The organism is Shewanella psychrophila, assembly GCF_002005305.1.
In the GTDB taxonomy this organism is placed as follows: domain Bacteria; phylum Pseudomonadota; class Gammaproteobacteria; order Enterobacterales; family Shewanellaceae; genus Shewanella; species Shewanella psychrophila.
In genome coordinates, this window is sequence record NZ_CP014782.1 from 922,746 (window position 1) to 1,153,431 (window position 230,686).

Genomic DNA, 230,686 nt, shown 5'->3' on the forward strand with positions numbered 1-230,686 from the left:
GAATATGCTAATTTCCTCTCAGCTCAAGAATCACTCAATCTCGCAGCAATCAGCTTAATAAGTGATGTGGCCAGCCGCTATTATGAGTGGTTGGATATAGAGCAGAGGTATGAAATCTCCTTAAATACGGTGGACCTACGTAAAAAGGAGCGTGATCTTGCGCGCTTACGTAAACAAAACGGCGTCATTTCCGGACTGGAGGTACGCCAGGCTGAAGTCGAATACCAAAGTGCGAAAGTCACACTGCCAGATTTAGATTTTGAGCGACAGGAAAAAGCCAACCAACTGCGGATATTGCTCGGTAAATTTAGCTATCCTTTAACAGTTAAAACGGAAACTCAACTTAAAGCCGAGGGGAAATTGTTTCCAGATAAGTTTGCTGTGGGGGTGCCGTCACAGATGTTATCTCAGCGCCCCGATGTCAAGGCCGCGGAGCAAGCCGTGATTGCGGCGAATGCCAATGTAGGTGTCGCCAAAACAGCTTTCTTTCCCTCGTTTACCATTACAGGTAGCTATGGCACGGAAACTGATGACTTGAGCAGCATCTTTGACAGCCAAGGTGTAACCTGGTCTCTGTTGGGGGGGATCACTGCCCCCATTTTTAATGCCGGTAGCATATCTGCCCAATACGATATCGCACAAGAAGGATCTAAACAGGCATTGCTGGGATATCGCAGTACAGTGCTAAGAGCTTACTTCGAGGTGAATGATGCCATGAATAGCTTTAGACGTTCAGAGCTGGCCATAGAGGCGCAACAGGAACTGGTTGCTGCATCGACCGAATATAATCGTTTGGCGACGCTCAGGTACCGTAATGGCGTTTCGAGCTCCCTGGATCTTATGGATGCCCAGCGGAGCCTGTTTAGTGCCGAGCTCAGCTTGAGTCTGGTAAAACGAGACAGGTTGTTGTCGATGATCACCTTATACCGCGCTCTCGGCGGGGGCATTTTAAGTAAAGAAGACTTGAATTAATCATCACATCTGATGCACTGGAACATCATAACCCCTCAGAAGATCTATTATCTGCTGAGGGGGACTTGTATTTAACCAAGGGGGATTATCCTGATAACCTTGTTCATTCTTACCGACATGTGTTAATTTTATTGGGTAAATAAAGATATTCATGGAGTAGTAGATGGCCTTAAGACCTAAACTTAAATTAGATGAAACCTCGTTATTTCCCGCGATGTCTTTAACTGCCGTTCTTGTCATATGTGCATTATTGAGTCCTTCATCTCAAACATGGGACTCTGAACAACAAGATGCCAAAATGCTTGCTTCATTGACTACTAGCCTACATGTTCAATTCAGTTTCAATCGATATCAGGCGGGATTTGCTTGCCGTGAAAATGGTTGGGAGTTTTGTCAAAAATGGGCGTACCCTAGAGGGCTTTTGGCCTAACTTATCGCGACCCTTATGTCATTGAACAGGGTAACGGCTCTCTTACAAAAGCTTCCAATATTGTTTGCCCCTCCCGAGTATCGAGTATATTAAGTTTCGACTCTTTCAGTTAGACTCAATACCATTATTAAGTATGCTCTGATGGAGACATGTGATCGGCTAACTCTTGATGTTTTAATCGAGCTTTCATCTTCCCTAGATGAAAAATCGTGCTATATAAGCTAAATGAAAAGTTAGATATTATTGTACAGCCTGATTCTGTCTTTTTATCTTTAGCTCACTTCTAGCGTGAGGTTTTTACAACTTGGTTAGAAGGCATAAAACCCTCATAAAAAGCTTTATTTGGCTACTTAGTGTATATCTTTTCAATGGTTTTGATCTATTGACCCCCTTCTAGGCATTTCAATTCTAAATCCGGAACTAACTTGCCAATGTCCCGGGTATCAAGAATGTTTTACACTCGTATGTTAGATAATTTAACAATTAACGATGATTTGAAGACTAGGGGAAATATATGGTTGATGAACAAGTGACCGGACTATATTTTGTCGGAAAACTCCATCGTATGTGGATCGTTTATACCGAAATGCATCCAGAACGTATTGATGGCATCAATAAAGATGAGTACTTGGACCTTTTAGAAAATATAAGCAAAACCAATGGAACACGATATGAGCTCTACAGCTTACTGCTACACAAGCGCTAAAGATAGTCATGTGTTCTCTATCTTTTTAAAAAATACTCGACAACATAATGAGCTTTCTCAAGAGCAATTCTGTTTGCATTTAAGAGAGCAGAGCAGTCTCTTTTATAACCTTGATACGATCACAGTCAGTCGGTGGGAGAGGGGAGTGAATATACCTTCACTGGCCAAACAGGCTGAAATTGTTGAGCTATATAATCACGAATTAGTCGATATATATGGCAAAGATAATGAGTTTCTTAATGAGTGCACTAAGCTATTGGCATTACCGATTAACAAGCGTAAATCAACTCATCCTTACTATCGTAACGATGAGTATCGTATTGAAGAAATAGACAATAAGCACCCTTGTTTTCATTTAATCTTGGGAATGATTCTTCAATATGAAGGCAACCCTTGCTTGAGTCTCGATGAGATAGACAGCCAGAGAAGACAACTCGGCGAGCTTAAAATTAGTGTGGCCACGGCTTTTGGTGGCCAGATAATCGGCCATTGTCTCTTTATGGAAACACGATCTCATACCATTCTCGAGTTGTTAAATTTCAAGGTTAATCTACAAGATATCTCCCGACTCAATGTTAAGGGACAAACTAATGCAGTCTTGGTCTTATCCTCAGCGGGAGCGACGACTCAGGTTGAGAACAGCCTGATGTCCGTTTATATGAACTTTTTTGCCAGTCAAAAGCATCTCACTTACCTGAGTTTCAGTGTGTGTGACGACAGCTTAATTAAAAAGCTCAATGGCGTTAAATTATCGCCTTTCAAGATTAAATCTGTAACTAAGGGTAAGAATAAAATCGATATTACATCATTTCTTGTGAGTCGTTCAGAAGTGATGGCAAATCGATTTTTGTTAAAGTTGGCGGTCATATCTCCTTCGAATCTAAACCAGATTATCGATCTAGGCGTTAAAGGGAAACAAGCAAGATGAACATTCTGATAGTGGATGATCAACGTTTTATTCGCGAATCGATAAAAGCGGACTTTGAAAAGTTGGTTGAAAAGCAACCCATGCAATTCTATGAGGCAGATAGCGGCAATCAGGCGATAGACTTACTTAAAAACAATGAGCTGCCAGCCTTTGAGCAATTTGACTTGGTGATTGCCGATCTTAAGATGGATAATGGCGATGGCCTGTCCATCATCAATCATATGGCCACATGTCGTGACTGTCATGGATTGCCGTTGGCGGTGGTGAGCAGCTCAGATATTCGAACCTTAGAACTCATCAGCAATATTACCGAAAGTTTCAATCTGAATTTAGTAGGAGTATTTCAAAAACCAGTGGATATTGGGCACCTGTTTACCTTACTGACAGCCCTTAAATATAAGGCTCCTAAACAGGAGCCTAAATTAGTCGAGACTATTCATGGCATTACTAGTGAACATATTGGCTCCTTGCTCAATCAAGACAATCTAATCCTCTGTTATCAGCCAAAAGTCGATATTAGTAGTCAATCTATAGTGGGATTCGAAGCGCTCTCAAGGTTATGCATACAAGGTGATGGTTTCATCTATCCCGACCGTTTTATTCCTTTAATAAACAAAGCTGGATTGAACTGCCAGTTTTCACAACTGGTGTTAGATCAGGCAATGACTCAATGGGAGTTATGCCCACAACTGCAGAAATTCTCACTCTCGGTCAACATCAGTGCAGAAGACTTACTCTCTGAGGATTTCATCAACTACGTCATTGATAAGAAAAGTCAGCAGCCTAATATTCATCTCATCTTGGAGCTAACTGAGTCTCAGCAAACCATAGATCAAGATATGGCATTGAGATCTATAGCCAAGTTGATTATCAACGATATCACTATCTCTTTAGATGATTTTGGTAAAAGCTATTCAACCTTCGACCGCCTCGATAATATTCCATTTGATGAAATTAAGATCGATAAAGATTTCATCTCAGATCTGGATATCAACCCTAAACACTTGGCCATCGTCGAGTCGACTATCGCCTTAGCCAAGAAACTAAAGGTAAAAGTGGTGGCCGAAGGGGTAGAAACATTGAGTGTGTTGAATTTATTAAAAGGCTTAGGGTGTGAAATTGCCCAAGGTTATTATTTTAGTCCGCCGATAGAAGGTCGTTACGTGACGTCTTGGGTAGACAGCTACAGCCAACAGTAGGGAGAGCTTATGAATAGTCGTAATAACTCTATTTATCATAAAATACTCGCATTTTTCGTTCACCAGCATGAAGAAAAAAGGTTACATCTGCTTGATGTGCTCAGTGAAGAGTTAGACAGTTTATTTTCTCAGGCACAGAGGCTAGATGCCTCAGAGCTTTTACAGCTCTCATCTCTAGCCCATAAATTGAAGGGGATCTGTAGCTATTTAATGATTCAAAATGAAGCTGTTTTTTTCGATCCACAGAGTAAACAGGAACTCATGTTTACTATTTTAATGCTTCAAAATGAAATTAAGGTCGTTAAGTGTGAAATCTAGAGCCTCGTCACTTCTTTGTATCATCATAGGGTTGCTGGCGACCTTACTGGTCAATATATTACTCTTACACCACTCCTATAAAGAGTTCGAAGATGACTATCAGCAAAAAGCAGATCTGTTGTTTAATTCGACTCATGATATGTTGCTGCAACATAAGATCATACTCAATGCATTGCGCTCACTTTTTAATGCCTCAGCCATAGTGACAAAGGAAGAATTCAATATTTTCTCCGAGGAGCTGTTAAAGATAAAATCAGCCGTTGCTTTTACTCTTGACGATGATCACCGAGTGAAATACATATCAGATCCGGATTTTCAGGCTGAAATATTAGCTGGCAAAGTGCAAGTGGGTGCAGATGGTAAACTGGAATATCTGATGGAAGGTTTTTCCAGCCTGATAGTGAACATAGATGAGCATAATATGCCGTTTCTGGTGTATGCCATTTCTCATCAAAGAGTACAACAAAGGTTGGAGCAACATAAGGGGATCTGTGCTCAGCTAACTCTGGATGACACACATTTTAGCAATGAGTACTGTAATAAAGAAGATGCCAACTGGCTGAGCTCATTTTTTAAGTATCAAGGTACCGACTCTGTCGACTTGCCTGAATATAATAGGAAATACAGTATATCGGCCTGGTCTATTGCACCATCAGGCCAAACATATGAACTGTATTTGCTGGTGTTGTTTATTACGGCAATGGGGATGAGTCTATCAGTACTCCTGTACCTTAAAATCCGCAACCATATGCGTATCACTCAGATGACCATAGAGACCAAGTCCAAGTTTGCCTTGCTGTCCAGCATCAACCATGAGATCCGCACGCCTATCAATGCAGTCTTAGGCTACAGCCAGATGCTCAAAAACAGTAATTACTGCGATGTCTCCGGACGAAGCACCTTAGATAAAATCATCTGGTCGGCAAACCTGCTTAATAGCGTCGCTGAAAATACCCTGAACTTTTCGAAAGCCGAGGCGGGACACCTGAGTTTAGATTATCGGAATGTTAATTTCCTCGATGAACTCAATGCGATAAATGATTACTATAACGCCTTTAGTCAAACCCACGATAAGCGTCTGGTCATGAGGGTACAAGCCAATATGCCGAAGTATATTGGCCTAGACAGCACTAAGTTTTTCCAACTGACGACTAACTTCATCAATAACGCGTTTAAATACAGCAGTGGCAGAGAAGTCGTCTTCGATATCAGCTTAAAGTCTGTGGCAGGGCAAGATTTTGTGCGTGTGGCGGTCAAAGATACCGGTAAAGGCATGTCGGCAGGCTCGATAAAAGCCCTCACTCATCCTTTCAATACCGATCCCAATGTCACACCTACCAGTCAGTCTGGCATAGGTATAGGCTTATATACCTGCAAAAAAGTGATTGAAGACGTTGGCGGTTATATACGCATACGTAGTCAGGAAAATAGAGGCACATTAGTGCTGTTTCGCTTCCCATATCGAAGGGCTTCTTCAGTAAACAATCACAATGTGAAACAGCTAAACACTCTTGATAATCCGGGTAGTGCTAGGGCTGACAAGATCACACAGCTAAATTGCATAACCAATGAATATAAAGCCCAAGGCTCAAGTCTAGGGGCTGAATTGAGTTCGAACGCAGCAAGTGACATCGCAAGTTCTTCTGCGCAGCTAACACCTGCCAATGTTAGTCAGATCACCAGAAAAAAATATGCAGATGTCTCTTTGTTACTTGTGGATGATAATCGATTTAATTTAGAGGTGTGCGGCAGCATATTGGAGACTGGTGGGTTTATTGTCAGTTCATTTCAAGATGAAGATGAGGCATTTGATGCCTTTAAAGCATCCGAGCCTCAGATTGTGGTCATGGATTACCGCCTTGCTAAAGTCGACGGGATTAGCTTAATAGGCGAGATGCGCCAGAGTCAAACTCACAAGGTTCATTACTTTATCTTATCGGCTAACGACAAGAGCGAGATACCTAATGCCGATGCGTATCCCGACATTAGCTTTCTACAAAAGCCGCTGAATTTAGCCATCTTTCTACAACTGTTGGATATCAAAGTTAAATTGGCCTAATACCATTAAGTTTAATTAGGTCTCTTGTAATAAAAGTAAGCTCGGCATCTATGCCGGGCTTACTTTTATCAGCTGCTGACTAAACGCTTAACTTAAGCAAAATCATCGAAGGCAATGTGACTTTCATCCACTTGCTTGGATTTAAGCAGCTCTATGGTCGAACTCATCATGGCTGATGGGCCACAGAGATAAAACTCGGCTTTATCTAATGATGATTCAAATTCAGTGTCCAGATCCCTTGCCAAATGATCTTGTACATATCCTTTCGCCCCATCCCAGGTATTATCTTCAGCCGATGTTGTACGAGACAGTACGGGAATGTAGCTGAAGTTAGGGAAAGTGGCTGCAAGTTGCTTGAAAGTGTCCCTGTAAATAAGATCGGCTTGAGTACGGGCACCGAAGTAAAAATGTATCGGCCGTAGACTATTTAATTTTATCAACTGCTCCTCTATCAAGGCTTTCAGTGGCGCCATGCCTGAGCCTGCTCCTATTAGCACCATGGGCGAGGTTGAGTCTTTATTATCAGATCCCATAGCGAAGAACTCCTCAAATGGACCTACAGCTTCTATGGTTTTCCCCAGAGCCAGATTGCAGATGTAGCTCGAGCCAATTCCAGGTTTAAACTTAGCGTGCGGTGGAGTCTGAATTTTTACGGTGAACACCAGCTCATCAGTCTGGCCATCGCCATTAGCCAGAGAGTAGTTACGACTGCAGGCTAAGTGTTCATAGTCCATTCTTAATACTTCTTGCCAATGATGTTGTAACGCTGCCGGCAAGTCCACGGGAATAGAGCTACCTTGGGCAGCAGGAATGAAGAAGCGCATAAAGGCGCCGGCCTTAAATTTAAGGCGCTCACCGCCGACAGATTTAAAGCGCAATTCCTTGATGTAAGGACTGATAAACTCACTGCTTATTAACTGTAATTTGTGGCTCGCAGCCTTAGTCACATCAACTAAAGTCAATTGCTCAAGCTCGTCACTATTATGCTGACAGGCTAACCGATAACCTTGTTCAAGTTCTTGCTCGGTCAACTGACTCTTATCCGCCGAGGTCATCTTAACTTTGGATGTCACTTTTATCTTACATCGACCACATGTTCCACCTCCGCCACAAGTCGAGGGCAGGGCAATATCATGATTGATCAAGCTATCGAGCAGGTTCTCATGGCTGGACATGGCCAGTTTGCCTAAACTCTTAGCGTGTTTGTCATAAATTTTTATCTTCTTGGCTTTAGCGAAACGTCCGCCAAACAGTGATGCCAAGGTATATTTTCCATTAAAACCAAGCTCTACGGTCCATATCAGGCCGGTAAAGGCAAAGAACAGAGTGAATACGGCGAATACGATAATTTGAACATTGTTGAAACTACGCTCCTCGGCGTAATCCATAAAGTGCAGCATAAATGCGATGTCGACGATACGTCTGTCATCGTTAGTGTGTGCCGCAAGTCGGCCTGAGCCTGCATCGAGATACACTCGAGTATTAATTTCATCGTCAAAATCGATACGCCAGAGAATATTTTTCTCTTTTAGTCTATCGTCGAAGGGTGGCCCTTGTTTCACGGCACTGACAATTTCCCCAGGTCCCTTGTATGATGCGCTCGCCAGAGATTTTGCCATCGTTTCATCGACTACTGTTTGTTTACCCGTTACTGCATCGACCAAGGTGTAGTCATTGTCAAAGTATGGGTAGAGTGCTTTTTTCTGAGTAAGCAGATAGTAAGGTTTGGCGAGTAATGATATCTGCGTCAATGAAACAGCACCTTTAAAATCTTGCAATACTTGCTTGGGCTCAATTAATTTAGATAATTCAGCCTTGGGCTCAGTAACCGATACGCGATATTGATTACCCGAGGCCGCTAGGGGATCCATGGCATTGAAATACAAGCCAGTACCTAGCCAAATAAGCAGCTGTAGGCCGACTAAAAGTGATAACCATTTATGAATTTTCTTAATTAACAACATTAGCTTGCCTCCTTATTGAAAGCAGCTTTGCCTGATCTCTTATTTTCGCCTGAGTCTTTATCTAAGCGCATGCCGTCATCGGGCTCAGCCGAGCCTCCCTCATCCGCCCCAGATTTAAAGATTCTATAATAAGTTAAGATAAGCCCGAGAATAGAAGCCGTTAGAGAGAACAACAAAAACCAGAATAATAACCAGTTACTGGGGTCTTCATCTTCATAATCCATCACATGTAAACTGAACATAAGATCGAAGGTGCGCCAGAACTCATGACGTTTAGCCACCAGCTTGCCTGTCTCGGCCGAGACATAAATAGAAGGGCTGCCGAAGTCATCGAAATTAACCCGCCATGCGGGTAATACTCGGCGGCTGAGCTCGAAAGGTGGGTTTTGAGTGATTAACTCGACCTCTGCTACCTCACCGTTACCACTGTAATAGTGTTTAGCGGCTTTGACTGCCATGGTTTTGTCGAGGGGAGATAATAGCAGGCCAGTATGAGCATCGAGTAAAAAATTCTGTTCACCTTGCTTGAAGCGGTACACCTCTTTACCTAGAAAAACGCCCATTTCTAAACGCTCGGCTTCCGGATAAGCCTGAATAAGCTTGGCTAATGGATAGTCGATGCTATCCGGGTTGAGCTTGTCCTGATGATCCTCCACTAAGCTGTCGCCGTGAATATAATCGATATCGAAGATCACCATATAAGCCCCAGAAACGGACCAAATGACAAATTGCACACCCACAAATAGCATTAACCATCTATGGTATTTACGACTTATTTTCAATAAGTTCATTCTTGTTTTCCCTTGTAAACTTTACCGCACCAGTCATAGCCAGTGCCTTGGTTATTATAATGTCCTAACGAGTTATTAGTAGCTGTTAATAGCCAGGCCGAGATTAACTTACTCGTTAACGACTTGCTAGAAATCCTTAGTTATGAGCCAAAGAGGAACAAGTCTCAAATAATGAAGCTGACGGGAGCCAGTTTTTGTCTTGAAGTCGTAAACAATAGATTCCGGCCAACAATCATACCGGAATGACGCTAGTTGAACACGCAGGTATGACAATAGATAAGCATCCCGACGGTGGGTTTCGTGGCTAAAAGTAGGCCTTAGTTGTTAACTCGTAGCTAGAAGCTCGTAACTCGAGACAGCTCTTCCTCAGCTTCCCCGTCCTAGCTTTGTTCAAAAAGCTCCTTAATCGTCTCTTTGAGCCAGCGCAGTTTAGGGTTATGAGAATTGCGCTTATGCCACATTAAGGTAATGGGGATCTCTATCTGTTTACAGGCTTCAGCACTGATGGGTAAAGGTCTGGTAACTAAGTTGGGATGATATCGTTTAATGTAGTCTCGGCAATAGCTAGGGGCAGTAGTGAACATGGTTTGATTTGACTGGGCCGCCATAAACAGGGACTGCTCAAAGGTTGATAACGACAGGGCAATATTACGACTTAACCTAGCTTCAGCTAAAATTTCATCCAATGCCCAGGTCTCACTCTTTTCCCAGAGGATGTTGATATGGCGGTATTTTAAAAAGGTGTCCATATTCCAGACTTCATCCAGCGCTGGATGATCTTCTCTGAGATACACCACAGGCAAGTCAGTAAACAGCACCTCATAATCGATAAAGTAGGGCAGTAAGTCGAGGGTTTCAGATGAACGTGGGTGGCTTTCCCGTCCACATAAACCGATATCGGCCTCACCATTGGTAATGGCTGCTAACGAGTCATACTCCCAGTTACGAATTTTAATATTGGCATCTGGATATTGTTGATTGATACGTTGGGGTAACTCACCAAGCTTAAGCATATGGAGTGGCGATTCCATCATCAGCTGAAAGCTGACGCCCTTAGGCGTCTCACTACTGCGTTTAGCTGCGATTTGAGTGGCAACTTGAAACCATTCAGAAAGCTCGCCTTCCATACTTAAAGCCAGCGGCGTGGCTTGCAATCCTTGTGGCGTACGCACAAACAAGGGGTCATCAAACCAATCTCTGAGTTTTGTCAGCGATTTACTCACAGCCGATGGCGTAACCGAAAGCTTTTTAGCGGTCTTAGTCACGCTGCGTTCGTTTAAGAGTAACTGCATGGTAAACAGCAGGTTCAAATCAAGACGATGCAGGGACTTTGTCATTACTGTTTAGCTCCGAAACCTTGTGAGTTAACTTGTCACTTGATACTGTCTTACTGGGGGCTACAAGCAGGAGTATGATGCTTGTTGTCCCAGCTAGCAGCAACAAGAATATCAACATATTCAGTGCACTCGTGCCTAGCGAGCCCATCAAGGTAATATAAATTGCCGAGCAAGCTATCTGGCAAATTCCCAGCACTGAACTCGCCATGCCCGCTCTACGTTTAAAAGGTGATAGCGCCTGACTCATGGCCGAACCAAATCCGAGTGAAAAGCCGGCGCAAATCAAACTTATCCCGAGTAGGTTCACACTGTTATCGAGCTTAAATTGATAACCCGCCATAAGCACAACTGCAGACCCTATAAATAGACATTGAGAAGCTAACATTATCCTGTGTTGGCCGAATCGTGTGAGTAACTTAGGGGCTAAAAATGACGTTGTCATACTAACTGCCGCTAAGCCTGCCATAGCCGCCGAGTACTCACCGGTTGAATAGCGCATCTGTTCCATCAATAACATAGGAGAGATGTTTACATAGGTCAGAATCGTGGTGACGGCTAAGGACGTCATAATCAAACGACTGATAAAAAGCCGGGAGACGAGCGACTCATTGATACTTGCCTTGTCCAAGTTTTTACTTAAGCCGTTGAAATTGTGAGCACTCTCAATGTTCTTAGGTTTGGTTTCTTTTAATATCAACAAACAAAGCTGAAAGATCAGCGTGGCCATTATCGCCATAGAAATAAACAGACTGTACCATTCGAACCGGATTAAAATCACATGACCTATAACCGGGGCCAAAACAGGTACGATACAGGTAATACCATTGATCATGGTCAGTATCTTAGCCCGCTTATCATCATCTAAAGTGTCACGCAAAATAGCGAAAGTCACCACATAACAAAAGCCAGCGCCAATACCTTGGCCGAAGCGGGCAAACAAGAAGTAATCGACAGTGACTGAGTTTGCTGCATACCAGGAGGCAATGGCAAATATAGCAGCACCCATCAAGGCAACAGGTTTTCGACCGATATGATCAGCTAACCATCCGGCTAACAACATGGTCGATGCCATACCCGCCAGATAAATCGAAAAGGCCACGTGCAAGTCAGACTGTGAAGCATTTAAATCTCGCGCGATATCAGGCAAGCCGACTAAATACAGGTCTATGCCTAAGGGATACACAAGCACTAAAGCGAAACTACACAAAAGGTAACGAAACATAATCAGTTAAGGTCTTGGTTGATATACAGTAATGACCGAGAGACTAAAGTGTTATGAAGTGAAGGGCTAGTTGCCATAACGACAACAGGTATTTCCCAAATGGAAATATGCTTTTTACTTGGTTCTTAAGAATGGATTCCGGCCTAAAAGAGTACCGGAATGACGATAGGTAAGTATATATTCTGTCATCCCGGACTTGTTCCGGGATCCAGCAGTTGTCTTTATGTGCTAAGCAATGGATTCCGGCCAAGGAGCATGCCGGAAAGACAATAGATCAAAGCTGTCCTCTTAGTCTTTAATTTTACTTATACTCTGCGACCGAAACTCGTTACTCGCAGCTTCTGTTAAACTTTTTCTTTATCGCTTTCCAGCACTGGGAATAATTTGGCTGTCGTGTCTTACCTTCTAATGCAAACTTAGTCGGCTGTATGATGTAACGCGACTCGAACATAAACGCTAGGGTGTTTTCATAGCGCTGAGGAGCGAGTTCAGCATTCGATGCCTTCTCGAATACTTCGGCTTCGGGGCCATGGGGCGACATGCAATTGTGTAGGCTTGAACCTCCGGGTATGAAACCGTGTTCCTTGGCATCATATACACCTTCAATCAAACCCATAAATTCACTCATCATGTTGCGATGATAATAAGGCGGCCTAAAGGTATTCTCGGCAACCATCCAACGAGGTGGAAATACCACAAAGTCGATATTGGCAACGCCCGGTGTACCTGATGGGGATGTCAGCACGGTAAATATAGAAGGGTCGGGATGATCGAAGCTTACGGTATTGATCACATTAAAGCGTGAAAGGTCGTACTTGTATGGCGCGCTATTACCGGTCCAGGCAACGACATCGAAAGGTGAGTGGCCGATGTCACAGCGAAACAGGTTGCCGCCAAACTTTGTCACTAATTCGAAATCACCTTCTTTATCTTCAAAACAGGCAATTGGATACTCAAAGTCTCGATCGTTGGCATAACCATTGGCGCCAACAGGCCCGCGTTCGGCAAGAACATAAGGATGGCCATAGTTTTCACAGATATAACCGCGAGCAGAGTCAGTGAGTAACTCGACAGAGAATTTAATACCACGGGGAATGACCGCAATTTCACCGGCTTTAATGGCAAGCTTGCCACATTCAGTATGCAAGATGATCTCGCCAAGCTCGGGCACAAACAAAAGCTCGCCGTCGGCATTGCAAAAATAACGGCCTTCCATCGAACTATTGGCCACATAGATATGAATACCAATACCAGCCTGACCGTTAACACTACCATTGGCCGCCATAGTGACTAAGCCATCGATGAAGTCCGTTTTTTCAGTCGGTAATTCGACGGGATCCCAACGTAACATAGTGGGTGGGGTTATAACTTCGGTGATAGGTGCACTGCGAACCAATGCGTTGTCTATGGCTTCATATTCACCTTGAACAACTGATGGGCGTATCCGGTAGAACCAGTTGCGACGATTATCACAGCGAGGCGCGGTAAAGGCGGTGACATTAAATTGCTCAGCATACAGATCATACTTTACTTTCTGCGGGCTAAACTGGCCGATAGGGAGGGCACCTGGCAGGGCTTCTGTCTCAAACTCGTTACCAAAACCTGTCATGTATTCTAGTTCAATAGTCATGTTTACTTGTCCTCTATGGCACCCAAGTGCACACTCAGATGATTTGGTACTTATATTGTTATTTCGTTCTATTAGATTGAAACTACTCTCAAGTGAGACTAGTTTCAATCTTTGTGCTATAAATAGTCACAAGGATCACTGTCAACTTTGACTGGGTTTTGTAAATGAAACGGTACAAAGAGGTAAAGCCAGCTAAGAGGTTGTAGTTTGTAAGTCGCTATTCTAGTGTCATAAAGCTTATCAATAACTGGATTCTGTTCTTAAGCTTCATCAGAAACGGTAGACTCAAAAATTCGTGAATGGCGTTAAACCAAATTTGTAATAAACTAATCTCATATGAGAATAAGTTGGTCGCCGATCTCTCTAAAATAAGCGCACAGTACTAAATAAAGTACTAAACAAAGAGCTAAATAAAGAGCTAAATAAAGAGCCAAACAATGAAAGAGAATGCTATGCCTGAATCACTCGAGTCCAGTCTCATATTAAAACACTTCCTTCCCTACAGGTTAGTGAACTTAGCCCAAAATGTGAGTGAAAAGTTTGCCGAAGTCTATCAAGATAAATTTAACCTGACGGTGCCCGAGTGGCGAATACTAGTACACCTTTTCGAACAAGCTAGTGTTGTTGAACAAGTAAAGGAAGCCGAGCAGAGCAATGCAACAAATAAAGAAGGTAAAGATAATGTAGAGGGAAAGGCTGGTGGCATTAGCGCCAAAGACCTCACCGTACTGGCATCAATGGACAAGTCTACCGTTTCACGTGCGGTTAAGATCATGCTTGATAAAGGCTATCTGGTAAAACACACGAATGAAAATGATAAACGTGCCTCTCTATTAAAGTTAACCCAAGAGGGTAAAAAACTCTACCTAGCTATCGCCCCAGAGGCACTGAAATGGGAAGCAAGCCTACTCGATGTGCTCAGTGCGTCAGAGTACCGTGACCTGATGCGAATAATAGATAAGCTGGATAATAGATTAGCTGGAGTTTGAAGTTCTCTATCCCCAGATTATTCAAAGTTTAGAGCTCACTTAAAAGACGAAGAATGGATTCCGGCCAAAAGAATACCGGAAAGACGATAGGTCAAGTATCTCGGAATTATCTACTATTTTGTCTTTGACCTACAGGGACGTAGGAAATGTCGATTCGTGGTGACTATAAGGATATAGGAGGTACGAGTCCATTATCGACCCGGACTTGATTCTTTTGCAGTCTTCCCGGACTTGTTCCGGGATCCAGCTTTTGTCTTTAAGTTCTAAACAGTGGATTCCGGCCTAAAAGCATGCCGGAAAGACGATAGGTCAAGTATCTCGGAGTTATCTACTATTTTGTCTTCTGACCTACAGGGACGTAGGAAATGTCGGTTCGTGGTGACTATAAGGATATAGGAGGTACGAGTCCATTATCGACCCGGACTTGTTCCGGGATCCAGCTTTTGTCTTTAAGTTCTAAACAGTGGATTCCGGCCTAAAAGCATGCCGGAAAGACGGTAGAGACAGACCTACATGGGTCATTGATACTCCTGATATCATTCAGACATTTCCCATATTCCTATGGGTCAAGGTGGAAATGTCGATAATGCACGACTATATGGATATAGGAGGTAGGAGTCCATGGATGGACAAAGGTAGAATAATGCAGGAGCTATTATCGAGAGTGAAGCAGGGCGAAAATCATGATTGAGCGAGAGACATGGAATAGAACTGGCCTTTTAACAAGGATGTTATCGTCAGAACCGAGAGAAATTATCGACCTGGTTTTTTTGTTCCGAGATCCAGTTTTTAATGTCGATTATAAAGAAGTTCAGCTCTGAATCTCATTCCATAAGTCATGCCATTCAGGATTCTGGTTTTCAATAAGATTGACTTTCCATTGTCTACGCCACTTTTTAAGCTTCTTTTCACGAGATATTGCCGAATACATAGAGTCCGTCACTTCATAGTAAACCAGCTGGGTAACATGGTATCTATCAGTAAATCCAGTTACTAGGTGCTCTCTATGCTCCCAAATGCGTTTAATAAGGTCACTAGTGACCCCCCACATATAAGGTCCCATTCTTCTTACTGGCTAATATGTACACACAAGGCTGCATGATCTTCGTCCATGAAGTTAATAGAATCTAATTTTAGACTAGTGGGTCATAAGGATCAGAGATAAAGCAGACAAAAATGGATTCCGGCCTAAAAGAGTACCGGAATGACAATAGGTAAGTATCCCGGAGCTATCAACTATTCTGTCATCCCGGACTCGTTCCGGGATCTAGCTGTTGGTTTGACGTTTCTAAACATAGATTCCGGTCTAAAAGAGTACCGGAATGACGATAGGTTAAGTATCCCGGAGCTATCAACTATTCTGTCATCCCGGGCTTGTTCCGGGATCCAGCTTTTGGTTTCTGATTAGAATTCTAGAGAATGGATTCCGGCCTAAAAGAGTGCCGGAATGACGGTAGTAAAATCGTCCGGAAAGAAGGTAGTTAAACAGTTTAAATATGTCGATTTAACGAGGCTGAAACCTAGCTAACAGTTATTCTTGAAGCCTTTCTATAGCAATTCAATTCCTGCCGTAGATGCGTGGGCGGGTGTAACGGTAAAAGCCGTTTTGTTCTTCTTTTGATAGGGTAGTTGCATCTTGTTCGAAGTACTTTTCTCTTAGGCTGTTGAGTGCGGTCTGTAATGCTTGTTGCTGATTTAAGTCAGCAGCCGATTCAGCTTCTGACCCAAGTGCTAAATCAAGCTGCGATCCTGTGTACGTCGCAATTATAGCTTGTCGCTCTGTCATGTATGTGTAGCCGATTTGCCAGTTAACTTCTTTGATTTGGTCTTGTTCTGCCAAATAGGTTATCTGGTCTTCATCGTATAACAGATCTCGCCTAATGCTGTCGATTTGCGCTTGTCTGTCTTGTACGTCCATGGCAGCGAGATCTCGCTGTACACTGCCAAATCTGAAGAATATGTCGGCTATCATGCCCTTGTTGATGAGTAGGTTTTGTATCTCGCCGCCATAGTTATCTTCCAGGGCACTTTGTAATATCGCCAGACGTTCGTTGATCTCGGTATCATCAGCAGCATCGAGTAAAATTATGGTCCGCTGCATGTTAGCTTCACGTGCGGCGATACGATCTAATTCATCTGACCAAATCAATTTGGCATTGTCGCCAAACAGCTGATTACGCTTGTCCCAGAGTCGACCATTTCTTTCTAAAAAAGGGAGCGTATTGAGCTCTGCCATGGTGTCGAGTAACCATGAGTTATAGTTATCCATGGTGGCGATGGCGCTTAAAGTTTCTTGTGCCCATAAGGGAAACACTGAGGTGATCACCTCGTTGAAGATGCTTGCACCTTTATCATGGTAAGTTTCGATGACATAGGCGCGTACTTCGAGTAATGATAACTGCTTGACGATACCGGCCATGCCATTCGGGTACTCTTGATTTAGGTTTGCTGACAGCACTTGCTTGAATTGGATGAGCTCTTTATTGGCCTCAGGCATAGATCCACCTGAGTTGGTCACAGGTTTAAAGGCTTGTTCTAACTTAGGTGCAGACTTAATCTCTGTATTGTGACTTAAAGATGTAACACTTGAACTATTGGTTTGTGGTGCTTGTAAATGCCACATGTACCCAGCTAGAGCTATGAGTATTAACACAGCTAGGCTAAGTAAAAATTTAATTAGCTTAGATTGTTGAAAGGGACTATCTATCGATACTGTCATAAGCTAAATATCCTATCAATGAAAGTGCTGAGCGGGTTTATTATTGTGTGAGCTGCTTTGTTATTCTGTAAATGCACTGAAAATTGCAGTGAGTAAAGCGCTTAGAATGACTTGTAGAAAATTACGGATGAAAACAGCGCCTTGGTCCAGTCGACTTTCATCCTAATGTTCAGGCGCTTTCTATAGCAGAGGTTCTAATAAGGGCCAGATAAGAGCGGCCATCTTTTGTGAACCAGAAGTGGTTGGATGGATATTATCGGAGATCACATCACTGGGGACGATAACCGAGCGTGGGTCGATAAAACTACAATCAACCGTAGTATTGCTACAAGCTTCAGACAAACGTGTGTTGCCATAATCAACAGCTTTTATCAGACTAGTGAGGTTACCTGTGGTGTGGTAATAACCTAGGTAGAGTACGTTTGATACGCTTTCGGTTTCCATTTGATTGAGCAAGGTCACCGCGTCAACATACACATCATCAATTAAAGAGATGCAAGAGTTGGTTAAATTTGGACGGTACCATTTAGTTTTACAACGATAGGGGTCGAATAACATGGCAGGAATGAGGATATCGTTACCACCACCGTTCATGACTATGGTTTCTATGGTTGAATTATCAGACTTAGCATCGGCGTATTGCGTAATGACTGAGGTAGCTAATGAGCCACCAGCCAGTTCGGCACCACTTTGGGTATAATCTCTGAATGTCTCACCGGCATCTTGTTCCAGGAATAACTGGATCTCACCGGACAGATCATAGATCGAATCACCTAAGGTGATAATCTCGTTTCTTTCGGCATTCGACACATAAGGATTGCCGCTACAGCCTACAACACTGACCATGAATAGTAATCCTGCCGTCAGTTTAGCGAATCGTAGTGAATTTTTTAATACGCTATTACTCTGTATCTTGTTCATCATTCTTCTCCATTGAATTTATTCTAAACATTCATTAGTTGAATCGTTATCTGTTTTTATTTGATAACAATTGCACAACCTAGAGCAGAGTTTTAAATCGGTCAAATAGTAAAAATAGGGATTAAACCAATTTACAACGGTTATTTTTGTCTTTTCAAACATAACCACGAAAAAGATATTTTTTAAGAAAATAACGAAACTAAAGCCGACAATTAACTGTCACTACAACGGTATTTAGGTGCGTAAGCCCTTGACTCTTGGTGGGTGAGCTGGATGGAATATCATATAACCTATTTATCAATCAGTTAGTTTTAAGTTGTTGTTTTATTATGTTGAACTCAATTGTAGATTAAATGTTATTGGCAGTTTTGGGGATAATGTATCGTTGTGAATATAGATATAAACTGTCAGATTTAAACTGGTCGATACAACGTGAATGTGAATATTAATTTAAAAATTAATATTCACAAAAACACTGGTCAAACCACCATTAGAGTGATTACTTAAAACGCGGTGCAAACAAATGCTACTGATGAAAATAATTATAAATAAATTAACAAAAAATTAAAATTCATTCATTTTTTGATGAATGAACAAGAGTTGAGTGCTTATAATCCAAAGCAGAGAAAGAACAAAGATCCTAATAGATCGCAGCATCTCATTACTCAGTTTCTCATTTGCTGGCACCAGATCGCCATGGAGCAGGGATATTCCCAATTGGCGTTATTTATTGTCATCCCGGAATTATCTACTATTGCGCCTTCTGACCAACAGGGACGTAGGAAATGTCGATAATGTATGGAGCCATTATCGACCCGGACTTGTTCCGGGATCCAGTTTTGTCTTTAGCTTCTAAGCAGCACAGTTCGTCATTCGGAATTTTATAGTCGTTGTCGTTAATTAGCTGGCCTTCATTGCACTAGCAGCATAGAATTTGGCAACGACCTTTTAGGTTGTCAGCATTTATTCTTACCTAGGAATAGTATAGGAATGGCAAATGAGTAAGAAGCCAGATAGACAGACAGCCATGTTACTTTTGATTGAGCAGGTAAAAGATGGCTTGCCCCTGTATGAACCCGACACCTTCATCTGTGGCCCGGACGGTAGCTGTGAAGGTTGCCCAAAGAAACTCTTGGAACTGGTCGATACCGAATTGACCTATTGGGAGTCGGCCATCGAGCGTGGTGTTATCCCTAACTTTGATGAGATCTCCCGCTTCGGCAAGCTCTGCAAAAATGTGCGCAGGGGGCTAGTGCGCAACAATATCTTGAGTGCCTAACCAAGAATTCGTAGAGCCTATCCCTAAATACATAGATAACCTCGATTTATAATTTAGTGCACCACATCAACTGACATGAGCAGAGATCGAGGCCAGTTATCAGTGTCATATATTGATTGATACATCATTGAGCTATCTGGCAGTGATTAGAAGTGGCCATCTCCCTTAGAAGTTGAATGGATTCCGGCCAATAAGAGTGCCGGAATGACGGTTTAAAAGGCACCGCCATCATCTTTGGTCTATTCCGATTTTCATTGTTAACCCGCAGCCCGCTACTCGTAACGCTTTTTAGTTTATTCCGTCATCCCGGACTTGTTCCAGGATCCATCTTTTGTTTTTATGTTCTAAGCAGTGAGTTCCGGCCTAAAAGAGTGCCGGAATGACTAATGTAAGGGCGATGGGTAAGCTTATTGGTGTCTTCTTAAGTCTTAGTTTTAACTCGCAGCTCGAGACTCGCCACGTTTTGTTTTTTATTGCGCCTTCTGACCAACAGGGACGTAGGAAATGTCGATAATGTATGGAGCAATTAGCGACCCGGACTCGTTCTGGGATCCAGCTTTTGTTTGTAGTTAATAAGCAGTAGATTCCGGCCAACGAGCATGCCGGAATGACAGTAGGTAAGCATACCGGAATGACTGGGTCACAAGTCTTCCACCATTTGCAACAAACAGGTAACCTGTAGCTTATCTCAATGGATTGCACTTTCTAAATAGATGCTAAATAGAAGGTCGAAATGGATACTAGATGGAAACTCGATTAAGCCGTTACCTATTACTCATACTGTTAATGTTAGTTATCGGGTTAGTCGTTGAAGAATACGGCAAAGACGGAATAAGGATGACCACTAAAGACAAGGTCATCGAACATTTCTTGGCTAACCGTTATAAAGCTGGGGTTGTCTGCCGTGACAAAGGTTGGCAGTTTTGTCAAAACTGGACTGAGTTACCAAGAAGCCGGTTCAACCTCGGCGTTCCGGATTCAAATAAAGGATCAAACCAAAGCCCATACTTAAACACTAGTTCCCATAAGCAAACTCCTGCCTTAACAGCGTCTCAAAGCAGCGCTGAATCAATAGTTAGAAACGGAACAAAAATAGAACAAGAAAATCGCGCCGAACAACACCAAAATCAGTTTAACGATCCTGACTCAGCACTATTTACCCGTATTCCTGGTTGTGCCACATCAACCCTGAATGAAGCTAAGCAGGCCCAAAGAAAACAAAACAGAAAGCGCATCTATAGCTGGACCGATGAAAATGGACAAACCCACTTCACCGATGATGACAGAGAACATGTTCAACACGGTATGGCGTTAACCCAATATCAGGAGCCTGAATACTCATTCGAACTCAAAGTTAACTCGACTGGTGGCAAACTGCCTCTGTACTACAAAGACAGAGTTACGGCATCAATCAAAAAAGTCAGCGATATCTATCAAGACTATTTGCCTAAATCTGGTGTCGCACCAGTTGAAGTAAACCTCACTTTAGCTAAATCACTTGCCAGCTATAAAAGTTTGTTGGCTAAATACGCACCTAACCTTGGACCAAGCCAAGGATTCTATGTCGCCAGACAAAATATGGCCGTAGTACATCATAGAAATGACCGCCAAGCCCATCAAACCTCAGTCCATGAATCTGTACACGTACTCAATGCTGGCCTATTTGGCCCTATACCGCGTTGGTTTAATGAAGGTATGGCTGAATATTTTGAAAGTATCGAAATGTCAGGATACTCAGCCAAAATTCCAGCGAGAGACTGGAAACGAATGCTTGCAGGTAAAAAGTTGAGTGTAAACGCGCTACTCAGCGCAAAGCGTCAAACCTGGGCAGGAAGCCAGCAAACTAGCATGTATGCTCAGTCACACTCGCTTATTCATTTCCTAATGAGCAGTAAGCAGGGCAAGCAGACCATAACAAAGCTATTAGCTCACATGGTACAAACCAGATGTGAGCCATCAAATCCTAAAAGCGTACTCAGCCGATATCCTGGTGGTTTGAACACACTTCAGAATGACTGGATAGATTGGATGAATAACCGTCGATACCGCGCGCACACGTTTTAATACGTAACCACTCCTAAAAGCTGGGCCATTTATTGCCCGCTGGGCAACTTCTTGCTCAACTCTGGGCCACATATTGCCCAGCACAGGCTTATTAAACACAGAAACCTAGATAAACACTGACTTTACAATTTTGGTGTGATTTTTGCTGTATGCGGAGAGATTTATACCTAACTCTTTAAATGCAGTAACAGCCAACTCACCAATAATGCTGTAATAGGAAGTCACGCAGAATGTCGATACGTTTAGCCACACTTGATTCATTAATGCTCCACGATGCAGTGCTCATTGAGTCTGATTTATCTAGTCTTAGTGACAGAGATTGGCAAGCCATTATACCGTCTGGCCGTTCATTGGATAAAGTGAAAACAAAATTGGAACAGGGTGAGCTAGTGGTGCTTACCGATACACCAAAATCACCTCTGTTCACCATGGAGCAGGGCAAGCCAACCGCAAACTCTGGATACGGAAATGGCATCAGCACACAAACCCTGACCCAGTTAACCCGACGATTCGAGTCAGGGGGCAGCAGCTCACTCTATAGTTTTGGTAGTGCTAGCTCTTCTAGCAACAGCAACGATAATCTGGATCCCGCACCGCCGCTGGATTATGTCGCTGACACATCTCGAGTCAGAGTGGCCGAAAACAAACCTAAACCAGCGTTAATCAGTGACGATTTTGGTAAGCCACCACCTAAGCTAGAGCTGGAACTCTGTTACGACGACAGCGAAAAAACCTACGCCAGTAACGTACCCTATAGCGTGATCTTCAGTGATCCGGCTAATACCGTCATTAAGGGCGTACTTAATGATAAAGGCTGGGCCATGATCGAAGGCGGCCCCAATTATCCTGCCCAAGTGATATTTGGCGATGAAACCGAAAAAGCCGAAGCTGAAAAGGTGCTAGAGTCACAATACCAGCAGTTCGACCAAGCACTTAATGACGTTGCTATACAAATTGCACAGCAAACACTTGATGCCAAAGAGGTCGCCAAGGAGAAAAATCTTTTTGAAGTGACTGAGTCATTTAAAAGTGCAGTAGATAGCAAAATTGCAGAGCTAAACGCCCAGAGCGAAGAGTTTGATAACCTGTCGTACTTATCGCAGTCATGGGAGCTAGCCAAATCCGCAAAAGAGGGTGCATCTAACGGGTTCACCGAATATCTACCGGATTTAGGTGATTTTGGTGATTTAATGGACGCCGCCGATATCGACATCACCATGCTTATCGAAGCCATAAGTACAGGTGACATCGACGACTTAGAAGGCAAACTAAAAGCATGGAAAGATAGAGGCGGCCAAGGTTTAACGCAAGCCCGTAAAACCATGGAAACGCTCATTCTGCTATTAAGCGACCCAACTAGCCGTGAGATGTTAGCCAGTGTACCTAAACGCATCCTAGCAGCGCTTCCTGAGGACCAAATTGCAGAGCTAACTGCTTATCAAATGACTCAAATGGGAATGGATACCACAGTGGTCGTTGGCGGTACTGCTGTCGGTACACTCGCCGGAGGTGTTGGTGGTCCTGTTGCTGCGGGAATACTCTTCACCGCGACCACAGCCCGAAAAGGCGGCAAAGCTCTCGAAAGTACCATTAATATCGTCTCCGATATTTCTACATCACTGAAAAAAGTCAATAATCAGCATGACATTAAGCCTTATAAGAAAGAAAACACATTACCACTTGCCGCTGCCGGTAACAGTAAAAGCTCTAACAAGGCGAACGAAGATGAGGAAGAAACATACAAATGTGCTTGGAATAACTGCAAAGGCGGGCATAAGGAAAAAATCAAATATCCTAATAATGGTCAGATCCAAAAAAGTGGCAACTACGCAAAAAAATGGGTTGATGCAGGGCTAGAGCCTTGGGAGGTATATGGTCCAGGAGAAGATAGCCACGCCACTTTGGAAGACTATAAGGCTGAAAGTAATGCTAATTACGTAGCAAAAGCGGCAGCGATGCTATATCCGCAGTACCATACGCAAAAGCACCATTTGATTCCTATAGCAATATTTAATGGTTTTACTGAATTAAAGCAAAATGCAAAACTAGTTGATTATGATATAAACCATAAGCAAAATGGTATGTGTTTACCTAGTTTTACTGTTGATATTGCTCAACATGACTTGCAATGTCATCGTGGCTCACATCCAAACAATCATTATGGTGACAAGCTAAAAGCTATTTTACGTAACACTGAACGTAAATCTTTAAAATTGTGTCAGGAAGGTAATCAAAAGAAAATTATTGCTGAGTTGAATAAAATCTCATTAAGAGTAAGTACGGGAATAAAGTCTTGGAAATTACTATTGAGAAGTACTGCTCTCTCAGAAAGAAAGAAATAGCGGAGAAATAAAATGTATTGGATTATGGCTAATGAAAGAAGTAGTGAGAATGAGCTCTCTATCGATGATACCCCAACTATAATCGAAGAGAATGGATGGGAGTTTGATTTAGGGAAATACGTTACAGCTGAGGTCACATTAATAAGTCATGGATATAGGTTAGAGCCTAAGCAATTCATGACTGACTATATAGTTGCCTATGGGTTTAAGGGCCTATTATTTAGTAAACAACTCCACTCAGTCTTTGAAAAACTAGAAATTACAAACCTTCAATGTTATCCAGTTGAGTTGATTAATATCGATACTAATCAGAAGAGTCAGTATGTTTTAGTTAATGTAATTGGTTATTTTGATATTGTGGATTATGACAAATCTGAAGTTACATTAGATGAAGAAGGTGACATTCAATTTATAGACTCTTTGACCTTTACTGACACCAGCGAGATGAAGCTTCCGCCCATTTTTAGACTCTCTAGCTTCTTACCTTTAGTCATCGTAAATGACGAGATAAAACAGGCTTTCGAAGAAAACAATATTACTGGATTTAAGTTCTACAAGCCTGAAGACTTCTACCTTTAGATGAATCATTATTGTCCGTCTTTCCGGACTCGTTCCGGGATCTAGCCCTTGCCTTTAAAGTTCTAGCAGTGGATTCCGGCCAGTAAGAGTGCCGGAAAGACGGTTGGTTTCATGGCTAACAGCTTAGAGATCCCCTCATTTTTCAATTTTAAATAATCCCGAAAATTGAACGGTAAATAGGCTGGTTTTTAAGGTAACGATAAAAATTATCCATTAGAGGTTCTGCCCACTCTTCTCGCATCGTGGGTAACAGTTCATAGTAAATACAACCTTGGCGAAACAGAGAGTATGAGCGAGTTTTACTGGTATTTGCCTTTATTGTCTTTTCCAAGTCAGCATCCTCGCCCGCTTTTCCTAGTAGCGTCAGCAAGCCTATCGCCAAGGCGCTTAGCAAAAACAACCGGTCTCTACGTACCGGGGAACGCGTGTAGGTGGCACTCATCCCCATGCCAAAACGATAGTCTTTAATGTCACGAAAAGTCGTCTCTATCCCCCAACGTTTCCCATATAAAGTCAACATCTTGCTACTCACTAGGTCACGTCGACTTGATGCTAAATACCAAGCTTCTTTCATGCCTTTTTTCTTGGTGCAAATGACCCGAGCGACTGCTTGCTTATTACCCGTTATTTGAACGTCCTTAAGGGTTCTTGTTATGCCGCTGGGTAATAGCCAGTCCTTTACTGGAAACAGCTCTCCTACCGCATCGGTGACTTTGATATTAGCCTTAATTCTAATGATGAAGTCAAAACCCAGCTCATGTTCAATGAAGTTAAATAGTGCCGTATCACTAAAGCCTCTATCAGCAACAATTGTCACTTTAACATCCTCTGCAACGATCGACCTTAACTTAACCAACAACTCATCTTCATGGTTGTTTCTATTACCTTTTAAAGCATGTTTACGATGGGTTTTCCATAGCAGTGGCGTGTTACGTCCATGGGTTGTTTGCATACTCAGTACGATGGTTGAATGGTCGTCTGAATCAAATTCAGTCCAATCGAGAGAGACCACTATCTCTTTGCGTGCACCGATAATATAAGGCCCCCAGGAGTCCAGTAATTGCCAGACGTTTAACTTTGTATTACTGAGTAATCGGTCTACTTGTTTAATAGCAGACTTACGCTTAAGTTTATTGGCTTGGGCTAAGCCAGCGCCAATGGCATGAATAGCGAGTGACCCCTTTTCAATCACTCCGTGAGCGGCATTAGCAAGTGAGGTGACCCTTTTAGCATGCATGTCATGGCCAAAGAGTTCATCGATGTGATTATGAATAAGGGCTTTATTTATCATGTTATAAATTTTAGAACATAGAGTGATTTGGCTTATTATACTCTGGAAGCCTTGCTGCCTCTGGTTATTATGAGGGGATGCTTAAGGGCTAACAGTAACCTTTAGCCTTTTAACCCGCAGCTCGATACTCGCCACTGCTTTATTGCTCTCTTATTAATAGTCGCTAATTATCTGGCCTTCATCGCTCTAGCAGCATAGAATTCGGCCACGACCTTTTAGGTTGTCAGCATTTATTCTTACCTTGGAATAGTATAGGAATGGCAAATGAGTAAGAAGCCAGATAGACAGACAGCCATGTTACTTTTGATTGAGTAGGTAAAGGATGGCTTGCCCCTGTATGAACCCGACACCTTCATCTGCGGTCCGGACGGCAGCTGCGAAGGTTGCCCCAAGAAACTCTTGGAACTGGTCGATACCGAATTGACCTATTGGGAATCGGCCATCGAGCGTGGTGCTATCCCTAATTTCGATGAGATCTCCCGCTTCGGCAAGCTCTGCAAGAATGTGCGCCGGGGCCTGGTTCGCAACAATATCTTAAGCGCCTAACTAAGCATTGAGGCGGTTTTCAATATAGTTGACCAGACTTAGAAGAGATTAGTCAGTAATAGACTTTAAATTTAACGAGAAGCCCTTTTTATCATTGCGTGTCTAAGTTATAAAATCTTCAAAAAGTGAAAGTTATTGAGTATCTGTCATTTCTAGCTGATTTAGGCGAGAAGGCTGTCATGGCTGATATCGTTGCTATGTCGAATGCATTACATCAATAAAACTGGATTCCGGTCAATGAGCATACCGGAATGACAGTGAGCTTATAGCCAGTTACAGATGACTATTTCCCGTCTTCCCGGGCTTGTTCCGGGAGCCAGCTTTAGTTGTTAAGTTTCAAGCGTGGATTCCGGCCTAAATGATGAAGGTGGTCACATCATCGCTTCAATATTTAATGGCTCAGGGGGCCTTGTTTCCTAAATCGATTGAACCTTTTGCAGCTTATGTGATCTGATCTTCCAATGTGGTTATTGGAAACATCAAGATGGGTAAAGCTAAGCGTAAAATGACCAATTGGTCTCAGTACAACAAGGCATTGATTAATCGAGGGTCCTTGACCTTTTGGATTGATGAGCACGCCATTAGCTCTTGGTGTTGCTCTGAACATCACGGCCGCCGTGGCCGTGGGTATATTTACTCTGATGTTGCTATTGAAACTGCATTGGTTGTTAAAGGTGTATTCAACTTATCACTGAGAGCACTAGAAGGTTTCACTACCTCGGTTTTCCAGCTTATGGATGTGCCACTAACCTCACCAAGCTATAGCTGCATTAGCAAACGTGCCAAGACCGTAAATATCAAATATCGCTCACCGAGTCGTGGCTCTGTGGCACATGTAGTGATTGATTCAACGGGCCTCAAAGTTTACGGCGAGGGAGAATGGAAGACTCGAAAGCATGGTAAAGAAAAGCGTCGTACCTGGCGTAAGTTACACCTCGCAGTAGATGCGAATACGCATGAAGTCGTAGCAGCAGAAGTCACTCTGGTTAACGTTGCTGATAATGAAGTGTTACCCACATTAATCAAGCCGTTAAGAAGACAGATTAAACAAGTTTCTGCTGATGGAGCATACGACACCAAAGCGTGTCACAAACTACTTCAGCGTAAAGGTTGCAAACCCACTATCCCACCAAGAAGCAGTGCTGGGTTTTGGGAGGATGGGCATCCTCGAAACGAGGCAGTGAGAGCCCTCAAAAATAATGAGTTAGCGCAATGGAAGAAGGAAAATGACTATCACTTACGGTCACTATCTGAAACAGCAATGTACCGATATAAGCAACTAATTAGTCCGAAACTTAGCCTACGAGATTATAATGCTCAAGTAGGTGAAGCGCTGGCAGGTGTAAAGGCAATGAACAAAGTCATAAGACTAGGAATGCCAGTTAGGAAACAGGCTGCCTAGTTAGCTCAAACCCTTGGAGTAGCTGCATCTATAGCGAGGATTTGATCAACAACGCCGGCTCAGGGGAGCAGATAAATTATGCAGCCATGGATGGAAATCTAAATAAAGGTGCTTGAAAGCGGATGGAAAACAAGTGGGCTGATGCATTGAAAGGCGATCCACCTAAGAAAGTTAACGTCAGTATAGATGCTATATATGATAAAAACAGCAATAGACCTGAAGCTTTTGATGTTACATACCTTATTGATGGAAAAAAGAAATCAGTAACATTAATAAATCAACCTAGAGGATAAACCTTGAGAACAATTGATTCGATATACACTTGCTATTGCCGAACATATGATTAATCAAATTGATGAAGAATGGATTGATTGCAAAATAGCAGTTGAATTTTTTGAAAGCGCTGCTGAATTTGATACAACTTACACTTCAAAAAGTGCTATTGAACATGATTTGAAAGGTGGCTATCCACTTTTTAAACTATTCAAAGAGCTACACGAGTTAACTAATGAAAGCCCAGAAAACAATTGGAATAGAGCCAAGTTCACTCAATGTGATGCCTTGATTCTATAAGTCTAACCTATCGTAACTCCTCCACTCTTGTGCCTATAAGCCGTAAAGCTGACACAGATACCAAGTTGAATTTAGACCTACATCGATGTAAATAAAAAGGTGTTAGTAAATGAACAAATTTTTTGATAACTTTTACAATTTCGCTGGTTTTGGCCCAGCAATTAAATCTAAACAGCCAACAGTTGAAGCGCTTAATTTTTTTGAGAGTAAGCTACCTGCACACTTATCAGAGTACTGGCAGGAATATGGTTTTTGCGGTTGGGGAAAGGGTATCTTCTGGACTGTTAACCCCGATGACTACAAAGATATTTTAACGCAGTGGTTGTCAGGTACTTCATTTGAGCAAAGAGAATTAGACGGAATTGATAAGTATTATGTCATAGGGCGTAGTGCATTTGGTCGGCTTTTTATCTGGGGAGAAACATCGGGGCAGAGTATAAAAATAGATACAAATTTCGGAATGCTCCTCCCTGCTGATGAAACAAAAAAGTTAAAAGAAAGAGGCCAAGAAAGGACTATTGACTTATTTTTCGCTGTTAAAACAAAAGATGACATGGAAGAAGAGGATCTAGATGAAAACCCTCTTTTCGACCGTGCTATGGCCAAACTTGGTCCATTAGAAGCTGATGAAATGTACGGCTTTGTTCCTGCACTTGCACTAGGTGGCGCACCTCAGCTAGAAAACCTTCAGAAAGTTAAGGTGATCGAACACCTCTCATTCCTAGCTGATTTAGGCGAGAAGACTGTCATGGCCGATATCGTCGCTATGTCGAATGCACTGCATAAATAAAACTGGATTCCGGTCAATGAGCATACCGGAATGACAAGTAGGTAAGGACGCCGGAATGACGTAATCATTAGGCAGCCACACTTGACGCTTTTGCCGTCTTCCCGGGCTTGTTCCGGGAGCCAGCTCTTGTCTTTAAGTTCTAAACAGTAGATTTGGGCCAATGAGCATGGCGGAAAGGCAGTGTTCATATATTTATCCATACCTGAGTGCTAGTAGATAGGCTTAATGGGAAAGTTTAGTCCTTAGCTTTTTATCACTCGCAGCTCGATACTCGCGACCTCACTTATTCGTCATCTGACCGCCATATGTTCTAGGTCAAGTAAACTGGGCATTTCACTATTCTTTTCCCTGCGTCTCTATGGTAACGTCACTGACTAAATTGATTGTCATATCAATCAAGTAACTATCAATTATCTAATCAAAAAACGCAGAGGGAAACGCGGCCGTGACAACTGAGTTCTATTACAGCACTAACATCAGTTTCTATAATGAACATGCCGATGACTTGGCTGCGCAGTATCTGTCTAAGTCTTTCGAAGAGGTTCATGCGTCTTGGTTGCCTCATCTCAACAGTATCCTCAATCCATCATCAGTTAAGCCTGCCTTAGCATCCCATAGGTTACCCGAAGCTTCGCTACTCGCTAATAAGCTAAGTGAACAGAATGCTAAGTTGCGTTTCTTAGATATCGGCGCCGGTGTAGGTCGTGATGTTAAGTATCTGGCAGAGCTGGACACAGAAAAACAAGCAGTTGAAGTGTACGCTGTCGAGCCTGCACAAGGCTTGGCTGCTTTAGGCCAAAAGTTCACTCAAGATCTCAATGTCACTTGGCTTGATGATGCGCTACCGGCTTTAGTTAAAGTCACAAGTTTAGACTCCAGATTCGATCTTACTTTACTTAGCGCCATCTGGATGCACATTCCAATACAAGAACGAGCAGATTCGATACGAACACTGGCTAAGTTACTCGCTCCAAATGGAAAACTGGTGATCACGCTTCGTCATGGCCCGTGCAATGATGAGCGTCAGATGTTTCAAGTAAGCGACAAAGAACTTGAGTGTCTTGCTGAAAGTGTGGGGCTAACTGTTATCGATACCACTGCAAACGAAACCGACAAGCTAGGAAGGGCGGAAGTCTATTGGCAAACCTTAGTGCTAGTACACGCAAGTGTTTCAACTGCAAGCATGAGGTCACTGGGTGAATAATGCATTCTTAAAAGACTCATCCTTGAAAGAGGTCGATGCCACAAAGCAGGTCGAATTTATCGCTTACTTACAGCGTTTGCTTATTGAGGGGGATTTTGTCGCCACCTATAAGTTTGCACTGCTTCATGCGCTGGCTGATATTTGTATCGAAAAGGCTCATTACACACGCCCAAATACTGGCTCAAATAAAAGCTCGAATACAGATTCAAATACAAGTTTGAATATAAGCCATGAAGCTGACAGCATCATTACCATAGATGAAATCGTCGAGAAGTTTATCGAACTCTACTGGCAACACTCGCTGCCATTTAGCGCTACAGATGCCGAACCTTTTCTGCTGTTACAAAATTCAGGTAAGCAATCAGCGTTAATCAATAATCTAAGTACTTTTCGTAGCCAAGGGGTAAGAAACTTGTCGCAACTTAAAGCCCATAGTGGCTGGCGTAAGTTATGCAACGAGACTCGTAAAACACTCAAAGAAGGCCCGCTGTGGCGATTACAGTTATTGGCTGGTAACCCTGAGTGTTTTTACTATCCCCATGACAAGAGTAAAAAACACATTCAGTTAAACTCAGGTATCGCATTCTGTTTCAGGCGTTTCCATGACTTAGTCGTATCACTGGCCCGTAGTCACTGGACGCAAAAGGTATGTGACTTTGCTTCTAATCAAAATGTAATTGGTGGTCAAGGCAATCTGTCTGACTTTCTGTTCGGCAGTGATCGCAAAGCCATCATCCAGGCGAGGCCATTATTGCTGCAGATACAGCATGGCAACTGCTTCTATTGTAAGAAACCGTTGAAAGAACAAGGCGAAGTCGATCACTTTATCCCCTGGGCTCGTTATCCGTCCGATCTTGGCCATAACTTCGTTCTTGCACACAGCAAGTGTAATAACGCCAAACGTGATCACTTAGCCGCAGAAAAACATAAAGATCGCTGGTTTGAACAAAACATCATAAAACATGAAAAGATTATTACCTCAGAGCTAAATAGCTACTTTGTTTGTGAGAGTCAGCGCTCTGAAGCAATAGCTACTTGGGCATACCAGCTCGCGGCACAGAACAGTTCTCCGCTTTGGCTAAAGGGAAAAGAGTTTAAGGAGTTATTGGTGTAATAGAACAAGTGCAAATGCAAAAATGATGTAACTCCTGAGCAGCCAAGTCTTTAACTTGAGATTTAGTATATGGCTTTGCAAGTCTTTCTTACGTCAAAAGCTGTTGGCCAATCCACAGTTGCACTGCCTGTTTTAGTTTTTCCAGCTTGGTAAGTTACAACTCAAACAAAGCCTCCATTTTCGATTAGTAATCATAAGCAATTGGTCGGTACCATCCCGAAATTAAACCGTATTACCTATAACCAAGATCAGATTAACGCTATTGCTTATCAAGTCGCTCAGCGATGTGTCCAAGGAAGTTCAGTTTGACTGCTAATGAGTTAGTAGATGCAAGTCAGGGAAGCTAAGAAGGGATCTCGGAACAAGCCCGGGATGACACACAGAGGAGTGGCATGTGGCTGCAAGTGAAATCGCAACGATAACAATCAGAGTAGGGCAATGATAAAGCCTACATCTACACGTCTTTCCGGCATTCTTGTTGGCCGGAATCTACTTTTTAGAACCTAAAGACAAGAGCTGGATCCCGGAACGAGTCCGGCATGACAACCAAAGAAGAGTAAATAGTATCATCTATACCTACTGTCTTTCCGGCACTCTCGTTGGCCGGAATCCATTCTTTTAACTTAAAGCAAAAGCTGGATACCGGAACGAGTCCGGCATGACAGCTAAAAAAGAGTAAATAGTGCCATCTATACCTACTGTCTTTCCGGCAGGCTTGTTGGCCGGAATCTATTTTTGAACTTAAAGACAAGATCTGGATCCCGGAACAAGTCCGGGATGACAACCAAAGAAGAGTAAATAGTATCATCTATACCTACAGTCTTTCCGGCAGGCTTGTTGGCCGGAATCCATTTTTAGGACTTAAAGACAAGAGCTGGATCCCGGAACAAGTCCGGGATGACGGCATAATAAGAAGCTAGGTCGATAATAGCTCTCGGTTCTGGCATCCTGCTTCGCCCTCGTCTTTCCAGCAAGCTTATTGGCCGGAATCCATTAACAAGTCCGGGATGACGGCATAATAAGAAGCTAGGTCGATAATAGCTCTCGGTTCTGGCATCCTGCTTCGCCCTCGTCTTTCCAGCAAGCTTATTGGCCGGAATCCATTCTTTGAACTTAAAGGCAAAAGCTGGATACCGGAACAAGTCCGGCATGACAACCAAAGAAGAGTAAATAGTATCATCTATACCTACAGTCTTTCCGGCAGGCTTGTTGGCCGGAATCCATTCTTTGAACTTAAAGACAAGAGCTGGATCCCGGAACAAGTCCGGGATGACGGCATAATAAGAAGCCAGGTCGATAATTGCTCTCGGTTCTGGCATCCATGCTTCACTCTCGATAATAGCTCCTGCATTATTCTACCTTTGTCCTTCCATGGACTCGTACCTCCTATATCCTTATAGTCACCACGAATCGACATTTCCGCCTTGACCCATAGAGATATGGGGATATGAGGATATGGGGAATGATATCGGGAATATCACAGACCTTGGCGGTCGATGACTGAAGCAGGAGATCGGGATGACGAAATGGTCAGATGACAGCTTCAATTGGGACTGCATAATAAGACAACGTCTGCGCGGGTTTAAATGTCCAAGCGGTGGTGTTTGCCAATGGTAGTTTGAAAGTGCGTAAAGACCCCAGCCTCTTTGGCGAAGTAGTTCCACTTTGAAACGGAGTCGACTACTTGTTCTATCACGAGACTGGCTTCTTTTTGGAACAATTTGCCGATGATCATCAGATCATTGATATTAAAGTCATCACGCTTGCCATTAAGCGTCAGCTGGCTCTGACTGACCCAATACGAATCTGGTCTGTACGAATAAGCGATGTCAAAAGCGGGTGCTATGATCCAATCATTGTCGTGGTTGAGCATAAAGCCAAAGTTTTTGGTGTGATCATCGTTATTGCGACTCACGATGTTAAATACCATCCGTCTAAACATTTGCACAGCCTGAGACCGAGGAAGAGCCAACTGTCGCATCAACGAAAAAAGTTGTTCATAGCTATAGCCTCCCGGTATTTTGTAATCTGCATGTGCCATTGCACAGAGGGATTGATAGTGAAATTTCTTATTATGATCACGGTCAAATCGTTTGGTCATGAAATGAGCGCGATCACCGTCATGCAATAATTCACAGGGTTGCATCTCAATTCCGGCATCGAGAGCCATCAAGTAATAAGCGTATTCCATTCTCCCATATCCTTTGGGATCCCCGAATGTTTCTTTACTAGACAGGGACTCACTCACGCCATCGAATTTCAACAGCCAATGCTCAAAACCTTGGGGTAGGGCCACTTGGCCACTCCTGATCTCTGTTCTATTTTGGTTAATGCCGATGACGGCTTTAGCGCGAGCGCCGCCCGCTGAAGTGCCGACTTGCATCATTTCAGTTAATGCGGCTTCTTTGTCCTGCTCGAATGCAAGCTCGATACCTGCCCGTTGATCCAGCACGGTTTGCGCCATCTCCATTAATGATTGGATCTCTAACGGTGTTGATAGTTTACCCTTGTCAGTGCCATAACCGGGGGCGTACTCTAAGGCCCCCATGCCTCGATTACCAGTGTAGAGCAGACGGTCCAACGCCGTAAAATTTTCTTTGGTACGACCTTGTCGCGCCAACCAAGCATCAATCACGGCGTTACCAAAATCATCCGGTAATGTATCAGCAAATGCGCCAGGAAGTCCTTTGTAAGTCTCTGTATTAAGCCGTGGAAAGGAATAGATCTTGTCGTTTAAAGGTAAGTGAATTGGGGATATTTCGATGCCCTTATTGAGCCAACCATCAGCGTATTGAAAAGAGCATATGCCCTTATCGATAGAGAGTGCGCCAACAAGCTCACCGGCAATGTTGACTCGTGCAACGCTAGGACTCTTGTTCACCATTTATCTTCTTCCTTAATGGGACTGTGTCGGGTTAAGTGTGTGTTGGTCACGTCTGTAGTGGCACTGCGGTTTGATGCTGAGGCTCTTTTACGCTTTTTTCCCTGCTGCTTAAGTAACGCCATCGGGCTATATGTTTTTTCTGGGATGAATTCATCAACAAGCTGAAGTTGTTTTAACGCTCGAAGTACCGCGATCACCCACTGGAACTTCCCATTGCCATTGATTAGGTTCCTATAGGTTTTTCGGGTGATCCCCACCTCTTCAGCGAGTTTCTCTTGGCTGATGTTCGCTTCAAGGCGCATCTGTTCAATTCGCGAACCAAGCTCTTGGGCGATGCCTTCGTCGGTCATCGCATAAATATTGTTAATGGGCATAAAAGTAACCTTTAATGACAATTATGACTTTATAGGGTAATTATATACTCATTAATTGAAATCGCCTAAATTTAAGGTAGTGGGTATTAAGTTACCCGTTAATGGTAAATATTAGTGTTAAGGGTAAATATTTACCCATTGACAAGAGTTTATACAAAGGGGAGAGGGAAGCTTTATTGCTAACGGGCTAGTGTCGGGGAAGCTAAGAATGGATCCCGGAACGAGTCCGGCATGACAGAAACAGGATGATGGAATAAATTCGGGAAGACAATCAGAGGAGCGGCAGGTGACTGCAATTGAAGTCGCGCCTATGACATATCCCCTTGTCTTTCCGGCACTCTCGTTGGCCGGAATCCATTCTTTGAACTTAAAGACAAAAGCTGGATCCCGGAACGAGTCCGGGATGACAACTAAAGAAGAGTAAATAGTGCCATCTATACCTACTGTCTTTCTGGCAGGCTTGTTGGCCGGAATCCATTCTTTGAATTTAAAGCAAAAGCTGGATACCGGAACGAGTCCGGCATGACAACTAAAGAAGAGTAAATAGTGCCATCTATACCTACTGTCTTTCCGGCAGGCTTGTTGGCCGGAATCCACTCTTTGAACTTAAAGGCAAAAGCTGGATCCCGGAACGAGTCCGGGATGACAGAAGCAGGATGACGGGACAAGTTCGGCATGACGAGATGGTCAATCAATTGGGACAGCAGCTAACTTGGGCTGTTTATTTCGCTTTTAGCATATCGAGGGCCACGGCTTCAGCAATTTTTATTCCGTCGATACCAGCTGATAAAATGCCTCCTGCATAACCTGCGCCTTCGCCGGCTGGGTATAATCCTTTGGTATTGATGCTCTGATAACCTGCATTACGTTTGATTTGAACCGGTGATGAAGTGCGTGTTTCTACGCCAGTGAGCATGGCATCATCTTGGGCAAAACCGGGGATCTTCTTATTGAACGCGGGTAAGGCTTCACGGATTGATTCAATGGCAAAATCAGGCAGGCTAGTGCTGAGATCTGTCATGGTGACTTCTGGTTTATATGATGGTTCAACGTCGCCGTATGGCTTGGCTTCAACCCCTTTCAAGAAATCGCCCACTCGTTGTGCTGGAGCTTGGTAAGTACTTCCGCCTAAGATATAGGCATTACGCTCTAACTCGCGCTGTAGTGCGATACCTTGCAGCGGATCGTTATTGAAATCGCTCGGTGAAACACCCACTACAATGGCGCTGTTGGCATTACGCTCGCTGCGTGAATATTGGCTCATACCATTAGTGACCACGGCTTCGGTTTCTGATGTGGCTGCCACGACAACGCCGCCTGGGCACATACAGAAGCTATATACCGAACGACCACTTTTACAGTGATGCACTAATTTGTAATCTGCAGCACCTAAAATCGGATGACCCGCATTGCTACCAAAGCGCGCTTGGTCAATCAGTTGCTGTTTGTGCTCAATGCGAAAACCTACCGAGAAAGACTGCGCTTCAAGGTAAACGCCTTTATCATGCAACATTTGCACTGTGTCACGTGCGCTGTGTCCAATTGCCAAGGTGACATGTTTCGAATTGATGACTTCGCCGCCATTGAGTGTCACACCAGTTACTTGATTGTCGACGATATTGATCTCTTCAACCCGGGTTTCAAAACGAATTTCACCGCCAAGCTCGATGATCTTGCTGCGCATACGTTCAACCATAGTGACTAGCTTGAATGTACCGATATGAGGCTTGCTGACATAGATAATTTCAGCTGGTGCACCAGCGGCTACGAATTCTTGTTTTACTTTTAAGCCGAGGAAGTTGGGATCTTTTACTTGGCTGTATAATTTACCGTCAGAAAATGTCCCGGCACCACCTTCACCAAACTGTACGTTTGACTCGGTATTCAATTCACCTTTACGCCAGAAACGGAAGGTATCTTTTGCGCGTTCATGTACGGATTTACCACGCTCTAAAATGATAGGCTTGAAGCCCATTTGAGCCAGAATTAAACCGGTAAAAAGACCACATGGACCCATACCAATAACAACGGGGCGTTCTTCTAAATCCGTAGGCGCTTGAGCGACATACTTATAACTTGTGTCAGGTGATTTTCTTACTAGTTGATCATCTTCAAATCGTGCTAACACTTGATCTTCATCAACATTGTCAAACGTCAAATCAAGGGTATAAATCAAGGTGATTTTATTACGTTTACGCGCATCATAACCCCGTTTAAAGATATGGATGTCGACAAGCTGCTCTGTCGTGATCGACAGTTTATCAAGCACAAAATTGCGCAATGCATCATCGTCATGATCTAACGGTAATTTGACTTCGTTTAGACGTATCATCGGGTGGTTACCTAACAGGGGATATGGTTCATAATCTATGGCGCGCAGTTTACGTGATCTAGTTAAAAAATGAAATTAAAAAGGCAGCGACTATCAGTCAGATGCATTCTCTAAAGCTTATGAAGGGCAAGGGGTACGGTGGTAATTCATTCAGTCACTGAGGTCTTGCCCGAGGGGGATTTAGCATAAGCGAGTTTGAGCTCAGTATGGCGATGCGTTGTAGAAACAAAGACGGTGAGTAAAACAGATATTAAACGCACCTCGTCATTCCAGCATGCTTACCTACTGTCTTTCCGGCATTCCTGTTAGCCGGAATCCATTGTTTGAAAAATAAAGGCTGGAACCCTGAACAAGTCCGGGAAGACAATAAAAAGAAGATGTGATGACATCTACCCCTATCTAGTTATTCCCGTAATCTTACCACCGTCATTTCGGTATGCTTACCTATTGTCATTCCGGCACTCTTGTTGGCCGGAATCCATATTTTAGAATCTATATCCAAGGCTGGATCCCGGAACAAGTCCGGGAAGACAGTAATAAAGAAGATGTGATGACATCTACACTTACCTAGTCATTCCCGTAATCTTACCAACCGTCTTTCCGGTATGCTTACCAATTGTCATTCCGGCACTCTTGTTGGCCGGAATCCATGTTTTAGAATCAACATCACAAGCTGGATACCGGAACCAGTCCGGTATGACTAGGCTGCCAAGAGTGGCTGATGATTTTGAGAGAGTAACAATCAAAGCCTCTACAGTCTTTACTATTGCCACATGCGTTTAGTTGTTAATATGCTCGGGAATTTTGTATTTCTGAGGTTGTAAATGGAGCTTAGGCGACATGAGGTTGAATTTGGTTTTCTGCAAGGGCTGTTTTTTGGTAAAACGGCGCGCTTGTGTGAGCAAGGCTTAACCATTGACGGTAAATTATTCACTTACCCCAGCATTGAACAACCGGTTGAGGTGAGGGCGGGTTGGTTTACTCAGACTTTGGTGTGGGGGAGCAATAAGTTTACCTTTTTCAGGCTTATTCCGAGCAAGCCTCTGTTTAAATTCGCTAAGCACAACAGACTTATGTTTTGTAAGCCTGCTTTACTGGAAACTTATGAGAACTTGCTGGCCGATATTAGCAACTTTAATAAAGACTTTGGCCTGCATCAACGTTATTTACGCCATTCAGATCGAGCCCGTTTACACCAAAGTTACAGTGGGAGCTTGGCCTCGTTTAAGCAAACCACGCATTTCAAAACTTTAGGTTTTGATGTCACTAAGCTCAATTGCCGACTGGCTAAGTTTATTAAACAACCAGAGCAGTTTACTGCTAAATACAATCAATGGTGGCAGGGTAAGCAGCTAGAGGCTTATCAGGCTCTGTTTGATTCGTTAGAAGATAACCCCCTAACACCACTGCAGCGTCAGGCGTGTGTTATCGATGAAAATAATACCTTAGTGATCGCAGGTGCCGGTACAGGAAAAACCAGCACCATGGCGGCTAAAGCTGCATATCTGGTTAAGCAAGGGTTGGCCAAACCCGAAGAAATTTTAATGTTGGCCTATGGTAAAGATGCCATGGTTGAACTTAAAGAACGGGTTTATGCTACAGCTGGCCTTAATTCAGTAAAAGTCAGTACTTTCCACGGTTTAGGTAAAGAGATTATTCAATCTTACTTAGGCAATTCAACTCAAGTGTCTGTGCTTGCCAGTGATACTAAAAAGTTTACGCAATTTGTCGATCAACAGATTGACGCCATTGTCGCCGATCCTAAAATGGCCGATCCTGTTGCCGAATATTTTGGCCGTTATCTGTATCCCCAAGTCAATGAGCTGGACTTTCAAACCCAGGGCCAATATCGCTCATACCTTAAAAATAATGAGATAAGGGCCCTTTCCGGTGACTTGGTGAAGAGTTTTCAAGAGCTCACGATCTGTAATTACCTGTTTACTCACGGCATACAGTTTCAGTATGAATCTAAGTATCAGCCTGAAAATGGTGTTTTAGTGAGTGAGCCGGGTAAAAGTGTATATCAGCCTGACTTTTATATTCCGGCTCTCGATGCGTATCTGGAGCATTTTGGCATCGACAAAAACGGTAATACCCGTGCTGATATAGATAAAGTTGCCTATAACCTTAGCCGTGAATGGAAAATTGACACTCATAAACACCACAACACCTGTTTATTGCAGACGTTTAGTTGGCAAGCCGACTTGGGCGAACTGGAGCAACGTCTAGAGGCTCTGTTATGTGAGCGATGTGAGCAGGTAGGGCTGGCACAAAACCAGCTGTTTAAGCCTATATCGCCTGAAGAGGTGTTTGCCCAGGTAAAAGCTTTGGGTGTTTACCGTAATGTCAGTCGGCTAATGTCGAGTTTTCTGTCTCTTTTTAAAGCTTCGAGCTTCTCTTTAGCCGATCTTGAGCTGATTAAGGTGATGCCAGTTAGTAATAATAAGGATAAGGCTGATAAAAAAAGTACCCTTTATAATCAAGTCAGATGGAAGGCTTTTTTGCACCTGTTTAGGTGGGTGATAGCCAAGTATGAGTCGCACCTAAGCTCGCTTAAGACTTTAGATTTTTCAGATATGATCAGTCAAAGTATTGAGATGACTCAAGCCAGTGATTTTCATCAGAAGACCCAAGGTCAATTTCGTTTTAAATACATCATGGTCGATGAGTTTCAGGATATTTCTGCAGAGCGCGCTAAATTGGTGACTCAGTTGCGGGATTCAAGCCCAGGCTGTGCGCTATTTTGTGTGGGCGATGATTGGCAGGCTATTTATCGCTTTACCGGCAGCGACCTTAAGTTAACCACCGAATTTAAGCAGGTGTTTGGCGAGACTCGAGTTGTCACCTTAGACAAGACTTTTAGATTTAACGATAGGATTGAGAAGGTCGCCTCAAGTTTTATTCAGGCTAATCCGGCACAGCTTAAGAAAACCCTGACTACTCACGCTGTCAGTGATAATCCGGAAGTCTGTTTATTGATTAGCTCAAAAGAGACAGGCTTAGAGCAGGCTTTTAATAGCATTGTCGAAGCTATTAGCTCTAAGTCAACTGCTGACACTGAATCTACAAGTGTCATGGTGATCAGTCGTTTTAAATCTTCATTAAAGGATTTAAGTGTTTGGCAGAAGCGTTATTCACAGTTACAGATATCTGGTTTTTCTGCCCATGGCTCAAAAGGTAAGCAGGCCGACTTTGTTATCGTGCTCGATGTGAATGATGACAAGTATGGTTTTCCGAGCAAGATAGCTAGCGATCCTATTTTAGAAGCTCTGCTGCCAAAACTAGATACTTATGCCTATACCGAAGAGCGCCGCTTGTTTTATGTCGCCTTATCTCGTGCTAAGAAGACGGTATTTGTTCAAGCTGAACTTGGTAAAGAGTCTGTTTTTGTGAAAGAGCTACGTACTTTTAATAACGATGTTCGCTGTTATCTCAGCGATCTTGCGCCTATGTATATTGAGTCTTTATCTTGCCCCGACTGTAAGGAAGGCAAACTTATTCCCACACAAGGGCGCTACGGCCTTTATTACACTTGCTCATTAGGCAAACATTACTGTGACACTAAGTTAGACGCGTGCACATCCTGTAAAAGCGCCCCTATGTTACGTAATGAAACCCATCACATTTGCGCATCTGCCCAATGTGACCACCAGCTACAAGTTTGCCCTGAATGTGTTTCTGGCAAGCTTGTCAAGCGCACCAACAGTAAAAGCGGTAAGGAGTTTTTAGCTTGTAGCCTGCACCGAATGAAAGATGCGAATAGCTGTCAATATACGAGTAGTTTGGTGGGTTAAAATAGTTGAGATGACACACACTTCGTCATTCCGGTATGCTTCTGGCCGGAATCTAGCTTTTAAATCAACATAAGAGCTAAAAATGGATACCGGAACAAGTCCGGTATGACAGTAAATGATGACATCCTTACTCACCTTGTCATTCCGGCACGCTTGTTGGCCGGAATCTATTCTCTGCCTCAAGATATAAGCTAAAATGGATACCGGAACAGGTCTGGTATGACGGTAAATGATGACATCCACACCCACCTCGTCATTCCGGTATGCTGCTGGCCGGAATCTATTCTCTGCCTCAAGATATAAGCTAAAATGGATACCGGAACAGGTCCGGTATGACGGTAAATGATGATATCTACACTCACCTTGTCATTCCGGCATGCTTATTGGCCGGAATCTACTCTCTGCCTCAAGATATAAGCTAAAAAAATGGATACCGGAACAGGTCCGGTATGACGGTAAATGATGACATCCACCTTGTCATTCCGGCACGCTTGTTGGCCGTAATCTACTCTCTGCCTCAAGATATAAGCTAAAAATAGATACTGGAACAAGTCCGGTATGACACATTATTTGTACTTTTGATAAATAGGTTAAAGATTACTGTGACAATACTCTATGTACAGTCTTTAAATTACCCTCTAATCCTTTTTAGAACACGTCGGTAGATGAAGTAAGCTCCAATCGTGACAATGATGAAAGGGACGACAGTTACTGCAATATTGAACATTAGTTTAGTCACCGGAATGATGATGAGAGTTGCTAGGATTAATACGGCTAAGGTGACTAATGCGATAAGGGTAATTTGATTCATGACTTTCCTGATTTGATTTTAACTTACAGCGATTACAGCCTATTTACTTTGTGTGCAGCTACTCATTTCACCTGTCTGTTGATTCTTTATGACAGAAAGATTATTAAACCAAGCTTACTGCACGAAACAAGGTCTAACAGATTGATATTATTATCACAGGCTTATCTTATTTATCCCTTAATTTAGTTTAAAAAATGATACTAAACTGAGAAGCTAGGATAATACTTCGTTAATGGAGCAGAGACGGTGGTCAAGCAAGGACTATGCTGTTGCTGGAAGTGTAATAATGACCATTCGTTTGAGATCTAAACTGGTACTTGCCGTATGAGCTGTTAAAGCAAAATGGTGTCTCGGGAGTGTTCCTCTTTCGTCTCTCTGGTATTCTTACCTACAGTCATTCTGGCAGGCTCGTTGGCCGGAATCCATGTTTCTATATCGAGAGTAAAGCTGATCCCGGAATGATTAGACTGTGCCTTATTACGATTTCGATAAGCGTTTTTTTAAGTGCTCTATGAGTAAGCTTGTTCGTTTGGGGAGGTGCTTTCTTTTTGGATACAGGATATACAGGGGCAGTACGCCTGTGGTTGTCCATTCTGGCAGTAATCTTATTATCGAGCTTCTTTCATCCTCTGTGAGTTTATCCAAGGCAAAGTCTGCAAGCATGGCGACACCGCAGCCGGCTAACATGGCTTCAACCATAGATGGAAGCATGTTAGTTTTAAAGTTTCCTGTGAGTTTGGCATTAAAAATTTCATTGGTTTTTGTTTGCACAAACTGCCAGCTATCCAGGTTTAATATTTCACTCTTATAGATGATGTGGTTATACGCCGCTAATTCACTCGGGTGCAGAATATAGCCATTGGCCTTGATGTAATTCTCGTGAGCGTAGGCTGCACAGATGATTGATTTGAGCTTATGTCCGACATAGCCATCTGCAGGTGTGTCGGTTAGGTATACGGCTAGGTCAAAACCTGCTTCAATCAAGTCTATTGGCTGCTCAGTGAATGAGATTTCCAGCTCAATCTGTGGATGTTGTTTACTAAACTCAGTGAGAATAGCCGAGAGCCTACTAGCACCGAATGAAGCAGAAGCTGAAATCTTAACCTTGCCTCTCGTCGCTTCACTATCAAATATTTTGCTGTCTATCTCTTCGGCATGCTCCATCAAAGCTTTGGCGTTCCTGTAAAACTCCTGTCCGTCTGCAGTCACAACAAATTGGCGTGTGGTCCTGTGGATCAATTGCTTATTCAGTAAGGTTTCAAGTTTTACTAACTGGCGACTCACATGAGCGGTCGAGCAGTCCAAGCGTTTGGCGGTTGCCGCAATGCTGCGTTCTTCACATAGCTGAATGTAGAGGGGGAGGTAACCTAGCCAGTTTATTTCCATATGGTAATTCTGATTATCCATTTACTCACTTCTGGTAAGAATAGTGATTCGTTAGACTCTTTACAACGAAGGTTTCAATAAAAACGCAATCTAAAAGCACTAAAGCATTTTACTTAGTGTGCTTGATAGTGAAGCTGTCTAGTTAATCTGAGGATATAAAATAGGAAATGGTCATGAATGAATTTACTAGCTGGTTAGAGTCTAGAACGCTTAAAGAGCAGATCACTAACCCAAATATAGAGGTGGGTGATCACACTTACTATTCAGGCTTTTATCACGGTAAGTCTTTCGAGGATCAGGCCGTGCGTTATTTACTCGGCGATGGCTCTACCAGTGAGGTATGGGAAGCTGGTATATACGGTGAGGTCGATAAACTCATCATTGGTAAGTTTTGCTCTATCGCTTCAGGCGCTTGTTTTATGTTGGCGGGAAATCAAGGCCATCGACTAGATTGGATCTCTACTTTTCCATTTGCGACAGACACATTTGGTGATGGGGTTAACAGTGGCTTTGAGCGTGCAGGAAATACAGTCATAGGGAACGATGTATGGATAGGCAGCGAAGCCATGATAATGCCTGGCGTGCAAATTGGTGACGGCGCAGTGATAGGTGCTCGAGCAGTGATCACAAAAGATGTCGAGCCTTATAGCCTAGTAGTAGCCAACAATAGAGTGATAAAGAAGCGATTCAATGAGCAGGTAATTGCCCAGTTACTCGAGATGAAGTGGTGGGATTGGCCCATGGATAAACTACAAGCTGCTATGCCTATTCTGTGTAGCGGGGATATTGAAGGTTTTATAAGGCTAAAATGATGCTCACTTCATGAGCAGAAAGAGCTGGGAGGTAGGGTAAAGCTGAGATGACGCTGCGCTGTAGAAACAGAGAAGACATTGCATTGGTAAGGCAAAGACGATGCAGCAGGAAGTGCTAAGAGGGGCTCATAGTATGAACTGAGAGTCGTCCAGTCATGTCTAGCTACTGTCATTTCGGTACGCTTGTTGGCCGGAACCTAGTCTTTGAATCAAGCCTAAAGCTAGGTACCGGAACCAGTCCGGTATGACGTATATGTAGGGTAAAGTTGAAGTTTACACCTATTGTCATTCCGGTGTTCTTGTTGGCCGGAATCTAGTCTTCGAATCAAGCTCTAAAGCTAGATACCGGAACAAGTCCGGTATGACGTATATGTAGTTGGAACCCGGAACGAGAAAGACCGGGTCGATAATTGCTTCTCGGTTCTGGTAATAACATCCTTGTTAAAAGGCCAGTTCGACCTCGCTTCACTCTACTATCTAAGGATCATCTGCTCACGTTCTGGGCCTACTGATACCATTTTGATTGGTACACCCATTAACGCTTCGATGCGAAGTACATAAGATTGTGCGGCTTGGGGGAGGCTGGCAAATGTACGGCAACCTGTGATGTCTTCACTCCAACCTTGCATATCCTCATAGATAGGCGTTAGGGCAGCAGTTTGTGGCCAGATTGGGTTTTGTGTGTGCTCACCAGTGTAAGATACACAGATTTTTAGATCTTTCATGCCAGTTAAGCAGTCAATCTTAGTCAATGCGATTTCGGTAGCGGCTTGTAACTCGACACCATTACGGGTTGCGACAGCATCAAAGTAACCCATATCACGAGGACGACCTGTTACTGCTCCGTATTCATTAGATGCTTCACGGAAGTTATCTTGCTCTTCCATTGCTGTTACTAATGTTCCAGTGCCTACAGAAGAGCTGAATGATTTCGCCACGGCAATGATGCGTTCCGGGCGTAGTGCTGGTAATCCACTGCCAATACCTGCATAAGCTGCGGTTACATTTGAAGAAGTTGTCCATGGGTATTCACCATAAACCAAGTCGCGGCCTGCACCGAGTTGCGCTTCAAACAGTAAGTTGGCTTGCTTGCTTTGCATGACTTTTAGCGGCTCAGTCACGTTACAGATAAATTCACGCCAAGGCGCCGTGACTTCTAATAACCATGCTGTCATCTCTTCAGCGCTTTGGCTAAAGTCGCAACTTGGGTATAGGGCTTTTAATTGTGGCATTTTCCAATCGAGCATAAATTGAATACGTTCAAGCAACACTTCAGGTTGCATTAACCAGCCCACAAGAATGCCTTTTTTCATGACACGATCGCCATAGGCGGGTGCTATACCTTGACGAGTAGAACCGTAAGCACCATCGCCTAGACGCTCTTCTTCCAGAGTATCTTCGAGTGCGTGTAGAGGCAGACATAAAGTGGCGCGATCTGAAATGTGTAACTTTACACTGACACCAGCGGCTTTCACCTCGGCAATTTCTTCGCTTAATGCCGCAGGGCTGATGACCATGCCTGGACCGAGTACTGCCGTACAGTCTGGGTTGAATATGCCACTCGGAAGCTGGTGTAATTTAAAGGAACCAAAGTCATTGACGACGGTATGGCCCGCATTATTACCACCTTGAAAACGAATGCTTGCAGAGGCATCTGCCGCAAGAAAATCAACGATACGGCCTTTTCCTTCATCGCCCCAATTAGCACCCACAACAACAATAGACGGCATAACTCACACTCCTGAATAATTAAGTGACTATGCTAATTCAATAATTAGGATATGGAAAATTAATAATAATTATCATTTTGATAAGCAACTCATATATCATGGCGAGAGAAATGATTTAAATAACCAGGTAAAAGCTATGTTTGAGCTCAATTGGCTTAGAACGTTTGTCACCTTAGCGCAGCACCAACACTTTGGTAAGGCAGCTGCTGCGCTGCACATGACCCAACCTAATGTCAGTTTACATATCAAGCAATTAGAGAAAATGACGCGAGTTAAGCTCATTGAACGCAATCCGTTTCACTTAACCCAAGCGGGTGTTCGATTACTGCATACCAGCCAAAAAACGTTAATGGAGTTACAGGTCTGCCAGTCAGATCTCAACGCGATTAATGATCTTAGCCAAGGAACGCTCACGATTGCGGCCAGTGACATAATTTCTCGGTTACTCTTGATCTCACCATTTCAGTTGTTTAAAGCTGAATTTCCTGGGATCGATTTTTCGCTGTTAAATACCACCTCTTCACAAGCATCTGAACTGGTTAAAAATGCACAAGCGGATTTGGGTTTTGTGATCGCCCAAAAAGAGAGTCAACCGCTACATTTCACCCAGTTACAACAGATACGCTGGTGTGCACTTGGAGATAACCTAGCGCTATGGCAACGGGCGAAACTACAGCCAGAGATAGCTTTAGAGAGAGAACCTACCTTGATTTTATTGGGTCACGATACCCGCACCCGAGACTTACTCGATTTAGCGCTGCCGTCATTGAATTTACCCAAGTACCGAATTATGGAAGTGGGCAGTGTTGATGCACAAATAGACTGGGCAGAAGCAGGGTTCGGTGTGGCGATAGTGCCCGAGTTTTCAATTTTTACTAAGGGAAACTTAAAGACCCAAGTGACGCCGTTACCCGAATTTCCCACTACAAGTCTTGGTTATATTGTGCGTCAAAACCAGATCCTCTCAAAAGCCATCAAGCAGCTATTAAAATGGGTCGATGAAGAGATCATTCGCTTGCAGGATAGGTAGAACATAGACGATGCTCACTGTGTGAACGGGTGGAGCTAAGAAGACGCTAGCGCTGGTAAAGCAAAGCCGGTAATAGCTTCGAGCACAAAGAGGGGCTTCACAACTGCCTCGTCAATCCGTCGTGTTTACCTCTGTCATTCCGGCATGTTTGTTGGCCGGAATCCATTCTTTAGAACTTAAAGACAAAAAGCTGGATCCCGGAACGAGTCCGGGAAGACAGCTAAAGAAGTGGTGACCATTAAATTTTCGCCCTGACCGATAGGGATATCGGAATATAACAGACCCTGTAGGTCAGAATACGATAAAAGAGGAGTGGCAGATGATGCTTATTTTGTCATTCCGTCATGTTTACCTCTGTCATTCCGGCATGTTTGTTGGCCGGAATCTATTCTTTAGAACTAAAAGGTAAAAGCTGGCTCCCAGAACAAGTCCGGGATGACAAAAATGTAGAGACTTATTTGATCTTGTATATCTATAGCTGCATCTTTGCATTATCACGCTAGATGCTGTTATAGATCAGAGCTGCTTTAATATTATATTGCTAATCTCTGTTTTCTACTCTCTAGTAATATTTCAAATAGACATTTTGCTGCTGGACCTGTTTTAGCACCTTTTGGCAAGGTCAGGTGAATAGGGACCTGGTACATGTCAGCATTTTCTATTTTCAACACTGTGATCTTGCTTGAATCTCGGCTTTTTAACAGATGCTCAGGCATACGGCAAAAACCTACGCCTTGTTCGACGGCTTCCCATGCGTGATCGAAAGTATCTAGCGTAATACGCTGCTGAGCTTTAAGCCAACCTACATCTTGCTTTGAGTTACGGCCAAGATCTCTTACTACAATTTGGCAGTTAGTGGTGAAATCTGCTAAGGATAAAGCCTGTTTATCTGCCAATGGATGGTTCTTGGCTACCACCGGTAGCATGGTGATTATGCCGAACGCTTCCGAAGGGTAGTTTGTTATGGGTAAGGTGATGATAGAAATATCAGCTTGTTGGCTTGTGACCATGTCAGATGTTTTTGATAGCGAAGTTTCGACGACTTGAATCGAGGTATTTCTATTGTCTTTTAAAAATTCTGCAATTGGTTGATACAACCAACTACGGTCACAAAGATGATCTATGGCGACGGTGATTTCAGACTCAATTCCTTTGGCCAACTGTGTACTCATTTCCTCAAGCTCACGGGCTTGCTCTAACATAGAGTCTGCCCGGCGAAGTAGAGATTTCCCATCATCAGTGAGTACGGCTCTGCGGGCTTTCACTTCGACTAAGTCAACGCCTAGCTGCTGCTCCAGCTTTCTAACCGCATAGATAAGCGTGGTATGGCTCTTGTTTAATTGTGTCGCTGCGGCCTGAATGCTGCCAGCACGATCAATCTCATACAAGGTTAGCCATTGATCCAGAGTTGTTTTTAGTCTCATTGGTCAGTTTTATCCACATTAAGGCGCAATATTATGAACTTTTCTGTTCAATTCATGAAGGTATTATGACACCTAAGCTTGAGAGGCACTAGCAGCTCTCAATTTACAATGAACTTAGTTATTAGGTGGAAAGTAAAATGAAGAAATTACTACAAGTCGATTTTGGTTTTAGTGGCCCATTCGGCGATGAAATGGCGAGCCAGATGCTCGAGTTGGCTGGGTCAATTAATCATGAGCCTGGAATGATCTGGAAAATTTGGACAGAAAATGAAGTCTCACAACTCGGTGGCGGTCTTTATCTGTTTGAAGACGAGCCCAGTGCTCAAGCGTACTTGAAAATGCACAGCGCTCGTTTAAAGAAGATGGGGATATCAAACATCAGAGGCATAATTTTTGATGTGAACACTCGATTATCACAAATTAATCAGGCTCCTCTATTAGATTAGTGAGTCAGTAAGCCTATTTGCTAAGTCAGCAGAGATTTAAGTAGTTGTAAATCAGTAAGTAACGATAAGTAGGATAATATTATGAACAACAGAACTTTTTTAACGGTCCATGGTGGTATATACACGGTTTTTGCATTGGCTCTATTTTTTGTCCCTACCTTGATGTGGCCCATGTATGGAGTCGAGATTAATGATCAGTACGCTTATTTTCTTTCACAGCATACTTCGATATTTCTAGGGGGTATTGCTGCCGTCAGCTTATTACTCCGTGATATAGAAGTGGGCGCGATTGCGAAGAGGTTATTTCTAGCCTTAATGATCTCAAATCTCCTGGGCGTAATTATCACTACTTATGCGGGACTCACTGGAATATTTGTCGGTTTAGGCTGGAGCGACCCCGCTTTCTTTACTCTACTGTCTGTGATGTGTTTTTTGCAGTTAAAGAAGCAAAAAGTATAGGGCTGAAACGATGTTTACTGCGCGGGTGGGAAGGGCTTAGAGGTAGGGAAAACTATGGAACATCTACATGGTCGTTCCTGCATGCTTGTTGGCCGGAATCTATTGTTTAAACCAATCCTATAATCCAGATAATAGGTTAGAACCTCTCTATGTTTCTTCGCTGTTTTTTAATCATAAATTTACATAAACAATCAATACTCTAGACCATACCTAACCTGCTATTTACACTTTTATCCTGTAAAATGCTTAGGTGTAACATTTATGGGCTCACGCTTGTGCTTGTTACACCAAATTGAATATTCAAAACAACATATAAGTAGAGATTATGTTTTTTTATATTACAGGCTTGAGTGTGCTCATTATTATCTTGTGCGCGGCACTTTATGTTATTTATCGCAATATACATAAAGGCCGGATCAGCAAATCTAAAGAATATAATGTGTTATTTGATGAAGATACGATAGTGGATGAGTTAATCACCCAGCTTATTGAAAAGAATCAAAATCAAGAAAACCAAGATAAAACATCACAAAGTAAACAAGACATTTTGGCGACCTTTATACAGTTGCATAGGTCTGGTAGTTTTTGTGCTCAGTTAACAGAGCAAGAAATTGTCTACTTTGTCAAAAAGAAGTTAAATATGGAGACCAACAAACATGGATAGTAATGTTCAATCTGCTCAGCGAGTCACAAAGAGTTCTTTATTAGCCCGACTTGGACGTCGCAACATGATTTTAATTGCTGCATTTATCACTGTGTTGGTGGTCATCGCGACGTTAATCTCACAAATGGTCGCCTGGAATGAGGCGGACGAGCGTCTGGTTCACCAATCGGCATTCACTGGAAACCTTACGGTTATCAGTCAAGCTGGACCTTATTTTAAAGCCTTTGGTACAGTATCAGCCTATAAAAAAGTGATTTCGATTAATTTTACCGGTGATGACGCCGCAACGGCCAGTGCCTTGGTGCCATTAATCCCTATACGATTCCTTGATACGACAACGGGTGATGCCAGAGGCGTTGCGCGTTTTAGATTACCAGGTAATGTTTCTGCCAGTGAATCTGGTTCATTACGGGGATTACTCAAAATCCACGAAGAATTTGGTTCTCAAGAAACGTTAATCTCAAATCTATTGATGCGTGCGACAACTGAAAATGTGAAGGCCTCTGCTAGAATGATGTCAGTAGAACAGCATTACTCTGGTGGGAACGGACAACTCAGCCAAGATTTTTCTGATCAATTGGTTAATGGGATTTTTGTTACTGAGCAAATTTTCGGTTCCGGAAGCCGTACTAAAACTGGCGAGTTTAATAACTTAAGTAAACAACAACGTGTCACCATCAAGGTAAAAGAGAATGAAAGAGGTGAGCCATTGCGTAACTCGGCTATCTTGGGTGCCTATGGGATCACGGTAGTCGATGCGAGTATTATCGATATTGATTACGAGAGTAAAGTGAACGCTAGGCTTGAAGCACAAAAGCAGGCCGCTGCCGATGAAGCTCTTGCAAGACAAAACCTTAAGAAAGCTGAGCAACAAGCTCGTACCGAAGTCGCTTTAGGTGAACAAGCTATTGCTAAGCAAAGAGCTGAATCTGAAAAGTTAAAAATTAAAGAGCAAATTGACGCCGAGAGGGTTAAAGCTAATGCGATTATTTCTGCGCAGCAACGTGTGGCCGTAAAAGCTGAGCTCGCTAAAGAACAAGCAGAAATTTTAAAACAGCAACGCTTAGAGGCGCAAGGCATGGATGTACTAGCCGAAGCTCGTCAAAGGGCTAAGTCTGCAGCACTTGATCCTAAGTATGTTTTCGATGAAACATTAAAGGCGGAAGTAAAAATCCAAACAGCTTTATTCAACAGCTTAGGTAACAGTCGTCTTGTGCCTGAAATTGTGATCGGAGGCGGACAAAATGGGCAGGACAATGGCTCTGAATTTATGCGTTTGTTAGCTGCCGATGCTGCACTTAATCTTAAGAAACGTTTAGACGGTAAGCAGTAGGTATTTCGGATAATCCCGATGCCAGCTATTTGGGCTTAGGGATTGTCGATAGCGAGTTTTAGCGCTTCCGATACGGCGTTAACGAGCTTAAACGTAGAATAACTATGTTCCTCACTCGTTGCCTTGCCTCTGAAGCACTAAACTCTCGCTGAGTGACCACACCTTTATATCGATTGGTATAAATAAAATGAACACAAACAAAAACGCCAGACTAAAGTCTGGCGCGTTTTTTATGCAAGCTATTTATAAGCAAAGCTACTGAGTCAGGTTAAGCGACTTTTCTGGCTTCGGCTTCAGCCTTACTGGCTAGGTATTCATCGAAGGTGCCGTGGAAGTTGACTAATGTCTTGTCTTTCACGTCTATGATGTGTGTGGCCAATGATGATACGAACTCACGGTCATGGCTGACGAAGATAAGAGTGCCTTCGAATAATTTAAGCGCATTGTTTAATGCTTCGATGGCTTCCATATCCATGTGGTTAGTTGGCTCATCCATGATTAGCACGTTGATGTCTTGCATCATCAGCTTGCCGAATAATAGACGGTTTTTCTCTCCACCGGAGCAGTTCTTTGCTTTCTTGTTGGCATCGTCTTCGGTAAACAATAGACGACCTAACATGCCACGGACCATAAGATCGTTGTGCTTAGGTGTGCGCCACTGTGACATCCAGTCAAATAACGTCAGGTCATTATCGAAATCAGCAGTGCTATCTTGTGGGCAGTAACCGATTGCGGCATTTTCTGACCATTTAATTATGCCATGATTGTTTGCTAATTCGTTGACTAGGCAGCGAAGTAGGGTGGTCTTACCGACACCGTTTTCACCGATAACGGCTAACTTGGCGCCAGCTTCGAGGATCAGCTCGCCGCCTTCAAATAAGGTTTCATCGTCGAAGCCATGTCCAAGCTCTTCGATAACGAGTGCTTGGCGGTGCATTTTCTTACTTTCATCGAAACGCAAAGACGGTGTCATACGGCTAGAAGATTTGACTTCATCCAAGCTGATTTTATCAAGTTTCTTGGCACGAGAACTGGCTTGTTTAGCTTTAGATGCGTTGGCACCGAAGCGGTTAACAAAGTCCTGTAATTCGGCCATCTCGGCGCTCTTCTTAGCGTTACCGGCTAATAGTTGCTCCTGGATAAGGCCAGATGCTTCAAGGAAATATTCGTAGTTACCTGGGTAGATACGTAGTTCGCCGTAATCGATATCAGCCATATGGGTACAGACAGAGTTAAGGAAATGTCTGTCGTGAGAGATGATGATCATGGTGCATTTACGTTTATTAAGCTCCACTGCTAACCAAGAAATGGTATGGATATCCAAGTTGTTGGTAGGCTCATCGAGTAGCAAGATGTCTGGGTTAGCAAATAATGCCTGTGCCAGAAGCACACGTAATTTCCAACCTGGAGCAACTTGCTGCATTAAACCAAAGTGAAAATCTTCTTCAATACCCGCTTCTAGCAAGATTTCCCCGGCACGAGACTCGGCGCTATAACCGTCCATCTCGGCAAACTCACTCTCGAGTTCGGCGACCTTCATGCCGTCTTCTTCGCTCATTTCCGGTAGCGAGTAGATGCGGTCACGTTCTTGCTTTACTTCCCAAAGTTTCGCATCACCCATGATCACGGTATCGACAACACTGTATTGCTCAAACGCAAACTGATCTTGGCTCAATGTACCGACTTTAAGGCCCGGTGTGATAGAGACATTGCCTGAGCTTGGTGCTAAAGCGCCACTGAGGATTTTCATGAATGTGGATTTACCACAGCCGTTCGCGCCAATAAGGCCGTAACGGTTGCCGTGTCCAAATTTCGCTGAAATGTTTTCAAACAAAGGCTCAGCGCCAAACTGCATGGTGATGTTCGCGGTGGATATCAAAGAAATGTTCCTAGGTGTACAGGCAGGTTTTGAATTGACTCGCTTTTTAAAACTCAGGCCAAAATAACAACGTGCATTAATATGAATAAATTAGGTCGCGAATTATACAGAGTTTGAGTGGATTGGGCTAGCTAAGATGCACTTTAAGGGTCACTTCGTTGAAAAACTAAGACGTTACTGGGTTTTAAGGGTTAAGAAGGCGCTGCGTAGGTTGAGCGAAGAGGGCACTTTGTTGGAAGAGCTAAGGCGGTGCTCACTATGTGGGCTGTTAGAGCTGAATCGACATTTCCATCGTCCATGACGGTCAGGGACATCAAGTAAAGTACTGATGACATCTACACTCAACTTGTCATTCCGGCATGCTTGTTATTTTCTATGTTCAATATAACAAGCCGAGGGTGGATCCCGGAACAAGTCCGGGACGACAATCTAAGAAGAGGAAAAGTGATATCTACTCCCTTGTCATTCCGGCATGCTCGTTGGCCGGAATCCATTTTCTAGAATCAACAATAAGGCGAAGGCCGTCTTAGTATGACAAGTCTCGGCCATCTTGTTTGCTTGAAACAAAAGTCTCTTTCATCAACGCTAATACGTCTTGTGTAGAGCCAGTTTCTGACATGCGAGGAAATATAAAATTGACACTATTGTGGTGCACGTCCAGATTAAAATCTGTCATCGCATCAGTGGGTAAGGTGATGTTGTAACCGAGTTCCCATGCTTGGCGAGCCGTTGATTCTACTCCTATACTGGTTGCTATGCCTGTAATCACGACCTGAGTGACACCTTTTGATTTTAAATATTCATCTAAGCCTGTGTCGGTAAACGCTCCCCAAGTTCTCTTAGTGATCAGATGCGCCTTTGATTCTGGCTGCAACACTTCCGTTAACTGGCTCCAATTAGTAGGGCGTTCGCCATTAGACGGTATCTGCTCGGTTCTTCCTGCCGCAACACCTGCTACATTCACTAGTACTATGGGTAATTGAAGGTTTCGAAACTGCTCAAGCAGTTGGCAAGTGTTGTCGACAACGGACAGTGTCGGGTGACAGGTGTCTAGTGCTAAAATGCCTACTTGTAGATCTACCACTATTAATGCTGTGTGAGGGTCGAGAGAAGTGATCGCCATAATAACTCCAGTAACTAACTCGGAATGGATAAGTACCAATCCATACTCATGGTTTTCTTTTCGCTTTTCCAGCATGAACGGATTAATTTATGTTTAAGATTTAATTCAATTCAAGTAAGTTGTTCATTAGTGAACGATTAAAAATCATAAACTGTGCAAGGAGGCCTAATGTTAGATGTTGTCGATTCTAGTCCGAGCGATTGCCCATCCCCGAGCTTTTCATGTCCTTTATCAATGAGCGAATTTTCAGGCCCGATAGATACGCCTTTGGCGTCTCAAACCATAGGAACCTATTTTGATGGTATCGCGAGCCGTTATCCAGAGAACTTGGCAGTTGTTGTAAAGCATCAAAATGTGCGTTGGACTTATAAGCAATATCAGCAGCATATTGATGAATTGGCTATTGGCTTGCTTGAACTGGGAATTAATCCTGGAGATAGAGTAGGGATCTGGTCTCCCAATAATATCGAGTGGTGCCTGACTCAGTTTGCTACTGCCAAGATTGGCGCCATCATGGTGTGTATTAACCCAGCTTACCGCCCCGAAGAACTGTATTATGCACTTACGAATGTAGGCTGTATTGCTATTATCTGCGCCGAGAAATTTAAAACCAGCCACTATATAGAGATGCTTTATGAGCTAGCCCCTGAGCTATTAACCAATGAGCCAGGTCAGTTAACATGTTCCGCACTGCCCGAGCTAAAATCTGTGATCCGCATGGGTGATGACTTGTCGCCAGGCATGTTTAACTTCAATCAGATAAAACGCCCCTTAGTCGATAATGACCATGCAAGGCTAAATTCTCTTGCTGCTAGCCAAACTGCCAGTGATGCCATCAATATTCAATTCACGTCAGGGACGACTGGCAACCCTAAAGGGGCGACACTGAGTCATCATAATATCCTCAATAATGGCTTGTTAGTCGCCGAGGCCATGAAGCTCACTAGTGAAGATAAATTGTGTATTCCTGTACCGCTATATCATTGTTTCGGCATGGTACTCGGCAACTTGGTGTGTATAGCCAAAGGCGCGGCTGCGGTATTTCCTAGTGAGTCATTCGAGCCTCAGGCTACGTTATCCGCCGTTGAAAGTGAACAGTGCACCGGACTTCATGGGGTGCCGACCATGTTTATTGCCATGTTAGAGCACGATTGCTTTAAGCAATTCGATTTAAGCTCGTTGCGTACCGGTATCATGGCTGGGGCGACATGTCCCGAGGAAGTAATGCTCCGGGTACAAGATTTAATGTACATGAAACAGGTGTTGATTGGTTATGGCCAGACAGAAACCAGCCCTATTAATCATATTACTGAAATTGATGCACCGCTCTCCAAGCGTGTCACTACTGTTGGCCGCGCCATGGCCCATACCCAAGTTAAAATTATCGATGAGTCGGGTCAAACAGTGGCAATTAATCAGGCGGGGGAAGTATGTGCAAGAGGGTATTGCGTGATGGATGGCTATTGGAATGATGTAGAGAAGACTCAGGTAACTATCGATAATCAAGGCTGGCTACACTCGGGTGATATCGGTGAGATGGATGACGAAGGCTACGTTAAAATCGTCGGCCGTATCAAAGATATGATCATTCGCGGCGGTGAGAACATTTATCCTAGAGAGATTGAAGAAAAGCTCTATACCCATGGCGACGTACAAGATGCCGCCGTATTTGGTGTACAGAGTGACAAGTATGGCGAAGAGGTATGCGCCTGGATCAAGCTACGTCCTGGCTGCGTGGAAATAGAAGATGAGATCCGTCACTTCCTCACTGAAAAAATCGCTTACTTTAAGGTGCCGCGTTACATCAAGTTTGTCACTGAATACCCGATGACAGTAACTGGCAAGATTCAAAAGTTTAAGATGAGAGATCTGATGTATGAAGAGTTGCATAAAGACTTAAATAGCTGATAGGTGAAAGAGACAGTGGGTTGATGGGGCTAAGTTGACGATCACAGGGTGATCTCTTTGGGTAAGATAAAGCTGGATCCTGGAACAAGTCCGGGATGACAGCTTCTTTGCTTTTAACGTCAATCTGACACTCGATTTCTGCCACTGTTTTTGGCGCGATAAAGAGCTTCGTCGGCTCGTCTCACTATAGACTCAGTATCATCATCTGCTGCAATCTCAGCAACACCTATGCTAACGGTAAAGGTGACTGCTTCATGGTTTTCACTCAATACCATTTGCTGGGATATACAAACTCGAATACGATTGGCGACCTCTTTAGCTGCTTCAATTTTAGTATTAGGTAGCAGTGCAATAAACTCCTCACCGCCAAATCTGGCTAATATATCGACCTCCCTTAATACATCTTGTGCTTTTTTAGCAAACTCTTGTAATACCTTGTCACCAATAAGATGACCGTAGGTATCGTTCACGACTTTGAATCTATCTAGGTCGATCATTAGTACAGAGAAATTATGGCCAAAACGTTTATATTGATGATGGGTGTCATTGAGTTGTCCCTCAAAACGATTTCGATTATTGAGTCCGGTTAAATTATCTGTATTCACCTGATGTTGTAGCTTTTCGATAAAGGCAATTCGATTTGATATATCTCTTATAATTGCGGTGAACTCAAGATTCCCATTAATTGATATTTTGGATATGGTTATCTCAACTGGAAATTCACTGTTATCTTTTCTTACTGCCGATATCATGACTCGAGATAACATGTCTCTTGACTGAATATCAGAGTCTGTAAATTGTTTTATATAATCAGCATGACTTGCCCTAAACTTTTTTTTCATGAGCTTAGCGATACTCTGGCCTATTATTTCTTCGGCGCTGTAGCCAAAAATCTTTTCCGCCGCATGATTAAATAGTTGGATATTTTGCTTATCGTCCATTGTGATAATGCCATCGAAGGCGGCATCTATGACTGAGCTGAATCTGGCGCTCGCATTATTCACCTCACTCTGTAACTCCTGTTTATCACTCATATGAATACCTATGATCATCACCCTTTGGAGTTGATTAGGCATACTTTCCATCGGGTTTAAAAATAGTCGCCACCAAGGTGACTCAGAGGTTAATTCAAATGTTTGCTCTATCTCTATGGGTTCTAGGGACGAGAACACTTGTGGTAAGTAAGTATTAAAAACTTGTGAAACGCTAGTCGAGGTTAAGCTATCCAATAGGCAAGTTTTGAGAATTACTTTTCCCGGTTTGCTTTTTCCCAGCATACGCAGAAAGAGTTCATTATGGGCGACCACGCGAAATTTTGTCCCCTTACCTGATTTGTTTTGCTTTTGTTCTACGATGGCAACACTTGCCGCAATAACATCGACTAGGTGCTGCAGTTCCTCTGTTGGACTGTGCATTAACTTCTGACCATGACTCAAGATGTGTAGTTAAGTTTAGTTGGATTTGATCATTTGAGTATATTCTAGCCCGTTCTCAAGCTGTATCAGATATCTAGCGTGAATTTATATGCACCATTTCGAATAAAGGTTAAAAATATCTCGGGGTTATATTTTTAATTTTGCATAAAGTGCGCATAAACAATGCATATAGGGAAGATGTATTGAGCATAGCCAGGATCATAGAAATGGCTATAGGGCATACTATACTTGGAACAAAACACAGGGATTTTGTTCGCTAAATCCAATGTTGCGTTAAATGCTTTATGCTTACTTTAGAGAGCAGTAAAGACTAAAGAGGAGTAACACATGAGAATTCCGGATACTGACAGGCTCGAGTTTGATTTCATGACTCGTAAGGATGCCGAAGCCTTGTTCGAGCTTGATCAAGATGAAGATGTGATGCTTTATATCAATGGCGGGCACAAGGCAACTATGGAAGACATTTGTCAGATCTCTATCCCTAGACTCGAGAGCTATGCCAATGAGGACGAAGGCTGGGGGATCTGGAAGGTAACGGCTAAACCGACTGATACTTTAGAGACCCATCTATATCTGGGCTGGATATTGGTTAGACCCATGGATTTCTTCAATGAGGAGCCTGAGTGGGACAACCTTGAACTTGGCTGGCGCTTTAAACAAGCTGCCTGGGGTAAAGGTTATGCAACTGAAGCGGCAAGGGCGGTGATGGATGTGGTTACCGCACCTAATAAGATTAACAAGGCTTCGGCCATCGCCTTCGAAGAAAACCTAGGTTCGATTAAAATTATGGAGAAACTAGGGATGAGCTTTCTTAAGAAAGGCATTCACAAAGATCCACTGGGCGATCTGGAATTGGTTTATTACGAGAGGGTTATATAAAATACAAGTTGATAATGGCTAAGCTTATAAAATCAGTAACTGATTATAACTTATCAGTCCTCATTGTCATGAATAAATAAACTGGATAGAAGTACTCTTATATTCAGTTTATTGTGCCTGAACCACCCACCCGCATCTTCCATATAACCTTATTGACATTTAAACTCAAGCACCTAACTAACACTGATTAGTATAAAATAACACGATTAATACTTTTTGCTTACCAAGTTAATTGGTACTAGTAAAAACGAAGTAATATGTCGATATTTTAGACTTGTTATCAAAATAGTGATGTTAAAATGATGTAAACATTAGCCGTATAATAAATCAATTACTTATCAGGCATTATATTACATTATCTTATAAATAGTGACAATTAGATTCATTATCATGGAAAGGGGTATTTATTTCATTAATCTATGTGTGGTTTCAATAATCTTTAATTATGTAAAGAGATTGTTACGTTAAACTCGCCTCGGCTTATGCTTGTTTTTTATACTCTTATTACGCCTATTCATTAAATGAACTAGGTTAATTATGCCCCTGAGGCACAATTAATAAAAATGGAGTTAAACCATGTATAAGAAACAATTGATAGCAATAGCGGTCACTGCAGGATTAGCATCGGTCTCTATTCAAGCACAAGAGTATCAAGCACAGTTGGTTGAGGTCGAACAATCACGTGCTATTAAAGATACCTATATTGTGGTGTTCAACACACCCAGTGTGCTTAATCTTTCTGATCAAATGTCTGTCCAAAGCTATGCGATTCAGCAAGCTGATCAGCTAGCCAACCGTTTTAATATTAAGGTGAAGAAAAACTTCGGTAGTGCGCTCAATGGCGTTCTTATCGGTGCGACAAAGAAAGAGGTGATGGCGCTTCGAAGTGATCCCAACGTCAAGTACATAGAACAAGATCAGATGATGTCCATTAGCCCTATGGTTAGCGCTGCGGGAGATCAAGCCAGCCCGACTTGGGGACTCGACAGGGTTGATCAACGGGACTTGCCTTTAGACGGTAACTATCATTACGATTTCGATGGTAGCGGTGTCACAGCGTATGTTATCGATACCGGCGTATTGACCACTCATAATGAATTTGGTGGCCGTGCCAGCAGTGGTTATGACTTTATTGATAACGATAATGATGCCACTGACTGTAATGGTCATGGTACTCACGTTGCCGGTACTATAGGCGGTTCTACCTATGGTGTTGCTAAAAATGTCAGCGTAGTGGGCGTTCGAGTACTTAGTTGTAGCGGTTCGGGCAGTAACTCAGGGGTGATCTCAGGGATCAACTGGGTAAAGAATAATGCTCAAGGCCCATCGGTTGCCAACATGAGCCTAGGGGGCGGAGCATCTCAAGCGACTGACGATGCGGTGAATGCAGCAGTGGCTGCGGGCATCTCCTTCGTAGTCGCCGCGGGTAACGATAACAGTAGTGCTTGTAACTACTCGCCTGCTAGGGCCGTGGATGCGATTACCGTTGGCTCAACAACCAGCAGTGATAGTCGTTCAAGTTTCTCAAACTACGGTAGCTGTTTAGATATTTATGCACCGGGATCAAGCATCACATCTGCCTGGTACAATTCTAACTCTGCGACTAATACTATCAGTGGTACCTCAATGGCCGCGCCTCATGTGGCTGGTGTAGCAGCACTTTATCTGGATCAAACTCCCTCGCTTACTCCTTCACAGGTAGATGCCTTACTCTCTTCAAGAGCCAGTTCTGGTAAGGTAACCGATGCAAAATCTGGCTCACCTAACGAGTTATTGTTTGCACTGGAAGGTGAAGGTGCTGGTGGGGGTTGTGGTAATAATTGTCCAGTGGATGAAACTGAACTGACGAATAACCAGAGTGTGAGCACGAGTGGGACTACGGGCTCCGAGAGTAACTACTTTATCGATGTGCCTGCTGGTGCAACTTCATTAGCAGTGACTTTGTCTGGTGGCAGTGGAGATGCGGATATCTATGTGCAGCAGGGCAGTCAACCCACTCAGACAAGTTATCAGTGTCGTCCCTATAAAGCCGGAAATAGCGAGTCTTGTAGTTTCAACAATCCAGCTGCGGGTAAATGGTACGTGATGGTCCATGGTTACAGTACTTATTCTAACGCTAGCCTTAATGCCAGCTATTCAACTGGTGGAGGTGGTGGCGGAAACTGCACCGATGCAAACTGTTTAACCAATGGTGTTGCTGTGACAGGACTCAGTGGGGCTACGGGCTCTGAACAAACTTACAAAGTCTATGTTGAGGCGGGATCACAACTCGCGGTGAGTACTACTGGTGGCAGCGGTGATGCCGATCTGTATGTGAAAGCGGGCAGTGCACCAACGACTGGCTCCTACGATTGTCGTCCTTATAAAAATGGTAACACAGAGACCTGTTCCATCAGTGTGAGTCAATCTGGTATGTACCACATCATGCTTAGGGGCTATAGCGCCTTTAGTGGTTTGTCGTTAACCGCAAGTCATTAGTGCTTTGTAGTTAACTGTCTGTTATAAACATTGAATAATTAACGCTGACTCTAAGCATTACCATGAGTAAAAAATACAAAGCCCGGATGATTAAGTCAGGGCTTTTTTATTCTCTCATTTTATAGGGTCTTACTCTGTGGGTGCCACAGTAACGGACCAATGTATATTTGGACCATTTGCTTCGGCCTTATATTCCATGGATGCCTGCTGTCCATCAGGGATCAGAGAGAAACTGGGTAAGGTATTGGTATTTCGAAAATCACCTTGGCGGAAAATTAGCTGAGCAGTGAGATCTACTTGGTCTTGGTTCTCAGATAAGGTATAACGAATAAAATTAAAATCTTCTAGAGTCAGAGGAAACTCGCTAGTTTCACCGTTCTCAAGCTTTATTTCAGTGGGTCCCACCTGTACACCGTTAAGGGTTAACTGCGTCTTTAACATGTAGCCTTTAGAGTTGAAAGCTGACAACATGAAGATGAATAGCAGTGATAACACACTTAATATGATGAGTGTACGTTTTAACATCTAGATTCCATAGCTCTTGTCATTTGATAACGATATTAACATTTTTGTGAGCTTGGCCTAGTGAGTATTTAATACAAAGGTCTATTTTAGCTGGCGCGTTCAGCTTAGGTACAGCTTGGTATTGAGCGTAATACCAGTCCTAAATTAAACAAAAGCATTAAACAATACCTCTAAAGTAAGCGGCTTCAACTAGATTTCAAAATGTCCTTGGGCACAAAATTTTTAGCTAGCATCCGGTGTGTCTTGGTGACTGCAAGCTAGGAACGAAATTGGTATAATATCCGCTCTCAGCTTTGACATTAATAACTAACAACAGTAACTGATAGCCATTATGCAGCCACAAGCAGATCCTTTTATCGTACCCAAATGTCTCGATGAGATTAATATACTCTTTCGGGATGAACATATCTTAGTGATCAATAAGCCTAGCGGCTTACTGAGTCTATCGGGAAAGCATCCATTGAATATCGACTCAGTGCATTATCGACTCGTTCAGGATTTTCCGACTTGTACCTTGATCCATCGACTGGACTTTGGCACTTCCGGTATCATGCTACTTGCCATGAATAAACAGATTAATGCACTCTTATGTAAGCAGTTCAGTGATAGGCGAGTCAGCAAGCGTTATACGGCCATACTCCATGGCAACTTAGAGCCTGACTCAGATTTAATAGACTGCGGCATAGCAAAAGATATTGATAACTTCCCACTGATGAAGCTTTGCAAAGCTACAGGTAAGCCAGCCCAATCACAATTTCAGGTCCTATCCAGGTTTACTCAGAGTCATGGTGATAACTTTTTTCTCGATGATGGCAGAGCGGGGCATCGTCAAGTGACTCGGGTTGAATTTGAGCCAGTCACAGGACGCACTCATCAACTGAGATTACACAGTCAACATATAGGACACCCTATACTGGGCTGCGATCTGTATGCAACGGATGAGGCGTATTTTATGTCTAGCCGATTGATGTTACATGCATCTCAACTATGTTTCGAACATCCAGTTTCAGGTGTGCCAATGACGATTGAATGTAAGAGTCCATTCTGATCGCACCAAGTTGTAACTCTAGGTTTCTGCTATAGCTTTACCTTTATCTATTTTGTTAAAATCACGTCACTTATGTTAATCGTCGTGATTTTTATGTGGAGATAATCCCCACATATTGCTTGTTTATTTGTCAGCGTTTCGTTTAACAACTTAGATAATTTCAGTACAGTAGAAATAAAGGAATGGATATGTATCGAGTGATGGCCACCGGATTGGTGTCAATGTCTCTACTAAGCAGTGGAGTAATTCAGGCAAATGAGTTTGTCTTAAGTAAGCAAACAAAGCCTGTATCCCAAGCAGTTAGCTTAGCTTTAGATCCTACTAAAGATAATTTTAGTGGCAGTACCGATATCAAGATCCAAGTACTTGAAAAGACGAAGGTCATTCAGCTCAATGGGGTTGATTATACGGCAAAAAATATTCAACTCTCTGGTGATCAAGCCTGTGAAATGACGGCGAAAATGTTAGATACAGGTATCGTTAACCTTGTCTGCGAACAGGATATAGAGCCTGGCAGCTATAGCCTGCATCTCGATTTTACCGCGCCTTACAATCGTCAATCTGTAGGCTTGTATAAGACGGTCGATGCCGGTGTACCTTACCTATTCACTCAGTTTGAGATGAGCGATGCTCGTCGCAGTTTCCCAGTATTTGATGAGCCAGAATATAAGATCCCATTTCAGATCACCATTACTTCACCATCCAAGGAAAAGGTTTACAGTAATACTCCTGTGGTGAGCACTAAGGTAGAAGGCGAGTTAACGACTCACGTATTTGCTCAGACCAAGCCATTACCTTCCTATTTGATCGCCTATGCTGTGGGTCAATTTGAAGAGGTGACCATAGAAGGGATGAAGATCCCAGGTCGAGTGATCACTACCAAAGGTAAAATAGATCTGGCTCAATATGCTGTTAAAGAGATGCCAGCTATTCTCGGCGCTTTAGAGTCATATTTTGGTGTCAATTACCCCTATAAGAAACTCGATTCGATTGCTGTGCCAGAGTTCCCTTTTGGTGCCATGGAAAACGCCGGGATGGTGACCTATAGAGAAGATATTTTGCTTCTGGATGAACAGAGCGCGAATCAAAATACTAAACAATCGTCAGTTTCTGTTGTGGCCCATGAACTTGCCCATCAATGGTACGGTAATCTAGTGACTATGGAATGGTGGAACGACTTATGGCTAAACGAAGCATTCGCAAGCTGGATGGCTGCTAAAGTTACCCATCAGCTACATCCTGAATTTGAATCGGATCTACGTTTATCAAAAAACCGTGTAATGAGTATGGATGCACGCCTATCGACTAAGCCTATTCGTAAGCCAATTAAGACTGAAGCCGATATCATGGATGGCTTAGGACTAGCTTACAGCAAGGGCTCTGCCGTCTTGTCTATGGTTGAGAACTGGATTGGTGAAGAGAGCTTTAAGCAAGGTATCCGTCAGTACATCAAAGATAATGCCTTTAAAAATACCCAGGCTGATGATCTTTGGAATGCCTTATCTAAGGCTTCGGGCAAAGATGTGGGTAAGGTATTAAGTACTTTTATCGAGCAATCCTCATACCCCTTAATTACGGTGGACATTAACGGTCAGTCCTTGACGCTTTCTCAGCAAAGGTTTGTATTTGAAGGCAGCAAGGCTCCAGCTCAGACTTGGGTTGTGCCTGTGTCTATAAAATATGGTAAGGGCGACAAGATAGTATCGACTACCATATTGCTCGACAGTGAAACAAAAACCTTAGATCTTGAATTTAGCCCTGATTGGATCTATCCGGATGCCGATGCCATGGGTTATTACCGTTGGTTATTGGATGACAGGCAATTAGCACACTTACTTGCCAATGCAAAAACTCAGTTGACGGCGAGAGAGCGCAAGGCGCTTATCTCATCTGCCGATGCGCTACTTGATGGTGGCTTTATTTCAGCCGGTGATCTCTTGGCCATATTAGGCGAGTTTATCGATGATGCTCATCCTCAAATTGTTTCATCGGCGCTGCGTTACCTACAAATCCAGAAGACGACCTTTATCGACCAAAGTAACGAGGCCGATTGGGCTAAATTTATCAGTGCTAAGGCAAAAGTGGCTATCGAAAAATATGGTTTGGTTGCAACGCCAGGCGAGAACATCGAGATAAGTAAACTGCGTCCTAGTCTTATCGCTATCTTAGCATTTGAAGGGAAAGATAAGGCCATTATCCGTGATGCTAAGGCGGCAAGTCAGGCCTATTTGGCCGGCGATAAATCTGTCGATACTTATCTCATTGGCACTCAACTTCAGATCGCGATATATTTTGGTGATAATGCGTTAATTCAACAGGTTAAGGGGGGGGTTGAAACAACGAAAAACCCACAGAAACGCACAAAACTGTTGAATGCCCTAGGTTATGTGGCCCAGCCAAAACAACAAAAAGCCATGTTGGATTACAGCTTAACCGACAAGTTAAACTCTCCGGATCTTCGCTATATAATGAGTGGTCAAACTAATACTCATGCTCGAGAAGCCCTATTTAGAGACTGGATATACAGTAATTTCGAGGCAGTAAAAGCTAAGATACCTCCTTTTTCTGTGGCCAAATTACCTAACTATACAGGTACGGGTTGTGATCTCGACGTGCTAGAAAAGACTAACAGTTTCTTCGAAGCTAAGCTTGAAGCATCCCCTGAGTTTAAACGCACTTTAGCTAAACTCAATGAGAAAGTGAAAAATTGTGTCAAGCTAAAGACTCGTGAACAAGCCAGTGTAGATAGCTACTTGAAGAAGTTTTAATGGAAGCAGAAAGTTTTAAGTGAACAAAGAGTAGAGTAAAAACAAGCGGGGCCTAGAGCTTCGCTTTTTTTTACTACTTTTAAGATTTGAAGCATCGAGCTTGTTGTATTGAATAGTGAATAGCTGAGTATATTAATTTTAATCTGCTCAGACGCGTTGATATCGAGCAATTTCTAGTTAAATCTACCATATAAGTCAGCCAGTTAAATAACATTACAATAAAGTGGTGTAACCATTTTATTGTAATGTTATAAGCGGTATTTATTATGCGTGCAAGACTATGACTAATCTTTTGGTTTTAGATAATGTCTGAGTGAGCGAGGATCCGTATGACCGGTGCGCGCCATAATATACAGATGGTCCTTATCGTTTTCATGGAGCTGAGTGACGCAACCACTGCGTAAACTGTGGGCACCATAAAATTCAGGACTTAAACCCGCTTTACTACAATACTTCTTAATCATCTGATAAATATCATCGCCACGTAAAAAACCTCGATTGAGTTGTGGGGGATTTTCATCGGTATTTAAATTTGCTTGATTAACCACTGAGTAAGGCCTGAGGCTCTGACCATCTCGAGACAGGGAACGAAAAAGGTGACCTTGTGATAATTGCGAAACATCCAGCCAATGTTTAACGGCTCCGAACGCCGAGAACAGTTCAGACCCGGGTAAATCTTTCCACTCCCTGTGTCCTTGCTGATTACTCTTAGAGTAGGGCAGTCTCACTTTCAATTTATTGCGTAGAAAGTTGATGTGCTTCACTTGGATTTCTGCAAGTTCAGAACGACGGAACCCGCCTTGAAAACCCAGTTGAATAATGGCCTTATCACGAGCCTTAGTTAATTCTTGCCCTTGCTTGTCTATAGTTTGTAACAGTAATTCGAGTTCATCGTACATGATGGGTTGCTGATCATAATCAGTTATCACTCTATGCTTATTTCTACTTAAACCACGCATAACTCGGATCACCAGAGGGTGCTCAGTTGGCGAATGAAAACCTGCCTGAATATGATAGAAACGGATCGCCGCTAAGCGAGTGGTGATAGTCTGTTTAGAGAATTGGGCCCCTGTCTTTTTATGTACTTGTTCTTTTTGGTGTCCAATAAATGAGATCACCGAACGTGGATCCGCGGGTAGGTTATTCAAACCATGATGCTGACAATATTGAGTAAAAATATTGAAGCTAGAACGATAGACCCGGCGAGTATTGGGCGCCACTTCATATTCAGTCTCACTGGCCGCACTCTTAAAATCGTCAAAGATTGAGATGGGCAGTTCCTGCTCCTCGAAGAAACTCTTGTCGCCAGTGACTTGCTGCCGATGATTCTGATTTATGCTGAGCTTATTCATGATTAAATATGGATATTTCCTTGGAAACAGACATAAATTATAGCTTTTGACGTGCTTCTCTACCAGTGATAATCGTCATTATCACTGGTAGTAGTATATTTAGGTTAGATTTAAACCAATTAATGGCGCACTATTATTGTTGGATGAAAATAGAACAGGGCAAATGGAAGGTTAGGCAGTTGATGACCGGTCATCTAATTTGTGCTTGTTGGAAGATTATTCACTCTTATTGATTCAATGATCACAGGTAAATTTCACGGTATACATCCGGTTAAAGTTAACAATATTGAAGTCATTATTACTCACACTCGAACTCTAGTACCTGGACAAGTACATTTCCATAAAGTGTATTTACTGCAATTACCTTTTAACAGACATTTTAGATTGAAAAATGTACAGTGAATTTTATATGAATGAGAGTATTGACTGGAATTCACTCTCAGAACTATAGAGTGGTTGAACCACTCTATACGCCGTAAAAAGATTAATAATGATACAAAATAAGCGTTTATATTGTATAGCTATAACCTGATAATAATGGTTGCACCATACTATAGCTTTTGACATGATTAGAGGCCTCTACTAGCATTTCGATTACTGATGAGTAGAATAAATTACTGACTCTTAAAAATGAACATAGATAAGAGTCATAAAAAAAGAATAAGATGAGAAAGGAGTAAGATGAACTACAAACATCCATGGGTCTATCACGGTGAATCACCTAAAGCTGGAAGGAAATTATTGTTATTGGAGGTGGACGAACTCACGTTTGCCTTGCCTCTCATCTATCGTCTTATTCACCCGGCTGAAATTGCTCAGAAGTCTGATTGGTTTAGTACCAGTGTCGCAACGGCAGATGAGAAACAGAATAAAGAATATATTTCGCTGGTGGAATTATTACAACAAGTCACACAAGAGAGAAAAAATCTGGCAAGTGTTATCCATCCCTTGACGCGCTTAAACCAAAATTTGAATCGATATTTTAGTGACTATGGTTGGAGAATGGTACGCAAAGAGCTATCTCAGATTAAGAAACGACAGAAGAAGTCTCATATCGAACTGAGTAAAGATCTGATCGTAAAACTGAAAACCTATATGGAGCAGCAAAGTCTAGACAGTTTCGATCAAGCCATAGATAACTTGCTGAGCGAGGTCGAATTTTTTAAAGAAGCGGATCTTAAAGAGTAAGATTAATTTGTCACTCTAAAATTAAACTATTATTGAGTATCTTACTCTTGGCTTCGATATCCCAACGTTTGAGTTCATATTCACTGAACATTAAGCTTCCTCTAACAGGTGTAGTAATAGCAGGAAGCTTACCTGTCATAAAATATTGATTCACTTTTTTGGCTGCGTCGACTCCTTGTTGTACCCCACTGATGATCAGGCCACCTATGGCTTTCCCTTTTCCAATCGAATAACCCCAGAAAGCGAATAGGGGCACAGGAGTATTTTTGCTGGTCCACTCACTAACTTCATCTAGACTGACATTTTGTTTTTGATCATCGGTCAATGCCGCATAGTTTGCTATGATAAGGGCATCGTAATGATTGTCTTTTAATGACTCAGTGTTTATCTTCCAATCATTAAAAGTCTTCTCCAATGATATCTCCACTTCCACTCCGGAAATTTTTTGATGAAATTTATCATCGAAAGAGGTTTCTAATATGGCATAGGAGGTAGGGTTACTGTCCATCAAGACTTTAAGTTTTTTCATCTCGGGAAAAAGATCATGTAACATTAAGATGGAACGTTTAAGCAATGGACGTTCTAATGTTCCAGATACATTTTTATTTAGTCTAATATAATGTCTGGGATTAGCGTTGATGCCAAGAAACACCAAGGGGACTTCCTGTTCTACGAGCGTTGGACCGAGTAACTTGAGTGCATTATCGTCGGCAAGTACAACTAACTTAGGCTTTTTCATGTCGATAAATGCAAGGGCCTGCTTGGCTATTTTATCAAAATCAATGGTTGGCTGTCGCTTGGTATCCATTTCATATTCCAGGATGCTGTGATCAGCAATAGTATCCATAAACCCACCACGATACTCTTTAACCCACGGGTAATCAGTATGATAGCTGTGTATGAAAACAATATCCGTCGCGAAAGAATAGCTAGAAAATAAAGCAAACAAAAGGCAGCAAGTTTTATTTAACATGTATTCATACGCCATATTTTAGGAAAAAATGATTATACATTTATATCATGTCAGGGGAGGGATGAATCTTTAAAATCGTAACAGAGTGATGAGCTGATATTTTTACAGGGCGAGTTTATCCTCTAAGCAGAGAGCCCTGATACTGTAATAAAAGTGTCCTTTGACACATTTGGCGCTATGCCTATTTACGTTTATCCGTTAGCTCTCTTGTATCAAAGTTTAGTTGAAATTAACTGATATGGGTAATTTAAGCCCTCAATTATTTTAGTCATAGTCGAGCTGCACCCCACTATTCATCATGTTTTTTGACAAACCGAGTAAGTAAAAGATTCAAGTTAAACTGTTTAATGCCTGCTTGGTCATACTCCTACTGAATTCATTATTTTTATAGTGCTCGGGTGCCCAGCCTAAAATAAATCGATGAAAATCGGCCCAAGCGATAGCAAAGAGTGGCTGCCATTCCAGTTCAACATCCCTTGAAGATATTGCTGATCCTATGTTAATTAATGCCTGATCGAGTTTGCAAAAATAGAAGCGGGTGAGGGAAGCGTGATGTTGTTTACATTCTTCTTCAGACAAACAGCTTCCGAGGAAATACACCAAATCTCTCATGCCACAACCACCACCAACGTATTGAAAGTCGACGGCGGCGACTCGTAAGCTGTCCTCGCTGAAGCAGAAATTAGCGACCTTGGCATCGCCATGAACGAGTGTCTTAAAACGGATTTGGCTTAACAATGTATCGAGTTTGTGGGCCGCCTGTTTAATCGAAGACTCAGGCATAGCTCGATATTCATCTTTTCGTGTGGCAAGGTGCCAGTAACAACCTGTTTTCCATAGGCCTTCAGGCCAACTTTCCAGAGGGGATTCCTCCATGAAATAGCCATGGAAACAGGCAAGCCATTCGATACAGACCTTTGCTTGCTCTATGGTTAACCTATTATGCCGTAAGGGGAAACCTTCGGCATCGAGGTCACTGAGCAAGATAATAGCCGCATTATCATCATTGAAGCACTGAGAATTTGCATCATAGCTGGTAACCCTGGCATCGATTCGATCATAGGATGATAAACCATAACAGCTGGGGACTCGAGAGCCCTCATCACACACCTTAGACCAAGTATGATACCAATTGGCTTCTACGCGGTAAGAGAGTAATTTTCTTTGATGGGAAGCCGAAGTATTCCATCCTCTGGGATGTTGAGTCTGCTTGGGAGGACGAATTGATTTGACTATAATACTGGCTGGACAGGCTTGTCCTTCGAGTCGATAGCGGACAATTTCACCATAACCACTCCAGAGGGTTTGAATGGTTTCTACAGCGAAAACAGATTCACAACTGATTGTTTGTGATATAAAATCTTTAATTTCCAAGGCTAATCACTTAAATTTTATTTACCACTGATGATAGCTCATATCCATGATTTTGGGTACAGGATAGGTGGGGATTGCACCTCAATCTCCACCTATCCTGATAAGACTTTAAACATTAAATAGTAAACTGAGCTATCTAACTATTTACGTGATGATAACGAGTGCAACAGACAAAGCAAAAGTTAGCTGGTAAGCTTTGAGGTGTCATAAATAACTGTAGAAATAATGGAAAACAGCACTAACTGTGATAATTATGTTACAAGCTTTGAATTACGCTTTAGTGGATAAGCGTTATAATGATGAGACAGATAATGTTTGGTTTATATTAATGCCTAAAACGATCAGCTTGCCCAAAGAGAAGAAACTAACGGTCTTATGTAGAATCGAGCCTGGTTGCCTAGGACCGGATGGCTTAGATTATATTGCCGACTTCTGCCGCTTCGCCAATCAGGAACTTAAACAAGTTGATGCCAACTTCATTATCTGGCTGCCACTTCCTCGCTATGATAAATCTTTGCCAGAGATGCAGTATTCGGTTAATCAGAAGCAATTAAGTCATGATAAGGCCGCCCAATATCTAGATCATTTTAAAAGTGACTTAGATGATTTTGAAGAACATTTTCATGATAAATTATCTTTACTGATAGATGAGTTTCTGGCTAATAAAAAGGCCTAACTTTTAAGCCTCAGCTATGAGTTATATAGTATTTTACTGTTTATGTGTACATTAGTCTCACTATAATTAAAAAATTAACTTTGACTGCCCTCATTACTCCTATCCAAGGAAGAAAAATGTCTAAACATCTTTTTATAACCGGCGCCAACCGTGGGCTGGGCCTGACTATGGTCAAACAGTATCTGCAAGATGGCTGGAATGTAACAGCCTGTTGTCGAGAGCCAGAGCAAGCAGCGGAGTTGACACAACTTCTTGATAAAAATGACTCACTATCTGTTTTTCAACTGGATGTCACAGATCATCAAGGCTTACAGCTGCTCGCCAATAACTTACAGGGGGAGCCCATAGATCTGCTGATCAATAATGCAGGCTATTATGGACCTAAAGGAAGTCTCCTCGGAGATATCGACGTGGATGAGTGGCGCAGGGTTTTTGAGATCAATTCAATCGCTCCTTTAAAAGTATTAGAAGCTTTTAGGGCAAACCTTAAGCTAGCATCCTCCAGTACTTTTGCGATCCTGTCTTCAAAAATGGGCAGCATGGGCGATAATACTAGTGGGGGGGCATACATATACCGCTCATCAAAAGCTGCGATAAACTCTGTAGTTAAGAGTTTATCGGTAGATTTAAGAGAAGATAATATCGCTGTTGTGGCCCTTCATCCAGGTTGGGTTAGAACCGAGATGGGCGGCCCCAATGGCCTTATTGATACTCAAGAATCCGTAACCGGGCTAAAGCGGATACTAGATGGACTCGATATGGGGCAAAGCGGGCAGTTTTTAGACTTCCGTGGACAAGAAATACCTTGGTAGCCCTTTATTGACTGATACTGATTCTTGAAAATAAGGTGCTAATTATCTTGTCTTAGCACCTTATCGCCAATATCACTGGCCCTGAAATGCGTTAACTTGCTGCAGGTTTCGATTTATCTAATCCAAACGCGGGGGAAATGCACTTCTTTACCTCGAAGCTATAGCCATAATCGGCAGATTTATCACGACGTATTTCTACAATTTCATAGTCATTGAGCTCTACGATATTACTATCCGGTGATATTTCACAACGTGAACGACTGTCTGATTCGAGCTGATAGGCAAACCTGGCGATCATGCTTCTGACCATTTTTTCATAATCCCCACGAACATGTTCATAGTCGTCAACTTGCTCTTTTTTCTCAGCATCATTCCCGTTGAAAGACAGCCCGAAAGTAACTGACTCTTCATCGGTTTCCTCCTCTTTTCGCAACTTTTCGAGCTCTTTAGATAACTCTTCTTTATCTTGTGTGGAAAGCTCATTCATTACCAAACCATCGGGATCTGCGATGTCTTGGCTTAAATCATTGTCCAGGCTAGCAATCAATACCAGATGATAAAGTACCACTGAAGATAAAATCAGACGGATGAGCATGGTAGTGAATCTGAAGTGATTGTGATTGATGAGTTTAAGACCCGTTACACCGAAGGGTTTGAGTAACAAGAGACCAAAAAGATAGAAGGGCACAGCCACTTGTAACATCAATATTGCCAATGCCGTCATAACAATGATCCAAGCGGGTAAATAGAGCAAGATGGCAAAGTTATGTGTGTATGAGAAATGCTCAGTAGATACGCCGACGACTTCATTGACCACGGAAGCCGCCCCTGCGATGGCAAAATTTGCTATCACGGCATAGAAGAGGAGTAACACGGCTTTACCCGATAAGCTATGCCAGACTCGTTCAAATAGGGGCCAAAATTCCAAGGTCAAGGCGATCACTGTCACTATAGCAACCATACCAAGGTTGTCAGAAAAAAGGAGTAAAAAGAGGGCTAACAAATATAACTTTTGGGCTGCCGTCAACCTGCCAAGCATACCGCTCATTGTACCTAGTATTTTCGACATAAATTGATAGGTGACGACGGCCAATTTTTTGGGCTTATCGATGGCATTCTTAAAACGTACACCTGTTTCTTCTTGGGGCAATTTTTCCATTAATAACGGGTCCTAAACTATTCCATATGAAGACGATAATAACCTTTGGTTAACAAATGCTCTACTGATTTTAACCGGATAAAATATCAGCAAAAAATGCCCCATGGTCATCAAACCATGGGGCATCGAACAGTAATGAATAAATATCCAAATTAGATTTTTGGGTAGTTTGGTCTGATATCCGTCGGGATCTGTTTCATCTTCTGATTTAAAGTGGCAACTTCGTCAGCCATGACGGCATATTTAGCTAAGAAGTCTTTAGATTGTTGATAATCCCCTAAAGCTTGGATCATACAAACATCTCGCACAAGATCTGTGATGGCTTGGGTCATCTTATCAAAATTAACGGTATATCTTTGTGTACTGCTATCGAAGCTGAATGCCTGCTTCTCTTTGAAGTAATTGTATTGAAACGCAGCACCTGCTCCATGGGCTTCATGGACACCGAAACGCATGGAACGGAACAAGCCGGCGAAATAGGTGACGAGCATATTATTTTTCTCTGACTTAGGCAGTACACCTTTATCCATCAAGAACAACATATTATATGCTCCCATTACATCTGCTTTGCCCTCTTCAATCTTAGAATAGGTCTCCTGCAGCTGCTCGGAAACAGTGGTCGTTTTACCATCTTTGATAATGGTCCCCGGACCCAGACCATGGGATAACTCATGGAATAGAGTCTCATTGAAGAAGTAACTTTCCATAAGCAATGACTGCTGTGGTTTGGCTATGATCAAGGCTGAAATTGGTTGCATTACCGCCTTATACTTAGCATTCAGTACATTTTTCAGCATAACTTTTTTACTGCCTTTTACCTCACGAACATATTCATCGTTGGGTAAATTAAAGGCTGTGGTTTGTACTGCAGGCTTGTTATCACCACCACCTGCGACTTGATCGACAACAGAAATCGGTGATTCTGAACCACGTTGAAAATTCTTATGTTCATCCGGAATAGGTAAGTTTAATTCCATCCCCTTAAGATACTGCTTATACACGTCAAGTTTGGTACTGTCTTTTGGGTTACGCACGGTAATAAAGGCTTCGAAAAAGGTCTTATAGCCAAACAGCTTGTCGGTATAAGTCTCATAGGGACCAATAGCCACTTCTAGTGTGCCATCGAGATCCATCCAAGCCATTTCAGAATCACGGTATTCATCACTGAGGAAGGCATCGGCTCTCTTAGACAAAAAGGTCTTCAGGCTAGCATCTTGTGTTAAAGCGGCTGCCTCGCGCATCAATTTCGCTGCATGCTGCATCTCTTCTGCATAGGCCTGACTATAGGGGATAGCGACCAACTTATCGCCTTCACGCTTAATTACGGTATAACCACTCTTGAATGCCGCTTCATCCTGGGGATGGTCTTTGATCCATTGATTAAACTCAGCCTTAGTCATGTCGGTCGGATATACTCCGGCGCCTTCAGGGCGGACAATGTCACCGAAAAAGCTTTTGTCACCTTCTAGCGTGTCCCAAGGACCGTAGTGAAGATCATAGAGAGAGAGTAATTGTTCAGTATTGGCTAAGTTTGATTCTTGGATCTGTTTTCTTATGTCGGCATTATTCTCATAGGTCTGCTCTAAATATACCTTATCCAGTACATCTGCAACGGAGATAAGTTTACGCAGGACCTGTTTATCGGTATCACTTAAACTAGATAGATCCGCTTGTATATCCACAGAAAGAAATTTGTCCAGCATGGCTTGATAGTCATCTGTAGCCGCGATAACTTCAACGACACTGGTATCATGGCTGGCTTGTGGTTTAATTTGGTTCATCTCGACATCCGGTGAGCATGCCGACAGCGCGGTTAGCAAGGCTAACGATAATAACGACTTTTTCATTTAAAGATTTCCCCATCTTTTGTTTTTATTGGCGCTCACGTTACAGGTAAATCCTGGTTTGATAAAGTCTGAATAAGTATTCGCTATAATAAATATTTTACACATTAACTCTTAGGGAATGAGATAAGCGATAAAAAGAAAACAGTGGGATCCGGCTCTAGATTTGACTAACTATGTACTTATCTCGCATTTTTGTTTAGCTTATTCATCAAGTATTCACAGGTGCCAACTATTTCCCAGGAGATAATTATGATTCAAACGTTAAGCCCGGAACATTTTGCAGATGTTATCTCACTAGGTAATCAGGTTCATGGTGATGGTTACCTGGATAAGACATCGTTAGCTGCTTTATACCAAAAAGGTATCAAGGATGAGATAAATGCAAACTTTGTCGCTCATCAGGATGGAAAGTTGATCGGATTTCGTCTCACTTATGCACCAGGAAATTGGCAAACCGATAAGTGGTGTACACCCGATGCATGGGGAATTGAGCACCAAAGGGTCTGCTATTTTAAGTGTAATACTGTAGCCGAACCATATCGCGGGGCTGGAATAGGGGGCAAGCTGTTGAGCGCCTCTATCTCTGCCACCAAACGGCAAGGCGCAATAGCCGGAATTAGCCACCTTTGGAAGCAGAGCCCGAACAACTCGGCTGTAAAATACTTTACCAAGGCTGGTGCCATGTTGATAAAAGAGCACCCGGACAGATGGAACGACACCAAAGAACACCCTGATTATATCTGTGTGATCTGTGGAGCCGATTGTCACTGCACCGCCTGTGAAATGTTGCTCATTTTCAAATAGCGGGTTGAAGCCTGACCCATGTCAGGCTAAGTTTCCCCCAGCGCATATTCACACCCACACCTAATAACTGAACTTTAAGATAAAGAAGCACCATGGCCCAGCTCCTAATTAATTCTACACATTTTGACCCTCTCGTCGCCCCAAATCCTAGAGACCTTGACTGGCCGGACTCCTACTGGGCAAGTACCATAGAGTCACCACCTCAGATTAATCCTGCACTCAAAGGCACCTATCAAACCGATGTCGCCATCGTAGGTGGGGGCTATACAGGGCTACTGACAGCTTATTATTTAGCAACTGAATTCAATATTGAAGCTACAGTGCTAGAAGCCAATCAGATAGGATTCGGTGCCAGTGGCCGTAATGCGGGATTTGTTCTCAAAGGCTCAGGACGCCTTGGTTATGGCCAGATGGCCAATCGATGGGGACTGGATACGGCGAAAGGTGTTTATAGTGAATTTAGTCAGGCTGTCGAGCGTGTCAGTGGCCTCATCCAAGACAATAACATCTTGTGTGAGCCCCAGCCGCCAGGTTATCTAAAAATCGCCCATAATGCCAAGTCCCTCAAGCAACTTAAGCAAGCAGCAGAGTTTATCACCAGTGAACTGGGTGGTCAGGCAGAATTTATTTCCCAGAAGAAACTCGCACATGAGTACGTGGATCACAAGCAAGCTTATGGGGCGCTAAGGCTAGAGGATGGTTTTGGGATCAATCCGCTCAAGTTAGTTTTGGGATATAAACACTTAGTAGAAACTCGAGGAGTTAAGCTCTATGAAGACTCATGTGTCGAAAAATGGATTGAGGAACAGGGGAAGCATAGATTGATCACCTCCCAAGGTGAGCTATTGGCAAAATGCGTGGTGGCTGCAGGAAATGCCTATACACCCAAACAATTTAGTCCCCGCGTCGATGGAAAGTTCTTACCCATATTGAGTAATATTATTGTGACTGAGCCGCTAACAGCGGAGCAATTGAGTGAATCGAGTCTGAAAACTCATCAGGTGATTATGGATACCCGTATTCTGAAGTATTACTATCGATTATTGCCCGACAATCGTCTCTTATTTGGTGGTCGCGGCGCAATATTTGGTAAGGATGCATCGGATCCTGTGTACGCAGAGCGGCTAAAATATGCTCTCAATCAATGTTTCCCGGCTTTAGCCAAGGTTGGCGTGTCATACAATTGGACTGGATGGATTGCAGCAGCCATGGATGATATGCCCCATGTTTACCAAGAGAATGGAGTGGGTTATAGCTTAGGGTATTGTGGCTCAGGTGTTTCCTTTAGCGCTCAGGCAGCATTTCGCTTAGCCCAAAGCATTGCAGGTGAGAAGACACCCGACTTGCCTCTCTACAGGCAAGCGCTACCGTCATTTCCTATGCCGGGTTTAAGACGCTTAGGTCAATGGGCTTATTACCACTACGGTTGGATAAGAGACAGATATGGTTAATTTGGTCAATGGGCCTATTACATCATCCACTACGGTTGGATAAGAGACAGATATGGTTAATTTGGTCAATGGGCCTATTACATCATCCACTACGGTTGGATAAGAGACAGATATGGTTAATTTGGTCAATGGGCCTATTACATCATCCACTACGGCTAGATAAAAGATAGATATGGCTAGCTCTTCTTATCCCAATTAGTATCATTACTGGGAAGATGACATGTTATTGCCATCCTGATTTGCATCTCGGTTAGCCTTGTCGGTCATCTTTTTCATGATCTCGTAAGAGCTATGATCATAGGGAGGCACAAACATGTTTTCCTTGAGAATTTTGCTTGCATCCCCCAGCATGGAATTGACAGGTGCCTGTCTGGATGCCGGTACCATAGAGAGTTCTCGTGACACACGAGTTTGCACCTGCTTGCTAATGAAATAATTAGCGAAGATCTCCGCCGCTTCGAGTTTCCTGCCTTCTAAGCCCTTAACGAAGTTAATGGTATCTAACCAAGCCATGTGTCCTTCCTTGAAATCGATCAACTGCCAATTAGACCCTTTCTCATTTTCAGCATATATTTCAGGTCCCCAGCTGCTGACGATCAGTAAGTCTTGATGGAATTTGGGAGATGTTTTCCAAAAATCGCCAGCAGCGTGATAAAGAGAAGAGAGCTCTTGTTGCAGCTCACCCTTAGGGTTAGATATCTCTCGTACGGCTTGGCGATCTCCTTGTTGTATCGCTTCGTATAGAGAGAAAGGAGAGAGACCTTGCTTCATCAAGGCTAAGCCTAAGTTATACCACTCCTGAGATTGGTTTAATGAAAATTTTTCCCGCCACTCACTTTTCCAAAATGCATCCACCGATTCAGGTATCTCACCATCTCTAACTTTATTCTTATTGATATAGAAACCATATATGCCACCCCCCCAAGGGATATATAGGGGTTGATTCTGGCTATTCATTCCCATGTCTAGCCCCGTGAGATTAGGATAAAGGTCGGCATAATTCGTTAAACGAGGGGAGTGTATGTCTATTGCTTGAATTAATTTGGCCGTTTTTTCTTTTTGCATCTTAATGAAGAAGAGGGTAAGAAATGTGATATCACATTGCTTAGCACGAATGATATCGAACATCTGCTCAGCCCCCTGGGCATAGGGTGAGACAATATCGACTTTATATTTATAACCCTGTTCCTTTAATAGAAGATTGACATTATCTACGTCTTCTTGGGTTACATATCCTTCCCAAGTCAGCACCCTTAGCCAATGATCAGCCTGAGTCTCTTTAGCAAATAGAAGCATAAACAACAGAGTTAACACCAGAAGGATAACGCAGGGAAACGTTATAATTTTAATAGAGGTCATAGTTCACCCGATACAGGTCAATTGTCAGGTTTTGCCTATTAAGTTTAGTTCAGCATTTATCTGTTTGATATTGGATCTCTTTAGTGCGAATTAGCGCCGTCCTTGCTATCATTAACGACTGCTCAACAGGGGGGAATAAAATGAAATCACCAGTAGATAAGATGCTCACTACACACGACAAGCTAGTACACTCAGAAGGAGTAAAGATTATCTCTCATACTCAAAGAAATGTTGAAGAGTGGGTACAGCACACTGTGATGATTGAGGGCTGTGATGCGCCATTTAAGTTCAGACGACCTAAGAAGTTCAAATGCCTTAAGGGAAATCGCGTCAATATGACTTATTATCCTGAAACTGAGAAAGTGGCGGGATTCGAAATTGAAGTGATGAAGGTAGTCCGAATTAAGCGTTATTAGGCTGTTATTCTATTTAGGTTAACTTGAAGTGATAAACTGAAACTGGGTGAAATCCAGCGATTGAAAAATGAAGTCTCTTTCTGATCAATTCAGTGATCCAGTGTCACCTAGTCAGGCGCTATAACTTAAGTAACGCATACATCATTAAGTCTACATTCAGTTATTTTACCTTACTATCTTCCTGTTTACGGCTAATACAGATCGTAGTAGCCTATTAACATAATGATTACAACTAAGGTGTCCTGATGAAGAAAGTATTACTAACGGCAGGTCTGTTCCTGTTCCACACAGCTGCCTCTGCTTCGAATGTCATTATCGATAAATCCAGTGTCGATGAAAAAGATTACATTTTCGATATGCATCAGTGTACTGAATTGTCACAGCAGGCCCAGAAGAAAAAAACAGAAGGTGGCCTAGTATCGGGTGCAGCAAAAGGGGCTGCTCTAGGAGCTGCTGCTGGCGCTATTTCTGGAGGCTCTGGTACCGATGGTGCTAAAACCGGTGCGGCCGTCGGTGTGGTTGGTGGTGCTCTGGGAAGAAACCGTTCTAAGAGACAAAATGAAACCAGTCATGAAGCAGAGAAACAGATGGTAGTTAAAAATTGTATGATCAACCGAGGGTACACTGTACTCAACTGATTCAAGCAAGAAATTAGTTCACACAAGGAATTCAATACCAGCCCGCTAGGTTTAACGCTAAGCAAATATTAGCCTATGGCGTTTAATTGAAGAGTCATATCAATCGGTATAAAGGTGCGGTCACTCAGCGAGAGTTTAGCGATTCAGAGACAAGGCAAAGAGTAAGAAAATGGAGTATCAATGTTTATACCCATTGGCATAACTACGGATACCCCATTTTTAATAGGTTCTCGTAAAAAATCGATTAATTAACCATCCTGACTGCCCATTTGAGATTGTACATAGTTCTGAATTCCCATCTTTCCTATCAGGCCAAGATGTTGTTCTAACCAGTAAATATGATCCATTTCGGTATCATCCAGCAGATCTTCGAGTATTTCCCGGCTAATATAATCTTGCTCTTTTTCACAGATCCCTATGATTTTTCTGAGGCTTTCCGCTACGGTTCTTTCTGCTTCAAGATCATTTTCTAACATCTGTTTGACGTTATCGCCTACATTAATCGGTTGCCTAGAAGCGGTATCCGGGGTGCCTTCCAGAAACAATATACGTTGAGTCAGGCGTCTTGCGTGCTCCAACTCCTCTTCGTACTCGTGAGCCAGCTTCTCATGAAGTTTATTAATCCCCCAGTCTTCATACATCTTAGAGTGAGCCAAATACTGATCCATTGAGGTTAACTCCAGAGTCAGTTGTTTGTTTAAGTGCTTGATGACGTTCTGAACACCTTTCATGTTAATCCTCCATCATAGTTTGCTGGTAATTTTCAATGCCTGTGGCATCGATGAGGAATTGTTGCGACTCGATCCAATCCAGGTGATCTTCTTCACCTTCTAAGATCTCTTCGAGTAACTCTCGACTGACGTAATCTTCTTCGGTTTCACACAAGGCGATGGCACCACGCAAAGCGGAAATTTGCTCGTCTTGCAGCTCCTTATCGCACTGAATCATCTCTTCTGTGTGCTCACCTATCCTCAGTTTATTCAGTTGCTGCAAGTTAGGCAGGGCTTCAAGAAACAAAATTCGCTCAATTAAATCATCGGCTTGTTTCATATCAAGAATCGATTTTTTATATTCTTTCTCGTTTAGTTCCTCCAGCCCCCAGTTTTTATAGATACGGGCATGTAGGAAGTATTGATTGATCGAAGTTAGTTCTAACAGCAACATCTGATTTAATACTTGTGTGACTTTAGTCTTGCCTTTCATCAGCAGTCTCCAAAAGCTAGTTAACTTTAAGGGCGTGTAGGCCAAACTGTTAGCCATGGTCTTGATCTTGATCTTGTTATTCAAACAAGCAGCCACAGCCAGAGTAAACTCGGTCTATCTCATTTAAATAATAGATAATCCAGGCTAGTCTGATAGACTAATTTATTATGCTTGAAAATATTATAGGTGCGTGAAAGATAAGCAATTTATAAGGATAAGGAGAGTGATTCGCATTCACTTTTCAAGTGAGTAATATGCAAAGATATACCTCATAATTTAATGAGGTATATCTTGTTTGGAAGAAGAGGGGCAATAGTATAAAACAGGGTAGTTGACTTAACTTAGTCTGCCTTCTTCCTCCTTGATATTAAGCTTCCTGCCAATGTCATTGAGCAGTTGATGCGCCATCTTACAGTCCCTGTCACCGAGTAAACTCATACCATCGAGTAACCAGCGGGACAGTTTTGCATCATCCTTGGTATCGAGCTGTTGTAACAATACCTGAGTCCTGCTCTTCAACGCCTGTAGCTGCCCTTCTTGAGCATCGACTTGCTCGATCTTGAGACGATTATTGACCGCGCTAAGGGCGTAGCTGTATACCATGACAGCCTGAGCCAGATTGAGGGAAGGGTAGTCATTTATCAGAGGAACATAGGAAAAAAGATCGCATAAATCGAGCTCGTTATTAGACAAGCCACTAGACTCTCGACCGAAGAGCAGAGCTATCTTGTTTACCGAGCCCGCTTGCTGAACTAAGGTACCTTTAAGCTCGTCAGGTGTTAAATATTGTCTAGGCGTTCCTCTCTCCCTCGCAGTGGTTGCGATCAACTGATCATATTGTGCACGAATATCAGCAACTGAATCGACAACTAAGGTACGCTCTAATATGTCAGTGGCACCATGAGCCAGCCAATGAGCCTCTTTGTCGAGATGTAAGCTTGAATTGACTAAAATAAGCTGTTCAAAGCCCATGGTTTTTATTGCCCTGGCGGCTGCACCGACATTGGCTGGACGAGTAGGTTCTACGAGCACGAAAACAAGGGACATATATAAGACAGACTGAAGAGTGTAAACGGTGGCATATTTTTACCGGAACCTAAGCCAATGTAAATGGCTCGCCGAAGTATTTTACTCTCTCTGGTTCCTCACTTCTTACCACCTTGCACTTAAAATTGGATGCTGAGGTCAACATTAGGTATTAAACTTAGCAAGGATCCCCTAATGCAACACAGTCCTAGCGACTCATTAATGTTACTATTTTGTCATCGGCGACTGGATTTGCCTGTACATCCTTAGAGATCCCCTCATTTTTCAATTTTAAATAATCCCGAAAATTGAACGGTAAATAGGCTGGTTTTTAAGGTAACGATAAAAATTATCCATTAGAGGTTCTGCCCACTCTTCTCGCATCGTGGGTAACAGTTCATAGTAAATACAACCTTGGCGAAACAGAGAGTATGAGCGAGTTTTACTGGTATTTGCCTTTATTGTCTTTTCCAAGTCAGCATCCTCGCCCGCTTTTCCTAGTAGCGTCAGCAAGCCTATCGCCAAGGCGCTTAGCAAAAACAACCGGTCTCTACGTACCGGGGAACGCGTGTAGGTGGCACTCATCCCCATGCCAAAACGATAGTCTTTAATGTCACGAAAAGTCGTCTCTATCCCCCAACGTTTCCCATATAAAGTCAACATCTTGCTACTCACTAGGTCACGTCGACTTGATGCTAAATACCAAGCTTCTTTCATGCCTTTTTTCTTGGTGCAAATGACCCGAGCGACTGCTTGCTTATTACCCGTTATTTGAACGTCCTTAAGGGTTCTTGTTATGCCGCTGGGTAATAGCCAGTCCTTTACTGGAAACAGCTCTCCTACCGCATCGGTGACTTTGATATTAGCCTTAATTCTAATGATGAAGTCAAAACCCAGCTCATGTTCAATGAAGTTAAATAGTGCCGTATCACTAAAGCCTCTATCAGCAACAATTGTCACTTTAACATCCTCTGCAACGATCGACCTTAACTTAACCAACAACTCATCTTCATGGTTGTTTCTATTACCTTTTAAAGCATGTTTACGATGGGTTTTCCATAGCAGTGGCGTGTTACGTCCATGGGTTGTTTGCATACTCAGTACGATGGTTGAATGGTCGTCTGAATCAAATTCAGTCCAATCGAGAGAGACCACTATCTCTTTGCGTGCACCGATAATATAAGGCCCCCAGGAGTCCAGTAATTGCCAGACGTTTAACTTTGTATTACTGAGTAATCGGTCTACTTGTTTAATAGCAGACTTACGCTTAAGTTTATTGGCTTGGGCTAAGCCAGCGCCAATGGCATGAATAGCGAGTGACCCCTTTTCAATCACTCCGTGAGCGGCATTAGCAAGTGAGGTGACCCTTTTAGCATGCATGTCATGGCCAAAGAGTTCATCGATGTGATTATGAATAAGGGCTTTATTTATCATGTTATAAATTTTAGAACATAGAGTGATTTGGCTTATTATACTCTGGAAGCCTTGCTGCCTCTGGTTATTATGAGGGGATGCTTAAGCTGTACATCGACTTTTTGCGTTTACAACTGGATGTAGCCAATGTTCCTTAAAGTGTCATCGTGTCGTCCATTGACACATAAATTCTTAATTAAAATTACCATTATACTCAATGTATTATTTTCCAGTCTATTCGGTGCTTTAACCTACGCAGAAGAAATTGCCCAAGACATAAAAGTGCAACAAGAGAAAAGAAAACTGGTAATAGCTAACTCTAAGGCATGGAAGCCTTTTTCTTACATAGATATTAATGGTGAACCTCAAGGTTTGCTCATCGATATCTGGAAAGAATATGCCAAAGTCAATGACATCGAAGTCATATTCATCCTAACCGATTGGAATGAATCCCTGCAAAAGGTCAAGTCTGGAGAAGCCGATGTTCACGCCGGCTTGCTTTGGTCTGAAGACAGAGAAACCTATCTGGATTTTCTTGCAGGCATAGTGGAGATAGATACCCAGTTATTTTTTTCATCTAAGCTACTTGGCACCGATGTGCAAAATTATCTTCAAGCCGGAGAAGTAGGTGTGGTCTCGGCAGGCTATGAAGAGACCTATATGATGAAACACTACCCTAAGACTAAACTTGTTACTTTTGATAATAATGAGCTTATGCTTAAGAGTGCATTTTCAGGTCAAATTCAGGCCTTTGTGGCAGATTTTCAGGTTGCCAACTTCTACCTATATACATCCCAAAAACCTAGTCTTTTTTCGCCAGTACAACACCTTTATAGTGGCTTAATCAGGTCTGCAGTGGCTCAGGGACAAAACCAGTTAAGTGTAGAACTCAGAAATGGTTTTAAGCAAATATCTCCGGTGGATCTTGAGCGAATACATCAAAAATGGATCCGTGTAGAAACGGTTTACCCTAAATATTTGTTTCCTACTCTAATTGTATTAATGCTCTTGTTAACGGCAGCCTATATTTTTCACCTGCGAAGAGCTGTTTCACAGAGAACCCATGAGTTACATCAATTAAATATTGAGCTACAAAGATTAGCTTCCATAGATGTGATGACCAACATCTATAATCGTCGTTACTTTATTGACCGTCTACAGAGAGCTTGTGTTCACAATAGAACCGGACTTTCTTTGTTGCTGTTTGATATAGACAGGTTTAAGTCGATCAATGATAACTTCGGTCACTGTGTCGGTGATTTCATCATCTGTGAAATGGTTAAGACGATTAACCAAGAGCTACCTCCTGAGGCTGTTTTTGCTAGAGTCGGAGGCGAGGAGTTTTGTATCTTTATTCAGGGGCTTTCATCCAAGCAAACCCAAGAATTCGCCAAACGGGTTCAATCTTCAGTTACTAACAGCCAATACAGCAATAATAATATCAGCCATTCTGTCAGTATCAGCTTAGGTGCTGTTTATTGTGCAGAGGTAAATATCGATCATCAATTTTTGATTAATCAGGCGGATCACCTCATGTATTTAGCGAAATCCAAGGGACGTGATTGTTATCAATTCAATAAGATCTAAATAAGCATCAGTCAAATTAGTGATACTTGACGGTTAAATCACATTCCTCAGCAATACCTGTTGCATATTTGTAACCAAGTGCTAGTTTCGTCTAACAAAGGATGATACGAGTAAGAACAGGAATGAGTTCGAAACTGATAATAATGGAGCGTGTTTTTAAAGTCATTGGCCTTATGTGCCTGGCATTATTCGCCATGGCCAAACTTCACGCCGCCTATGGTGAGCAAGCTGCAATAAATGAAGTGAAAGATCTCATCGCTTCGAATCAGTTCCTTGCAACAAATCAGATACCAAACAATCAAATTACAAAAGACCAAACCTCTCACAAGCTTAATGATGTCATCAAACCTGAGGCTGCACTGCCTAAGCCCAACATGTCTGATTGGTCACAGTCACGCATCGATAGTTTTATAACAGCCGAGCCAACAAGCCCCTTGTTGGGCCTGTTATCTATTCCTTCTATCAGACTCGAAGTCGCGGTTTTCGATGGCATTGCAGAGGTGAACCTTAATAAGGGAGTAGGCCGCGTGATCCCATCCAGGGAAATTAATGGCGATGGTAATCTGAGTCTAGCAGGACACAGGGATGGCTTTTTTCGAAATATTGGCCAGTTAACCTTAGGCCAGGAGCTCAATATCACAGATCTAAATGGAGAGATACATAGGTTCAGAGTAGTCAATACCTGGATAGTCAAGCCCAAAGATACCTATGTGATGAAGCGAACAGTCAAACCTTCGGTGACCCTGATCACCTGCTATCCCTTTTACTTTGTCGGTAGCGCACCTCAGCGTTACATAGTCAGAGCCGAAAAATTTTAATGTAGTGATATCAATGTAAGTTAACAAAAAGGAAGATGAAAATGGATAAATCAATTCGCTTACTATTAATCGCGGGATTACTTGCATCACCCGCCGTCATGGCAAAAGACTGTAATGAAGTCACCTGGAATCAAGATGTACTGGATCAATATCCAAGTGTAGCCAACGCTTGTCAGGAAGTTCTTGAACAAGATGGTAAAACCTACGTTAAACTCGCTGCTGAGTTCGTACGTTTTCGTCAGCCTAATCACGCAATGGTAGATGTTATCGAGTCCGATGGCAGCACTGAGCGAGTATCCTTTAAGGTTAATAGCAAAGCTAAGGTTAACGCTGGCGGAAAAGATGTCAGCTGGGAAATGATACCTAAGGGTTATGATCTGGCTTTTTATGTACCCAACGACCGTTTTGAAATTCATGAGGTACTTCCAGTGACTGCTGAGATATTGGTCATTGAAATAGAGGATCCAGTCGAGTTGCCCAAGACAGCATCACTCTGGCCAGTCCTAGGTTTAGCCGGTGGCTTGTTCCTGATGCTGGGTCAATTTATGGGCTGGAGGAGAAGAGGGCAGTAAGCTCTCTCTTGTGGTTCGTAAAGTAAAGGAAGCAACCTGCTTCTTTTTTAATCTCCGTTTAATGATACTAATGGCGAACTGAAGTTTTTAGGCTCATTCATGGTGAACTGAGTATTTGTATATACAAGTACAGACATATTTAGCACAGGTATAGACAAGTAGATGGGCATGAGCTAGATCTATAGACATAAAAAAAGCCAACCTCACGAGGTTGGCTTTTAACTAAAGCAAATTTAACTTACTTAGCTGTCATCAAGGCAACGGCATTATCGAGCATACGGTTACTGAAACCCCACTCGTTGTCATACCAAGCCATCACTTTAATCAAGCGACCATTGACACGGGTTTGAGTCGCATCGAAGTTACATGAGAATGGGTTGTGGTTAAAATCAATAGAAACCAAAGGCTCCTTATTGACGGCCAACACTTCATTCATTGGAGATAGTAATGCTGCACTTTCGATAATTGCGTTGATCTCTTCTACCGTTGTATCGCGAGCTGCGATGAAGGATAGATCAACCAAAGAGACGTTTACCGTAGGAACTCGTACCGCTAATCCATCGAATTTTCCAGCAAGCTCAGGAACCACAAGTCCAACAGCCGCCGCAGCGCCAGTCTTAGTCGGGATCATTGACATTGCAGCTGCACGAGCACGACGTAGGTCGGTATGGTAAACATCAGACAGACGTTGGTCATTCGTGTAGGCATGAATGGTTGTCATCAGGCCAGACTCGATACCAATCTCATCGTTTAATGGTTTAACGAATGGTGCTAAACAGTTTGTGGTACAAGAAGCGTTCGAGATCACAGTCATATCAGAGGTGATAACATCGTTGTTAACACCGTAAACGACAGTTGCGTCCACGTTTTTACCTGGTGCAGAGATAAGGACTTTCTTAGCGCCTGCATTTAGATGCGGTTGTACTGCTTCTTTAGAAGTAAAGATACCAGTACATTCAAATACCACATCGATTTTTAATTCGGCCCAAGGCAATTTAGATGGATCTCTTTCTGAGAAAGTCAGGATCTTATCTTTATTAACGTAGATGGCTTCATCGTCATGTTCAACTTTAGCGTTGAAACGACCATGAACAGAATCATACTTGGTCAGGTGAGCGTTGATAGATGCATCGCCAAGATCATTGAGTGCGACGATCTGGATTGGATAATCCTTTTCGCTTTCATAAAGTGCACGTAAAACATTTCGTCCGATACGGCCATAACCGTTAATTGCTACGCGGATAGTCATTCGATATCCCTCTGGTGATATGTAAAATTATCTTCTGGTTGTAAAATTACCAAACTGACAGCTACCGTCAAGTAATATCCCCTGTAAAAGCCATTTATACGTAACAATTTCGCTTTTATTTTTACATTGGTCATATTTTTTACAAAAACTCGCCTGTTCTTTGTAAATATCTTCCGATATGGCATACATTTTTCGATGAGAAAGAGCACTTAGATAAAATTATGAGGCTGGTCTTGTTTATCGATTAGGCGGATCTCTTTGTAGCATTGTCTTGATCGCACTAGATGAGAACTCACCACCTTCTAACACATCGACAAGTTCTTCGGCCCGCTGGTCTAAAAATGTTTGCAAGGTTTTATCACCATAGATCAACGCGAGCATTTTATCTTCAGATACATTCTGCTCAGTCATTAATAGGTTTGCTCTGGCCAATAGATAGGTTAACTCAAGGTCATTGAGTTTCTGGTAATTGTTTGACAGTCCCAATAGCCAGTCAGGGTTTAAGTTATCTTCGTCGCTGATATCCAGCACTTCAAGATAAATGATGTTAGATTGTTTGGCGTCAAACTTCTGATAATAGGAAGCCACTTGAGACAGGAGCAAGATGTCATCTATCTGATGTGCTTTATAGGCAGCTAACACGACTTCTTCAGCCTGCATGTCATTAAAGCGAGTCCAATGATAGAAAGCTAGGTAGAGATCTTGACTATTCTTGGTGGTGTCCTGAAGCTGAGATAGGTTTTGTGCACTTAGGCCAAAAGCGCGTACCCGATCGTTAGTCCTCTCTGGATGCAGAATGTGTTGTACACCGGCGGCGAGTTCTATGCATTTATTATACTTTTCTAAATTGAGCAGTTGTTCATATATCTGCTTACCAGAAGGTGATTCTGTGAATTTTAGCTTATATCTTTTACGAATTAAGTCACCTTTTTCATATCGACACCAGCTATCGGCGTGAAGATCGCTACAAAGTTCAGGATTATTTTTACAAATTGAGCCTGTATTTGGTTGATTATCACAGCCAGACAGGCCAAAAAATGCGATAAAGCTAATAAATGATGTAATTAATACAAAATTTCTCGTCAAAATAGGCTCCAAGCCATGCTTTTGCTAATAAAATTACAGCGTTACAAAAAATATCTTGCTAGCCTGAAAGGCTACTTTTCATTACAATAGCGCCGACCAAAGGGGGAAAACCCCTATTATTAATTAGAGTATTGGTCTTTTCTTTTTGTTACTCAATCATTTCTGAAAAAAAATCGGAAAAGTGAGATAAAGGATCTGTAAATGAGCGCTGATAAACACCTACAAAGCTGGCAAGAACGTTTCGAAATGGCAGAGGCTATGCAGCCTTTGCTTGGTAAGTTATATCGTAATCAAGGTGTCGAAGTCGTTTTATACGGTAAGCCACTACTCAATGCCTCTACCATTGAGATCATCAAGTCACACCGTCTAGTACGTCGGTTTGTTGGCTATAAACTAAGATTGCGTGAAAGCTTTCCTTTCGTAGAAGCACTAAGCAAATTGGCCGTTAAACAGTGTAAAGTTGATATAGGTAAACTGGCTATCAACTATTGGCGTGAACACGATGATGCTAGTGATATAGAAGCTTATATGAGCCGCGAGCTTGCGTCTGCTATCGATCACGAAGATACTCAAGAAGCCAGAGATGTTGTACTGTACGGCTTTGGACGTATCGGTCGTCTTCTAGCCCGTCTGTTAATAGAAAGAACGGGTGTGAGTAATAAGCTACGTCTTCGCGCTATCGTGCTGCGTGGTGGCCGTAAAGGCGATTTAGAGAAGCGTGCAAGTCTGCTCAGACGAGATTCAGTTCATGGTCCATTCAATGGCTCTGTAGAAGTCGATGAAGAGAACAACGCCATCATAGCTAACGGTACTTATATCCAAGTGATATATGCCAACTCTCCCGATGAAGTGGATTACACTCAGTACGGAATTAGCGATGCATTAGTAGTAGATAACACTGGGATCTGGAAGGATGAAGATGGACTCGGCCTTCACCTTAAGTCTAAAGGCACTGCTAAAGTTCTACTGACCGCACCAGCAAAAGGTCAGATCAAAAATATCGTTTACGGTGTAAATGAGTCAGATATTCTCTCTGAAGATAAGATAGTATCGGCGGCGAGTTGTACTACTAATGCTATTACTCCGATATTGAAAGCGATGAATGATAAGTATGGCATCACCAATGGCCATGTAGAAACCATTCACTCTTATACCAATGACCAAAATCTAATTGATAACTACCATAGTGCAGATCGTCGTGGGCGTAGTGCACCATTAAACATGGTTATCACTGAAACAGGTGCAGCTAAAGCGGTAGCTAAAGCCTTACCTGTACTTGCAGGTAAACTGACAGGCAACGCAATTCGCGTTCCTACACCTAACGTTTCTATGGCCATCATTTCTTTAAATCTGGAAAACGAAACAGATAAAGACCAGGTCAATGAATATCTACGTGAGATGTCACTGCATTCTGAACTCCAGAATCAAATCGATTTTACAGAGTCAACAGAGATAGTTTCATCAGATCTAGTTGGTTCACGTTATGCGGGTGTTGTCGATTCACACGCCACTATCGCTGACGGTAATCGTGCCATTCTTTATGTGTGGTATGACAATGAGTTTGGTTACAGCTGTCAGGTTGTTGGTGTCATGCAGAAAATGCTTGAACTTAACTACCAGTCATTACCAAACTGTTAATCAGATCTCCTAGCGATTGATTAACGCTTAATGATAAAAAAGCCTCGTTAATACGAGGCTTTTTTATTTCTACTCAATATTGCGTCCCGAGAAGAGTTTGTACTCAAAATAAAGGCACCTAAACAAAGGCACCTAGTAGGACCATTGTTTATTGGGAGGTTAATTAACGAATCAGAGTTTATTGCTTCTCAGTGTAGATATCGAAAATATCGCCTTTCTTTGCGTTTTTAAAGTTTGATATCACTAATTTTTGCAGGCTAGTATCAGGGTCAATCCAAACACCACAAATGTAATCAACCCCATGACTTTGATATCTGCGGAACTCACCATTCTTTAGCTTAGAAAGCTCAACCGTTGATTTATTCTGTGGATCTATAAGTTTAGAACCATTGATAATCACCTCAGAAGTAAAATCTGGTGTTTCTATGAAAAAAGTTGTCTCATGCTGAGGCCATACTGACTTCATCTTATGAAAAACACTCGCTGAATGGATGTTCTCTACGGTTAATTCACCTTTGTGATTGCTTGCAGTATATTCAAGAGTTGGTTTGTGCTCTTGACCTGAACCGCGCTGTTTAATATTGGCTTCACTGCTGAATATTCTCTCACCAGCGACCTTTTCCATTTCTGGAAGCATATGTCTAATCACTTGAGTCTCGGTAGTCTCAGTGTATTCGAACATATAACCGCCGATTAGGAGCTGGACCTTTTCTGCTTTTGGGTTGAACTGGCCATTATCGATGTAGATCCCATCAGCATGAGTAGTTGGTGCCGGTGGGACAGGTGGCTTAGGGCTGGGGCTACTGCCGTTACATGCAGAAAGAGCCGTAACTATGGTTAAAACAAGAAGTGGAGCCGCAATTTTTTCATTAGATCCTCTGGTCAAATAGGGTTGCTTATCAACGGGGAGGATAATAGCGGCAGGTTGAATACAAAGAGTCACTTTCACGCTTAGTGACCCTTTGTATAGTAGGCGCAATGTAAAGGAATGATTGTTTTCAGGCGGTTTTCAAAACAACATTTAAACATTGGTTTATATCTGAATGTCGAAAGAGCCACCACTTTTTTGGGAGTTAAAATGAGTATTTAACGTTGAAACCACTGTAATCAAGAACTAAATCATTACTTATCAGCTTAGATTCCACTTGTTGTTCGAACCTGCCGACAACAATAGAAGCAGCCCAGCGATTATTGAATTTATAGTCAATGCTTGACCATATGTCTTGAGAATTCAAACTTGAAGAAGCTGTGAGTCTTAAGCCAATGCTTGCAGATAGCTTATCTGTAAATTGGTATCCGACTTCAGTTGCCACTGATGGTGCGATAAAAAAGTTACTGGCCTCAGTTAAGTGCTCACCAGCGACATAGTCCATTCTCATTGATAGCAAGCTCGTAGTTAGACCTGCACCAACATCAAGCTTCCAGTTGCTGTCCGGTAACAACTCAAACATATAATCAGCAGTGGCATTCCATACACTATAAGCAGTGACTATCTCATTGCCCGCAAGATATGTCTCATTTTTAAACTTCACGTCCTCCCTATGTTCTTTCTGAGTTCTTGACTCATAAGGAGTGAATGAAAGATTCACATATTGGTTGTCAGAGATCCCAAAGGTGAAGTGAGAAGCGGCATAAGTGTTTGGTTCGTTATCGCGTCCGAAGTTATACAGATCGAACGGATTATTCACGCCATCGTTGATAAGGTTTCTTTTAGTACTTGAACCACCGATAAACAGTGAGTAACTATTACGGTAATCCGTGCTATTTCTAAGGTTGCTGTATCCAGGTCTTGGCTTTTTCTCTCGTCCAAATACATAACTAGCGTTAACTGCGAAACCATCCTTTGTCATAGAGGGGACAAACATTAAATCTGACTGATTGTAAGGATCCGTAAAATAGAGACTCGTGAGTACAGAGATAGCACCTCCAGCCATGACATCATCCATAAAATGTCTATTTGCGTGTACACGGCTAAAGCCAACGAATGCAGCTGCGCCATATGCTGGAACAGCCCAAGCATCACCGTATCTATGATGCAGGTAAGCTGCGCCTGCGAACGCGGCAGAAGTATGGCCGGACGGAAAAGAGTTCGGCTGTGTACCATCTGGTCTTATCTTTCTATACACGAATTTTAAGCCGTGGGTAATGGATGCAGAGGTTCCCAGCCCTTTAGTCAGCTGCCAAGCCCCTTCAGTATCTCCTACAGCCAGACTTCCAGCCATCGCACCAGCAGGGATAATAATCTGCATCCAGTCGCCTATTTCTGAAATAGTTCCGGTATTGGTTTGCAATATCTCGCTCTTGGCCATGACCGAGGTGCTCAATATGCTCGCTGCGGTCGCAACTGCTAGTGTGTGTTTTACAAATAGTGTCACCGGGAAATTCTCTTGGTTGAATAAGTAGACTAAATAGAAATGAATAAAGTGGGGGAGTCAGCAATGAATTGGTTTAGCTAGTATTCCCTTTTGGTCAAAATGGTTAGCCTTCAATATTATTTCTTAGCTGATCTTAGCGCTCAACTTTTAACCTTGCCTTACTAACACTGATAGTGATGGCTAGTATTTTCAGCGCTTGATACTGCAATTAGACCACTGAACAAACAGAATTCAGCTTAAATTTAACCACAATGATCGTTTTAGCATCGGTCAGTTAAAAAAGCCCATTTTTAGTAAGTTTCTTGATTGACTATCACCAGTAAATCGGTAGAATGCCATTCCGCAGTCAGGGGAAAGCTTCTTAAGAAACAACTTGCTGCAAGTAAGGTTGATAATTGATGTAAGCGACATTAGCTCAGTTGGTAGAGCGATACCTTGCCAAGGTATAGGTCATCGGTTCGAACCCGATATGTCGCTCCAATCTTACGTCTTATCAGAATAAGACGAGGCCTTACTAAGGTATAAGAGAAGGCCGCTCAAGTTTTACTGGTAAAAATTGGCGCGATGGCAGAATGGCTATGCTGCGGATTGCAAATCCGTCGATCTCGGTTCGACTCCGGGTCGCGCCTCCATATTTAGATTGTGATGAGTGTTAACTCTTGAAAGTTATAAGCTAGCTATCGAGAGACACAGTATTAACTACCGATAATACGTATCATCAAAATCAACGAGTTTGCCCGAGTGGTGGAATCGGTAGACACAAGGGATTTAAAATCCCTCGCTTAATAGGCGTGCCGGTTCAAGTCCGGCCTCGGGTACCATCATTTAAGCCCTGACAATAGTCGGGGCTTTTTTGTATCAGCATTCCAGAAATAGATTTATAATCCCGCGCTACTCTTCATAGACCACGTGCCGGTTTAAGTCCGGCCTCGGGTACCCTATCATCACAATTCGGGCAGGGCACGTGCCTTTCTGCTCTCTACTCTTATTCATTGAATTTGAAATCTACCTGAATGCCGACACGATGTAACGAATATGACAATCCTTAATAAAACAACCTGAATAATAACTTTTATTCATAATATTGATGATATTTTGTTTGTTACACCAAATGAAAACGATTTATTCTACTAATATCAAAACTCGCTTTCGATGCCAGACTCACAATGGTATAAAGAGGGTCTACAATCCCCTACATCACCTTTTTAGGAAAGACTCATGATATTTACTCAGGTTGAACTTGCTCCTGCCGATCCCATTTTAGGCCTCACCGATGCTTTTAAAGCTGATACTAGAACAGAAAAAGTAAATCTTGGTGTAGGGATTTATAAAGACGAGTCAGGTTCGACTCCAATACTAAAGTCAGTCAAACTTGCTGAAGAGAAATTACTTGCCACAGAAAAGAGCAAAAGTTATCTAGGCATTGAAGGCGTAGAGGCCTATAACCGTGTAGTGCAAGAATTGCTATTTGGTGCAGATCACGACGTCATTAAGAATAAGCGTGCATTAACGGCTCAAGCTCCTGGCGGTACTGGTTCATTAAGAGTGGCCGCAGAGTTTCTAGTTCGCAATACGGAATCAAAAACCATCTGGGTGAGTAATCCAACCTGGGCTAACCACCAAAATATTTTCAAATCAGCATCACTTAATATTGAGCAGTACCGTTATTATAAAGCTGAGACTCACGGTAAAGATTTTGATGCCATGATTGCCGACTTAAGAACGGCTAAATCTGGTGACTTAGTCCTATTACATGGCTGTTGTCATAACCCAACTGGTATAGATCTTACAGAAACTGAATGGCATATTATGGCCGAGCTCTGCGTTGAGCTTAATTTAGTGCCGTTATTCGATTTTGCCTACCAAGGTTTCGGAGCTGGAGTTGAAGAAGATGCACAAGGCTTAAGAATTGTGGCTAGCAAGGTGCCTGAACTTATCATAGCAAATTCTTTTTCTAAGAATTTTGGTCTGTATAACGAAAGAATTGGTGCCGTGACTGTCGTGGCCGAGAATCAAGCCGATGTCACAAAGGCTTTTAGTCAGGTAAAAAGCACTATCCGTGGTAACTACTCTAATCCACCGGCTCACGGTGCATTGATCGTCAGTACCATACTCGGTGATAGTGAATTAAAGACACTGTGGCAAAGCGAACTCAAAGAGATGCGTGAACGTATTGCAAAGATGCGCAGCTTATTTGTTGAGTCGCTTAAATCTGAAGGGGTTACACAAGACTTTAGCTTTATCTCTACACAGAATGGTATGTTCAGTTTCTCTGGATTAACCAAGGAGCAGGTGGCTAAACTTAAAGATGATCACGCTGTGTACATCGTGGGCTCAGGGCGCATCAGCGTAGCGGGCATGACTATTGAAAATATGCCGGTGATCTGTAAAGCCATTGCTGCAGTGCTATAACTAGCACATTAACTTTGAGTTAAGTAATTGATGATCAAAAAGGACAGCGAATGCTGTCCTTTTGTGTATCAGATTCAATAGACAGGCATTTTAAATCGCACCTGACTTCTTCTCAAAGTCTAGCTCAACCATACTGGCCAAAGCATCGGCCAGCGCCGTTCTGTCATGTAAACCCGCATGATGTTTACTCACTAACGGTCGGTAAGAGATAATGCCATCCTGATAGCTTTCTTCCGAGTGACATAAGACCTGATCCACCACTTTGAGCCCCAAGATCTGGTGACACCATTCAATTCTCTGCTGTAAAGAAAAATCCGCAGATGGCGAGGGCTCACGAGTTAGGTTATCGATTAAAATGACTTTAGCTTTCGATTCGTTAAGGGCAGAAACAAATTTCGGTAATAACAAGGGAGGCATAATACTGGTGAGGAAGCTACCAGGGCCTAATATCACTAAATCAGCCTTTCTAACGGCATAGCAAGCCTCACAGGTCGCTGCTACCATAGGCTCTAAAGACAAGGCCATGGGGTGACTTTGCATACCATCGACACTGGTTTCACCAAAGACTCGATTACCACATGCCTCGATAGCCACAAGATGTGTAGGCTCTTCAGACATAGGGATCACTTTGGTTTCTATATTGAGCAGCTGCCTAATGAGGTTAACCGCCTCTAATGGCCTGACACAAAGTTGATCTAAGGCAAGTAGAATAAGATTCCCTAGATTATGTCCACTTAATTCATTTTCCCCGGAAAACCGGTACTCAAATAACAGAGAGCCGATAGAAGGGTGGTTTGAAAGTTGAGATAAACAGTTTCTGAGATCCCCCCAAGCAATACAATCCTGCTGCTGACGTAATCGCCCCGTTGAGCCACCGTTGTCAGTTGTGGCGACAACACCTGTTAGTTTTGCGCCCAGAAATGAGAGAGACGATAACACACGTCCTAATCCATGGCCTCCGCCAACTGCGACTATGTTTTCAAATTGATTTAATTTGTTATTTTGCATCCGGGTTTTTCCTTCCTGAATACCCAATGAATATGCGTATCTTAGGGGAGCAATTATAACTGATACTATAACTTTTGTGTTGCGTTTTGTGTTGTGTTTTGTCAATTAAGATATATGACATATAATTGCCGTTGGTTTTCGAAAACAAGAGAGAAAAATGAAAACAGGTAGAATCGCCAAATTAACTGTATCCCTGACTCTAGTGATTGTCATGTTCATCCTTTTAAGGATTAATTTTATTAAAATTGACGATGCTGATAAGAGTACGCTTGGAAAATTAATTGAAAATGAACAGGCAATGAGCTTGATACCTGACTTTGGTTCTATTGCCAACGTGGCTCAAAAGAAACAGGCTTTCTTTAATTATCTGCGACCGGCGATCAGACATCAAAATGCCATCATTGCAGATGAGCGGCACTTTCTATTACAAAGTTCACAGCACCTTGAAGATGGGCTGACGCTCACCGAAGCTGAACACTTCAGAATTGAAGAAATAGCCAATAAATATCAGTACTCACCCAGAAGTATTAATGAGAAGACTCTTAGTGAACTACTGATCAGAGCCGATATCATCCCTGAATCAATGATACTGATTCAAGCCGCGAATGAAACGGGTTGGGGCAGTTCTCGTTTTGCTAAAGAGGGGCTCAACTTTTTTGGTCAATGGTGTTTCAGAAAAGGCTGTGGACTGGTGCCTCAATCACGAACAGCTGGCAAAACCCATGAAGTCGCGGTATTCGATTCTGTAGAGGATTCAGTGGCATCTTATTTGAAAAACCTCAATTCTAATGCTGCATATTCATTATTGAGATCTATTCGTGCAGATTTACGTGCACAAGACAAACTTCCCGTTGCAGATCAGTTAGTATACGGCTTAGTTAATTATTCCGAGCGACAGGAGGCATACATAGATGAACTCCTGGAGATGTTACGTCAAAACAAACAGTATTTGGTGGAGAATCATGAAGAAAGGCCTTCTGTTTAGCTGTTTACTCGTTGCTGTTACTTCGGTACAGGCAGCGCCAATATCAATACCATACCAAGGTTTTTATCAAAGGCTTAAACAAGTCAATACGGGCAATTATCCATTAATTGAGATCGCTTTTTCGGTGCCTAATAAGTCTCAATGCTTAGTGAAAGGCGGCACCATCAGCACGGAGAATGAATCCTTTCCCCTGACGATCACCAAAGATCAGAGAGTGTTCTTACCCTATGATGCTAGATTAAAGTCAGATAGAGCATTAGTTAATTTGGACATTGAAGGATCTGCGGAGAATTGCAGTATCGCAATGCAAGTAAGAGCTAAGAACACCAAGCAGAGTTATAGTCAAAAGGAGATGCTGGAACTTCAGGCTGAGATGGACACTATGCTCAGTGATATGCAGGGGTTTCCTATGCGTTATTTCAGCCAAAATATTGCCGGGATTAACTTCGAGTTTGAGCCTGGGAGTAAGACATTGGTTCGTATCGATGGTAAAGAGCAAGTTGTCACCGACAAACTTAGATTATCTCGCGAACAGATAGATAAACTCTCGGTAATAGAGTTTAACATTAAGCCCTTAGTCGTCAGCCCATGGACAAATGGTTAATGCCAATCAATATTTCTGTTCTCAAACAGATTTACAGATAATAAAAATCCCGGTCTAGACCGGGATTTTTCAATGAGCTTAGCTTGAAGTCACTATCGGTTTATGGCGTATAGGTACTCACAACATCAATTTTCTGCTCTTTAGATACTCTGCTTGCTGCATCCAAATCGATATGGCCATTATTGGCCACATCAAGGAAATCGAAAGCCGGTAAGTCAGACTCAGCAACATCACCTCTTAATGGGGCGTCGGCGTCTCTTTCCAGTGCAAGAAAGTCAAATTGATTGCGATCGACTCCCTGGGATGGCGAAGTATTCTGCATCGCGGTAAAGATTGATTCGATACGTCCAGGATGATCTGCATCCCATTGCTCCAGCATGGTCTTAACCGATGCACGTTTCAGGTTTTCCTGAGAGCCACAAAGATTGCATGGGATTATGGGAAAAGACTTAAGTTCGGCATATTCAGCGATGTCTTTTTCACGGGAATAAGCCAGTGGCCTTATCACCATGTTAGCACCATCGTCAGACAAGAGCTTAGGCGGCATGGCTTTCTGCTTACCCGCATAGAACATGTTTAGGAACATGGTCTCTATGATGTCATCTCTGTGGTGTCCTAAGGCGATTTTAGTAGCACCAATTTTCTGAGCGAAGCCATAGAGAGTGCCACGGCGTAACCGTGAACACATTGAGCAAGTCTTTTGCCCCTCAGGGATTTTAGATCTGACGATCGAATAGGTGTCCTTCTCAAGGATATGATAAGGGACATTGAGAGAATCCAGATAACGTGGCAGAACTTCTTCAGGGAAACCTGGTTGCTTCTGATCTAAATTAACTGCCACGATTTCAAATTTAATCGGCGCTCTCTGCTGAAGATTAAGCAAGATATCCAGCATGGCATAGCTGTCTTTGCCCCCTGAGAGACAACACATGACACGATCACCTTCTTCGATCATTTGGTAATCGGCAATCGCTTTGCCTACTTCACTGCGTAATTTCTTTTGCAGTTTACTCATACGGGTGATCTGTGTTTTTGAGAGATCGTCGGACATAAAAAAACGCGCCTAATTACACTTGAATTCTGGGCGCGTATTATATAGTAAAATGAATAGGTTTAGAACAATGCCTTAAACCTTACCTTGCTGTAGGTATCAGTCTGCCTCTAGGGGAGAGCGGTAACCATCGGGTTTGATTGCCAACAGATCACAATTAATACTGTCGATCACATGCTCTGCGGTATTTCCGATCAGAGCCGCCGAAAAGCCGGTACGGCCAACGGTACCTAAAATCACTAATTCCGCATCTATCTGCTGAGCGATATCCGGAATAACATCTTCAGGAAGCCCTTCTTTAACATGACAAAAATCACTGGAGATATCGAAACTGTTCGCCAGATAGCTAATTCTTTGCTCATGCTGCATTCGAATCGTTTCACCATAGGTATGGGCATCGAAATCAGGTAGCTCAATGGCAAGATTAACAGGTGTTCCAGGGTAACCGTTAACTAAGTGTACTTGTGCATCAAATTGCTTGGCCAGGGCTTTCGCATAATCGATGACCTTACCATTGAGTGCCTGATGATCATCATCTTCAGAACCCACGTTGACAGCGCAGAGTATTTTACCTGCGACGGGCCAATCATGATCTTTAACCAGTAACACAGGTACCGGCGCTTTTCGCATCAGATGCCAGTCGGTAGGCGTGAATATTACAGATTTAAGTTTATCGTGAAGATGTGTGCCTTTCACTATGATGTCAAAGTGATCGGATATAGCAAATTGAATAATGCTCTCGAAGGGACGGTTATGCCAAATTACCTCACTCTCGATTTGAACCTTATCATTAGTGTAACCAATTAGCAGTTCCTCTAACCAAGCCTTACGTTGGGTTATGACTCCCTGGCGCATCGCTTCTCGCTCATGGCCCGAAAGAATCGAGGTCATTTCATAGGAAAAATCGAAGATAGAGAGAAAAACCGTAATACTGGCGTTATTAGGAGAGGCTAGCTCGATGGCTCTGGCAAGAGCCGGTTGTACATCACTGGTTGGATCGATAACCACTAAGAGTTTCTTTAAATCCTTCATAGTCACTCCTTAATTCAGACAATGAATTAATAATGAGCTAAAGAGAACAAAATGCAATGATTTTAATCACAATTTGCCTAAATTTTTGTTAAACCATTAGTCAAATGCGGCGAAGGATGGGTAACCTTAAAGATGAATCCAGGTTACCCGATATAGATTATCTTGCGATAGCGTGATTGCCGGCTAGCTCAGACAGAGCATCGAAATTAATGATGGTGATGTACTTGCCTTTGACTTCTATTAGCTCAGCTTTTTGAAAGCGACCCAGTAAACGACTGATGGTCTCAACAGTCAGGCCTAAGTAGTTACCTATGTCACCACGAGTCATGGTTAATCTAAATTCTTTAGGTGAGAAACCACGACTGCCAAAACGATTGGCGAGATTACTGATAAAGGCCGCGAGACGCTCTTCAGCATTTTTCTTGCTCAATAAAAGTATCATCTCCTGATCACTCTGTATCTCATGGCTCATCAAGCGCATTACTTGTTGCCTTAGCTTAGGCATGGTACCTGTAAGTTCATCAAGAGTGCCATAAGGGATCTCACAAACCATTGAGGTTTCTAAGGCTTGAGCGAAACTTTGATGCTGTTGAGAGTGGATGCCATCGAACCCAATGACATCACCTGCAAGGTGGAAACCGGTGATCTGTTCGTCACCTTGCTCTGTGATAGTGAAGCTTTTAACCGTACCAGACCGAATAGCGAAAAGAGACTTTAATGGATCACCTGACTTGAAGATTTGTTCGCCTTTTTGTATTGGCTTCTTTCTTTCGATAACCTCATCGAGCTGATCGAGTTCGTTACTATTGAGAGTAAAAGGAATACATAAATCTGCCATACTACAGTCATGGCAATGAATGGCACATCCAGGCACTGACGAACGACGACTCTTACTATTATCTGTCATGGTGTTTCTCAAATGTCACAATTAGCTCTATATTAAACTAATTTAATAAACTCAGCTAGCGAAGCTGGGCGATTGCAATGTATAAAGTCTGTAAACCAAACACCACTAAGATCAAGCCACTGATCAGTCTGACAGCTCGATTCTGTACCCAGCGTCCAAACAGGTTCGCCGCCATCCCGACACTCAAGAGGGCGGGTAAGGTACCGAGCCCGAAGGCCGCCATGATCATAGCACCTTGCTGAGCAGAATTTGCAGCTACAGCCCAAGTTAAGGTGCTGTACACCAGGCCACAAGGGAGCCAGCCCCACAACATGCCACCGACAAACGCCTGGGGCATGGTTTGAATAGGCAAGATACGTTTAGCTAGAGGGGAGAGGAAGCGCCAGAGATACTTACCAACACGTTCTATTTGCACCACACCGGACCAAATTTTAGCGATGTAGAGACCCGTGGCGATCATCATTAAGCCAGCTATCACTCTTAAGGTGATAAGATAAAGGTCGATATCAAAGAGTAGAGCTAATGCGCTGGCAGAGCCACCCACTAAAGCGCCAGCCAAAGAGTAACTCAATATACGACCTAAGTTATAACTAAGCAGGAAGCGCAGCTGTGAAACAAACTGATTTTCATTTTTCGACTTAGGTAACTGAGATGAGAAAGCGCCGATTAACCCTCCGCACATGCCAATACAGTGACCCGCTCCCATCAAACCGACAAGGAAGGCGCCAGTGACGTTGTAATCAATCAAGAGGGGGTCGAGTCTTTAGTCTCACTATGTTTAGTCTCGGTATTTACAGGCTTGTCATCGTCGAAGAGTATCGATACGCTCTGCCTATCGAGATCATCAAATTGTTCAGATTTTACCGCCCAGAAAAAAATGCCGATTCCGATCAAAACAAACAACATGGCGATAGGGATTAATACATAGATAATACTCATAAACGAACCTTCAATAATCTAAGACTGTTGCCCACAACGATAAGCGAACTTGCGGACATACCAAGGGCGGCAACATAGGGTAATACATGTCCTGTAACGGCTAAAGGGATTATAAACAGGTTATAACCCAGCGCCCAGAATAAATTTTGTTTGATAATTTTTTCAGTTAACTTAGCCACATTGACGGCATCGGTGTAACGGGAGAGCTTATCGCCTAATAAAATAAGATCTGCAGAGCTTTTAGTTACCGCGGCGCCACTGCCCATAGCAATGGAAAGATTAGCCCCGGCAAGCACGGGGGCATCATTGATACCATCGCCGAACATGGCGACATTGGACTGGGTCTGATACCGACGAACCAGTTGTAACTTGCCTTCTGGGCTTAGGCCCTTGTTAACATCTTCGATGCCAATTTTATTTGCCACCTCTTCCACATGATTGGAGGTATCTCCACTGGCAATGGACACAAGACAACCAATCTTTTTTAGCTGTTTAACGGTATCGCCAGCATCGCTTCGAATAGTATCTACTAAGGAAAATTGAGCTAAAACCTGTGATTCATTGGCCAGAAAGATAGCTTGCTCAGTATTGTCTGTGATATCAGTGACTCCAACAAATGTGGCGCTACCGATCCGATATACCTGTCCCAGGATCTCACCACTCAAACCTTGTCCGATATGGTTTTGACTCTTCTCTACACTTAATTTCGGATCACGATAAGGCTCAAATGCCCTTGCAATTGGATGCAATGAACTCGCCTCCAAACAGGCGGCGATGGCGAGTACCTGAGCCTCATCCGTGCCTGCAATCATCTTTGTGGATTCAATCTTTAGATTACCGCAGGTGAGGGTACCAGTCTTATCGAATACTACATGGCGGATCTGTGTTAGCTTTTCAAATACCCCGGGGGTTCTTGCTATCACCCCAATTCGAGTAAAAATACCCGTCGCACAGGTCACTGCTGTAGGAGTCGCTAAAGCCAGGGCGCAGGGGCAGGTGGCAACCAGCACCGACAAGGTGACCCAAAAAGCATCTTCAGGCCAGTAAATTTTCCACACAACATAGGTCAGTGCCGCTACTACTAAGATAGTCCAGGTAAAATAGTTAGAGATGCTGTCCACATAAAGTGCAACTCTGGGCTTATTGTTAGATGCCGACTCCTGCAGGCGAATAATTTCGGCAACCAGTTGCTCCTGGCCGACTGCAGTCACTTCGACCCTGATAGGTTGTTCTATATTGATTGTACCCGCGTAAACATCACAGCTTATAGTCTTACAAACTGGCATCTGCTCACCGGTTAACATGGCCTCATTAAGACTCGAAGTACCATCAACAATATGACCATCGGCAGCCACCACTTCACCGGGCTTCACCAAGATAATGTCGCCAACCTTAAGCCCTTTGGCGGGGGTTTCCTTGGCACCGTTATCTGTTATCAAGTGCGCGGTTAATGCCACGAGTTTGTGCAAGTTACTCGAGCTTACCGAGGCTTTCTGGCGCGCATTCTGTTCAAAGTAGCGTCCTAGCAGCAAGAAGAAGGTGAACATACTCACGGACTCGAAATACACCTCACCGTTACCGTTAATGGTCGCGATACAGCTGGCAATATATGCCCCTAATATGGCGATTGAAACTGATACGTCCATATTGAGTCTGCCGCTAAACATGGAGCGGATAGCGCTGAAATAGAAGGGCTGCGCCGAGTAGAAGACCACAGGAGCGGCAAAGATAAGGCTTACCCAACGGAAATAATCACGAAACTCGACTTCTAGATCAGTGAAGTAACCCGCATAGAGGGCGAGGGCGAACATCATGACCTGCATGGTGGCAAAACCCGCAAGGCCGAGCCTTAACAGGAACTTACGGCTATTTTGTTTACTCAGTAACTCTTGCTCGTCAACTTGATAGGGCGCCGCTTGATAGCCGATGGCGCTGATTTGATTGAGTATGGCGCTGAGTTTTATTTGTTCTGGTAACCAAGTAACTAGGGCACGTTCAGTTGTGCTATTAACTTGGATCTTAACGATACCAGTTACGTGCTTAAGCTTGTGCTCGATAAGCCAGGCACAGGCGGCGCAGGTAATGCCGTCTATTGATAAAGATACCGTTGAGGTATCGCTGTCCTGATGGACAAAATCTTCTTGGACTTCGGCAAGATCGAATGCGGAGAAGGTGCAGAGTTCTTCTGGGACTAAGGCTGTTTGCTTGCTGCCAGGTTCGGTACGGAATTTATAGTAGTTAGTCAGACCCGCATCTATGATCGCCTTAGAGACGGCCTGACACCCGGGACAACACATAGGCTGTTCTTTATCATTAATGCAGGTCGTGAATTGTGTATCCGTTAATACCGGCTCTCCACAATGGAAACAATCGAGGGGCTTCATAATCGGTGTCATTAACCTGCTTCAATGTAAAATCATCAAGTCTTATACAATCAAAGGACTTGGAGCTTAGCTTAAACTTTATGCTTACTAATTCAAATAAACCGGCGTTTGCCGGTTCATTTTATAACGCTTGATACCAATCTAGTTTAGCCAGTATTGACCGTCATCGGTTATTTCCAAGCGTTTCTGAATACGCCATTTACGGTCATAACCGTCTAGCCTGACTTCCCAACTGCCAGTGATCGGTCCGTCGAGTGCAATCCGATAAACTTGATTGCCATCGGCGGTCACAACTTGGGTAAAGTCCCGAGCCTTGATAGTCGGGTGAAAGAACTCAACATTCAATGCAGCCAGGTAGGGTTCACCACCATGCTGACTAATAGTCAAGGTGTTGTGATCCACTAGCATCTCAAACTGTAGTCCGAGTTGCTTAGCATACTTGATTTTCTTCAGATCCATATTGATGCGTTTACCATCTTTATAATAATCTTCAGACACCAAGGAATCTTTGTTGTCTATGGCAAGGTAGAGCAAATTTATGCTCGCCACGACGGCACAGAGGGGTAAAATAATTAAAAACCAAGGCCAGAACTGCTTATACCAGGCTTGTTGCTTGTTCATCTGTCATACCTATTAAAATAATTAGGAACATTTTACCGTGAAAGGTGTGATATAGCACTCTAAAAAAAAGGCCCCGATGAGATCGAGGCCTTTATGTTACTTAGATGTAACTACTTGTTTGATAAGCTATAAACATAAGCTGTGATAACGTGAACTTTCTCTTCGCCCAACACATCTTTCCAAGCAGGCATCACACCACTACGACCATTCTTAATGGTCTCTTGGATGACACCACGGCTTCCGCCGTAGAGCCACATGTTGTTAGCAAGATTAGGTGCCCCCATCATCTTATTACCGGTACCATCCATGCCATGACAGGCGAAACAGCCCTTCATGAATGAACCTTGGCCCTGAGCCGCAAGCGCCTCATCGTGCTCACGACCCGATAACTTAACTACGTATTCAGCTAAACCTTTAATTTCGCTGTCTTCGATAGGTAAGCCACCTTTTGGTGGCATCATGCCGTGACGACCGTTCATGATGGTAGTCTTAATAGTGGCTAACTCACCACCATATAACCAATCACCGTCAGTGAGGTTAGGGAAGCCTTTACTGCCGCGAGCATCACTACCGTGACACTGGGAACAGTTCTGTAAGAACAAACGACCACCAACTTTCAGTGCTTCTTCGTTCTTAACTAGTTCATCCAGAGGTGTATCGGCGTATGCTTTGAAGATAGGGCCATATTTCTCATCGGCACGCATCACTTCTTGGTCATACTGAACCCAGCGACCTTCTTCTTTAGCCAACTCAATCGCAGCTTCAGAGTCGGCCTTAATGCCGTTCACTGTACCTATGCTTTGATTAGAGCTACTCCAGCCAAGGAAACCTTTGAAGTTACCTAGACCAGGATAAAGAGCCAAGTAAATCAGGGCAAAGACGATAGAGATATAGAACATATAACTCCACCATTTTGGCAGTGGGTTATTGAGTTCTTCAATACCGTCAAAGGTATGGCCCATTGACTTGCCTTCTTCAACACCTGTGTAGTTTTTAGAGACGGCTCTTAATAAAAAGAAACAGCCTGCGATCACAACTAATGTCAGCACTGTGATCCAAATACTCCAGAAAGTACTCATCACTTATGATCTCCTGGCTTTGTGTTCGTCTCATCTTCAAACACAAGATTAGCCGCTTCGTCGAATTGATCCTTACGACGCGAGCTATAAGCCCATGCAAATATACCCAGGAAGGTAAACATCACAACGATCGTGATTATGCCTTGTATAATTCCGTAATCCATATCATACCTCCTATTATTTCAGTGCATGTCCTAGGGACTGCAGATAGGCGATCAGTGCTTGCATCTCAGTCTTACCTTCGACAGCAGCTTTTGCTCCAGCTAACTCCTCATCGGTATAAAGGTCATTACCCTTATAGCCACCTTTGTGGAAGTTGAGTAGAATTTCCATCTTCTTTCTGGTCAATTCGCCATCTAGCTTATTCTCGGCTAACCAAGGGAAACCAGGCATATTTGACTGAGGTACCACGGCGCGAGGATCAATCAAGTGAACTTCGTGCCACTTATCGCTGTAACGACCGCCAACACGGGCAAGATCTGGTCCAGTACGCTTAGAGCCCCACTGGAAAGGATGATCCCATACAGACTCGCCGGCAACCGAGTAGTGACCATAACGTTCGGTCTCGGCACGCAGTGGTCGGATCATCTGGCTGTGACAGTTATAACAACCTTCACGAACATAGATATCTCGACCTTCGATCTGCAAGGCTGTGTAAGGAATCAAACCATCAACAGGCTCGGTAGTGTCTTTCTGAAACAGCAGGGGAGTTATCTGAACCAAACCACCAAAACTAATGGCGATAACGGTGAAGATACCTAACAGACCGATGTTTTTCTCGACTAACTCATGATTAAATTTCATCTGATCTACCCCTTATGCTTCTGCTAATGCAGGTAAGGATTCTTTAGGCGCTCTTACTGTCTTAATCACGTTGAATGCCATAATGAACATACCCGTCAAGAAGAAACAGCCACCGAGGAATCGGACAAAGTAGAATGGGTATGAGGCTTCAATACTCTCAACAAAGCTATAAGTCAGAGTACCGTCAGCATTAACTGCACGCCACATCAGGCCCTGCATCACACCAGATATCCACATAGATACGATGTACAACACAGTACCAATAGTCGCTAACCAGAAATGAACGTTTACTAGGTTAGTGCTATACATGCGACCGTGTCCGAATAGAACAGGGATCAGATGGTAAAGCGAACCAATTGAAACCATAGCAACCCAACCTAGCGCACCAGAATGAACGTGGCCAATGGTCCAGTCAGTATAGTGAGATAGTGCGTTAACGGTTTTGATTGCCATCATTGGGCCTTCGAAGGTAGACATACCATAGAAAGACAATGAAACAACAAGAAAACGTAAAACAGGATCGGTTCTCAATTTATGCCAAGCACCGGATAATGTCATGATACCGTTAATCATACCGCCCCATGAAGGTGCAAATAGGATCAATGACATTGCCATACCCAGAGATTGTGTCCAATCTGGAAGTGCCGTGTAATGTAGGTGGTGAGGACCAGCCCAGATGTACAGTGCAATCAGTGCCCAGAAGTGAACAATTGACAGACGGTATGAGTAAACAGGACGGCCCGCTTGCTTAGGGACAAAATAGTACATCATGCCCAAGAAGCCAGCAGTCAGTAGGAAGCCAACCGCGTTATGACCATACCACCACTGGACCATGGCATCTACGGCACCAGAATAGATGGAGTATGACTTCCATAAACTTACAGGGACCGCCATAGAGTTAACTATGTGTAATACGGCTACCGTAATAATAAATGCGCCAAAGAACCAGTTTGCCACATAGATATGTGAGGTGGTTCGTTTGACAATTGTTCCGAAGAAAACGGCGCCGTATGATACCCAGACTAAGGTGATGAGGATATCAATAGGCCATTCAAGTTCAGCGTACTCTTTACCACTGGTGATACCTAGGGGTAGTGTGATTACTGCTGATAGAATGACGGCTTGCCAACCCCAGAACGTAAATGCGGCTAACTTAGGTGCAAATAACTTGGTTTGACAGGTTCGTTGAACGATATAGTAGGATGTTGCGAAAAGTGCTGAAGTACCAAACGCGAATATCACGGCATTAGTATGCAGTGGTCGAAGACGACTGTATGTTAACCATGGAGTATCGAAGTTTAGTTGTGGCCAGATTAGCTGTGCCGCGATCAATACACCGACAGACATACCAACGATTCCCCACAACACAGTCGTGAGGGCAAATTGGCGGACTACGGTGTAATTGTAATCAGCGCCTTGAGGCTGGGAATGGTTCATCATTTTGCTTCCACTGCTTATTACTTATACTTATAGTTTGAGTAAATTGTGACTTTACCCGTTAAAAAAGACACAAATACCGATTTCCTACGGAATAACGGAAGATGTGTCAACGTGTATCCTTGCGATAATTGTATTATTAACAAGGTTTCACAATGATACTTGAGCCATGTCAAAAAAGATAGGAATTGTGCGGGGTGAAATGTTGATCTAGATCAACCTACACAATAGAATGTAACTACTTTTTATATAAAGGTTAATTTTTGTGCTGCGCATTAACTTATCCGCTAAACTAAGCCTCTACAAACCACTGATTTTGGCATTTGTATGCTCCGCTTGCTCGCCTCAACAGCAAGCTGAAACCGCCTTAAACACCCAAATTTTAGTCGAAGACATTAGCCTATGTAACTTTAGTCAGGCTTCTTGTGACAAACAAGTTGCAGGGATCGATTTATCACTTTTGATTACCCCCTTTAACACCCCCAGCGAAAAGCCACTAACCATAGAGCTGGTAAGCTCTGAGGCTATTAGTGACATCAATATGAGGATAGAAGGAAGAGACATGTTTATGGGGGTTATCCCTGTGAATTTGTCTAAACTTAATGAAAATCAATATAATGGTCAGCTTATATTTGGCTCTTGTAGTAGTAACTATATGGTTTGGCGTGCATTTGTAACTTTCACAAAAAATGGCGCACCCCATGTCGCCATTTTTGACTTTCTTGCCGATAGTGGTGAATAGATAACTTTCTTTTAATTCGCCGTAATATCTAATTCCGCATTTTGGTCGCTATATTCTTCTTTAACTTGGGTGAAGGCATCTATGTTGTCGATAAAGACTTTGAGTAATTCAGGATCGAAATGATTACCAGAACCTTCTTTCATAACCTTCATCACTTCTTCGATAGGCCAAGCAGGTTTATAGCAACGGGCGTGAGAAAGAGCATCGAACACATCGGCAATAGCCACGATGCGCGCGAACACATGAATTTCAGTGCCCTTCAAGCCCGAAGGGTATCCAGACCCATCATATTTTTCATGATGCTGTAAAGCGATAGTGCTAGCTGCCTTAAGAATGGGGCGTTCTGAGTTGGCGAGTATTTGATAACCAATAGCTGGATGTTGGCGCATGATCTCCCACTCCTCGGCATCGAGCTTACCGGGTTTTAATAACACGGCGTCGGGGGTCGCAATCTTGCCAATATCATGCATAGGGGAGGCGTGTTTGATAAGATCAGCTTCGTGAACTTCCATACCAGAGAGCAGGGCCAGCTTATAGCAATATTCAGCCATTCGTTTAACATGATAAGCCGCTTCTTTCGAGCGACTCTCCACCACATCTCCTAAGCGTAATATCAACTCTGACTGTGTGTCTTCTAATTCTTTATTTAACAACAAATTCTCAAAGGCCACACCCACATTGATAGCAAATATGTCGACTAACTGCTTATCAAGATCGTCTATCTTACTGATCCCGTCCATATAGAGCAGATTAATCCAACCACTCTTAGCCGGAAAGTAACCAACAAAACAGTCTTCCTCATATAGACAGCGTTTCTCTTTTAACGCTTCTTCCAATAAAGATTTGATATGTTCTGGTACAGGCTTGTTGTGATGACTGGAGAACTGACCCGTTCCAGCAAGTATATGCATGGCATCGGTATTAACATCTTCACTCATTGCGTCAATAGCATTACAAGATAACAACAAGGTCTCGGTGTCTAAATTGAGTAAATTAGCGACCTGAGTTAACAAACCATCGGCAAAATTATGTAGGGTACGCAGTTCAAACAGTCCAGATGTAGCCTGAAGAACACGCTCTAAACCTTTGCGGTGTTTAACTTGGTTGGCTCTTGCTGCTTCAATTTCTATGATGTCACGATATGATCGCAGGGCAGAGTAGACACTGGTAACCAGTTTACGGGAATCTAGCTCAGCTTTGGCCTTATAATCATTGATATCATAATTGACTATGACATCTTCTTCAGGTGCTTGGCCGGGTTGACCTGTCCTCAAGATTAGCCGGATTGCTGTATTTTTAAGATCCTCACGTATCCATTTAACCAGCTCCAAACCCGCATGATCACTTTCCATCACCACATCGACAAATGCCATGGCCACATTTTTCTCGTTAGAGAGTATCTGTTTAGCCTCTTCACCACTGTATGCATTAATAAACTCCAGTGAACGACCATCGAGCTTGAATCTTGATAGCGCTAACTTTGTTACCGTGTGAACATCTGGCTCATCATCGACAATGAGGATCCGCCACGCGGGACCCGACGCAACTTCTTGCGTCTTCTTCTTGCCTGAAAAGAGGGGGCTCTTCTTTGCTATATCGATCAGCATTAGACAACCTCAATAATGTTAAAAAACTTTCATCCCTATACATTGAGTGTAGATCAATGTTTAGAACAGTGGATACCTGACGAAAAAAAACTCAAGTTTGTTTATTCCTTACTTATATAGACCTTAAAATCATGTCTGCTATTACTGACTCTTGCTTTAATTGCTATTGATAATAATTCTCATTTGCGTGTAAACTTACAATTAAGGCATAAATAGGAACACGCAGATGAATAACCAAAGGATAAACCTGTCGATATCAACAGAAAAATTAACTCAACTGATCCAAGACGGCGTCTTGTGCGCTGCTGACTTTCGCTGTCTGGACCAAGCGTCTAAGCAGAAAGTGTGGCAGATGTGCCTTTGGTGCTGTAGTAAAAAGATCGGTTGCACTAAAGACTGCTCCCTCAGTTGTTCTGCGGGCCTTGCTTCATCCGCTCAATATCGACCCCATTCAAGTATTGAACAAGTTGAAGAAATAACAAGCCAATCAAGGACAAATAGCAGAGGTAAGTATGAGCGGTTGCTGTAAGGTGACCACCACAGTGAATTGTCTGCCAATGATTTACACTATTCCTATGCTACAGCTTATCTAGTATTTAATTTATTGTCTCCATAGCAAGTACACTGTTAAGATCAATGTCTTAGCGATATTTAGATCCTCTGCTGGAAAGCACCAGGACATGCAATGAGAGTTAAATATGCACATGCCCCCAGTATTGCCACTTTTTGAATCAGCCAAATTCATTGAGGAAGGCAATAGTGTCGTCAATCAATACATAACGCAGATCAGCCTCGACCAGGTGAGTGATGCAGGCTTAATCTTCGAACACGCATCAGAATTACTCTATGAACAGCAGCATAACGAAAACAGTTATAAAGCTTACCGCAGCGAGTTAACCACCTTTTTCCATTGGTGCTTCGATGTAGTAAAACAATCGCCTGCAACGTTGACGCGCAGAGAGGTTGCCCGCTACCTTGCCTATTGCCAAAGTCCTCCCCTAGAGCTGATAGGCTACTTTAACGTAGCCCAGTTTAAACTCGATAAGGCAGAAGGGCAGAGAGTACCCAACTCAGCATGGCGTCCATTCGTGGGTAAGAAGGTCCTAGGTAAAGAGTTACCTTATCTGCTTAGCGAAAATGCCTTAAAGACCAAGATTGCTATTCTCTCTTCCTTTTACAGCTATTTGATGAGTGAAGACTACTGCGAGCGCAATCCTGCCCAGGCCTGGATGAATCACAGCCGCTTCTCCTCTAAGAAGAAGTATCGTGTTAACCCGGATGACAGCAATATGTTGGCCTTTACTGAACTACAGTGGTCTTATGTGATTGCCACAGTCGAAAAGCTCGCCATCGATGAACCAGACATCCACCAAAGAAGTCTGTTTATGATAAAGCTTATCTACTCTTGTTACCTTCGAGTATCTGAAGTCGGTGCAAGAGCAGGTTACTCACCTGTGATGAGTCAATTCAGGCAAGACAAACAAACGGGAATTTGGAGCTTTCATATTCCTGTTAGTAAAGGGGGAAAACGACGCAGCGTAGCAATATCAAAAGCCTTACTCTCCGGGTTAGTCGAGTACCGTCAGTACTTAAAATTACCCGACTATCCGAGTTCAGGGGAGCTGCATCCCTTGTTTATACGGCGTAAAGCCGCTGGACGGGGAAGGGAAGCCGGCACACTCAATGCGAACCTAGGCATAAGGCAAATAAGAGACGAAGTGGGTAAGATCATCGACCATGCAGCTAACGCCGCCGAAAGTGACGGATTTAAAGAAGATGCCAAACAGATGAGGGCCCTGAGTGTGCACAATATACGCCACACAGGGATCACCCATGACATCAATATCAACGGAAGGCCGCTATCTCATGTTCAAGCAGATGCGGGGCACGAGAGCATCGATACTACGTCCCAATACCTGCATACCTCACAGATAGAGAGACACCAGAGTGCTCAGAACAAGCCGTTAGATCATCTTCAAGGGATAGGATAAATCCAGTTCTGAGAGTTCTAATCTACAAGTCATAAGCTTCAATCAATCAGAATTTCTGCTCAGTTAATGCCGATAAGTGTCATTATCGGCAATTGAGTAAAAAATCGAAATTGGCCTATATTAAAGTCATTCGAACAAAGACTCATCCCTTTAAAATCTAATAGAATATCCGTGATGAGTGCTATTCGTATTCATATCAACTAATGACGGTTAATAAGAGGCTTTTAGGTCTCCAACTTAAGATGAAATATTTCTAATCTGTTCAAGATCTAGCTTTGCATATTTGATTCATTGCCCCGAAATCTAGATTCAAAGACAGGAATTCTCAGCTGACTCAGCCCATATGTTAGACACAAAGTAATTCAATTTGAGCTAGGCTCGAATAGCTAAGTTTAGAGCTATAAAGTATTCAATAGTTCGGATCGTGTAATTGGCAGATTAGCTAAGGTTTCTCAGAGAAAGAAACTAGATATGGTTAAGGCGTCGCTACGTGCACACTTTAAAACTCTGTGGGTAGTTAGTGGTTAGATTTCACGTAGCGGCGCATTAAGCTTGCTAGAAAACTATTTTTAATCAATGAATTGTATAACTACAGATGCTATTTATTAACGTAAACCAAGCATGAATTAAGCCAGAGTCAGAACAATTAACGTATTGCTATCTATAACCTATAATCGAAAACTAAAGTAACATTGAGTGTGTCTGCGAGGATCATTTAAAAGGCATATAGCTTTCTCAATTAACTTCAACGGATGTGAGTATCAACATGGCTGATGTTTGGTTACTGCATCAAAATTTCAAACCTGACCTGAGCCGCGCATCAAGACTAATGAATCTAATAGAGTGCATTTTAATGTTGAAATAATGGAAGGAATGGCCACGAGTTATTATTTTATTGTGTGATGACGTAACGGATAGATACTCAATCTATAACTCTGAATGTACAACACCAGTTCAGTACCAATGAAGCATAAACTGGCCACTAAGGTTCCATACCTCTATCCAGACGTTCTCACACCAAAGTGCGCACAATAGGGTAGCCGTTATGTTGAACTGGTTTTTTTGGTAAAGTCGCAGACTAAAAAACAGCCCTTGGGCTGAGTTTACACATAACGCACATTGTGCGAACTCACATCTAATTTATTCATCACTAACAGCATGTTTAATGTTCTAAATCAAAGAAATTGTTGTTCGGCATACTTCGCATGGCAACATAAAATTTGATGGGTGTTTTATGCTTTCCGTCAACTGCTCTTTAGGCGAGTGGCTCAATACTGCTCTATCTATCACTCTATAGGGGAAGGTTAAGTGTTCGTCGTGCTTTAATTATTGCTAACCTTCTACCTACTAAACTTTGTGACAGTGTAGTAGGGGGAATAAAATTGATATCTAATTTTAAGTGACTCCTGACCCGCTAATGACCCCATCAATTAGCGGGTTTTCCTTTGCCTTATTTTCATGATCGTTAAACCATTCTTTTGATTGATTCGCTTGTGAGCATGCGAACGAATGTTCAACTCTTAGCTTGTGCACCTTCCCTTGTCCTGCCAGACCGATTTTGATTTTTTGTTCGGGGATTCGATAGGGCGCATATTTAAGAGTCCACATACTTAAACAGTGGACTCTACTCCCATATTGGGACTTTTGCTTAGCATTGCATAGAGATGGAAAGAGGGGGGAGGCAAGCGAAGCGCCCCCCTCTTTCTCTCTTTATCTTGTAAATCTTCCATAGATTCGAAGATACCAGAAAAAACCCCCGTCCTGTCTTACGTGGGTAATCCAATACCATTTTCCTCAATTCCTTCTGAATCCTATCTCTTGATTGAGCGTTTTTGACTTAGATCTCTTCTTAAGAAATTTTTAGCTTTTGCTTGAGAACTCTCGTCTTGCTGAGTAGCTTTGATGTCGTAAAAATATTCCTTCGACAACCATTGATAGCGATCTTATTTCTTCATCGTTGAAGTGTTCTATTGCAGTAGTGATTCTAGATATCAACTTATTTTTCTTACTAATTTCCTCTCCAAGCAACTCATTTATGCTTATTCCCATAGTGTCAGCTAGTCTCTTTAATTCTGAGGCTTTAGGTTCTGTTTTTCCTGATTCCCAATTCATTACGGTTTTATCAGATGTTTTGACGCCTTCCGCGACGTCCTTCCTTGTCATCCCTTTTTCCTCTCTGACTGATCTAATTTTCTCGTTTAGCACCTGAACGCTCCTTAATGGGAAATATTATTCCAATTGTAGGGTATGTTTTTTTATACAGTGTGTTGACATGGAAAATATATTCCAATAACATCTGAAATATATTTCCACTTGACAGCTTTTTAGGATATTACGAAATGACTTCAAATTCCTATTCTTTGCACGATCTACCCGACCCGCTAAATTGGTCTAAGGTTTCATCTGCTGCCAATACCGCTAAAAAGTGCGAATTGACCATTCAGGTTTGTTTGTCTTGTGGCCATGAGTTTGAATCTGATTCTCTTTGTGCCTGTCCAGTGTGTGAATCTGCGATCGTTTATTCAGTTGATACATTTTTCCCTGATACACCTAAAACTAAATCACCACTCAAGTTGGCTTTGACTCAAGTTAAGACTGAGCCAAGCAAGATAGCTAAATCGTTAAGCCTAGGGCTGGTGCCTGCACTGCTAGATAAGATTTCTGCTTATTCTTTTACACCAAGAAACGATAAAGAAGCCGCAGTGTTAGCCACTAATTGGAAAGGGGAGCTGTTTAGCCTACTGCGTCAATACCGCGATTTTGCTCCAGCCATGCTGCATTCTTTTGTTTCGGTCTGCGATAAGCGTGACTATTTCGAAGCACTGCAAATGGTAGAAGCAGCATCTAATCGCCTTCATTCATCAGGCCATAACGCCACGATGTCAGAAAGTAGCATTAGGGAATTAGCAGCAGAGAAGGCGCAATCACTGGCTAGACGGCTCTCCAAGGTGGATGACGTAAACGAACGCTTCAAAATCTGCTGTGACGCTTTAGGCTCACTGGGTTTAGGGTTTGATGAAAAATTGATTTTTAGAAAGAAAATGAACTCTGAATTGCATTGCCTGGTTAATCGCGCATTGGACGAATTATGGCTCTCTCGTCAACTTCGACTCTTGTTTGTTCAGAACGTTGATAACGTGGCGCGTGACTTGGCACTGGTTCATAAGCACAAGCAAGCCTATTGCAGTGATTTTGCAGTTAACCGTTATAAAGCTCGTAAAATCTCTAATGCTGAATCTCTCGAAAGGACTATGGCCGTTGATACCAGCGACTATGAGAATGCCTTCACCCTTGCTGAACTCTCAGAAAAATCTATTTCCAATGAAGAAGTGCGCGAGGCTGAATTGTTTGTTCGCCTTAAGGGGTTTGAGGAGATTGCTTTCACCATGAACCATGGCGCTATCTTCACCACCCTGACTGCACCGTCTCGCTTTCACTCTGTGTCAAATGGTGCTCATAACCCCAAATGGATTGAAGCGGGGCGTCCAACCTCTGCCGATACGCACCTCTATTTAATTGAAGTTTGGACGGCATTCCGCAAGCTATTGGATAAGGCAAAAATCAAAATTTATGGCATGCGCATTGGTGAGCCTCACCATGACGGCACACCGCATCACCACCATTTACTTTTTGGCCTCCCTAAAGATTTAAAGTTTGTTGAAGCTGAGCTTCGACGTCTTGCATTAAAAGATTCACCAGAGGAAAAGGGCGCTCAAACGTACCGCTTCAAGTCAGTTGATATAGACCCAAGTAAGGGGTCAGCGGTGGGGTATGTGGCTAAGTACCTTTGTAAGAACATTAACGGAAAACATATTGATAAAGATGAAGAGACTGGGGCAAGTGCGACTAGTTCTTCTCAACGAGTAGTGACATGGGCGCGTACACACGGCCTTCGTCAATTTCAATTTATTGGTGGGCCTAGCGTCACCGCTTGGCGTGAACTGCGTAATTTACGCGAAGAAATCAAAGAGGACGATGCTGTGTTTAAAGATTTGAGTTTTGAAGAACATCATTTATTAGAAACAGTGCGCAAGGCGGCTGACTCAGGTTGTTGGGCGGCGTTCTGTGTGGCTATGGGCGGGGTGTTCGTTAAGCGTAATGAGCAAGCTGTTCGTGTTCATTATGCAGTACCCGCAACGATTGAAAAATTATTTGATGACACCTTTGGACCTGAAGAAGTTATCAAGTATTCACAAACCCGATTTGGCGATAAATCAGCGGCGCGTATCAACGGGATTATGTTTCAGGGGGTATTTAAAGCGACCCGTTTTGTCAATTGGGAAGTCATGAGCCTTGAGCAATATAAGCGCGGTGCTAAGAAAATCATGACAGGTACTGTTGATGTATTCGATGCGCTGGAACGCCAACATGAATATGAACGTATGGCCGAAGCTAAATATGAAGAGTACGAACGATACATGCAAGAAAGTGAAGATATGCAGGCGCTGATTTTCGATGCTATGGCTTTTGAGGGAAGGGGCGAAAGCGTAGCCGCCCCTTGATTTTGCTCTCCTTGGACTTGTGTCAATAAGTGTCGTAAATGAAATTTTAATAAATGAGGAATTAAAAATGATAACCCAAGGACTGATTATGGATGTCGATGACATCGTGATTAAAGATAAGCTCGATTTCAATACTGGTGAAGTTAAGTCTCAGTATGCGGTCGTGGGGGTATCCATGTTATCTCCAACCTGTGTGGTAAAGGTTACGGTTTCACCTGAGCTTTACGGAGACGGCAAAACTATGCCCTATCTAAAGTCTATGGCTGGAACTTTTAAACCTTTTACCCTTTCACTCGATTATAGGCAATCTTCATTTGCAGATGAAAAGGGGATGCACAAGGAGTTTCAAGGTTTCCACCTTTATAAATCACCTGCTGAGAATTCAACCTCTCACTCTAAAGCTGGTTAACCCTTATGACTGAATCACTTCCAGATACATCAATTTGTAACCCTGTAATGCTAGCGGAATGCCTAGATACATTTTATGACCTTGGTATTTTGGAAGGGTTCTTATATGGCCTTCTTACCTTTTTTCTTTTTGAGTTTGTTGTTCATCGTATCGCTAATGACCTTAAGCGAATCCTCGATAAGAAACGCAAAGAGAAGGCGGCTTAACCATGACTGATTGCGTTCGGGATCTAGGTAATGGCTATTACTCGATATTCGGGGCTGTTGATGCTGACAACCCAAATCCTGAATGTGATTTTATTTTGGTGCCACCTCGTGAATATGAATTGCTTGTTTCACTCTCTGTAGGCGGGTCGGATTCTTCCGTCCCTCTATCGGGTCAGTCAACGTTAACTCAGACTGACGTTTCACTGTTGTTCTCGGCTGCGGCCACACTCTACGCGCTGGTTTTTGTCTTTAAACTTGCGCTAAAACAAATGGGATATTAATTATGAATATTAAAACATTTGCAACTGGCGTTTGCCTTATGTTGCTTACCGTTGCTATGCCATCTACAGCTCTAGCGGCTATTGATGTTACTGATGCTGTTACTTCAATTACCACAGATGGAGGCGCGGCTATTGCTGCAATCGGTGGGGCAATGATTGGTTTAGCGGCTATCGCTATCGTATTTAAGTGGGCTAAAGCTGCGATTTTTGGCTAGCTCTTAAACCTGTGCGAGGTTCGCCTCGCCTTAAGGACTTCCTTTGATTTCAGTAATGGATTTAGTATGGATTATCGTATTATGTGTATTAATAGACTGTGTAAGGCGGTTTATTCCTTAGTTTTCCTCTCTTCTTTTTGCTTCGCCTATACACCTCCTAGTGTAGACATTCCGATCACATTTTATTTTCCTTCAGAAAGTCAGGCTGAAACATTTAGAGCAACCCAATGTGATTCTAATGATTATTCTTGGCGGAATTGTGGAGATGGAATTACTTGCGCTACTGGTGATCCTACTAACGTTCAGTGCTGGGTTGATATGTGTTATCACGCTACCGATGTTAATAATTGCCAAGGCTCAACAGACCCTGACCCCGACCCTGATAATCCCGATCCAGACCCTGACCCCGATAATCCAGACCCAGATAATCCCTATAATTTTCCCGACCCTTCTCCTAACCCTGATTACATTAATGATGGTTCGGGGAGTAATGCTGCCTTACTGGCACAAATGAATAATGAAAATAGGCTGCTATTTGGTCGACTTGTTGAAATCAATGAGGAGGGGATTAAAACTAATGCTCACCTTTCTCTTTCTAATCAATTATTAGAGGTTATTTCTGGTCAACGTGATTTCTCAGATATGGCTAAGGCTATAGATGATGCTGCTTGGGAGCAAAAACAGCGTGATGAGGCGGTTGCTGAAGGGATGGTTGACCAAACGTGGTTACTACCCCATATCACTGCTAAAAGACTCCGTGACGATGAGCTTCTTGAGGCCTTGGAGTTCTTCCAAACATCAAATAAGACCCAGCTTCAAAAAATTGATAGCTCCTTAGATATGATTGAATCATTCACTTCTGAGACTAAAAACAACACGTCTTATTTAGGAACCTTACCTGAAATAAAGAATATGATTACTAGCATGTATGACAATTCTTATGACATTCGTAGGGCTTCCAAAGACACCGCAGATAACACCGAAGACCTTTTTGATGTAGTCGATGACATTCTTGATTTTGTTGAGGGTATGGATACAGGTTCAACAAATGTTATCGAGAAACTTCAAGAAATATCCGATATATCTCAAACCCAAACGGATGAATTCAATGCTAGAGCTGCTGAGCTTCAAGCGGCGTTAGATGCAATTAAAACGAATACTGCTGGCGGTAGTAGTGGCGGGGGTGATGGTGGTGAACCAGATGATGGTGAAGGGGATACTGCAACTGAAAATTCTTGCGTTTCATTTACCTGTAGCTCTCAAACTCCAGCGTGTTATGTAGCTCGTAAACAGTGGGAACTAGATTGTGCTAATCAAACCGCATTAACCGATAGTGGGGCGCTTGGTGATTTTAAATCTGAACTTAACACTTTTCTTGACCATGAAGACTCCGACCTCGAAAACATTGATGCCGGCACTGTTGATACTTCTAGCTTTATGAGCAAATACACTGATGGCTCAGGCTTTACTGCGGGCGCTTCAACTTGTCCAGCACCTTATACGGTAGACGTTGTTATCACTTCTCTTACGCTCGACCTGACTCCATTTTGCGACCTCGCTAGGGTGATTCGTTGGTTTCTGGTGGCGTTCGCAACGGTCAGTGCTGGTCTTATGATCGCTAAATTCTCATAAGGATAAATCATGCAATATGTAATTATGTTTGCCGCCTCAGTGGTGCCTTTCCTTGCTCAATTCCTTGTAGCTTCTACGGCGCGTATTGCAGTTGCTTTAGGGTTTGGCACGGTAGCCTTTGCAGGGGTTGGATTAATATTTGATTCCATCATTGATAAGTTAAACGCCTCTGCATCGGGGCTTTCTCCGCACATTGCTACTTTTATCACGCTATTGGGGATAGATACTGCGTTTAATATTATGTTATCGGCGGGGGTCTTCTTGATGGTACTTAAAGGGGTCAACCGAAACGGCGATATGCGTAAAACAGTTTGGCGTAAGCCAGGTGATAAATCTGATGTGGACTGGGGTGCCTAATGCTATTTCTTATAACGGGTAAGGGCGGGGCGTCTAAATCACTTAATACCGTAGCGGCCATGGTCAGGTCTAACTCAGGTGATAGACCCAATTATTACACTAACGTCAAATTGTTCATGCTTGATTATGATGTGGCTAGCAGCTTCTCTGGTTGGTTTTACGGATTCTATCTTTACAACCTCAAAGATAAGCGCGGTAAGGCTAAATTACTCAAAATCATGAAGCGCATTCATAACGATGAAGAGTTAGTCACACTGGCCGATGTACCTTGGTTAGAAAGCTATTACGAAGCCCATGACCCGCTAGACACATGGTTATTTTGGGTATTCAAACTCTATTCGAAAACCCAGCTTAAAGTGGTCAAAGAGTTCATTGAAAATATGCCGTCTGACTATTTGACCTTTGAACAGCTCAAACAGTTTAATCTGCATTTCACCCATTTTGAGGACGCTCGAAAGTGGTATGAGCTACCTAAAACCAGTGTGATTTTTATCGATGAATGTCAGCACTTTTTTCCGCCCAGACAAACAGGCTCTAGCGTTCCCAAGCATATTGCCGAATTCTCAACCCATAGACACAGAGGCTATGATATTCATCTTGTCACTCAGGATAGAATGTTCCTCGATAACAACGTTCGTAAGCTAGCCAACCGCCATATTCATTACCACAATCCATTCGGTGGTAAACGAGTCACACGCTATACACACTCTGAGCAATTCGATAGCACAAACTATTTTGACCTGCAAAAAACTGAGAAGTCATTCATCAAAAGACCGAGTAACTTCTACGGCTCATATTTCAGCGCTGAATTACATACCCATAAATTCAAGATGCCTAAAATGGCCTTTGTCGGGGTAGCCTTGGTCGCTTTCCTTATTTTTACGTGCTATTTGCTTTACGGCACTCTGTTTAAAGAGCGTGGTACAGTTGAGGGAGAAGTTGCCACCTCTGACACCTCCAAGGCTTCTAAAACGTCTATAGCCGTTCAGAAAATCACTTACAAGGATAGTCTCGTTCCATCTGAACAAGCGGCCTTAGTGAGCTTTGTATCTACACTAACAACTGATGTTTACATAGACGGCTCGATTGCGACTTATGACGTGTACGGTGCTGTTAAGTATGACTATTCATTTTCAAATAAAGTGACTGAGGATATTTTTAGTCCTAGCGCTGTAGGATTTACAGTTAAGCAGTTTGGTAGCTGCTTGGTTAAACTAACGCTGTATGACTACACGACATTTGTTACTTGCGATCCATTTTATAGGATTGAACCTGTTAGTGATGACAGTGCCAATAATGGCGATTTTTTCGTATCTGACTAGAGTATATATTCATGGAATTAGAAACACTTACCGCTTTAATCATAATCGGAATAATGTTTATTCCTATGTGGTTTTTTATCATGTTTCAGTTATACAAAGCCTTAAAACTTAAATAGGGAATGATTATGGAAGCTATATTTGAATGGATGTTCCTTAGTTGCCGATAACGACACTTATCGGCACCAAAACCACTCTATATCATTGATATATAACAACTTACCCTTAAGTGCGCACAATGTATATTATGTTAAATATGGTCCGTGAGTCTATATTCCTCTAAATCAAATGTTCATTCCAGTCTGTTTGAGCATCAGGTCACATAGCGGCTTCAACTTTAGCTCTGTCTGCAAGCCATAACACTTGAGCCTGTGTGCACTGTTACAAGCTCAGTAATTAAATATTCACCATTATTTTTAGCGGACTAAAAAGACAAGCTTCAATCCTTAATCAATAAAATAGGCTCATTAATGTACTGCAGTGATGAGCCTATGAAATCTGGGTAGCTGCATCCAGCTAGCTTATTAACTCAGGATCAAACCATCATCGACTGGTATCTCACTGCCGGTAATATACGATGATTGATTTGATAAAAGAAATAAGGCCACTGAGGCGGCCTCCTGTGCAGTAGCAGACCTTTCTATGGGAACTTGATTAATGACAAAGTTTTCAAATTCTAGCTTTGCATCGGCAGATAATAAGCTACGAAAATTAGTCTCTTCGGTAGTGCCAGAAACCAATGCATTAACTCGCACTCCTTTTGGGCCTAGCTCTCTAGCCCAGACTCGGATACTTGCTAGTAATGCACCTTTGGAAGCAGCATATAAATTAGTTGAAGCAGCTCCTTCATACACAGAACTGGAACTCGATACGAGAATCGAAGCGTGACTTTTCAGATACTTACTTAGTGCTACAATCTGTAATATTGGCCCTCTAGAATTTACATCCATGACATGTTTATAAATGTCTTCTGTTACCTCATCACAATCATAAAGTCTCGCGATACCGGCATTCAGCCATAGACCATCGAGGTAACCTTGCTCTTTAACAACTGCGGCCAGTTCAACCCCTGTTGATGGACTCCCAGAGTCATTTTCAACCACAGTAATACATGGACCAAATCGCAGTTGTAATGCTTTGAGCTTAGTCACATTACGTCCTGTAGCGATTACCTTGCCGCCATCCTTGATAATACTTTCCGTAGTGGCCAATCCTAAGCCACTAGTAGCTCCCGTTATTAAGTAGAGCTTACCTTGAAAATCATACATATTAATTCCTAGCTTGATCTAGCCATTCTTCCAGGGAAATTTGACCGATATTTCACAGTGCAATTAGCTCACACTCAGATGCGCTATGTTCATAAGTCCCTCGATTTTCATTGAGGGACTTATTGTTTAAACCAGGTAAGCTGAAATCTTCACAATTAGACAGATTCTAGTGTCAGCACGAAATAGTTTTTTGCTTCGGAAACAGGCTTCACTGACATGTTGCTAGGAAACAGATTATCAGAAGCATTCCAGTCAACTTCTACTCCCCCACTCTGCGCTGAGTGTTTGAAGTACAGAGCACCATTGGCAGGATATATTCCATCTTTTTCAACTTGCACACTGATAAACATGTCTTCAATTTGCTCAGGACTCATCTTACCGATAGGGTAAAAGTCTGGATCATCACTACTAGATACAACCGGAATCAACGCACCAGAGCCTGATACGTTAGAGTGGAGTGTGTAAACCCCTTCGATGTTTTTATTGGTTTCAAGCTTGATGTAGATGACGTCGTTATCATTAGGAATAACGCAAAAACAACTAATACCTTCACCGAAACTGTTACCAATTTTTGGTTCATCTTCTTTAAACTGCTTAGTAATACCTAAACCTTCTCCATGTTGCCAACAAATAATAGAGACGTCTTTACCTACACGAATAGACTGAGTTTTGTCGTTAAACCCTTCTTCCGTAGCACCAATGACTCCGTCTTCAGGACTATAGGTGTGTTCGATACCGTCATAAACAGGCGCTTCAAAAAGTGTACATGTTGTATTATGAACTTGAGCTTTGCTCATTTTTTATTCCTACCTTATATATTTACGCTTATATTAAGAAACCATTCACTTACACATCAAAGTAATTCATAACCTGTTGATATTTATCAATGTAGAGTAAAAGATCGCCCATGGTAACGTCTCTTTCGGACAGGTAGACACCACCAGGAATTTAATACAAACTCATATATAAACACATCTAGATAGCAGGCCTTCTAGAAGAAGCTGAGCCAGTGACATAGGGGATCGGATCGAATAGCAGAATTATGGAGCCTGTGTTATTTGATGGGATATTTATCCAAAGTATTCTCACACTGGTTCATCGGAATTATGTCCTTTAAAACCCATTCGGGTTATCAATCAAATAAACCCATCCCCCTTGCTGAAATGTCATGACTTCTAGTGCAGTACCACTGATATCGCTATCAGCCAGTTTCCACTGGGAACGAATCAAAGCGATGTTGCCATTGATGTGAATCGACTTAGATAAGGTCTGCATTTTACTGTCAAAACTTAAATAGGGTTTTAACGCCTTAGCTATTTCTTTATGACCCGTTGCCCTCCTCCCATCCCTATCAAGAATGAATGTCGCATTTGCTGCAAATAATGTTGTCAGTCCATTAAGATCTTTTGCATCAAAATATTGAGCAAATAGAGAATGAAGCTCATCGGGTGATTGTGGCTTAGGATATTCGAGAGGAGCATCTGCTTTTGCATTAACAACAAAAAATGACACCAAGAGTAATAATGTTTTTACTAGGTTCATCGTTAATTCCTTGATTGTGTGCGCCATTAAGTAACTATACTTTGGCAATGAAGTTACGATACTCAAGTTAGTTTCTTTTTACTATTAGTAACCTAAAAGTAACTAGTTACCTTTAGGTTACTAAAGAATATAGATCAAGAAAATGATACTTTATGCCGATTAAGATTAGAGATACTACAACCTTGAGGAGAACCAAATGAAACATGTCACGTCACCTGAGGGATATTGCAGTGTTGATAAGTATTTATCCTTGATATCAACTAAGTGGACTGCTCACATCATCTACCTACTTGGAAAAAGTGAGCTAATGAGGTTTGGCCAGATTCAGAAACAACTGGCATTAGTATCCAGTAAAGTACTCAGCTCAAGACTGAAATCATTGGAGGCTGAGCAGTTTATCTGGAGAGAGCAACAAGCAACTATTCCTGTGACGGTTAATTATGGTTTAACCGCTAAAGGTAAGGAGTTAGCGGAAATCGTTAGTCTCGTAGTCGATAAGTCAGACACTTGGGACGCGAGCATTAATAATGGACAAGACATGGATTAACCCCACATAAGATCACACACTTACAAGACAAATGGTGATATTAATGCGTTTTCTTCAATCACATGTTGGAAGCGTGAGCGCGTCAAATTAATAGGTGTTACAGGCATACCGTAAAAATCATAAGCCTGTCCAGTGACTTGACCTCCTAACCCTTTAAGGATTTGCACCGTAGTATCGCGAGCATCACTAGTGAGGGATTCAGTTATATTATTAAATATGTCTTGGAGCGAATGATATGCAAGCTGTTTACCTATACCCAGTCCACGAAATTTGTCATCAACAACAAATCGTCCCCAATGCCATTGATCATCAATTTCCCAACATGCTACCGCGCCGACCCTGTAGCAGATTCTGTGTAACTACCTAAATTATATATAGTCTGCTATTCGATCTTCAAATTCAATAATAAAACGATTGAGTGCTGGTTTCCAGTTTCTTATCGGCATGGTCCACTTCTTCGAAGCTTGCATAATCGCCAAGTAAACGACTTTCTTCGCTGAGTCATCATTTGGGAAGAGCTTACGATTCTTGATTGCTTTCCTAATCACACTGTTTAATGACTCGATAGCATTAGTTGTATAGATGGCTTTCCGGATGTCTTGAGGGTAATTAAATAGCGTATTAAGATTAGTCCAGTGCCTGTGCCAGGATGCTGAGATACTAGGATATTTAGCGTCCCATTGCTCGCCAAAACGTTCCAAATTAAGCAACGCTTCCTCTTCGGTCACTGACTGGTAAATCCTCTTTAAATCAGCTGTCACCGCCTTGTAATCTTTGTACGGCACAAACTTCATCGAGTTTCGAACCATATGGACGATGCAGAGCTGGATTTGAGTGTTTGGGAACACGGTATTTATGGCATCAGGAAAACCTTTTAGACCGTCAATGCAGGCGATGAGGATATCTTTGAGTCCACGATTTTGAAGCTCTGTCAGTACATTTAACCAAAACTTAGCGCCCTCGTTCTCTGCTATCCACATGCCAAGTAACTCTTTATGGCCTTCGAGGTTAACGCCAAGCGCGAGGAAAATAGCTTTGTTGATGACCTTACTGTTCTCCCTGATTTTAACCACAATACAGTCAAGGTAAACGATAGGATACACGGGTTCTAGCGGACGAGATTGCCATTCGACGACACGCTCAAGGACTGAGTTAGTGACGCGAGAAATTAGCGTTGGTGATATCTCTGCGCCATACATCTCATCAAAGGTATCGACAATATCTCGTGTCGTCATTCCTTTCGCATAAAGATGTAAAATTTTGTCATCCATCGAGGTGAAGCGGCTTTGGTTCTTTTTAACAATCTCAGGCTCAAAGCTACCATTTCGGTCACGGGGAGTGTCTAACTCGAAGCATCCATCTTCGGTCTTTATTTGTTTGTGGGAGTAGCCATTGCGGTTATTACCAGCCGCGACCTTCTCGTTTTTTTGATAGCCTAAGTGATAATCGAGTTCAGCATTTAATGCGGCCTCAACAGTGACTTTGGTTAACATAGCCCTGAAGTCATTTAAATCGGCTTCGGTTTTAATGCCTTTAGCGGCTTGTTTAGCGAATGCTTCTAGTTCTTTTTTATTCATACTCTACCTTCCATTGACCCACATAGGGTACTGATTGAAAGGTAGTTACACAAAATTATTTACAGGCTCACCGCGCCTAAAACATATTCACCAGAACGTGCAGCCCACCAATGACAAGTAATATCTGCAGCTATAGGCACTAAATCTTCAGGTATTCCTTGCTCGCCAGAAAATACATTCGCAATCAGTGAATTAACTTCATTAAGATAAACAGAGCTAAGCCTTTCAATTTGAATACGTGCCCTATTCCTTTTGGCGTTAACCCTAAAAACATTTAAACGAAGTGTGCGCAAAGCTGTAATAACACTCTGAAGCTCCTGATCATTAATTCCTTCTAACATGTCATAAAGCTCTGTATTAGCTAAAGAATCTGCTTGTTCTAGACGTAATAACCCATCAGAACAAACAGAAAACCAGGTTTGCCTTTTATCAGTATCTTTTTTGTGCGCCGTTACATACTTTTTATCAACAAGGGTTTTTAAGGTTCGGCTAAGAGAAGCTTTATCGACGTTAAGTTGTAAAGTCAGTTCAGTAAACGGGGTTTGCCCATTTCTACGTAAGTAAGTTAATAAGTGAGCTTGAGTAAGTGACAAGCCTGAATTAAGACAGTTTTTATCCATCAAGCCTATCTCTCTAACTAAATAGCGCAGCTCACTGCGGATTGATGTTACCGATGACATTAGCACTCTTCATAACGTTGATAGTATCAACTACCATACCTGCATTGTTGATAGTGTCAATCGGTCTAATTTAAAATCAAAAGTACTACTGTGATCTTTTTAAACCATTAATCAGAGATGATTTGATAAAAAGGTTCTTCGAAAAGTAGATGAGATGAAGTGCCTTCACGATCGCTTCTGTTTTCATTTCGATAAGAAATAAAGTTCCAAGTGACAGCAGAGACATCTGATTGAGGTTTAACCCCAGATGAAATACCACTTTGACCTAACGTCAACTCTATCTCATCTAAAAAATCTTTCACTTTTTTCAGATCTTCGGAACTATAACCTAATTCCTTATCGGCTTTTATATAAAGAGTGATCTGTGCTCCAACGGCTACACGAGATTCTGGCGGGCAACGATGTAAGTCAGTAACTTTCCATTTGTCTATCGGACTATCTTCGGACAATAAAATAGGCAAAATACTGTCAAACCCCTTAGCTAACTGAGATTGTTCTATACTCACATGGATTTTATCACCTAAATACTCACGAGACTCATCTAGTTTGTTCCCATGAATAAATACATCTCCAAAAGGTGTATTTGAAAGCTTATAACCTGAGAATTGGTTGTCATAGGGACCTTTTGATAGCTCTTGATAACCATCATGAAAATTAGCATGTTTAAAATTTGATTTAGGCTGAGCATTCGTCTCTTTAAGTAAGTTTGCCACATCTTCTTTTTTTATCTCTTTAGAAGGTGCCGGAGTAGCTTGCGGAATATTCTGTGGAATAACTAGTGGCGGTAAATTAAGTTTAAATCTAGGCATAATAAAAAACTCTTAGTGAATTTATATTGGAATACTTTTATGGGAAGATAATAAATCTAAATCCATTATTAACACCCATGCGTTAATATATGCACTAACTGATTTTATATATGTCAAATTACGTCGATAAACTGTAACTTACATTCATTATATTCATATAATGTCGCCCCATCAGTAGGCAGTGAAATTATATAACTCGGTAAAACTCTGGATCTGCTGAAGGGTCATATAAAATAATGCTTACATCGAGGGTTTTACATAACTTTAGCTGCCAAGTGAAGATGCCATTTTTCCTGTTGCACCGAAAAGTTTTGACAGATGTAGGACAAAAGTTGAAAATCGGCGTTTGTAATTATTGGAGCTGACTATGTGCGAAATATTTTCCAAACAACCCGTCGACAATTACCAGTACATTAGCCGTGCAATTCGTATCGATGGCCACGCAACCAGCGTCAAATTAGAAACCAGCTTTTGGCAAATATTAGAAGAGATAGCCACAAGCCAAGGGATGACGGTGCCGCAATTTATTAGCAAAATTTATAAAGAATCAACTGGTTCTAAGAGTAACCTCACTAATCTGGCATCGATACTTCGCTGCTCATGCCTGATATATCTGAGACAACCCGCAGCTGTATTAGCCCAAACTTAGCCTTCGCTAAACCGACTAACTAAAAAACCGACTAATAGAATCGGTTAAAAGCCTGCTGTCGTACTCAGGTACTACCGAGAGTAGAGACGGCGAGATTATGCTTAGCTCTCTTTAACGGGAGAAAGTAGTGACCACCAATACCAAACTTATTCACACCATGATCCGAGTCAGTGATCTCGATAACGCTATCGCTTTTTATCGCACGGCTCTCGAGCTTGAAGTGAAAGATCAATTTGTCTTTGACGGATTCACCTTAACCTACCTCTATAATCAAGAAACCGCTTTCGAACTCGAACTTACCTTTAACCATGAGGCCTCACCCAGTTACACTCACGGTTCTGGTTACGGGCATATTGCGGTGAGTGTTGAGGATATTGAAACCTGTCATCGGCGACTCAAAAGTCAGGGCATACAGGCCAGTGATATTAAACAGCTTCATCATCAAAAACATCATTTAGCCACCTTCTTCTTCATCAAAGATCCTGATGGCTACAAGATTGAGTTTCTACAACGCCAAGGTCGATATCTTTAGCGCTTACTTTATAAATAACCCGAACAGGCCATATTATGATAAATATAACAGCAACATTTCACGCCAAAAAAGGCCAGGAAGCGAGCTTAGAAGTTTTGCTATCTGCCATGCTAACACCGACTCGCAATGAGGCGGGGTGTATCAGCTACCGACTATTTAAAGATCAAACTAAGCCCAATATATTTATATTTCAGGAGGAATTTTCAGGCCAGCAAGCATTCGACGACCATTGTCAGCAGCCTCACTTCATCACGTTACTGCAACAGCTCGAAGGTCTACTAGAGCAAGAGCCAAAGATCAGTTTTTTAACCCCTATAGAGAACAAACAATAAAAACCATTGATAACTTTTACTACTAGTTAAGTTCCTTAGGTTATGGTTTTAATTAATAAGCCTTATAGCATGCATGTCATAAGGCCTATTCTTATCATGTGCCATGCAAAGGTTGCACTTTGCTCGTGTTGATAGTGAGAATTATGGCTATTAACATTAAACTCGAATCGCGTTTAATGCACTGATTGGTTCCCCCAACCAAAATAAACTAATTGGAGTCTCGTTTTTATTTTCAAGATGTAAGTCAGAGAGTTTAGATGCATAACCATAACGAACGTGCTCTGGGGTTCCCCAAGCAGGGATGGCATGAGTATCAATGGATTTCAGAAGCTCCTGTTTCAAGTTTTTTTCCTGCTCTGCTTTTTGTCCAGGTGCTAGGGTACTATCTTGCTGTAATTCAATCAAAGCATGTGCAAGTTCGGGCTTTACATTTAGTTGACTCAAGCTAGATAAGGCAGATTCAGTGTCGTGAGTTTTCAATAAATCTTGAGTGTATTGTGATAAGTCACTCGCAATCCTATCTAAAAATTGCCCCTTATTCATTACTCGCAAATCTATTGTGTCTTGAATAAACTGCTGTGCTGCAGTCTCAGGTATATTTGGAAAATCATGGACCAGACTAACTCTTAACATCGTCCTGTTATCGGAAGAGTAATTAACCTCACCAGCTGCTATATATTGCGGCATAATATTGGTTAACGCCCCTATGGAAGCTTTTACAGTAGCAAGTTGCGGAGAGACGACAACTGATGCGACCTCTGTTTTAACTACATTTTCGACCTGATCTCGAACGCCAGGTCCTTTAGCATTAGCGAGATCCTGTTGAGCCGTTTGATAATGAGAAAGTGTTTGTTGCAAAATAGCCACATTTCCTTGATAAACAGCCTTATCATGGGGGGTTAAACTGACCGACTTACTGGTTGCCGCGCTATTAATCTGGTCCTGAATATTGGCTAACTGGTCTTGTAATGTTGAAACATCAACAGATGCCAAATTAAGCAGGTCTGTCAGTCCATTGATACGCTCATGCACCTGCTCTAAATAAGTATGCTGTACATTACCAGCCATCTGCGCGACCGAAGCACCCACGATGATAACGCCGTTCTCCGATTCGGCTTTTTTAGATTGGATGCCCAGCACTGTATTGTAGGGCTTATCGGAATAAATCTGATCTATATCATAAATGGGTTCTAAGTCTTCTGAGATAGATGGATCTAATACCGAATGAATAGCACCAGCTCTCTTGCTATCTTGACCCAGTGCATAGACATAAAAGTCAGCCTTCAAAGTATCCGCTGTTTTCTCTTTGTTATTATGAGAAAAATTAATGTTAATCTTGCCATTCTCATCCGGAGAAATCGAAACCTTATCGACTTTTACCAGACTGTTTTCAGCAGCCTTTGGTGCATGCTCAAGTTGATTACCATCTAACAGTACTGGAGAGGTTGAGCTAATAAACCACTTAATGTCGGCCCCCAGGCTCTAATGCCGATCACTTAGTCACTATTTTGCATACATAATCACCTTTTATTCACTTTCTGAATTAACGGAATTTGTGTAGCAATCATTGACTAACAGCAGAACGAGTAAGGGCTACAGCCAGATTTAGATTAAATCCCCTGTAGCCCTTATTTTATCAATATTTTTTCTTAACTTACCGGCATTAGCCCCCAGGCTCCCTGCTCTTTCAACTGCATCAATACCAGCATTTGGACCATGGACAACAACCGTTTTTCCTTTTAATGATGTTCCATTATCTGTTAAGCGCATAAACTCATCTAAATCGAGTACCTGGCTTTTTATGGCTTCTTTATTCTCCACATTAATATTGCCAAGGCGCTGTTCTGCAGGCGTCAGTGATAATGAATCACCACTTTCAGCCAAAGCATTGGTATGTGGCCCTGCACCAATACCTAATATCACTTGCTTAGTAACAAACTCATGGCCTTGCTTAGTACTCACTCTAAACAGGCCATCGTCACCTTTTTTTACATTAGAGACTTCGTCATTAACTTCTCGAACGCCAAGACTAGCTGCACGGTTAATTTGCGCGGTATTCGCATCTGAAAATTGCTGGCGGTCTGCATATTCCTTACTGTATTTAGGAGCTTTACTACCCCAGGTATCTATCAGCTCATTTTGATGATTGATAAAACCAGAACCTCGTACTTCTTTAGACCAGGGCTCTGAGCTGCCAATGACCATGGCTCGACCCGTTAATGGTGGTTCATGGGATTGTGCTTGTGTAGAAGACTGTCCTTCATATCGGTCACAAACCTCAGTTAACGCATAAGCAATACTGCTTCCACGACCAATGAAGATCACATCCTGCACTTGATTGCTGGATGCCGCTTGCACCTTATCAGAAATTTTTTGAACAGAACTGGTTTGGTTAACCGTCGATACATTTTGATCACTAGTGTGTGTTGAAATAGTCGTTGGCTGAGCCGCGTTAAGTATCTGCATATTATTCCAGTTATTCATTTATTAATTGATTGCTAATTTATACATTTATTAAAAATAAATGGCATAAAAAAAAGACGTTTTTTTTTATGTTCTAATAAATTATTAAAAAACATCATCAGCCAAAGGCAACAAGCCTGTAGACAAACTAACGAATATGATGGTGATCGGAAGTTAGAATCTCTAATATAGCCACTCTCAATTAAGCCAAACTGTACAAATTAACGCATAAAAAACCCGCTAACTTCAGAGGAAGATAGCGGGTGAAAGGTATAGCAACATTTAACATACTTGTCTAAGCAGAATAAAGTAGAACCGCTGCTTAAACAGCTGTCCTAACGATCAGGAAAGAAACCTAATTAAGCTTCAACTAATTTCAGTTTATTTACAGGCTTAATGAAGTACCCCATGGTAGTCATCGTTACTAAAAGTACAGCAAAGACAAAGTACGAATTGTTCGCAGATCCCGATATGCTAGCTAAGATACCACCAAAGAAACCTGACACTCCCCAAGCAGAATAAAGAATTCCGAAATTTGTACCATATGTTTTTAAGCCGTAATCATCAGCAGTAATTGGGGGGAATACACCGAATAATGCACCGTAAGACATCGCACCGATTGAGATTCCAACCATTAATGGAAATGGCGTTGTTATTGTGGTAAAAAATAGCATATTAGCCGCTTGCAGCATGAATATTAATGCCAGCGTATGAACACGTCCTATTCTATCAAATATTAATCCACCAACAACACGACCAGCAGTATTAAAGACTGCGAGTAAGACGATGCCTAATGCAATTTGTTCAGGTGTCAAACCGATTGACTTACTTATTCTACCGACAGAACCAATAAGCATAATCCCCGCAGAAGATGAAATCATAAACATTAACCATAATTGATAAAACTGTGGTGTTTTCAGCATTTGCTGCCAACTAAGATTAATGTCACCAGCGATTTCAAGTACTTTCTCTTCTGGTTTATCTGTAATGTAATCAGTAGGGGGGTCAACAAGCATTGATGCGATGGGAACCATAAATAATAGCCCCGCCCCTAATATCTTAAAGGTATCTAAGATACCAAAATCTTCAATAAGGCGAGTAGACAATGGGGCTAGGTATACTGCTGCCATTGCGAAGCCACCTGCGGTTAAGCCACTAACTAAACCTTTTTTATTTTTTGGCCACCATTTCATGGTGCTTGGACCAATACATGCATAAGCGAACCCCATGCCAGCACCGACCATACACCCAAATGTGAACTGAAGCTCAGCTAAAGTAGTTGCGTAGCCTGAAGCAATAAGACCTAGACCAACAAGAGATACGCCAAACATTGTCACTTTCTTAGGGCCCATCTTATCTTGCCATATACCAGCGACAAGTAAACAAACAGCAAATGTAAAAACAGAGGTTTGGTATGGACCGTCAATATTTTCAGGGGCTATATTTAACGCTTCCGCTAAAGGCTCACTAAAAACCCCCCATACATATAGAATACCTATTGATAAATTAATCATAAGACCAATCAAGAGGATTTTAAGTGGTTTATTAATCATTTTAATTCTCAATAAAATATAGCTATTTATAAATAACTATATTTTATTAGTTGTAAAAAAATATTAGAACTCGTTACTTATAATAACTTTGAGCGTCTCATGATCGGAAGCATGTATAAAAGTACTGTATGCTTTTTCGGATTCAGATAAATTAAACTGATGGCTAATTAATTTCTTAGGCTCTAAATGACCGGCCCTAATTTGCTTGATTAACATGGGGATAGTGTTGGTATGAACCATACCAGCTGTCATGGTAAAGTTGCGCTTCCACATATCTTCAAGGTTAATGGTTGCTGATTTTCCATGTACACCTAATACCGCTATATTCCCGCCAGGGCATACCAGTTTCTGAGACATATCCCAGGCAACTGGAATTCCGATCGCTTCAATAACGACATCAACCCCGACACCTTCAGTGATGTCTAAAACTTGTTGAACAGCAGTGCCATCTGAGTTATCGATGGCATGTGTAGCACCTAGTTCTAGAGCAACTTGGAGTCTGTGGCTGTTAGTGTCGATAGCGTAAATTTCACTTGGAGAAAAGAATTTTGATGTCATTAATGCTGAAAGCCCAACAGGACCACAACCTATAACTGCAACAGAACAACCTGGTTTGACTTGACCATCCAGAACACCTACTTCATAGCCTGTCGGAAAAATATCACTCAATAACACAAGAGAATCAGTATCTATATCAAGAGGTACAAGGTGCAAACTGGTATCACCAAAAGGCACTCGAACAAATTCGGCTTGGCAACCATCAATTTCATTCCCTAATAACCAGCCCCCCTGCAAACACTGGCCAAATTTAGATACCTGACACATTCTGCATCTACCACAAGATGTAATGCATGAAATAATAACTCGATCACCAGGTTTGAACCTGCTAACCAATTCTCCACATGACTCAATAATACCGACACCTTCATGACCCATAATCGTACCTGGATTAAATGTCGAGACATTATTCCGCAAAATATGTAAATCAGTACCACAAATAGTTGTCTTTTCAACTCTCACAATAACATCAGTCTGCTTTATGATTTTTGGTTTTGGTCTTTCTTCTAACTTAGCACTTTCTTTACCGTCGAATACATACGCCTTCATAGCTTAACCTTTAATTAATTTAAATAAATATTCAGATTTAATTCATTCTTTGCAACACACAAAACAAATACTAACAAAGTTTATATAAAAACGATGCTAATAATATTTCAAAGTTCTAATTTATATTTTGCTTAACTGTGTTTTCAGGGGTTACCTACATATCAACTGTACAATTGGTCAGGTGCTTAGCACTATAACAAATCAATTTAAAGCCAATACAGTCACCCTATTTAACATGTAATGATGATTTAATTATACTTTCCTCTATGATTATCAATAAGCACTTACAAATTAAATGTTTCTGTGTTGGTTTTGATATTTTCAATGATTACGCGACAATAATTAATGGATATATAATTAAGCTAACCTATTCCTACACCCTCTTTAATTTACCCAAAGTGACTCTAGACTGAAAATAGGACGAGTAAGAGATTGCTACAGAAAGGCTCTTATATGGTACTGAGGTTGGATCGCTATCATCATGTACTCCCGATGAACAGTGAGCTGTTAAAACGACTTGGGTGTAAGGATATTATAAGTGAATTCGATTTTTTAGTTTATAGCAAGATGTTCTAGTGGGTAGTTTTGTATTCAGTTCAAAATGATAAACTTCAGCCTGATTTCTAACCTGACTGCTTTAGGTATTTTTTTGAACGATATGGCCTTCAACTATTTAGTGAGTAATCTTGTCGATAACGCACTCTTACATCTTTACTTTTCCATCGAAGAAACCTCCCGGTTTATCCCGATGTCTAAACGCAATGAGATCTTGGTTCGTTATTTAAAGCCGAAGCTTAAAGACGAGCATTATCGGCAGATCAAAAGTGAAGTGAGAAGTATGCTGTCTATTGGCCGAAGTACCAAGGGAGATCTAGAAACTAAGCTTGTAGAAGTTCGAAACCTGTATCAAGGCCGAGATAAAAGATTGACCGATGCGCATAAGTTATTTGATCTACTTAAAATCTTGCGATGTGAACAGGGCTTAGGCAATCGCTTGGTTAATACAAATGAGAAAAGCGTACCAGAATTTATTTACATGTTAGAAGAAAATGTTGAACAAGGATTTAATCAGGCTGGTGACCAAATTGCCCCGGTGTCGTTATTCTTGGAATCGAATAAGATCAATGTTGTTATAGAGGTTGTTAAACGAACAGGAATATTTAGTGCTGAACTACAACCCCTGACTACAGATACGCAGCAAGGGCATATCTTGCTACATCCAAAGATTTAGCTGGAACGCCCTCACCTGCAACATCTCCACATCCCACCATGTTCAAATTGATGAAACTAACTCATCGTAATCACAAAATACTAGATGACATACTGAACACGACCCTGTGTCTTGGATTAAGTAAAACCTATGAACTTTTTCCGCTCTGTGCAATCAGAGGTTCATAGGTTATACCTTCACACTTTTTTAATGCGCTATTTTTTAGAGCGTTTTTTGTGTGTACTACTTTGAATTTATTATTTTTTATATAACGATTAGGAGTCGACTTATGCCGTCACTGGCACACATTTACTTAGCGCTCTCACGATTACTCTCACTGCTAATACTGATCCCATATTCAGTGAGTGCAGAGCCTGCTATGCCTCAGAAGCTGCAATCACTGCAATATGAAATAGCATTAGACCCTGATAATTTAAACCAGTTGAATGTTAGCGTCGATACGCACATGCTCAATAATGTGTCGGTGCTCCCAGCGAGAGCTGCAGTTCATAAAAACCAGCCGACACTGACTTGCGTAAAAGCTGATGGTTCGATAACCAGCCTTGCTTACAAGGAACCTATTGACTGTGATCGTGTAGAGTGGACATTACAACTTAACGAAGTAAGTAAAGATGGCTTTGACCCATCGACACAAGTAGATACCAGAGACCCAATAAAGGGTTGGTATTTTGTCAGTGAGACAAACTCACTCATAAGATTTAATGATCTGTCACGCAATAAAGAAATTCTAGGCAGCATGATTTGCACGCCAGATAAGCTGTGCTCCGAGCTTCCCAGTACTTCACTACCACCACTATTTCTGGTTTGGGGATTAGACTGTACCACACTCGATATTGACGGAAAACTCGTCACCGTACATAGTGATACGCCTCTGGTCATTAAAAACCTACAACGCTGGAAACCCACGCTAAAAAAACAGCTCAATTACCTTAACCACGTATTTCCTAATAAACTTACACATTGGCAGATGGTATTTTTTAGCCGGGATAAGGCAGCAAAAGGGGTTGGGGGGGCAGCTGGGAGCAACCTGATCTTAATCAATGCATTACTGGATCACGGCAAACTCACCGATGACTCGATACAGATGATGCTAAGAATCGCATCACATGAATCAACTCATGTGATGAACACTCAAGACATGCCATCTTGGGCTGGTGAAAGCATAGCCGAATACTATGCTTTGAAATCAATGCGAGGTTCAAAATTTGAAATGCAAGACCCTACCGAGCGATGGCATGAATTCGCTGTGACATTCCCATACGCGAACACAGGGCTATTCGCAGCCCATAGACATGTCAACGAGAAAGAAGAATACCAATATTATCCACTGTTCTACTTTGAGGGCGCCGCATTTTGGAATGATCTTGATAACGCGTTGGCAGTCAGTGGCTCCAGCCTGGATGACTGGATAACAAATCTATCATTTAGCAACTACTACCTTTCAGACAAGTTTATTACATCTGTCATTAAGCAAATAGGCCAAGACAAGTGGCAAGAGATATCAGAAACCTATCTAGAGCAGAGCGATCAAGCTGACAAATGAGTGTTTAAACAAAAGACGGTTTAGACCAAAAAAAAGCGCCTCCAATTGGAGGCGTTTGCATTCAAGCTACCAATTCAACAAAGGGCATATATCAGATAACGTATGTTAGCTTGCCTGCTGCACCGCATTACTGGTCTCAGTGTGCTCGTCATTCATCATCCTGGTTAACTTAGGCGCAAGCCAAGCCATGATGATTGCAATAACTAAAGTTACCAAACCTATGTTCATAAACAGATCGATGTAAATAGGTAAAGTCTGCAGAGGCTCGGTCACATTCTCAGGTGCAGCGCTGAAGGTGGCAACATAACCACCTATGACAAATGATGCCGCCTGAGTCAGGAACCAGGCGCCCATGGTGAAGCCCATAAGGCGTTGAGGCACTAGGCTCGCCACCATGGCAAGACCCAGACCACTGATCAACAACTCACCCAGACTCTGAAACAGGTACACTAATACCATCCACCACACTGACACCATGCCTTGGCTGTCGGCAAAGTAAGTTCCCGCACCTGCGACGATCAAGAAAGCAAATGCACACATAAACATGCCTAAGGTGAACTTGGCTGGCATGGACAAATCCCGTCCCTGCTGACCAAAGCGTAAATACAGATAAGCCAGGATAGGACTACACAAAACCACCCAAAATGGATTTAACGCCTGCAAGCTAACAGGGTTGATATTAAAGCCCATGACTTGGGTATTTACATTGTAGATGGTGAAGAAGTTGAGAGAGGTCGGCATCTGAGCGTAGAGTACGTAGAAGATGATTGCTTGCAGCATCAGAATAAATACCACAATCATCCGCTTTCTGGCAACGCCAGTCTCTGCCAAGGTTTCCTTAGCAAATAGGGTGATCACACCTATACCAATCAAGCCAAGTACAATGTTTGCCATCATGATGTTGACCATCAGCCAGGCACACAGAAATACTGCGGCAACTGACACCATTATCACTGCCAATAAGCGGCGGTAGCTAAGTGTCTGATTATCAGGCTCAGAGCCTATTCCCTGTACTGTATAGCGAAACAGCAGATAGCTAAGCAGGCTTGCGATCAGGCCCAAACCAGAGATAGCAAACGCGACCCCATAACCATACTCGTCAGCAATCACCGGGCTCAGTGACAGTGCTATCAGAGATCCCACATTAATAGCCATATAATACAAGGTGAAAGCCCCATCGAGACGACTATCATTCTCCTCATAACATTTTGCCAACAGACTTGCCGGGTTGGCCTTAAATAAACCATTACCTACGGCCACTGTGGCTAGGGCATAGAAAATAAGTCCGGGATGCTCAATTGACATAGCCATCATAAAATAGCCCAGCGCCAGCACCAGGGCGCCCAAAATCATGGTTCGCTTAGTGCCAAGTACATGATCACCCACATAACCACCGATCGCCACTAAGCCAAACACTAAGGCGGCGAATGCACCAAAGGTCACGAAAGCGTCTTGCTGGCTATAGCCCAGATGCTCGACAAAATAAACGGCTAAGATCCCTTGCAGGCCGTAGTAACCGAACCTTTCCCACAGCTCGATGAAAAATATCATTTTGAAGGGTTTAGGCTGGTTGAAAATACTCGTGTCACTTTTCATGCGCGATAGGTTCACTATTTCTAATTGATAAAACATTAAACCCCGAGTTGACGAATATTATTGTGAGCGAATTAACTATCACAGGTTTAAAGTGTGATCCGTGTCACAAAGGCACACCTGCGAACACTGAAGTAACATGCTGTAACATAGGTTAAAAGTGAATTCCTTTTCCTGTAACAGCTAAGTACCCTCAGACGCAGGTCTGGTATAGCCTACGCCGACAGATAAAATGACAAGCCTAGAACCAAAATTACATATAAATACTGATCAACACAGGGTTAAATAGGTGGTTTACCCAACAAGTATTTGAAGTTACCGCTACTTTTTAGCTTTGCATTTTACATCGAGCAAGGGTAACTTGAGCCATCACTAAAATAGAATTAGCAAACGTATCGTTTAATAAGCTAATCGAGCATAAGAGGAGATCAGGTTAACCATAATGACAAATCGGATGTCCCTTACGCTTAAAAATAGCCTCTGGCTAGTGTTCGGCTTGTGGCTGATTGTTCTGCAATCAATCACCCTCGCCCATTCTGTTGAGCATGCGCTTGAGCACGATAGTACTCACTGTGTTTACAGTAATATTTATCACGATCACAGTGCTGGCCCAACAACGCTCATCATGCCTGCAATGTGTCAGCAACACGCTGAAATTATTGCTTCTGAGCAGTATCTCCAACCTTCATTGCCTTGGCTGCGCAGCCTAAACGTACGTGCCCCTCCCTTCTAGTTCTTAAGCAAACCCAAAATTAATCTAAAAATTATCTAAAAAGTTTTTTGCTTATCTATAAGGACAGGCACAATGAAATCTGCTCTATCATATATAGCGCTAGCAGTTGCTGGCGCGTGTACACCTGTAATGGCGGCTCAGCTGCAAGGAAAAATTACCGATAATAATGGAACACCTATCGCAGGCGCCCATGTGAGTATCGACGGTGGTAACAAGACAACCAGTGACGCCCAAGGTCAATACCAGTTGACGCTTGCGGACAACAGTCACGTTCATCTACACGTGAGTGATGACAATCACAGACATGCAGATCATGATTTACAGATAGCCACAGGCACAGTGACCCAAGATGTGTCACTCGAGCAGGCCATGATGGAAAACATTGTCGTTACCGCATCGCCTTTTCTGCGCTCGGCGATGGAAAGCACCACACCTATCAGCGTGATGACAGCAGATCAGTTAAAACTGAATATCGAGCCTACCTTAGGCGATACTCTTGAAAAGCTGCCCGGTGTGCAAGCCTCTCATTTCGGTGCCGGTGCCAGCCGACCGATCATTCGTGGTATGAGTGGCCCTAGAGTGATGGTGTTAGAAAATGGCCTTTCAGTGGGAGATGCCTCAACAGTATCGGCAGATCACGCTGTCACCTCTGAAGCCGGCACTGCTCAGCAAATCGAAATTCTACGAGGACCAGGCTCCCTACTCTATGGTAATGCCGCTATCGGCGGCGTAGTCAATGTCGTCAATAATCGAGTTCATGAAGAATCAGTCGATGAATTATCCGGTAATTTTGGTACTCACTATGTCACAGGTAATAATGGCCGCACCGTCAATGGTGAGCTAAACGGTGGCAATGGTAAATTCAATTGGCATCTCGACGGTACACATCGCAATACCGACGATCTCGATATTGCCGGCAACGCCATTGAGGACCAGAGTGAAACCCATGGCACCTTGGCCAACAGTCAGCTAAAGCTGGATGACTATGCTGCTGGTGTCGGATACACAGGTGATGACAGCTTTATCAGCGTCTCCGGGGCTCGAACTGAGTCTAACTACGGCATTCCAGGTCGCGGGGTAGAAGGCGATCCAGATATCACTATCGATCTGCAAAAAACGGCCTGGCAACTTCACTCTGGCTTGTTAGATCCATTCTCTGGCGTGAGTAAACTGCGTTTCGACGCAGGTTATACCGATTATCAGCATGCAGAAGAGGAAAATGGCGATGCCGATACCTTCTTTTTTAACAAGCAAAGTGAAGCCCGCTTAAGCATTAACAATACGCCTTGGGGCGAATGGCAAGGCGTTATGGGCCTACACGCCATTCATAGAGATTTTTCAGTTCAAGGGGAAGAAGCACTGACCCCAGACAGCAAAACTGACACCATCGCGGCGTTTATCGTACAAGAGCGTAAAATTGATAATTTTCGTATCGAGCTTGGGGGTCGCATCGAGCATTATCGTTTAGACCCTAACACCATGGATCTACAAACTGGCGTACAAGACTATCAGCCCGAAGGCGTCAGTGATAACAATATGACGCTTTCAGCCGGCGTAGTCTGGGATTTCGATCCGGCCTATAACTTAGGTTTATCAATCGAAAGAGCCGAACGCTCGGCCACCGCCGAAGAGCTTTACAGTTTTGGTGCACATGATGCGACCCAAAGCTTCGAAGTGGGCTCTCAATTTAAGATTGAAAACGGTAACGTCATTCCCAACAGTGACGCTAGCGATAAAGAGATCGCCAATAATATCGATCTAACCTTGCGGAAATTAGAGGGAGCATGGACCGGGTCTTTGAGTGTGGCCTATAACAGGATCAATGATTTCTACTATGAAAGAGATACTGGGCTTAACGCCTCCGATATTGGTGCAGAAGGCGATCTGCCGGTGTACCAATTCACCCAAGGCGATGCCGACCTCTACTCGGTAGAAGCCCAGGCTAATATTCCCTTTGATGATACCTGGTCACTGGATTTACTCAGTGATTACACCCGTGGAAAATTGGTCGATGGTGGCAATTTGCCCCTTATGTCACCTATGCGTTTTGGCTCAACCCTTAACTTTGATCTTCAGGACTGGCATGCAGAGGTTGGTGTGATGGCTTATGCTAAACAGACAGACACTGCCGAAAATGAGACAGAAACTGCGGGTTATGCCCTGGTCGATACAGCGGTTACCTATCACCTTGGAACGGAAGATGGCGACTTGATGTTCTATGTAAAAGGCAACAATCTACTCAATCAAGATGCGAGGCCACATACCTCATTACTGAAAGAATACTCCCCACTTATGGGGCGTAGCTTTATGATAGGCATGAACTACGATTTTTAATCGACTCTACACTTAGGAGTATTACCGCGTTCTAGCCTCAAAGCGAAGTCATTGACTTCGCTTTTTTATTAGCAGCTAGCCTACTATCAAAGGTTCTGAACTACACTTTCAGCTAGACCTGTCACTCTTATTTACTCGGTGAACTTGATAAAGCTTGGTATCGGCTTTCTGACAAAGCATGAGTTAATAGCAATTGGTTTTGATATTGGATAAATCTAAAACGCATCTGTTTATTTGGTTAACCATAGGCATTAGTCTATTTGTTCACGCTGCCGCACTGATTATTAGCAACACAATTCTAGAACTCTATGTCTGGCCACTGCCGGAGGCTCATTCATCTATCGAGATGTTCGGCTCTGCTATCGCCCTATTTCTTGCGCTCTTACTCATCGTCTTTGAGAAAAGCGGCCGGGGAACCAGCCACAATATTGAAATTGCCTGCGCTATGATAGCCATGGGGACATTGGATGGGTTTCACGCAATCGTCGAAGTTGGCCAACAATTTGTTTGGCTACACAGTTTAGCCACTCTGGCTGGCGGCCTGTTATTCTCCTCGTTTTTACTGACTAAGGGTGGCTTATCAAATAATTTCAAGGCACCTTGGATAACACTGGCACTTTCTATCTTAGTTGGCCTACTTAGCCTTGTATATGAGCCGTTAATTCCTATCATGGTTATTGATGGAAAGTTTACTCTAGCGGCTATGGGGCTCAATATTGTTGGCGGCATTGGATTCTTTATTGCTGCGTTTAAACTGATACAAACTAACCAAAAAACCAATAATATTAATGACCTGCTCTTTAGCATGCACTGTTTGTTATTTGGCGCCGCTGCGATCATGTTTGAGCAATCGGCATTATGGGATCTTGCATGGTGGGGCTGGCACTTGCTCAGATTGATGGCATACCTTGTCGCCGTCATTTTTTTAATCTTAGAAGGTCTGGTGATATTAAAAGAGCTGAAACACTATCAGCGCAATTTAGAAGCCACCGTTCTCGATAGAACTCAAGATCTTGAAAATGCTAATCAGAATTTAAATCGCGCATTGATAGAGCTAACAGCCACCCAAGATCAACTGATCCAGCGAGAGAAAATGGCATCCCTTGGTGAGTTAGTTGCAGGCGTTGCCCACGAGATCAATACCCCCATAGGTGTCGGCGTCACCTCAACCTCTTTTCTTGAGCAAAATGTCCAAAGGATCAGTCGAGCCTATAAGGCTAATGAGCTGTCATCTGAAGAGCTAGAAAGCTTTATCGATACAACTGAGCAAACTTGCGAGTTGCTGACCTCAAATCTGCGCCGGGCAGCCTTGCTGGTCAGCAGTTTCAAACTCGTTGCCGTAGAACCTTCAGATGTGAAAATGAGAGAGTTTAAAGTTAAGGAATATCTCGATGGGATAATTTTTTCAATCAATGATTCGGTTAAAGATCAGCGCTATAGAGTCATCTTAGATTGCGACCCCAATTTAGTCATAGTGAGCAAGCCTTGTACGCTATCGAAAATAATCAGAAATCTTATTCTCAATTCAGTCCATCACGCATTTAACTTTGACGGCAATGCCGATGACAGCTCAAAGGACGCCATTAGCAAAGGGCTTATCAATATCTCAATAGACTGCTGTGATGACGAGGTTCACTTAATATATCGGGACAACGGCATAGGATTAACTGATGAGCAGAAACAGAAAATATTCAATCCTTTCTATACCACTAGCCGCAACTGTGGCAGGGTCGGTCTAGGCGCACACGTCATCTACAATCAGGTTTTACAAGGGTTAAAAGGCTCGATAGAAGTCAGCAGTAAGTTTAATCAAGGAACCAGATTTGATATTAGGTTCAATGTTAAGGGCAAACAAACCTTGTTGAACAACTCAATATAAAAAGCAGCCGATGTTAACGGCTGCCTCGATGTTGAAACTATGCTAATAGGCATTATTTCAGCGTTGCAACCTCTTTTCTTACACCTTCAACAACGGCTTCAACAACAGCTTCTGAATTTGTCAGATACGGTGAGTGTTCGGTGACTGTGGCACGATCATCATCGTGATTTTTCTGGATATGGGTCATCAAATATTCTGCATCTCTCCATACACCACCTAAGGTTGCTGAGCCTCGGGTATATAGCCATGGTAGTCCAATAAAATACAATCCACCAACATCATCACTGATCCCACGATAATTACTCGGGTAGTTCATCTCATCAAAAGTGATATTTTCAATCCAGAAAAAGTTGGGTTTAAACCCTGTCGCCCAGATAATATTTTTGATGGTGCTGATGCTGCCTTTTTGAAATTTTATACTTGTCTGGTCTGCCGATAACGTTCTCCCCATATGGATCACATTCTTTCTTGCCAGCAATGTCTTCACGTCGGTACCAATAACCGGTTGCACACCCTTACTCAACCATTTACCAATTCTGCTAAAACGTGTCACCGATAAAAAGCCTATTTTAGTGAACCACCACCATAAGGTTTTGCCTAATAATGACTGTGGTATAGCCGTGATTTTATCGGTTCCAGAGAAATGCACGGTGCGTCCAGTCGCTGCAATTTCAGATAAAATTTGTACCCCTGAATCTCCGGCACCTACCACTAAACAGTCTCCATCTTGCAGCTGTTGTGGGTTTTTGTAGTGTTCACTGTGTAATTGAAGCACATTTTCAGCGATATCAGCATGGCAAGGGGGTGTGTATGGTGTATGGAAGGGACCCGTGGCAATAATGATCTGTTTAGCCTGATAACGGCCCGTTTCACTGGTTATTTCAAAAATGCCATTCACTTTTCTTACTGAGGTGATTCTTTGATTAAATTCAATGGGGATAGAAAATTTTTCAACATAACTTTTTAAATAGTCTGCCACTTCATATTTATTGGGGTAATACCCTTTAGGAAAAGGAAATAACATACCCGGAAGATGGTTATATTCTGTAGGGGTAAACAACTTTAACGAATCCCAGCGTTTTAACCAGGGCGCACCTATGTGTTCATTGGCGTCTAAAATTAGGTAATCTTTATTATTTTTCGATAAGTTATACGCCATAGACAGTCCAGACTGCCCTGCGCCAATAATGATAAATTCTTTCATGGATCCCTAATAAGTTGCTTATTAAAATTATTATGCGCGGCATTCTAACAGATCAAAGCAAGCAAACCTGACTATTCGTCGAAAGGATGAACGATTTTGTAACAAAACTGGATGATTTTTAGGTCGACGTATATAAAACACACAATGTATGTTCATAAAAAACCACGGTCTTCACCGTGGTTTTTTTATGAGCGTGATTGATTCCGTGCTCGAGAGCATGGTTTATCACAAAGCGGCTATTTAAGCGCGGCGATCTCTTTTTCTACCGCTGCGACCACACCTTCTGGGTTGCTTAGGTACTTAGAGTGATCCACAAAAATGCCATGATCGCCTAAGGTCATGACCAATGCCGGAAATGAGCTAGTGCCTATCATCTCTTGGATCTCGGCGATATCTGATAATACGTATTCAGCTTCACTGCTCAAGTCATCTTTGTAGACTTTATTTGAGGGTGACAACTTGAACTTTTCAACCACGTCATTGAAATCATGCTTAGTATCTAGCGGATTACCTTCGATGAAGTGTGCTCGTTGTAAGGCATTGAGCACTGCCAACACTTTCTTCGGCTGCTTGCTCTGCATCCATCCCATCAAGTTTGCCGTTTTGAGCGAACTCTTAGGGCTGTTAACGTAACGAATGTGATCTCTGCCAAACTTAAGCCCGGTCAGTTTCGCAACTTCTTCCATTTGCTCTTCGCCTGCGCTATCTGTGCCATTGTAATGGGCGCTATGCAGCAGGTGAATATTCATCTCAGGGTAAGCTTCATGAAGTGCGTTGACCAAAGGTGTGGCCGCGTAGCTCCATGGGCAATGGGAATCAAAGATAAAATACAGATCCTTGCTATCATTTTCAGAGATAGGAGTCTCAGGATCAGAGAGAGGCAGCTCGGTAAACAGTTCTTGGGTCATTACTTGAGTCTTGGTCAAAATCAGATGGCAGTGATCCTAGTGAGTTTGTCTTCAATATTCAATCTTTGTCTTAAGAAGTTTGACTCACACCCTAGCGCCGATCCAATTTGTCCTTACTTCACACACCAGCGAGTGCCGAGAATAAAGTGATCAGTTTCTGGCAATCTGTGGGATTTTCGGCTCGCGGCGCCAGCTTATATGAGGCCTTGCATTACGCACTATTTGCTGTAGAACTGGTTGAAAAAGACATCATGTTGATGGACAAGGACGTCCTTCCCCACAACTGGCAAGAAGATCCTGCACCTGCAGATACCGCAGGGTGATGAATGGTTAATCAGTCAAAGCAGTCTGGCCCTGTGTATTCCCTCAAGCATAGTGACTCGTGATCGCAACTTTCTGCTCATGTGGACCATCCCGTTTTCGATGACATAATGAATACTGTGGTAGAGCTGGAGTTCTCCATGGATAGACGACTACTATCCGCCAATTAAGGCGTTTTTCTTATACTTATTGATATTATTCGCTTACTTGAATTAGTCCCCCGATGAAAATGAGCAAAATACCTCTAGCCCATCCTATTGACTATGCTTAGGACTAGGCTATCACCTTTGCTCAACACTGATGACTCTTCGACAATTTTCGTTTGTATATTCTATTTGTCTGATGTGCATATTCTCTGCGCTTCTTATCGGATATCGCTATTATTTTGAGTATCCACATATACTGCAACGAATAGTCATGTTGCAAACACGGGAACTACACGCGGTAGACATCATGATCGACCAGCACTTACAACAACTGGCGATCAGCAATTATGACTACGCGGTGTGGGATGAAAGCTATGAGTTTATCCAATACCCCACACGTGCATTCATTAACGCAAACTTCCTTGATGATACCTTCACCTCATTGAAAATTGACGGTGCAGTTTTTGTTGGGAAAAACAAACAAATACAATGGGAGCGTGGGTTTGACTATATTGAAGAGCATGCCCTGAATGATGAACTCTTGGATGTAGTGACAGCAGATATCATCAATATAACCTATCCTACGTCCTCTCAAACCGACAATGTTCCTCAAAAAAAAGGGTTTATTAGCACCCGGTATGGTCCGGTTATGTTTGCCTCAACCCAACTCAGACAGTCCGATCGTTCCGGGCAGCAGGTAGGCATGCTATTGTTTTTTCGTAAAATTAGACTGTCATTTATTGATCAACTGGCGGTTTTTTCTCAACTGAGCATAAGCCAGGGGGACATAAATTCACTGCAAAGCACAGATCACCTTCCAGAAATATCAGCATCATTAGTCGATGAACCCTTCAGCCTGACTCGGCAGAGGGTGATTAAAGACATTAACGGAAACCCCATAATCCTGTTAAATATACGCCATCAGCATAATGATCCCCCGCCTTTTTTTAGTCACACGCTACTGATAATATTGATTGTACTGATCATGCTGCCTTTTATACTGCAAGGGATTGTTTATTTTCAACTTATTCGACCATTAACCAGAGGTATCACCAATATCGTCCACATGATCCATCGGGGTGAACTGAGCCCATTAACAGAGACGTCCACGATTGTAGACTTTCAAAAATTGATCACCAGTTTCAATCAACTCGTTAGTATTGTTAATCAGCAACAACAAGCCCTGGAGGCTTTAGCGCTTAAAGATGGTCTCACTGGGATCGCAAATAGACGGGCTTTTGAACACCATCTGTCGTTAAGCTGGTCTCTGACTCAACGTAATACACTGCCTCTGGCTATAGTGATGCTTGATATCGATTTTTTTAAACATTATAACGATAATCTTGGTCATCAGGCTGGAGATGCTGCAATTCGTCAGGTGGCGGCCACGTTATCGCAAAACCTTGGACGTAATGATGATATGGTCGCCAGATACGGAGGTGAAGAGTTTGCGATTATACTCATCAACACAGACATCCCCCAAGTGAAAAGCCTGATGAACAAGCTACTACTCGCGGTGAGAGAACTGGCAATTTCACACCCACAATCATCAGTATCTAGCCAGCTGACAATCAGCCTTGGCGCGGCTGTCACGACTCAATTTGAGTGTAGCTCAGTGGATGAATTACTCCAGCATGCAGATCAAGCCCTATACCTGGCAAAATCAGCAGGACGAAACAACGCCATGTTGTGGAGATCATCGTCTCCCTAATTAGCTCAATCCTGACAACCAGCACTGACAACCAACAAAAAGCCCATCAAAAATATTGATGAGCCTTTTACCGACTACAATATGCTAAAGCCGCTCAACTAATTGGCTCTGGTGCTATTTAATGAAGCGTTGAGCCTTGTACTGCGGGTTCATTAGGTTTTCGATTGAAAATATTTCATCGAGTTCTTCCTCACAAAGCAGGCCTCTTTCCAATACCACTTCACGGACATTCTTACCGGTTTCTGCACAGATTTTACCTATGATGTCACCTTCATGGTGACCAATAAAAGGATTGAGGTAAGTTATGATGCCGATAGAATTTAGTACAAACTCCTGACAGGTTTCGCGATTTGCCGTGATGCCTTGAATACATTTGTCTTTCAATGAAAAACAGGCATTTTCCAGCAGAGAAAGAGACTCGAACAGGCATTGACCTATCACAGGCTCCATGACGTTGAGCTGTAACTGCCCCGCTTCTGCAGCCATGGTGATGGTCAAATCATTGCCACAAACCTTGAATGCCACCTGATTCACCACTTCAGGGATAACAGGATTGACTTTAGCTGGCATGATGGATGAACCCGCCTGCATCTCTGGTAAGTTGATCTCATTTAAGCCTGTACGCGGCCCGGACGACAGCAAACGTAAATCGTTACAGATTTTGGATAACTTAATAGCAAAGCGCTTCAACGCGCTCGATAGCATGACATAGGCACCACAGTCTGAGGTTGCCTCAACCAAATCCTCTGCGGGCACGAAGTCGTGACCGGTGATCTCGGCAAGTTTAGCTATCGCCAAGGCCGAGTAACCATCAGGGGTATTGAGCCCGGTCCCAATCGCCGTCGCGCCTAAGTTAATCTCTAGCAATAGCTCCTGACAACGTCTAATGCTTTTGATCTCTTCTTTAAGCGTGATACCGAAAGCGCGGAACTCTTGACCTAAAGTCATAGGCACTGCATCTTGCAGCTGAGTACGCCCCATCTTCAAGACATCACTGAATTCTTCAGATTTAGCCAGTAAGGTATCAATCAGCAAAGATAATGCCTCAAGCACAGTATTGGTTCGCTCAAACAGGGCAACGCGGAACCCCGTTGGATAAGCGTCGTTAGTGCTCTGGCTCTTATTCACATGATCGTTGGGATTGATATGGCTATAGCTACCTTTAGCCTGGCCAAGCTGCTCTAGGGCTATATTGGCAATGACTTCATTGGTGTTCATGTTGACCGACGTACCGGCCCCGCCCTGAAAAGCGTCAACCGGAAATTGTGAGTAATACTCATCGGTAGCTAATAAAGTGTCACAGGCCTTAATGATTGACTCGGCAATATCATTGGGGATGGTGCCAAGTTCGGCATTGGCCATGGCTGCGGCTTTCTTGGTTTTTACCATGCCGCGAACAAATTCGACGCAATCGCCAATTTTCTCATTACTGATGTTAAAGTTTTCTATCGCTCTTAAGGTATGAATGCCGTAGTAAGCATCATTGGGGATCTCTTTTGAGCCTAATAGATCGGTTTCTGAACGTGTGCCTTCTGCGAAGCTATACATTACTGTCATTGATATTCTGCTTGTTTTGAGGTCTATTCTGGGGTCTTCAAGTCTGGTACTAAGGTCTGATTCCAAGGCATTAGTCCAGCCAAATGTATCAATCGCAGATGAGGGTAACATGGGAGTATAAAGCGGGTAAATCGCCTCTTGAGAATAGTTTAAACTGTCTTGATATAACGCATTTACTCTAGCCTTTTATGGATAATTCCCATTGTTATCTCACAATTTTATTACAATAAAAGAAACTGTCTTTAACGCCGCAGTTTTACTTTACTCCACTTTCTATCTTGATCCATATAAGACACACAAGCTTGGCCGCAGGCATTCTGACAACAGCCATCATCAACCACGCCACATAACTCGCCACTTCGCCATAATGACTCCGTTGCGACAAGAAATACCGACGGCGATAGGCCAGAGCCCTGAAGTAGAGATTCAGGCTTGTCAGGCTGTTGTAATTGTTTGATTATTTTGAGTTTAGCTGTTGATAGCAGATCAGATTTCATGGCTGATAGCTCCATTAATGACGTCGCAAGAGATTATAGATGAAGAGCCATCAAATAGTTTGATAGCTCTGCATGGCTATGTAGGTCAGGTTAAGGCTTGATACCTTATTTTTCAGATGGATATTATTCCATTACGATGAATTAATTGAATCGGCCTAAGTCGACCAGAATTCTTCTCAAGGCCACATGTTCTCTCGCGGGTAAGTCTTTTAACGGCAATCTGGGGGAGCCCACATCGGTTCCTTGAAGTTTCAAGCCAACTTTGATACTCGCGGCCAAGCCTTGCTTAACGATAAACTCCAGAAAAGTGATCTGCTGGTAGAAGAGGTTTCTGGCCTTGTTATTGTCACCACTCTTGATGCTATCGAACAATTGCTTAGGCAGATCACCTATCAATATCGGCGCCGCACTGCACCAACCTTTAGCCCCAGCATTAATGGCTTCTAAAGCCAGATAATTACAACCATTGTAGAAAGGTAGTGTGCCATTAGAGAGCATATGGAGTTGATGCATCCTGCGAATGTCACCACTGCTTTCCTTGACCATGGTCACATTGGTAATACTGTTGACCATCTTGCACATAAATTCCGGTGACATGTCTATGCCACTGGTCGACGGATTATTATAGACCATGATAGGCACAGAAATCGCATCAGAGATGGCCTGGTAATGAGCAAAAATCTCATCTTCACTCAGCTTGTAATACGACATAGGCGATACCATGACGGCTTTCACCCCCGCCTTATCGGCAAATACAGCCCGAGCAACGGCATCGGGAGTTGTTAGCTCAGAAATGCCGATGATAACGGGCACTCTATCCGCCACATGATGTATGGTGGCTAATGCCGTTTCTTCCCACTCGGCGGTATTCAGATACGCCCCTTCTCCTGCGCTGCCTAATGCTGCGATGGCACTCGATCCCGACGAGATTAATCCATCGATGATGCCTTGCAGCTGCAAAATATTGACGGCACCTGTGACATCAGAGAAAGGGGTGATGGGATATCCTATGATCCCGGTCAGTTCTAAAGTCTTATTCATTATGCTTCCTCTCTGATAGCCAGTTGACCAAGGTTCTGTAACATGGGGGCATTTTCACAGGCCAGATATTTAGCCGGGTGAGTTGGGTTGGTATTAACATGGTGATGCCAAGCCCAGTTAGGGATATAGATAACATCACCGGCCTGCCAGTCGATTTTTTGATCTTCAATCATTGAGTAGCCTTCTCCTTCGAGAATATAAGCCAAGGTTTCATAGCTGTGTCGATGGCGATTAGATCTGTCACCAGGCAACAAACCGCCGATGGTCATGCTGATAGAATTACTCGGCAAGTTGACGATATGCACTGGGTGTTTACGTTCTTTAGAAAAGGTGTTGCTTACATCATTTTTCTCTACCGCTTTATGGGCTAGAACTTGAGGTAAATGCGCTTGCAAACTCGATTTGGTTTCACCAAAATCTGCTGAACTGAATTTTTTTGTAGTCATAGATATTTCCTTAGTCTGGTGTGACTCTGTTTCGTTGAAAGCATCCTCGCAGATATTAGATTGCAGAAATAACTTTTAATTATTACCATATTGATAACTAAAAACTATCAATCGGATCATCAATGGAACTCAGACATTTTCGTTATTTTAAGGTGGTTGCTGAGTTGCAACACTTTCACCAAGCCGCCGATGCCCTATGCATCTCACAGCCAGCACTCTCTAATCAGATTAAACAGTTTGAGGATGAGCTCGGCACTAAGCTATTTAATCGAGTCGGCAGACGTGTCGAAATTTCAGAAGCTGGCAGCCTGGTTCTGACATCAATCACCCATATTTTAAATGACGTAGACAGAATGAAAGATGCCGTTGCCGAAATACATTCAGGTGTGGCTGGCACATTACGAGTCGGCGTGATCCAGTCCGTTAACGCCTTATATACTCAGGAGCTGGCCCTAGCCTTCGACAGCATTTGCCCCAATGTTGCCCTCAGCATCGAAGAGCTGTCTAATGATGAGATAACCACTAAGGTAGAACAGGGTGAGTTGGACATAGGTATAGGCTTCGCCCATGGTCCGGTTTACAAGCACTTGGCCTTTACCGAGCTGTTCAAGGAAAAATGGAGCCTTATCTGCTCACTGTCGCAAGCAAATTCGGCCAAGCGGGTATTGAATGGTGAAAGCCATGATCTCAAAGCGATACTGCTTCCCAATCATTTCGAAACCCGCAGGATAGTGAATAAATACTTTCTCGAGCATAATATCCCAGTCAATAACATCACAGAACTCAATTCCATCATACGTATTCTGGCTTTTGTGCGTAGCAGTCGATCCTTTACCATATTACCAAGTTCATTTGCGGCGCTATCAGGCATAGAGCCGCTGCAGTCATTTGACTTGAGCTCGGCCATTACCCCCAGAGTCGTCGGCATGTTACAGGCACAAGATAGAGTAACTAAGCGCTCCGCCAGCCTATTTGTCGAGGTCTTAACTGAGCAACTATCGGGAATTTAAAAGTTGACGGTTATTTAGCTGCCAACCGTTTTTTTAGTGTAGGAAATAATGCTAGAAAAAGAATTAAATTAGAAGCTGCATACGGTATTTCTGTTTCTGGCTTTCGCCTCATACAGGGCGGTATCGGCTTCATGGATCAACTGACCTAGGGATTGATGGCGATAATATGACAAGCCAATACTTACGGTTAATCTCAATTTTTTCCCATCCTCTAAGATCATGGGAGAACTGGCTAAACTTGACCGATAATATTCCGCCAATGCCGCTGCGCCATCTTCGCTACTGCCTGAGATGATGATCATAAACTCTTCACCACCATAGCGAATGAGCACATCAGACATACGACTGTTCTCTTTGAGGGTTTTAGAGACGAATTGCAGGGCACGATCGCCGATCTGATGACCATATTTATCATTCACTTGCTTAAAATGATCGAGATCTAACATGAGTACAGCCAAATGCCCCTCGCCGCGAGAGGCTATCTTATGTATCATCTCCCCCTGCTTCAATCCTTCACGGCGATTAAAGAGTCCGGTGAGATCATCGAAGCTGGCTTGCTTAGTTAATACGGCTTCGAGCCTTTTTTGTTCGGTGATGTCAAAAATCACCCCGATAAGGCCGGCAACCTCGTTGTCCAGATCAAAAAAACTGGTCTTATGGAATTTAACGAACAGCTCGTCACCTTCTTTAGAGCGGATCTGTTTCTCATAAACTTGAATGCCAGGTTCATCGAACAAGGCCTGATCGGCTTGCTGGTATACATCGGCTAGCTCTTTGTCGAACAGTTCGTAAACGCTGCGACCAATCATCTGCTCTCTGGTGAGCTTGATAAAATCTTCGAAGGCCTTATTACAACCAAGATAAACCCCGGCAACATCTTTATAGAAGATAGGCACAGGCAAGGTGTCTATCATTAGCTGTAGCATAGGACTGTTATTCGATAGAAACGATAACAGATCGGGCGCTTGTATCTTGGTCAATTTATCCATATAAGACTACTCGTTTTGCACGCTTCTCTTATCGTGCCGCTTCACTTCAATTTAGCTAACCTACAGATTTTGTCAGCTAAAACATCTATTGGAAAAACCTATCGACACTTCTAGCCAGTCTTTTTACAGATGCTCTACAGTTGTATATGTTATTCCAATATCAACAAATACCACATTCCGATAACACAGTTAAGGGTAGAGTCGTTATTTCTCAGTGATTAGATCTTTCATCTTGGCAAGTTTTCTCCTCCTTACCCACTGAAATCATCTTAGTTTAATCTTTGTTTACATTTGATTAATTGCACTGATTCACAAATACACCTAGCTTTTTTATCTCGTCATTTGACTCGATTCGACTGAACACAGCAAACCAGATGTATGCAAATTCAACAATTTGATCGAATTTTTTAAACCTACATCACGCAAACATGATTTATTACGCTTAAAACTGAATTTTTAATGATTAGCCGCTAGATCTTAAAATCTTTGTCTGGTTTAATACCGCCTTAATTTGGCCGTCGATGCCCTTCTTTATTAACTAAAGTGATTAGCTCAAAATAGGAAGTCTTACTTGTTCGATATGAAAGCCTCAACCAAGATCTTACAATCTAAGTTGACACTGGTACTCTTACTGGTGGTTTTCTTGTCTCAATTATTTCCTACCTGCGTGGCATCGGATATTCACCACAATGATCAAAGTGGCGCTCTAGTGTCTAGCCTGCCTGTCGAGCAGCAAGAGTCTTGCTGTCACCTTCCGGGTCATGCTTGTTCCCATACGAGAGCGGCCAGTGAGCAATCAGATCAAGATAGCGATTTTCATACCTCTTGCCATCCTCCCATAGAACATAGCTTCATCCCCGACTCCCATCGAGTTCTGGGAACCAGCCTTTTTATCGTCAGCTACCAAAATAGAAGCTATGCTCCTCCTATTCCGCCTCCTCATGCCTGAACTTCTTCTAACAACATAATTTCATCTTAATTGTTAAGTCACTTAGATTGTATAGCCAACTTTAACGCTATGCAGACTGAGATAACTGGAGTTCATTCTCGTGAAGAGATACCAAGAGATCACTCTCCTGGCCTGCCGTCGCGGTATGGTCACTGTGAGTCTGTGTGTTTTTGCCCTATTTGCAGGCCTATTTTCACACCAAGTCCTGGCGCAAACAGGCATTAACCAAACCCAAGGAGAAATTACTCTGCCTTGGGTGCTCGAACAAACCTTGTTGCACAACCCTCAACTGCAACACTATCCCTATGAGCTTAGAGTTAATGAAGCATTGGCTTTACAAGCAGGCATCACCCCAAACCCTGAGTTTTCGGTGGAAGTCGAAAACATTCTGGGCACGGGTGAGATGCAGGGAGTCGATAACGCCGAGATCACCTTAGGTTTAAGCCAAGTCATCGAACTTGGCGATAAACGTCAGCGTAGGATAGATTTTGCTCAGGCCGAAGAACGTCAAAGCCTCAGCGAATATGAGCTATTACGCCTGGATATATTGGCCCAAGCCACCCAAAGGTATTATCAAGTGCTTCGTCTTCAAGCACTGCAAGCTTGGAATGCCCAGCGTATTCTCGTTGAACAAGAAGCCTTAAGCACGATTGAATCACGGGCCGATGCTGGTGCAGTCACTCAGGCCGACGTGAGCAAGATGGCCCTACGACTGTCACGCTCAGAGTCGATTCAACATGGTCTAGATGGTGAGGCTCAGCTTGCCAAACTCGCTTTAGCTTCTATGTGGTCAAGTGAAGCGCATTTTAGCCTGGTTGCCGGTGATCTTGGTCCCTTACATACCTTCCCCACGGCCGCGAGCGTACTTAATGCCATGGAAACGGCGCCTCAATACCTGCAAATGCTTAGCATAGAGCGGGTCATGTATGCCAAGCGGCGCTTGGAAGAGTCGAAGGCGCAATATGACATCACCCTAGGATTAGGAGTCCGTAGCTATGACGGCTTCGACGACGGCGCGCTGATGTTCAATTTCTCTATGCCCATACCTCTATCAAACCCTAATCAGGGCAACATTATGGCTGCCCGTGCTAAGGAAGACATGGCAATGGAGCAACAGAGGCTAGCTCGAGGTCAACTCAGGCTTTCCCTGCTGGAGATCCATCAGGCCATGGTCAATAACGCCAAACAGGCAAAACGACTCCAGGATCGTCTGCTTCCTTTAGCCAATCGTTTGCTCAAAGACACACAAGTTGCCTATCAGGCAGGTCAAGCCAATGTGCTCTTGCTGGCCGATGCACAATCGGAGCTATTTAGCCTCCAGCGCGAGCTTATCGAAGCCAATGCTGCCGTCTATCAGCGCAGGCTCGAACTCGAGCGCATCACAGGACAATCTATGACCGCCACTCTCGATACCATCAAGCCATTAGTGGCACAGGAAAACAGATAATGACATTTAAACTCAATCATCTTTCATCGGCATTTATGGCCGCAGCCATCACCTTATCGGTATTTAGCCTATCGAGTCTGCTGCCGATTCATTCAGCCTGGGCCAGTGACGATCACGGTCATGGTCAGGAAGAGAAAGAGGAGCATGTTCCCGAAGGCCCACACGGTGGCAGGTTACTACACAGCGGAGCCTTCGCCATAGAGATCACTATGGCCGAATCCGGTATTCCCCCTGAGATGCGTGTTTATGCCTACCATAAGGGCGAGATACTCGCCCCTGGTGATGTACAACTTGATATCTCACTCAAGCGTCTCGGCGGTAAAGCCGACAAGGTCAGTTTCATCCCGGAAGATGATTACCTGGTCAGTAAGGTCAGCGTGTCCGAGCCACACTCATTTGAGGTCGAGGTCAATGCCAGCTTTAATGGCGAAAGCTTCGACTGGCACTATGACAACTTCATGGGCCGCACCGAGATCAATGACAGGCTACTCAAGCTGTCAGGCGTACAGACTCAGCTGGCCAAGGCGACACAACTTACTTTCGTCGATACCCTGTTTGGGATCGTCGCGCCAATTGCTGATAATCAGTTTAGCGTTAACGCCCCTTATTCTGGCGTGATTGAGCAGTTACACGTCAGTATTGGCGACGCAGTGGTAAAGGGCCAAGTTATCGCCACAGTGCGTAACTCCAGCACCTTGCAAACCTATGCGGTCAAAAGTCCGGCCAATGGCCAAGTCACTGAACAGCTATTGAGCCTGGGAGACAACACCTATAACCGCGCCTTGATCCGTATCAGCGACCTATCCAGCGTATGGATTGACCTGTCAGCCTTTCCGAAAAGCATAGGCAAGCTCTCTGTGGGCCAAAAAGTCACCATAGGTGATGATCATGATAATGGCCATGGAGCAGAGCGTGACACAAATGACGCACACGCTAGTGCTTCTGCCAGCAGCACCATCAGTTACATCGCCCCAACGATGACAGGAGGTCATATCGCTCGGGTGCGCGCGGTTATCGATAACCATCACGGTCATTGGCGTCCAGGTATGCATATTCAAGCCGACATAGAGACCCGCATCAAGCAAGTTCCTCTGGCAGTGCGTGTCGATGCCCTGCAAAACTTCATGGATAAGCCCGCCGTGTTCGTTAAACATGGCAACACCTTCGAGGTCCGCATGCTGACCTTAGGTGAAAGTGATGGCGTGTATGTAGAAGTACTGGCTGGCCTGGACTCTGACGTCGAGTATGTCACTGAGAACAGTTACTTATTGAAAGCGGATATCATGAAAGACGCCGCTAAACACGTGCATTAGGAGAGAATTTAATGGATACAATCATCTCCTTCGCCCTAAAGCGACGGTTATTAGTACTGGCGATGACTCTGCTCATCGCCCTGCTGGGTGTTTACAACACCTTAAAACTGCCTATCGATGCGGTACCAGACATCACCAATGTTCAGGTGCAAATCAATACGGCCGTACCTGGCTACTCACCACTTGAGTCCGAGCAACGCCTGACTTATGTGATTGAGAACGCCATGGCGGGCATTCCTAGCCTGGAATATACCCGATCTATCTCACGCTATGGCCTGTCTCAGGTGACGGTGATCTTCGATGAAGGTACTGATATCTACTGGGCCAGACAACAGATCTCCGAGCGCCTGCAAGGCATACGCGGCGAGCTTCCCATGGAGGCGGAACCTGCTCTTGGCCCAGTGAGCAGTGGTCTTGGCGAGGTGTTTACCTACTCCATTCGCGCACAGGATGGCGCGACGAAGGAAGACGGCACCCCTTATAACGCCGAAGATCTGCGTACCATTCAGGACTGGATCATCCGCCCTCAGCTGGTCAAAGTTGCTGGCGTCACCGAGATCAATAGCTTGGGTGGTTTCGAGCGTGAATATCAGGTCACGCCGGATCCCGGTAAAATGTTGGCCTTTAAGATCACCATCAGTGATGTGATCACCGCTCTGGAGCGCAACAACCGCAACGCGGGAGCAGGTTACATAGAAAGAAACGGCGAGCAATGGTTAGTGCGCTCTCCCGGACAACTCAAAGATCTCCAACAGATCCGTAAAGTCGTGATCACCAAGCGTGACGATGCGCCGGTACGTATCGGCGATGTGGCTGAGGTTTTTTACGGTAAACAGCTCAGAACCGGCGCCGCCAGCCAAAATGGTCAGGAGACGGTACTGGGTACAGCCTTCATGCTTATGGGAGAAAACAGTCGCGTGGTCGCAAAAGAGGTCGGTGACAGGTTAATACTCATCAATGCCAGCTTACCCGAAGGCATCATCGCAGAGGCTGTGTATGACAGAACCGGCTTAGTCGATAAAGCCATAGCCACGGTGCAAAAGAACCTGTTCGAAGGCGCCGTGCTGGTGATCGTCGTCCTGTTTGCGCTTCTGGGGAACTTTCGCGCCGCCTTGATCGCCGCCCTAGTGATCCCATTGAGCATGCTGTTCGCCATCACAGGTATGACGACCAATCGGGTGTCCGGTAATCTGATGAGTCTGGGTGCCATCGATTTTGGCATCATAGTCGACGGCGCGGTGATCATCGTCGAGAACGCCCTGCGTCGTCTCGGCATGGCTCAACACAAATACGGTCGATTGCTCTCTCTCGAAGAGAGGATGGAGGTGGTATTCGATGCAACTAAGGAGGTCTTCCGCCCCGCGGTATTCGGTGTGCTGATCATCATGCTGGTCTATCTGCCTATCTTTGCCCTCAGTGGCGTCGAAGGTAAGATGTTTCACCCTATGGCCTTCACTGTTGTGGCTGCGCTTATTGGTGCACTTATTTTCTCGGTCACCTTCGTACCAGCCGCTATCGCGATATTCGTCAAGGGTAAGGTCAATGAGAAAGAAAATTGGCTCATGTCTAAGGCTCGTAGTGTCTATGAGCCAGTGTTGTTCTTCTCCCTCAAGCGTCCTGCTATCATAGTCGTGACAGCCATTGGCTTAATGGCTGTTACCTCTTATCAAGTGACCCGTTTAGGCTCTGAGTTCTTGCCTAAATTGGATGAAGGGGATATCGCCCTCCATGCTATGCGCATTACCGGTACCGGACTTGAACAGTCTATCGACATGCAGAAAAAGCTTGAGCTGATCATAGGTGAGCTCGATGAGGTTGAACGTGTGTTCTCGAAAATCGGTACCCCTGAGGTGGCCACAGATCCTATGCCGCCAAGTGTTGCCGATACCATCTTGATCATCAAGCCTAGATCTGAATGGGCCGATCCGAGTAAAACTAAGGAAGCGTTCATCGATGAGCTACGGCATCATATCGAACAGGTACCGGGGAATAACTATGAGTTTACCCAACCTATCGAGATGCGTTTCAACGAGCTGATTGCTGGCGTACGCGCCGATGTGGCCCTGAGGATCTATGGTGACGATCTCGATATCCTCAAACAGGCTGGCGATCGCGCCTTGGGCTTATTTCAGCAGCTCGATGGTGCTAAGGATGTCCGTGTCGAGCAGATGTCTGGCCTGCCAACCCTCTCTATTGAGCCGAACCGGGATCACTTAGCCTTGCTTGGTCTTACCATAGTCGATGTACAACAGGCGCTACAGGTGGCCGTATCCGGCGTACAAGTCGGCCTCATTTACGAGGGGGACAGGCGTTTTAAACTTATCGTGCGTATGGATGACAATATCAGCCAAGATCTCAGGACGTTGGAAAACCTGCCTATCGCGCTGCCCGTGGATCTCAACCCGGATCTTAGCTATGTACCTCTGGGTGAAGTTGCTGACATTGAGTTCAAAGTCGGCCCTAACCAGATCAATCGTCAAAGTGGCAAGCGTCATGTGGTGGTGACTGCCAATGTCGAGGGACGAGATTTAGGCTCCTTCATTAAAGACACTAAGCGCCTTATGGGTGATGAACTTAATCTGCCCAGTGGCTACTGGAGTGAATATGGCGGCACCTTCGAGCAGCTAGAGTCGGCATCGAACCGCTTAATGATGATCGTGCCACTGACCCTGCTCCTTATCTTCGGTCTGTTATACAGTGCCTTTGGCTCTATCAGAGACTCGATGATCATCTTCAGCGGTGTGCCCCTAGCACTGACCGGAGGTGTGTTAGCTCTGGTGCTCAGAGACATGCCTCTGTCAATCTCCGCGGCGGTAGGCTTTATCGCGCTGTCGGGCATAGCCGTGCTCAATGGCGTGGTGATGTTGAGCTTCATCAAGGAGTTAAGGATGCAGGGGCTGGAGCTTTTTGAGGCGATTAAACAAGGGGCAAGTCAGCGACTGCGCCCAGTATTAATGACGGCCTTAGTGGCCAGTCTGGGATTTGTGCCCATGGCCCTTAATGTCGGTACCGGCGCCGAGGTGCAGCGACCGTTGGCGACAGTGGTCATAGGCGGCATAGTGTCATCGACCTTGCTGACTCTGGTCATCTTACCCGTACTCTATCTGCTGGTGTATCGCTTTAACTTAAGGACCGAGAAAGTTAGCGCAAGTTAAGGGTGGATTTACCTTTAACAGCATCTTAAAAATAATACGTTTTAATGCTCGTTAATAGCGGGGCTCGCCCCGCTATTTTCTCTGCAGTTTTCTTTACCCCTTCGAGCCTAAAAGATGAAAGGCCCCATAAACTCATCAGCAGAAACACGTTTCAGCCTTTTGACTGATGGTTTTTCCCTTTACCTGAGCAAGTTTTCAACATTTAAACCAGATGCCTGACTATAATTTGAGCGCTTGAACGCTTTATTGGCTATAAATCGCTAACTGCCGAAATTAACTACTGAATTTTTAAATCTTCATGCCTACACTGAAATCATCAAGAGTCATATACGAGGTTGCCTATGCCAATATCTCCGTTACCCCCTCTAAGCAGTGACCAGCTTTATCGCAGTTCTGAGCTATCAGGCCTGGAGGCCGACTGTAAGTCTACTAAACACTTAACGCCCCTGGATGAAATAGTCGGACAGGAACGCGCCCAACAAGCCGTTGAATTCGCCATGTCCATGCCAGACAAGGGTTATAACATCTATGCCATTGGCCGTAACGGCCTAGGTAAGCGCACCATGGTGATGCGTTATCTCGATCGTCATGAGCCCAACGGCCGTGGTCATAGTCTCCATGACTGGTGTTATGTGATCAACTTCGATGAAGCCCGTGTGCCTAAGGTGCTGAAGATGTCAGCAGGCTCTGGTGTTGAATTCAAGAAAGATGTCGAGAAGTTCATCATCAAACTGACCAAAGCCTTGCCTTTGGCATTCGACAATGAGATGTACTATTCCAGCGCCGAGAAGCTCAAGAGTCAGCTGTCGAACAGGCAGGAATCCGCACTTCAAGGCCTCACTAAAGAAGCCAAAGACACGAGCATCAGCCTGACCATCACGGCACAAGGCAGTTATGAGCTTGTGGCCATGAATGGTGAAGAAGCCCATACCGATGAGACATTTAAGGCATTAACCAAAAAACAGCAAGATGCCTTAGAAACGTCCATCGTCGAGCTCGAATCTAAACTCAGAGTCATCGTCCGTCAATTTACTGTGTGGGAAGAGGAATACTCGGACAAGCAGCAGAAACAAGATGAGCAGGTGGCTCAAGATGTACTCGCCCATCTAATGACCAAGCTCAAGGAAAAATACAGCAACATTCCTGCCGTTAAGAGCTATCTGGCCGCTATGCATAAGGACATTCTCGACAACTTAGATCTGTTTCTTGAAGACAACGAAGAGCAACTGGCGCTTTCTTATGCTTCTTTAGACAAGAAGATGCCCCGCCGCTATCAGGTCAATGTGCTGGTCAATCAAGATGATGGCAAGATGCCTATCATAGTCGAGGAGTCACCAAACTATCACTCCATCTTCGGTTACATCGAAAATGCGACCTTCAAAGGCACCATCTTCTCCGATTTCTCACTGATCCGCTCCGGCAGTCTGCACAAGGCCAACGGCGGCGTGCTGATGATAGATGCGGCTAAGGTATTGGAACAGCCCTATGTATGGGATGGTCTCAAGCGTGCCCTTCGCTCCCGCAAGCTCAGCCTTAGCTCCTTGGAACGTGAAGTGACCCTGTCAGGCACTATCTCACTGGATCCCGAGGCTATCCCTCTGGATGTAAAAATCATCTTATTCGGTGATTATCAGACTTATCAATTACTGCAGCACTATGATCCCGAATTCAGCGAACTGTTTAGGGTCACTGCAGATTTTGAAGATGTGATGCCACGAACCGAGAAATCTGAGGCACTGTACGCTAAGTTTATCTCCAGTATCGTCCATGGCAACAAGATGCTCCATTGTGATCGCAATGCCATAAAGCGCATTATAGAATTCAGTTCTCGTCAGGCCGACGACCAGAACAAGCTTTCCCTGCACTCGGCCGACATTGCCAACCTATTGCGGGAGTCAAATTACTGCGCCCGCGCCGTCAATGCCAACATGATCCGCGCCAGTCATGTGGAGCAGGCCCTGCACAATCATGAGATGCGAGTGTGCCGACTCAAAGACAATGTGATGGAAAGTTTCATCACTGGCACTACACTCATCAGCACAGATGATCATGTGGTCGGACAGGTCAATGCCCTGTCTGTTATCGCCACTTCCGATCATCAATTCGGCGCACCAAACCGCATCACGGCAACCACAGCTTTCGGTGAAGGTAAGGTGTTCGACATAGAGAGAAAAGTGGACTTAGGTGGCAGCCTGCACTCCAAGGGCGTGATGATCCTCTCGGCCTATCTGGCATCATTGCTGGGTAAGACCGCCAAGATCCCCCTCACGACCCATATCACCTTCGAGCAATCTTACGGTGGTGTCGATGGTGACAGCGCCACTATGGCCGAATTGTGTGCCATAGTATCTTCGTTTTCTAATCAGGCTGTCAGACAAGATGTGGCCATCACAGGCTCGATGAATCAGTTCGGTGAAGCCCAGCCTATCGGCGGCGTTAACGAGAAGATTGAAGGCTTCTTCGATGTCTGCACGATTAAGGGGCGCACTAACACTCAAGGGGTGATCATTCCTAAGACGAACGTGCAGAATTTGATGCTGCGCAGCGATATTGTCGAGGCGGTCAAGAAAGGCAAATTTAATATCTGGGCAATTGACCATGTCAGTCAGGCCATCGAACTGCTGACAGGTATCGAGTCTGGGATTAGTCTAGACAGTAAGTCAAAGAAGCAAGATGAGCATCCAGCAGGTTCGATCTTAGGTTTAGCCCAGCAACGTTTGAGTGAACTTAGGAAGACATCTCAAACCTCGAGTGTGGAGTGAGCAGCGAGTCATTTTAAATGCCGTCATTGGTAAAGTGACTCGTTCATTTAAACACCGTCATTCCGTAAAGTGAACAACGAACAGATACGGGATCCATGCCTCTCAAACAGAGCTGGATCCCGGGTATGTCGTGTCCCCCCGGGATGACAGCTTTTTAAAAGAGTCATTCCGTAAAGTGAGGAGCAAACTTGTACGGGATCCATGCAACTCAAACAAAACAGAATCCTGATTAACGGATTTAACACGTTCTCTGTCTAAACGAATGCCTTTCACCACTCTTCTCTTCAAGCCTTTATACCACTAGTCAACAAACAAAAAAATTATAAACGTCCGTTCTTCTAAATTTAGTAAATTAAATAGAGTGAAAACTTCATAAAATATGTATTTCATTTTACCTAAAATCCCCTCTTGGTTCACTTAGTATAAATGATTTTAATTTTTCACTTTTACTTTTGTGATTAGAAATATTAGTGTAGTGTTCTATATGATTAGTTTATTCAGCCAAGCAATATACATTCATCTTAAATTAAAATAATTTATTGAGATGTAATCCAACTTAGGGATCAATGGATAATATTCGCAATAAACATCTAATTACAATATCTACACCATCCTGTAATGAATAAAAGAAAACGTTCAACCTTTAATTAACACTAGCTCGCTAAAATGGTTAAGCCATTTCGTATTTAATATTAAACATAAGGAATGATGGAATGCCAAGAGATAAGGGTTGGGATAGCAGTCATCAATCAGTGCCAAAGCCTATCGGGTTAGTCACTAAGGATGGTGAACAAAAGGCCATTAAAGCGCTTGAACCAGCGTCCACTTCCCGAATGAGTGATGCAGAGTTTGAACAAGGCAAAAAAGAGATGGAACGCGAGGAATTCGTTAATCGTAAGCAAGGTGAAGTGGCTGTTCCTGACGAACCTGAGTATTACCGCAATCAAAATGTAATTGATTCTCAGGCTGCACAAAGCACTGATAAACCTGACGAAAAATTATTGATACTCGATGATGAAACATGTGCAGGATGTGAGGATAAGTGGACTCACCTTAAAGGAACAATAAAAGAATGGCTTAGTAAATCAAATAGCGATAAACCTAAAATAATTATGACTGGAGATGGGCACAGGTCGCCACCTTTTGCATATGCAGAAGGAAATGAATTTATAAAGAAAGAGGCGCAAAGAAAACAGTTATTCTTATATGTTGAGGCAACTCAAGAGGATGTTGATACTAATATAAATAACTTTATTCCTAAAACAATGCAAAAAGGATTTTTTGCTAAAGGACCTACCAAAGTTATAGGCTGGGAACCTAAAATAAGTCAACTTATGAAGAAGACATTTGATGACGTAATTGCTTCATTAAATGTAGAGCAAGAAAATAGAAAAAGTATGTTTGATGGACTACTCGAACAAAATACAATGATTTTTCATTCGTTATTGGAAGAGAATGAAAGTCTCGCAATCGAATTCAATACCGCCTCTAATAAACATCTAGCGTCCATAGACCCAGCAAATCAGAATTTCAGTGAGGCGCAGGTGGCTAATGATGCTAGAGATATCATGAAAATAGTATCAGGCTCTTGGCGAGATGATTACATTAATCCAGTGATAGGCAAAAGAATCGCTAAAGATATAATGAATAATCCAAATGCAACATTTTTGATTTCAATTGGTGATTGTCATTTAAATGTGAATCCAATCCAGAAGCATATATCCAGAGTATTGGGTGATACCCGTCAAAAATTACCACACGATTTTGTTATTGATCATAGCGGTGGGCTAAATGGAACCAAAAAATAATCTTCGTTGTAGGAAATAATTCGGGTCAAACATAACCGGCCCCTTATTGCGGACAAGACGGTATCAAAATGATAGGGCTAAAGATTGTGCCCAATTGCCGCGGCCGCTCACTGCTTCGTAAGTAACACGTTCGTCACAACTCCTTTTTTTTTACGGCTACGTTCAAGCGAGGGTATTAATTCTAGGCCATTTATTGCCCAGCTAGGCAAGATCTTGCTCAAGTCTGGGCCATTTTTTGCCCAGCTTACATTTTAATTTTTTGTGACAGTTATAAAATCAAAAGCTTACCTAATTTGGCATGTTGATTGCGATATTAACAATGACCACAATAATATTTCGTTAATCTATTGTTAACAAAGGAATAATCAATGCCAAGAGGTAAAGGTTGGGATACCAGTTATCACTCAGTGCCACAGCCAATCGGGTTAGTGACTACGGATGGTGAGCAAAAGGCCGCTAAAGCGTCTGGTTCAGCGCCCACTTCCCGAATGAGTGAAGCAGAATTTGAACAAGGCAAAAAGGAAATGGAACGCGAGGCATTCGTTAATCGTCAACGTGCTGAAGTGGCCGTTCCCGAAACCCCTGAATATTACCGCAACCAAAATGTAATAGATTCACAGGCCACACAGGCAGCGTCAAATGAGGCCCTACGCCCTAAAAGCGTATCTAAGTCTAAGGCAGCAGGGAAGCCTGCCAAAATGCATATTCCAGTCTCAAAGGGAGGCCAGCAATTGAGCATCAATTACGTTTGGTTGGGTAGTAATCCTTTGGGGGCCTTGGAAAAGTTCAACATCTACTCCTGGAAAACTCTGGGTCACAAGGTCAATATCTACACTCATCCCTTCGCAGGTGCCTCTGAGCATAGCGAAGTCACTTTGGGACTAGAAATGGGCGATGCAAGTGTCTTCTCTCTGAGTAATATCCTTGCCGCCGATGATAAGGAGATCGGTGAGGACAATCCCAAGGTGCACCTAAGTGATGCGAGGTCGATACTACTGCGTTGGCTTGAAGCAATACCTAAAGACGAAAAGCCCTTAATAGAGCATATATTCAATATGGTTGACCTCACCAAGTCTTACTTAGGTGGCACGCAGCGAGGGATTGTATTGGACATGAAGGTCGGTCCGAGTATTCATCTTCAAGACTATGCGGCGAGTTTCGACAGGTATCTCATCAGCTACACACGCGGTGGGAATACATCTGGGGAGCTCCCGGAAAACCAGTGCATCGGGACGATGCAGGAAACAGAAGATCTACGAAAAGGTTATGCACAGCGCTTCAACAATAAAGTGAAAGGACTCGCCGAGGAGAGCCCAGAAGAAGCTTGGTTCAATCAGATCACTGGTTATCATGGTCGATCCTATAAACAAATAAGGACATGGCTAGATGTCGCCACTAAAATACCGTCCGGAAAGGCCGCGACGACCAATGAATTCAGTGTAAGTGAACCAGGGATCCCAGGTCATGGCCCGTTTCGTGTTTTTAAAAGAGCCAGCGACCAAACCAATAAAAACTCAGGAAAAACCAAACCTGCGGAGGTGAAGAGCTTGGCCAATGATGTCTTAGCAAAGGAACTCTCGGACTGCGGAGGCGACCAGGCATTTTTTGACAAAGCGCAAGTGGCGGCGAATCTCCTGCCCTCATAAGAATGCGTTGACAATGGCGAGCTGGATCCCGGGTGTCTCGTGCCTCAATCCCGGGATGACGGCTTAAGGATGTTCATGTTCTACGGATCAAAATAAAAGGCCGAAACATTGCTGTTTCGGCCTTATTAATTCCGTTAACCTAACTGGCTAACGGTTTATAAAAATAAGCTTAAGCCAGTGCTTCTTGTAGCTGAGGCACAATCTGCTTCTTACGGCTCAATACGCCATCTAACCAGACACGACCGTTCTCGGTCGCCTTACCGTAGGCGCGCTCAGTCAGAGCCGCGTCATCACTGACGATCAACAGCTCAGAGCCCTCTTTCATGATATCAGTCAATAGCAGCAACATGCTGTGACGTCCGCCTTCGGCTTTAAGTGCGGCAATATCAGTTTCCAGATCGGCCTTGATATCGTCAAACACTGACAGGTCGATGACCTCGAGTTGACCGATACCCACCATGTGACCATTCATATTGAAATCTTTAAAATCACGCATAACAAGGTCGCGTACCGGTGTGCCTTCTACGGCAGACTTCACCTTAAACATGTCCATACCCAGCTCTTTGAAGTCTTCGATACCAGCAATTTCAGCCAAAGCTTCGACACACTTAATATCGGCCGTGGTGCAGGTAGGAGACTTGAAGATAACCGTGTCGCTAAGAATCGCACACATCATGATGCCGGCGATGTTCTTTGGAATAGTCACACCATGGAAATCATACATCATCTTGATGATGGTGTTACTACACCCTACGGGGCGGATCCAACACTCCAGTGGCGTAGATGTGGTCAAGTCCCCCAGCTTATGGTGATCGACAATACCGACAATCGTCGCTTCAGCGATATCATCTGGAGCCTGAGTTAGCTCAGAATGATCGACAATAAACACCTCTTCACCGGCATAGCTTGTCTTAAATTCAGGGGCTTCGAAACCAAACTTTTCTAGAATGAATGCGGTTTCAGGCGATAACTCACCTAAACGAGCCGGAATGGCTGGCTCGCCGATTGCATTTTTCAGGTTAGCGAGTGCAATTGCACCACAAATTGAATCTGAATCTGGGATCTTATGGCCCACTACATAAACTGACATTGATAACTCTCCTTTAATTACCGTTTATTCTACCAAATTCATCCCGTTTGAAAAACATTAACTGACAATAAGCGTGCCAAAATAGCCCTTTCTGTAGCAAACCTACTTTTGACGTTAGGGAAAATGGTAGGAAACAGGTGATTAAGACAAGTTATTGCATTTCTGTGTTCTGCTTTAACGAAGAAAGTCATTGATGATCTTTTGCATCTCACCGCTTCTTCGCATGTCGTAGATGATGATGTCAAACTGCTTCTTGAAATCTTCTTTAAACGCAAACTGGCCGTCATCCATATCGGTAAAACCCATGAAACCTTGCTCTATGCTGACGGTGGCTCCCTCCATCAACATAGTATGCTTGCCTCCCTCATCATATTCGCCGCTCTGCTTAAGCTTTTTTAGCTCCCACAAAATAGAGATACGATCGTTGAGGTAACAATCTATCCGCTTTAACCCTAGCTGCAGCAAGTTTTCTCTATTTCCTTTCGCCTCACTGACGGTGATTTTCTCCTCTTTAACTGCTTGCCAAAATGCATCCCCGCCCAAGTGGAATCCTGAATTAATGCCTATTACTAAGCCATAATAGTCTTCGACCCAGTTCAATCTCAGCGCCCTGAAAAAGAGATCCTCCCGGCATATGACCATGACTCTTTCATCGAGAATGGGTAGCGAATATGGCCAAATATAAGGCCGCTTTTCCACATGAAAATAAGGGGGGTAGATGGCGAAACCTTTACCACTTTCTATCAAGCGTAAACCACGCTTCCAAGGAACACCAACCAGAGTCACCTTGTAACCTTTCATTCGGGACACGGCAACCTTGATGATGTTGGCGTAAATCCCCTTTAACTCTCCTTCCTCCATATAGGAGTATGGTGGGTAGTTAGCATCGCCATAGAGGGTTACCTCGATTTCTTTTGCGGACACATTAAGCGGAATAAAAATATACAAAGTCAGTGCCACCAGCATTTGAATCAATTTCATTACACCGCCTCTTTTCTGCAGTTTAAACTCAATGATAAAGCTCATCGACATCAATAAATGTAGTTTACATCAGCTATTTTTGCTCCCGTAGCGCATAAAGCACCCAAGTGATATTATCTAGTCGCAATCATCATAGGGTATAGCCATCACTACACGTAGCAGATCTGCAACGGGTTCAAACAAACTCTCCGGAATAGGGTTTCCTGCTTCCACTTCGCCATAAATGGCCCGAGCCAAAGGAATATTCTCAACAATTGGCACACCGGCTTTTTCCGCCAAAGCCACAATATGTAATGCCATATGATCTTCAGCCTTTTCCAGCACCATAGGCAGTGGAGTCTCACCGACTTGATAATGCAAACAGATAGCCAGATGAGTCGGGTTACGTACCACCACAGTGGCCTTCTGCACATTGGCAGCCAAACTGCCCGATGCCACCTCTCTTTGGGTTTCACGCCGCTTCTGTTTTACCTCTGGATTTCCCTCCGAGTCCTTATATTCTTGTTTGGTGTCATCTTTCGACATTTTAAGTTCTTTCATCAAGCTATAACGCTGAAAGGCATAATCAGCGATGCCAAAAATAACGTAACAACCTAAAAAACAGCCCCAGAGCCAAGTAATTAGCGTCGAAATCACGCCAAGGCCACACGCTTCGCCACACAGGGGAAGATATTGAAAGGAGTTGACATAACGATGCAGTAGGTAATAAAAAACCAGACTGAGCACTATCACCTTAACCAGATTCTTACCAAGCTCAAACACGCTTTTCCATGAGATAAGCTGCTTGGCATTATTGATCACATTTAACTTATTCATGCTCGGTTTCAAGGCTTCCGATGCCCATACCGGACCAGTTTGAACTACATTGCCTACGATAATGGTAAATAAGAGTACTAAGGTCAGGCCTCCTAAAAAACGCAGGGCGATCATGACGAACGTGCCGACAATTTGATCCGCTGCAGTCTCCAATGGCAAATGAATACTATTGATGGTGATAGTGATTAAATAGATGAGTGACTGCATTAAGCCCTGACCTTCAAACAGGAAATACCCTAAAATAATCGCCATCTGCAAGCCTGTGACAACTTCAGCACTCTTGATCACCTGACCACGATTTCTCGCTTCCCGCAGACGCTTCTCTGTGGGTTTTTCTGTTTTTTCGCTCATAAATCACCCATTAACTAGTGAGCAGACAAGAGGCCAAAGAGTATGCCTATCTGTTGCTCGACGCCGGTAATACGTTCAAGATAATGGGCCAGTGCAAATTGCAAACTATAGATGAGCAGTAATAGCACTAAGGCACTCTTGATCGGCATAGAAAGAAAGAAAACGTTGAGTTGCTGGGCTGAGCGGTTCACTAAACCCAGAGCCACATCGACCAAGATCATGATCACCATGGCAGGCATTGCAAAACTCAGGCATAACTGACACATCAGTTGCCATTCATGACCAATAAAAACCAGTAAGGGTTGAGTTAAACTCAGATCGAATCCTGGCGGTAGTTGATTATAGGACTGATACATGGCAGTTAGTAGATGATTAAAACCACCGGACACAAGAAACAGCACAGTTAATACTTGGGTAAACAACATGCCATAGATTGAAGATTGAAGACCCATCAAGGGGTTGAGTACAGTGGACATAGAGGCGCCGCGCATGGTATCGATCACGAACCCCGCCATATCTATCGCCCAAAAAGGGATCGCAGCGCAAAAACCTAGCAAGAAGCCAACGAGCAGCTCCTTGCCATATAAGCTAAACAAACTCCAATTATCAGCCTGTAAGATCACCTGTTGCATATCATCCATTGCCGGCAATGTGGGCAGCGCAAACAACAAGATCAAACTATTACGGATAAGCGCGCTGCCCATTGCTCCGCCTTTAAAAAGCGGCAGTAATAACATCATTCCCAATGGACGCATCATACACAGGGCCAATACCGGCAGTTGCGCAGTGATTTCAGTGGGTAGAGGATTCAACATAATCAGCCCCCCATATGACTTATTTGATCGAAGGTCATGTTGGCATAATTAAGTAAAGAGCCGCCCATCCAGTGGTAACTCACCACCAGCGTTATGCAGACCGCAACCAGCTTGATCAAAAACTGTAAAGTTTGGTCCTGGATCTGAGTCAGTGCCTGAACTAGACTCACTATTACCCCGACCACAGAGGCAACAATCACCACAGGTAGAGACAACAAGAGCACCATCCATAATAGCTCGGAGGTGAAATGTACTATGATAGTTTCACTCATGAGAAGGACACCATAAGTTGACCAATCAGCTTTTCCCAACCCCCCATCAAGATAAATATCAACAATTTAAAAGGTAGCGCTATGGTCATGGGTGACACCATCATCATTCCCATCGCCAGCAAGATATTGGACACAATGAGATCAATCGCCACGAACGGCAGGTAGATCAACAGTCCAATCTTAAACGCCTCGATAAGTTGACTCATGGTGAATGCCGGAACCATCACGAAAAGTGAATCTTTTGACAATGCATCCTGATATTTGTCAGGCCAGGTCTTATGGCCGATATTAGCGAAAAACTCCAATTGGGTTTTGCTGGTGTTCCTCTGTAAGAAGTCTTGATAGGGGGCAATGGCTTGAGTGTTTATCTGTTCGAAAACATGGGGCGAATCGAACACAATGGGATTCGCCTTTAAATTATCATTGATCTGCATCCCCACTGGCGCCATGGTGAACATGGTTAAGATGAGAGCCAAACCATATATTGCCATGTTCGGTGGGATCTGTTGAATACCCAGGGCATTTCTTAACATGGAAAATACGATGGCCAATTTAAGAAATGAGCTGCCCATCACCGCAAACAGAGGCAAGAGTGACAGGCAAAATAACATGATGATGAGTTGAATAGGATTATCGAGTAAGGCCATGGAAACCTCCTTTATGACTAGAGTTCCATCATGGCGCGATTCGTCACACTTCGATATCAGGTGAAGACCTGAAACCTAACTAAGTAAGTGACTAAGCTAGAATCTCAACTTGAGCCAAGAGTTCATCTCCGCTTCGCAGTAAACTGGCCGTCCCCAGCAAGATATTTTCCTCCTCGTCTTGATAGCAGAGCCTCACTTCGGCGTTAAGGCTCACCTCGGCCTCTAGCTTATCCCCTGTCATCATGGCACCTAGATGTGAAATCGGCAGAGTCACTCTGGCTATTTCGGCAATCACAGGCGTATAAAGAAGATTCCTTTCCACCACAAGTTCATCTATCACTAAGCTGAACTTTCCCCCTTGCTCTCCCTGAGTTAAGGTCACTTTTGCTAACGGGCCATTGCACCAGAGTAAGGCCTCACCACGTTCGACACTAATATCCCCATCTAACCAAACACCTCCCCCTGCCGCTGGCAATTGGGGACTAGCCGATGTCTGTAAGGCAAAACCTGCGACTAAACTTAAGCTTAAGGACGCAGACGAACCAGCAAATGGTGACCAATCGCTCACTATGTTCTGCCACTGCTCCTGAGGCCAATTGATCAGTACACAGGTGATATCTCCCACCTCAGCATGGGTCAAGGTGAGTACCGGATATATTTCAGGTAACAGTCCACAGGCATTCGGCACAGGCTCCAAAGCATTCAGTAACCACGGCGCCTCTCCTTCCAGCATGCCAGCACTCACACAGGGCAAAAGCTCACTGGATAAATTAACAGGATCCGGAATCCCCGTCATGGCAAAAACCAGCTTTTGCCAGTCCTGTTTAGGACACCAAAGCCCAGCATTCAATGGGCCCCCTTGCCGTTGCCAAAACATCCCGTCTCCTCCCACCCGTTTGAGTTCTATTCGACAAGCCGCTTGCTCTAACCCTCGACCCAGTATTTGTCCGGCTTTAATTAAAGTGTTCATCAGTATCATCCCCACTCACTCATTAATTTATCTAGTCATCTAGTTCACTTCTTGACTGGCATCAATTCTAAACCGATCTCAAACCGTCTCCCCTCGAGGGCCTGTGAGAGGTTAGGTAACACGCAGGCCAACACCCGAGACTGACGTTGATTCTTGGGATATATCTGCAATCGGATCCCCAAGCTGTGATAACTCGCTTGAATAACCAGTCCCATCATTGGCCCATTAAGCAGTCTATAACTCAGCATCTCTCCTTGGCGCACAACTTCGGTGCTACCATGACGATAGATGCCGCCATTGTGGCTCAACAGAGACTTAGTCAGATCTGAAATCGACTCAGAGGCTTTTTTATCCTTGCCTTTACTACCACCAACCAAGCAAGATTCGAAACGACGACGAATATCCGGATCGGACTCGTGACGTGCTTCGACACTAGGTAAGCTCATCCTTCGCACTCTATTCATGTCTATTTGATTATTCATCGAACACCGCCTTTAGCTTTTCTTGATCTTTGCTTAGCTGCTGAATGTCTTTGAGTAAGCTTTCCATGGTTAAGGCCAGTTCATCAGCCTCGTGCTTCAGCGTAACTAGCCCCTCGGCCAGTGCTCTTTCCTGCTGGTAGCCTCTTCCCAACATGAGTTTAAACTTCACTAACTCACCAGGGCTCAGGGCTTCTAGCGGCAGGGCTTGTTGCTCTAGTTTAGCCACTAGCCCATGCCGCTCTGCTTGCATTTTTAATGTTTGCTGGACCTGTCGCTTGCTGATTTTCCGACATTGTGCCAATTGCCGCCGCAGCTTATCTTCCTTAACCTGCCTGATCACCAGAAGACGATTCAGCATCTCAATGTCACTCGTTACTAGACTCGATACCATAATTTAACCCCCTTACTCAAGACTCTAACAGGGCTGAAAGTCCCATTTGAGTCTGCTCATAGGGGCTAAATTCACTCACGGATTGACGTAAAAATCGGGTGATGTCTCCATGACGTTTCACCGCCTCGTCAGTTTCTTCATCTTCTCCCTCAACATACTCACCTACTCTAATTAATAATTGAACTTCGTCATACAATGACAAGAGTTGCCTCACTCTGGCGGCATGCTCTGTTTGCTCCTGTGTCACAATTTGATCCATGACACGGCTGACGCTGGCATTGATATCTATGGCAGGATAATGTCCCGCTCCAGCCAATTTACGCGACAACACGATATGGCCATCGAGCAAAGAGCGGACTTCGTCGGCAATGGGTTCATTCATATTGTCTCCCTCCACCAATACGGTGTATATTCCGGTAATACTGCCTTTTGCTGCAGGTCCTGCCCGCTCAACTAACGCCGACAGATTGACAAAAACACTCGGTGGGAATCCATTCGATACTGCGGCTTCCCCCGCCGCTAAACTGATCTCTCGAGCACTGCGGGCAAAACGTGTCAATGAATCCACCATCAAGAGCACATTCTTACCCTGATCACGAAAGTATTCGGCTATGGTTGTCGCTGTTAATGTCGCCTTCATCCGCTCCAGTGGTGGCCTGTCAGAGGTGGCGACCACCATCACAGTTCGCGACCTCGCTTCTGGGGATAAGTTATATTCAATAAACTCCCGCACTTCACGTCCTCGCTCTCCCACAAGCGCTAACACAATCACATCGGCTTGGCTGTGGGAGGCTATCATCCCGAGCAAGGTGCTCTTACCACCACCCGCTGCGGCAAAGATGCCAATCCTCTGACCGACACCACAAGTGAGAATACTATCGATAGCCCGGATCCCCAGTGGCATGATGTCATGGATCAAGCTGCGACTCAGAGGATCCGGAGCGCTGGCATAGTTAGGCCTGATCTCAGTACAACTCAATGGATCCCCGTCCATTACAGCGCCGAAGCCATCCACCACTCGTCCCAGCAAACTCTGGCCTAGAAACACTTGATGACCGTGACCTAGTGGCTCGACTAAGGCTCCAGTTTTCAGCCAACTAGTGACATCGAAGGGGGAAAGCACCACCTCATCACCTTTCACCGCCACCACTTCGGCCTTAAGCTCATCGTCGATAACACACAACTCCCCCTGGTGAGCACCGGGCAGAGTGGCACGTACAACCGTGGCTCCCACCTCCTGTACCTTACCGAAATAACGCACCGGGGCAGCAGGACTTGGCTCCACTTGCGAGAACAAGCTGGTTTCTAAAAATGAACTCATAGCTTGAATATCGGGTAGATTCATCGTGTATTCCTCCTATATTCTTGTCTTTATTCTAACTGGCCATAGCCCTGTATAGGACTTCACCTACTGAGGCAATATGTGCTTGTATCTTTCATTTAGCTGGCCATAGCCGCATCTAACGCTTCACCCACCAGATCGACATGGGCTAGCACCTTAATCTCGGCGTCATCTCCTAGCTCCTGAAATGACAATACGGGAGTGGTAAACAATTCACGTTCTATAATTTTTCTCAGGTAGCGACGCACATCAAGGGAAGTGAGTAACACGCAGGCTTGCTGAGGAGGCAGCTCGGCCTTTAAGGTGGTTAAGATCAAATTACTTTGCTCCATATCCAATGCCGAGTAAGATCCCGCAGTGGATTGGCGTATCGATTCACGGATCAAATTTTCAATCCCTTCTCCCACCATCAATACCGAGATCCAGCCCTGTGGTGTGGCAAAATTACGACGAATATGACGACGCAATGCAATACGCACATATTCTGTCAGCATGATGATGTCTTTCTCTTTTGACACCCACTCCACTAAGGTCTCGAAGATGGTACGCAGATCGCGAATGGAGATACCTTCCTCCACCAGACGCTGAAGGATTTCAGCCACCTTACCCACCGACAGCATGCGTTGTAGCTCTTTAACCAACTCGCCATATCTGGCCTCCATGGCATCCATCAGGTAACGGGTCTCCTGTACCCCAATAAATTCACCGGCATATCTGCCGATCACCTTACCGACTATGTAAGCCGGGATCTGCTCAGCGCTACAGACAGATAAACCTTGTTCACGGGCCTGCTCGAGTACATTGCCTTTAATCCAATGAAGTTCCTCACCACTAAAAGGAAGAGTCTCGACTCTACTGGGCAAGGTCACCATGGGCTCGACCAAGAGAGATTCGTCCAAGTCGAACTGTAGCTGCAATACAGGCTCCTGATACAAGAGTACGTCACACAACCCCGAGTTACCCTTCTTCGCGATTTGCAGCTGAATCTCCGGAAGAGGCACTCCTAGCTGCTCGAACAGCTGCCAACGCAGACGTTGTAATGCCTCTTTCACTCCTTGACTGGGGACATCCGCCCCCAGATAGAGCATTAAGGGCACAGCTCCCGGTGCCATATTCTCATCGCCCCCCTCATTGACACTGGTATTATCAGAGAAATGTGGATGTTCAGCCTGCTCACCCTCCTGCTTTTTCTTACGAACTAACCACCAAGAGGAAGCTAAGGTGACCGCGCCTAACAGGCCAAACACCAGCATTGGAAAACCGGGAATAAATGCAAAGATAAACATCACCATCCCGGCCATCTGCAAAGATGAAGGCTGGCGCCCCACCTGCGCGACCAATTCGTTAGCCAAATTTTGACGTTGTTCACCCGGTACTCGAGTGACAATAAGCCCAGCGGTAATAGAGATAAGCAACGAAGGAATTTGTGCAATCAGGCCATCACCTACCGATAACACCGCATAGGTATTAACTGCTTCCGAGGCCGACATATTATGTTGCATCACCCCCACTGCAATCCCCCCTAAGATATTAGTGAGGATGACTATTATGCTGGCAATGGCATCTCCCTTAACAAACTTCATCGCCCCATCCATGGCACCATAGAGCTGACTCTCTTTTTGTACCTGTGCCCGTTGACGTTTAGCTTCTTTAGCGTCGATGATCCCAGCGCGCATGTCGCCATCTATGCTCATCTGTTTACCCGGCATGGCATCGAGAGAAAAACGGGCGCTCACTTCGGCGACCCGTTCTGAGCCTTTGGTGATCACGATAAATTGCACTATGGTGATGATGGCAAATATGATGATCCCCACCGCCAAGTTTCCCCCAACCACGAAATTACCGAAGGTGTAAACGATATCTCCGGCGTCATGTTGCAATAAGATCAACCTACTGGTGCTGATAGTCAGTGCCAAACGGTACAAAGTCGTGATTAACAATAATGAAGGGAAAACAGAGAACTCTAAGGGATCACGGATATAGATAGCGATCATCAATAACACAATCGATAAACATAAATTAAAGGCGATGAGTACATCAATTAAGGCTGTGGGAAGTGGCAAGATCATCATAAATACAGCCACCATCAACATGGCGCTGAGAATGATATCGTGTCTGCCTGCGGCTTTACTTAACCAGCGACCGATAAGGTTCATAATTGACCTCCTGTGATGACTTTACTCAGGAATTTTTGCTGCATCAGACAAAGATGATACCAATCATGTGCCTGACTAAACGATGGACACAGACAGCTGATCATCAGACGACTTTTAACCATAAACACCCTCTGGGGTAATCCCATAAAAGCCTCAGGATGCCAACGTGAGAGCCAAGGCTGCAGCTGTGTTACCTTAGGTTCCAACAGCCAAGAGGTCATTAATAAGCGATCATCCACTGATTCCAGCAAGATGCCATAGGGAGTCCAATGACATTCGATACGATCTTCTAGATGAACTGGCCAACGATTCAACAGCCTGAAAAATTGCTCAAGATTACGCGTAACTTGTAAATCCATACCAGACTCCCTCGATTAACTCTCAGGATCATCATCGCCCAGTAAAGACAAAAAGGGGATCAGGTAAACACCTGAATCCCCTTCTTCAATGGCACCATATTAAGACGCTAAGGCATTATCGACCTCAGCCATACACAACAACAACTCCTCCTTAGATACGCCCAAGCCTTGCAAGTGTGTTTGCGCTGCTTCAATCACACTTTCACGCTGGTGAGTGTGCCTATTGTCCAAATCAGCCCCTTTTATCTGGGCATGATTTGTCATCAGATGAGAGAACATTTCGGCTTGCTCCCCAGGTTCAAGCGTGACAAGCGCGTTGGTTAAGCGCTCTCGCAAACGAGTTTGCTGCTCTGATGACTCTAGAGACAGCAATTCACCGAGTGTGTTGCTCCTGTCCGCATCCTCTGGTAGAGAATTTTTCCCTAGACGAGCCAAGGCCAGTTCTATCCTCTGGCTCGTCATATCTCTCTCCACTTGACGCGCCGTGTCCCCCATCCCGAGGAAATTGCTATCCAAAAGGCTTGTTCGAAAGCCTCTGGCTAAGAGTCCGCCTAAGGCTGCACCGCAAGCTCCTAGACCCACAGCGGCCACAATGCCCAACCCACCAGTGCCTAAGGTCAACAGCGTAGCCGCTACAGCCGCTGCAGATAGGCCCACCGTTGCCACAAGCGTGGTGACCACAGCAAAGACTTTCGCCCCCGGGGTCGCATGTTTCCACCAACTGAGTCCATCGGAGATAAAGCGTTTCATGGCCCCAAGTTTACCCACTTCGAAACTATCACGAGCTAATGTGCCAACCTCTTGTAACGCCTGACGCTGAACCATATAGCCAGCCACAGCTTTGCCGCGCGCCGCGAGCCCACCGTCGGCCTGCATTCCTTTTATCAGTGCGTTAACCATGACTTCGGTGCTGCGATAACCGCTCATCTGCTTGGCCAATTGCCCTTCAGACCAGGTCTGCAGTAAGCCTCCTACCAAGCCGACAACCGGCGCCGCGACGCCCGCCCCCGGGAGCATCATGGTAAATACACGAGTTAATGCGGGTCCGCCTATACCGGTATTTACCGCCCCTTTGGCTCCTCCCGCAACATAAGGTGCCATTTGAGCCATATGTAACAGGGCTATCATCTCAGGAGTCATGGAGAAATTTGCCTTATCAGGCAGCTCCTCACGCGTTCCGTTTAAAATATCATTGACCTGATTTTTAACCGTTCCCGCTTGCCATACCGTTTTAACTGTATTGACTAGCTCCTGACCGAAAGTGCCGGGATTAGCCATGATGATGTTATACGCATGGGTAAGGTTTCCCGCCAACTCCCTGGCTTCAATGGGATGTGACATCGACCAGTTATGCAAGTCACCAAGGGCCGATGCCATCCCCTTAGGCGAAGCCAAAGATGTCACGGCCGACATAGGATTAAGCGAATGAGCAGACCCTTTTACCGTTTTGGCCAATGCAAGATAGGCTTCTCCCATATTACTCATGTTATTCTTCGCTAATTGGCGTTCGAGGATCAGCGCTTCCATGCTAGGGCGATATTGACCAGACCAAGAGCCTACAAATTTTTGTACCATCCAGCTCTGCCAAGCCTCGGCACTGGTCGAGACCCCCTGATCCGGATAGCCGCCCTGCTTTTGTGCTTGTAAAGCACTCTGCTTAAGCTGGAGTAAACAGGCCTCATACTTATCATCACATGTGGACAATTTGCTCAGCACCAGAGTTAACTGAGCAGACTCATTGAGATAGGCTCGTAATTCAGGGGAGCTCAATTGTGGATCGGTTAATTTTGTCTTCCAATTGGATCCGTATAAATCCTTAAGATAGTGTTCACGAGTGGAAACTCGTTCAGTCAGTATCTGTTTCTGCTCGGTTAACTCACGAACCTGTGCATTATTCGATTTCAGATCTGGCAGGAAAGCTAAATACTCCTGTAAATTTACCCTGGCTCTTTCAACTTTCATCTCTTGAGCAAAAACCGTGAGTTCTTGACTCATGGTTAATAACCGTCTGTTTTGATTTCCGCTAACGACCAAGGTATCTTCTGCCTTTTGCTGTGCCTCTATGGCAGTGAACAATGCGCCATTTGCATCTCGCTCCTGCTTAACAGAGTCCAACAGCACCACTAACTGCTCACTAACCTGTCCCTCGGGTAGCGATGCAATCAGGCTTACTAAGGCCCCATGATAAGCCTCACACATAGGTTGACGATCACTTATAAAACTCAGATAGGCTGTCTTATTTTGGGTTATTTCTGACGCCAACCTTAGATGAGCAATATCTTGATCTAAATCGATATTTTGTTGATTATTCGGACTGTGGCTCACCGAGCTTATACCTCTATGCCACGCAAGCTTATGCTGGGCCTGTAACACCTCTTTGGCAAGCTGAGATACATGGGGAAGATTGGCGTTCTGAGTTATGTCAGCAGTTATGCCTTCGACTAGATTTAGCTCGTCTATCAGCACAGGCTCATCAAATACCAGAGTATTACCTTTAGCCAACACCTCTTGGCCCCCCAAATACAACAGGGAAGCATAGGTGTTGTCCTCGGCCTCGGCGATTTTAGGATCTATCAATTGAGCTTGACGCAGCAAGTGGGTGAGCTGAACGGCGCTTTGATTCACATCTCTGGATTTTTCTTTCAGTTGAAGTACTTGTGCCAGACTCTCCATCTTAGCGTCATGTAGATTCTTTGCTTCGACTAACACCTCACTGACAAATTGTTGCGCCGACTCTAGATCGTTCAGATCTTGATGAGCTTGTTCAGCAGTTGACACAGAAGCGGATAATGATGCCGATTGTGCCTGGATCAGTGATACGCATTGCACTAACGTTTTAACATCAGGCAAGGTTTCATTTAGTTTCTCACTCCCTTTAGACATAAACTCAGTCAGGTGTTTTCCCATGGCTGCTGCAGGCTCTTGTGCCTGAGAATCACTTTCTTGTGCGACCTTGGCTGAATAGGCCATGAAAGGAGCGAACATCTGATAGCAGCTAAGCTGTTGAGATGAGGATAATTTAGCCAGTAATTTCATGGGTAACTGAGCGTTAAACTTAGCGATATCTTGACGTATTGCCGCCGTATCCGATAAGGCCGTTGAAAACCCTTTAGTCGCTGCGATGAGTCCCTCACAAACCTGCTCCTGTTTGTCAATTGAGAGCAGTAATGGCGCCACCTGTTCCCGATATTCCTGAGGCATATTTAATGCGGACTGCTTCAAAACCACTAAGGTTTTATTCAGTGTATTCAAGTCAGTTTCGAGCCTTTTTGGGCGCCGTGACAGCTCTACTGGATCGGCAAGTATATCTTCAGCTAAGCTCAGTTCATCGACACCCGCGGACAGATTAATCCGGCTCAATAGCTGATTAAAATCCTTCACCTCTTGCTGTAGCGTCTTTATCGGCTCAGCTTCAGAGTACACCCAAGAGGCTAACCAAGTTTGCCCCTTGGGCATATTGAGCGGCTCTACAAGTTCTTTGCTCTGTAAATCCCTAAAGCTGACACTTACCTTAGATAACACTAAGGCTGACTCACTAAACTCATGTTTAGGGGCCGAAACATGAGATTTGGGAATATCTAAATGAGTACCTATTTCAATGACTGATGGTCTACTCACTTCTCCCTGATGAGAGAGTGAACGTGCGCCTGAACTCTCTTGCCGCCGAACCAGCGCATCTGTGCCATCAAGAGCCCTTGATTCACCCGACTCCTCACTCAGATTAGCTTGACGATCAATGATCAGGGAGTGTAGTCCATCAGCCTCTGTGGTGACCCGCTCAATGATCCTAGCATTCAATGGGCTATGACCGGATAAGTCTAAATTTTCCGATATACCCATGGCCACTTGATTACCATAACGGCTCGCCAATGCATGGAGAAAAACACCCAGCAATTGTCGGTTATCGACTGATAATGCACTCACATATTCTTTCACCGCCCGGGTATCTTTCAGCAAGGGGACGTGGTTAAGCATGCTAAGTAGCTTCTCCTTAAACCCCTCTCTGGCGGCGATGATCGTCGGAGCACCACTTACATTATCGGCAAGTGCCAGACGGCCATGTAATTTGGCCGCCTCGTTAAACGCATTCATTTCAATTGCCATGCTCTTCTCCCCCTAACTATTTTGACCTTAGAACTCACTCACTGAGTCTTGCCTGAACACTTTCATAGCTATCAATCAAGTGTTCTATAAACTCTGTCACCAAATCTGGCGTTGTAGGCATGGGCAAACTCATGAGATATAGTAAAGATTCTGAGTCTATGTCATAACTGATGCGCCCCATTCCCTGCTCCGCTAAAACCAAGTTGAGCTGCAAACACAAACGCCAATATTGTGCCTCCTCGTGGTTGGATACTTGGGCTAGCATGCAGTAAAAAGTCCACAGGTCATCCTGGTAATGAATTGAAATCATTAATTTGTTATCTAACATCAACAAGCATTGCTCGTTAGAATCAAAGGTTAGAGGCAGACCTAAGGACTGACCGACTTGGTTCAATAACAGTTCATCTTGATTCATCATTATCTCCCACTCTGTTCATGGTAAACTCGTATGAATTTTGCCCCCTCCTGGCTTCAATGGATATCAGGTATACACCTTAACTGAACTTTTTTAGCTCTATTCCTGATCGCACCATTTATCCAACAGACCCATCATGGCTTCTTCCACATGCTCTTTCTGTTCCGGATCCCTAAAGCAATCCAGCGGTACTATGGTCACTAATTCGCGCCATCGACGTAAAAAACCTAATCGTCTAGCGGGTAATAATGGTAAGTGGCAGATCCGCTCTTCGAGCCATTGAGGATAAACCCAGGCTTGCTCGATAAGCTGTAAACTGATGTTAAGTACCTCATCGCCATCGATCTGGGTCGCTCGCCCCAATAGATTGCAATGTTCCTCTAAGGTAAGAAAGATGAGTAAACGGCGCAGATCTTCGACCACAGCAACCAGTTTGACCATGTTTCTAGCCGCTGTCTGGTCATTGAGTGGATCCGACAAAGCCCGCAGTAACACACGGATCTTTTTACGACGTTCGGGCAGATGTCTCAGCATATCAAACCACTTAGCCAGGCCTGCATTGCCTCTCGCGGCTTGCTGATACATCTGTGTCAGGGCGTGCAGACCAGCATGATCTAAAGGTAAACCTTCCATGGCTGCAAATAACGCAATTTCAGCCCCCTCTTGAGCCAGCAGCTCTTTCAAGGCTTGCTTAAGTTTTTTGAGTGCCGCTTGGCCGAGTTTCCCTGACATGACTAAGGCCATCATAAGTAACATCACACTGCCACTATCCATTCCAGATTGTTTCAGTTGAGATAAGATCCGATCACCATCTCCCAGACTGGCAAATTGCTCCACTAACTTGTTCACTGTGGTGGATTGCTCATCACCAAGTTGCTTCATCAAGTTAGCTAATGCGGCAAACCTTAGATCTTCCGGCTCTTTTCCCTGATTAATTTTTTTCAGGTGACTGCTCAAACCCAAACTCAAGCCTTCCATTGTCTCCTCTAACGCTTCGGCGCGAACTTCGGCTAACTCAGCCGCCGCCATCGCCATAACATTAGTTGCAGGGCTCACTTGAGTCCCGCTCCCATGGGGCTCCTGTGCCTGATGAAAATCCACAGAGCTGGCGCCATCGACTCTAACCATAACTCACTCCTTAAATTCATCTGAGCCGATTTTCATCGACTGCTTCAGTCTATTCACTCAGGTCCCGACACTCTTTATTCGGGACTCTGTTACAAATGTCTCCAGTAGTAGATCAAGGTGTTCAGCCAGATCGACTCTGGCAGTGAGAGAAGTAGAGCTTAATTCTGCTTGTCCTGACAATAAGCCAGAAGATACCTCCACATTCATCCGTCCCTCGAAAGCCAGTGCCATCGCCTCATAATCATCAGCCGCCACTAGCAGGGAAACCGCTTCCAGCCCCACCCGTTCGCTGACCTGATCAGAGAGTCGTTTAATCAAGAAGGGAGACGGCTCTTGCTCTAAAGTCCAGGCTTTAAGCACTGACTTAATCTGACCCGCTATACTCGCTTTTAAGTTATCCATCACGGCTTGAGTCAATTGTGCCTCATCAAAATGCCAATTAATCGCCTCTGTGATGGCCTGATCTTTGGCCTCTTTTTGCCATTGAGTCCGTAAAAACTCAGCCTGTTCACAGGCTTGTTCTAGTATCTCTTCTGCACGTTTTTTCGCCTCATCCCTCTGTTTTCTAGCTTTTTTAATTATTTGGGCTATTCTGCGTCGCGCATCTTGTTCCAGAGTCGTGACCGATGCGGCGCGAACAAGCTCAGTGCCGCAGACCCAGTTGGGCCCCTTCCTCGAAATCCCGCAGGTTTGTACCTTTATTAAAAATGGATTCATAATAATCGCTCCAGTCTTGATAGCCATCTGGGTATGTTTACCTCCCCAGTTGGCTGATAGGCCTGTAAATCTGAAAGCTCTAGACGAGCAGAAGGCAACATCAATGCCAAAGCTAACCAGAGCGGATCCTCTTGCCATTGACTCGCAATAAGGGTTACCCCGACTGCTTGAGCTCGTTCTAGTAACTTATCAGGGGGGATAACTGATAGCTGTAGCCTCATTTCCCGAGTCGGCCTTTGGGGCCAGATGGCCCAAGCCTGTTGAATTTGAGCGGATGTTAATACGTAAGCGAGCGCATCACGATAAATCCGTAACGACAAATACTCGGGAGTATTAAGATAAAACAGGCCTAAAACGGTCACTATAGCCTCGATTTTAAATCTCATGCCAAGCACAGCTTGTTGCTGAACATCCAGATGAGTGGGCAATACCCTCTCAGCAAGTCCATAACGCCTTACAACTAAGGTCTCTATGCGCCTAGCGAGCTCAGTATTGGCTTGGTATTTATCCTGCCAGCCCTTCAAAGCCAATGCCTGCCACCAACTCGGGTGCATGCTCGATACAGGCTGCCAAACGAGACGATTAAATGCCTTAAACTCCTGGCTTATCATTCCACCACTCACCCTATCGGCGGTCGATGTTTCCGACGGCACATTTATTTTTGATACATGATGACTCATGGTGCATGCTCCTCATTGTGCCAGCCTCTGTTATTTCCGCCTCATCCACCACATGCCGCCTAGGCTCATAAGAAAAATCCCTGACAAACTGATCACTATGGGTAATTTGTATTGCTCTAGCTCAGTCGAGAACAGGCTTAAACCTGTGTGTGTTGTTGGTTGAACAATTGGCTGATAGCGATAACTCGATGCCTGAAGATAGACACTAATATGCTCGAAACTTAAACCCGGAACCGAATTTTGGATCAAACTCTTAATCTGATTTTCCGAATTGGATAAGTTAGCCTGGGGCGAATATTTAATATAAACCGACGCCGACTTTTCCTGAGGCACTTGACTGTTAGTTTCCGGCGTTGTTTCGGCTATAGACACTCGGGCGCTGATCACCCCATCCATACTCGACAGCGTTCGCTCGAGTTGCTGCTCCTTGAGGTAACCCATTTTGGCCTCCTCTTGAGCGGGTGAAGTCACTAACTGACCCGAGGGAAACAGATCCTCAATATTGGAATAGTGGGGCTTAGGAAAACCGTTCTGCCGAAGTAACTCAACCGCATTAATAAACTGATCTTTCTCTATCCTCAAGGTGATATTACCGGTTTTTTGATCGGCTTCGGCACTGGCATCGATATGATTTAACATCAAGAGCGCCACCATCTGATTAGCCTCATCCTGTGGAATATCCCGAAACAGATCTACCCGACAACCACTGAGCATCAGCACTAGAAATAACAGAGACCACTTAAGATATTTCATTGCATATTCACCAATTTATTAATGGATTGGGACAAGGCGCCAGCGGTTTTCGCCGCCAGATCTACCTCAACAATGGCTTTGCCCATCAACATTTGACTGGCAAGCATGGCCTCAGGTGAGGGGTTAATGCCCTCTATAGCACCAGTTAAGGGCTGAGGCTTCCCAGTCTGGTGCATCATATTCGCCGCCTTCATCAAAGGCTCACTGGTTCCCACTTGCGTGACCTGATTCGCCGCCTGGCTGATGGCCGGCGTACCAAGCTGCATCAACTGAGAAAACTTATCGGCTAAACCTGCATCGGTTTCTACCGCATCGGGCTTACTGGCTTGTTCTGCAGCTGCCTTAGCGAGCTGGCTAACACTTTGAATTTCCATTTTGGCCTCCGGTTAACATGTGGCAAATCAGTTCACTGCGTCCATCGATAGGTCCCGCACCCGAGAATAAGAATCGCAAGCCTTGAGCCGCATCGCTGTGACATGATTTAAGCTCACGCAATGCCTTAGCTTGTTCCTTAAGGGCAAAATAGATCACGCTGGTACAGATCCGCCTGTCCTCTTCGTCTTGAATTAATTCTGGAAAAATGGCCAACAAGGCATAAGCTTGTTTATTCAGACCATGGTTAGATGCAGCAATAGCGGCCTCTACGAGTAACTGCTTATCTTCACTTTTCATGATGCCCTCCCAGGTATAAATGGATCTAAATTTTAGAAATGATGCCCTGAATCATGTCTTTGACAGCCTTGATCATCGCACTCTCATAGGACACAAAATTGGAATACTGCTGCATGGCAAATTGTGCCTTTATCATCTTGTCCGGATCGTTAAGATCTCCTGCAGACATCTTGGCCTGTACCTCTTGAGCCGAACGTGTCGATAGCTGAGACAGCTGATTGACGATAGCGCTTAAATCCATAACAACCTCCTTAGGCCAATGTAGAACGCATTATCTTGGGGCTACACAGATAACGCTTCTTAAATGACTCGGTAAAATGAGAATGATTACTGAAGCCACTGTCCACGGCGATATCGGTAACTTTTTTCTCTGTCTCTAAAAGTTGCTGGCGGGCATAATTCAAGCGCCGCTCCAACAACCACTGCTTAGCTGAAACACCGTAATTTTTGTAAAAAAAGAAATTAAGTTTACGCACCTCAATCTCTAAATCTTCGGCAAAGCGGGTCACCGACCAGGGCTGCATAAAATTATTCTCCAGATAACTCAGCATCTTGTTGTTATGAGCCAAGAAGTAACGTAATAGTCCGGAAAAATACTGGTTATCCATGCCCAGGCAATAGATAAAAATAAACTTCATCAAGAGGCTGCGATTACCGTTAAGCTGTTCGATCACATTACTTAACTCAGCAAATACCGGCATAACCTTGATGGGAATGATGTTAAATGGCTTGATATGATCACAGGGACAGATCAAGTCCACCACCTCGTGATATAAAGCGTGTAATTCGCCGGGATAACAAAACAGATTGAGCCTAGTGCCACGATCAGCCTTAGACACTCTGGCTTCGCCTGTGGTCACCACAAGTTGGTCGCTTGCGATGGCTAAGGTATTGCCTTGATAATTAATGTTGCCTGCTTGTCTAAACAAAACAATCTGTATCTCACTCATGTGGATAACCCTTTTACTGCAAACTATGATTCATTGTGAAACATGCCTAAGTGCTTTGGCATCAGGTGTAAACCTGAGATCGCCTCACCGTCATTTTAATACTGGCAACGGTCCGATTAGCTGGCGCCTTTGAAGAAATTATTTGAAGATGGGCTAAAGACCGAACGTCGATATCACAGCGGACATTCGGTACTTAGTAGTGACTATTTACTAGAGAAGATCAGACGAGTCCTATACTTACTGCAAGTAAGTTGTCTCGACTTTTAGTCTGTTTAAGTAACAGAAGTTCATCATAAACTTTGTGATCTATGTAATGAGAGGTAAAAAGGTGACCATCATTAGCCGATAACCCATTTTTTTCAATGTGTTGATTAACAACTAAATTCATTTCATGAGTTAAACAATCGAGTAATTTTAGGGTCAACTTATCCCGTACCGCTTTTTTTATCTCAGGAGAGTCATGCTCCACCCGATCCAACTGAGCTTTATCGACAATAACCCTAGCAGCACTTTCCAATGCACTCTTTCCCGCACTGGCCCTTGTCATGTCGAGCGCTCCGGCAAGCTTAGACAATACCCACTTATTATTCACAGGATCCGCCAATGAACTGCCATTACTCACGAGTCTGTCTAACTTGAGTGCTCCATAGCTAAGCATATGTTGCTTAGCCGCTACGGCTTTATCGCCTTTACACCCCATTTCTTTGAATGCAGAGTGACAGGCTTTAGCCACCAAGTTATCACCGTCTCGCGCTAACCATAGCTGATCACTTAACACCTGTACTTGCCTATCTCGTATCCCCGAGCGTTTCTCTGCTGCTTGCTCCGGCGTTAAGCGTATTGCACATCGTATATTTAACATGGGTACAAAAGCAGAAGTCGCAATCTTGTCGGTGACCATATATTTCCTATATTAAGTTTATTTTCTAAAAAAACTGACGCCCGTTGGCGTCAGTAAATATCGGTACTCAAGCACTTGTTGATCTCGATTAAATACTGTTAAACCTTGGCCGTGGCACCTGGACACTCTCGGCTAATTTCTGCTGTAATACTTTAAGTTGTTGCATAACACCGCTTAACTCATCCTTTGAATGACTGAAGTGTTCATTTAATTGCGCAAGTTGCTCTTCCATACTGGCAATCTTGCTGTCTTTGTTTACCAATTGACTCCTGAGATCGTCATTACTTCTTTGGCGCTGTTCACTCTGTTTAGTCCGCATCTCGGCATCGAACATCGCGTCCTTGGTATTGGCTTCACTCTTTTTTAAACGTGACCCTAGATCACTTATCTCCTGCCTGCCTTGCTGAGCCTTAAATTGATGTTCATTGGCCTCGAGCCCCCTTGCCGACAGCAATTTCTCCTGTGACTCAGATTTCAACTTAGCGGCCTTGTTCGTCGGGGCCTCTTTGGCTAGGTCGGCAATACCGGTAACAACGGGCCCCGCACTTTTACGGGCAATATTTACCATGCTAACTGTGCCAGCGATACTTCCTGGTAGTGATGCTGGTGTGATAATCGCACTCCATAGGGTGCCTACGGTTAACGCGACGCGGGAGGTGATCGAGACAGCCTTGCCCCACCACTGCGCCTTGTCATCGGCGACCCCCATCTTACCCAGAAGAGCATTGACGCCATTGGCAATAGCATCGCCCCCCATGGCTAGTCCCTCTCCGCCCCCCGCCTTACTTCGCCAATCAGCAAATGCACATCCAGCGTCTGCCACCGCTAGGGTAAATGCCACACCAGAGGCGATAAGCAGAGGTAATCCTGCGCCGCCTGTCAGTACGGTCGCCGCAATCGACACCCCTAAAGCGACCCCAGTTAGGGCTAATGATCCCAATTTCGCAAAAAAACCAGACTTGGCGATATCAACACCTAGCTTTTTAGCCTCAGTATCGGCGAGTGTTGCCTCATCCCGAGTCTGTTGCACCTTAGTGCTAATGTCTCCTGTCAGACCCGAATTAGCCGACGGTAACGGAACCTGGTCGGGATTAAACCTGAAAAGTTCCCCCTTAGGTAAAGCCTTAGAGGAGCTGACTAGATCTAGCCCCCTCAAACTTGGGGAGGACAGGGATACTTGAGATAGCTCATTCATAACAAACCTCATTGATGACAATAAATTGAGTGATGCTGGCACCGAGACCAGATCAGTGGTTAAGCTTGGTCAGTAATTCCTGCGCCTGTACACCTACCTCATGGTGTTCAGGATGGCTAAAACTTTGTGTGATCGCGGTTTGCAGTGCTTCTATTGCCGCCGACTCCTCATCTAAACTCAATAAGCATTGGGCGATCCGAAAAGACGCACCGGGATCACAGGCATCCATGACTAAGGCATAGCCATAAAAAGTAAGTGCATGTTGAAACTCGCCTAACCAGTGTAATGTCGATGCCAGTGCCATATGGAAGCGTCGGTCCCAGGGCTGATGCATCACTAAGTAGGTAAAATCCACTATGGCTTGAGCTGGAAAACCGGCTTGATATTTATTCTGCCCCGAGTCATATATCACTTCTAAATCTTGGCTGGTGAGTCCCGCCATTTCGGCTAAGGTTATTTGGTCCACCAATGCCAATTGTAGATTCGCCTCTAACTTGTCAAAATCTATATTTGATTTAATCACTTGCGCATTCATATGTTCTCCTTAAAGGTCTATTCCCTGATGCCTCACCACTCAGAAAGGCATCAGGAAATGGGTATCAGCATGAAATGAATATTATTGGTAATGGGACAAGGCACCTGTCATATGTATAGTCACTGGCGCAATATCACGGCCATTCGCACTATATTGACTGTCGAGTTGAATCACATCGGCATGATTTTGCAGGTCATAAAATTTTCCATTTTGGCCATCAACGAGATAAGCTTGACCCGATTTAAAATGAAGTAAGTTCATTGCATGAGAGTCATTACTTTCACTTACAGGGACAAAAATGATGGCTCGACTCTCTGGTGCCAGTTCCGCTCTTAACAGGGAAGATAGAGATTGATCTGATACTAATCCGACTGTGTGGCTCTTAGTTGTCGTTTGAATCATCACCCCTTCTCCAGTATCCGTCGCATCCCAAAACTGCAAAGGTGTTGTATTATCTTGCTGCTTAGCAAGCATCAATCCCAAATTAGCATCTACGGCTTTGGCGCAAGTAATACAGTTGCGCAAGGCTATAGCACCTGAATTTCGCCCTATAAGATAATCAAAGGCATTATTCAACCCACCTACTAGCTTGTGTGGGTTAACCTTTTCCGCCAAAAATTGAAGTCCTTTCCCAAGGTCTTGTGACATCAGTGCAGAGCAAGTCTCACCTATGGTCGTCGTTTGATGCTGGCCTAATCCTTGATAAAATATTGCCTCATCGGCATATACATCTGCAGGTAAAGATTCAATATCAAGATCGTGACCACATAGCATAAAATCATCCAGATCATCTATTTCAGCTTCCAATGGCTCAGGAAGATTAAACAATTCACCTAAATTGGTGTTACCCACTTTGGCCAGATACAAGACTCTAGCGAGTCCCTCATCTCTCATTCCCTGCTCCCCGACTAAATTGAGTAACTCATAGCGAGCCGGGGTCACGGCGTAACGAAGCGAGTTATCACTGCCAGTTAAGAATCCCTTTGCCGCCAAAGTACGTAAATGAGTGTAATTACCGGCACATAAAGCATCTTTAAGATATTCAGCCCTAAGCTCCCCATTTGTCGGTGACCTATTAGAAAACTCCAGATGAGCATCACCAAATTTGGCCACAAACTTAGCGGGATCAGCGTCATGCTCTTCAATACCCGTAAAATGCTTTGCACTAAATCGAGAATCATCTAATTTTTGACGTAAATACTGTTGAACCTCTACGTCATCGGACATACATTGGATGTTACCTTCAATATATTTCTCAAGGGTTAGAGACGATGACATTTTATCCAGATCGTCCCTGGCAACCATGGCAGTTTTTACGGCACAAACTTGATAAAATTGACTATCTATGTCACTGGTAGGTGTTTGATAAATATTGTGCCCATCTATGGCCAACGACATCCCCCATCGTTCACCATTATCGTTCACATTCATCGAGAACTTCGGCAAATGCTCCTCCGTAACCAGACTTCGTAAAGCTGAAAATCGCTGTGCGACCTGAGGTGATGTCAAATGACCTGGTTGTGCTATTTGGTCATAAAGGCCTTCGATCGCTTCACGTTTTACTCCACCTCGAAACCAATCAACAATTCTATCCAGTAAGCCCATCTTACTGGCTTCATCCAGGGTCTTAGCAGTCAATACTCGCTCTAAACGACTTTCATTGAAATGATAGGAATGCTGTTGGTTTAATGCGACTTCTATTGCCATAATACTTACCTCTTTGTCTTTACAACACCAAGATTATTCGGCTAGTACACCAACCAAGTGTTACCGTCTTGATTGACCTCTTTTGCGCCTTGCTGCACCAGCACATCATGCAGAGCCTTGCGAGTTAGTCGCTGGACAGGTAAGCCTGCATCATAAATAACCATGCCCCGGATCTGTTTAATTTGCGGAACCTTACGACGTATGATCTTGAGTTGTTCAATCAGCTGAGATACGGCGCTACTGATGCCGCTATTGTTGTCTTTGCTGAAAAAATCACAAATGGTGAGGGTGCTATCCTCAACACGATAAACCAGTGACCAGTGCTGACAGTCCCAACACTTGCCCCACTCAAATTGACTGGTTTCAAAATAAGCTGGGCTCACCTCTATCCCCTGATGAGCTAAATATTGTGTGACCGGATCCATAATGAACTCCTTAATTGTTTCACTAATCAATAACCACTAAACTCGTTACTTAGAGTCAATATCCAAACTGAGTCACCGAAAGTTGAGGCCAGGCATGATGTGACTGACCTCAATAGGCTTAGTTATGCACGGCAGAGCTTATGCGGCCGTGAAGGTCCACCAAGTCTTTGATCAAAGCTCGCATCTGCTCTGAGATCTGCTTAGCCTTATCATTAAGTTCATTGGCCCCCTTAAGATAGCTCTGGGCATTACTGGCCTTAAACTCGGCGATAGTACGATCCAGCTCGGCTTCCTTACTGATCCCCGCGCCAACAAGTTTGCCTGTGCCCTCAATACCTTTGCCAAACGCGTTACTCATATGGGTTGCCGCATCACCAAACTTACTCGATAACCCGACACCCGCCATGCCTATCACGCCACCAGCAATCTCGAGTGCGCCAGTCCACATCGCAGATTCACAGGCCTTATCTATCGCGGCGCGCTTATCATCCATGGAGGCGATTTGTACATTCCACCCCAGCTCTTGTTGCTTGACGTTATAGTCCTGTAATATGTTGCGCAGCTTCTTAAACATCTCTGCTAACTTCAGCATCAGATCGTTGATCTGAGAGATAGCATCCATACCGTCACTGCCACAATTGTCATTGAGTTCATCAAGCTTATCTGCGGTGTTAGGCGCTGTGGTTGGGTTCTGGCCTGAAATAGTTGTCATGTCTGTCATGGTAAACCTCACTTATACTGTTGAGCCTGCGATTCTTGCCTGTATAGCACCGGACTGGCTGATCACCTTACTGGCACCGTCTAAACTATCACCTTGTTTATCAATAAGATCTTTCACTGTTTTCATCTGCTGTTCCTTGGCTTTGTCGTACCAGTCATAACAAAACTCGACAAAATTTTGCTTCAGGATCAGCTCCTCAATCTGCTTCTGTAGTTTGGCTTTTTCTATGGCAATACTGCCCTCGGTAATGGCCTTTCCGGCTCCAGCCGTCGCACGTATCACATCGAGACTAGTGAACATACAGGCCTTGATAGCCGTCTTTATCACTTCGTGACTGACCTCTTTAACCACCTGTTTAGAGATCTCTTCGGCGGTCACCGCGATGCCCTTCTTAATCGCTTGTTTACCCACCTCTTCAACGGAGCGTGTCACCAACTCCTCGATAGCCTGCTTACTAAAGGCATCCATCACCCCGCTGGCGAGTTGACGCCCTCCTTGCTCGGCCGCTTCCTTAAGCCCCTTGCCTAAATTAGCGATCACTTGATCTGTTACCTGTTCGGCGACCTGTTTACCCACCTCTTTTGCAACGCTTGTCACGGCCTCAGATGAACCTTTACTTATGCCCTCCACGAGCTTAGGCGCCGCCTCTTTCATCACAGTTTCGGTTCCTTTGGCGATGGAACGTGTTGCTGAAATAGCCCGACCCGCTTGGAAGATGTCTAAGGCCATACCGACTATTTCACAGCCCAATTGCACCTTACCCGCAACATCAATAACGCTTTGGCACTTCTCCTTATCCGCACCGCACAAGATAGCGGTTTCTGCCGCGGCCTTAACCATGCCCGCCACCCCAGCGGCCAGGTATGCAGCGCCGCCAGCTATCTCCAAAGCGCCACCCGCAACATCCCCCACGGCGCAGCGCAATGCCCCTTCGACTAATTTAATTGCGCCATAAATGGCTTCGACAGCGCCCACAATCCAATCGAAGATGGCACCAAAAACACCGCCTTTCTGAGCCTTATCTGATTGCTCTATCGCTTTCGCCAGCTGCTCTTGATACTCCTTCACTTTTTTATCACGAAGAAACTCTTGGGTATCTGTCATTATCTTGCTGGCTTTCATGGCTGAATTAGCCGTATCGGCAAACGTAGATATGCTTAGATTTGCCGCCATCAAAACCATGGCATCCATAGAGGATTTTTCTAATGAAGCTAAGGTGCGCCCAGTGCCGTGATTGCCACTAACTTCACTGGTTGTCCCATCGAAGAAAGGCGTTAAGATACGTTGCAGGGCTTTCTCCGCCTCTTTCATCGACACTGGACCTTGGTGATAGTCAGTGTGTTCGGTCTGATTTAAGATCGCAGGCCTAGACCAATCGGGTAAACTGGCTTTTGCCACATCCCGAGCTCGCGCCGTGCCATAACTCCCATTAAGGTTTTCGCTTCCTCGCTCGACAACGCTATTAATTGACATGAGAATTCTCCTCTGTGAGCGCCGCTAAACCTTGCTGCGCACTGGCGGCAATGTCGCCACTTTCAGGGTGGCCCTGACACCAACGTAAACTGGCATTGAAACTTTTTTCGGCATAACCTTTGTTCCCTAATGCGAGGTAACTCAATCCCGCATGGTAAGCAGGCAAAGGATTATCGACCTTGATCATGCCTGCTCGCCCCAAACAGAAGATGGCCTCTTCGTGTTCATGTAGCTGCTGGCAACATATCCCCAGTGAAAAGCAGTAGTCATAGTTCCACTGATCGATGCGCATTAAGAGGTAGAAAATTCGTTTTGCCCCTTGTTGATCCCGGCAAGCCATCAATTGCAGTGCATATTGATATAAGACATTGAGATCAGTCTGCTCCACATCGGCCAACATGCGTAAGGAACCCCCTCGCTGAAGAAAATGCTCAAGTACTTCAAATTCTTGCTGTTTCATCTTAGGCTCCTTAGCGTATGTTCTGGGCTATCGACTTATTCATTTCGGCTAACATGGTCTGCATACTGTTTAGTAAGCTGACGGTCACGTTGTAGGTCTGCATTGTTTTTTGCAATTGCAGCTGTGATTGTGAGACGAAATCTGACGCGCGATTCGATACTGACTCCAGCGACGCTTTCACCGCCTGCAGTTTGCCTTTATCTAAGCCACCCGCAGCACCGAGAGTATCGGCAATCTTCTGCATATGATCTTTACTGATATTTTGCCAGGAACGGCGTCCCACCTCAGGCAAGCCCCAAATATAATCGCTGCACTTTTGTCCATCCACCTTGATGCCCTTAGCATCCATATAGCTGACCACGTCTTGCCAACTGGCAGACTGCATTCCCTGTGGACCCACTTCAGCAATTTTGCCTAATAACTTTTTAAGGTAAGCTGCCGAGGGTTCATTCTTGCTCAGGTAATTATCAATAGTCATACCATCGACTTTAAAACCGTTGTCACTCATATACTTAATTACATCAGGTGGTAACTTTTCAGTGGCCTTATCATCTCCCTTTGACACTTGAGCTATCACCTCATCGACGCGATTGGCCATATCCTGAGCCTGACGAGAGACATCGGCTTTCTGTTGCATCTGACCATATTTGGCATCGGCCAACTCAGACAACAAATTCATAAACATATACAGCACAGCGATGCCGCCCGAGAGCACTGAGTCCCCTCGAGATGCGATCTGGTTCTTCACATCTTCTGGAGCCTGAGAGTTGCTGATACTGGTACCTTGAGTTGAAACATTTGTAATATCCACAATGACTACCTCCAACAGAAATTCAGATTAATGCTCAGAGTTAGCGTATGTTCTGGGCGATGGATTTATTCATCTCAGCGAGCATGGTCTGCATACTGTTGAGTAGGCTGACGGTGACGTTATAAGTCTGCATAATTTTCTGCAGCTGCAACTGAGATTGGGACACGAAGTCTGATGCTCGATTTGACACAGATTCCAGTGAAGCTTTCACTGCCTGCAACTTGCCTTTATCTAGCCCCTTACCGTTAGGATCATTCTTGGCCATGTACTTATCGATTGTCATACCGTCGATGGTAAAACCATTGTCATGCATATATTTAACGACACCATCGGGAAGCTTCCCCGTCGCTTTATCATCCCCCTTAGAGACTTCGGCAATCACTTCGTCGACTTGATTAGCCATATCCTGCGCCTGGCGGGAAACATCGGCTTTTTGTTGCATCTGGCTATATTTTGCATCGGCCAACTCTGAGAGCAGGTTCATAAACATATAGAGCACCGAAATCCCGCCTGAGAGTACTGAATCACCTCGGGCTGCAATCTGATTTTTAATATCTTCAGGCTGCTGAGAATTAATAATACTTGTACCTTGATTAGCGACTGATATACTCATGATGATTTCCTCATTGATTGATTAGTTATTTAGATAAAAAACAACATTCACACTACATATAACTCCTTACCTTCTTAGGCTTAATATTATTAACTTTATTTAATAATTCGGTTTCACTCACCTCCTCAGTTAATTCATTTCCTCCATTAGCATCTCCTGCAGATTCTATTTCACCTAAAACGTTAAATTGTTGTTCCAAGTTTTTAAAGTGAGATTCTAATTCATCAACCTTATTCATCACCTTAGCCTGTTGGAATTCAAACCCTTCCGGGAACGCATTTTTTAACTTTATTAACTTAGCCATAGCATCGGCATCTTTATCTGATCGTTCTACAAGTTGGTTGATCTCAACCTGAAGCTCCTTAAACTCGTTAAGCTGTTGACCCAAAGCGGCTTTACGTTGATTAAGGTCATTCATTACTGATTTAATATCGCTGAACATATCCATAATTATCTCCTTGACTCTCATATTAATAGGTTTATTTATTGAAAATATCGAAAAACACAAAATACAAACAATAACTGGTCAGACCATCTGGATTTAATTGTTTACCGACCATAACGACTGAACAATATATCTATCACCTCCTCAGCAGCATTCACCGCTGCCAAACCACACTCATTATTTTGCCCCTTTAATAACATCACTCGTGCTCTAACCTCTTTAAGCCGAGTTCGATATCCTTCATGATTTTTATTACCTTGCTTAATATCATCTTCCAACTGAGTAATTCTTGACATAGATGTCTCCTTAAAAAATTAATGGGATATGTATTAACTCACCACCGCGAGTTAAATCCAGTCCATGAATATTCATGTAATTAATCATAAAGCCATTCTCTAATTTGCTTCCGGCCGATAACCTCATCCCATTGCTGAGCTCAATAAAGGGAGATTTAGCATTACCTCCAAAGCTAACAACCGGCGCACTTAACATCTGTGCGAGTTCGTCTCGTACCGGAATATTCTGAAATACCAACTTAAATCCGCTCGGGTGACTCTGCTCTAGTTGCCTTGCCACACTCATGACCAGCTGCTGCTTCTCCTCACTAATCTTGCCAGTGATCACAATCGAGTTTTTCACTCGTGCCACCATTAATCCGCTAAGCAGTTGTTTCTCCCTGAGTTTGACTATCAAGGGTTTTAATTGCCTATTAACTTGATTGGACACATGCCAACTCAACAGACCCGGTAAGTGGTTAAAGCCATCGACCGCCTTATCCCAAGCCTCACCAGATCGAATAGCTCCAGAGATATTGACGCTGCCCAGTTCATGACCCAGTTCGACAATCGCATCAGGAAAGCCATTTTGAGACAGCACTCCCTTTACATTACTGATGAGTTGATCGCCGCATTGAGTGTGATCTACAAATAAAATCCCGTTATTTTTTAGGTCACTGAAGAAACCCGTTATCTGCTGCGCGTCAGTGCAATACCCACTTAAGGTGACAATCCCTGAGCTTGACCAGCTGGCTCTTACATCTTTGAGGCCATCTTGGATAAGCTGTTGTGATAGCCACTGACTCGGTGTCTGTACAGTTTGTGGCGGTGAGCTTGGCACCAGGAGCACACTCATTAGCAAAGTGAAGATAAGCAAAGAGGCAATCACGAGCATCCAATATGACATTGTCGATTTAGATTGCCCCCGCTTAGGTATTGCTTGCATCCTAAGCACATCGTCTGCTCCCCCCAGCACCATAGCGATACCGGCAAACTCAATGACTCGGCCTAATGGTAGGAAATCTAACTTGCCGACTGGCTTACCATCGATCCAAGTTGACACTTCACTCTGAAGGTGTACCCCGGCATCATCGATACACAGATCCAGCTGGCTTAACTCAACCAAGGTCGCGAGTACATCCCCATCTGGACCAATACTCATGCAGCCTAGAGGCAGAGATAGCTCCCGCCCCTGCAAGGGACCGTTTAACCATAAGATCTTGTATTTTGAAGACATATCAATCTCCTTGGTTAATAGGTTCCGCTTTGATAAGGAACAGACGCATCACACTTTGTGTGTGGTGATCTGTACTTCTGAACAAGCCACCCAATAATGGGATATCACCCAATAATGGGATTTTATTCTCAGTGGTTTCGTCTCTGTCCTGTACAAATCCACCGATAAGTAGGCTCTCACCAGACTTAAGGCTTGCCTGAGTCGATATCTCGGAACTCTGTACCTGAGGCAAAGGCTCACTCCTGCTCACAGACTGACTCTGCTGACCATCTTGTATATTCAGGTTCAGCATCACGAGCTGTTTACCCGACTCTTCTATCAATCTGGGGGTAACCCTAAGCAGAGTCCCGGTAGTAACCGATTCCAGTTTTGCCACCTTGTCACCCTCTAACTTGGTGTAGAAAGTGACATTTTTATCCAACACAGCCTGTACATTGTTAAGGGTGACCACAGAGGGGCGGGATAACACTTTTGCCTTTGAGTTTTTCTCAAGCGCGTTGAGCCTCACCATAAAGTTGCCGGTATTACCGATGACGGTGGAAAAGTTATCGCTGCTAACACCACTATTGAAACTCACAGAGCCACCGCCTAACTTGGCTGAGGCCGACCAATCGACACCTAATTGATTAAAATCTGAGGTATCCACATCTATGATAGAAACCGAAATTTCGATCATACTGGGCTTAGTATCTAACTGGTTAATCAGAGAACCATAGGTCGCCATATCCCTTGCACTGCCTCGCACAATAATGGCATTTCGACGAGGATCGGCGGAAAAGACTGGGCCGCTGACACTACTCACATTACCGGCAACAGCATTGGCCACCTGAGTACCTTGATCCATCTCCTTCAGCACCGTGACTAATCCGGGAATTTTCACTGACTGACTGCGATATTGGTAAACGGAGTCGGTTGCCGACGCGTATTTGAGGGGATATATCCGTACAGCCTCACGAGTCTCAGAGGTGTGCTTGGCACTGGCATCGAGTTGCGCGGTCAGCTTAATGACACTGGTAATGCATGCCGGTACACCTGACACCCGCAGACCCTTGATGCCGGCAACAGGCTTGATACTGCAAACGCCCGCATCCAATACACCGGCCGACTTCAGGTACTGGCTGACTTTATCCGCCGACAAGCTGGTTAAAGATAAAATTTCATTGGTGATCTCACTCGCTTTATAGACGTACAGCACCTCGCTGTTGTAGTACCAGACTAGGCCGTAACGTCGACTCAGCTCTTTGATCACTTGTTGAGGATCTTGGTTCTGAATCTCACCTATGTAGGTATCTGTCACCTGATCACTGATCACAACTGGTACGCCATAATTACTGCCGAAGTCTTGTAATACTGAGGATAAAGCGGTGCCGCGACTGAGCATCATGAAGGGGTCGCCTTGCCATTTCACCGCCGTTAAAGGCATTGCCTGGGCCAGGCTTAAATTAAAAAGTAGTAATAAGCAGATAAGTTTCTTCATGCTGTCCTCCCGATAATGGAGCCACGATGACGATCGAGTGGTTTAACTAGCCCTTTTTCAAGAAATCTCGCGATAGCCAGCTGTAGTACAACCCCTTGGTAAACTAATTCATCATCTTGATTTTCATCGTAATAACGCCATAACAACCAGGCATTATCTCTAAACTGTAAGCCACAATCCCTGGCTTCTTCACAAGCGGCAAGCACCAGACTCGCGGTGTTTATCCACTCTGGTGCCATCTCCATTGACACATTAAGCACTATGCCAACCGAAGCAGACGTTTCTTGTTCCACGACATAGGCTTTTCTCTCGGCCAATAACCAAGAATTTCCCTCTTGGGATAATGTCGACATGAGAAACCCACTGTTAACTAACCTATCTATCATCTGAGTAGCCACTTTGCTCTTCTCCATGGATTCAGTATGTGATCGAAGGGGTTTCGCGCCCATCAGGTGAACACCTTAACTAGCACTAGGGACAAATAGACTTGGGGATGGCAGGCACAACTCAGTAGTTCACCTGATATGAAAACGGCAGAGGAAAACTAGTATGACGAGTCACAGGTTTTTTAAAGCTTCGCTTAAAACCATATGCGCTAACAAAAATAGAAGAGAACTATGACAACAAGCACAATTAAAATGGCGATCAGCCTGTCGGCCTTATCTATGCTGATTTCAGCCAATATTCAAGCCTCTCCCTACGGGTTGCAAGATCAACACTCCTTCGACTCCGATGCTAAGTCACACTCACCTCTGCCTAAACGTTACATAGTAAAATTTAAAAATGCCGGCAGCTCGACAGAAACACGATCTACAGCCAACATATTGGCTTACAAACCACGCATCAATGAGGTTTTCTCTCAACATAGAGCCTTAAACAGTGTCTCTGCAAACGAGATAATACGCATAGGCCGCAGCAATGGTTACACCGCCAAACTGAATGAAGAAAGCGTACAGGCGCTGAGTTTACGTGCTGATGTGGATTATGTAGAGGAAGATGTCTCCAGGCATCTGCTAAACGACACCTTACCTTGGGGGCAAAAGGTTGTCGGTGCCACCCTGTTAAGTGACACTCAAACTGGTAATCGCACGATTTGTATTATTGACTCAGGCTATGATGCCAGCCATAACGATCTCAGTGGCAATAATGTCTCCGGCACAAATGACTCAGGTACAGATGACTGGTTTGACCCCGGACATAATAATGCCCACGGTACCCACGTTGCTGGAACCATAGCCGCCATAGCCAACGATCAGGGCGTTGTCGGCATCATGCCCAATCAAAACGTCAATATACATATCATCAAGGTGTTTAATGAAGCAGGCTGGGGTTACTCATCTTCCCTGATCAAGGCCATAGATACCTGTGTCAACAATGACGCAAATGTGATCAGCATGAGTTTAGGCGGCGATGAGCCTAGTATCACAGAAAGAAAGGCCATCACCGCACAATATAAGCGTGGTGTATTACTTATCGCAGCAGCTGGCAATGACGGTGATAATAGCTACAGTTATCCAGCTTCATATGACGCCGTCATGTCTGTTGGCGCCGTAGACAGCAATAAAGATCACGCCTCCTTCGTAACCGATCAATATAGGACGGTATTGCAGGAGATTAAGAAGTCTGCATCAAATCTGATGTGAGTGGGTTGTCGGCAAATTTCGTCTTCCACACTCGCGGCGTGAGTTCTTCAACTTTCGAAGCTGGCTGCTGGCTGACGCGTTGCAGGACATCGACGAGGTAAGTGTAAGGATTAATCCCTTGCAGACGGCAGGTAACCAGTAAACTTTGCAGCATCCCCAACTGCTCCGCCCCCAGTTCGGTCCAGCAAAATAGATAATTTTTCCTTCCCATGGGTATGACTCGTAAAGCTCGCTCCAAGTGATTGGTATCGATAGGCACAGCTGGGTAACTCAAGAAGACCTTAAGTTCTGTTTTTCTATCAAGTGCATAACTAAGGGCCTTGCTTAACGGGTTGCTCGGTAAAATCTCTGGGCGTTGCCGTTGGTCATAGAGCCATTTGAAGAAGCTATCGACGATGGGCTCACTCCACTTTTGCCGATAAGCGAGGATTTCATCGCTGTAGGTCAGGTTATCGCGGATGTGTTTTTCGATTTTGTAGAGCTCGGCGATTTGCTTTAAGGCCTCTTTAGCCAATTCCGGCTCCATGAGTAAAGATTTATCGAAGTAGCGCCTAGTATGAGCCCAACAGGTGGCATGGATGATGTTCGCTTCGTTATCACGATTAAGTGCTTTTATCACATTGGTATAAGCCTGGTAACCATCACTGAGCAGTACACCGGTAAAACCTGTTAACTGTTCCTTGGCGTGCTTAGCTCCACGGCTTGATGACCAGGTGAAGGCGACTTCATCATCTTCACCGTAGATGGGCCAAAAGTAAGTCTGTTTCATCCTACCTTTCGCTTTACGCCCTGCTTTCATCGGTACTTCATCCATGGCCAGTGTAGAGCTGGTGAGGATATGCTGTAGCTGAGCTCGGTAGATAGGCGTTAACAGTTCGATGCCCCGTTTTACCCAGTTAATGAGAGTAGCCCGGCTGACCTGAACGCCGCTATCAAGCATTCTTTGGTGCTGGCGATACAAGGGTAAATGATAGACTCCCTTGTCGACCATGATGCCGGCGATAACAGAGACATCAGCAAAACACCCGTCGAGCACGTTATCGGGTGCAGGTTGTACGCTAAGGCAATGCTCAGTTTTGTGACGGACGACGGAACGCTTGTAGATAAGAATGGTGTAGCTGCCCGGCTGTTGAGCCAAGCGATGAGTCTCTTTATAACCGATAACCTCATACTGCTCAGCATCGTCACCTTCTAGCTCTGGCGCCTTAAGTTCAATAACCTTAGTAGGTACCGTGTCATCAAAGCGCAAGCCGGTGTCATTCACTTCATTGCCGGTGCGTTTTTTTGCTGAGCGGGTATAGGATATCTGTTGCTTGTCTTCAGGCTCTTGCTCCCCAGACTCAAGGCGGTCAAATAAGACTTCTTGATTGGGATTATCCTCTAACAGCTTTTCAGACTTGCGGCCAAATAACTGGCGCTTAAACCAGTCGAGTTGCTGTTGCAGCGTGAGCACTTTTTCAGACAGCTCAGAATTTTGAGCGTTTAGCTGCTCAATTTCTTGTGATAACGAAGCTGTCTGGATAGTTGTTTTCATGGCTGATATTATATCAAAAACAGCCAGTTATAACGAACTAAACCGTTTGTTTTTCACTTGTTTTTGCCAATTAATGCCTTCGATGAGGCACTGTAGTTGAGTCCAGGTGAGATTGATTTTATCCCCGTTACCCTCAACGTGATGAAAGCGGCCTAACTCAAGCCGCTTACTCCACAAACAGTATCCTCCGCGACTGAAATACAGCACCTTCATCATGGTCTGCTTGCGATTAATGAACACAAACAGCTCACCACTCATGGGAGAAGCGTGGAGTTGGTGCTTAGCTAATACGATTAAGCCATCAAACTGCTTGCGCATGTCCACGGGTTTGGCATACAACCATATGCGTAAATCCGGACTGGGCAATAACATCAGTATCGTAGTCGTAAAATGACATCACCAGGGAGCACAAGCTCAATGTTCCAGTTTGGTTTTGGGTCAGGTAACACGGGAAGCTTATCTTGCTTAGCGGGCTCAAGCGCTATCCAGTCGGCTTCGGTAGCCTGGATTTCTGGAGGAACCGTTAACTGCTGGCGCCAACGATTGAAAGAAGAAGTTGAAATGTTCTCCTGATGACAGAAGTCCTGCATAGATAAAGGCGTTGTGCACCACTTGTCCAGGAGGGTAGATTTTTGAGCGTCGGTGAGATGAGGTTTAGCCATGAGCATTCTCAGTATTAGGTTTACCCTGAGAGTAGCCACATCAAATGATCTTAGGAAGACGTCCTATATTGATCGGTTACCCTCCTTCTCTCAGTTCACCAGCCAAGTTGAGATTTCAGCCCCGGGAGAAGCCATATTATCCACGGTAACCTTAGGCGAAGGACGTCTTGCCGATATCTCTGTCGAGGGACACTCCTACTTTGAGAATGGCATCGTTCCCCATTCTCGTTATAGCTTCTCTGACATGGACATGATTTCAAGCCCTGTATTCGGTGATGTCACCGCAACGCTTGCCTTATGTTCAACCACAGAGGGAAAATTTAATTGCCAGAACATGAAAGATAAGATCTGTCTGGTTGAGCGAATTGGCAATCAAGGTGACACATTTCCCGAAATTGATGCAGTGAGAGCCTGTGGCAATGCTGGGGCGAGCGCGGTCATAGTTTACAGCAATGCCGAGCTTCCAGGCTTGCAAAACCCCTTCTTAGTCGATGAAGAAGATGAGTTCCATCTGGTATCAGTCTCTGTTGACCGTAGTACAGGTCAAGCTTTAGCCGCACAAGTGGGCTCGACTGTCACAATATCAAACACCGACAACGAAGATTACGAATATTACAACGGCACATCCATGGCGACGCCTCATGCGTCTGGAATTGCGACCTTAGTGTGGAGTTATCATCCAGAATGCAGTGCCGCTCAAATACGCGTTGCTCTCGATGCCACAGCCGAAGATTTACAAGCTCCGGGTCGTGATATCTATACCGGTTTTGGTCTGATTAATGCTCCCGCAGCCAAGGCCTTTCTGGATGTTTCTTGCGATGGCCCCGTCGATGGACCATTCAGCACTCGGGTTAATGATGAACTGTAATTGAACACTTGGGAGAGTATGAAACATGGCTCTCTCAGTCACTCACCTGATAGCCAATATCGCAAACTTGACTCAAGCTGATATCAGTAACCCTATACAGAGTCAATTATGCCTAGTGTGGGAAATAACAAATATTCGATGCAAGTACTCTGTTTTTACGGTACTTTCTAACAATAACTTATGATTGCCGTTGGCAACAGATGGAAGAAGATGATGAAGATAAAATGGAAAGCCTCACTGGTCACCAAACTCACAGTATCATTTACCGCCGTCCTCGTCAGTCTCTGGCTCATGATTGAATACCAAGCTTACAGCAACACCTTTTCCCGCACCCTCCACCGAGCTCAGATAGCCTACGGTGAACTAAGTGACTTGAGGTCTCAGGTAAGTAACACCCTATTTTCCGATGCCCGCTATGATGCTCGTCAACTCGATAAGCAGTTACATCAATTCTCATCCATGAATGAGATCAATGCCCAAGGAATAGTCGCTCATTATTTTCCTCTGGCAGAAAACCCTAATAAAGAAAATGACACCTTAAGCATGTGGATTGCCCAGACTTTTGGTAATGCGGGCCAACACAGATATTTAGATAGCTTCATCTATAAGCCTCATAAAGGGATCGCTATTTATGCGGACTCCAATGCAGACGAAGAGTATTTTCAGGTAAGGCTCGAAGAGATAAAACAACTGACGAGTAAAAAATCCCTCGATGGTTATCGTTGGGGAGCCCCCATTCTTGATAAAAGATCCGGTGATTATCACCTCATATTCAGTTATTCCAGTGATCCGGCTAATCCTGACGCTCCCCAGGTAGGTTTTGGGATAAACCTAGTCTCAGTTACGGATCTCAATAATTCATTAGGGCCTGGGGATGTCAGTTTTTTCATGACACCGGAAGGTGAACTATTCTCTAAATCTGTGTTGGCCTTGTCACCTGAGACCATCAATACCTTAAAACACGAGTTTAACAGCAGCCACCCAGATAATGAAAAGCGGGTTCTACATCCCTTAGGTGAATACTATGTGATTAAAGATCATATTTATGGCCCTGGATGGCAACAAATCACATTGATATCAAATGATTTTCTGAAAGATATGGCCTTAACCCCCTTCTTCGCGGAATTGCCCTGGTCACTCCTCTCTCTGGCCTTTATGTCTTTCATCTTGCTCAATGTGTTGCGCATCAATTTTGCCAAACCTATTGGCCACTTTGTCAGCATAATTAACAGTGACAGCCAACCGACCTTAGAGCGGCGCCTCCCCGTAGACAGAAAAGATGAATTAGGTCAGATAGCCAAGGCCTATAATCACTTATTGGATACGGTCAAAGAAAATTATGATGTACTCGAAAAGAAAGTCGAAACAAGAACCCATGAACTGGCCATTGCCACCGAGGAAGCGGAAAAGGCTAATAAACGTAAGACTGAACATTTAACCAATATTAGTCACGAAATCCGCACCCCACTCAATGGCATAACCGGTTCATTGGAACTGCTGCGTAATACCGAGCTCACCACTAAACAGATGGATCTCAGAGACACGGCTTATAACTGTGCAAATTCCCTGTTAGCCATTATCAATAACTTGCTCGACTTTTCCCGCATAGAAGCCGATCAAATTGAGTTAAATTATCAACTCTATCCCGTGTTGACACTGGCCGACAATGCCATGATCACCATACAAAGCAGAATTGTAAACAAGCCCATTTCACTGGAATGCATCGTTAACGCTAATGTCCCGGAAAAAGCACTACTGGACCCCTTAAGAGTGAGACAGATCTTAGTCAATCTACTGGGAAATGCGGCCAAATTCACGGAGGAAGGTTATATTTTATTGCGTATAGAGGTTGTTGAAAACCATCTCTATTTCAGCATTGAAGACACAGGTGATGGCATAAACATTCAAGATCAGCAACGAATATTCGAACCCTTTGCTCAAAGCTGTCACCACCAACCTGGCACAGGACTTGGTTTACCCATATCGTCTAAACTCGCCCAGAAGATGCAAGGTCAGTTAACCATGTTTAGCACCTTAGGCAAAGGCAGCACCTTTGTGTTAGATCTGCCCCTGTCTCAAGCCACAGCCCCCTTAGCCTTACCAGACGATACCATCACAGCACCACTTGCCCTGCACAAACAGTTAGCATTATGGGGAATTAAACCGATAGAGGGTGATAATGAGGAGTTAGATAACCCTGAGCTTAATCACCTGCCCGCCCGCCTCTGGCAACGTCTACATGAGATACGCCACGACTTGCCTCGCAAACAAAGCAGTCATACGTTGGCTCTGCTCCCCTGGAGGCTAAAAATTCTGCTGGTGGATGATGTGGATACTAATCGGGATATTATCGGCAAGATGTTACTCGAGTTGGGTCAACAAGTATTCAGTGTCAGCAGCGGTGAGGCGGCATTGCAAAAAGGAATGTGCCATATCTTCGATCTGGTATTGATGGATATCCGCATGCCCGGACTCGATGGGTATCAAACCACACGAAAGTGGCGTGAAAGTGAAGATATTCTGGACACCGAATGCCCTATTTTTGCCCTCACTGCAAACGCTAACCCTATGGAGCATGACATCATTCGAGCCGCAGGGATGAACAGCTACTTGACTAAGCCTGTATCATTGAAGCAGTTAAATATGGCACTTGAAGGGGCGGCAGATCTGCAACTGGATCGTGATATGCCTCTGGTCATCAATACCGATATCGACACACCTATGATCGATGTCTCCCACACCGATCTAAATCAGCGACTGGCCGCTCATTTAACCGATATGGTCGAGCAAGCCAAACTGCATATTAATCAAGAAGAATGGAAACCCCTCAGTGATGTACTGCATACGATTAAAGGCAGCGCGGGTCTGGCGGGAATAAAAAACATTTCTGAAGTTGCTGCCGACTTAGAGGTCGCCCTGGAAGCCGAAGCGTGTTTAAATTTGGAGGAGTTTGCGCCCCTTGAGGCGCTAATTCAGGCATTAAACAGCGAGACAAACACATGATGATTGCACGCTTATACTCGGTCAGTATCAATCCTGCCATCACAAGAACAGAACTAAGAGCCCAACCTTTGGGCCCAACGCATCAATTCGGCCACATTATGTGCGTTGAGTTTGCGCATTAAATTCATTCGATGGGTTTCAACCGTCTTCAAACCTATGACTAAATCTTCTGCGATATCCCGGTTGCGACGCCCCTCACAGATCAACTTGAGCACTTGTTGTTCTCTCGGAGTCAACATCGGCATATCACCATCGACGGCACCGATCAGGGCTTCAACTTGTTGCTCGTCCAGACTCGGGTCGATAAAAGTCTTGCCTTTACTGACTGATTTAATTGCCGCTAATAAGGTACTTTTCGAACTGTTTTTTAGTACGTAGCCATTGGCTCCGACATCCAATGCCTCACGGGCACTCTTCTCCTCAACGGTAGCTGTCAGCACAATGATCATCATTTCCGGCCAACGTTGACGTAACTGACGGATAACATCGAAGCCACTCATGCCCGGTAATTTAAGATCCATAAATACCAGATCCGGTGTTAACTTTAAACATTGCTCATACACAGCTAAACCATCTTCAACAAATCCCACCAAATTCAACTCGGAATATGGGGCTAAGCAGCTACATAATCCATCAAAAATTAACGAATGGTCGTCTACTACCAATATATTTATCGCCTTGTACTGGCCAAACGTCATAGGCTCACCTCCAGAAGAGAGTTGGAGTTACCTGTATTATCCAGATAACATTAAACTGATCTTGATCACAATCATCTGCATATTGAAGGGCTTTCAGTCGAATTGTCAAGACTTAGTGCGCAGTAGATTGTGCTTTATTACCACCAATAAAACTGATACCAGCTCATTACAATAAAACACGCCAAACTCAGTTACAGCCTCATTTATACCGTATATCACTCCGAGTGTAGGTTAAGATATCTCTATCTACACCCAAGCGTTATTCACCAAATATACGAAGTTTACAGGGATATCTAGCAATCACTCTTTATCTGCTTAGCCCGCTGGTAAACAATGACCTATTTTGAAAAACGAGGCCTTTACCCTCACCAACACTCTCACTCATTACCGTCATTGAATATATCCAATCTAACCCAATTAACAAAAAGTGCTGAAAATCAGCCGCTTTTGTCCATAAGCCAGATTAAGGGACAATCCAGCTTCAAAGTTCTACCTGCATAACCCCGAAAAAGATTGCCACCACTTAGATTACTGCTAGACTTATAACTGTATAAATATACAGTTCAGGGTAAAACGACCATGATCAAAATGATCCCCATCTCAGCCAGTGCGGGAATAACCGGCTTCGAAAGCCCGGCTACCGATTACAAACAATTGCCTTTAAGTCTGGATGAGCTGCTCGTTGAGCATCCTAGCGCCACTTTTATCGGTCAAGCCAGTGGTAGCTCGATGCAAAATGTGGGAATTTATGACGGCGACATTCTCATCGTCGACAGGCATGTAAAAGTACAAAACCAGGACATAATAGTGGCGAATTATAATGGCAACTTTGTCTGCAAAATTATTGACACCAAAAGACGAATGTTACTCTCGGCTAGCGATGAACACCAACCTGTGGTCATACATGAGTACGATCAATTCAGTGTCGAAGGTATCGTCGTACGGTCTATACGCTGTCATCGACCCAGTCCTCTACTGATAAAGGGGCTAGCCGTCGAGTCAGCAATTAACTAATGAAAATTATTGATACATACTTTGTCATACTAGTGAACACTAGCGCTAATACCAGAATGGATACCAGAGTTAACGAGCCTGCTGAATCAACTCACTCAGAGGAGATCTGATGTTCGCTCTCGTCGATGCTAATTCATTCTACTGCAGTGCCGAGCAGGTGTTCCGCCCCGAGTGGCGTGGCCGCCCTATTGTGGTCCTGTCGAACAACGACGGCTGTATCGTCGCCGCCAACCGTCAAGCCGTCGATGCCGGGGTCCCTAAGTTTGAACCTTACTTCAAAATTAAGGCTCTTTGTGACCGCTTAGGTATTATCGCCTTAAGTTCGAACTATGAACTCTATGGCTCACTGTCCACCAGCATGATGGAGATAATTGGTCGTTTTGCACCGGATCAGCATGTCTACAGCATAGATGAATCGTTTCTGTCGTTTAAACATTGTTATCCTGCCATACCTTGCTTAGTCAAGCACGGTGAGGCATTGCGGCGTGCAGTATGGAAGGAAACTCGCTTACCTGTATCCGTTGGCATGGGAGAGACCTTAACCTTAGCTAAGGTAGCAAACCACGCCGCTAAGAAGCTCGCTGACTACAATGGGGTCTGTGTCATCGATAACTCAGCCCAACGAAAGGCGATTCTCTCCCAGATAAAGCCCAATCATATCTGGGGCGTAGGGAGGCGCTTATCCAAGAAGCTGGATTTGATGGGAATAAAATCGGCCTATGCACTGTCTCAAATGGCACCGGGACTGGCCAGAAAACAGTTCAGTATCGAGATGGAGTGTACGGTGCGAGAACTCAACGGTGAGCCGTGTAAGGGCTGGGATCAAGCCAGAGCCGATAAACAACAGATCTTTTCGACCCGTAGCATGGGAGAGAGGATCACAGATTCAAACTCCCTGCAGCAAGCCCTCAGTAAACATGTCGGTATCGCCACCAGCAAGGCAAGGGAGCAAGGTTCATTGTGCTCAGTACTGCTTATTTTCGCCTCCAACTCCCCTTTCGATGAGCAGCCAACAGGCTTTAAACTCACTCACAGGTTTGCTTATCCCACTAATGACACAGGTGAAATAACCCAAATAGTAACTCAAATAGCCAAGCAACAATTTAAAGCAGGGGTTCGCTATTACAAGGTAGGAGTCGGTCTCATCGATCTCATCAGTGAGTCACATAATCAGCTGGATCTGTTTGCCTCACCGAGAAACCCAGCGTTAATGCAGGTTTATGATTCCCTCAATCACAGATACGGCTCCGACTCTATGTTTATGGCGGCACAAGGTATCACTGCAAAGTGGCACATGAGACGAGAATATCTCACACCTCAATACACCACCAGCTGGCAAGACATCCCCAGGATCTATTGCTAAATTTAACTTTTAGTATCAGTGACCGCTGCCATCTCCCAGTGAAATTAAAAAGCATTAACAGGATCCTGAAACGAATAATATGAACTAGGTAAATCCAGCCGGAAGCAATACCATCAGAGTCATATATCGAGAAATGTAACCCAGCATAAGTGCTTTATTTATTTCAAACATCATCCGCACTAGGTGAATCTCTCAGGCATTAAACTCACCTTAAGTCGATATCACCACCTGATGCTTTTCAATCATAGGCCTACCGGTAAACGCTTCCTTGGGTAAAGGATGTTGATGAGATAGCTTAAAATCCTCACTGTGGATCCACGCCTCAAAAGCCGCTTCATCTTGCCAAGTGGTAAAAACGACATAAGGTGCGCCCTCACTAATAGGTTTCAAGATCTGCATGGAAACAAAGCCAGCTTGTTTATCAATTTGACCAACACGCTGACGGAACCTATTTTCAAACTCATCCTGCCAATCCACCGACACCGGAATACGGTTCGCAACAATATACATAACCCCTCCAAACAAAGACATCCAAAATTATTATGATAAAAAACAATCATTAAAAACACGTAAAAATCACCGCGAAACCCAGTGTGCCACGACTCTTCTATATCATCAATTGCCACATATGATAAATAGCATTTCTTAATGAGTAACTCATTAAGAAATGCCAAGAAAAACTAAAATCAGATGAAATATTAAAATAAGGAAAACACAAAACCCCGAATGGATATTCGGTTTGTTTTATACTATTTTATTAAGCAAAACGGATAAATATATACTAGGCGCTATCTAACCATTTATGACAGTTAGCCGCCCCTTGCCTGCGCTTTCTTTCTAAATGATCACAGTAACGACTTAGTTCTTGTAAAGTCCCCACAGGCCCCTTAAACAACCGAGTAAACTCTGACGTTATTTTTAGCCAATTCTGTTCCGGGATATTGAGCCTATGTAGAGTATGTCGTGAGCTTTCACTGATGGAACCGCGTTTATCGTTACGAATGATACGACCAGTGTCATCGACTAACTTTAAGTATTCTTCTACGCTAAAACATAGCCCTTTAGGCATATTCTTTCGTTCGTTATCGATAAACGGAAATAAGTGATTGGGTTGTTCACCTACTAAGGCCGACTTTATACGTTGCTGAATACTGGTAAAATCAGAGGTTTCAGGAGTCTTAGCAATGCCCGCTCGTATAGGGTTCAAATCAACATAAGCCATACAGGCCAATACAGCCGCTTCGTCTAAAAGTGCTTGAGACTTAAACCTCCCCTCCCAAAATCTGCCTTTGCAGTTATCCTCAAAGTTGGCTTTTCTCGCTATTGGCTCATTCAAAGCGCGCATAAACCAAGATATGTCCATCAAGCGTTGGCGATATTCAAAGGTACTGTCCTTAACTGTTTTCAGCTCATAGGCATTAAGATCATCCCCATTAACAAAGCTTTGGGTCAATAACGTTCCCTTAAATAGCTTATGCCATTGAACTAATACCTCATTGTCTGTCCAGGCTAATGCTTGTTCTTTGTCGATACACAACACCACATGTAAATGGTTACCCATTACTGTATAAGCACAAACTTCAACAGCAAACACTCCAGCTAATTCTAGCAATCGACTTTCGACCCAGTCACGCCTATGCTCATAAGATTGACCGCTATAATGATCTACACCACACAAATAAGCTCTTCTAACACAACGAGATACGCAGTGATAATAGGGAGTATCCTCTAAACTAACCAGTGCTTTTCTTGGTGTAGGCATAACTCAAACCTCAACAGCTATTTTATTTAAGCCTAGCTCATAAATTGACTCTTTTAACTTTGGGTGTCTTGATAATCTTGTTTGGGGAACCATGAGTTTTTCATATTCGAAGGTTAATGCTGCATCCGGGCTCAAGACCCTAAGCTGATGTACGACTTCATCACACTCATGGGTGATATTGGTAGCGACTCTCCCCTCTTTAGTACGGCTCTGTTGCTGCACTAAGCACCCGATAGCATCATAATAAAAATGCACACTAGTACCATCGGCTAAGGTTTTGCTCTCGAGCCTGCCCACAGCATCATAAGCGAATACAGTAATGCTTTGTTGAGACACAACTTGCTGAGTTGTCATCGCCTGAACAGCTTGCCCTTGGTGAGAATGAAAATACAAAGATGAATCTGCAATTTGCTTATCTTCACTCACACTAATGAGCTGGCAATTGTGATTATACTGATAAAAGTTTCGCCCCTGTGGAGTGCTATGAGTTATCAAGGTATCGAATGCGCCATACTCATAATCATGCTTGAGCCCTTGGGAGTTCGTCACACCGATTAAGTGCCCTGTTACATCGTAAGTAAAATTAGCTTGCAGGCCATCTTCATCAACCCAGGCACAGGGATGAGGCATGCCTGACTTATACTGCCAGAATTGACGACCCTCTTTACTTCCATCGGCCAAAGTCTGACATCGCTTAACTAATCGGCCGAGCCCATCGTAGTAAAAAACGACAGTTCCACCATCAGCAAGCAAAATAGTCACTAACTGACCTAATCGGTTGTAGCGATAACCAGTTTGGCTAGTATCCGGTGAGATGACCCAAGCCAATTGACCCAAACTGGTGTATTGATAAAACCACTGCATAAGAAAAGGATCGGATACACTAACAAGGTTGCCTTTATTATCATATCGGTATGACCATACCTCACCCTTTGAATTTATGTATTGCGTCAATCGTCCCGAGTCATCGTAGCTATACTCCCAGATTTTATCATCCAAGATACTCATTGCCGTCACTTGGCCAAAATCATTATAGGAAAAATGACAAGACTCTCTCCGGGCATTGATTTGAGCGATAAGGCAATTGTCCCGCCACTCATTGGCCGTTTCATCACCATTGGAAAAAACAATGCGAGAGATGTTGTTTTGATCATCTATGTGATATTGCCTGAACCCATGAAACAGACTCTTGTAATACACAACACCTTGCTCGTCATCGTATCTAAGTTGAGCATTAAAACGCTCCTCGGCACCACGTATAGCAAGAGCGCGTCCCTTTACATCATAATCAAATTCAAGCCAGGTGAGACTCAAGTCAGAACTTCGTAATAGAAAACCATTTCTGCTGTAACGATAATCAAAACTCTCGCCGGGCCCTGCACGACAAGAGGTCATATAGCCAAGCGGATTATACTCGTATCGAACCAAGGTTTGGATAGGCAGCGCTTGTGGTGTGAGTAAGGTCAGCTGCTTGATGCGGCCCAAATGAGTATCCACCCGGATCTGCCGGCCATCGGCCAAGATAATATGACTCAGGACTGCGCCATGATAGGTGAAAGTTAGCTCATTGCCCTTACCATCACTAATACGAGAAAGAAGCAACTTGTCACCAAAGGCGTGACCAAAGCGATAACTAAGGCCATCGACGTGCCTCATCAACAGATCATCACCACGGCGCAATAATCGCCATTGAGGCAGAGGGGGAAACCGGCTTTCGCTTCCCGCTATCGGTAAGGTGTACACGCCCTGATTATATTGCTCATCGGTAAAAGTCACCGACGCCCCGTCACATTGCAGGCTCATATCCCACCAACAGCGCCAACGGGTGCCAAGCAGCCCTGGGCTCATCATTCTGCCTGAATGATAAAAACGTTTATGCAGCAGAGGGAATCGCCCTGAAAGGGTAAAGTCGGTGCGCCGCTCAAGCACATAACCTGTGGCCATGTCGATATGCTCTGCTTGGGTACTGCAGCCTTCACTACTAACCGTTCGTGCATTCAAATCAAATGCATTCATCAGGCTTTGCTATCTTTCAATATGTTCACTGCAACTTAATCCAATCAAGCCTTTATTAATCAAAGGTTATTTCAGTAAATTCAGCATCCTGCCAAAGTTTAATTTCACTGTATGTCGCTTGATTAATAATGCCCAGTTCCAAGGCCTTATCCATATCATCTTGGATAAGATAGGCGCCTAATATGAAAAGCCCATCAAACTGATGTAGGGGAGCATATTTCGGTTCATCTTCCCATTTGTCATCATAAAAAGCCTCGTATGTTTGGCTTAAGCTATAACCTGCCTCACAAAAAAAAGTACGATTCAATAACGCGGCTTCATGCTTCCATGCCTGTTTATCCATTTCATCAAGGGATTCAAGCGTGCCATGATGTTCACTCATAGCCAGCTTTATCTGATTAATAGCCTCCAGCGTCGGAGGGGCCGCCTGTAAATTGCTGTCATCACAGCCTTGAAGTTCATAAACTTCACTTTGGCAGGCCGTCAGCAGCAACAGAGTTATCAGGCTAACACCTGCTTTTATCGATGATCCTTGTATCATATTCACATTCCTAGTTTATCGACTTTTTTAAATGGAAACGCTTGCTGTTTCAACATGCCTTCAGGCATATAGTCGCCTACTACGCCATATTCATCCGGCCACTCTTTTTGATCACGCACGGCGGTTCCCAATAGGTAATCAATAAACGAAAAGTGTGCCGCATAATTTCTGTCAATTGCTGCACTATCCGAGGAGTGATGCCAGTGATGAAACTGAGGTAAGACTATGATGTACCTTAACCAACCTAGATTGATTTGAACGTTGGCATGATTAAACACAGCCTGTAGGCCGACAATGATAACGTAAAGCCCAATCACCTCTTCGGGGAAACCCAATACAAATATTGGCGTTAGTACCAGACACCGAGTGATGATTAGCTCTAAAATATGCTGCCTTGAACCTGCCAACCAATCCATATGTTTAGCGCTGTGATGCACGGCATGAAATCGCCATAAAAAAGGCACTTCGTGGTAAGCCCTGTGCGCCATATATTGAACCAAATCGGCAACCAGGATGATGAAGAAAAGCTGTAGTAAAAATGGCAGACTGGATATAAAACCCTGTATATCGGTCGAAATAGCCCAACCAAACGCTTCGTGCACAAAACGATTAGCCACTAAGAGTACAAAGCCGACCGCCAGGTGATTAACGAAAAAATGATTCAGATCCCCCTGCCATTCAGGCCTGAGGATGACTTGTTTAGACCTATGAGGGAACAATTTTTCGATGAAGACAAAAATAAGAGTCGAGCCTAAAAGATCCAGGATAAACCAATCTAAACCTAAGTAAGGGGTATTATCATCAAAGTCCCCTACTTCCACTCTGTGGCCACCGAGCGCTATTGCAATAATCACAAACAACCAGGCAAGCATGCCTAAGCGTTTATTTTTTTTACGGACAAAATTGAGTAAGCCCAGACTCCCAGAAATGACTAAAGCAAAGAACATAATTTGCCTTAATAAGCTCACACTGTAATTTTGTCTCAGCTCAGGTGTCGTTAAATATTCGGGAAAATGAAATGCCAGCACCCCAAGCAACGATAAAAAGGAGAGTAAACACGCAATATAGCCACTGATCCTACCTTCACCTAAACGTAACTCTCCCTCTTTCACTAGCTTATTTAGCATAAAAACATCCATTTAATATGTGAATGACAAACAGTCCCTATCCGTTAATTTAACAATATAGAAAACTGTTTACCACCCTACGGCTCTTTGAACAGCTGTTTGTCTTACCGAATTAACGCTCAAAATTATAAGAGTGCTGATATAAAAACCAACAAAAACTATCACAAGCTACAAGCACTATGAACAGTACTAGCAACTATTATCAGAGCACTAAACCAGAGCGCTAATAAGAGCCCTGAACCAGAGCCCCTTCTGGCCACTATCTATCAAGTTTGCCTATTAACCAATATTGACGGTGCCGCCACCGACTAACGAGCCACCGCAATCGACGGCATCGCCACTGCGGGCTGCGGGCATGCCATCGGCTGATACTGTTCCAGAACCTGCGGAAATAGCACGAGGATGGGGTGGATTATTGGGTTTATCGTGAGGTGCTAATGCATCCCCCTTTCTCGCTAAAGGAACGCCATCGACCTTGACCGTCGAGGCAGCAGCAATCACTGCCGTGGGTGGAAAACCATCATGATCTAATCCCATATCGCCTAACTTCACTGCATTGCCCATCTCTCAACTCCTTCTGAATATGTTTAGTCGTTTTGTAGTCGTTTTGTATTAGTTAATAGCCTGAAAACGGGCTAGTAGCACTATTGCTCACTTCGTGCAGCGATATATACGGGCTGCTTGTACTCGTCATTGCGGCGCTTGATGCCCACCACCTCAAACTTATCGAGATGCAGCACAGAACAAAGACACCCATTCTTATTTCTAATGTAATCTCAATAAATATTATTAGACATACCAAGCTAATAAATATGGGTGTCTTAATTATTCTTATCTACACATATAAAATTTAGCCAATGAGGTGACATTAAGCCGCCTTACTCTTTTTAAAGATATCAATAACTGGGCCTACCATAGGTGACTTTTGTTGCTTATCTCTTATGGCTTCAAGCGTTTTGGTGAACTCTTCATCACTCATCTCACGCCAATAATGGCTGGGGTGATCTCGTTTACCCGCTAAGTCAAACTTGGCCGTGGTGATGTCGCGCTCACGGGCTGCCTCTAAAATTAACACATCTGGCATGGGTTGGCTGGTATCCATATAGCGCTGGATCATATTCCATAGGGCCTGATATTCAGCCACCGGCTGATTATTAGGCATTAAACCGTGTAGTGGAATGCCTTGGGAATAACCATTATACCGGTGGACTAAATACAGGGCGTAATTAATCAGCCCTTGCTGGCTCGGCGCCGAGACTAAAATACAGTCGAACTCGATAAAGGGGTGGCTAAAACGCGGCTTACCGTTACTTTTATACAAGGTCACCATGCCAGTTTGGCGATTCAAGCTAAATTGCTTTTTGGTTTTTAAAAACCACAGGGTAATATAGCCTCGGTTCATGAGCTCAAACTGGCCCCAGAGCAGACCTAGTGGAAGAAAAACATAGAGCAAGATCAAACCTAAACTTTCAACAGAGTCACTGAAACTAATGTGCTCATAATAAAGAGGCATAAATAAACTAACTAAAATGAAAAGAGGCAAAAAAAACTGACAACTGATCTTACCCACCGCAGATAAGATCATATAGACCTGAGTCCAGCTACTAAAGGCTTCTTGCTCTAGCCTTTGTTCATCCCAGCCCGCCTGCTCTTGTGTCTTAGTGATATATTCAAGTACTGTTTGCCAATGACTGGGCGTTTCAGTTATCACAGAGCTGGTTGAAATAGTGCTTGTCGGCCGTCTAAAGCTAAACGCTTGGCCTTGAGTTAACAAGCGTTGTAATAAGCCCTTGGGGCTTGCTGGCACCTGCGGCGTTATTGCTTGGCTGTTATAGGCTGTACTGGAGTATGTTGAGCGAATATAATCCAGTTCCAGATTATAAACAGCGCCGCTTTGTTGTTTATTTACTTTCATCTTCGTCCCTGAATAAATTCCTGTTTGTCACTGCATCCAAAAATGTTACAGCTCTATAACTTAAGCCCTTTTTTATCTGCGTCAGCCTGAGTATTGGCGGCGAAAAAATCATAAAATAAACCACCTCGGGCTAGATGTGCTTCCATTTGTTTCGTTTGCTCTATTAACTCTTCGCTCGGCTTAGCCCACTCATCCTCAGGTAGAGCCGATGACCAAGCCTCAATATTGGCGGGCATTTCTTTCATTGAAAATCTCAAATCCCACTCAGCCACATAATAGGGGAACTTCCACCAACACATCACATTCCAAATGTAAAACCAAGCCACACCAAAATATGAGGTACTCCACTCAATCATCGAAAAGTTAAACCAATATTTAGGCCCATGTTTAAACCTATGGTGTAACTCGGCGCGTTTGTTATCGAAGACATGGCGATCGATATGCTCAGCTTTAGCAGGGCAAGCTTGTGGCCCCTTTTCCATAAAACATCGTATTGCTTCCCACTCGCCTTGTGCTAAGGGCGCAGCCTCAGGCCGGATAATAAACCAATATCTATCATTTTTTTTGTCTTCTATTGCCATACCAAATGTATAGGTGGTCGAGATATTGGTTAGTCCGTACCTATTCATTGCATAGTTGTTTGTTAATTTGTCCAATAGACCATTTGGAGTATCGCTGGCTATCCAAGTTATCAACTCTTCCCAAGGACAAATTACAGGCGTATCGCTGCCAGATGGGAAGTAGCATACCTCCCGCCGCTGGCGATTAAAGCGCATCGGCCGCAGGCGTGACTTTTGATAAGTCCTGCTTAGAATGGCGTATGCCGACAAAAGTACAAAACCTAAGATGATGAATAACAGCGTATTTATCACTTCATCTTGCAACACTTGCTGTAGATAAAAACCATAGTCATAGGCATAGCTATCTTTGAAAGCATCGGCATAAACCATGAATAAAATGCCGACCAAACACACAAAACAAAAAAAACTTAAGAAAGATATGGCCATCTGCACCAGAACCTTTTGACCATTATTGCTGTTACCGATATCTAAATAAACATCGTTGACCTCTAAAAAGTTGCAATTAAAACCTAGCCCCAGCACCTCCACAGTGGGCAGAGGCAGAGGTGAGAAAAACAGCGCTTGCCCTAGGGGAATATCACGCTGCTCACCCGCCGTTGGCGGCCGGTTTGTTAAATCCAGTGCCTCGTTGGCATTACTCTCTTTTTTACTCATCTTTTACTCATTACTCATTACTCATTACTCATTACTCATATTTTACAAAAACAGAACAAAGACACCCATTCTTATTTCTAATGTAATATCAATAAATATTATCAGACATACCAAGCTAACAAATGTGGGTGTCTTAGTTATTATTAACCTCTGAAAAGCTACCATTTATATCCAAACCATCCCCTTGGGCTGTGGGTAGTGCCAGCGGTGAGAAAAACAGCGCCTGACCCAGAGGAATATCACGTTGCTCGCCCGCCGTTGGCGGACTGTTGCTGAGATCCACTATTGCTCACTTTGATTAGAGGTGAAGACGGGGTGCTTATATATATCATTGCGTCGCTTGATGTTCACCACTTCAACTTCACCGAGCAGCGGTACCAGTTCGGCTATAATTGATTCTTTTTTCGCTAAAGAGGTAGCATAAATAGTCCCGACAAAATTAAACTCTATCTCGTCCATAGGTTCAATATTGATCAAAACGTCATTATTGAGACTGAATAATATATTAGCGTCGGAGAATAATATTATGTTTTGGTCTATTTTTGATTTAAAATTAGTCATGCCAAATGCCATCAGGGCGAACGCTCCCGCCCCCACGAATGCCAGCGGCCCAATCACAAACAGTGCGATTAAGCAGACAACGATACCGACCCTGGCAAATCCCCTGGCTAAGGTGTAGGCCATCTCGGGGATCAAATCTTCTTGGGTATAGTGAATACCTAGCTTGGTGAGCTTATAGTGATAATGGCTGTCGGGTATAAATAGATAACGTACCATAAAAATAAATAATAACGTCATGACAGACAAACCTACGTACGCTCCGATAGTGCTCCTAGCACCAAACAGTACGATTGAACCGAATAAAGCCCCTGGGCCGCCAATTGCCAATAATAAGCGAAGCCAACCTTTAATATCTGAACCAATATACTCCCACTCAAAAAGTATCGGTGCTTGGTAAACTTGTTGTTCCAATGTTTTGATATCTTCTTCGCTGGTCATTAAAGCTTACCTCCAACGGTAATAATACGTGTACTGATCTCTTTGCTGGGATCATTGTTTGAGCCATTGCTAAGTGAGTCCCGAGTGCCGACATTTAGCACCCCAGCCTCGTCACCTTTAGCAAGATTCCCCTAATAAAATGCCAAAATGGTGCTCATTTGAAGGCGCTAACCAGTTGAGCAGCATCTTTACTACTCATCTAATCACTGCCCTTATCTACACATATAAAATTTAACTAATGAGGTGACATTAAGCCGCCTTACTCTTTTTAAAGATATCAATAACTGGGCCTACCATAGGTGACTTTTGTTGCTTATCTCTTATGGCTTCAAGCGTTTTGGTGAACTCTTCATCACTCATTTCACGCCAATAATGGCAGGGGTGACCTCGTTTACCCGCTAAGTCAAACTTGGCCGTGGTGATGTCGCGCTCACGGGCTGCCTCTAAAATTAACACATCTGGCATGGGTTGGCTGGTATCCATATAGCGCTGGATCATATTCCATAGGGCATGATATTCAGCCACCGGCTGATTATTAGGCATTAACCCATGTAGTGGAATACCTTGGGAATAACCTTTATACCTGTGTACTAAATACAGAGCGTAATTAATCAGCCCTTGCTGGTTGGGCGCCGAGACTAAAATGCAGTCGAACTCGATAAAGGGGTGGCTAAAGCGGGGCTTACCGTTACTTTTATACAAGGTCACCATGCCAGTTTGGCGATTCAGGCTAAATTGCTTTTGGGCTTTTAAGAACCAAGGTGTAAAATATCCCCGATTTACAAGTTCAAATTGTCCCCAGAGCAGACCTAAGGGAACAAAAACATAGAGTAAAACCAAGCCTAAAGCTTCAAAAGCTTCAACAAAATTACTTCTTTCATCATAAAGAGGCATAGTTAAAAATACTATGATAAAAAGCGGTAAAAAAAACTGACAACTGACCTTACCCAATCCAGATAAAATCATATATATCTGAGTCCAGCTACTGAACACATCATGCTCTAATCTTTGTTCGTCCCAACCTGCTTGGCCTTGCTTTTTTTCGATAAAATCGACTATTTGTGGCCATTGGCTTGGAGTGTTATGTGCAACAGCAGCGGTTGCTATGGTCAATGTCGGTCGCCTAAAGCTAAACGATTGGCCTTTAGTTAGCAGACGTTGCAAGAAGCCCTTGGGCCTTGCTGGCACCTGCGGCGTTATATCTTGGCTGTTATAGGCTGTACTGGAGTATGTTGAGCGAATATAATCCAGTTCCAGATTATAAACAGCGCCGCTTTGTTGTTTATTTACTTTCATCTTCGTCCCTGAATAAATTCCTGTTTGTCACTGCATCAAAAAACGTTACAGCTCTATGACTTAAGCGCTTTTCTTATTTTCTGTGTCTTGAGCATTGGCGGCGAAAAAATCATAAAATAAACCACCTCGGGCTAGATGTGCTTCCACTTGTTTCGTTTGCTCTATTAACTCTTCGCTCGGCTTAGCCCACTCATCCTCAGGTAGAGCCGATGACCAAGCCTCAATATTGGCGGGCATTTCTTTCATCGAAAATCTCAAATCCCACTCAGCTACATAATAGGGGAACTTCCACCAACACATGGCATTCCAAATGTAAAACCAAGCCACACCAAAATAGGAAATACTCCACTCAATCATCGAGATCTTAAACCAATATTTGGGGCCATGTTTAAATCTATGATGTAGCTCTGCACGTTTGTTGTCGAAGCTATGGCGATCGGTATGTTGAGCTTTACCAGGGCAAGCTTCAGGCCCCTTTTCCATGAAGTCTCTTATCGCTTCCCACTCGGCTTGCGCACTGAGTACATTAATTACAGGCCGACGAATAAACCAATATTGATCGTTCGCCTTGTCTTCTACCGCCATACCGAAGGTATAGGTGGTCGAGAAATTTCCGCCCGTAGTGCCGCTACTGCTGGCTATCCAAGTTATCAACTCTTCCCAAGGACAAATTACAGGCGTATCGCTGCCAGATGGGAAGTAGCATACCTCCCGCCGCTGGCGATTAAAACGCATCGGCCGCTGACGTGACTTTTGATAAGTCGTGCTTAGGATGGCGTATGCCGACAAGAGTAAAACCCCTAAGATGATGAATAACAGGGTATCCGTAAAGTCATCTTGCCATACTCGTTGAAAATAAAAGCCATAACCATGAGTATTACCATCTTGGGCTCCTTCCACATAGATAAAAGCTAACACCATGAAAAAGCACACAAAACAAAATAAACATAACGCCGAAGTATACATCTGCACCTGAAACTCTTTGCCACTATTACTGGTGCCAATATCCAGATAAACATCGTTAACCTCTGAAAAGCTACCATTGATATCCAAACCATCCCCCTGAGCTGTTGGCAGTGGCAGCGGCGAGAAAAACAGCGCCTGGCCAAGAGGTATATCACGTTGCTCGCCTGCCGTTGGCGGACTGTTGCTGAGATTCACTATTGCTCACTTCGTGCAGCGATATATACGGGGTGCTTATACTTATCATTGCGCCGCTTGATGTCTATCACCTCAACCTCACCCAGTTGCGGCACCAGTTCGGCTATCAGAGTTTGCTTTTGGGATAAAGAGGTCGCGTAAATAGTCCCCACAAATGCCAATCCTAGCTTCTTCTGGGGAATGATGTCTAACAAGACATCATTGTTGAGACTGAACAACATATTAGTGTCGGAGAATAAAATTCTGTGCTGGTTTATTGTTGATTTAAAATTAGTCATCCCAAATGCCATCAGGGCGAATGCTCCTGCCCCCACGAATGCCAGCGGCCCAATAAAAAACAGTGCGATTAAGCAGACCGCTATACCGACCCAGGCAAATCCCCTGACTAAGGTGTAGGCTATCTCGGGGATCAAATCTTCTTGAGTATAGTGAATACCTAGCTTGGTGAGTTTATAGTGATAATGACTGTCGGGAAAAAATAGATAACGTACCATAAGAATAAATAATAACGTCATGACAGACAAGCCTACGTACGCTCCGATAGTGCCCCTAGCACCAAACAGTACTATTGAACCGAATAAAGTCCCAGGGATACCGATCGCGATCAATAAGCGAAGCCAACCTTTAATATCCGAACCAATATACTCCCACTCAAAAAGTACCGGCTCTTGGTACACTTGTTGATCTAATTCTGCAATTTCTTCTTTACTGGTCATTAAAGCTTACCTCCAACGGTAATAATACGTGTGCTGATCTCTTTGCGAGACTCTTTGTTTGAGTCATTGTTGAGTGCGTCTCGGGTGCCGACATTTAACGCTCCAGGCTGAACACCTTTAGCCAGATAGAATAAATGTTGATCTGCCGAGGGCGCTAACCAGTTGAGCGGCATCTTGATAGCTACAACCACATGGTCTGTATCGCTGCCACCGAGGATCAAGCTATAGCTCGGGATGTTATTATCATCCCGTTGCCATACCCCCTCTTGCTCATTGACTATTACATGGTCGCTTTGGCCTGATGCAGCGCTCGACGGCGCTTGGCTCTGGTAAGAGCTATGGTAAGAGGTCTGTTTTTTAGGTATACGGATAATTTTCAAACCTAAGTTACGTCCTTGGGTAAAAGGCGGCAAGGTGATGTTAACTTGCCATTGAAAGCTGCCCGGATCCATCCATTGACTGGGCACTCTAGATGGCACTTTCTTTAAGCTCACCTGTGGCCGATGGATGATGCGCTCGAGTCGCTTGACCTCATCAATGTGGCTCCAAGCTTGATTATCAACTCCCCAAGACGATTGACGCAGCCATTTTTCTAAGTCGCTGCGGGTAAACACATTGATGATGAGAATAGAGATCAGATAAAGAATACCCGCCACCATAAATGTACTGACCATCCAAGGTGCCAATACCTTCCCAATGACACCTAAACCTAGTCGGCTTAGCACAGTTCGTGATAATTGAGAGCCAAAAACAACCACTTGCGCACCTGTAGCCCCAAATTTAAGCCCATAGCCCGCCCTTGCCATTGAGCTATTGCTGCTATCTGAAAGCTTATCGAAACTTTCAAATGTTTCTAGAACCGTTGCTATCAAGCCAAAGGAAGACACTATGACCATATGTTTGGCAAATGTCTTGGCTAGCTGTGCTTCCGTTGATGTACCATCTTTAATTGTGATTGCCAGAGTTTGCTTTAATAATTCTTTATCTTTAATAATCTCATCCCAAACCTTCCCCATGAAGACGGCAGGGACAGATGCGACCGCATAACTAGAGACATATATGGCCTCTCGAAGTGCTGGGTTGATTAAGGCATCGGTACCCGGCTCTTGCTCCATTTTAAACTTAAGATCGAGTAGTATGGCTGATGCATTCCACAGGTTAAGCACGGCGACTATTCCGCCAAAACCGCCAATAGCTTTGCTGGCTGTCATAGTAGTGGCACTTGTCTGTCGCCACAAAGACTCTAAATACTCATTAATCATTTTTTTAGCCGCATGGTTCACCGCATCATTTTTTAGCATAATCAGCGGCGGCAGCTCACTGGTGAACAGTCTTTGAATATTAAGCTGTGCATCTCTAGCCGTGTTTATCAGATGTTTTTTGGCGGCAACTTGGCCGGGGTTGATGTGAGTGACATCCTTAACATTTTTCAAAGCAACATTGAGCTTGTTATGGAAGCTTTTATTCGCACTCTTATACTCAGGGTTGCGGGTGGTGATAGCCTCTTCAGTCATCATGGTTTCTAATATTACCAGGCGCAAGTTAGCAAAAAGACTAGGTACACTTGCGGTTTTGGCCCATTGGCTTGGAAACAGTAAGTCCATAGTGGCTCGCCAACTGTGCAGGGCTTGACCCATGGCCGCTTTTTGCAGGGCCAAAAAGCTGAGCTGAACGGGCTCAACGAGGGCTTTAAACCACACCTTATCTTGAATTCGCGTATCACCGGTCAAGCCATCCCAGTCCGCTAAGCGAGACCACAATGCGGTCATATCCCCCGAGCTTGACGTCGATAATACACTCTGGCTAATGTTGTCAACGTGCTCATTTAAGGCTTGCCAGTTCTGCATCGAGAACCCCAGTGAAGCGAGGGCAAACAGGTTATTGGGGGAGTCCAGCGACAAGGCTTTATCCAAATCTTTAATTTGCGCCTCTGTTGTCGGTACTTGTTTAACCACTATCAGAAACTGACTGATCAATGTCAGTAAGTAGGCTTGATCATACTCGTCTTGATTATCTAACCCCAAGGCTAATGGATCGGTGGCCAGTTGAGTAAACGCATCCATAAAATCATCATACAGGGCGGCAATACGCTCATCTTTGCCTTTAAGCTGGGTGTAATGCTCTATAAGATATGCATCTAAATCGCTCCAACTTACTTCATCGCTAAAAGCCGTATTCGCTATCCATTTATCTGTTTGCTTTTGAGTCGGGGTAAATTGATACTCAGCTTGAAGCTCAGCCAGTTTTTGATTGGCTCTTTCTTGGACGTTGGTGAGTGCATCCTTAAAAAGTGCATTATCACTCATATCTGGATTGTTATCTAACCCCTCTCGGGCATTATCGGCTAGATGACGAAGGGCGAGATATTTTGTCAAGGCCTTTTCAAATGCTAATACCTGTAACGGGTCCTCTTTTAATGATGCGGGTAATTCATCGTATTCCACACGAACACGGCCTAAACTTCGTGCTAGCTCTGCCATTTGTGTCTTATGAATGGTTTCTTCATCACCCAGAATCGCCACACGCTCGGTCACTTCAACTGAGAGTTTCAAAAATAGATCAGATACATCGGCTAAAGGATCATCGAGCGCAATGAACACACCAGAGTCTTGAGCGGGCAGATCGGCCAAATAATCTAAGTCCGAACAATCTGGCTTGTTTGCGACTAATTTAAAATCGTCAGACCTTGACTCGCCATCTGGCACCAGTGGCGTACATGTCTGCACGAACACATCCGTGGCTTCGCCTTGCAGACTCACATCGGCAACAGACTCAGCTAGTTTTCTCGCATCCTGAGCATGTGGCGCCTTCATTGTGGAACTGTATCGTTTAAGATCCAGCTTACGCATCCATGTTTGTCGGCTTTGGGAGTTTGAACGCATGTGCTCGCAAACCCTCCAGGTCCAACGTTGATGAGCAAAAACTAAATGGATGGTGTCAGTCTTAGGATAGATCAAACAGCTTTTACGCTCACCAGGTGTTCCCCGCTCACTTGCAGGTTTATTGGCTTCGCTATCTGACCAATCAATTTTTATAAACTCAAAGCCTTCGACTTGGTACTCATGGAACGTCTTTGCAGTTTGGTTGTAAACGTAGAGCCAACCATCACGAAGTTGGCGTAATGTATATTGACTATTGACAGGTTTGAATCGACCTCGCCATTCGGCACTATCGGGAAGTGAATGTACTGCGCTGCCTTGTTCATCAACATCATCGAAAGCATAACGAACAGGAATAATGCCTATCTCATTAAAGCGCAGGGGGCACAGTCCGACAGGACTATTACTTTCTTTAGCTGGCGCACATTTAGCCGCTTTATTGGGATCACTCATGAGTATAGTTCCTGTCGCTGTGACGCTTTTATGGTGCCAGAGGATAAATCTTTATCCTGTCTTGATTCTCTTACACCAGATGCTGCTTGCTGAGCTAATTGGGCGGCGTAGGCGATACGTTGGGATGGCGTTTGGTCAGAGCTTTGATGTAATAGTTGCCACATCTCCGGGTGCTGATGTTCCCCCTCTACAAGGAATACAGTTTCACCTAGATAGGCCAAGATATTAAAAAAATAAAATAAGTCTTGTTCGAGAGTAAATCCTTTGGCTCTAGCAAAATCGGCCCAATAACGAATATTCTTTTTTTGCCCAGAAGCCTGCCCAGACACCAACTTCGACTCCTGCAAATTAGCCCCTTGCAAGTTAACTAAGATATCTGGAAACCAAGTTTGCAGGTGCTTGGCTATTTTATCGAGACAGTTTTGATAACTGACCTCACCGAGTAAACTCCACTGGACATCAGTGAGCTGCCAGTTTTGATGATCTGTTGGCTTAGGAATATCGGTATTAATAAGATAATGCCAACCTATCGCGGATGGGATCCACACACGATTAACTCCCTGCCACAAAAAAGGCGTCTTTGCAGAAAACAAACGCCAAGCGCTCTCTGGATTAGCTAACTTGTATAGCACTTGGCTGCCATAAGGAGTTGTTATGTTAATCTGGCGACGCAATATCTCGGCCTGAGCCTCGAGTGGTGAGTTACAGCTAAAAAGATAGCCCCACTTCTTGTCACTATTATCAATAAACCAGGTTAATAGACTCTGGTAGTCCTTATTAATCAAAGAGAGTTGGACTAAACAGGGACTTAACTCCCTGAGTGAATTCCAAGGTTCAAAGAGATAGATGGGCTCGTAGAGGGGATTACCTAACCTTTGATATAACTCCCTTTCTAAATTAGTCACTTTGCTGCCGTCGAGGAGAAGGTAGAGATACTCATCGCTTGAATCAGGCAGCAAGCGAGTCTCTAACTGAGGAATGATCACGCTGAGGCTCCGTCATTGCTGTCCTCATTTTCCTCACACACCTCACATACTGGATCGTCCGTTTTAAGTGCGGTGAGTTGCTTATCCAAGATAATAGGAGCTGCAGCTTCACTGGTTAGACTCGCCTCGGCTAACTGCATCTTTTCACTTTCAGCAACAGTCGCCGCTTCTACGCCTAAAGGTAATAAGGCATTTTGTCCCGAGAAACCACTGCCAGAGCCTGCGCCACCACCTGAGTTGAGGTTGATTGCTGAGCCGACAAGATGTACACCGGCTGAGTCTATTTTGACGAAGCTGCCACCGGCCTTAAGGGTGATTTCTGAGCTGGTTTCGATAACCACCTTCTGCCCAGCCTTGATATGCACTTCGGTGCCCGCTTCATTTATCCAGGCACTGCCGGTTTTCATCTGTATCGAACCTTCGACGGTTAAACTCATGTCGCCTTTGATATTGTGGCGACTCTCACCTTCTACTGTCAGGTGATCGTTGGCCTTGATACGAGTAAAGCGTTCATTGTCTACATCCAGATGCTGATCGTGCTTAATCTGTGTCGCTTGATCATTTTCAACCAAGGTATTCATGTCTTTCTGAGCGTGAATATATATCTCTTCCTTGTCACATTCATCCTCGAATCTTAGCTCATTACTGCCCTCGCCCTTATGGGTTTGAGTCTTGATCCCTGTGCGTGTCTTATTCGCCGGTAACGGATAAGGCACTTGGTTGATAACGTTAAAAGCACGCCCTGTGATGATAGGTTGATCTGGGTCGCCTTCAAGAAAATTCACAATAACTTCATGACCAATCCGTGGGATGGCCATCATGCCATATTGGCCGCCTGCCCAGGCCTGACTAACACGCACCCAGCAGCTTGAGCCCTTATTCACATCAGCCTCGCCATCGGCATACCTGTCCCAAGGAAACTGCACCTTAACCCGGCCAAATTCGTCACAGAAGATTTCTTCATTTTCAGGCCCCACCACGATAGCCATCTGTGGTCCGGTAACCAGAGGTTTAGGGTTCGGCTTTGCTTGCCAGGCTAAGCTGGCTGGAATGGCGGTAAACTTATTATGATATCGGGTAGGTTTTTGGGTGTTGGCCTCTTCCGCTGCGGCGCCTTGCTCACCGGTATGTTTCACTCCGGTAATGATCCAGTCACGATTAAGACTGCTATCCCCATGCTCCATCAGATCGAATTTGTAACCACTGATGGCCTGCATGATATTGCTCTTACCGATGGCCACTTGAGCATCACGGCGCAGGTATTCCTGACGCACCTGAGTGATCGGGATCCCGGCTGCATCATCCTTGTAGCGTCCCGGATAATCGAAATGCTCGTAATCCAAGCGTTGGCAATCTAACTCTTTGCCTGTGCTGGTCTGCAGGAAGCTGTATTGGGGCTTCTTAAAGCTGTTATCTTTGAGGGTGACGCTGGCAGGCTTTATCTGATGTTGAAAGCTGAACGCATTCACATAGGGAACCTCGATCACTCCGCCACTGATGGCATTGTAAGGGAACGGAGCGCCTAGGCTCGCCAATTTACTGGTACTGTCACAGAAAATCAATGTATGTGCGTCTTTAGTGTGTTCGAAAAAATAAAACAGACCAACTTCAGCCGCCAGACGACTGATAAATTCAAAGTCGGTCTCACGGTACTGTACGCAGTATTCGCGTATCTCAGATTCGAATCTGGGATCACAACTGAAGCCATAATCTGTTAGCCCCATCTCACCTAGCAAGGTAGCGATAATATCCAGCACGGTTTTCTGTTGGAAAATCCGACTGTTCTGCCTGAGCTTGAGTCTGGCCAGTGCTGGCACTAACGTTATCTGGTATTGGGTGTGATGATGACCGGTATCGCCCTTACTGAATTGGCTGACGATGCCGTGCACCTGACGCTGAATCGATTCATCTAACGTCCAAGTAAGCAAGCCTGTTTGGTCGACGATAGACTCGGCAGTGAGGTTATCTAACCTGCTCAGTAGCGTTAACTTAACCTCAAATGGCGTCGACAAATGCTCAATGAAGCTGAAATCGACCACATCTAAACTATCTTCGTCCAAGCCTTGGGCACTGAAGTGGAAACGTAAACCTGAGCCAGAAAGCGCCATGACAATATCCTTATCTATTGGTGTTGTATCCAAGGGACATCGAGCAGGTTCATGCCTGACTCTATGTCGATTGAAATAATCTTTAGGGAAACAAACCCGGCCTTGAGCAGGTGTATTTCCCTAACACTTATCTCCTTCACTAAAATAAATAGTGAGCATAAAAATAATTGAAAACTTAAGTGAAAACCGAAATAAAGGAACTAAAAGAAAATCAGGTGCTTATTAAGCACCTGCTTTTCTCATTAGCCATTTCTATGACTCGAATGCTGACTTAAACAACGGATTCAAGCAGTATTGATTCGAGACACAGATTCAACTGATGATTTAACTTAATGTACTATTAAGCTTCGATCGGCTTACGCCAATCATCTGAGCCTGAAGTACCAGCAGTCGTATGATCCCAATCAATCTTACGGTACGCCATTGACACAGTAACTAGCTGAGTGAAATCAGCCTTTTTTGGATCTTGGCAATGAGGCATATGGCACTGAATATCGATGATAGTTGCGCCTTCTAGCTTAGTGCTGAAGTAATGCTCTTGCTTACCTTCGATAGAAGTACGATACCACTTTAGTTCAACTTCGGTGATCTTCTCACCCGATGCGAGTGAGTTATACATCAAGGGAACGGCTTTGTTCAGCGCCACAGTAAACTTAAATGGCTTATGAATACGCTGTCCCGAAGGTTGGCCCGATTGTGGATCCGTTGGCACTGTGACTATGTGATCAAATTCCTGAACCAGCATCTCATCTTCATGGCCTTCGACAAAAATGTCACCCACAGAATCTGCAGTAAAAGCACCTGCTGTGATATCGCCCTGAGTCTGTCCTTTGATTGAGATATAACATGGTGTTGGCATGGATAATTCCTTTTAAAATTAGTAATGAATTTGTTTTGGTTAATTGAGCCTATTGGCACTTTAACCCTAAGGGTTTGTTATTAAACCTACTGCCATATAGCCAGTATCGTGCCAAGTATGTAAGTCGTTGTTTTTACGCTAATTAGCTTTTTCATCTGAATTTTCTGGGCAAGATCTTGCTCGATGTTGAGCAAGATCTTGCCCAGCGAGCAAAAAGTGGCCCAGCTATTCTGTTTATGCTCATACTTAATGTGTTTTTTCAGCCTTAGCCTCGCTGGCTATGACCTCTAAGGATACATTTGCTTCCTTTGATGATAATGCTGTACGTTTTCCACTGGGCTCTGCGCCCATAGCGAGTTCGGCTTCAGACTCAGCTGCGGTTAATTTCCCCCATTGCAGGGCGAGTAAGGTGCGTTTGATCAATAACGCCTTTAACTGAATATCGAGCTGTGTCAGTTCGCCACTGGCGCGATCATAAGCCTCATCCTTTAACAGATCGTCAATAAAATAGGTGCGCGCCAATATGGGCGACAAGCTGCTGGCATAGTTGGCCACATCTTTTGAAGCCCCTTGTACTTGTCTGATGTTCACCGGGACTTGTCTTGTAAGTTGGCTCAAGTTAGCCATTTGGGTTCTCGCCGCCGAAAATCGGCGAAAATTCTTGTCCAGTTCTATCAAGTAGTTCACCTGTTCGGGATAGATAGACAGTGAAGTATCCTGCTGAGGCAGAATAAATAAATCATCGATAAGTTGAGCCACCGTTGGCGGTGCCTGCACTTCGACGACCTCTATTGGAGGGAACCAGTTTGGAAGTTGCTGACGGATCTCATCCTGATAAAAGACGCCAGCATATATGCCTGCGCAGCCACATACCAAGGTCGATAAACCTGCAACCGCCACCAGCCAAGATCTGTTTTTTTTAGCTGATGTTGCCTTGTCCGCGCCACTGTGAGGCACTTTAGTGATGGATTTGCGTTGCTGAGTCTCGATATGATCTAATTTCTCAAAAATCACGTAACCCAGCACATCTAGGTTGGGCACTTGCTGAGGTTGTTTCTGTTTCAATAATTCGAATAACTGCTGGCAGGCATATTCACAGCGATACCAGTCACGTACATTGGCTGGCGTTGCCGCCATTTTTTTTAGCTCGGGGGTCACTTTCGTCACCGCCCAGTTGATGATCTCGGCGACTTTCTCCGCTGATATGGCCTCTATCTCACTGGAATAGGACACGATGGATAACATCAGCTCCAGTCCAGATGCGAGACCACTCACCCCTTGGGTCTTACTCGCGGCGCTGATGTAATAAGCTGAAGTCAGTAGATCGGCACCAGATGTATTGGCTAATTCAAGCGCTAACCTGCACACCTTATCCCAGTCGGTTCCCCCACTGAGCGGATTATTGCGCCGGTTGATCTCAGATCTCATCTCCTGATACAGAGGCTGTTCTCTGAGGGAAGCCGGATCAGTGGCAAGTCTGAAACGATTGACTTTACACGCATTGTTTTGCATTAAGTTACCACCAGGCAAGCGTTTTGCTCGCCTCTAAACACAGGAAAAGCAGGGGTTGCCCCCCGCCGTCATTTAATACAAGGTCTAATACAAGGACTAGTACAAGGTCTTTGGGATCTCAAAACTACTGAGTAGCTTAGAGGTAAATGGATTCACATTATCCCGGGTACGCAATCGGTAAGTGACATCGCCCTTATCAACCTCAAACTTATAATCGATACTGGTAGAGCTGCTGCCTGACATTCTGGCACTGTCC

206 protein-coding genes, 3 tRNA genes and 2 pseudogenes (2 of these 211 only partly in view) are annotated in these 230,686 nt (G+C 43.8%); 82 read left to right on the top strand and 129 right to left on the bottom strand.

Annotation, left to right across the window (positions count from 1 at the left end):
• Positions 1-972, top strand: the 3' portion of a protein-coding gene (locus sps_RS04085; RefSeq protein ID WP_077751366.1) for an efflux transporter outer membrane subunit. It extends 462 nt beyond the left edge of the window; 972 of the gene's 1,434 nt are visible here — the last part of the coding sequence; its start codon lies off the left edge, out of view; its stop codon occupies positions 970-972.
• Positions 973-975: 3 nt separating this feature from the next.
• On the opposite strand, the gene sps_RS28010 is transcribed toward sps_RS04085, so the two are convergent.
• Positions 976-1,212 carry a hypothetical protein gene (locus sps_RS28010; RefSeq protein ID WP_149027210.1) on the bottom strand — a complete coding sequence of 79 codons (237 nt, stop codon included), beginning with the start codon at positions 1,210-1,212 and terminating at the stop codon, positions 976-978.
• Positions 1,213-1,916: 704 nt separating this feature from the next.
• Here sps_RS28010 and sps_RS28425 point away from each other — a divergent pair.
• The 5 genes from sps_RS28425 (at position 1,917) to sps_RS04110 (ending at position 6,612) form a co-directional block, all read left to right on the top strand.
• Positions 1,917-2,108 carry a hypothetical protein gene (locus sps_RS28425; protein ID WP_169915619.1) on the top strand — a complete coding sequence of 64 codons (192 nt, stop codon included), beginning with the start codon at positions 1,917-1,919 and terminating at the stop codon, positions 2,106-2,108.
• Positions 2,109-2,253: 145 nt separating this feature from the next.
• Entirely contained in the window at positions 2,254-3,036 is a 783-nt protein-coding gene (locus sps_RS04095; RefSeq protein WP_218919627.1) for an XRE family transcriptional regulator, read from the top strand.
• Positions 3,033-4,235 carry an EAL domain-containing response regulator gene (locus sps_RS04100; RefSeq protein ID WP_077751369.1) on the top strand — a complete coding sequence of 401 codons (1,203 nt, stop codon included), beginning with the start codon at positions 3,033-3,035 and terminating at the stop codon, positions 4,233-4,235. Before sps_RS04095 ends, sps_RS04100 begins: the two co-directional genes overlap by 4 nt.
• A gap of 9 nt (positions 4,236-4,244) precedes the next feature.
• Positions 4,245-4,553, top strand: a complete 309-nt coding sequence (locus sps_RS04105) for a hypothetical protein (RefSeq protein WP_077751370.1) — start codon at positions 4,245-4,247, stop codon at positions 4,551-4,553.
• A complete protein-coding gene (locus sps_RS04110; RefSeq protein WP_169915674.1) occupies positions 4,543-6,612 on the top strand; it encodes an ATP-binding response regulator in 2,070 nt (689 codons plus the stop codon). Before sps_RS04105 ends, sps_RS04110 begins: the two co-directional genes overlap by 11 nt.
• A gap of 92 nt (positions 6,613-6,704) precedes the next feature.
• On the opposite strand, the gene sps_RS04115 is transcribed toward sps_RS04110, so the two are convergent.
• The 5 genes from sps_RS04115 to hmgA all read right to left on the bottom strand — a co-directional run bounded on the left by sps_RS04115 (position 6,705) and on the right by hmgA (position 13,556).
• On the bottom strand, positions 6,705-8,576 hold the full coding sequence (locus sps_RS04115; protein ID WP_077751372.1) for a 2Fe-2S iron-sulfur cluster-binding protein: 1,872 nt from the start codon (positions 8,574-8,576) through the stop codon (positions 6,705-6,707).
• Positions 8,576-9,367 carry a hypothetical protein gene (locus sps_RS04120; RefSeq protein ID WP_077751373.1) on the bottom strand — a complete coding sequence of 264 codons (792 nt, stop codon included), beginning with the start codon at positions 9,365-9,367 and terminating at the stop codon, positions 8,576-8,578. Before sps_RS04120 ends, sps_RS04115 begins: the two co-directional genes overlap by 1 nt.
• A 380-nt stretch (positions 9,368-9,747) precedes the next feature.
• Complete coding sequence (yidZ, locus tag sps_RS04125; RefSeq protein ID WP_077751374.1) at positions 9,748-10,704, bottom strand: HTH-type transcriptional regulator YidZ; 957 nt, start codon at positions 10,702-10,704, stop codon at positions 9,748-9,750.
• A complete protein-coding gene (locus sps_RS04130; protein ID WP_077751375.1) occupies positions 10,679-11,926 on the bottom strand; it encodes an MFS transporter in 1,248 nt (415 codons plus the stop codon). The genes yidZ and sps_RS04130 overlap by 26 nt, the downstream gene beginning before the upstream one ends.
• Positions 11,927-12,254: 328 nt before the next feature.
• Complete coding sequence (gene hmgA, locus sps_RS04135; protein ID WP_077751376.1) at positions 12,255-13,556, bottom strand: homogentisate 1,2-dioxygenase; 1,302 nt, start codon at positions 13,554-13,556, stop codon at positions 12,255-12,257.
• 452 nt (positions 13,557-14,008) lie between these two features.
• Between hmgA and sps_RS04140 the strand changes: the two genes are divergently transcribed.
• Complete coding sequence (locus sps_RS04140; protein WP_077755540.1) at positions 14,009-14,545, top strand: MarR family winged helix-turn-helix transcriptional regulator; 537 nt, start codon at positions 14,009-14,011, stop codon at positions 14,543-14,545.
• A gap of 811 nt (positions 14,546-15,356) precedes the next feature.
• Here the strand turns inward: sps_RS04140 and sps_RS04150 are convergent.
• From sps_RS04150 to sps_RS04160, 3 genes are all read right to left on the bottom strand, one after another.
• Positions 15,357-15,596 carry a GIY-YIG nuclease family protein gene (locus sps_RS04150; RefSeq protein WP_335695441.1) on the bottom strand — a complete coding sequence of 80 codons (240 nt, stop codon included), beginning with the start codon at positions 15,594-15,596 and terminating at the stop codon, positions 15,357-15,359.
• 507 nt (positions 15,597-16,103) lie between these two features.
• The gene (locus sps_RS04155; protein ID WP_149027211.1) at positions 16,104-17,168 is read right to left on the bottom strand and encodes a hypothetical protein; all 1,065 of its coding nucleotides are present in this window, start codon (positions 17,166-17,168) and stop codon (positions 16,104-16,106) included.
• 276 nt (positions 17,169-17,444) lie between these two features.
• Positions 17,445-18,188, bottom strand: coding sequence for an SGNH/GDSL hydrolase family protein (locus tag sps_RS04160; protein ID WP_218919628.1), 744 nt, complete (start codon positions 18,186-18,188; stop codon positions 17,445-17,447).
• A gap of 994 nt (positions 18,189-19,182) precedes the next feature.
• Here sps_RS04160 and sps_RS04165 point away from each other — a divergent pair.
• From sps_RS04165 to sps_RS04180, 4 genes are all read left to right on the top strand, one after another.
• On the top strand, positions 19,183-19,464 hold the full coding sequence (locus sps_RS04165; protein WP_077751380.1) for a hypothetical protein: 282 nt from the start codon (positions 19,183-19,185) through the stop codon (positions 19,462-19,464).
• 744 nt (positions 19,465-20,208) lie between these two features.
• Positions 20,209-21,528: a DUF1570 domain-containing protein gene (locus sps_RS04170; RefSeq protein ID WP_077751381.1), complete on the top strand. Its 1,320-nt coding sequence runs from the start codon at positions 20,209-20,211 to the stop codon at positions 21,526-21,528.
• A gap of 230 nt (positions 21,529-21,758) precedes the next feature.
• Positions 21,759-23,870 carry an AHH domain-containing protein gene (locus sps_RS04175; RefSeq protein WP_077751382.1) on the top strand — a complete coding sequence of 704 codons (2,112 nt, stop codon included), beginning with the start codon at positions 21,759-21,761 and terminating at the stop codon, positions 23,868-23,870.
• 12 nt (positions 23,871-23,882) lie between these two features.
• Positions 23,883-24,449 carry an imm11 family protein gene (locus sps_RS04180; protein ID WP_077751383.1) on the top strand — a complete coding sequence of 189 codons (567 nt, stop codon included), beginning with the start codon at positions 23,883-23,885 and terminating at the stop codon, positions 24,447-24,449.
• A gap of 148 nt (positions 24,450-24,597) precedes the next feature.
• Here sps_RS04180 and sps_RS04185 read toward each other — a convergent pair whose 3' ends face one another.
• Positions 24,598-25,740 carry an IS4 family transposase gene (locus sps_RS04185; RefSeq protein ID WP_077751384.1) on the bottom strand — a complete coding sequence of 381 codons (1,143 nt, stop codon included), beginning with the start codon at positions 25,738-25,740 and terminating at the stop codon, positions 24,598-24,600.
• Positions 25,741-26,067: 327 nt separating this feature from the next.
• Between sps_RS04185 and sps_RS04190 the strand changes: the two genes are divergently transcribed.
• The 7 genes from sps_RS04190 to sps_RS04225 all read left to right on the top strand — a co-directional run bounded on the left by sps_RS04190 (position 26,068) and on the right by sps_RS04225 (position 31,369).
• On the top strand, positions 26,068-26,286 hold the full coding sequence (locus sps_RS04190) for a hypothetical protein (RefSeq protein ID WP_237157985.1): 219 nt from the start codon (positions 26,068-26,070) through the stop codon (positions 26,284-26,286).
• Between the two features lie 484 nt (positions 26,287-26,770).
• The gene (locus sps_RS04200; protein ID WP_077751385.1) at positions 26,771-27,688 is read left to right on the top strand and encodes an IS5 family transposase; all 918 of its coding nucleotides are present in this window, start codon (positions 26,771-26,773) and stop codon (positions 27,686-27,688) included.
• Positions 27,689-27,810: 122 nt separating this feature from the next.
• On the top strand, positions 27,811-27,981 hold the full coding sequence (locus sps_RS04205) for a DNA/RNA non-specific endonuclease (RefSeq protein ID WP_077751386.1): 171 nt from the start codon (positions 27,811-27,813) through the stop codon (positions 27,979-27,981).
• Between the two features lie 46 nt (positions 27,982-28,027).
• Positions 28,028-28,261: a hypothetical protein gene (locus tag sps_RS04210; protein WP_149027212.1), complete on the top strand. Its 234-nt coding sequence runs from the start codon at positions 28,028-28,030 to the stop codon at positions 28,259-28,261.
• Between the two features lie 109 nt (positions 28,262-28,370).
• Positions 28,371-29,051 carry a GAD-like domain-containing protein gene (locus sps_RS04215; protein ID WP_077751388.1) on the top strand — a complete coding sequence of 227 codons (681 nt, stop codon included), beginning with the start codon at positions 28,371-28,373 and terminating at the stop codon, positions 29,049-29,051.
• Positions 29,052-29,496: 445 nt separating this feature from the next.
• Entirely contained in the window at positions 29,497-30,255 is a 759-nt protein-coding gene (locus sps_RS04220; protein WP_077751389.1) for a class I SAM-dependent methyltransferase, read from the top strand.
• Positions 30,248-31,369, top strand: coding sequence for an HNH endonuclease (locus sps_RS04225; protein WP_237157986.1), 1,122 nt, complete (start codon positions 30,248-30,250; stop codon positions 31,367-31,369). Before sps_RS04220 ends, sps_RS04225 begins: the two co-directional genes overlap by 8 nt.
• 854 nt (positions 31,370-32,223) lie before the next feature.
• Here sps_RS04225 and sps_RS04230 read toward each other — a convergent pair.
• From sps_RS04230 to sps_RS04245, 4 genes are all read right to left on the bottom strand, one after another.
• Positions 32,224-32,688, bottom strand: a complete 465-nt coding sequence (locus sps_RS04230) for a hypothetical protein (protein WP_077751390.1) — start codon at positions 32,686-32,688, stop codon at positions 32,224-32,226.
• A 263-nt stretch (positions 32,689-32,951) separates the two neighbouring features.
• A complete protein-coding gene (locus sps_RS04235) occupies positions 32,952-34,253 on the bottom strand; it encodes a type II toxin-antitoxin system HipA family toxin (RefSeq protein ID WP_077751391.1) in 1,302 nt (433 codons plus the stop codon).
• On the bottom strand, positions 34,247-34,627 hold the full coding sequence (locus sps_RS04240; RefSeq protein ID WP_218919629.1) for a helix-turn-helix transcriptional regulator: 381 nt from the start codon (positions 34,625-34,627) through the stop codon (positions 34,247-34,249). Before sps_RS04240 ends, sps_RS04235 begins: the two co-directional genes overlap by 7 nt.
• A gap of 721 nt (positions 34,628-35,348) precedes the next feature.
• Positions 35,349-36,959: an NAD(P)/FAD-dependent oxidoreductase gene (locus tag sps_RS04245; protein ID WP_077751392.1), complete on the bottom strand. Its 1,611-nt coding sequence runs from the start codon at positions 36,957-36,959 to the stop codon at positions 35,349-35,351.
• Between the two features lie 824 nt (positions 36,960-37,783).
• Between sps_RS04245 and sps_RS04250 the strand changes: the two genes are divergently transcribed.
• Entirely contained in the window at positions 37,784-40,753 is a 2,970-nt protein-coding gene (locus sps_RS04250; RefSeq protein ID WP_077751393.1) for a UvrD-helicase domain-containing protein, read from the top strand.
• Positions 40,754-41,384: 631 nt separating this feature from the next.
• Here the strand turns inward: sps_RS04250 and sps_RS04255 are convergent.
• Together sps_RS04255 and sps_RS04260 are read right to left on the bottom strand one after the other, a co-directional pair.
• Positions 41,385-41,564 (bottom strand): hypothetical protein, encoded by a 180-nt coding sequence (locus sps_RS04255; RefSeq protein ID WP_077751394.1) that lies wholly within the window; start codon positions 41,562-41,564, stop codon positions 41,385-41,387.
• 477 nt (positions 41,565-42,041) lie between these two features.
• Complete coding sequence (locus sps_RS04260) at positions 42,042-42,971, bottom strand: LysR family transcriptional regulator (RefSeq protein ID WP_218919630.1); 930 nt, start codon at positions 42,969-42,971, stop codon at positions 42,042-42,044.
• A 152-nt stretch (positions 42,972-43,123) separates the two neighbouring features.
• On the opposite strand from sps_RS04260, the gene sps_RS04265 reads away from it, so the two are divergent.
• Entirely contained in the window at positions 43,124-43,762 is a 639-nt protein-coding gene (locus sps_RS04265) for a CatB-related O-acetyltransferase (protein WP_077751395.1), read from the top strand.
• Positions 43,763-44,235: 473 nt separating this feature from the next.
• Here the strand turns inward: sps_RS04265 and sps_RS04270 are convergent, their stop codons facing one another.
• Positions 44,236-45,492: an adenylosuccinate synthetase gene (locus sps_RS04270; RefSeq protein ID WP_077751396.1), complete on the bottom strand. Its 1,257-nt coding sequence runs from the start codon at positions 45,490-45,492 to the stop codon at positions 44,236-44,238.
• Between the two features lie 136 nt (positions 45,493-45,628).
• Between sps_RS04270 and sps_RS04275 the strand changes: the two genes are divergently transcribed.
• Positions 45,629-46,522: a LysR family transcriptional regulator gene (locus tag sps_RS04275; protein ID WP_077751397.1), complete on the top strand. Its 894-nt coding sequence runs from the start codon at positions 45,629-45,631 to the stop codon at positions 46,520-46,522.
• Between the two features lie 533 nt (positions 46,523-47,055).
• Here the strand turns inward: sps_RS04275 and sps_RS04280 are convergent.
• The gene (locus sps_RS04280; RefSeq protein WP_077751398.1) at positions 47,056-47,946 is read right to left on the bottom strand and encodes a LysR family transcriptional regulator; all 891 of its coding nucleotides are present in this window, start codon (positions 47,944-47,946) and stop codon (positions 47,056-47,058) included.
• A gap of 137 nt (positions 47,947-48,083) precedes the next feature.
• Between sps_RS04280 and sps_RS04285 the strand changes: the two genes are divergently transcribed.
• From sps_RS04285 to sps_RS04300, 4 genes are all read left to right on the top strand, one after another.
• On the top strand, positions 48,084-48,392 hold the full coding sequence (locus tag sps_RS04285) for a monooxygenase (protein WP_077751399.1): 309 nt from the start codon (positions 48,084-48,086) through the stop codon (positions 48,390-48,392).
• Positions 48,393-48,473: 81 nt separating this feature from the next.
• Positions 48,474-48,851: a hypothetical protein gene (locus tag sps_RS04290; protein ID WP_077751400.1), complete on the top strand. Its 378-nt coding sequence runs from the start codon at positions 48,474-48,476 to the stop codon at positions 48,849-48,851.
• Positions 48,852-49,176: 325 nt separating this feature from the next.
• Positions 49,177-49,515 (top strand): methanolan biosynthesis protein EpsI, encoded by a 339-nt coding sequence (locus sps_RS04295; protein WP_077751401.1) that lies wholly within the window; start codon positions 49,177-49,179, stop codon positions 49,513-49,515.
• Positions 49,508-50,848, top strand: coding sequence for an SPFH domain-containing protein (locus tag sps_RS04300; protein WP_077751402.1), 1,341 nt, complete (start codon positions 49,508-49,510; stop codon positions 50,846-50,848). Before sps_RS04295 ends, sps_RS04300 begins: the two co-directional genes overlap by 8 nt.
• A gap of 268 nt (positions 50,849-51,116) precedes the next feature.
• Here sps_RS04300 and sps_RS04305 read toward each other — a convergent pair whose 3' ends face one another.
• Positions 51,117-52,727 carry an ABC-F family ATPase gene (locus sps_RS04305; protein ID WP_077751403.1) on the bottom strand — a complete coding sequence of 537 codons (1,611 nt, stop codon included), beginning with the start codon at positions 52,725-52,727 and terminating at the stop codon, positions 51,117-51,119.
• 526 nt (positions 52,728-53,253) lie between these two features.
• Entirely contained in the window at positions 53,254-53,850 is a 597-nt protein-coding gene (locus tag sps_RS04310) for a cysteine hydrolase family protein (RefSeq protein ID WP_077751404.1), read from the bottom strand.
• Positions 53,851-54,018: 168 nt separating this feature from the next.
• Between sps_RS04310 and sps_RS04315 the strand changes: the two genes are divergently transcribed.
• The gene (locus tag sps_RS04315; protein WP_077751405.1) at positions 54,019-55,758 is read left to right on the top strand and encodes an AMP-binding protein; all 1,740 of its coding nucleotides are present in this window, start codon (positions 54,019-54,021) and stop codon (positions 55,756-55,758) included.
• Between the two features lie 119 nt (positions 55,759-55,877).
• Here the strand turns inward: sps_RS04315 and sps_RS04320 are convergent, their stop codons facing one another.
• Positions 55,878-57,173 (bottom strand): diguanylate cyclase, encoded by a 1,296-nt coding sequence (locus tag sps_RS04320; protein ID WP_149027213.1) that lies wholly within the window; start codon positions 57,171-57,173, stop codon positions 55,878-55,880.
• Positions 57,174-57,521: 348 nt separating this feature from the next.
• Here sps_RS04320 and sps_RS04325 point away from each other — a divergent pair, with 348 nt between their 5' ends.
• Both sps_RS04325 and sps_RS04330 read left to right on the top strand, forming a co-directional pair.
• Positions 57,522-58,073, top strand: a complete 552-nt coding sequence (locus sps_RS04325) for a GNAT family N-acetyltransferase (RefSeq protein ID WP_077751406.1) — start codon at positions 57,522-57,524, stop codon at positions 58,071-58,073.
• 576 nt (positions 58,074-58,649) lie between these two features.
• Positions 58,650-60,551, top strand: coding sequence for a S8 family peptidase (locus tag sps_RS04330; RefSeq protein WP_077751407.1), 1,902 nt, complete (start codon positions 58,650-58,652; stop codon positions 60,549-60,551).
• 129 nt (positions 60,552-60,680) lie between these two features.
• Here the strand turns inward: sps_RS04330 and sps_RS04335 are convergent, their stop codons facing one another.
• Entirely contained in the window at positions 60,681-61,076 is a 396-nt protein-coding gene (locus sps_RS04335) for a hypothetical protein (RefSeq protein ID WP_077751408.1), read from the bottom strand.
• Between the two features lie 331 nt (positions 61,077-61,407).
• Here sps_RS04335 and sps_RS04340 point away from each other — a divergent pair, with 331 nt between their 5' ends.
• Together sps_RS04340 and sps_RS04345 are read left to right on the top strand one after the other, a co-directional pair.
• Entirely contained in the window at positions 61,408-62,124 is a 717-nt protein-coding gene (locus tag sps_RS04340) for an RluA family pseudouridine synthase (RefSeq protein ID WP_077751409.1), read from the top strand.
• Between the two features lie 188 nt (positions 62,125-62,312).
• Positions 62,313-64,892, top strand: a complete 2,580-nt coding sequence (locus tag sps_RS04345) for a M1 family metallopeptidase (protein ID WP_077751410.1) — start codon at positions 62,313-62,315, stop codon at positions 64,890-64,892.
• 284 nt (positions 64,893-65,176) lie between these two features.
• Here sps_RS04345 and sps_RS04350 read toward each other — a convergent pair whose 3' ends face one another.
• Positions 65,177-66,244, bottom strand: a complete 1,068-nt coding sequence (locus sps_RS04350; protein WP_077751411.1) for a tyrosine-type recombinase/integrase — start codon at positions 66,242-66,244, stop codon at positions 65,177-65,179.
• Between the two features lie 681 nt (positions 66,245-66,925).
• On the opposite strand from sps_RS04350, the gene sps_RS04355 reads away from it, so the two are divergent.
• Complete coding sequence (locus sps_RS04355) at positions 66,926-67,432, top strand: hypothetical protein (protein ID WP_077751412.1); 507 nt, start codon at positions 66,926-66,928, stop codon at positions 67,430-67,432.
• A gap of 10 nt (positions 67,433-67,442) precedes the next feature.
• Here sps_RS04355 and sps_RS04360 read toward each other — a convergent pair whose 3' ends face one another.
• Positions 67,443-68,279, bottom strand: a complete 837-nt coding sequence (locus tag sps_RS04360; RefSeq protein ID WP_077755545.1) for an ABC transporter substrate-binding protein — start codon at positions 68,277-68,279, stop codon at positions 67,443-67,445.
• 456 nt (positions 68,280-68,735) lie between these two features.
• Entirely contained in the window at positions 68,736-69,779 is a 1,044-nt protein-coding gene (locus tag sps_RS04365; protein WP_149027214.1) for an oxidoreductase family protein, read from the bottom strand.
• A 328-nt stretch (positions 69,780-70,107) separates the two neighbouring features.
• Between sps_RS04365 and sps_RS04370 the strand changes: the two genes are divergently transcribed.
• On the top strand, positions 70,108-70,455 hold the full coding sequence (locus tag sps_RS04370; RefSeq protein WP_077755547.1) for a hypothetical protein: 348 nt from the start codon (positions 70,108-70,110) through the stop codon (positions 70,453-70,455).
• A 116-nt stretch (positions 70,456-70,571) separates the two neighbouring features.
• Positions 70,572-71,267 carry an SDR family oxidoreductase gene (locus sps_RS04375; protein WP_077751413.1) on the top strand — a complete coding sequence of 232 codons (696 nt, stop codon included), beginning with the start codon at positions 70,572-70,574 and terminating at the stop codon, positions 71,265-71,267.
• A gap of 91 nt (positions 71,268-71,358) precedes the next feature.
• Here sps_RS04375 and sps_RS04380 read toward each other — a convergent pair whose 3' ends face one another.
• The gene (locus sps_RS04380) at positions 71,359-72,426 is read right to left on the bottom strand and encodes a hypothetical protein (RefSeq protein ID WP_077751414.1); all 1,068 of its coding nucleotides are present in this window, start codon (positions 72,424-72,426) and stop codon (positions 71,359-71,361) included.
• Between the two features lie 152 nt (positions 72,427-72,578).
• On the bottom strand, positions 72,579-74,273 hold the full coding sequence (locus sps_RS04385; RefSeq protein ID WP_077751415.1) for a dipeptidyl-peptidase 3 family protein: 1,695 nt from the start codon (positions 74,271-74,273) through the stop codon (positions 72,579-72,581).
• A 249-nt stretch (positions 74,274-74,522) separates the two neighbouring features.
• Here sps_RS04385 and sps_RS04390 point away from each other — a divergent pair, with 249 nt between their 5' ends.
• Both sps_RS04390 and sps_RS04395 read left to right on the top strand, forming a co-directional pair.
• Positions 74,523-75,077 carry a GNAT family N-acetyltransferase gene (locus tag sps_RS04390; protein WP_077751416.1) on the top strand — a complete coding sequence of 185 codons (555 nt, stop codon included), beginning with the start codon at positions 74,523-74,525 and terminating at the stop codon, positions 75,075-75,077.
• A gap of 92 nt (positions 75,078-75,169) precedes the next feature.
• Positions 75,170-76,528, top strand: a complete 1,359-nt coding sequence (locus tag sps_RS04395; RefSeq protein ID WP_077751417.1) for an NAD(P)/FAD-dependent oxidoreductase — start codon at positions 75,170-75,172, stop codon at positions 76,526-76,528.
• Between the two features lie 204 nt (positions 76,529-76,732).
• Here the strand turns inward: sps_RS04395 and sps_RS04400 are convergent, their stop codons facing one another.
• On the bottom strand, positions 76,733-77,887 hold the full coding sequence (locus tag sps_RS04400) for an ABC transporter substrate-binding protein (RefSeq protein WP_077751418.1): 1,155 nt from the start codon (positions 77,885-77,887) through the stop codon (positions 76,733-76,735).
• 140 nt (positions 77,888-78,027) lie between these two features.
• On the opposite strand from sps_RS04400, the gene sps_RS04405 reads away from it, so the two are divergent.
• Together sps_RS04405 and sps_RS04410 are read left to right on the top strand one after the other, a co-directional pair.
• A complete protein-coding gene (locus sps_RS04405) occupies positions 78,028-78,303 on the top strand; it encodes a hypothetical protein (RefSeq protein ID WP_077751419.1) in 276 nt (91 codons plus the stop codon).
• Positions 78,304-78,548: 245 nt separating this feature from the next.
• Positions 78,549-78,941: a glycine zipper family protein gene (locus tag sps_RS04410; RefSeq protein WP_077751420.1), complete on the top strand. Its 393-nt coding sequence runs from the start codon at positions 78,549-78,551 to the stop codon at positions 78,939-78,941.
• Between the two features lie 248 nt (positions 78,942-79,189).
• On the opposite strand, the gene bfr (sps_RS04415) is transcribed toward sps_RS04410, so the two are convergent.
• From bfr (sps_RS04415) to sps_RS04430, 4 genes are all read right to left on the bottom strand, one after another.
• Positions 79,190-79,672, bottom strand: coding sequence for a bacterioferritin (bfr, locus tag sps_RS04415; protein ID WP_077751421.1), 483 nt, complete (start codon positions 79,670-79,672; stop codon positions 79,190-79,192).
• Position 79,673: 1 nt separating this feature from the next.
• Positions 79,674-80,144, bottom strand: coding sequence for a bacterioferritin (gene bfr / locus sps_RS04420; RefSeq protein WP_077755548.1), 471 nt, complete (start codon positions 80,142-80,144; stop codon positions 79,674-79,676).
• 336 nt (positions 80,145-80,480) lie between these two features.
• Positions 80,481-81,191: a tRNA/rRNA methyltransferase gene (locus tag sps_RS04425; protein WP_077751422.1), complete on the bottom strand. Its 711-nt coding sequence runs from the start codon at positions 81,189-81,191 to the stop codon at positions 80,481-80,483.
• Between the two features lie 270 nt (positions 81,192-81,461).
• A complete protein-coding gene (locus tag sps_RS04430; protein WP_077751384.1) occupies positions 81,462-82,604 on the bottom strand; it encodes an IS4 family transposase in 1,143 nt (380 codons plus the stop codon).
• Between the two features lie 126 nt (positions 82,605-82,730).
• Here sps_RS04430 and sps_RS04435 point away from each other — a divergent pair, with 126 nt between their 5' ends.
• The 3 genes from sps_RS04435 to sps_RS04445 all read left to right on the top strand — a co-directional run bounded on the left by sps_RS04435 (position 82,731) and on the right by sps_RS04445 (position 85,560).
• On the top strand, positions 82,731-84,170 hold the full coding sequence (locus sps_RS04435) for a transporter substrate-binding domain-containing diguanylate cyclase (RefSeq protein ID WP_077751423.1): 1,440 nt from the start codon (positions 82,731-82,733) through the stop codon (positions 84,168-84,170).
• Between the two features lie 122 nt (positions 84,171-84,292).
• A complete protein-coding gene (locus tag sps_RS04440) occupies positions 84,293-84,988 on the top strand; it encodes a class D sortase (RefSeq protein ID WP_169915676.1) in 696 nt (231 codons plus the stop codon).
• 41 nt (positions 84,989-85,029) lie between these two features.
• Positions 85,030-85,560 carry a hypothetical protein gene (locus sps_RS04445; protein ID WP_077751425.1) on the top strand — a complete coding sequence of 177 codons (531 nt, stop codon included), beginning with the start codon at positions 85,030-85,032 and terminating at the stop codon, positions 85,558-85,560.
• A gap of 238 nt (positions 85,561-85,798) precedes the next feature.
• On the opposite strand, the gene gap is transcribed toward sps_RS04445, so the two are convergent.
• Entirely contained in the window at positions 85,799-86,809 is a 1,011-nt protein-coding gene (gap, locus tag sps_RS04450; RefSeq protein ID WP_077751426.1) for a type I glyceraldehyde-3-phosphate dehydrogenase, read from the bottom strand.
• Positions 86,810-87,046: 237 nt separating this feature from the next.
• Positions 87,047-87,895 (bottom strand): DUF2989 domain-containing protein, encoded by an 849-nt coding sequence (locus tag sps_RS04455; protein ID WP_077751427.1) that lies wholly within the window; start codon positions 87,893-87,895, stop codon positions 87,047-87,049.
• Positions 87,896-88,096: 201 nt separating this feature from the next.
• Between sps_RS04455 and sps_RS04460 the strand changes: the two genes are divergently transcribed.
• The gene (locus tag sps_RS04460) at positions 88,097-89,533 is read left to right on the top strand and encodes a glyceraldehyde-3-phosphate dehydrogenase (protein ID WP_077751428.1); all 1,437 of its coding nucleotides are present in this window, start codon (positions 88,097-88,099) and stop codon (positions 89,531-89,533) included.
• A gap of 178 nt (positions 89,534-89,711) precedes the next feature.
• Here the strand turns inward: sps_RS04460 and sps_RS04465 are convergent, their stop codons facing one another.
• Both sps_RS04465 and sps_RS04470 read right to left on the bottom strand, forming a co-directional pair.
• The gene (locus sps_RS04465; RefSeq protein WP_077751429.1) at positions 89,712-90,482 is read right to left on the bottom strand and encodes a hypothetical protein; all 771 of its coding nucleotides are present in this window, start codon (positions 90,480-90,482) and stop codon (positions 89,712-89,714) included.
• 124 nt (positions 90,483-90,606) lie between these two features.
• Complete coding sequence (locus sps_RS04470) at positions 90,607-91,908, bottom strand: phosphatase PAP2 family protein (protein ID WP_149027215.1); 1,302 nt, start codon at positions 91,906-91,908, stop codon at positions 90,607-90,609.
• A 404-nt stretch (positions 91,909-92,312) separates the two neighbouring features.
• Between sps_RS04470 and sps_RS04475 the strand changes: the two genes are divergently transcribed.
• The 4 genes from sps_RS04475 (at position 92,313) to sps_RS04490 (ending at position 94,320) form a co-directional block, all read left to right on the top strand.
• A tRNA-Gly gene (locus tag sps_RS04475) sits at positions 92,313-92,388 on the top strand.
• A 78-nt stretch (positions 92,389-92,466) separates the two neighbouring features.
• Positions 92,467-92,540: transfer RNA gene (locus sps_RS04480), tRNA-Cys, on the top strand.
• A 103-nt stretch (positions 92,541-92,643) separates the two neighbouring features.
• A tRNA-Leu gene (locus sps_RS04485) sits at positions 92,644-92,729 on the top strand.
• A gap of 397 nt (positions 92,730-93,126) precedes the next feature.
• Positions 93,127-94,320 carry an amino acid aminotransferase gene (locus sps_RS04490; RefSeq protein WP_077751430.1) on the top strand — a complete coding sequence of 398 codons (1,194 nt, stop codon included), beginning with the start codon at positions 93,127-93,129 and terminating at the stop codon, positions 94,318-94,320.
• A 90-nt stretch (positions 94,321-94,410) separates the two neighbouring features.
• Here the strand turns inward: sps_RS04490 and yvcK are convergent, their stop codons facing one another.
• The gene (yvcK, locus tag sps_RS04495) at positions 94,411-95,328 is read right to left on the bottom strand and encodes a uridine diphosphate-N-acetylglucosamine-binding protein YvcK (protein WP_077751431.1); all 918 of its coding nucleotides are present in this window, start codon (positions 95,326-95,328) and stop codon (positions 94,411-94,413) included.
• A gap of 157 nt (positions 95,329-95,485) precedes the next feature.
• On the opposite strand from yvcK, the gene sps_RS04500 reads away from it, so the two are divergent.
• Positions 95,486-96,313: a glucosaminidase domain-containing protein gene (locus sps_RS04500; RefSeq protein ID WP_077751432.1), complete on the top strand. Its 828-nt coding sequence runs from the start codon at positions 95,486-95,488 to the stop codon at positions 96,311-96,313.
• Positions 96,291-96,917 carry a DUF2987 domain-containing protein gene (locus sps_RS04505; protein ID WP_077751433.1) on the top strand — a complete coding sequence of 209 codons (627 nt, stop codon included), beginning with the start codon at positions 96,291-96,293 and terminating at the stop codon, positions 96,915-96,917. Before sps_RS04500 ends, sps_RS04505 begins: the two co-directional genes overlap by 23 nt.
• Positions 96,918-97,017: 100 nt before the next feature.
• Here the strand turns inward: sps_RS04505 and ttcA are convergent, their stop codons facing one another.
• The 11 genes from ttcA to ccoN form a co-directional block, all read right to left on the bottom strand.
• Positions 97,018-97,968: a tRNA 2-thiocytidine(32) synthetase TtcA gene (gene ttcA / locus sps_RS04510; RefSeq protein ID WP_077751434.1), complete on the bottom strand. Its 951-nt coding sequence runs from the start codon at positions 97,966-97,968 to the stop codon at positions 97,018-97,020.
• A gap of 99 nt (positions 97,969-98,067) precedes the next feature.
• Entirely contained in the window at positions 98,068-99,000 is a 933-nt protein-coding gene (gene uspE, locus sps_RS04515; RefSeq protein ID WP_077751435.1) for a universal stress protein UspE, read from the bottom strand.
• 157 nt (positions 99,001-99,157) lie between these two features.
• Positions 99,158-99,907: an electron transport transcriptional regulator EtrA gene (etrA, locus tag sps_RS04520; protein ID WP_077751436.1), complete on the bottom strand. Its 750-nt coding sequence runs from the start codon at positions 99,905-99,907 to the stop codon at positions 99,158-99,160.
• Between the two features lie 55 nt (positions 99,908-99,962).
• On the bottom strand, positions 99,963-100,655 hold the full coding sequence (locus sps_RS04525) for a sulfite exporter TauE/SafE family protein (protein WP_077751437.1): 693 nt from the start codon (positions 100,653-100,655) through the stop codon (positions 99,963-99,965).
• Positions 100,652-100,846: a cbb3-type cytochrome oxidase assembly protein CcoS gene (ccoS, locus tag sps_RS04530; protein ID WP_077751438.1), complete on the bottom strand. Its 195-nt coding sequence runs from the start codon at positions 100,844-100,846 to the stop codon at positions 100,652-100,654. The genes sps_RS04525 and ccoS overlap by 4 nt, the downstream gene beginning before the upstream one ends.
• Positions 100,843-103,230, bottom strand: coding sequence for a heavy metal translocating P-type ATPase (locus sps_RS04535; RefSeq protein WP_077751439.1), 2,388 nt, complete (start codon positions 103,228-103,230; stop codon positions 100,843-100,845). Before sps_RS04535 ends, ccoS begins: the two co-directional genes overlap by 4 nt.
• A 141-nt stretch (positions 103,231-103,371) precedes the next feature.
• Positions 103,372-103,851 (bottom strand): FixH family protein, encoded by a 480-nt coding sequence (locus sps_RS04540; protein WP_077751440.1) that lies wholly within the window; start codon positions 103,849-103,851, stop codon positions 103,372-103,374.
• A 110-nt stretch (positions 103,852-103,961) separates the two neighbouring features.
• Entirely contained in the window at positions 103,962-104,930 is a 969-nt protein-coding gene (ccoP, locus tag sps_RS04545; protein WP_077751441.1) for a cytochrome-c oxidase, cbb3-type subunit III, read from the bottom strand.
• The gene (locus sps_RS04550) at positions 104,930-105,094 is read right to left on the bottom strand and encodes a cbb3-type cytochrome oxidase subunit 3 (protein WP_077751442.1); all 165 of its coding nucleotides are present in this window, start codon (positions 105,092-105,094) and stop codon (positions 104,930-104,932) included. Before sps_RS04550 ends, ccoP begins: the two co-directional genes overlap by 1 nt.
• A 13-nt stretch (positions 105,095-105,107) precedes the next feature.
• Positions 105,108-105,734 (bottom strand): cytochrome-c oxidase, cbb3-type subunit II, encoded by a 627-nt coding sequence (gene ccoO, locus sps_RS04555; RefSeq protein WP_077751443.1) that lies wholly within the window; start codon positions 105,732-105,734, stop codon positions 105,108-105,110.
• Between the two features lie 12 nt (positions 105,735-105,746).
• A complete protein-coding gene (gene ccoN, locus sps_RS04560) occupies positions 105,747-107,174 on the bottom strand; it encodes a cytochrome-c oxidase, cbb3-type subunit I (RefSeq protein ID WP_077751444.1) in 1,428 nt (475 codons plus the stop codon).
• Positions 107,175-107,436: 262 nt separating this feature from the next.
• On the opposite strand from ccoN, the gene sps_RS04565 reads away from it, so the two are divergent.
• Positions 107,437-107,913, top strand: coding sequence for a hypothetical protein (locus tag sps_RS04565; protein WP_077751445.1), 477 nt, complete (start codon positions 107,437-107,439; stop codon positions 107,911-107,913).
• Positions 107,914-107,924: 11 nt separating this feature from the next.
• On the opposite strand, the gene sps_RS04570 is transcribed toward sps_RS04565, so the two are convergent.
• Positions 107,925-109,520: a DUF3369 domain-containing protein gene (locus tag sps_RS04570; RefSeq protein WP_077751446.1), complete on the bottom strand. Its 1,596-nt coding sequence runs from the start codon at positions 109,518-109,520 to the stop codon at positions 107,925-107,927.
• Positions 109,521-109,746: 226 nt separating this feature from the next.
• Between sps_RS04570 and sps_RS04575 the strand changes: the two genes are divergently transcribed.
• Together sps_RS04575 and sps_RS04580 are read left to right on the top strand one after the other, a co-directional pair.
• Complete coding sequence (locus tag sps_RS04575) at positions 109,747-110,049, top strand: hypothetical protein (RefSeq protein WP_077751447.1); 303 nt, start codon at positions 109,747-109,749, stop codon at positions 110,047-110,049.
• A 169-nt stretch (positions 110,050-110,218) separates the two neighbouring features.
• Positions 110,219-111,511, top strand: coding sequence for a tyrosine-type recombinase/integrase (locus sps_RS04580; protein ID WP_077751448.1), 1,293 nt, complete (start codon positions 110,219-110,221; stop codon positions 111,509-111,511).
• Between the two features lie 1,860 nt (positions 111,512-113,371).
• Here the strand turns inward: sps_RS04580 and sps_RS04590 are convergent.
• Positions 113,372-113,716 carry a helix-turn-helix transcriptional regulator gene (locus sps_RS04590; RefSeq protein WP_077751450.1) on the bottom strand — a complete coding sequence of 115 codons (345 nt, stop codon included), beginning with the start codon at positions 113,714-113,716 and terminating at the stop codon, positions 113,372-113,374.
• 134 nt (positions 113,717-113,850) lie between these two features.
• On the opposite strand from sps_RS04590, the gene sps_RS04595 reads away from it, so the two are divergent.
• The 8 genes from sps_RS04595 (at position 113,851) to sps_RS04630 (ending at position 120,435) form a co-directional block, all read left to right on the top strand.
• Complete coding sequence (locus tag sps_RS04595; RefSeq protein WP_077751451.1) at positions 113,851-116,013, top strand: replication endonuclease; 2,163 nt, start codon at positions 113,851-113,853, stop codon at positions 116,011-116,013.
• A gap of 67 nt (positions 116,014-116,080) precedes the next feature.
• Entirely contained in the window at positions 116,081-116,422 is a 342-nt protein-coding gene (locus tag sps_RS04600) for a hypothetical protein (RefSeq protein WP_077751452.1), read from the top strand.
• 5 nt (positions 116,423-116,427) lie between these two features.
• Positions 116,428-116,628 carry a hypothetical protein gene (locus sps_RS04605; protein WP_077751453.1) on the top strand — a complete coding sequence of 67 codons (201 nt, stop codon included), beginning with the start codon at positions 116,428-116,430 and terminating at the stop codon, positions 116,626-116,628.
• 2 nt (positions 116,629-116,630) lie between these two features.
• Positions 116,631-116,909 carry a hypothetical protein gene (locus sps_RS04610; protein ID WP_077751454.1) on the top strand — a complete coding sequence of 93 codons (279 nt, stop codon included), beginning with the start codon at positions 116,631-116,633 and terminating at the stop codon, positions 116,907-116,909.
• Positions 116,910-116,911: 2 nt separating this feature from the next.
• The gene (locus sps_RS04615; protein WP_077751455.1) at positions 116,912-117,124 is read left to right on the top strand and encodes a major capsid protein; all 213 of its coding nucleotides are present in this window, start codon (positions 116,912-116,914) and stop codon (positions 117,122-117,124) included.
• Positions 117,125-117,190: 66 nt separating this feature from the next.
• A complete protein-coding gene (locus sps_RS04620) occupies positions 117,191-118,756 on the top strand; it encodes a virulence factor TspB C-terminal domain-related protein (protein ID WP_077751456.1) in 1,566 nt (521 codons plus the stop codon).
• Positions 118,757-118,765: 9 nt separating this feature from the next.
• Positions 118,766-119,113, top strand: a complete 348-nt coding sequence (locus sps_RS04625) for a DUF2523 domain-containing protein (RefSeq protein ID WP_077751457.1) — start codon at positions 118,766-118,768, stop codon at positions 119,111-119,113.
• Positions 119,113-120,435, top strand: a complete 1,323-nt coding sequence (locus sps_RS04630) for a zonular occludens toxin domain-containing protein (protein WP_077751458.1) — start codon at positions 119,113-119,115, stop codon at positions 120,433-120,435. Before sps_RS04625 ends, sps_RS04630 begins: the two co-directional genes overlap by 1 nt.
• A gap of 521 nt (positions 120,436-120,956) precedes the next feature.
• On the opposite strand, the gene sps_RS04635 is transcribed toward sps_RS04630, so the two are convergent.
• The 3 genes from sps_RS04635 to sps_RS04645 form a co-directional block, all read right to left on the bottom strand.
• Positions 120,957-121,700 carry an SDR family oxidoreductase gene (locus sps_RS04635; protein ID WP_077751459.1) on the bottom strand — a complete coding sequence of 248 codons (744 nt, stop codon included), beginning with the start codon at positions 121,698-121,700 and terminating at the stop codon, positions 120,957-120,959.
• 155 nt (positions 121,701-121,855) lie between these two features.
• Positions 121,856-122,497, bottom strand: a complete 642-nt coding sequence (locus sps_RS04640) for a beta/gamma crystallin domain-containing protein (protein WP_077751460.1) — start codon at positions 122,495-122,497, stop codon at positions 121,856-121,858.
• A 316-nt stretch (positions 122,498-122,813) separates the two neighbouring features.
• Complete coding sequence (locus sps_RS04645) at positions 122,814-123,242, bottom strand: YybH family protein (protein ID WP_077751461.1); 429 nt, start codon at positions 123,240-123,242, stop codon at positions 122,814-122,816.
• A 196-nt stretch (positions 123,243-123,438) separates the two neighbouring features.
• On the opposite strand from sps_RS04645, the gene sps_RS04650 reads away from it, so the two are divergent.
• Entirely contained in the window at positions 123,439-123,789 is a 351-nt protein-coding gene (locus tag sps_RS04650) for a winged helix-turn-helix transcriptional regulator (RefSeq protein WP_077751462.1), read from the top strand.
• Between the two features lie 20 nt (positions 123,790-123,809).
• Here the strand turns inward: sps_RS04650 and sps_RS29205 are convergent, their stop codons facing one another.
• From sps_RS29205 to ospF, 4 genes are all read right to left on the bottom strand, one after another.
• Positions 123,810-124,139: a GNAT family N-acetyltransferase gene (locus sps_RS29205; RefSeq protein WP_077751463.1), complete on the bottom strand. Its 330-nt coding sequence runs from the start codon at positions 124,137-124,139 to the stop codon at positions 123,810-123,812.
• A gap of 18 nt (positions 124,140-124,157) precedes the next feature.
• Entirely contained in the window at positions 124,158-125,366 is a 1,209-nt protein-coding gene (locus sps_RS04660; protein WP_077751464.1) for an IS256 family transposase, read from the bottom strand.
• A gap of 59 nt (positions 125,367-125,425) precedes the next feature.
• Complete coding sequence (locus sps_RS04665; RefSeq protein ID WP_077751465.1) at positions 125,426-126,046, bottom strand: MarR family winged helix-turn-helix transcriptional regulator; 621 nt, start codon at positions 126,044-126,046, stop codon at positions 125,426-125,428.
• 107 nt (positions 126,047-126,153) lie between these two features.
• Positions 126,154-126,855: a type III secretion system effector phosphothreonine lyase gene (ospF, locus tag sps_RS04670; RefSeq protein ID WP_077751466.1), complete on the bottom strand. Its 702-nt coding sequence runs from the start codon at positions 126,853-126,855 to the stop codon at positions 126,154-126,156.
• A 367-nt stretch (positions 126,856-127,222) separates the two neighbouring features.
• Here ospF and sps_RS04675 point away from each other — a divergent pair, with 367 nt between their 5' ends.
• The 3 genes from sps_RS04675 (at position 127,223) to sps_RS04685 (ending at position 128,368) form a co-directional block, all read left to right on the top strand.
• Positions 127,223-127,504: a ribbon-helix-helix domain-containing protein gene (locus sps_RS04675; RefSeq protein WP_077751467.1), complete on the top strand. Its 282-nt coding sequence runs from the start codon at positions 127,223-127,225 to the stop codon at positions 127,502-127,504.
• Positions 127,505-127,631: 127 nt separating this feature from the next.
• Positions 127,632-128,036, top strand: a complete 405-nt coding sequence (locus tag sps_RS04680; protein ID WP_237157987.1) for a VOC family protein — start codon at positions 127,632-127,634, stop codon at positions 128,034-128,036.
• Positions 128,037-128,071: 35 nt separating this feature from the next.
• Positions 128,072-128,368 carry a putative quinol monooxygenase gene (locus sps_RS04685; RefSeq protein ID WP_077751468.1) on the top strand — a complete coding sequence of 99 codons (297 nt, stop codon included), beginning with the start codon at positions 128,072-128,074 and terminating at the stop codon, positions 128,366-128,368.
• 156 nt (positions 128,369-128,524) lie between these two features.
• Here sps_RS04685 and sps_RS04690 read toward each other — a convergent pair whose 3' ends face one another.
• The 4 genes from sps_RS04690 to sps_RS04705 form a co-directional block, all read right to left on the bottom strand.
• A complete protein-coding gene (locus sps_RS04690; RefSeq protein ID WP_077751469.1) occupies positions 128,525-129,655 on the bottom strand; it encodes a hypothetical protein in 1,131 nt (376 codons plus the stop codon).
• 318 nt (positions 129,656-129,973) lie between these two features.
• Positions 129,974-130,834, bottom strand: a complete 861-nt coding sequence (locus sps_RS04695; RefSeq protein WP_077751470.1) for a hypothetical protein — start codon at positions 130,832-130,834, stop codon at positions 129,974-129,976.
• 356 nt (positions 130,835-131,190) lie between these two features.
• On the bottom strand, positions 131,191-132,384 hold the full coding sequence (locus tag sps_RS04700) for an L-lactate MFS transporter (protein WP_077751471.1): 1,194 nt from the start codon (positions 132,382-132,384) through the stop codon (positions 131,191-131,193).
• A gap of 63 nt (positions 132,385-132,447) precedes the next feature.
• Positions 132,448-133,491 (bottom strand): alcohol dehydrogenase catalytic domain-containing protein, encoded by a 1,044-nt coding sequence (locus tag sps_RS04705; RefSeq protein WP_077751472.1) that lies wholly within the window; start codon positions 133,489-133,491, stop codon positions 132,448-132,450.
• Positions 133,492-134,149: 658 nt separating this feature from the next.
• Between sps_RS04705 and sps_RS04710 the strand changes: the two genes are divergently transcribed.
• Both sps_RS04710 and sps_RS04715 read left to right on the top strand, forming a co-directional pair.
• Positions 134,150-134,722, top strand: coding sequence for a DUF2913 family protein (locus sps_RS04710; protein WP_077755551.1), 573 nt, complete (start codon positions 134,150-134,152; stop codon positions 134,720-134,722).
• A gap of 268 nt (positions 134,723-134,990) precedes the next feature.
• Positions 134,991-136,265 (top strand): hypothetical protein, encoded by a 1,275-nt coding sequence (locus sps_RS04715; protein WP_077751473.1) that lies wholly within the window; start codon positions 134,991-134,993, stop codon positions 136,263-136,265.
• Between the two features lie 105 nt (positions 136,266-136,370).
• Here the strand turns inward: sps_RS04715 and sps_RS04720 are convergent, their stop codons facing one another.
• A complete protein-coding gene (locus sps_RS04720) occupies positions 136,371-137,897 on the bottom strand; it encodes an oligopeptide:H+ symporter (RefSeq protein WP_237157988.1) in 1,527 nt (508 codons plus the stop codon).
• Between the two features lie 403 nt (positions 137,898-138,300).
• Here sps_RS04720 and sps_RS04725 point away from each other — a divergent pair, with 403 nt between their 5' ends.
• The 3 genes from sps_RS04725 (at position 138,301) to sps_RS04735 (ending at position 142,804) form a co-directional block, all read left to right on the top strand.
• Entirely contained in the window at positions 138,301-138,591 is a 291-nt protein-coding gene (locus sps_RS04725; RefSeq protein ID WP_077751474.1) for a hypothetical protein, read from the top strand.
• A gap of 72 nt (positions 138,592-138,663) precedes the next feature.
• Positions 138,664-140,925, top strand: coding sequence for a TonB-dependent receptor (locus sps_RS04730; RefSeq protein WP_077751475.1), 2,262 nt, complete (start codon positions 138,664-138,666; stop codon positions 140,923-140,925).
• Between the two features lie 205 nt (positions 140,926-141,130).
• Positions 141,131-142,804, top strand: coding sequence for a sensor histidine kinase (locus tag sps_RS04735; RefSeq protein WP_077751476.1), 1,674 nt, complete (start codon positions 141,131-141,133; stop codon positions 142,802-142,804).
• A gap of 52 nt (positions 142,805-142,856) precedes the next feature.
• Here sps_RS04735 and sps_RS04740 read toward each other — a convergent pair whose 3' ends face one another.
• Positions 142,857-144,008, bottom strand: a complete 1,152-nt coding sequence (locus sps_RS04740) for a flavin-containing monooxygenase (RefSeq protein WP_077751477.1) — start codon at positions 144,006-144,008, stop codon at positions 142,857-142,859.
• 236 nt (positions 144,009-144,244) lie between these two features.
• The gene (locus sps_RS04745; protein WP_077751478.1) at positions 144,245-144,916 is read right to left on the bottom strand and encodes a protein-disulfide isomerase; all 672 of its coding nucleotides are present in this window, start codon (positions 144,914-144,916) and stop codon (positions 144,245-144,247) included.
• 107 nt (positions 144,917-145,023) lie between these two features.
• On the opposite strand from sps_RS04745, the gene sps_RS28755 reads away from it, so the two are divergent.
• Together sps_RS28755 and sps_RS04755 are read left to right on the top strand one after the other, a co-directional pair.
• Positions 145,024-145,239, top strand: a complete 216-nt coding sequence (locus sps_RS28755; RefSeq protein WP_237157989.1) for a hypothetical protein — start codon at positions 145,024-145,026, stop codon at positions 145,237-145,239.
• 415 nt (positions 145,240-145,654) lie between these two features.
• Positions 145,655-147,094 carry a sensor domain-containing diguanylate cyclase gene (locus sps_RS04755; protein WP_169915678.1) on the top strand — a complete coding sequence of 480 codons (1,440 nt, stop codon included), beginning with the start codon at positions 145,655-145,657 and terminating at the stop codon, positions 147,092-147,094.
• A gap of 114 nt (positions 147,095-147,208) precedes the next feature.
• Here sps_RS04755 and aspA read toward each other — a convergent pair whose 3' ends face one another.
• From aspA to sps_RS04775, 4 genes are all read right to left on the bottom strand, one after another.
• Entirely contained in the window at positions 147,209-148,651 is a 1,443-nt protein-coding gene (gene aspA / locus sps_RS04760) for an aspartate ammonia-lyase (RefSeq protein ID WP_077755553.1), read from the bottom strand.
• Positions 148,652-148,893: 242 nt separating this feature from the next.
• Positions 148,894-149,148 (bottom strand): hypothetical protein, encoded by a 255-nt coding sequence (locus sps_RS04765; protein ID WP_077751480.1) that lies wholly within the window; start codon positions 149,146-149,148, stop codon positions 148,894-148,896.
• 141 nt (positions 149,149-149,289) lie between these two features.
• Positions 149,290-150,189: a dihydrodipicolinate synthase family protein gene (locus tag sps_RS04770; protein ID WP_077751481.1), complete on the bottom strand. Its 900-nt coding sequence runs from the start codon at positions 150,187-150,189 to the stop codon at positions 149,290-149,292.
• Positions 150,189-150,635, bottom strand: coding sequence for a cupin domain-containing protein (locus sps_RS04775; protein ID WP_077751482.1), 447 nt, complete (start codon positions 150,633-150,635; stop codon positions 150,189-150,191). The genes sps_RS04770 and sps_RS04775 overlap by 1 nt, the downstream gene beginning before the upstream one ends.
• Positions 150,636-150,757: 122 nt before the next feature.
• Between sps_RS04775 and sps_RS04780 the strand changes: the two genes are divergently transcribed.
• On the top strand, positions 150,758-151,645 hold the full coding sequence (locus sps_RS04780; protein WP_077751483.1) for a LysR substrate-binding domain-containing protein: 888 nt from the start codon (positions 150,758-150,760) through the stop codon (positions 151,643-151,645).
• A gap of 68 nt (positions 151,646-151,713) precedes the next feature.
• Here the strand turns inward: sps_RS04780 and sps_RS04785 are convergent, their stop codons facing one another.
• Positions 151,714-152,634, bottom strand: a complete 921-nt coding sequence (locus tag sps_RS04785) for a GGDEF domain-containing protein (protein WP_077751484.1) — start codon at positions 152,632-152,634, stop codon at positions 151,714-151,716.
• Between the two features lie 580 nt (positions 152,635-153,214).
• Here sps_RS04785 and sps_RS04790 point away from each other — a divergent pair.
• The 7 genes from sps_RS04790 (at position 153,215) to sps_RS04820 (ending at position 165,714) form a co-directional block, all read left to right on the top strand.
• Positions 153,215-153,583, top strand: a complete 369-nt coding sequence (locus sps_RS04790) for a hypothetical protein (RefSeq protein WP_237158090.1) — start codon at positions 153,215-153,217, stop codon at positions 153,581-153,583.
• A gap of 100 nt (positions 153,584-153,683) precedes the next feature.
• Entirely contained in the window at positions 153,684-155,030 is a 1,347-nt protein-coding gene (locus sps_RS04795) for a TolC family protein (RefSeq protein WP_169915680.1), read from the top strand.
• The gene (locus sps_RS04800) at positions 155,030-156,343 is read left to right on the top strand and encodes an efflux RND transporter periplasmic adaptor subunit (protein WP_077751486.1); all 1,314 of its coding nucleotides are present in this window, start codon (positions 155,030-155,032) and stop codon (positions 156,341-156,343) included. The genes sps_RS04795 and sps_RS04800 overlap by 1 nt, the downstream gene beginning before the upstream one ends.
• A gap of 11 nt (positions 156,344-156,354) precedes the next feature.
• The gene (locus sps_RS04805; RefSeq protein WP_077751487.1) at positions 156,355-159,498 is read left to right on the top strand and encodes an efflux RND transporter permease subunit; all 3,144 of its coding nucleotides are present in this window, start codon (positions 156,355-156,357) and stop codon (positions 159,496-159,498) included.
• Positions 159,499-159,839: 341 nt separating this feature from the next.
• Positions 159,840-162,260, top strand: a complete 2,421-nt coding sequence (locus sps_RS04810) for a Lon protease family protein (protein ID WP_077751488.1) — start codon at positions 159,840-159,842, stop codon at positions 162,258-162,260.
• 713 nt (positions 162,261-162,973) lie between these two features.
• The gene (locus sps_RS04815) at positions 162,974-164,068 is read left to right on the top strand and encodes a hypothetical protein (protein ID WP_077751489.1); all 1,095 of its coding nucleotides are present in this window, start codon (positions 162,974-162,976) and stop codon (positions 164,066-164,068) included.
• Positions 164,069-164,436: 368 nt separating this feature from the next.
• Positions 164,437-165,714, top strand: coding sequence for a hypothetical protein (locus sps_RS04820; protein ID WP_077751490.1), 1,278 nt, complete (start codon positions 164,437-164,439; stop codon positions 165,712-165,714).
• Positions 165,715-165,883: 169 nt separating this feature from the next.
• On the opposite strand, the gene sps_RS04825 is transcribed toward sps_RS04820, so the two are convergent.
• From sps_RS04825 to sps_RS05005, 37 genes are all read right to left on the bottom strand, one after another.
• The gene (locus sps_RS04825) at positions 165,884-166,804 is read right to left on the bottom strand and encodes a manganese-dependent inorganic pyrophosphatase (protein ID WP_077751491.1); all 921 of its coding nucleotides are present in this window, start codon (positions 166,802-166,804) and stop codon (positions 165,884-165,886) included.
• A gap of 174 nt (positions 166,805-166,978) precedes the next feature.
• Positions 166,979-167,785, bottom strand: coding sequence for a substrate-binding periplasmic protein (locus tag sps_RS04830; protein WP_237157990.1), 807 nt, complete (start codon positions 167,783-167,785; stop codon positions 166,979-166,981).
• Between the two features lie 117 nt (positions 167,786-167,902).
• Positions 167,903-168,952, bottom strand: a complete 1,050-nt coding sequence (locus tag sps_RS04835; protein ID WP_077751492.1) for an EscU/YscU/HrcU family type III secretion system export apparatus switch protein — start codon at positions 168,950-168,952, stop codon at positions 167,903-167,905.
• A gap of 14 nt (positions 168,953-168,966) precedes the next feature.
• A complete protein-coding gene (gene sctT / locus sps_RS04840; RefSeq protein WP_077751493.1) occupies positions 168,967-169,767 on the bottom strand; it encodes a type III secretion system export apparatus subunit SctT in 801 nt (266 codons plus the stop codon).
• A 2-nt stretch (positions 169,768-169,769) separates the two neighbouring features.
• Complete coding sequence (locus sps_RS04845) at positions 169,770-170,039, bottom strand: EscS/YscS/HrcS family type III secretion system export apparatus protein (protein WP_077751494.1); 270 nt, start codon at positions 170,037-170,039, stop codon at positions 169,770-169,772.
• The gene (sctR, locus tag sps_RS04850) at positions 170,036-170,686 is read right to left on the bottom strand and encodes a type III secretion system export apparatus subunit SctR (RefSeq protein WP_077751495.1); all 651 of its coding nucleotides are present in this window, start codon (positions 170,684-170,686) and stop codon (positions 170,036-170,038) included. The genes sps_RS04845 and sctR overlap by 4 nt, the downstream gene beginning before the upstream one ends.
• Before the next feature lie 91 nt (positions 170,687-170,777).
• A complete protein-coding gene (locus tag sps_RS04855; protein ID WP_237157991.1) occupies positions 170,778-171,656 on the bottom strand; it encodes a hypothetical protein in 879 nt (292 codons plus the stop codon).
• A gap of 44 nt (positions 171,657-171,700) precedes the next feature.
• Positions 171,701-172,138: a hypothetical protein gene (locus sps_RS04860; RefSeq protein ID WP_077751496.1), complete on the bottom strand. Its 438-nt coding sequence runs from the start codon at positions 172,136-172,138 to the stop codon at positions 171,701-171,703.
• Positions 172,131-172,529 carry a hypothetical protein gene (locus tag sps_RS04865; RefSeq protein ID WP_077751497.1) on the bottom strand — a complete coding sequence of 133 codons (399 nt, stop codon included), beginning with the start codon at positions 172,527-172,529 and terminating at the stop codon, positions 172,131-172,133. The genes sps_RS04860 and sps_RS04865 overlap by 8 nt, the downstream gene beginning before the upstream one ends.
• Before the next feature lie 16 nt (positions 172,530-172,545).
• Complete coding sequence (locus tag sps_RS04870) at positions 172,546-173,874, bottom strand: EscN/YscN/HrcN family type III secretion system ATPase (protein ID WP_077751498.1); 1,329 nt, start codon at positions 173,872-173,874, stop codon at positions 172,546-172,548.
• A gap of 95 nt (positions 173,875-173,969) precedes the next feature.
• A complete protein-coding gene (locus tag sps_RS04875) occupies positions 173,970-176,027 on the bottom strand; it encodes an EscV/YscV/HrcV family type III secretion system export apparatus protein (RefSeq protein ID WP_077751499.1) in 2,058 nt (685 codons plus the stop codon).
• Positions 176,024-176,386 carry a type III secretion apparatus gene (locus tag sps_RS04880; protein ID WP_077751500.1) on the bottom strand — a complete coding sequence of 121 codons (363 nt, stop codon included), beginning with the start codon at positions 176,384-176,386 and terminating at the stop codon, positions 176,024-176,026. The genes sps_RS04875 and sps_RS04880 overlap by 4 nt, the downstream gene beginning before the upstream one ends.
• Positions 176,387-176,485: 99 nt before the next feature.
• On the bottom strand, positions 176,486-180,490 hold the full coding sequence (locus sps_RS04885; protein ID WP_077751501.1) for a type III secretion system effector BopA family protein: 4,005 nt from the start codon (positions 180,488-180,490) through the stop codon (positions 176,486-176,488).
• A gap of 34 nt (positions 180,491-180,524) precedes the next feature.
• Positions 180,525-180,908 carry a chaperone SicP gene (gene sicP, locus sps_RS04890; RefSeq protein ID WP_077751502.1) on the bottom strand — a complete coding sequence of 128 codons (384 nt, stop codon included), beginning with the start codon at positions 180,906-180,908 and terminating at the stop codon, positions 180,525-180,527.
• A 96-nt stretch (positions 180,909-181,004) separates the two neighbouring features.
• Complete coding sequence (locus sps_RS04895; RefSeq protein ID WP_077751503.1) at positions 181,005-182,033, bottom strand: TyeA family type III secretion system gatekeeper subunit; 1,029 nt, start codon at positions 182,031-182,033, stop codon at positions 181,005-181,007.
• Positions 182,034-182,090: 57 nt separating this feature from the next.
• Positions 182,091-182,750: a type III secretion protein gene (locus sps_RS04900; RefSeq protein ID WP_077751504.1), complete on the bottom strand. Its 660-nt coding sequence runs from the start codon at positions 182,748-182,750 to the stop codon at positions 182,091-182,093.
• Entirely contained in the window at positions 182,747-183,430 is a 684-nt protein-coding gene (locus sps_RS04905) for a type III secretion system domain-containing protein (RefSeq protein WP_077751505.1), read from the bottom strand. The genes sps_RS04900 and sps_RS04905 overlap by 4 nt, the downstream gene beginning before the upstream one ends.
• 30 nt (positions 183,431-183,460) lie before the next feature.
• Entirely contained in the window at positions 183,461-184,183 is a 723-nt protein-coding gene (gene sctJ, locus sps_RS04910; protein WP_077751506.1) for a type III secretion system inner membrane ring lipoprotein SctJ, read from the bottom strand.
• Positions 184,180-184,557 (bottom strand): type III secretion system inner rod subunit SctI, encoded by a 378-nt coding sequence (gene sctI, locus sps_RS04915; protein WP_077751507.1) that lies wholly within the window; start codon positions 184,555-184,557, stop codon positions 184,180-184,182. The genes sctJ and sctI overlap by 4 nt, the downstream gene beginning before the upstream one ends.
• Positions 184,538-184,855 (bottom strand): EscG/YscG/SsaH family type III secretion system needle protein co-chaperone, encoded by a 318-nt coding sequence (locus tag sps_RS04920; RefSeq protein ID WP_237157992.1) that lies wholly within the window; start codon positions 184,853-184,855, stop codon positions 184,538-184,540. Before sps_RS04920 ends, sctI begins: the two co-directional genes overlap by 20 nt.
• Positions 184,856-184,880: 25 nt before the next feature.
• Positions 184,881-185,096, bottom strand: a complete 216-nt coding sequence (gene sctF, locus sps_RS04925) for a type III secretion system needle filament subunit SctF (protein WP_077751509.1) — start codon at positions 185,094-185,096, stop codon at positions 184,881-184,883.
• Between the two features lie 10 nt (positions 185,097-185,106).
• A complete protein-coding gene (locus sps_RS04930; protein WP_077751510.1) occupies positions 185,107-185,805 on the bottom strand; it encodes a helix-turn-helix domain-containing protein in 699 nt (232 codons plus the stop codon).
• Between the two features lie 220 nt (positions 185,806-186,025).
• Complete coding sequence (locus sps_RS04935) at positions 186,026-186,706, bottom strand: hypothetical protein (RefSeq protein WP_077751511.1); 681 nt, start codon at positions 186,704-186,706, stop codon at positions 186,026-186,028.
• Positions 186,707-186,794: 88 nt separating this feature from the next.
• Positions 186,795-187,901 (bottom strand): hypothetical protein, encoded by a 1,107-nt coding sequence (locus sps_RS04940; RefSeq protein WP_077751512.1) that lies wholly within the window; start codon positions 187,899-187,901, stop codon positions 186,795-186,797.
• Positions 187,902-187,953: 52 nt separating this feature from the next.
• A complete protein-coding gene (locus sps_RS04945) occupies positions 187,954-188,436 on the bottom strand; it encodes a CesD/SycD/LcrH family type III secretion system chaperone (RefSeq protein WP_237157993.1) in 483 nt (160 codons plus the stop codon).
• Positions 188,437-188,517: 81 nt separating this feature from the next.
• Positions 188,518-190,143, bottom strand: coding sequence for a hypothetical protein (locus sps_RS04950; RefSeq protein ID WP_077751513.1), 1,626 nt, complete (start codon positions 190,141-190,143; stop codon positions 188,518-188,520).
• A 41-nt stretch (positions 190,144-190,184) separates the two neighbouring features.
• Positions 190,185-190,568: a type III secretion system effector protein SseE gene (gene sseE, locus sps_RS04955; protein ID WP_077751514.1), complete on the bottom strand. Its 384-nt coding sequence runs from the start codon at positions 190,566-190,568 to the stop codon at positions 190,185-190,187.
• Between the two features lie 118 nt (positions 190,569-190,686).
• Positions 190,687-191,289, bottom strand: a complete 603-nt coding sequence (gene sseD, locus sps_RS04960) for a type III secretion system translocon protein SseD (RefSeq protein ID WP_077751515.1) — start codon at positions 191,287-191,289, stop codon at positions 190,687-190,689.
• 12 nt (positions 191,290-191,301) lie between these two features.
• Positions 191,302-192,762, bottom strand: a complete 1,461-nt coding sequence (locus tag sps_RS04965) for a type III secretion system translocon protein (protein ID WP_077751516.1) — start codon at positions 192,760-192,762, stop codon at positions 191,302-191,304.
• Positions 192,752-193,222 carry a SycD/LcrH family type III secretion system chaperone gene (locus sps_RS04970; RefSeq protein WP_077751517.1) on the bottom strand — a complete coding sequence of 157 codons (471 nt, stop codon included), beginning with the start codon at positions 193,220-193,222 and terminating at the stop codon, positions 192,752-192,754. The genes sps_RS04965 and sps_RS04970 overlap by 11 nt, the downstream gene beginning before the upstream one ends.
• A gap of 10 nt (positions 193,223-193,232) precedes the next feature.
• Positions 193,233-194,033, bottom strand: a complete 801-nt coding sequence (locus sps_RS04975) for a secretion protein EspA (RefSeq protein ID WP_077751518.1) — start codon at positions 194,031-194,033, stop codon at positions 193,233-193,235.
• A gap of 40 nt (positions 194,034-194,073) precedes the next feature.
• Positions 194,074-194,646 (bottom strand): type III secretion system translocon protein SseB, encoded by a 573-nt coding sequence (sseB, locus tag sps_RS04980; RefSeq protein ID WP_077751519.1) that lies wholly within the window; start codon positions 194,644-194,646, stop codon positions 194,074-194,076.
• Positions 194,647-194,698: 52 nt separating this feature from the next.
• Positions 194,699-195,094 carry a hypothetical protein gene (locus sps_RS04985; protein ID WP_077751520.1) on the bottom strand — a complete coding sequence of 132 codons (396 nt, stop codon included), beginning with the start codon at positions 195,092-195,094 and terminating at the stop codon, positions 194,699-194,701.
• A gap of 101 nt (positions 195,095-195,195) precedes the next feature.
• On the bottom strand, positions 195,196-195,387 hold the full coding sequence (locus tag sps_RS04990) for a hypothetical protein (RefSeq protein WP_077751521.1): 192 nt from the start codon (positions 195,385-195,387) through the stop codon (positions 195,196-195,198).
• Positions 195,388-195,397: 10 nt separating this feature from the next.
• Positions 195,398-196,603, bottom strand: coding sequence for a type III secretion system inner membrane ring subunit SctD (gene sctD / locus sps_RS04995; RefSeq protein WP_077751522.1), 1,206 nt, complete (start codon positions 196,601-196,603; stop codon positions 195,398-195,400).
• A gap of 1 nt (position 196,604) precedes the next feature.
• Positions 196,605-198,080 (bottom strand): EscC/YscC/HrcC family type III secretion system outer membrane ring protein, encoded by a 1,476-nt coding sequence (locus tag sps_RS05000; protein WP_077751523.1) that lies wholly within the window; start codon positions 198,078-198,080, stop codon positions 196,605-196,607.
• Complete coding sequence (locus sps_RS05005; protein WP_077751524.1) at positions 198,077-198,529, bottom strand: hypothetical protein; 453 nt, start codon at positions 198,527-198,529, stop codon at positions 198,077-198,079. Before sps_RS05005 ends, sps_RS05000 begins: the two co-directional genes overlap by 4 nt.
• Positions 198,530-198,697: 168 nt before the next feature.
• On the opposite strand from sps_RS05005, the pseudogene sps_RS05010 reads away from it, so the two are divergent.
• Positions 198,698-199,660: pseudogene (locus sps_RS05010) on the top strand (S8 family serine peptidase); the annotation flags it as partial.
• Between the two features lie 34 nt (positions 199,661-199,694).
• Here sps_RS05010 and tnpC read toward each other — a convergent pair.
• From tnpC to tnpA, 3 genes are read right to left on the bottom strand one after another with little or no spacing between them, the layout of a single operon-like run.
• On the bottom strand, positions 199,695-201,257 hold the full coding sequence (tnpC, locus tag sps_RS05015) for an IS66 family transposase (RefSeq protein ID WP_077751526.1): 1,563 nt from the start codon (positions 201,255-201,257) through the stop codon (positions 199,695-199,697).
• Between the two features lie 27 nt (positions 201,258-201,284).
• Positions 201,285-201,629: an IS66 family insertion sequence element accessory protein TnpB gene (gene tnpB / locus sps_RS05020; RefSeq protein ID WP_077751064.1), complete on the bottom strand. Its 345-nt coding sequence runs from the start codon at positions 201,627-201,629 to the stop codon at positions 201,285-201,287.
• Positions 201,629-201,919 (bottom strand): IS66 family insertion sequence element accessory protein TnpA, encoded by a 291-nt coding sequence (gene tnpA / locus sps_RS05025; RefSeq protein ID WP_077751527.1) that lies wholly within the window; start codon positions 201,917-201,919, stop codon positions 201,629-201,631. Before tnpA ends, tnpB begins: the two co-directional genes overlap by 1 nt.
• Before the next feature lie 82 nt (positions 201,920-202,001).
• Here tnpA and sps_RS05030 point away from each other — a divergent pair.
• Together sps_RS05030 and sps_RS05035 are read left to right on the top strand one after the other, a co-directional pair.
• Positions 202,002-202,751: pseudogene (locus tag sps_RS05030) on the top strand (S8 family serine peptidase); the annotation flags it as partial.
• 246 nt (positions 202,752-202,997) lie between these two features.
• Entirely contained in the window at positions 202,998-205,790 is a 2,793-nt protein-coding gene (locus sps_RS05035; protein WP_237157994.1) for a two component system sensor kinase, read from the top strand.
• 53 nt (positions 205,791-205,843) lie between these two features.
• On the opposite strand, the gene sps_RS05040 is transcribed toward sps_RS05035, so the two are convergent.
• A complete protein-coding gene (locus tag sps_RS05040; protein WP_077751530.1) occupies positions 205,844-206,488 on the bottom strand; it encodes a two component system response regulator in 645 nt (214 codons plus the stop codon).
• A 582-nt stretch (positions 206,489-207,070) separates the two neighbouring features.
• Between sps_RS05040 and sps_RS05045 the strand changes: the two genes are divergently transcribed.
• Entirely contained in the window at positions 207,071-207,502 is a 432-nt protein-coding gene (locus tag sps_RS05045) for a LexA family protein (RefSeq protein WP_179948407.1), read from the top strand.
• A gap of 109 nt (positions 207,503-207,611) precedes the next feature.
• Positions 207,612-208,865: a Y-family DNA polymerase gene (locus tag sps_RS05050; RefSeq protein ID WP_077751532.1), complete on the top strand. Its 1,254-nt coding sequence runs from the start codon at positions 207,612-207,614 to the stop codon at positions 208,863-208,865.
• A gap of 210 nt (positions 208,866-209,075) precedes the next feature.
• Here sps_RS05050 and sps_RS05055 read toward each other — a convergent pair whose 3' ends face one another.
• The 19 genes from sps_RS05055 to tssM all read right to left on the bottom strand — a co-directional run.
• Complete coding sequence (locus tag sps_RS05055; RefSeq protein WP_077751533.1) at positions 209,076-209,375, bottom strand: antibiotic biosynthesis monooxygenase family protein; 300 nt, start codon at positions 209,373-209,375, stop codon at positions 209,076-209,078.
• A 271-nt stretch (positions 209,376-209,646) separates the two neighbouring features.
• The gene (locus sps_RS05060; RefSeq protein WP_077751534.1) at positions 209,647-210,627 is read right to left on the bottom strand and encodes a transposase; all 981 of its coding nucleotides are present in this window, start codon (positions 210,625-210,627) and stop codon (positions 209,647-209,649) included.
• Positions 210,628-210,630: 3 nt separating this feature from the next.
• A complete protein-coding gene (locus sps_RS05065; RefSeq protein ID WP_077751535.1) occupies positions 210,631-212,643 on the bottom strand; it encodes a DUF6531 domain-containing protein in 2,013 nt (670 codons plus the stop codon).
• A 55-nt stretch (positions 212,644-212,698) separates the two neighbouring features.
• On the bottom strand, positions 212,699-213,190 hold the full coding sequence (locus sps_RS05070; RefSeq protein WP_149027216.1) for a hypothetical protein: 492 nt from the start codon (positions 213,188-213,190) through the stop codon (positions 212,699-212,701).
• Positions 213,187-214,311 carry a sterol desaturase family protein gene (locus sps_RS05075; RefSeq protein WP_149027217.1) on the bottom strand — a complete coding sequence of 375 codons (1,125 nt, stop codon included), beginning with the start codon at positions 214,309-214,311 and terminating at the stop codon, positions 213,187-213,189. Before sps_RS05075 ends, sps_RS05070 begins: the two co-directional genes overlap by 4 nt.
• A gap of 279 nt (positions 214,312-214,590) precedes the next feature.
• Positions 214,591-214,875, bottom strand: a complete 285-nt coding sequence (locus sps_RS05080; RefSeq protein WP_077751538.1) for a type VI secretion system PAAR protein — start codon at positions 214,873-214,875, stop codon at positions 214,591-214,593.
• 304 nt (positions 214,876-215,179) lie between these two features.
• A complete protein-coding gene (locus sps_RS05085; RefSeq protein ID WP_218919631.1) occupies positions 215,180-216,226 on the bottom strand; it encodes a hypothetical protein in 1,047 nt (348 codons plus the stop codon).
• Positions 216,227-216,279: 53 nt separating this feature from the next.
• The gene (locus sps_RS05090) at positions 216,280-217,461 is read right to left on the bottom strand and encodes a hypothetical protein (RefSeq protein ID WP_077751539.1); all 1,182 of its coding nucleotides are present in this window, start codon (positions 217,459-217,461) and stop codon (positions 216,280-216,282) included.
• A 133-nt stretch (positions 217,462-217,594) separates the two neighbouring features.
• On the bottom strand, positions 217,595-217,744 hold the full coding sequence (locus sps_RS28430) for a hypothetical protein (protein ID WP_169915684.1): 150 nt from the start codon (positions 217,742-217,744) through the stop codon (positions 217,595-217,597).
• Positions 217,744-218,460, bottom strand: coding sequence for a hypothetical protein (locus sps_RS05095; protein ID WP_077751540.1), 717 nt, complete (start codon positions 218,458-218,460; stop codon positions 217,744-217,746). Before sps_RS05095 ends, sps_RS28430 begins: the two co-directional genes overlap by 1 nt.
• Before the next feature lie 249 nt (positions 218,461-218,709).
• Positions 218,710-219,756, bottom strand: a complete 1,047-nt coding sequence (locus sps_RS05100; protein ID WP_218919632.1) for a hypothetical protein — start codon at positions 219,754-219,756, stop codon at positions 218,710-218,712.
• 60 nt (positions 219,757-219,816) lie between these two features.
• Entirely contained in the window at positions 219,817-220,917 is a 1,101-nt protein-coding gene (locus sps_RS05105) for a DUF6708 domain-containing protein (RefSeq protein WP_077751541.1), read from the bottom strand.
• Entirely contained in the window at positions 220,917-221,633 is a 717-nt protein-coding gene (locus sps_RS05110) for a hypothetical protein (protein ID WP_077751542.1), read from the bottom strand. Before sps_RS05110 ends, sps_RS05105 begins: the two co-directional genes overlap by 1 nt.
• Positions 221,633-224,965, bottom strand: a complete 3,333-nt coding sequence (locus tag sps_RS05115; protein ID WP_077751543.1) for a T6SS effector BTH_I2691 family protein — start codon at positions 224,963-224,965, stop codon at positions 221,633-221,635. The genes sps_RS05110 and sps_RS05115 overlap by 1 nt, the downstream gene beginning before the upstream one ends.
• Positions 224,962-225,951 carry a DUF4123 domain-containing protein gene (locus sps_RS05120; protein WP_077751544.1) on the bottom strand — a complete coding sequence of 330 codons (990 nt, stop codon included), beginning with the start codon at positions 225,949-225,951 and terminating at the stop codon, positions 224,962-224,964. The genes sps_RS05115 and sps_RS05120 overlap by 4 nt, the downstream gene beginning before the upstream one ends.
• Positions 225,948-228,059: a type VI secretion system Vgr family protein gene (locus tag sps_RS05125; RefSeq protein ID WP_077751545.1), complete on the bottom strand. Its 2,112-nt coding sequence runs from the start codon at positions 228,057-228,059 to the stop codon at positions 225,948-225,950. Before sps_RS05125 ends, sps_RS05120 begins: the two co-directional genes overlap by 4 nt.
• A 340-nt stretch (positions 228,060-228,399) precedes the next feature.
• Positions 228,400-228,918: an Hcp family type VI secretion system effector gene (locus sps_RS05130; protein WP_077751546.1), complete on the bottom strand. Its 519-nt coding sequence runs from the start codon at positions 228,916-228,918 to the stop codon at positions 228,400-228,402.
• Positions 228,919-229,164: 246 nt separating this feature from the next.
• Positions 229,165-230,430, bottom strand: a complete 1,266-nt coding sequence (locus sps_RS05135) for a type VI secretion system ImpA family N-terminal domain-containing protein (RefSeq protein WP_077751547.1) — start codon at positions 230,428-230,430, stop codon at positions 229,165-229,167.
• A gap of 96 nt (positions 230,431-230,526) precedes the next feature.
• Positions 230,527-230,686, bottom strand: partial view of a type VI secretion system membrane subunit TssM gene (tssM, locus tag sps_RS05140; RefSeq protein WP_077751548.1) — the 3' end only. 3,404 nt of this gene lie beyond the right edge of the window; only the last 160 of its 3,564 coding nucleotides appear in the window; the start codon falls outside the window, past its right edge; its stop codon occupies positions 230,527-230,529.

Coding starts and splice junctions, on each gene's coding strand:
- sps_RS28010 (WP_149027210.1), bottom strand. CDS start 1,212: ATGACAAGAACGGCAGTTAAAGACATCGCGGGAAATAACGAGGTTTCA.
- sps_RS28425 (WP_169915619.1), top strand. CDS start 1,917: ATGGTTGATGAACAAGTGACCGGACTATATTTTGTCGGAAAACTCCAT.
- sps_RS04100 (WP_077751369.1), top strand. CDS start 3,033: ATGAACATTCTGATAGTGGATGATCAACGTTTTATTCGCGAATCGATA.
- sps_RS04105 (WP_077751370.1), top strand. CDS start 4,245: ATGAATAGTCGTAATAACTCTATTTATCATAAAATACTCGCATTTTTC.
- sps_RS04115 (WP_077751372.1), bottom strand. CDS start 8,576: ATGTTGTTAATTAAGAAAATTCATAAATGGTTATCACTTTTAGTCGGC.
- sps_RS04120 (WP_077751373.1), bottom strand. CDS start 9,367: ATGAACTTATTGAAAATAAGTCGTAAATACCATAGATGGTTAATGCTA.
- yidZ (WP_077751374.1), bottom strand. CDS start 10,704: ATGACAAAGTCCCTGCATCGTCTTGATTTGAACCTGCTGTTTACCATG.
- sps_RS04130 (WP_077751375.1), bottom strand. CDS start 11,926: ATGTTTCGTTACCTTTTGTGTAGTTTCGCTTTAGTGCTTGTGTATCCC.
- hmgA (WP_077751376.1), bottom strand. CDS start 13,556: ATGACTATTGAACTAGAATACATGACAGGTTTTGGTAACGAGTTTGAG.
- sps_RS04140 (WP_077755540.1), top strand. CDS start 14,009: ATGCCTGAATCACTCGAGTCCAGTCTCATATTAAAACACTTCCTTCCC.
- sps_RS04150 (WP_335695441.1), bottom strand. CDS start 15,596: ATGTGGGGGGTCACTAGTGACCTTATTAAACGCATTTGGGAGCATAGA.
- sps_RS04155 (WP_149027211.1), bottom strand. CDS start 17,168: ATGTGGCATTTACAAGCACCACAAACCAATAGTTCAAGTGTTACATCT.
- sps_RS04160 (WP_218919628.1), bottom strand. CDS start 18,188: ATGATGAACAAGATACAGAGTAATAGCGTATTAAAAAATTCACTACGA.
- sps_RS04165 (WP_077751380.1), top strand. CDS start 19,183: ATGAGTAAGAAGCCAGATAGACAGACAGCCATGTTACTTTTGATTGAG.
- sps_RS04170 (WP_077751381.1), top strand. CDS start 20,209: ATGGAAACTCGATTAAGCCGTTACCTATTACTCATACTGTTAATGTTA.
- sps_RS04175 (WP_077751382.1), top strand. CDS start 21,759: ATGTCGATACGTTTAGCCACACTTGATTCATTAATGCTCCACGATGCA.
- sps_RS04180 (WP_077751383.1), top strand. CDS start 23,883: ATGTATTGGATTATGGCTAATGAAAGAAGTAGTGAGAATGAGCTCTCT.
- sps_RS04185 (WP_077751384.1), bottom strand. CDS start 25,740: ATGATAAATAAAGCCCTTATTCATAATCACATCGATGAACTCTTTGGC.
- sps_RS04200 (WP_077751385.1), top strand. CDS start 26,771: ATGGGTAAAGCTAAGCGTAAAATGACCAATTGGTCTCAGTACAACAAG.
- sps_RS04205 (WP_077751386.1), top strand. CDS start 27,811: ATGGAAAACAAGTGGGCTGATGCATTGAAAGGCGATCCACCTAAGAAA.
- sps_RS04210 (WP_149027212.1), top strand. CDS start 28,028: ATGATTAATCAAATTGATGAAGAATGGATTGATTGCAAAATAGCAGTT.
- sps_RS04215 (WP_077751388.1), top strand. CDS start 28,371: ATGAACAAATTTTTTGATAACTTTTACAATTTCGCTGGTTTTGGCCCA.
- sps_RS04230 (WP_077751390.1), bottom strand. CDS start 32,688: ATGCCAGAACCGAGAGCAATTATCGACCTGGCTTCTTATTATGCCGTC.
- sps_RS04235 (WP_077751391.1), bottom strand. CDS start 34,253: ATGGTGAACAAGAGTCCTAGCGTTGCACGAGTCAACATTGCCGGTGAG.
- sps_RS04240 (WP_218919629.1), bottom strand. CDS start 34,627: ATGCCCATTAACAATATTTATGCGATGACCGACGAAGGCATCGCCCAA.
- sps_RS04245 (WP_077751392.1), bottom strand. CDS start 36,959: ATGATACGTCTAAACGAAGTCAAATTACCGTTAGATCATGACGATGAT.
- sps_RS04250 (WP_077751393.1), top strand. CDS start 37,784: ATGGAGCTTAGGCGACATGAGGTTGAATTTGGTTTTCTGCAAGGGCTG.
- sps_RS04255 (WP_077751394.1), bottom strand. CDS start 41,564: ATGAATCAAATTACCCTTATCGCATTAGTCACCTTAGCCGTATTAATC.
- sps_RS04260 (WP_218919630.1), bottom strand. CDS start 42,971: ATGGATAATCAGAATTACCATATGGAAATAAACTGGCTAGGTTACCTC.
- sps_RS04265 (WP_077751395.1), top strand. CDS start 43,124: ATGAATGAATTTACTAGCTGGTTAGAGTCTAGAACGCTTAAAGAGCAG.
- sps_RS04270 (WP_077751396.1), bottom strand. CDS start 45,492: ATGCCGTCTATTGTTGTTGTGGGTGCTAATTGGGGCGATGAAGGAAAA.
- sps_RS04275 (WP_077751397.1), top strand. CDS start 45,629: ATGTTTGAGCTCAATTGGCTTAGAACGTTTGTCACCTTAGCGCAGCAC.
- sps_RS04280 (WP_077751398.1), bottom strand. CDS start 47,946: ATGAGACTAAAAACAACTCTGGATCAATGGCTAACCTTGTATGAGATT.
- sps_RS04285 (WP_077751399.1), top strand. CDS start 48,084: ATGAAGAAATTACTACAAGTCGATTTTGGTTTTAGTGGCCCATTCGGC.
- sps_RS04290 (WP_077751400.1), top strand. CDS start 48,474: ATGAACAACAGAACTTTTTTAACGGTCCATGGTGGTATATACACGGTT.
- sps_RS04295 (WP_077751401.1), top strand. CDS start 49,177: ATGTTTTTTTATATTACAGGCTTGAGTGTGCTCATTATTATCTTGTGC.
- sps_RS04300 (WP_077751402.1), top strand. CDS start 49,508: ATGGATAGTAATGTTCAATCTGCTCAGCGAGTCACAAAGAGTTCTTTA.
- sps_RS04310 (WP_077751404.1), bottom strand. CDS start 53,850: ATGGCGATCACTTCTCTCGACCCTCACACAGCATTAATAGTGGTAGAT.
- sps_RS04315 (WP_077751405.1), top strand. CDS start 54,019: ATGTTAGATGTTGTCGATTCTAGTCCGAGCGATTGCCCATCCCCGAGC.
- sps_RS04320 (WP_149027213.1), bottom strand. CDS start 57,173: ATGCACAGTCCAACAGAGGAACTGCAGCACCTAGTCGATGTTATTGCG.
- sps_RS04325 (WP_077751406.1), top strand. CDS start 57,522: ATGAGAATTCCGGATACTGACAGGCTCGAGTTTGATTTCATGACTCGT.
- sps_RS04330 (WP_077751407.1), top strand. CDS start 58,650: ATGTATAAGAAACAATTGATAGCAATAGCGGTCACTGCAGGATTAGCA.
- sps_RS04335 (WP_077751408.1), bottom strand. CDS start 61,076: ATGTTAAAACGTACACTCATCATATTAAGTGTGTTATCACTGCTATTC.
- sps_RS04340 (WP_077751409.1), top strand. CDS start 61,408: ATGCAGCCACAAGCAGATCCTTTTATCGTACCCAAATGTCTCGATGAG.
- sps_RS04345 (WP_077751410.1), top strand. CDS start 62,313: ATGTATCGAGTGATGGCCACCGGATTGGTGTCAATGTCTCTACTAAGC.
- sps_RS04350 (WP_077751411.1), bottom strand. CDS start 66,244: ATGAATAAGCTCAGCATAAATCAGAATCATCGGCAGCAAGTCACTGGC.
- sps_RS04355 (WP_077751412.1), top strand. CDS start 66,926: ATGAACTACAAACATCCATGGGTCTATCACGGTGAATCACCTAAAGCT.
- sps_RS04360 (WP_077755545.1), bottom strand. CDS start 68,279: ATGGATACTATTGCTGATCACAGCATCCTGGAATATGAAATGGATACC.
- sps_RS04370 (WP_077755547.1), top strand. CDS start 70,108: ATGCCTAAAACGATCAGCTTGCCCAAAGAGAAGAAACTAACGGTCTTA.
- sps_RS04375 (WP_077751413.1), top strand. CDS start 70,572: ATGTCTAAACATCTTTTTATAACCGGCGCCAACCGTGGGCTGGGCCTG.
- sps_RS04380 (WP_077751414.1), bottom strand. CDS start 72,426: ATGGAAAAATTGCCCCAAGAAGAAACAGGTGTACGTTTTAAGAATGCC.
- sps_RS04385 (WP_077751415.1), bottom strand. CDS start 74,273: ATGAAAAAGTCGTTATTATCGTTAGCCTTGCTAACCGCGCTGTCGGCA.
- sps_RS04390 (WP_077751416.1), top strand. CDS start 74,523: ATGATTCAAACGTTAAGCCCGGAACATTTTGCAGATGTTATCTCACTA.
- sps_RS04395 (WP_077751417.1), top strand. CDS start 75,170: ATGGCCCAGCTCCTAATTAATTCTACACATTTTGACCCTCTCGTCGCC.
- sps_RS04400 (WP_077751418.1), bottom strand. CDS start 77,887: ATGACCTCTATTAAAATTATAACGTTTCCCTGCGTTATCCTTCTGGTG.
- sps_RS04405 (WP_077751419.1), top strand. CDS start 78,028: ATGAAATCACCAGTAGATAAGATGCTCACTACACACGACAAGCTAGTA.
- sps_RS04410 (WP_077751420.1), top strand. CDS start 78,549: ATGAAGAAAGTATTACTAACGGCAGGTCTGTTCCTGTTCCACACAGCT.
- bfr (WP_077751421.1), bottom strand. CDS start 79,672: ATGAAAGGTGTTCAGAACGTCATCAAGCACTTAAACAAACAACTGACT.
- bfr (WP_077755548.1), bottom strand. CDS start 80,144: ATGAAAGGCAAGACTAAAGTCACACAAGTATTAAATCAGATGTTGCTG.
- sps_RS04425 (WP_077751422.1), bottom strand. CDS start 81,191: ATGTCCCTTGTTTTCGTGCTCGTAGAACCTACTCGTCCAGCCAATGTC.
- sps_RS04430 (WP_077751384.1), bottom strand. CDS start 82,604: ATGATAAATAAAGCCCTTATTCATAATCACATCGATGAACTCTTTGGC.
- sps_RS04435 (WP_077751423.1), top strand. CDS start 82,731: ATGTTCCTTAAAGTGTCATCGTGTCGTCCATTGACACATAAATTCTTA.
- sps_RS04440 (WP_169915676.1), top strand. CDS start 84,293: ATGAGTTCGAAACTGATAATAATGGAGCGTGTTTTTAAAGTCATTGGC.
- sps_RS04445 (WP_077751425.1), top strand. CDS start 85,030: ATGGATAAATCAATTCGCTTACTATTAATCGCGGGATTACTTGCATCA.
- gap (WP_077751426.1), bottom strand. CDS start 86,809: ATGACTATCCGCGTAGCAATTAACGGTTATGGCCGTATCGGACGAAAT.
- sps_RS04460 (WP_077751428.1), top strand. CDS start 88,097: ATGAGCGCTGATAAACACCTACAAAGCTGGCAAGAACGTTTCGAAATG.
- sps_RS04490 (WP_077751430.1), top strand. CDS start 93,127: ATGATATTTACTCAGGTTGAACTTGCTCCTGCCGATCCCATTTTAGGC.
- yvcK (WP_077751431.1), bottom strand. CDS start 95,328: ATGCAAAATAACAAATTAAATCAATTTGAAAACATAGTCGCAGTTGGC.
- sps_RS04500 (WP_077751432.1), top strand. CDS start 95,486: ATGAAAACAGGTAGAATCGCCAAATTAACTGTATCCCTGACTCTAGTG.
- sps_RS04505 (WP_077751433.1), top strand. CDS start 96,291: ATGAAGAAAGGCCTTCTGTTTAGCTGTTTACTCGTTGCTGTTACTTCG.
- ttcA (WP_077751434.1), bottom strand. CDS start 97,968: ATGTCCGACGATCTCTCAAAAACACAGATCACCCGTATGAGTAAACTG.
- uspE (WP_077751435.1), bottom strand. CDS start 99,000: ATGAAGGATTTAAAGAAACTCTTAGTGGTTATCGATCCAACCAGTGAT.
- etrA (WP_077751436.1), bottom strand. CDS start 99,907: ATGACAGATAATAGTAAGAGTCGTCGTTCGTCAGTGCCTGGATGTGCC.
- ccoS (WP_077751438.1), bottom strand. CDS start 100,846: ATGAGTATTATCTATGTATTAATCCCTATCGCCATGTTGTTTGTTTTG.
- sps_RS04535 (WP_077751439.1), bottom strand. CDS start 103,230: ATGAAGCCCCTCGATTGTTTCCATTGTGGAGAGCCGGTATTAACGGAT.
- sps_RS04540 (WP_077751440.1), bottom strand. CDS start 103,851: ATGAACAAGCAACAAGCCTGGTATAAGCAGTTCTGGCCTTGGTTTTTA.
- ccoP (WP_077751441.1), bottom strand. CDS start 104,930: ATGAGTACTTTCTGGAGTATTTGGATCACAGTGCTGACATTAGTTGTG.
- sps_RS04550 (WP_077751442.1), bottom strand. CDS start 105,094: ATGGATTACGGAATTATACAAGGCATAATCACGATCGTTGTGATGTTT.
- ccoO (WP_077751443.1), bottom strand. CDS start 105,734: ATGAAATTTAATCATGAGTTAGTCGAGAAAAACATCGGTCTGTTAGGT.
- ccoN (WP_077751444.1), bottom strand. CDS start 107,174: ATGATGAACCATTCCCAGCCTCAAGGCGCTGATTACAATTACACCGTA.
- sps_RS04570 (WP_077751446.1), bottom strand. CDS start 109,520: ATGCTGATCGATATAGCAAAGAAGAGCCCCCTCTTTTCAGGCAAGAAG.
- sps_RS04575 (WP_077751447.1), top strand. CDS start 109,747: ATGAATAACCAAAGGATAAACCTGTCGATATCAACAGAAAAATTAACT.
- sps_RS04580 (WP_077751448.1), top strand. CDS start 110,219: ATGCACATGCCCCCAGTATTGCCACTTTTTGAATCAGCCAAATTCATT.
- sps_RS04595 (WP_077751451.1), top strand. CDS start 113,851: ATGACTTCAAATTCCTATTCTTTGCACGATCTACCCGACCCGCTAAAT.
- sps_RS04600 (WP_077751452.1), top strand. CDS start 116,081: ATGATAACCCAAGGACTGATTATGGATGTCGATGACATCGTGATTAAA.
- sps_RS04605 (WP_077751453.1), top strand. CDS start 116,428: ATGACTGAATCACTTCCAGATACATCAATTTGTAACCCTGTAATGCTA.
- sps_RS04610 (WP_077751454.1), top strand. CDS start 116,631: ATGACTGATTGCGTTCGGGATCTAGGTAATGGCTATTACTCGATATTC.
- sps_RS04615 (WP_077751455.1), top strand. CDS start 116,912: ATGAATATTAAAACATTTGCAACTGGCGTTTGCCTTATGTTGCTTACC.
- sps_RS04620 (WP_077751456.1), top strand. CDS start 117,191: ATGGATTATCGTATTATGTGTATTAATAGACTGTGTAAGGCGGTTTAT.
- sps_RS04625 (WP_077751457.1), top strand. CDS start 118,766: ATGCAATATGTAATTATGTTTGCCGCCTCAGTGGTGCCTTTCCTTGCT.
- sps_RS04630 (WP_077751458.1), top strand. CDS start 119,113: ATGCTATTTCTTATAACGGGTAAGGGCGGGGCGTCTAAATCACTTAAT.
- sps_RS04635 (WP_077751459.1), bottom strand. CDS start 121,700: ATGTATGATTTTCAAGGTAAGCTCTACTTAATAACGGGAGCTACTAGT.
- sps_RS04640 (WP_077751460.1), bottom strand. CDS start 122,497: ATGAGCAAAGCTCAAGTTCATAATACAACATGTACACTTTTTGAAGCG.
- sps_RS04645 (WP_077751461.1), bottom strand. CDS start 123,242: ATGAACCTAGTAAAAACATTATTACTCTTGGTGTCATTTTTTGTTGTT.
- sps_RS04650 (WP_077751462.1), top strand. CDS start 123,439: ATGAAACATGTCACGTCACCTGAGGGATATTGCAGTGTTGATAAGTAT.
- sps_RS04660 (WP_077751464.1), bottom strand. CDS start 125,366: ATGAATAAAAAAGAACTAGAAGCATTCGCTAAACAAGCCGCTAAAGGC.
- sps_RS04665 (WP_077751465.1), bottom strand. CDS start 126,046: ATGTCATCGGTAACATCAATCCGCAGTGAGCTGCGCTATTTAGTTAGA.
- ospF (WP_077751466.1), bottom strand. CDS start 126,855: ATGCCTAGATTTAAACTTAATTTACCGCCACTAGTTATTCCACAGAAT.
- sps_RS04675 (WP_077751467.1), top strand. CDS start 127,223: ATGTGCGAAATATTTTCCAAACAACCCGTCGACAATTACCAGTACATT.
- sps_RS04685 (WP_077751468.1), top strand. CDS start 128,072: ATGATAAATATAACAGCAACATTTCACGCCAAAAAAGGCCAGGAAGCG.
- sps_RS04695 (WP_077751470.1), bottom strand. CDS start 130,834: ATGCAGATACTTAACGCGGCTCAGCCAACGACTATTTCAACACACACT.
- sps_RS04700 (WP_077751471.1), bottom strand. CDS start 132,384: ATGATTAATAAACCACTTAAAATCCTCTTGATTGGTCTTATGATTAAT.
- sps_RS04705 (WP_077751472.1), bottom strand. CDS start 133,491: ATGAAGGCGTATGTATTCGACGGTAAAGAAAGTGCTAAGTTAGAAGAA.
- sps_RS04710 (WP_077755551.1), top strand. CDS start 134,150: ATGGCCTTCAACTATTTAGTGAGTAATCTTGTCGATAACGCACTCTTA.
- sps_RS04715 (WP_077751473.1), top strand. CDS start 134,991: ATGCCGTCACTGGCACACATTTACTTAGCGCTCTCACGATTACTCTCA.
- sps_RS04720 (WP_237157988.1), bottom strand. CDS start 137,897: ATGTTTTATCAATTAGAAATAGTGAACCTATCGCGCATGAAAAGTGAC.
- sps_RS04725 (WP_077751474.1), top strand. CDS start 138,301: ATGACAAATCGGATGTCCCTTACGCTTAAAAATAGCCTCTGGCTAGTG.
- sps_RS04730 (WP_077751475.1), top strand. CDS start 138,664: ATGAAATCTGCTCTATCATATATAGCGCTAGCAGTTGCTGGCGCGTGT.
- sps_RS04740 (WP_077751477.1), bottom strand. CDS start 144,008: ATGAAAGAATTTATCATTATTGGCGCAGGGCAGTCTGGACTGTCTATG.
- sps_RS04745 (WP_077751478.1), bottom strand. CDS start 144,916: ATGACCCAAGAACTGTTTACCGAGCTGCCTCTCTCTGATCCTGAGACT.
- sps_RS04755 (WP_169915678.1), top strand. CDS start 145,655: ATGTTGCAAACACGGGAACTACACGCGGTAGACATCATGATCGACCAG.
- aspA (WP_077755553.1), bottom strand. CDS start 148,651: ATGACAGTAATGTATAGCTTCGCAGAAGGCACACGTTCAGAAACCGAT.
- sps_RS04765 (WP_077751480.1), bottom strand. CDS start 149,148: ATGAAATCTGATCTGCTATCAACAGCTAAACTCAAAATAATCAAACAA.
- sps_RS04770 (WP_077751481.1), bottom strand. CDS start 150,189: ATGAATAAGACTTTAGAACTGACCGGGATCATAGGATATCCCATCACC.
- sps_RS04775 (WP_077751482.1), bottom strand. CDS start 150,635: ATGACTACAAAAAAATTCAGTTCAGCAGATTTTGGTGAAACCAAATCG.
- sps_RS04780 (WP_077751483.1), top strand. CDS start 150,758: ATGGAACTCAGACATTTTCGTTATTTTAAGGTGGTTGCTGAGTTGCAA.
- sps_RS04785 (WP_077751484.1), bottom strand. CDS start 152,634: ATGGATAAATTGACCAAGATACAAGCGCCCGATCTGTTATCGTTTCTA.
- sps_RS04790 (WP_237158090.1), top strand. CDS start 153,215: ATGAAAGCCTCAACCAAGATCTTACAATCTAAGTTGACACTGGTACTC.
- sps_RS04800 (WP_077751486.1), top strand. CDS start 155,030: ATGACATTTAAACTCAATCATCTTTCATCGGCATTTATGGCCGCAGCC.
- sps_RS04805 (WP_077751487.1), top strand. CDS start 156,355: ATGGATACAATCATCTCCTTCGCCCTAAAGCGACGGTTATTAGTACTG.
- sps_RS04810 (WP_077751488.1), top strand. CDS start 159,840: ATGCCAATATCTCCGTTACCCCCTCTAAGCAGTGACCAGCTTTATCGC.
- sps_RS04815 (WP_077751489.1), top strand. CDS start 162,974: ATGCCAAGAGATAAGGGTTGGGATAGCAGTCATCAATCAGTGCCAAAG.
- sps_RS04820 (WP_077751490.1), top strand. CDS start 164,437: ATGCCAAGAGGTAAAGGTTGGGATACCAGTTATCACTCAGTGCCACAG.
- sps_RS04825 (WP_077751491.1), bottom strand. CDS start 166,804: ATGTCAGTTTATGTAGTGGGCCATAAGATCCCAGATTCAGATTCAATT.
- sps_RS04830 (WP_237157990.1), bottom strand. CDS start 167,785: ATGAAATTGATTCAAATGCTGGTGGCACTGACTTTGTATATTTTTATT.
- sps_RS04835 (WP_077751492.1), bottom strand. CDS start 168,952: ATGAGCGAAAAAACAGAAAAACCCACAGAGAAGCGTCTGCGGGAAGCG.
- sctT (WP_077751493.1), bottom strand. CDS start 169,767: ATGTTGAATCCTCTACCCACTGAAATCACTGCGCAACTGCCGGTATTG.
- sps_RS04845 (WP_077751494.1), bottom strand. CDS start 170,039: ATGAGTGAAACTATCATAGTACATTTCACCTCCGAGCTATTATGGATG.
- sctR (WP_077751495.1), bottom strand. CDS start 170,686: ATGGCCTTACTCGATAATCCTATTCAACTCATCATCATGTTATTTTGC.
- sps_RS04855 (WP_237157991.1), bottom strand. CDS start 171,656: ATGAACACTTTAATTAAAGCCGGACAAATACTGGGTCGAGGGTTAGAG.
- sps_RS04860 (WP_077751496.1), bottom strand. CDS start 172,138: ATGAATAATCAAATAGACATGAATAGAGTGCGAAGGATGAGCTTACCT.
- sps_RS04865 (WP_077751497.1), bottom strand. CDS start 172,529: ATGGTATCGAGTCTAGTAACGAGTGACATTGAGATGCTGAATCGTCTT.
- sps_RS04870 (WP_077751498.1), bottom strand. CDS start 173,874: ATGAATCTACCCGATATTCAAGCTATGAGTTCATTTTTAGAAACCAGC.
- sps_RS04875 (WP_077751499.1), bottom strand. CDS start 176,027: ATGAACCTTATCGGTCGCTGGTTAAGTAAAGCCGCAGGCAGACACGAT.
- sps_RS04880 (WP_077751500.1), bottom strand. CDS start 176,386: ATGGATTTACAAGTTACGCGTAATCTTGAGCAATTTTTCAGGCTGTTG.
- sps_RS04885 (WP_077751501.1), bottom strand. CDS start 180,490: ATGGCAATTGAAATGAATGCGTTTAACGAGGCGGCCAAATTACATGGC.
- sicP (WP_077751502.1), bottom strand. CDS start 180,908: ATGATGAATCAAGATGAACTGTTATTGAACCAAGTCGGTCAGTCCTTA.
- sps_RS04895 (WP_077751503.1), bottom strand. CDS start 182,033: ATGGTTAGAGTCGATGGCGCCAGCTCTGTGGATTTTCATCAGGCACAG.
- sps_RS04900 (WP_077751504.1), bottom strand. CDS start 182,750: ATGAATCCATTTTTAATAAAGGTACAAACCTGCGGGATTTCGAGGAAG.
- sps_RS04905 (WP_077751505.1), bottom strand. CDS start 183,430: ATGAGTCATCATGTATCAAAAATAAATGTGCCGTCGGAAACATCGACC.
- sctJ (WP_077751506.1), bottom strand. CDS start 184,183: ATGAAATATCTTAAGTGGTCTCTGTTATTTCTAGTGCTGATGCTCAGT.
- sctI (WP_077751507.1), bottom strand. CDS start 184,557: ATGGAAATTCAAAGTGTTAGCCAGCTCGCTAAGGCAGCTGCAGAACAA.
- sps_RS04920 (WP_237157992.1), bottom strand. CDS start 184,855: ATGAAAAGTGAAGATAAGCAGTTACTCGTAGAGGCCGCTATTGCTGCA.
- sctF (WP_077751509.1), bottom strand. CDS start 185,096: ATGGATTTAAGCGCTATCGTCAATCAGCTGTCTCAGCTATCGACACGT.
- sps_RS04930 (WP_077751510.1), bottom strand. CDS start 185,805: ATGAGTGAGATACAGATTGTTTTGTTTAGACAAGCAGGCAACATTAAT.
- sps_RS04935 (WP_077751511.1), bottom strand. CDS start 186,706: ATGGTCACCGACAAGATTGCGACTTCTGCTTTTGTACCCATGTTAAAT.
- sps_RS04940 (WP_077751512.1), bottom strand. CDS start 187,901: ATGAATGAGCTATCTCAAGTATCCCTGTCCTCCCCAAGTTTGAGGGGG.
- sps_RS04945 (WP_237157993.1), bottom strand. CDS start 188,436: ATGAATGCGCAAGTGATTAAATCAAATATAGATTTTGACAAGTTAGAG.
- sps_RS04950 (WP_077751513.1), bottom strand. CDS start 190,143: ATGGCAATAGAAGTCGCATTAAACCAACAGCATTCCTATCATTTCAAT.
- sseE (WP_077751514.1), bottom strand. CDS start 190,568: ATGGATCCGGTCACACAATATTTAGCTCATCAGGGGATAGAGGTGAGC.
- sseD (WP_077751515.1), bottom strand. CDS start 191,289: ATGACAGACATGACAACTATTTCAGGCCAGAACCCAACCACAGCGCCT.
- sps_RS04965 (WP_077751516.1), bottom strand. CDS start 192,762: ATGTCAATTAATAGCGTTGTCGAGCGAGGAAGCGAAAACCTTAATGGG.
- sps_RS04970 (WP_077751517.1), bottom strand. CDS start 193,222: ATGAAACAGCAAGAATTTGAAGTACTTGAGCATTTTCTTCAGCGAGGG.
- sseB (WP_077751519.1), bottom strand. CDS start 194,646: ATGAGTATATCAGTCGCTAATCAAGGTACAAGTATTATTAATTCTCAG.
- sps_RS04985 (WP_077751520.1), bottom strand. CDS start 195,094: ATGGATATGTTCAGCGATATTAAATCAGTAATGAATGACCTTAATCAA.
- sps_RS04990 (WP_077751521.1), bottom strand. CDS start 195,387: ATGTCAAGAATTACTCAGTTGGAAGATGATATTAAGCAAGGTAATAAA.
- sctD (WP_077751522.1), bottom strand. CDS start 196,603: ATGTCTTCAAAATACAAGATCTTATGGTTAAACGGTCCCTTGCAGGGG.
- sps_RS05000 (WP_077751523.1), bottom strand. CDS start 198,080: ATGAAGAAACTTATCTGCTTATTACTACTTTTTAATTTAAGCCTGGCC.
- sps_RS05005 (WP_077751524.1), bottom strand. CDS start 198,529: ATGGGCGCGAAACCCCTTCGATCACATACTGAATCCATGGAGAAGAGC.
- tnpC (WP_077751526.1), bottom strand. CDS start 201,257: ATGAAAACAACTATCCAGACAGCTTCGTTATCACAAGAAATTGAGCAG.
- tnpB (WP_077751064.1), bottom strand. CDS start 201,629: ATGTTATTGCCCAGTCCGGATTTACGCATATGGTTGTATGCCAAACCC.
- tnpA (WP_077751527.1), bottom strand. CDS start 201,919: ATGGCTAAACCTCATCTCACCGACGCTCAAAAATCTACCCTCCTGGAC.
- sps_RS05035 (WP_237157994.1), top strand. CDS start 202,998: ATGATGAAGATAAAATGGAAAGCCTCACTGGTCACCAAACTCACAGTA.
- sps_RS05040 (WP_077751530.1), bottom strand. CDS start 206,488: ATGACGTTTGGCCAGTACAAGGCGATAAATATATTGGTAGTAGACGAC.
- sps_RS05050 (WP_077751532.1), top strand. CDS start 207,612: ATGTTCGCTCTCGTCGATGCTAATTCATTCTACTGCAGTGCCGAGCAG.
- sps_RS05055 (WP_077751533.1), bottom strand. CDS start 209,375: ATGTATATTGTTGCGAACCGTATTCCGGTGTCGGTGGATTGGCAGGAT.
- sps_RS05060 (WP_077751534.1), bottom strand. CDS start 210,627: ATGCCTACACCAAGAAAAGCACTGGTTAGTTTAGAGGATACTCCCTAT.
- sps_RS05065 (WP_077751535.1), bottom strand. CDS start 212,643: ATGAATGCATTTGATTTGAATGCACGAACGGTTAGTAGTGAAGGCTGC.
- sps_RS05075 (WP_149027217.1), bottom strand. CDS start 214,311: ATGCTAAATAAGCTAGTGAAAGAGGGAGAGTTACGTTTAGGTGAAGGT.
- sps_RS05080 (WP_077751538.1), bottom strand. CDS start 214,875: ATGGGCAATGCAGTGAAGTTAGGCGATATGGGATTAGATCATGATGGT.
- sps_RS05085 (WP_218919631.1), bottom strand. CDS start 216,226: ATGAAAGTAAATAAACAACAAAGCGGCGCTGTTTATAATCTGGAACTG.
- sps_RS05090 (WP_077751539.1), bottom strand. CDS start 217,461: ATGAGTAAAAAAGAGAGTAATGCCAACGAGGCACTGGATTTAACAAAC.
- sps_RS05095 (WP_077751540.1), bottom strand. CDS start 218,460: ATGACCAGCGAAGAAGATATCAAAACATTGGAACAACAAGTTTACCAA.
- sps_RS05100 (WP_218919632.1), bottom strand. CDS start 219,756: ATGAAAGTAAATAAACAACAAAGCGGCGCTGTTTATAATCTGGAACTG.
- sps_RS05110 (WP_077751542.1), bottom strand. CDS start 221,633: ATGACCAGTAAAGAAGAAATTGCAGAATTAGATCAACAAGTGTACCAA.
- sps_RS05115 (WP_077751543.1), bottom strand. CDS start 224,965: ATGAGTGATCCCAATAAAGCGGCTAAATGTGCGCCAGCTAAAGAAAGT.
- sps_RS05125 (WP_077751545.1), bottom strand. CDS start 228,059: ATGGCGCTTTCTGGCTCAGGTTTACGTTTCCACTTCAGTGCCCAAGGC.
- sps_RS05130 (WP_077751546.1), bottom strand. CDS start 228,918: ATGCCAACACCATGTTATATCTCAATCAAAGGACAGACTCAGGGCGAT.
- sps_RS05135 (WP_077751547.1), bottom strand. CDS start 230,430: ATGCAAAACAATGCGTGTAAAGTCAATCGTTTCAGACTTGCCACTGAT.